General features: G+C 45.4%; 205 protein-coding genes, 12 tRNA genes, 3 rRNA genes and 4 pseudogenes (2 of these 224 cut by a window edge). 90 read left to right on the forward strand and 134 right to left on the reverse strand.

What is annotated here, in order from left to right; all coding sequences use genetic code 11:
- Together ygfZ and R3P39_RS08135 are read left to right on the forward strand one after the other, a co-directional pair.
- Positions 1-533 carry the 3' portion of a CAF17-like 4Fe-4S cluster assembly/insertion protein YgfZ gene (gene ygfZ, locus R3P39_RS08130; protein WP_336566807.1) on the forward strand. The gene continues 379 nt to the left of window position 1, outside the view, so the window shows 533 of its 912 coding nt (coding positions 380-912); its start codon lies off the left edge, out of view; the stop codon is at positions 531-533.
- Positions 534-544: 11 nt separating this feature from the next.
- Positions 545-1030, forward strand: a complete 486-nt coding sequence (locus tag R3P39_RS08135; RefSeq protein ID WP_336566808.1) for an FKBP-type peptidyl-prolyl cis-trans isomerase — start codon at positions 545-547, stop codon at positions 1028-1030.
- 34 nt (positions 1031-1064) lie between these two features.
- Here R3P39_RS08135 and R3P39_RS08140 read toward each other — a convergent pair whose 3' ends face one another.
- The 3 genes from R3P39_RS08140 to R3P39_RS08150 are packed head-to-tail and all read right to left on the reverse strand — an operon-like array spanning position 1065 to position 2693.
- Positions 1065-1508 (reverse strand): hypothetical protein, encoded by a 444-nt coding sequence (locus R3P39_RS08140; protein ID WP_336566809.1) that lies wholly within the window; start codon positions 1506-1508, stop codon positions 1065-1067.
- 9 nt (positions 1509-1517) lie between these two features.
- Complete coding sequence (locus tag R3P39_RS08145; protein WP_336566810.1) at positions 1518-2345, reverse strand: DUF481 domain-containing protein; 828 nt, start codon at positions 2343-2345, stop codon at positions 1518-1520.
- A gap of 27 nt (positions 2346-2372) precedes the next feature.
- Positions 2373-2693 carry a DUF440 family protein gene (locus R3P39_RS08150; protein WP_336566811.1) on the reverse strand — a complete coding sequence of 107 codons (321 nt, stop codon included), beginning with the start codon at positions 2691-2693 and terminating at the stop codon, positions 2373-2375.
- A 191-nt stretch (positions 2694-2884) separates the two neighbouring features.
- Between R3P39_RS08150 and R3P39_RS08155 the strand changes: the two genes are divergently transcribed.
- From R3P39_RS08155 to R3P39_RS08170, 4 genes are read left to right on the forward strand one after another with little or no spacing between them, the layout of a single operon-like run.
- The gene (locus tag R3P39_RS08155) at positions 2885-3676 is read left to right on the forward strand and encodes a crotonase/enoyl-CoA hydratase family protein (protein ID WP_336566812.1); all 792 of its coding nucleotides are present in this window, start codon (positions 2885-2887) and stop codon (positions 3674-3676) included.
- A 56-nt stretch (positions 3677-3732) separates the two neighbouring features.
- Entirely contained in the window at positions 3733-4122 is a 390-nt protein-coding gene (locus R3P39_RS08160) for a CidA/LrgA family protein (RefSeq protein ID WP_336566813.1), read from the forward strand.
- Positions 4115-4807, forward strand: coding sequence for an LrgB family protein (locus tag R3P39_RS08165; RefSeq protein WP_336566814.1), 693 nt, complete (start codon positions 4115-4117; stop codon positions 4805-4807). Before R3P39_RS08160 ends, R3P39_RS08165 begins: the two co-directional genes overlap by 8 nt.
- A 13-nt stretch (positions 4808-4820) precedes the next feature.
- Positions 4821-5642 (forward strand): mechanosensitive ion channel family protein, encoded by an 822-nt coding sequence (locus R3P39_RS08170; protein ID WP_336569274.1) that lies wholly within the window; start codon positions 4821-4823, stop codon positions 5640-5642.
- Here the strand turns inward: R3P39_RS08170 and R3P39_RS08175 are convergent.
- Positions 5635-6522 carry a mechanosensitive ion channel family protein gene (locus R3P39_RS08175; RefSeq protein WP_336566815.1) on the reverse strand — a complete coding sequence of 296 codons (888 nt, stop codon included), beginning with the start codon at positions 6520-6522 and terminating at the stop codon, positions 5635-5637. The two genes, R3P39_RS08170 and R3P39_RS08175, sit on opposite strands and share 8 nt — an antisense overlap.
- A gap of 121 nt (positions 6523-6643) precedes the next feature.
- The gene (cysS, locus tag R3P39_RS08180) at positions 6644-8023 is read right to left on the reverse strand and encodes a cysteine--tRNA ligase (RefSeq protein ID WP_336566816.1); all 1380 of its coding nucleotides are present in this window, start codon (positions 8021-8023) and stop codon (positions 6644-6646) included.
- Between the two features lie 197 nt (positions 8024-8220).
- Here cysS and R3P39_RS08185 point away from each other — a divergent pair, with 197 nt between their 5' ends.
- Both R3P39_RS08185 and R3P39_RS08190 read left to right on the forward strand, forming a co-directional pair.
- Positions 8221-8715, forward strand: a complete 495-nt coding sequence (locus R3P39_RS08185; RefSeq protein WP_336566817.1) for a peptidylprolyl isomerase — start codon at positions 8221-8223, stop codon at positions 8713-8715.
- 60 nt (positions 8716-8775) lie between these two features.
- Positions 8776-9510 carry a UDP-2,3-diacylglucosamine diphosphatase gene (locus R3P39_RS08190; protein WP_336566818.1) on the forward strand — a complete coding sequence of 245 codons (735 nt, stop codon included), beginning with the start codon at positions 8776-8778 and terminating at the stop codon, positions 9508-9510.
- 6 nt (positions 9511-9516) lie between these two features.
- Here the strand turns inward: R3P39_RS08190 and miaE are convergent, their stop codons facing one another.
- On the reverse strand, positions 9517-10302 hold the full coding sequence (gene miaE, locus R3P39_RS08195; protein WP_336566819.1) for a tRNA isopentenyl-2-thiomethyl-A-37 hydroxylase MiaE: 786 nt from the start codon (positions 10300-10302) through the stop codon (positions 9517-9519).
- Positions 10303-10511: 209 nt separating this feature from the next.
- Here miaE and R3P39_RS08200 point away from each other — a divergent pair, with 209 nt between their 5' ends.
- Entirely contained in the window at positions 10512-11111 is a 600-nt protein-coding gene (locus R3P39_RS08200) for a Yip1 family protein (protein ID WP_336566820.1), read from the forward strand.
- Between the two features lie 243 nt (positions 11112-11354).
- Here the strand turns inward: R3P39_RS08200 and R3P39_RS08205 are convergent, their stop codons facing one another.
- The 8 genes from R3P39_RS08205 to pspA form a co-directional block, all read right to left on the reverse strand.
- Positions 11355-11699: a 4a-hydroxytetrahydrobiopterin dehydratase gene (locus R3P39_RS08205; protein ID WP_336566821.1), complete on the reverse strand. Its 345-nt coding sequence runs from the start codon at positions 11697-11699 to the stop codon at positions 11355-11357.
- 11 nt (positions 11700-11710) lie between these two features.
- Positions 11711-12508 carry a phenylalanine 4-monooxygenase gene (phhA, locus tag R3P39_RS08210; RefSeq protein WP_336566822.1) on the reverse strand — a complete coding sequence of 266 codons (798 nt, stop codon included), beginning with the start codon at positions 12506-12508 and terminating at the stop codon, positions 11711-11713.
- 254 nt (positions 12509-12762) lie between these two features.
- Positions 12763-13941: a trans-sulfuration enzyme family protein gene (locus tag R3P39_RS08215; protein WP_336566824.1), complete on the reverse strand. Its 1179-nt coding sequence runs from the start codon at positions 13939-13941 to the stop codon at positions 12763-12765.
- A 221-nt stretch (positions 13942-14162) separates the two neighbouring features.
- Positions 14163-15191, reverse strand: coding sequence for a TIGR01620 family protein (locus R3P39_RS08220; RefSeq protein ID WP_336566825.1), 1029 nt, complete (start codon positions 15189-15191; stop codon positions 14163-14165).
- The gene (locus R3P39_RS08225; RefSeq protein ID WP_336566826.1) at positions 15188-16600 is read right to left on the reverse strand and encodes a YcjX family protein; all 1413 of its coding nucleotides are present in this window, start codon (positions 16598-16600) and stop codon (positions 15188-15190) included. Before R3P39_RS08225 ends, R3P39_RS08220 begins: the two co-directional genes overlap by 4 nt.
- A 46-nt stretch (positions 16601-16646) precedes the next feature.
- On the reverse strand, positions 16647-17048 hold the full coding sequence (gene pspC, locus R3P39_RS08230) for an envelope stress response membrane protein PspC (protein ID WP_336566828.1): 402 nt from the start codon (positions 17046-17048) through the stop codon (positions 16647-16649).
- Positions 17045-17278 carry an envelope stress response membrane protein PspB gene (pspB, locus tag R3P39_RS08235; RefSeq protein ID WP_336566829.1) on the reverse strand — a complete coding sequence of 78 codons (234 nt, stop codon included), beginning with the start codon at positions 17276-17278 and terminating at the stop codon, positions 17045-17047. Before pspB ends, pspC begins: the two co-directional genes overlap by 4 nt.
- A 78-nt stretch (positions 17279-17356) precedes the next feature.
- Entirely contained in the window at positions 17357-18016 is a 660-nt protein-coding gene (gene pspA, locus R3P39_RS08240; RefSeq protein WP_336566830.1) for a phage shock protein PspA, read from the reverse strand.
- A 183-nt stretch (positions 18017-18199) separates the two neighbouring features.
- Here pspA and pspF point away from each other — a divergent pair, with 183 nt between their 5' ends.
- Genes pspF through R3P39_RS08270 form a run of 6 tightly spaced genes read left to right on the forward strand, consistent with a single transcriptional unit; the run spans position 18200 to position 24559 of the window.
- A complete protein-coding gene (gene pspF / locus R3P39_RS08245) occupies positions 18200-19279 on the forward strand; it encodes a phage shock protein operon transcriptional activator (RefSeq protein WP_336566831.1) in 1080 nt (359 codons plus the stop codon).
- 2 nt (positions 19280-19281) lie between these two features.
- Positions 19282-20889, forward strand: a complete 1608-nt coding sequence (gene sapA / locus R3P39_RS08250; RefSeq protein WP_442962040.1) for an ABC transporter substrate-binding protein SapA — start codon at positions 19282-19284, stop codon at positions 20887-20889.
- Between the two features lie 2 nt (positions 20890-20891).
- Complete coding sequence (locus R3P39_RS08255) at positions 20892-21926, forward strand: ABC transporter permease (protein ID WP_336566832.1); 1035 nt, start codon at positions 20892-20894, stop codon at positions 21924-21926.
- Entirely contained in the window at positions 21913-22806 is an 894-nt protein-coding gene (locus R3P39_RS08260) for an ABC transporter permease subunit (protein WP_336566833.1), read from the forward strand. The genes R3P39_RS08255 and R3P39_RS08260 overlap by 14 nt, the downstream gene beginning before the upstream one ends.
- Positions 22806-23813, forward strand: a complete 1008-nt coding sequence (locus tag R3P39_RS08265; RefSeq protein ID WP_336566834.1) for a peptide ABC transporter ATP-binding protein — start codon at positions 22806-22808, stop codon at positions 23811-23813. Before R3P39_RS08260 ends, R3P39_RS08265 begins: the two co-directional genes overlap by 1 nt.
- Positions 23798-24559: an ATP-binding cassette domain-containing protein gene (locus R3P39_RS08270; protein WP_336566836.1), complete on the forward strand. Its 762-nt coding sequence runs from the start codon at positions 23798-23800 to the stop codon at positions 24557-24559. The genes R3P39_RS08265 and R3P39_RS08270 overlap by 16 nt, the downstream gene beginning before the upstream one ends.
- Before the next feature lie 81 nt (positions 24560-24640).
- Here R3P39_RS08270 and ppiD read toward each other — a convergent pair whose 3' ends face one another.
- From ppiD to R3P39_RS08325, 11 genes are all read right to left on the reverse strand, one after another.
- Positions 24641-26551: a peptidylprolyl isomerase gene (gene ppiD / locus R3P39_RS08275; RefSeq protein ID WP_336566838.1), complete on the reverse strand. Its 1911-nt coding sequence runs from the start codon at positions 26549-26551 to the stop codon at positions 24641-24643.
- 194 nt (positions 26552-26745) lie between these two features.
- A complete protein-coding gene (gene hupB, locus R3P39_RS08280) occupies positions 26746-27018 on the reverse strand; it encodes a nucleoid-associated protein HU-beta (RefSeq protein ID WP_010371157.1) in 273 nt (90 codons plus the stop codon).
- Positions 27019-27244: 226 nt separating this feature from the next.
- On the reverse strand, positions 27245-29593 hold the full coding sequence (gene lon, locus R3P39_RS08285) for an endopeptidase La (protein ID WP_336566849.1): 2349 nt from the start codon (positions 29591-29593) through the stop codon (positions 27245-27247).
- A 191-nt stretch (positions 29594-29784) separates the two neighbouring features.
- Positions 29785-31068, reverse strand: coding sequence for an ATP-dependent protease ATP-binding subunit ClpX (gene clpX / locus R3P39_RS08290; protein WP_336566850.1), 1284 nt, complete (start codon positions 31066-31068; stop codon positions 29785-29787).
- Positions 31069-31190: 122 nt separating this feature from the next.
- Positions 31191-31808 carry an ATP-dependent Clp endopeptidase proteolytic subunit ClpP gene (gene clpP, locus R3P39_RS08295; protein ID WP_336566851.1) on the reverse strand — a complete coding sequence of 206 codons (618 nt, stop codon included), beginning with the start codon at positions 31806-31808 and terminating at the stop codon, positions 31191-31193.
- Between the two features lie 439 nt (positions 31809-32247).
- Positions 32248-33555, reverse strand: a complete 1308-nt coding sequence (tig, locus tag R3P39_RS08300; protein ID WP_336566852.1) for a trigger factor — start codon at positions 33553-33555, stop codon at positions 32248-32250.
- 280 nt (positions 33556-33835) lie between these two features.
- Positions 33836-33912 (reverse strand) — tRNA-Pro (locus tag R3P39_RS08305).
- A 21-nt stretch (positions 33913-33933) separates the two neighbouring features.
- A tRNA-Pro gene (locus R3P39_RS08310) sits at positions 33934-34010 on the reverse strand.
- A 20-nt stretch (positions 34011-34030) separates the two neighbouring features.
- Positions 34031-34106 (reverse strand) — tRNA-His (locus R3P39_RS08315).
- A 25-nt stretch (positions 34107-34131) separates the two neighbouring features.
- Positions 34132-34208: transfer RNA gene (locus R3P39_RS08320), tRNA-Arg, on the reverse strand.
- Between the two features lie 46 nt (positions 34209-34254).
- Positions 34255-34331 (reverse strand) — tRNA-Pro (locus R3P39_RS08325).
- 420 nt (positions 34332-34751) lie between these two features.
- Here R3P39_RS08325 and folD point away from each other — a divergent pair.
- A complete protein-coding gene (gene folD / locus R3P39_RS08330) occupies positions 34752-35606 on the forward strand; it encodes a bifunctional methylenetetrahydrofolate dehydrogenase/methenyltetrahydrofolate cyclohydrolase FolD (protein WP_336566853.1) in 855 nt (284 codons plus the stop codon).
- Between the two features lie 115 nt (positions 35607-35721).
- On the opposite strand, the gene aroC is transcribed toward folD, so the two are convergent.
- Positions 35722-36819, reverse strand: coding sequence for a chorismate synthase (gene aroC, locus R3P39_RS08335; protein ID WP_336566854.1), 1098 nt, complete (start codon positions 36817-36819; stop codon positions 35722-35724).
- A 48-nt stretch (positions 36820-36867) separates the two neighbouring features.
- Positions 36868-37803, reverse strand: coding sequence for a 50S ribosomal protein L3 N(5)-glutamine methyltransferase (prmB, locus tag R3P39_RS08340; RefSeq protein ID WP_336569276.1), 936 nt, complete (start codon positions 37801-37803; stop codon positions 36868-36870).
- Positions 37804-37898: 95 nt separating this feature from the next.
- On the opposite strand from prmB, the gene smrB reads away from it, so the two are divergent.
- Together smrB and R3P39_RS08350 are read left to right on the forward strand one after the other, a co-directional pair.
- The gene (gene smrB, locus R3P39_RS08345; protein ID WP_336566855.1) at positions 37899-38450 is read left to right on the forward strand and encodes an endonuclease SmrB; all 552 of its coding nucleotides are present in this window, start codon (positions 37899-37901) and stop codon (positions 38448-38450) included.
- Positions 38451-38796: 346 nt separating this feature from the next.
- Positions 38797-39036: a hypothetical protein gene (locus tag R3P39_RS08350; protein WP_336566856.1), complete on the forward strand. Its 240-nt coding sequence runs from the start codon at positions 38797-38799 to the stop codon at positions 39034-39036.
- Positions 39037-39272: 236 nt separating this feature from the next.
- Here the strand turns inward: R3P39_RS08350 and R3P39_RS08355 are convergent, their stop codons facing one another.
- The 6 genes and pseudogenes from R3P39_RS08355 to R3P39_RS08380 form a co-directional block, all read right to left on the reverse strand.
- Positions 39273-39878, reverse strand: a complete 606-nt coding sequence (locus R3P39_RS08355) for a peroxiredoxin C (RefSeq protein ID WP_336566857.1) — start codon at positions 39876-39878, stop codon at positions 39273-39275.
- 286 nt (positions 39879-40164) lie between these two features.
- Entirely contained in the window at positions 40165-40878 is a 714-nt protein-coding gene (gene fadR / locus R3P39_RS08360; protein ID WP_336566858.1) for a fatty acid metabolism transcriptional regulator FadR, read from the reverse strand.
- A 570-nt stretch (positions 40879-41448) separates the two neighbouring features.
- Positions 41449-42300 (reverse strand): hypothetical protein, encoded by an 852-nt coding sequence (locus R3P39_RS08365; RefSeq protein WP_336566860.1) that lies wholly within the window; start codon positions 42298-42300, stop codon positions 41449-41451.
- Positions 42301-42409: 109 nt separating this feature from the next.
- Positions 42410-43213, reverse strand: a complete 804-nt coding sequence (locus R3P39_RS08370; protein ID WP_336566861.1) for a hypothetical protein — start codon at positions 43211-43213, stop codon at positions 42410-42412.
- 151 nt (positions 43214-43364) lie between these two features.
- The gene (locus R3P39_RS08375; RefSeq protein WP_336566862.1) at positions 43365-43652 is read right to left on the reverse strand and encodes a hypothetical protein; all 288 of its coding nucleotides are present in this window, start codon (positions 43650-43652) and stop codon (positions 43365-43367) included.
- 417 nt (positions 43653-44069) lie between these two features.
- Positions 44070-44372, reverse strand: a pseudogene (locus R3P39_RS08380) (cupin).
- A gap of 230 nt (positions 44373-44602) precedes the next feature.
- On the opposite strand from R3P39_RS08380, the gene dsbB reads away from it, so the two are divergent.
- Positions 44603-45118 (forward strand): disulfide bond formation protein DsbB, encoded by a 516-nt coding sequence (dsbB, locus tag R3P39_RS08385; RefSeq protein ID WP_336566864.1) that lies wholly within the window; start codon positions 44603-44605, stop codon positions 45116-45118.
- A gap of 6 nt (positions 45119-45124) precedes the next feature.
- Positions 45125-45442, forward strand: a complete 318-nt coding sequence (locus R3P39_RS08390) for a hypothetical protein (RefSeq protein ID WP_336566865.1) — start codon at positions 45125-45127, stop codon at positions 45440-45442.
- An 18-nt stretch (positions 45443-45460) separates the two neighbouring features.
- On the opposite strand, the gene R3P39_RS08395 is transcribed toward R3P39_RS08390, so the two are convergent.
- Positions 45461-45763: a ComEA family DNA-binding protein gene (locus R3P39_RS08395; protein WP_336566866.1), complete on the reverse strand. Its 303-nt coding sequence runs from the start codon at positions 45761-45763 to the stop codon at positions 45461-45463.
- 410 nt (positions 45764-46173) lie between these two features.
- On the opposite strand from R3P39_RS08395, the gene R3P39_RS08400 reads away from it, so the two are divergent.
- On the forward strand, positions 46174-46482 hold the full coding sequence (locus R3P39_RS08400) for a YebG family protein (protein WP_336566868.1): 309 nt from the start codon (positions 46174-46176) through the stop codon (positions 46480-46482).
- A gap of 323 nt (positions 46483-46805) precedes the next feature.
- On the opposite strand, the gene R3P39_RS08405 is transcribed toward R3P39_RS08400, so the two are convergent.
- The 4 genes from R3P39_RS08405 to R3P39_RS08420 form a co-directional block, all read right to left on the reverse strand.
- On the reverse strand, positions 46806-47996 hold the full coding sequence (locus tag R3P39_RS08405) for an amino acid aminotransferase (RefSeq protein ID WP_336566869.1): 1191 nt from the start codon (positions 47994-47996) through the stop codon (positions 46806-46808).
- Positions 47997-48176: 180 nt separating this feature from the next.
- Positions 48177-48845 (reverse strand): GAF domain-containing protein, encoded by a 669-nt coding sequence (locus tag R3P39_RS08410; RefSeq protein WP_336566871.1) that lies wholly within the window; start codon positions 48843-48845, stop codon positions 48177-48179.
- 76 nt (positions 48846-48921) lie between these two features.
- A complete protein-coding gene (locus R3P39_RS08415) occupies positions 48922-50583 on the reverse strand; it encodes an ATP-binding SpoIIE family protein phosphatase (protein ID WP_336566873.1) in 1662 nt (553 codons plus the stop codon).
- A 21-nt stretch (positions 50584-50604) separates the two neighbouring features.
- Positions 50605-50910 (reverse strand): STAS domain-containing protein, encoded by a 306-nt coding sequence (locus R3P39_RS08420; protein WP_336566875.1) that lies wholly within the window; start codon positions 50908-50910, stop codon positions 50605-50607.
- Positions 50911-51052: 142 nt separating this feature from the next.
- Here R3P39_RS08420 and R3P39_RS08425 point away from each other — a divergent pair, with 142 nt between their 5' ends.
- Complete coding sequence (locus tag R3P39_RS08425; RefSeq protein WP_336566876.1) at positions 51053-51382, forward strand: stress response translation initiation inhibitor YciH; 330 nt, start codon at positions 51053-51055, stop codon at positions 51380-51382.
- A gap of 41 nt (positions 51383-51423) precedes the next feature.
- Here the strand turns inward: R3P39_RS08425 and R3P39_RS08430 are convergent, their stop codons facing one another.
- On the reverse strand, positions 51424-54384 hold the full coding sequence (locus R3P39_RS08430; protein WP_336566877.1) for an EAL domain-containing protein: 2961 nt from the start codon (positions 54382-54384) through the stop codon (positions 51424-51426).
- A gap of 357 nt (positions 54385-54741) precedes the next feature.
- Between R3P39_RS08430 and R3P39_RS08435 the strand changes: the two genes are divergently transcribed.
- The gene (locus tag R3P39_RS08435) at positions 54742-55896 is read left to right on the forward strand and encodes a chorismate mutase (protein ID WP_336566878.1); all 1155 of its coding nucleotides are present in this window, start codon (positions 54742-54744) and stop codon (positions 55894-55896) included.
- An 83-nt stretch (positions 55897-55979) separates the two neighbouring features.
- Here R3P39_RS08435 and R3P39_RS08440 read toward each other — a convergent pair whose 3' ends face one another.
- Both R3P39_RS08440 and R3P39_RS08445 read right to left on the reverse strand, forming a co-directional pair.
- Positions 55980-58865, reverse strand: a complete 2886-nt coding sequence (locus R3P39_RS08440; protein WP_336566880.1) for a discoidin domain-containing protein — start codon at positions 58863-58865, stop codon at positions 55980-55982.
- 136 nt (positions 58866-59001) lie between these two features.
- Positions 59002-61986 (reverse strand): TonB-dependent receptor, encoded by a 2985-nt coding sequence (locus tag R3P39_RS08445; RefSeq protein ID WP_336566882.1) that lies wholly within the window; start codon positions 61984-61986, stop codon positions 59002-59004.
- A gap of 383 nt (positions 61987-62369) precedes the next feature.
- Between R3P39_RS08445 and R3P39_RS08450 the strand changes: the two genes are divergently transcribed.
- Together R3P39_RS08450 and R3P39_RS08455 are read left to right on the forward strand one after the other, a co-directional pair.
- On the forward strand, positions 62370-63122 hold the full coding sequence (locus R3P39_RS08450) for a copper homeostasis protein CutC (RefSeq protein ID WP_336566885.1): 753 nt from the start codon (positions 62370-62372) through the stop codon (positions 63120-63122).
- Positions 63119-63988, forward strand: a complete 870-nt coding sequence (locus R3P39_RS08455; RefSeq protein WP_336566886.1) for a BadF/BadG/BcrA/BcrD ATPase family protein — start codon at positions 63119-63121, stop codon at positions 63986-63988. The genes R3P39_RS08450 and R3P39_RS08455 overlap by 4 nt, the downstream gene beginning before the upstream one ends.
- Here R3P39_RS08455 and R3P39_RS08460 read toward each other — a convergent pair.
- Entirely contained in the window at positions 63956-64690 is a 735-nt protein-coding gene (locus R3P39_RS08460) for an AraC family transcriptional regulator (protein WP_336566888.1), read from the reverse strand. The two genes, R3P39_RS08455 and R3P39_RS08460, sit on opposite strands and share 33 nt — an antisense overlap.
- Positions 64691-64846: 156 nt before the next feature.
- On the opposite strand from R3P39_RS08460, the gene R3P39_RS08465 reads away from it, so the two are divergent.
- The 7 genes from R3P39_RS08465 (at position 64847) to R3P39_RS08495 (ending at position 72415) form a co-directional block, all read left to right on the forward strand.
- The gene (locus tag R3P39_RS08465; RefSeq protein ID WP_336566889.1) at positions 64847-66010 is read left to right on the forward strand and encodes a Gfo/Idh/MocA family protein; all 1164 of its coding nucleotides are present in this window, start codon (positions 64847-64849) and stop codon (positions 66008-66010) included.
- 2 nt (positions 66011-66012) lie between these two features.
- Positions 66013-67068: a sugar phosphate isomerase/epimerase family protein gene (locus R3P39_RS08470; RefSeq protein WP_336566890.1), complete on the forward strand. Its 1056-nt coding sequence runs from the start codon at positions 66013-66015 to the stop codon at positions 67066-67068.
- A 14-nt stretch (positions 67069-67082) separates the two neighbouring features.
- Positions 67083-68300, forward strand: coding sequence for an MFS transporter (locus R3P39_RS08475; RefSeq protein WP_336566892.1), 1218 nt, complete (start codon positions 67083-67085; stop codon positions 68298-68300).
- A 53-nt stretch (positions 68301-68353) separates the two neighbouring features.
- Positions 68354-69049, forward strand: coding sequence for a 3-keto-disaccharide hydrolase (locus tag R3P39_RS08480; protein WP_336566894.1), 696 nt, complete (start codon positions 68354-68356; stop codon positions 69047-69049).
- Between the two features lie 2 nt (positions 69050-69051).
- Entirely contained in the window at positions 69052-70731 is a 1680-nt protein-coding gene (locus R3P39_RS08485; protein WP_336566895.1) for a GMC family oxidoreductase, read from the forward strand.
- Positions 70731-71480 (forward strand): gluconate 2-dehydrogenase subunit 3 family protein, encoded by a 750-nt coding sequence (locus R3P39_RS08490; RefSeq protein ID WP_336566897.1) that lies wholly within the window; start codon positions 70731-70733, stop codon positions 71478-71480. Before R3P39_RS08485 ends, R3P39_RS08490 begins: the two co-directional genes overlap by 1 nt.
- Before the next feature lie 77 nt (positions 71481-71557).
- On the forward strand, positions 71558-72415 hold the full coding sequence (locus tag R3P39_RS08495) for a sugar phosphate isomerase/epimerase family protein (protein ID WP_336566898.1): 858 nt from the start codon (positions 71558-71560) through the stop codon (positions 72413-72415).
- A gap of 213 nt (positions 72416-72628) precedes the next feature.
- Here R3P39_RS08495 and R3P39_RS08500 read toward each other — a convergent pair whose 3' ends face one another.
- Positions 72629-74692: a winged helix-turn-helix domain-containing protein gene (locus tag R3P39_RS08500; RefSeq protein WP_336566899.1), complete on the reverse strand. Its 2064-nt coding sequence runs from the start codon at positions 74690-74692 to the stop codon at positions 72629-72631.
- Positions 74693-74843: 151 nt separating this feature from the next.
- Between R3P39_RS08500 and R3P39_RS08505 the strand changes: the two genes are divergently transcribed.
- Positions 74844-76064, forward strand: a complete 1221-nt coding sequence (locus R3P39_RS08505; protein WP_336566900.1) for a S41 family peptidase — start codon at positions 74844-74846, stop codon at positions 76062-76064.
- A 297-nt stretch (positions 76065-76361) separates the two neighbouring features.
- On the opposite strand, the gene R3P39_RS08510 is transcribed toward R3P39_RS08505, so the two are convergent.
- The 8 genes from R3P39_RS08510 to ffh form a co-directional block, all read right to left on the reverse strand.
- On the reverse strand, positions 76362-77708 hold the full coding sequence (locus tag R3P39_RS08510; protein WP_336566902.1) for a DUF2254 domain-containing protein: 1347 nt from the start codon (positions 77706-77708) through the stop codon (positions 76362-76364).
- 224 nt (positions 77709-77932) lie between these two features.
- Entirely contained in the window at positions 77933-78229 is a 297-nt protein-coding gene (locus R3P39_RS08515; protein WP_336566903.1) for a hypothetical protein, read from the reverse strand.
- 195 nt (positions 78230-78424) lie between these two features.
- Positions 78425-79564, reverse strand: a complete 1140-nt coding sequence (tyrA, locus tag R3P39_RS08520; RefSeq protein WP_336566904.1) for a bifunctional chorismate mutase/prephenate dehydrogenase — start codon at positions 79562-79564, stop codon at positions 78425-78427.
- Between the two features lie 230 nt (positions 79565-79794).
- Entirely contained in the window at positions 79795-80154 is a 360-nt protein-coding gene (gene rplS / locus R3P39_RS08525) for a 50S ribosomal protein L19 (RefSeq protein WP_336566905.1), read from the reverse strand.
- Positions 80155-80187: 33 nt separating this feature from the next.
- A complete protein-coding gene (gene trmD / locus R3P39_RS08530) occupies positions 80188-80955 on the reverse strand; it encodes a tRNA (guanosine(37)-N1)-methyltransferase TrmD (RefSeq protein WP_336566906.1) in 768 nt (255 codons plus the stop codon).
- Positions 80955-81488 carry a ribosome maturation factor RimM gene (rimM, locus tag R3P39_RS08535; RefSeq protein WP_336566908.1) on the reverse strand — a complete coding sequence of 178 codons (534 nt, stop codon included), beginning with the start codon at positions 81486-81488 and terminating at the stop codon, positions 80955-80957. Before rimM ends, trmD begins: the two co-directional genes overlap by 1 nt.
- Before the next feature lie 17 nt (positions 81489-81505).
- On the reverse strand, positions 81506-81754 hold the full coding sequence (gene rpsP / locus R3P39_RS08540; protein WP_336566909.1) for a 30S ribosomal protein S16: 249 nt from the start codon (positions 81752-81754) through the stop codon (positions 81506-81508).
- A gap of 243 nt (positions 81755-81997) precedes the next feature.
- Positions 81998-83371: a signal recognition particle protein gene (ffh, locus tag R3P39_RS08545; RefSeq protein ID WP_336566910.1), complete on the reverse strand. Its 1374-nt coding sequence runs from the start codon at positions 83369-83371 to the stop codon at positions 81998-82000.
- A gap of 200 nt (positions 83372-83571) precedes the next feature.
- Here ffh and R3P39_RS08550 point away from each other — a divergent pair, with 200 nt between their 5' ends.
- Positions 83572-84378 (forward strand): cytochrome C assembly family protein, encoded by an 807-nt coding sequence (locus R3P39_RS08550; protein WP_336566911.1) that lies wholly within the window; start codon positions 83572-83574, stop codon positions 84376-84378.
- A gap of 74 nt (positions 84379-84452) precedes the next feature.
- Positions 84453-85730, forward strand: coding sequence for an HlyC/CorC family transporter (locus R3P39_RS08555; protein ID WP_336566912.1), 1278 nt, complete (start codon positions 84453-84455; stop codon positions 85728-85730).
- Positions 85731-86009: 279 nt separating this feature from the next.
- Here the strand turns inward: R3P39_RS08555 and R3P39_RS08560 are convergent, their stop codons facing one another.
- The 4 genes from R3P39_RS08560 to R3P39_RS08575 all read right to left on the reverse strand — a co-directional run bounded on the left by R3P39_RS08560 (position 86010) and on the right by R3P39_RS08575 (position 89022).
- Entirely contained in the window at positions 86010-86363 is a 354-nt protein-coding gene (locus tag R3P39_RS08560; protein WP_336566913.1) for a hypothetical protein, read from the reverse strand.
- Positions 86364-86463: 100 nt separating this feature from the next.
- On the reverse strand, positions 86464-86922 hold the full coding sequence (locus R3P39_RS08565; protein ID WP_336566915.1) for a nuclear transport factor 2 family protein: 459 nt from the start codon (positions 86920-86922) through the stop codon (positions 86464-86466).
- Between the two features lie 230 nt (positions 86923-87152).
- Entirely contained in the window at positions 87153-88028 is an 876-nt protein-coding gene (locus tag R3P39_RS08570) for an alpha/beta hydrolase (protein ID WP_336566917.1), read from the reverse strand.
- 130 nt (positions 88029-88158) lie between these two features.
- The gene (locus R3P39_RS08575) at positions 88159-89022 is read right to left on the reverse strand and encodes an alpha/beta fold hydrolase (protein ID WP_336566918.1); all 864 of its coding nucleotides are present in this window, start codon (positions 89020-89022) and stop codon (positions 88159-88161) included.
- Positions 89023-89158: 136 nt separating this feature from the next.
- On the opposite strand from R3P39_RS08575, the pseudogene R3P39_RS08580 reads away from it, so the two are divergent.
- Positions 89159-89437 (forward strand): annotated as a pseudogene (locus tag R3P39_RS08580) (IS110 family transposase); the annotation flags it as partial.
- Positions 89438-89614: 177 nt separating this feature from the next.
- Here R3P39_RS08580 and R3P39_RS08585 read toward each other — a convergent pair.
- Entirely contained in the window at positions 89615-90064 is a 450-nt protein-coding gene (locus tag R3P39_RS08585; protein ID WP_336566920.1) for a hypothetical protein, read from the reverse strand.
- Between the two features lie 36 nt (positions 90065-90100).
- On the reverse strand, positions 90101-90334 hold the full coding sequence (locus R3P39_RS08590; RefSeq protein WP_336566922.1) for a hypothetical protein: 234 nt from the start codon (positions 90332-90334) through the stop codon (positions 90101-90103).
- A gap of 925 nt (positions 90335-91259) precedes the next feature.
- Between R3P39_RS08590 and R3P39_RS08595 the strand changes: the two are divergent.
- Positions 91260-91455 (forward strand): annotated as a pseudogene (locus tag R3P39_RS08595) (integrase core domain-containing protein); the annotation flags it as partial.
- 177 nt (positions 91456-91632) lie between these two features.
- A complete protein-coding gene (locus R3P39_RS08600; protein ID WP_336566923.1) occupies positions 91633-93375 on the forward strand; it encodes a hypothetical protein in 1743 nt (580 codons plus the stop codon).
- A 163-nt stretch (positions 93376-93538) separates the two neighbouring features.
- On the opposite strand, the gene R3P39_RS08605 is transcribed toward R3P39_RS08600, so the two are convergent.
- From R3P39_RS08605 to rluD, 6 genes are all read right to left on the reverse strand, one after another.
- The gene (locus R3P39_RS08605; protein ID WP_336566924.1) at positions 93539-94147 is read right to left on the reverse strand and encodes a transglycosylase SLT domain-containing protein; all 609 of its coding nucleotides are present in this window, start codon (positions 94145-94147) and stop codon (positions 93539-93541) included.
- 116 nt (positions 94148-94263) lie between these two features.
- A complete protein-coding gene (gshA, locus tag R3P39_RS08610) occupies positions 94264-95841 on the reverse strand; it encodes a glutamate--cysteine ligase (RefSeq protein ID WP_336566925.1) in 1578 nt (525 codons plus the stop codon).
- Positions 95842-95899: 58 nt separating this feature from the next.
- Complete coding sequence (locus R3P39_RS08615) at positions 95900-96835, reverse strand: NADP-dependent oxidoreductase (protein ID WP_336566926.1); 936 nt, start codon at positions 96833-96835, stop codon at positions 95900-95902.
- A 143-nt stretch (positions 96836-96978) separates the two neighbouring features.
- Positions 96979-99558, reverse strand: a complete 2580-nt coding sequence (gene clpB / locus R3P39_RS08620; RefSeq protein WP_336566927.1) for an ATP-dependent chaperone ClpB — start codon at positions 99556-99558, stop codon at positions 96979-96981.
- 87 nt (positions 99559-99645) lie between these two features.
- A complete protein-coding gene (pgeF, locus tag R3P39_RS08625) occupies positions 99646-100359 on the reverse strand; it encodes a peptidoglycan editing factor PgeF (protein ID WP_336566928.1) in 714 nt (237 codons plus the stop codon).
- Between the two features lies 1 nt (position 100360).
- A complete protein-coding gene (gene rluD / locus R3P39_RS08630; protein WP_336566929.1) occupies positions 100361-101338 on the reverse strand; it encodes a 23S rRNA pseudouridine(1911/1915/1917) synthase RluD in 978 nt (325 codons plus the stop codon).
- A gap of 123 nt (positions 101339-101461) precedes the next feature.
- Here rluD and R3P39_RS08635 point away from each other — a divergent pair, with 123 nt between their 5' ends.
- Positions 101462-102220: an outer membrane protein assembly factor BamD gene (locus tag R3P39_RS08635; RefSeq protein WP_336566931.1), complete on the forward strand. Its 759-nt coding sequence runs from the start codon at positions 101462-101464 to the stop codon at positions 102218-102220.
- A gap of 43 nt (positions 102221-102263) precedes the next feature.
- Here R3P39_RS08635 and glnB read toward each other — a convergent pair whose 3' ends face one another.
- Positions 102264-102602 (reverse strand): nitrogen regulatory protein P-II, encoded by a 339-nt coding sequence (glnB, locus tag R3P39_RS08640; RefSeq protein WP_336566933.1) that lies wholly within the window; start codon positions 102600-102602, stop codon positions 102264-102266.
- Between the two features lie 136 nt (positions 102603-102738).
- Here glnB and R3P39_RS08645 point away from each other — a divergent pair, with 136 nt between their 5' ends.
- Both R3P39_RS08645 and R3P39_RS08650 read left to right on the forward strand, forming a co-directional pair.
- Entirely contained in the window at positions 102739-103278 is a 540-nt protein-coding gene (locus R3P39_RS08645) for a pilus assembly FimT family protein (RefSeq protein ID WP_336566935.1), read from the forward strand.
- 75 nt (positions 103279-103353) lie between these two features.
- Positions 103354-103857 carry a GspH/FimT family pseudopilin gene (locus tag R3P39_RS08650; protein ID WP_336566936.1) on the forward strand — a complete coding sequence of 168 codons (504 nt, stop codon included), beginning with the start codon at positions 103354-103356 and terminating at the stop codon, positions 103855-103857.
- A gap of 34 nt (positions 103858-103891) precedes the next feature.
- Here the strand turns inward: R3P39_RS08650 and R3P39_RS08655 are convergent, their stop codons facing one another.
- The 13 genes from R3P39_RS08655 to murJ all read right to left on the reverse strand — a co-directional run bounded on the left by R3P39_RS08655 (position 103892) and on the right by murJ (position 118687).
- Positions 103892-104314, reverse strand: coding sequence for a type IV pilin protein (locus tag R3P39_RS08655; protein WP_336566938.1), 423 nt, complete (start codon positions 104312-104314; stop codon positions 103892-103894).
- A gap of 13 nt (positions 104315-104327) precedes the next feature.
- Positions 104328-107507 (reverse strand): pilus assembly protein, encoded by a 3180-nt coding sequence (locus R3P39_RS08660; RefSeq protein ID WP_336566939.1) that lies wholly within the window; start codon positions 107505-107507, stop codon positions 104328-104330.
- A 1-nt stretch (position 107508) separates the two neighbouring features.
- Entirely contained in the window at positions 107509-107979 is a 471-nt protein-coding gene (locus R3P39_RS08665) for a pilus assembly PilX family protein (RefSeq protein WP_336566940.1), read from the reverse strand.
- Positions 107967-108980, reverse strand: coding sequence for a PilW family protein (locus R3P39_RS08670; protein ID WP_336566941.1), 1014 nt, complete (start codon positions 108978-108980; stop codon positions 107967-107969). Before R3P39_RS08670 ends, R3P39_RS08665 begins: the two co-directional genes overlap by 13 nt.
- Positions 108977-109525, reverse strand: coding sequence for a type IV pilus modification protein PilV (pilV, locus tag R3P39_RS08675; RefSeq protein WP_336566942.1), 549 nt, complete (start codon positions 109523-109525; stop codon positions 108977-108979). Before pilV ends, R3P39_RS08670 begins: the two co-directional genes overlap by 4 nt.
- A gap of 169 nt (positions 109526-109694) precedes the next feature.
- A complete protein-coding gene (locus R3P39_RS08680; protein WP_336566943.1) occupies positions 109695-110381 on the reverse strand; it encodes a LytR/AlgR family response regulator transcription factor in 687 nt (228 codons plus the stop codon).
- Positions 110378-111388: a sensor histidine kinase gene (locus R3P39_RS08685; protein WP_336566944.1), complete on the reverse strand. Its 1011-nt coding sequence runs from the start codon at positions 111386-111388 to the stop codon at positions 110378-110380. Before R3P39_RS08685 ends, R3P39_RS08680 begins: the two co-directional genes overlap by 4 nt.
- A 12-nt stretch (positions 111389-111400) precedes the next feature.
- Complete coding sequence (ispH, locus tag R3P39_RS08690; protein WP_336566946.1) at positions 111401-112330, reverse strand: 4-hydroxy-3-methylbut-2-enyl diphosphate reductase; 930 nt, start codon at positions 112328-112330, stop codon at positions 111401-111403.
- Positions 112330-112770: an FKBP-type peptidyl-prolyl cis-trans isomerase gene (gene fkpB / locus R3P39_RS08695; protein ID WP_336566948.1), complete on the reverse strand. Its 441-nt coding sequence runs from the start codon at positions 112768-112770 to the stop codon at positions 112330-112332. The genes ispH and fkpB overlap by 1 nt, the downstream gene beginning before the upstream one ends.
- Entirely contained in the window at positions 112767-113270 is a 504-nt protein-coding gene (lspA, locus tag R3P39_RS08700; protein WP_336566949.1) for a signal peptidase II, read from the reverse strand. The genes fkpB and lspA overlap by 4 nt, the downstream gene beginning before the upstream one ends.
- A 9-nt stretch (positions 113271-113279) precedes the next feature.
- Positions 113280-116108 carry an isoleucine--tRNA ligase gene (gene ileS, locus R3P39_RS08705; protein WP_336566951.1) on the reverse strand — a complete coding sequence of 943 codons (2829 nt, stop codon included), beginning with the start codon at positions 116106-116108 and terminating at the stop codon, positions 113280-113282.
- Positions 116109-116129: 21 nt separating this feature from the next.
- Positions 116130-117056, reverse strand: coding sequence for a bifunctional riboflavin kinase/FAD synthetase (gene ribF / locus R3P39_RS08710; protein WP_336566952.1), 927 nt, complete (start codon positions 117054-117056; stop codon positions 116130-116132).
- A 68-nt stretch (positions 117057-117124) separates the two neighbouring features.
- Positions 117125-118687 carry a murein biosynthesis integral membrane protein MurJ gene (murJ, locus tag R3P39_RS08715; protein ID WP_336566953.1) on the reverse strand — a complete coding sequence of 521 codons (1563 nt, stop codon included), beginning with the start codon at positions 118685-118687 and terminating at the stop codon, positions 117125-117127.
- A 592-nt stretch (positions 118688-119279) separates the two neighbouring features.
- Here murJ and rpsT point away from each other — a divergent pair.
- The gene (gene rpsT, locus R3P39_RS08720) at positions 119280-119540 is read left to right on the forward strand and encodes a 30S ribosomal protein S20 (protein ID WP_336566954.1); all 261 of its coding nucleotides are present in this window, start codon (positions 119280-119282) and stop codon (positions 119538-119540) included.
- Between the two features lie 104 nt (positions 119541-119644).
- Here the strand turns inward: rpsT and R3P39_RS08725 are convergent, their stop codons facing one another.
- Positions 119645-120028 (reverse strand): response regulator, encoded by a 384-nt coding sequence (locus R3P39_RS08725; protein ID WP_336566955.1) that lies wholly within the window; start codon positions 120026-120028, stop codon positions 119645-119647.
- Positions 120029-120120: 92 nt separating this feature from the next.
- On the opposite strand from R3P39_RS08725, the gene R3P39_RS08730 reads away from it, so the two are divergent.
- On the forward strand, positions 120121-120591 hold the full coding sequence (locus R3P39_RS08730; protein WP_336566957.1) for a hypothetical protein: 471 nt from the start codon (positions 120121-120123) through the stop codon (positions 120589-120591).
- Positions 120592-121677: 1086 nt separating this feature from the next.
- Here R3P39_RS08730 and R3P39_RS08735 read toward each other — a convergent pair.
- The 9 genes from R3P39_RS08735 to dnaQ all read right to left on the reverse strand — a co-directional run bounded on the left by R3P39_RS08735 (position 121678) and on the right by dnaQ (position 124692).
- Positions 121678-121754 (reverse strand) — tRNA-Asp (locus R3P39_RS08735).
- A 28-nt stretch (positions 121755-121782) separates the two neighbouring features.
- Positions 121783-121859 (reverse strand) — tRNA-Asp (locus tag R3P39_RS08740).
- 41 nt (positions 121860-121900) lie between these two features.
- Positions 121901-121977: transfer RNA gene (locus tag R3P39_RS08745), tRNA-Asp, on the reverse strand.
- Between the two features lie 49 nt (positions 121978-122026).
- Positions 122027-122103, reverse strand: a tRNA-Asp gene (locus tag R3P39_RS08750).
- A gap of 33 nt (positions 122104-122136) precedes the next feature.
- Positions 122137-122213, reverse strand: a tRNA-Asp gene (locus R3P39_RS08755).
- Between the two features lie 31 nt (positions 122214-122244).
- Positions 122245-122321 (reverse strand) — tRNA-Asp (locus tag R3P39_RS08760).
- 31 nt (positions 122322-122352) lie between these two features.
- Positions 122353-122429: transfer RNA gene (locus R3P39_RS08765), tRNA-Asp, on the reverse strand.
- Between the two features lie 111 nt (positions 122430-122540).
- Entirely contained in the window at positions 122541-123923 is a 1383-nt protein-coding gene (locus R3P39_RS08770; RefSeq protein ID WP_336566958.1) for a TIGR03503 family protein, read from the reverse strand.
- Between the two features lie 58 nt (positions 123924-123981).
- Positions 123982-124692, reverse strand: coding sequence for a DNA polymerase III subunit epsilon (dnaQ, locus tag R3P39_RS08775; RefSeq protein ID WP_336566960.1), 711 nt, complete (start codon positions 124690-124692; stop codon positions 123982-123984).
- Positions 124693-124761: 69 nt separating this feature from the next.
- On the opposite strand from dnaQ, the gene rnhA reads away from it, so the two are divergent.
- The gene (gene rnhA / locus R3P39_RS08780) at positions 124762-125232 is read left to right on the forward strand and encodes a ribonuclease HI (RefSeq protein WP_336566961.1); all 471 of its coding nucleotides are present in this window, start codon (positions 124762-124764) and stop codon (positions 125230-125232) included.
- A 51-nt stretch (positions 125233-125283) separates the two neighbouring features.
- On the opposite strand, the gene R3P39_RS08785 is transcribed toward rnhA, so the two are convergent.
- Positions 125284-126033: a class I SAM-dependent methyltransferase gene (locus R3P39_RS08785; RefSeq protein ID WP_336566962.1), complete on the reverse strand. Its 750-nt coding sequence runs from the start codon at positions 126031-126033 to the stop codon at positions 125284-125286.
- 52 nt (positions 126034-126085) lie between these two features.
- Between R3P39_RS08785 and gloB the strand changes: the two genes are divergently transcribed.
- Complete coding sequence (gene gloB / locus R3P39_RS08790) at positions 126086-126853, forward strand: hydroxyacylglutathione hydrolase (RefSeq protein WP_336569277.1); 768 nt, start codon at positions 126086-126088, stop codon at positions 126851-126853.
- 220 nt (positions 126854-127073) lie between these two features.
- A complete protein-coding gene (locus tag R3P39_RS08795; RefSeq protein WP_336566963.1) occupies positions 127074-128648 on the forward strand; it encodes a LysM peptidoglycan-binding domain-containing protein in 1575 nt (524 codons plus the stop codon).
- 47 nt (positions 128649-128695) lie between these two features.
- Here the strand turns inward: R3P39_RS08795 and R3P39_RS08800 are convergent, their stop codons facing one another.
- From R3P39_RS08800 to R3P39_RS08810, 3 genes are read right to left on the reverse strand one after another with little or no spacing between them, the layout of a single operon-like run.
- Positions 128696-129139 carry a flavodoxin gene (locus R3P39_RS08800; RefSeq protein ID WP_336566964.1) on the reverse strand — a complete coding sequence of 148 codons (444 nt, stop codon included), beginning with the start codon at positions 129137-129139 and terminating at the stop codon, positions 128696-128698.
- A complete protein-coding gene (truC, locus tag R3P39_RS08805; protein ID WP_336566965.1) occupies positions 129139-129873 on the reverse strand; it encodes a tRNA pseudouridine(65) synthase TruC in 735 nt (244 codons plus the stop codon). Before truC ends, R3P39_RS08800 begins: the two co-directional genes overlap by 1 nt.
- A gap of 2 nt (positions 129874-129875) precedes the next feature.
- On the reverse strand, positions 129876-130190 hold the full coding sequence (locus R3P39_RS08810; RefSeq protein WP_336566966.1) for a YqcC family protein: 315 nt from the start codon (positions 130188-130190) through the stop codon (positions 129876-129878).
- Between the two features lie 147 nt (positions 130191-130337).
- Here R3P39_RS08810 and R3P39_RS08815 point away from each other — a divergent pair, with 147 nt between their 5' ends.
- Together R3P39_RS08815 and R3P39_RS08820 are read left to right on the forward strand one after the other, a co-directional pair.
- Complete coding sequence (locus R3P39_RS08815; RefSeq protein WP_336566967.1) at positions 130338-131366, forward strand: DUF3549 family protein; 1029 nt, start codon at positions 130338-130340, stop codon at positions 131364-131366.
- Entirely contained in the window at positions 131367-131672 is a 306-nt protein-coding gene (locus R3P39_RS08820; protein ID WP_336566968.1) for a DUF3301 domain-containing protein, read from the forward strand. It abuts the gene before it with no gap.
- 62 nt (positions 131673-131734) lie between these two features.
- Here R3P39_RS08820 and R3P39_RS08825 read toward each other — a convergent pair whose 3' ends face one another.
- Entirely contained in the window at positions 131735-131896 is a 162-nt protein-coding gene (locus R3P39_RS08825; RefSeq protein ID WP_336566969.1) for a hypothetical protein, read from the reverse strand.
- A 569-nt stretch (positions 131897-132465) separates the two neighbouring features.
- The gene (locus tag R3P39_RS08830; RefSeq protein WP_336566971.1) at positions 132466-133098 is read right to left on the reverse strand and encodes a GNAT family N-acetyltransferase; all 633 of its coding nucleotides are present in this window, start codon (positions 133096-133098) and stop codon (positions 132466-132468) included.
- A 198-nt stretch (positions 133099-133296) separates the two neighbouring features.
- Here R3P39_RS08830 and R3P39_RS08835 point away from each other — a divergent pair, with 198 nt between their 5' ends.
- From R3P39_RS08835 to R3P39_RS08845, 3 genes are all read left to right on the forward strand, one after another.
- Complete coding sequence (locus tag R3P39_RS08835; protein WP_336566973.1) at positions 133297-133524, forward strand: DUF2789 domain-containing protein; 228 nt, start codon at positions 133297-133299, stop codon at positions 133522-133524.
- Positions 133525-133596: 72 nt separating this feature from the next.
- Positions 133597-133857, forward strand: a complete 261-nt coding sequence (locus R3P39_RS08840; RefSeq protein ID WP_336566975.1) for a hypothetical protein — start codon at positions 133597-133599, stop codon at positions 133855-133857.
- On the forward strand, positions 133857-134630 hold the full coding sequence (locus R3P39_RS08845; protein WP_336566976.1) for a Zn-ribbon-containing protein: 774 nt from the start codon (positions 133857-133859) through the stop codon (positions 134628-134630). Before R3P39_RS08840 ends, R3P39_RS08845 begins: the two co-directional genes overlap by 1 nt.
- 182 nt (positions 134631-134812) lie before the next feature.
- On the opposite strand, the gene syd is transcribed toward R3P39_RS08845, so the two are convergent.
- Complete coding sequence (gene syd, locus R3P39_RS08850; RefSeq protein ID WP_336566977.1) at positions 134813-135364, reverse strand: SecY-interacting protein; 552 nt, start codon at positions 135362-135364, stop codon at positions 134813-134815.
- Between the two features lie 73 nt (positions 135365-135437).
- Here syd and queF point away from each other — a divergent pair, with 73 nt between their 5' ends.
- Positions 135438-136283 (forward strand): NADPH-dependent 7-cyano-7-deazaguanine reductase QueF, encoded by an 846-nt coding sequence (gene queF / locus R3P39_RS08855; protein WP_336566978.1) that lies wholly within the window; start codon positions 135438-135440, stop codon positions 136281-136283.
- A 37-nt stretch (positions 136284-136320) separates the two neighbouring features.
- Here the strand turns inward: queF and R3P39_RS08860 are convergent, their stop codons facing one another.
- From R3P39_RS08860 to R3P39_RS08870, 3 genes are read right to left on the reverse strand one after another with little or no spacing between them, the layout of a single operon-like run.
- A complete protein-coding gene (locus R3P39_RS08860) occupies positions 136321-137187 on the reverse strand; it encodes a peptidylprolyl isomerase (RefSeq protein WP_336566979.1) in 867 nt (288 codons plus the stop codon).
- Positions 137188-137239: 52 nt separating this feature from the next.
- Positions 137240-140905, reverse strand: a complete 3666-nt coding sequence (gene tamB, locus R3P39_RS08865) for an autotransporter assembly complex protein TamB (protein ID WP_336566980.1) — start codon at positions 140903-140905, stop codon at positions 137240-137242.
- Positions 140905-142635 carry an autotransporter assembly complex protein TamA gene (locus R3P39_RS08870; RefSeq protein ID WP_336566981.1) on the reverse strand — a complete coding sequence of 577 codons (1731 nt, stop codon included), beginning with the start codon at positions 142633-142635 and terminating at the stop codon, positions 140905-140907. Before R3P39_RS08870 ends, tamB begins: the two co-directional genes overlap by 1 nt.
- Positions 142636-142881: 246 nt before the next feature.
- On the opposite strand from R3P39_RS08870, the gene R3P39_RS08875 reads away from it, so the two are divergent.
- Complete coding sequence (locus R3P39_RS08875; protein WP_336566982.1) at positions 142882-143208, forward strand: ribonuclease E inhibitor RraB; 327 nt, start codon at positions 142882-142884, stop codon at positions 143206-143208.
- Positions 143209-143223: 15 nt separating this feature from the next.
- Here the strand turns inward: R3P39_RS08875 and R3P39_RS08880 are convergent, their stop codons facing one another.
- The 3 genes from R3P39_RS08880 to pyrC form a co-directional block, all read right to left on the reverse strand.
- Positions 143224-144966, reverse strand: a complete 1743-nt coding sequence (locus R3P39_RS08880) for a DEAD/DEAH box helicase (protein WP_336566983.1) — start codon at positions 144964-144966, stop codon at positions 143224-143226.
- A 164-nt stretch (positions 144967-145130) separates the two neighbouring features.
- Positions 145131-145436 (reverse strand): H-NS histone family protein, encoded by a 306-nt coding sequence (locus R3P39_RS08885; RefSeq protein WP_336566984.1) that lies wholly within the window; start codon positions 145434-145436, stop codon positions 145131-145133.
- 155 nt (positions 145437-145591) lie between these two features.
- Entirely contained in the window at positions 145592-146629 is a 1038-nt protein-coding gene (gene pyrC, locus R3P39_RS08890) for a dihydroorotase (RefSeq protein ID WP_336566986.1), read from the reverse strand.
- A 186-nt stretch (positions 146630-146815) separates the two neighbouring features.
- Between pyrC and R3P39_RS08895 the strand changes: the two genes are divergently transcribed.
- The 4 genes from R3P39_RS08895 (at position 146816) to R3P39_RS08910 (ending at position 151803) form a co-directional block, all read left to right on the forward strand.
- Positions 146816-149182: a bifunctional diguanylate cyclase/phosphodiesterase gene (locus R3P39_RS08895; protein WP_336566987.1), complete on the forward strand. Its 2367-nt coding sequence runs from the start codon at positions 146816-146818 to the stop codon at positions 149180-149182.
- Positions 149183-149517: 335 nt separating this feature from the next.
- Positions 149518-150405, forward strand: a complete 888-nt coding sequence (locus R3P39_RS08900) for a LysR substrate-binding domain-containing protein (protein WP_336566988.1) — start codon at positions 149518-149520, stop codon at positions 150403-150405.
- 116 nt (positions 150406-150521) lie between these two features.
- Positions 150522-151286 (forward strand): YdcF family protein, encoded by a 765-nt coding sequence (locus R3P39_RS08905; protein WP_336566989.1) that lies wholly within the window; start codon positions 150522-150524, stop codon positions 151284-151286.
- Positions 151287-151431: 145 nt separating this feature from the next.
- Positions 151432-151803, forward strand: a complete 372-nt coding sequence (locus R3P39_RS08910; protein WP_336566990.1) for a hypothetical protein — start codon at positions 151432-151434, stop codon at positions 151801-151803.
- Positions 151804-151907: 104 nt separating this feature from the next.
- Here R3P39_RS08910 and R3P39_RS08915 read toward each other — a convergent pair whose 3' ends face one another.
- Positions 151908-152792, reverse strand: a complete 885-nt coding sequence (locus tag R3P39_RS08915; protein ID WP_336566992.1) for a mechanosensitive ion channel family protein — start codon at positions 152790-152792, stop codon at positions 151908-151910.
- Between the two features lie 226 nt (positions 152793-153018).
- Between R3P39_RS08915 and R3P39_RS08920 the strand changes: the two genes are divergently transcribed.
- Positions 153019-153573 (forward strand): BON domain-containing protein, encoded by a 555-nt coding sequence (locus tag R3P39_RS08920; RefSeq protein ID WP_336566993.1) that lies wholly within the window; start codon positions 153019-153021, stop codon positions 153571-153573.
- A gap of 66 nt (positions 153574-153639) precedes the next feature.
- A complete protein-coding gene (locus R3P39_RS08925) occupies positions 153640-154215 on the forward strand; it encodes an outer membrane beta-barrel protein (RefSeq protein WP_336566994.1) in 576 nt (191 codons plus the stop codon).
- Positions 154216-154324: 109 nt separating this feature from the next.
- Here the strand turns inward: R3P39_RS08925 and R3P39_RS08930 are convergent, their stop codons facing one another.
- The 4 genes from R3P39_RS08930 to R3P39_RS08945 all read right to left on the reverse strand — a co-directional run bounded on the left by R3P39_RS08930 (position 154325) and on the right by R3P39_RS08945 (position 157022).
- The gene (locus tag R3P39_RS08930) at positions 154325-155950 is read right to left on the reverse strand and encodes a methyl-accepting chemotaxis protein (RefSeq protein WP_336566995.1); all 1626 of its coding nucleotides are present in this window, start codon (positions 155948-155950) and stop codon (positions 154325-154327) included.
- A gap of 218 nt (positions 155951-156168) precedes the next feature.
- Positions 156169-156360 carry a hypothetical protein gene (locus tag R3P39_RS08935; RefSeq protein WP_336569279.1) on the reverse strand — a complete coding sequence of 64 codons (192 nt, stop codon included), beginning with the start codon at positions 156358-156360 and terminating at the stop codon, positions 156169-156171.
- A gap of 29 nt (positions 156361-156389) precedes the next feature.
- Positions 156390-156566 (reverse strand): DUF1328 domain-containing protein, encoded by a 177-nt coding sequence (locus R3P39_RS08940; protein ID WP_336566996.1) that lies wholly within the window; start codon positions 156564-156566, stop codon positions 156390-156392.
- A gap of 9 nt (positions 156567-156575) precedes the next feature.
- Positions 156576-157022: a PA2169 family four-helix-bundle protein gene (locus R3P39_RS08945; protein ID WP_336566998.1), complete on the reverse strand. Its 447-nt coding sequence runs from the start codon at positions 157020-157022 to the stop codon at positions 156576-156578.
- A gap of 548 nt (positions 157023-157570) precedes the next feature.
- On the opposite strand from R3P39_RS08945, the gene R3P39_RS08950 reads away from it, so the two are divergent.
- The 4 genes from R3P39_RS08950 to R3P39_RS08965 all read left to right on the forward strand — a co-directional run bounded on the left by R3P39_RS08950 (position 157571) and on the right by R3P39_RS08965 (position 159518).
- Positions 157571-158152, forward strand: a complete 582-nt coding sequence (locus R3P39_RS08950) for a BON domain-containing protein (RefSeq protein WP_336566999.1) — start codon at positions 157571-157573, stop codon at positions 158150-158152.
- Between the two features lie 370 nt (positions 158153-158522).
- On the forward strand, positions 158523-158843 hold the full coding sequence (locus R3P39_RS08955) for a hypothetical protein (protein WP_336567000.1): 321 nt from the start codon (positions 158523-158525) through the stop codon (positions 158841-158843).
- A 2-nt stretch (positions 158844-158845) separates the two neighbouring features.
- Positions 158846-159280 carry a hypothetical protein gene (locus R3P39_RS08960; protein ID WP_336567001.1) on the forward strand — a complete coding sequence of 145 codons (435 nt, stop codon included), beginning with the start codon at positions 158846-158848 and terminating at the stop codon, positions 159278-159280.
- Positions 159264-159518 (forward strand): hypothetical protein, encoded by a 255-nt coding sequence (locus tag R3P39_RS08965; RefSeq protein ID WP_336567002.1) that lies wholly within the window; start codon positions 159264-159266, stop codon positions 159516-159518. The genes R3P39_RS08960 and R3P39_RS08965 overlap by 17 nt, the downstream gene beginning before the upstream one ends.
- A gap of 4 nt (positions 159519-159522) precedes the next feature.
- On the opposite strand, the gene R3P39_RS08970 is transcribed toward R3P39_RS08965, so the two are convergent.
- From R3P39_RS08970 to R3P39_RS08995, 6 genes are all read right to left on the reverse strand, one after another.
- Positions 159523-161487 (reverse strand): response regulator, encoded by a 1965-nt coding sequence (locus tag R3P39_RS08970; protein WP_336567003.1) that lies wholly within the window; start codon positions 161485-161487, stop codon positions 159523-159525.
- 21 nt (positions 161488-161508) lie between these two features.
- On the reverse strand, positions 161509-161958 hold the full coding sequence (locus R3P39_RS08975) for a response regulator (RefSeq protein ID WP_336567004.1): 450 nt from the start codon (positions 161956-161958) through the stop codon (positions 161509-161511).
- On the reverse strand, positions 161948-163432 hold the full coding sequence (locus tag R3P39_RS08980) for a sensor histidine kinase (RefSeq protein ID WP_336567005.1): 1485 nt from the start codon (positions 163430-163432) through the stop codon (positions 161948-161950). Before R3P39_RS08980 ends, R3P39_RS08975 begins: the two co-directional genes overlap by 11 nt.
- Entirely contained in the window at positions 163429-163644 is a 216-nt protein-coding gene (locus R3P39_RS08985) for a histidine kinase (protein ID WP_336567006.1), read from the reverse strand. The genes R3P39_RS08980 and R3P39_RS08985 overlap by 4 nt, the downstream gene beginning before the upstream one ends.
- 15 nt (positions 163645-163659) lie before the next feature.
- Positions 163660-165042 carry a sigma-54-dependent transcriptional regulator gene (locus R3P39_RS08990; RefSeq protein WP_336567007.1) on the reverse strand — a complete coding sequence of 461 codons (1383 nt, stop codon included), beginning with the start codon at positions 165040-165042 and terminating at the stop codon, positions 163660-163662.
- A 79-nt stretch (positions 165043-165121) separates the two neighbouring features.
- Complete coding sequence (locus R3P39_RS08995; protein ID WP_336567008.1) at positions 165122-166732, reverse strand: diacylglycerol kinase family protein; 1611 nt, start codon at positions 166730-166732, stop codon at positions 165122-165124.
- Positions 166733-167095: 363 nt separating this feature from the next.
- Here R3P39_RS08995 and R3P39_RS09000 point away from each other — a divergent pair, with 363 nt between their 5' ends.
- Both R3P39_RS09000 and smrA read left to right on the forward strand, forming a co-directional pair.
- Complete coding sequence (locus tag R3P39_RS09000; RefSeq protein WP_336567010.1) at positions 167096-167335, forward strand: hypothetical protein; 240 nt, start codon at positions 167096-167098, stop codon at positions 167333-167335.
- Positions 167336-167405: 70 nt separating this feature from the next.
- Positions 167406-167987, forward strand: a complete 582-nt coding sequence (smrA, locus tag R3P39_RS09005; protein WP_336567011.1) for a DNA endonuclease SmrA — start codon at positions 167406-167408, stop codon at positions 167985-167987.
- Between the two features lie 29 nt (positions 167988-168016).
- Here the strand turns inward: smrA and R3P39_RS09010 are convergent, their stop codons facing one another.
- Positions 168017-168151 (reverse strand): hypothetical protein, encoded by a 135-nt coding sequence (locus R3P39_RS09010; protein WP_336567012.1) that lies wholly within the window; start codon positions 168149-168151, stop codon positions 168017-168019.
- A 326-nt stretch (positions 168152-168477) separates the two neighbouring features.
- Positions 168478-169404: a 2-hydroxyacid dehydrogenase gene (locus tag R3P39_RS09015; RefSeq protein ID WP_336567013.1), complete on the reverse strand. Its 927-nt coding sequence runs from the start codon at positions 169402-169404 to the stop codon at positions 168478-168480.
- Positions 169405-169519: 115 nt separating this feature from the next.
- On the opposite strand from R3P39_RS09015, the gene R3P39_RS09020 reads away from it, so the two are divergent.
- From R3P39_RS09020 to R3P39_RS09040, 5 genes are all read left to right on the forward strand, one after another.
- Complete coding sequence (locus R3P39_RS09020; RefSeq protein WP_336567014.1) at positions 169520-171241, forward strand: lysophospholipid acyltransferase family protein; 1722 nt, start codon at positions 169520-169522, stop codon at positions 171239-171241.
- A gap of 95 nt (positions 171242-171336) precedes the next feature.
- Positions 171337-171819 carry a TlpA family protein disulfide reductase gene (locus R3P39_RS09025; RefSeq protein WP_336567015.1) on the forward strand — a complete coding sequence of 161 codons (483 nt, stop codon included), beginning with the start codon at positions 171337-171339 and terminating at the stop codon, positions 171817-171819.
- A gap of 82 nt (positions 171820-171901) precedes the next feature.
- Entirely contained in the window at positions 171902-172180 is a 279-nt protein-coding gene (locus R3P39_RS09030) for a peptidylprolyl isomerase (protein ID WP_336567017.1), read from the forward strand.
- A 104-nt stretch (positions 172181-172284) separates the two neighbouring features.
- Positions 172285-172548, forward strand: coding sequence for a GrxA family glutaredoxin (locus R3P39_RS09035; RefSeq protein ID WP_336567018.1), 264 nt, complete (start codon positions 172285-172287; stop codon positions 172546-172548).
- 130 nt (positions 172549-172678) lie between these two features.
- On the forward strand, positions 172679-174478 hold the full coding sequence (locus R3P39_RS09040; protein ID WP_336567019.1) for a DEAD/DEAH box helicase: 1800 nt from the start codon (positions 172679-172681) through the stop codon (positions 174476-174478).
- Between the two features lie 65 nt (positions 174479-174543).
- Here the strand turns inward: R3P39_RS09040 and R3P39_RS09045 are convergent, their stop codons facing one another.
- Entirely contained in the window at positions 174544-175371 is an 828-nt protein-coding gene (locus R3P39_RS09045) for a M90 family metallopeptidase (protein WP_336567020.1), read from the reverse strand.
- 109 nt (positions 175372-175480) lie between these two features.
- Between R3P39_RS09045 and R3P39_RS09050 the strand changes: the two genes are divergently transcribed.
- On the forward strand, positions 175481-177817 hold the full coding sequence (locus R3P39_RS09050) for a DEAD/DEAH box helicase (RefSeq protein ID WP_336567021.1): 2337 nt from the start codon (positions 175481-175483) through the stop codon (positions 177815-177817).
- 258 nt (positions 177818-178075) lie between these two features.
- Here R3P39_RS09050 and R3P39_RS09055 read toward each other — a convergent pair whose 3' ends face one another.
- Entirely contained in the window at positions 178076-180988 is a 2913-nt protein-coding gene (locus tag R3P39_RS09055) for a TonB-dependent receptor plug domain-containing protein (RefSeq protein ID WP_336567023.1), read from the reverse strand.
- Positions 180989-181406: 418 nt separating this feature from the next.
- Between R3P39_RS09055 and R3P39_RS09060 the strand changes: the two are divergent.
- Positions 181407-182338, forward strand: a pseudogene (locus R3P39_RS09060) (IS3 family transposase); the annotation flags it as partial.
- Between the two features lie 420 nt (positions 182339-182758).
- On the opposite strand, the gene R3P39_RS09065 reads toward R3P39_RS09060, so the two are convergent.
- Both R3P39_RS09065 and R3P39_RS09070 read right to left on the reverse strand, forming a co-directional pair.
- Positions 182759-185596, reverse strand: coding sequence for a TonB-dependent receptor domain-containing protein (locus R3P39_RS09065; protein WP_336567024.1), 2838 nt, complete (start codon positions 185594-185596; stop codon positions 182759-182761).
- A 707-nt stretch (positions 185597-186303) separates the two neighbouring features.
- A complete protein-coding gene (locus R3P39_RS09070; RefSeq protein WP_336567026.1) occupies positions 186304-188637 on the reverse strand; it encodes a DNA polymerase II in 2334 nt (777 codons plus the stop codon).
- Positions 188638-188817: 180 nt separating this feature from the next.
- Here R3P39_RS09070 and dinG point away from each other — a divergent pair, with 180 nt between their 5' ends.
- The 6 genes from dinG (at position 188818) to R3P39_RS09100 (ending at position 193676) form a co-directional block, all read left to right on the forward strand.
- Positions 188818-190887 carry an ATP-dependent DNA helicase DinG gene (dinG, locus tag R3P39_RS09075; protein ID WP_336567027.1) on the forward strand — a complete coding sequence of 690 codons (2070 nt, stop codon included), beginning with the start codon at positions 188818-188820 and terminating at the stop codon, positions 190885-190887.
- A gap of 2 nt (positions 190888-190889) precedes the next feature.
- Positions 190890-191669, forward strand: coding sequence for a sulfite exporter TauE/SafE family protein (locus tag R3P39_RS09080; protein ID WP_336567028.1), 780 nt, complete (start codon positions 190890-190892; stop codon positions 191667-191669).
- Entirely contained in the window at positions 191666-192265 is a 600-nt protein-coding gene (locus R3P39_RS09085) for a primosomal replication protein (protein ID WP_336567029.1), read from the forward strand. The genes R3P39_RS09080 and R3P39_RS09085 overlap by 4 nt, the downstream gene beginning before the upstream one ends.
- Positions 192265-193170, forward strand: coding sequence for a histone deacetylase family protein (locus tag R3P39_RS09090; RefSeq protein ID WP_336567030.1), 906 nt, complete (start codon positions 192265-192267; stop codon positions 193168-193170). Before R3P39_RS09085 ends, R3P39_RS09090 begins: the two co-directional genes overlap by 1 nt.
- 63 nt (positions 193171-193233) lie before the next feature.
- Positions 193234-193506 (forward strand): late competence development ComFB family protein, encoded by a 273-nt coding sequence (locus R3P39_RS09095; protein WP_336567031.1) that lies wholly within the window; start codon positions 193234-193236, stop codon positions 193504-193506.
- Positions 193503-193676, forward strand: coding sequence for a DUF2496 domain-containing protein (locus R3P39_RS09100; protein WP_336567033.1), 174 nt, complete (start codon positions 193503-193505; stop codon positions 193674-193676). The genes R3P39_RS09095 and R3P39_RS09100 overlap by 4 nt, the downstream gene beginning before the upstream one ends.
- Positions 193677-193796: 120 nt before the next feature.
- On the opposite strand, the gene R3P39_RS09105 is transcribed toward R3P39_RS09100, so the two are convergent.
- Positions 193797-194234, reverse strand: a complete 438-nt coding sequence (locus R3P39_RS09105) for a hypothetical protein (RefSeq protein WP_336567035.1) — start codon at positions 194232-194234, stop codon at positions 193797-193799.
- Between the two features lie 254 nt (positions 194235-194488).
- On the opposite strand from R3P39_RS09105, the gene R3P39_RS09110 reads away from it, so the two are divergent.
- The 4 genes from R3P39_RS09110 to R3P39_RS09125 all read left to right on the forward strand — a co-directional run bounded on the left by R3P39_RS09110 (position 194489) and on the right by R3P39_RS09125 (position 200397).
- Positions 194489-197599, forward strand: coding sequence for an efflux RND transporter permease subunit (locus tag R3P39_RS09110; RefSeq protein ID WP_336567037.1), 3111 nt, complete (start codon positions 194489-194491; stop codon positions 197597-197599).
- A gap of 14 nt (positions 197600-197613) precedes the next feature.
- Positions 197614-198690: an efflux RND transporter periplasmic adaptor subunit gene (locus tag R3P39_RS09115; protein WP_336567039.1), complete on the forward strand. Its 1077-nt coding sequence runs from the start codon at positions 197614-197616 to the stop codon at positions 198688-198690.
- Positions 198691-198826: 136 nt separating this feature from the next.
- Positions 198827-199582 carry a Nif3-like dinuclear metal center hexameric protein gene (locus tag R3P39_RS09120; protein ID WP_336569280.1) on the forward strand — a complete coding sequence of 252 codons (756 nt, stop codon included), beginning with the start codon at positions 198827-198829 and terminating at the stop codon, positions 199580-199582.
- A gap of 8 nt (positions 199583-199590) precedes the next feature.
- A complete protein-coding gene (locus tag R3P39_RS09125; RefSeq protein WP_336567041.1) occupies positions 199591-200397 on the forward strand; it encodes a methyltransferase domain-containing protein in 807 nt (268 codons plus the stop codon).
- Positions 200398-200468: 71 nt separating this feature from the next.
- Here R3P39_RS09125 and R3P39_RS09130 read toward each other — a convergent pair whose 3' ends face one another.
- From R3P39_RS09130 to R3P39_RS09140, 3 genes are all read right to left on the reverse strand, one after another.
- Complete coding sequence (locus tag R3P39_RS09130) at positions 200469-200855, reverse strand: rhodanese-like domain-containing protein (protein WP_336567042.1); 387 nt, start codon at positions 200853-200855, stop codon at positions 200469-200471.
- A gap of 38 nt (positions 200856-200893) precedes the next feature.
- On the reverse strand, positions 200894-201385 hold the full coding sequence (locus R3P39_RS09135; protein WP_336567043.1) for a hypothetical protein: 492 nt from the start codon (positions 201383-201385) through the stop codon (positions 200894-200896).
- Positions 201386-201459: 74 nt separating this feature from the next.
- Positions 201460-201858 (reverse strand): hypothetical protein, encoded by a 399-nt coding sequence (locus R3P39_RS09140; RefSeq protein ID WP_336567044.1) that lies wholly within the window; start codon positions 201856-201858, stop codon positions 201460-201462.
- Positions 201859-202527: 669 nt separating this feature from the next.
- Between R3P39_RS09140 and R3P39_RS09145 the strand changes: the two genes are divergently transcribed.
- From R3P39_RS09145 to R3P39_RS09180, 8 genes are all read left to right on the forward strand, one after another.
- Positions 202528-203007: a hypothetical protein gene (locus tag R3P39_RS09145; RefSeq protein WP_336567046.1), complete on the forward strand. Its 480-nt coding sequence runs from the start codon at positions 202528-202530 to the stop codon at positions 203005-203007.
- A gap of 156 nt (positions 203008-203163) precedes the next feature.
- On the forward strand, positions 203164-204828 hold the full coding sequence (gene ettA, locus R3P39_RS09150; protein WP_336567047.1) for an energy-dependent translational throttle protein EttA: 1665 nt from the start codon (positions 203164-203166) through the stop codon (positions 204826-204828).
- 201 nt (positions 204829-205029) lie between these two features.
- Positions 205030-205395, forward strand: coding sequence for a PilZ domain-containing protein (locus R3P39_RS09155; RefSeq protein WP_336567048.1), 366 nt, complete (start codon positions 205030-205032; stop codon positions 205393-205395).
- Positions 205396-205411: 16 nt separating this feature from the next.
- Positions 205412-205816: a DUF350 domain-containing protein gene (locus R3P39_RS09160; RefSeq protein ID WP_336567049.1), complete on the forward strand. Its 405-nt coding sequence runs from the start codon at positions 205412-205414 to the stop codon at positions 205814-205816.
- A 9-nt stretch (positions 205817-205825) separates the two neighbouring features.
- Positions 205826-206410 carry a DUF1190 domain-containing protein gene (locus tag R3P39_RS09165; protein ID WP_336567050.1) on the forward strand — a complete coding sequence of 195 codons (585 nt, stop codon included), beginning with the start codon at positions 205826-205828 and terminating at the stop codon, positions 206408-206410.
- Positions 206411-206514: 104 nt separating this feature from the next.
- The gene (locus R3P39_RS09170) at positions 206515-207684 is read left to right on the forward strand and encodes a glutathionylspermidine synthase family protein (RefSeq protein ID WP_336567052.1); all 1170 of its coding nucleotides are present in this window, start codon (positions 206515-206517) and stop codon (positions 207682-207684) included.
- 388 nt (positions 207685-208072) lie between these two features.
- Positions 208073-210061 (forward strand): FAD-dependent L-amino acid oxidase, encoded by a 1989-nt coding sequence (locus R3P39_RS09175; protein ID WP_336567053.1) that lies wholly within the window; start codon positions 208073-208075, stop codon positions 210059-210061.
- 70 nt (positions 210062-210131) lie between these two features.
- On the forward strand, positions 210132-211916 hold the full coding sequence (locus R3P39_RS09180; RefSeq protein WP_336567054.1) for an alpha-keto acid decarboxylase family protein: 1785 nt from the start codon (positions 210132-210134) through the stop codon (positions 211914-211916).
- Between the two features lie 715 nt (positions 211917-212631).
- Here R3P39_RS09180 and rrf read toward each other — a convergent pair.
- The 13 genes from rrf to R3P39_RS09245 form a co-directional block, all read right to left on the reverse strand.
- Positions 212632-212745 (reverse strand): 5S ribosomal RNA (gene rrf / locus R3P39_RS09185).
- Positions 212746-212960: 215 nt separating this feature from the next.
- Positions 212961-215839: ribosomal RNA gene (locus R3P39_RS09190) — 23S ribosomal RNA — on the reverse strand.
- Between the two features lie 402 nt (positions 215840-216241).
- Positions 216242-217775 (reverse strand): 16S ribosomal RNA (locus tag R3P39_RS09195).
- Together the 16S, 23S and 5S rRNA genes form the textbook arrangement of a ribosomal RNA operon.
- A 605-nt stretch (positions 217776-218380) precedes the next feature.
- Complete coding sequence (locus R3P39_RS09200; RefSeq protein WP_336567055.1) at positions 218381-219238, reverse strand: tetratricopeptide repeat protein; 858 nt, start codon at positions 219236-219238, stop codon at positions 218381-218383.
- Between the two features lie 78 nt (positions 219239-219316).
- The gene (locus R3P39_RS09205; RefSeq protein ID WP_336567056.1) at positions 219317-221242 is read right to left on the reverse strand and encodes a DNA topoisomerase III; all 1926 of its coding nucleotides are present in this window, start codon (positions 221240-221242) and stop codon (positions 219317-219319) included.
- A 104-nt stretch (positions 221243-221346) separates the two neighbouring features.
- Positions 221347-223464, reverse strand: a complete 2118-nt coding sequence (locus tag R3P39_RS09210; protein WP_336567057.1) for a methyl-accepting chemotaxis protein — start codon at positions 223462-223464, stop codon at positions 221347-221349.
- A gap of 170 nt (positions 223465-223634) precedes the next feature.
- On the reverse strand, positions 223635-223961 hold the full coding sequence (locus R3P39_RS09215; protein ID WP_336567058.1) for a Na+/H+ antiporter subunit G: 327 nt from the start codon (positions 223959-223961) through the stop codon (positions 223635-223637).
- Positions 223962-223969: 8 nt separating this feature from the next.
- A complete protein-coding gene (locus R3P39_RS09220) occupies positions 223970-224239 on the reverse strand; it encodes a K+/H+ antiporter subunit F (protein ID WP_336567059.1) in 270 nt (89 codons plus the stop codon).
- The gene (locus R3P39_RS09225; RefSeq protein ID WP_336567060.1) at positions 224233-224769 is read right to left on the reverse strand and encodes a Na+/H+ antiporter subunit E; all 537 of its coding nucleotides are present in this window, start codon (positions 224767-224769) and stop codon (positions 224233-224235) included. The genes R3P39_RS09220 and R3P39_RS09225 overlap by 7 nt, the downstream gene beginning before the upstream one ends.
- Complete coding sequence (locus R3P39_RS09230; protein ID WP_336567061.1) at positions 224770-226284, reverse strand: monovalent cation/H+ antiporter subunit D; 1515 nt, start codon at positions 226282-226284, stop codon at positions 224770-224772.
- Positions 226281-226622, reverse strand: coding sequence for a Na+/H+ antiporter subunit C (locus tag R3P39_RS09235; RefSeq protein ID WP_336567062.1), 342 nt, complete (start codon positions 226620-226622; stop codon positions 226281-226283). The genes R3P39_RS09230 and R3P39_RS09235 overlap by 4 nt, the downstream gene beginning before the upstream one ends.
- A complete protein-coding gene (locus R3P39_RS09240; RefSeq protein WP_336567063.1) occupies positions 226622-229414 on the reverse strand; it encodes a monovalent cation/H+ antiporter subunit A in 2793 nt (930 codons plus the stop codon). Before R3P39_RS09240 ends, R3P39_RS09235 begins: the two co-directional genes overlap by 1 nt.
- 202 nt (positions 229415-229616) lie before the next feature.
- Positions 229617-230686 carry the 3' portion of a hypothetical protein gene (locus R3P39_RS09245; RefSeq protein WP_336567064.1) on the reverse strand. Its footprint extends 55 nt past the window's final position, so the window shows 1070 of its 1125 coding nt (coding positions 56-1125); its start codon lies beyond the right edge, outside the window — the gene reads right to left on this strand; it ends in the stop codon at positions 229617-229619.

Below are 230686 nucleotides of genomic sequence, written 5' to 3' on the forward strand. Positions count from 1 at the left end.
ATGTAACTGCAGGTAAGCTACTGCGGGCGGCGCCGGGACGCTTTATATTAATTGCCTTTGATGACCTTGAATTAGGCGCTGATATAACACTGGAAGACGACCCAAGCCCCTTTATTGCTGCTGGTATTTTAGCCGCTGAGCCACAGTTAAATGCTGAACACATCGACGAGTTCGTGCCACAAATGGTAAACTTGCAAGCATTGAATGGCATTAGCTTCAAAAAGGGCTGTTATACTGGTCAAGAGACCGTGGCGAGAATGCGCTACCTTGGCAAGAATAAACGCGCTATGTTTGTGGTTAGCGGCACTGCCGATGCGCCATTACAAGAGTCTGATCTGGAACTGCAAGTCGGTGACAACTGGCGTCGCGGTGGAAAAGTCATTCAGCAATGCTTTGATAAAAGCAATAGCACCTATTATGCATTGGCCGTTATGCCTAACGACACGGCGGCAGATGCGGTACTTAGGGCGAAAAATACACCTGAGGTGAGTCTTACGATTCAGCCTCTACCTTATTCTTTAGAAAACGATTAACGGGATCGCACATGATTATTGCCCCAAACTCAGTAGTGACAATTCATTACTCAGTGCAAGACAAAGACAAAAATACCATCGACAGCACCTTTGACGATGCGCCAATCGTAGCCATGCTTGGCACTGGCTACTTGATCCCTGGACTTGAAGATGCGCTACAAGGTAAGCAAGCCGGTGATACATTCAGCATTACCGTTGAGCCACAAGAAGGCTATGGCGAGCGCTTTGACGAGCTAACGCAAGCGGTGCCAAAAGCGATGTTTGATGGCATGGAAATCGAAGTGGGCATGCAATTTAGAGCAACCACTGACGACGGCGAGCAAATTGTCGTGATCGTTGGTATTGAAGACGATGAAGTCATTGTTGACGGTAACCACCCACTGGCGGGGATCACCTTAAACTTTGATGTTGAAGTGGTTGATGTTCGTGAAGCGACAGCGGAAGAGCAAGCACACGGCCACGTTCACGGTGAAGGTGGCTGCGGTCACGAACACTAAGCACAGCTATTTTTGAGCCTAAAAAGCGCTGATGTTATTCAGCGCTTTTTTGTTGCTTACTGGCCATGGCCGCGACGAGATTGCTTTGATCTGCGGTGCCAACCCGGTATTTGGTGCCATCTTTCATCACCACTTCTAACGCCTTAAAACCCGCTACCGTATACACCCAACCATCAGTGCTAATGCGCATACCAATGCCATGACGCAGCGAGTTGGTAACAGGTTGTACGTAGTCAATATCAGCAAATGCCAAGGTAACCTTGGCTACCTTAGGGCCAAACCACCAGCTTAGCGTTTCACGCTCTGGGTCAACCTCCACGGTTAAGCCATAAAAAATAAACGCCACGATTGCCAGTAGCACCAAAAAGCCAACATAGGCAGGATTGTAGCCGGTGAGGTAGATGGCTAACAAAGTAATGCCAGCAATAAAGGCCACAAACAGCCAAATAACCCACGCAAACTGAACTTTTTTATACATGTTTTTTCTCTAATTAAAGCTATACACTAACGTGGCACTGAGTTCAGTATCCACCTTCTCTTTATCTTCTTCTGGCTCTGAGTTATAGCGGTAAATAAAGGCAAATTTCAACGCTATGCCGCCTAATACTTGAGTCACTAACGCCGTTTCTGATAACAACCTGGAGTTGAGTCCTGACAGCGATTGCTCATAACTAATGTCTTGATTAAACCGCGTGCGCGCTGAAACATTACGCTGCCATTGCAACGCCAAACGTAATAATTGACCTTGCTCAGTGCGACGTTGCTCCGCTGCCAGCTCGGTTTCATCATCAATGCGAGAGATGGATAAACCCGGGCCAATATCAATATCCACGGTGTTTTTACGCCCTTCAAATACCCGATTACCATACCCTAATGCAAACGTCGCGGTGTATTCTTTACCGTTAAATTGGTCGCGCTCGTAATCACCATAAATAAAGAACGACGCATTATCACTGCCCAGTTTATAGTTTCCTTGCGCAGAGCCAAAATAGCGTGACGCCGACACGTCTTCTTCACCCGTTTGCGCATCCGTTTCACGACGGTACAAGCCGTCGAACTTAAACTGGTTACGCCAATGAGTAAAGTCTTGATAAAGATTGCTCTTTAGTTTGAATGCGGTGTTCTCGGTATTGCCTTTGTTAACAATAAAGCCAAACTCTACATCGCCATACAACAACTCACCTTGATGCAAAGTGTGAATTTCATCATCGGGTAACTTGCCATAGTCGTGAAAGTCTTCAAACGGGTCGGCGGCCACCGCCCCGTTTGCAGTGATTACTAATAAGCTCGCGAATAAATAATTAAGGTACTGCACAAATTACTGCTTTGTTATTGGGTTAACTTAGGAATCTTTCCAGATAATGTGGCAAAACGGGGCATCGAGATCGCGACTGATTAAAATCTTCGCGTATACCTGATCGCTGTCATCAAACTCAATTCCCACCAACACTTGAATAAAATGCTCAGGCTCTGCCTCTTGGGCGTAACTGGTCACCTCATCCCAACTGCTATCGGGTTCACTTTCCTCGATAAAACCGCGGTCTTCACGATGCTCATTAAACATGTCGATATCATGCTGTTCGAGGTTTTCTGGCGCCAACTCAAGAAAAATATCGTAGGCCTGATGGGTTGCTTCCTCAACGGAACAAAGTCTTGCAGTCATAGCGGTTTGCCTGTGATTATCTGTATCGCTGCAATAATAACAAAATGCACAGAAACATGAATACAAGCAAACGATATTCCGGCAGAAAATGACGGTAGATGTCACTGCGCTTACTTTAATGGTTGGATCTTCCGCGCTTTTAAGTTATTACTCTACTTAAAACAAGAAACTACCACTAGGAACACTGCTTTATGATTTCCCTTTCTATCAAGGACCGGGTTGCGTTTGTCACCTTGTCACGACCAGAAAAACAAAATGCCTTGTCGCTGGAGATGTTTGTGGCGCTAGATAAAACCATAAAGCAATTGCGTCGCGACCGCACCTTAGTTGCGGTGGTGTTGCAAGGCAGTGGTGATCACTTTTGTGCTGGGTTAGATGTAAAAAGTGTCATGAAGCGCCCCAGTAGCATTGTAAAGCTATTATTTAAGTGGCTACCAGGTAATGCCAATTTAGTACAACGGGTGGTATTAGGTTGGCAAACACTGCCAGTACCAGTGATCGCCAATATCAAAGGAAATTGCCTAGGCGGTGGCTGCCATATTGCACTGGGTGCCGATATTCGCATCGCTGCAAGCTCTGCTCAGCTGGCCATTATGGAAGCAAAATGGGGATTGTGCCCGGACATGGGAGCCAGTGTATTATTACCAGGTTTAGTCAACAAAGATAATGCCTTGGCGCTCAGCATTGCCGCCGAACGGATTGCTGCCAGCAGCGCTCAGCAATTAGGCTTAGTCACTGAAGTGTGCGACGACACAGAGGCTCGCATAGCACAATTGTTAGCTCAGTATCGCAGTCGCTCGCCTGATGCCATTGCGGCCATTAAGCAAGTGTATAATCGCGCTTATAATCAGCCCAGTAGAAAACTGCTGTGGCAAGAAACTTGGTCGCAAATCAAATTACTATGCAGTAAAAATACGCGCATCGCCATGAGCAACGCCACCAGCGACGCAGCGAAAGCGTTTCGACCACGTGCAAAGTGGTAGTGGCCCTTGCCATAAAGTAGAATGGTCAACACAGTGCCATAAGGTAAAATAAAGCAATGACAGACACCAAGATAGCGCTCACTGATATGCTCAAGGCCACGGGCTATTTTCTTCGCGGCTTTATTATCATCCTCGCCTGCTTGCTGTTGGCAAAAGGAGTGAATAGTTACTTCGCTTTAGCGGCCCCTGCCGCCTTAGTCGCGATGCTGATATTACTGGCACTGCTGGCAACTAAGTTAGTGCCTGCGCAGTGGTTAGCCCCAGCCGCCGAGCCTATTTTAAAGTACATGGCATTATTTTTTATTCCCGCCGGTGTGGGACTGGTTGAACACCTAAATCTGTTCGCCACTCGCTGGCCACTGTTGTTATTGTTACTGCTGGGCTTACCCAGTTTATGTTTACTGCTATTGGCTCCGCTGGTAAAGAGAATTAAGTTTCGTGATTAATACTGTGCTCCCTGCTGTTTTTACCATAGTGTTGTTTTTTCTCGCCAGGCGACTCTATGGCCGCTATACCATTGCCCTCCTTAACCCGGTTTTGTTGTGCATAGCCATCATCTCCGCCGTGTTACTGTTAACCCAAAGCGACTACCAGGCATATCAGCAATCGACTATGGCGATCCATTATTTATTAGAGCCTGCAGTAGTGGCTTTGGCTTACCCTCTGTATCGTCAGTTTCATCAAATTAAACCGGTCTTTGTGGCGCTCTGCTTTACCAGCTGGCTAGTTGTCAGTATCTCAACCACTGCGGCCTTCTTACTGTGCCAAGCTTTTGCTGCCAGCGCCGAGATTTCTGCATCCATGGCGGCATTGTCGGTGACCACGCCAATCACCTTATTAATTAGTGACTATCTCGGTGGGATCCCGGCAGTTGCTGCCATTATGGTGATTTTAATTGGGGTATTTGGTGGGGTGTTTGGACTGCACATACTCACCTTTTGCCAAGTAAGAGGAAACGCCGCTAAAGGAGTGGCATTAGGAATAGTTTGTCATGCCATTGGCACCGCTGCCGCGATGGAACACCATCCCCAAGCCGGGGCTTTTGCTTCGGCCGCTATGACCATTACAGCCGTGATCACTGCACTTTGGGTGCCAGTGCTTTATCATTGGCTAAGTATAAGCTTTTTATAGTGAGACCATGACCTTGATTAACCAAGAAATAGAACAAATCGAACACTACTACAATCTGATCCGCGACTATCTGGTCACCTATAGCTTCCAGCTCCTGGCCGCGATTGTTATCTTTTTATTAGGCTTGTGGTTGTCGCGCAAGCTGTCAAAAGCTACCGAAGGGGTGATGCTCAAGCATCAGATAGACCCAGCACTGACCAACTTTGTTGGTAATGTCATTAAGGTGCTGATCATCGCCATGTTTGTGGTCATTGCTTTAGGTAAAGTGGGGATCAGCATCACGCCATTCGTGGCAGCCATTGGTGCCGCATCATTGGGGGCAGGCTTGGCATTACAAGGGATGCTGGCGAACTATGGCGCGGGTCTGGCCATTATCGCCACACGCCCGTTTGTGATTGGCGATACCATCAGCATTAAAGGCGTCAATGGCGAAGTAAAAATGATAGAGCTTGGCCACACTACGCTTATCAATGAAGAAAAAGTTGAGATCACCATTCCCAACAAACACATTGTCGGCGAAATCCTACACAACTCCTTTGCCAATTCGTTGGTCAAAGGTGAAATTGGCATTGCTTACGATGCTGACTATGAGCAGGCACTTGAGCTAATAACCGACATTTTGACGCAACACGATAAGGTCAGTAACGACCCCAAACCACAAATTGGTATCGAGGCCTTTGCCGACAGCGCAGTGGTATTAAGCTACCGTTACTGGGTGCCTACCACCGCACAAATTGAAACCAAGTTAGAGATCAATAAAGCCGTGTTTGCCGCCATTCAAGCTGCCGACATTGAAATTCCGTTCCCACAACGGGTGGTGAAAATACTCAATTAAGCTTGTCGTTAAAGCCACTGCGCAAATGGAGATCGCGTTGCGGAAACGGGATCTCGATTTGGTATTTTTGAAAGGCATCATCAATGGCCCACAAATAATCAGACACCAGTGCCGTCGGCCGCTTCACTTGCTCGGGTTGCACCCACACCCCTAAAGTAAAATTAAGGCTACTGTCACCAAACCCTGTCATCCATACCGTGATTTCTCTGCCTGGCGTATCTAAGGTGTACTGTACATTGCGTGCTGCCTCCAGTGCTGCCCGCTTCACTTTTTCTTTATCACTGCCATAAGCCACCGAAAACGGAATACGAAAGCGTCGGTATTTATCCGACATGGTCCAGTTGGTTACGGTATTCGATACCATCACGGAGTTGGGTATCAATAAATCGACGTTATCGTTGGTGCGGATCCAGGTTGAGCGCATATGAATGGCAATCACTTCACCCACTACGCCGTCGCTTAGCTCGACAAAGTCCCCTACTTTCACAGACTTTTCCAGTAGCATCACAATACCCGAGACAAAGTTATTCACCAGCCCCTGTAAACCTAAACCAATGCCCACACCAAGGGCACTGGCGACCAGTGCCAGCTCGGTCATTTCGATGCCCAGCGCTGTAAGGGCAATGATAAAACCAATGAACAGAACGATATAGTGAATGATCCGCCCTATGACATAAGCAGAGGTGTGCTGGATCACTCCTTGGCGCGATGCTAAACGGTTAAATGCCAAACGCAGCAGTTTAGAAATAATAAACGTTGCTATGATGACAGCAACAAATGAGAGCGCTTCACCCACTTGCAACGAAAACTTGCCCAGCGCAAAAAGCTCTTGCTCAAGCCAAGAAATATCAAGCTGGGTAACGTCGGATGGTTTAATCATGTGATTTGGTTATTGTTTTGTTTTTATTAGTTTGGTCATTTATACACGGAATGACAAGCCCTGATGTCACAGTAACAAAAAAGCCTTCACTGGGTGAAGGCTTTTTCAAGTAGTGCGATGGTTATGCTTTACGCCACGTGGTTTTACCGGCGCTGTCTTCAAGTACCACGCCCATGGCAGTAAGAGCATCCCGAGCTTCATCGGCTGCAGCCCAATCTTTGTTGGCACGGGCAACCTTGCGCTGCTCGATAAGCGCCTCAATTTGCGCCACTTCGTCATCGTCTTGCTCGCCTTTTAAGAAGGCATCGGGCTCTTGTTGCGCAATGCCTAACACGCCAGCAAGGGTAACGAGAATATAGGCATGTTCAGCCGCCGCTTGTTGATCTGTCTCTTTTAAGCGGTTCACTTCTTTGGCTAACTCAAAAATGACCGGTAATGCTTCTGGAGTATTAAAGTCATCGTTCATGGCCGCTTCAAAACGTGCCACATACTCATTGCCTTTGAGCTCCACGGCTTGTGGCTCAACACCACGCAGCGAGGTATAAATGCGCTCTAATGAGGCGCGTGCCTGCTCTAGGTTTTCTTGCGAGTAGTTTAACTGACTGCGATAGTGGCCATTAATCAAAAAGTAACGCACCGTTTCACGGTCGTAGGCTTTAAGTACTTCGCGGACGGTGAAAAAGTTACCTAATGACTTCGACATCTTTTCTTTGTTGACCTGGACCATACCAGTGTGGATCCAAGTATTGACGTAGCGGCCATTGTTAGCACAGCATGACTGCGCGATTTCATTTTCATGGTGTGGGAATTGCAAATCTGAGCCACCACCATGAATGTCAAAAAACTCACCTAAATGTTTCGAGCTCATGGCGCTACATTCAATGTGCCAACCAGGACGACCATCGCCCCATGGCGACTGCCACGATGGCTCATCCGCTTTGGCTTTTTTCCACAGCACGAAGTCCAGCGGATCTTCTTTATCTTGTGCCACCTCAACGCGAGCACCTGCTTGCAACATATCGAGGTCTTGCTGTGACAGCTGGCCGTATTGCTCGAACGTTGAAACATCAAATAAGACATCGCCATTTTTCGCCACATAAGCATGACCTTTTGCTATTAAGCGCTCGATCATGGCGATGATCTCATCCATGTGGCCGGTGACCGTGGGTTCAATATCAGCAGGCAAGATGTTAAGTGCTTCAAAGTCTTCGTGCATGGCTTTGGTCATGCGCACCGTTAAGTCATTAATGGCTTCGTTATTTTCCGCGGCTCTTTTAATGATTTTGTCGTCAACATCGGTGATGTTACGCACATAAGTGACGTCGTAACCTAGGTAACGCAAATAGCGGTTCATCACATCGAATGAGACGTAAGTTCGAGCGTGTCCCACATGGCAGAAGTCATAAATGGTGATACCACACACGTACATATCAACCTTGCCTTCTTTGAGCGGTTTAAAGGGGGCTTTTTGGCGAGTGAGTGTGTTGAATATCTGCAACATGTAGTTCAATTCCTAGTTTCGGGTATATTTACAAAATTACTGATAATCATATCACCTGCGTGGCGTGGGCTCTAGCAATTAACTGGGATTTAACGTCCCTTTTTTGCTTTTTTCTGCTGATTTTACTGCAAAGCTTTTTCACCTTGGTAAAGTTGTTATAAAATAGGGTTTTAATCACTAGCACTATGGACACTAACATGGTTGTTTTAGAAACAAATCACGGCGAGATCCGCATTAACCTTTTCGCTGACAAAGCACCTGAAACGGTTGCCAACTTCCTTAACTACGTTAACAGCGGCTTTTACAATGGCACTATTTTCCACCGTGTCATTGATGGCTTTATGGTTCAAGGCGGTGGTTTTGCCCCAGGTATGGAGCAAAAGCCAGTTGAAGCCCCAATTAAAAATGAAGCCAATAATGGTCTTGCCAACAAAGTAGGCACTTTGGCCATGGCGCGTACACCGGATCCACACTCGGCAACAGCACAGTTTTTCATTAACGTAAATGACAACGACTTCCTTAACTTTTCCAGCGAAACCTCGCAAGGTTGGGGTTATTGCGTGTTTGCAGAAGTGGTTGAAGGCATGGACGTAGTAAACAAAATTAAAGGCGTGGCCACAGGCTCTGCCGGTTTCCACCAAGACGTACCACTTGAAGACGTGATCATTGAAAAAGCCTACGTTGCAGAGTAATTAACGTACTTTTTTCATTTCGGGCCAGCGCTACGCTGGCCTAATTATTCCAGAGGGATCATGGCTAAAACCTACTTTATTGCCGATTTGCACCTAACTGAGCAACGCAGTGACATCACCCAAGCATTTTTTGCTTTTTTAGATACCCACATGACCCAGGACGTGGATGCGTTATACATTCTTGGCGATTTCTTTGAAGTATGGATTGGTGATGATGAGCGCGATCCATATGCGCTATCCATTGCCGCTAAGCTGCGTCAATTGCAACAACTCAATATTGCTGTCTTCTTTATCCATGGCAATCGCGACTTTTTAATTAAACAGGCGTTCGCCGACGAATGCCACATGACTCTACTACCAGAGCAGGCGGTAATCGATTTATACGGTACGCCAACTGTGATTTTGCACGGTGACGAGATGTGTACTCAGGATGAGGCCTATCAAAAATTCCGTAAAAAAAGCCGTGGCTGGTGGTGGCCAAGACTGATGCTGGCCATGCCACTTTGGTATCGCCGCCGTGTCGCTGCGGATGCCAGACGCAAAAGTGTAGAAAATCAAAAAGGCAAACCGCTGGAAATTTTAGACGTCACCGAAGAGGCGGTAGCACAGATGTTTGCCAAGCATCAGGTCAACAATATGATCCATGGCCATACCCACAGACCAAAAGTGCACCACTACCCTGACGGCAAGGTACGCACAGTATTGGGTGACTGGTACTCACAGAGTTCATACTTAGTGGTTGAAGACAGCGGTGAGCAACAACTCCTTTGTCACCCGTTTAGCGCTAATGGTTAACGGCCGCTAGCTTAGCGGCGCACCAGAATGAAATTTAAAATCACTGTCTTGGCTGGTGATGAGTTCATTTTCAACCTGCTGAAATAACGCAATACGCCCCGCCACATCACAGCGCTTAGGGTCGGTGGCATTGGCGACCTGCTCGGCTAGGCTAATGTAGTCTTGATAATGCCGTGCTTCAGAGCGCAGTAATGACACATAAAACTTGGCGATGTCTTTATCGAGCAAAGGCGCCAATTTGGCAAACCGTTCACATGAACGGGCTTCGATGTAAGCACCAATAATTAACTTATCCACCAAGGCTGCCGGCTCGTAGGTGCGAATGTGTTTAATCATTCCTGAAGCGTAACGCGAAGCCTGAACATACTCCACCGGAATTTGGCGGCTGCGAATAATCTCCAGCACCTGCTCAAAATGATGCAACTCTTCTTTGATTAAGCGCACCATCTTATCCAAGATGTCTTGGTTATAGCTGTACTCCGGCTTTGCAGTTAGCGTGCCGATAAGCTCATTTTTACTGCCACTAAACTCACCATCGCCAACACTACGATAAACAAAATCTTCGTAGGGCTTGAGCCAGCTCAATAAGGTTTGAGCGGAATTATCGTCAATGGCGTATTTGCGGATCAAAAAGGCGGCGCTCTGTGCCGCTTTCAGCTCACAATGCATATGATCAATAAGCAACAACGGCAAATGCTCCGCTTGTTTGGCTTTATCCAGCCAAGTTTGCGGCGTTTGCGCACCTAAGAACTGATTAATGGGTTCGAGGAGTTCTCTATACTTTTCTAACATAACAATAAAATACTCTGGCTTTGTGCTATTTTAACACAAGTTGACGCTGCAGGGACTACTAGGGCAAGGGTTGGCGTTAATTTTTAGAACTTTCTGAAAATAACAATGGCGCTATTTAAAGACATTTTCTTGACAAAAATTCAGTCGTCTCCCATAACTTAAAATGAATTGTACAAAAATAGTACAAAGCTAATTATAAGGGGCTAACTATGATCTTTAATCATTTATGGGGCCTATATGCCCACCCACACGAAGAGTGGCAAACCATTGATAACCGCCACGAAAGTATGTTTTACAGTTTGTCACATATTGCTCTGATTGCTCTTATTCCGAGCATTATGGGTTACTATTCTTCTGTTTATTTAGGCTGGAGTGTAGGAGCAGGCAACGATGTTTACCTAACTCACGACTCTGCACTGTTGATTGGCGTTGCCATGTATTGTGCGCTTATTGTTGGGGTGTTTATCCTCGCTTACCTTGCTCATTGGATGGCGGTTACGTTTGGTGCTCAGCCTACTTACACGCAAACCCTTGAGCTGTCGGCTTACACAGCAACGCCGATGTTTATGTCTGCGTTTGCGGCATTCTACCCCGAACTCTGGTTTGTGGTGTCTGTTGGCATGGTGGCACTGGCTTACTCGGTTTACCTACTCTATACCGGTGTGCCCATCTTGATGCACATTCCTGAAGAGCGTGGTTTTATTTACGCCAGCTCAGTGGTTACCTGCGGCTTGGTTTTATTAGTCATTATTCTAGCTGCCACGGCCATTTTATGGACCAATGGCATTATTAGCCCTACTTTTACCTAAATACAGCTTAAGTCTGTTGTGGCAATGCCAAAATGCGTTTTGCCATTCTCCTAAATTAACACCCATAGCGGCGCCCGAAAGCGCCGCTTTTTTTTGCCCAGGAAGATAGAGGCCAGCGGCAAATGACTGCGATTTGTTTACAGTTAAAAGGCCACTATGTACTTTTCTGACGTGCTCTTAAAAGTGAAAACAAAAACGCAGCTCTAAGAGCTGCGCTTTTTTATATTTAGCAGTTATTTAACCTTACAGTGCGTCGAACACCTCATCGGTTTTTGCAGCACAAATAAAGTCGTTTTTATGCAAGCCTTTAATTGAATGGCTCCACCACGTTACGGTGACCTTGCCCCACTCGGTTAACAGGCCTGGGTGGTGACCTTCTTCTTCAGCCATATCACCCACTTTATTGGTAAATGCCAAGGCTTGTTTGAAGTTTTTAAACTTATAAACTCGCTCTAGTTGCATAATACCGTCGCGTACCTCGGGCACCCAATCTGGGATCTGCTTGATCAGTACCGCCAGTTCTTCATCTGATACTTTAGGCGCATCCGCACGACACGCTTCACATTTTTGTGCACTTAAATCAGACATTAATCGATTCCTTAACTTGCTAGTTTTTCTTTTGGGGGAAACTTTGGCTCAAATAGCCCCAGCTCTTTTGCTTGCTCCACTAACGACATAATATCGAGTTTTGAGATTTCAAATAAGTCGTCAATGCCATTAATGGTATAGTAAACAGGTTGCATAATGTCGATTCTATACGGGGTACGCAACACGTTCAGTACATTCATTGGGTTTATTTCAGGCTTGTCGGTGTAAACGTACTCAGTCTCACCTGGGCTTGATAAAATGCCACCGCCGTAAATACGTAAGCCATCTTCGGTTTGCATTAAACCAAATTCAACCGTAAACCAGTATAGACGCGCCAGATAGACACGATCTTTTTTCTCGGCGGCATACCCTAACTGACCATATTTGTGAGTAAACTCTGCAAAAGCAGGATTCGTCAGCATGGCGCAATGACCAAATATCTCGTGGAAGATATCCGGCTCTTGCAGATAATCAAACTCTTCACGTGAGCGGATAAAAGTAGCCACTGGAAATTGTTTATTGGCAAGTAACCTGAAGAATTCATCAAAGTCGATAAGTGCTGGAACCGGCGTAACCTGCCAGCCAGTTTCTTTTTCTAAGACTTCGTTAAGCTCACTCAGCTGGGGAATTCTGTCGGTTGGCAAATTGATTTTCTTCAAGCCCTCAAGATATTCATCACAGGCTTTGCCCTCAATGCATTTCAGCTGGCGCTCAACGAGCTCTGACCACGTTTGGTTTTCTTCATCTGTCCAAGCAATGTAACCATTTTCGTCTGGTTGCCTAGAAACGTATTTACTTGCTTTAGCCATAATTTACTCTCTCTTTACCACTTCAGTGTGTTGTTGAGGTTCGACGTACGAACTGTCCTGTTGATGATCTGAAGTGCTTCAACTTGTGATATCGATACTAAGTAAAACTGACTTAAAGTGTAATAGTTGAGCGGTTTATGCCTTAGTGGTAAAACCACCAAAACGTAAACCAAACAAAACACCACTGTAAACAAATCAAAACAAAGCAATAAAAAAGGGGCTTAAAGCCCCATTTTTAGTAAACCTAACTGTACTTAAATCTTATCAAATGCCTGTTTCAGATCCTCGATAATATCATCGACGTCCTCTAACCCTACCGAAATACGAATAAGACCATCCGAAATTCCAGCCGCAAGACGCTCTTCAGGGGTGTATGGAGAGTGTGTCATTGAAGCCGGATGCTGGATCAAGGTTTCAGGGTCGCCCAAACTAACCGCAAGTGTACAAAGCTCAGTGGAATTAATAAATCGCTCACCTTGCTCTAGGTTGCCGTCGAGCTCAAAAGCAATAACGCCCCCTGCTCCTTTCATCTGCTCACCCAAAAATTTATAGCCAGGGTGTGATGGTAGGCCAGGATAATACACCTGATTCACTTTTGGGTGCGCCTGTAAAAACTCGGCAACCGCTTGAGCATTTTGACAGTGGCGCTGCACTCGTAAGGCCAAGGTTTTCAAGCCGCGGTTAATTAGCCAAGCATCGTGCGGGCTAATTGTCGCACCAATGTCTTTTAATACCGTCAACTTGATGGTTTCAATGTGCTCGCTAGAGCCACACACTAACCCCGCCACAACATCACCATGACCATTTAAATACTTAGTGGCACTGTGGACGATAAGATCCGCACCATAGTTCACTGGTTTTTGCAGTAGTGGTGTCATAAAGGTGTTGTCGACAACAAACAGTAAGCTGTGCTTTTTCGCCACCGCACCGAGCATGGCTAAATCCAGCACCGTCATATTGGGGTTGATTGGTGTTTCGGCAAACAGCATTTTGGTATTACTTTGTACCGCCTGCTGCAATGCCTGCTCGTCAGTCAAATCAACAAAGGTAACCTCGATGCCAAATTTAGGCAGCATGTGGGCAAATAAAGCAAAGCTGCAACCATATAACGCGCTAGATGCAATAAGGTGGTCACCTTGTTGCAAAAAGCTCAGCACCGCAGCCGACACCGCGCCCATACCTGTCGCTGTTGCCGCCGCATCTTCCATGCCCTCAAGCTGAGCCACTTTTTCTTCTAGCTCTCTAGTAGTAGGGTTACCAAGGCGGGTATAAATATATCCTCCTTCCTCACCGGCAAATCGGGCAGCACCTTGCGCGGCATCCTTAAAGTGGAATGTCGACGTTTGATATAACGGAGAAGTTAATGCGCCATGGGGGTCGTCGAAATGGTTGGGACCGTGAATACATTGACTGTCGTCTTTTAACTTTTTCATACTTGCCTGCTGATTTTATTTATAATTGCTTGTGTATTAACTATTTATTGCAGACGGTGATAATAAACAAGCATGCCAGATGGGCAGACGGCTAGTTACGATTAAGTAGCTGGCAATTATTGCTAGCACAAGTGTATAAAATAGTTGCCGACCATTGTACTGACAGCAATAACAGGGCCGTTTTCACGGCCCTTAACTTTTTGTTTAAACGAGCTTTATGCTCACTTCTCAGCTGACTTGGTGGTGCGCTTCAATAACACTTCAAGCAAAGACGAAATGGCGCTTTTCAATAAGCTTTGTTTGTGGGTTAAGCGTGGTAGTGGACGACAAAGTTCCATCGCCTTGTAGCCAAGACGCGCAGTAAAGATCCCCGCACTGAGCCCTTGTGCCGAGCGAGTGGACAGTTTACCCAATAACTCAGCACCAACACTGGTGGCAGCCAAGTCACTGAGTAGCTCACTGGCGCCAACAAAGACCATCTGCTTGAGCAGCATTTTATAGAGCGTGATACGGCTACGATAAGCTAGCCTAATGCCATAATGTTTACTGATCTTTTCCACCAGCACCACACCGCGCCACAATACCGCCAACATATCCACCAGCGCCATTGGGCTCAAGGCCACTAACAATGCCGAAGTGGTAGCATGTTCTTGGATCAGCTTTTTTGCTTGGGCATCTTGGTCGCTTAGCAGTGACTTTTCATACAACGCGATGACTTCTTTATCTGTGTGGTGCGGTTGCAATGCGGCTTTAAACTCGGCGACTTTTTCTTTCGGGTGAACTCGAAGAAGCGGCTTCAACCACTCTTTTGCTTCACCGATTTGGTCGCTTTGCAATAACCGCTGGGCATCAATTTTGTGCTGTTGATGACGCTTTAGGTGCCTAAGCGCTATGGCTTCTGAGACTAAAAACTTAAACAGCGCCAACAAGCCTAATGTTAAAACACTGGCATACAGGGCAAAGAGAACGATATTTTCATCAAAACTGGTTACTAAGGTTATCCCTGCTTCGACCACAATTAATAGCAGCAGCGCAACAATAAATAGCTGCTTTAAACCAAAACGCCAACGGGGCTCGTAAACGCGTTCAATCTTTGGCATTTCTGGCGCATCCGTCGTGCCGTCGTGGTTGGTTGGGCTAATGTCAGCGGGTAAAATCTGACCTTGATGCTGCTCCTTGTGCTCTGAAACTTCCGGCTCAGCCTCGAATCGCCTGCCAGAGCCGTTATAGTTGTTTGGCTGTTCACTCATCGTAATTTATCTCCGATCAAAAACTGCATCACGTGATCGAGGCGGATATGAGACAACGCCCCTTGCTTGGCCACCAGCGGTTCAAACGCGAGGAACTCAAAGCCCCCTTCGGGCCAGTGACTTGCCGCGGGAATATGATCCGGAGGAATGGGCGGAGCATAATTAATAAACGCGGTTTCACCAACGGGTTTGCCATAAATGCATTGCAAATTGTGCTTACCATCTTGCACACTTCTTGACTCCACACTGCGCACCGATGAAATCGACATGGTATCCACCGTCACACCATTAAACCTAAGCTCATTGGCACTGTCGGCTAACATCGAGTTCAATAGCCGAGTGAGGTTACTTTGCTGCTCGCTAAGAACACCATCGCACTTGTTGGCAGCAAACAATACTTTATCAATTTTGGGGCTCAGCAACCGCGATAAAAAGCCACTTTTACCATGGGCAAACATCCCTAACACTTGTTTTAGGGCATGCTCTTGCTCTTTTAAGGTGTCGTAACCATCGTTAAGACTAGCCAACAGATCCACTAACACAATTTGCCGATCAAATTGGCAAAAATAGTCTTTATAAAATGGCGTAACCACCTGCTTCTTATAGGCTTCAAAGCGTGCTTCGAGTTGCTTATATTGACTGTTTTCTGCCCCTTGTTCAGGGTGTGATGGCAGCGGGAAAAACAGTAATACCGGGGCTCCGGCAAGATCGCCCGGGATCAAAGCCCGGCCAGGCTGCAGGTTCGATAACCGCGTATTACTTTGCAAAGTATGTAAGAGTTGGTGATACTGCTCTGCCAGGGTCTTGAGCTGTGTTTCATTAACCTCAGCTTGGCTATCAAACTGTGTAACTTGCTGCAAAAACTCTGCGGCATACGGCCGGTATTTCGGCTTATTTAACAGTGCAAGCTGTTGTTCACACCATTGCCGATAATCCACTTTCAGTAACGGCAAATCCATTAACCACTCACCGGGGTAGTCATATAACTCTAGGTACAGGGTGTGGGTTTGTGCCAGATGCTGTTTTAAGCCCCGTTGACTGGTATATTTAAATGCCAAAGTGAGGGTATTAATTCGCTTAGTCGAAGGCGGCCAGCTGGGCTGCTCTTGCAAAAGGCAACTTACCGCTTCTTGATAGTCGAAGGTTGGTACCACCAAAGCTAGTTGTGGCTCGGTGCGGCACGCCACCAAGCGCCCTTCACTCACGACATCAAAAAACGGCAAGTTTTGGCGTTCGGCTTGGGTCGTCAGCTGTTTAATTAAAGCGGTAATAAACGCGGTTTTACCACTGCCACTGAAGCCGGTAACGGCAAGCTTTACGTGCTTATCAAAGGAACGGTGGAGCGTTTTTTTGGCGTGTTGTTTTAGTTTTGTTATGGATGTTGGGGGGCGAAAGCCTGTTTTGGTCATCGGTTAAGTATATCCCCTCTAAAAGGCTAAAGGCGGGCTGACCGCCTTATAGCTTGTCTATTTCTCGGCTCACCGTAAACTCTGGTGAAGTAACGTAGCGTTCCATACTTTGAATACGGTTGTCTAAGCGCCCTAGCCTGTCTTTTAAATCAAACAGCGCCTGACGTGGTGGCTCTCCTTTTTGCCATACCTTAAACTTTACTGACACGCGATCCTCGTCTTTATCATGAGTGGACTTTTGAGGTTGTGTCTCGCGTTTGTCTAAGATAAACCAACAGGCGACATACGCAACCACAAATAATGGTCCGCCCGATAACAACACCGCCGTCACGAATAAAATCCGCACCAGCCACAGCTCCATGTTAAAGTAATCACTTAAGCCGGCGCAAACCCCTGCTATTTTTCCGCGGCTAGGGTCGCGATACAGTTCTCGTTTCATTCTACTCATAACTTGCGTCTCCACTGCGGTGACTCTTGGTCAAGCAAGGCTTCCAGCGTCTCTACGCGCTCTGCCATTTTTTCCGCCTTATTAGCAAGTTCAATTAACTGGCGGTGCTCATGTTCACTCAAACCTTGACTCACTTGCTTCTTACTGCGGTAATGCAAAATAAGCCAAAGCGGAGCCACTATCACCATAAAAATAATCAATGGTGCCATCAATAGTTCTGGATCAAACATACTCTTCTCCTGCCTTCAACTGGGCTTGTTATTATTGTAGTTAGTATGCACCTACCATGACAGTAGGTGCGGTTATTTTCACTTGCCAGCCATTTTCTTTTTCAGCTGCTCCAGCTCATCGTCGATTTTTTCATTCTTTTGCAAATCGGCGATTTCATCAGACAGGCTCTTCTTACCTAAGTCGTATGACTCAACTTGAGACTCCAAGCCATCGATTTTGCTTTCAAAGCGCTCAAAGCGATTCAAGGCATCGTCTACTTTGTTGCTGTCTAAAGTCTTTTTCACTTCAAGACGCGACTCAGCTGAACGCTGACGCAGCACAATGGCTTTTTGTCGCGCTTTAGCGTCTGCCAGCTTATCTTGTAAAGTGCTGACTTCTTGTTGCAACTTTTCGATGTGGGTATCAACGTGCTCCAGCTCTTTCTCAAGTGCCGCAACATCGTCTGCTGATTTTTGCTTTTCCAGAAGTGCTGAGCGGGCAAGATCTTCACGCTCTTTACTTAACGCAAGCTCAGCTTTTTGCTGCCAATCATCAACCTGAGCTTGAAATTGCTCAAGGCGGCGTGTCAGCTCTTTTTTCTCAGCCAATGTTTTCGCTGAAGTGGATCTTACTTCGACAAGGGTGTCTTCCATCTCTTGAATAATCAAGCGAACCATTTTTTCTGGGTCTTCCGCTTTATCCAAAATCGCATTGATATTAGAATTCACTATGTCTGCAAAACGTGAGAAAATTCCCATAGTGGTTACCTCTTTGGTTAATAGCTAAATTGCTTACTAGCTATGTATCAAATAGCTTGCCAACTTTATAAAAAACATTTCCTTATATATATCAGTAATTTATTTATATTTTAAAACTCCTTTAGTTATCCTCTTTTTTGAAATACACTAGTAATTAGTAAAAAACACTAAGAGTTAGGCAATATGAGCCGATTTCGTCAACAGGATAATTTACTGGGCCAATCCGATAGCTTTTTAGCGGTGCTCGATAAGGTCTCACAACTGGCGCCTCTAGAGAAGCCCGTCTTGATCATTGGTGAGCGCGGTACAGGTAAAGAACTGATCGCCGCACGTCTGCACTACTTATCAGAGCGCTGGGATCAAGAGTACGTCAAACTCAACTGCGCCGCACTAAACGAAAACTTACTCGAAAGTGAGTTGTTTGGCCACGAAAGTGGCGCCTTTACTGGGGCTAGCAAACGCCATGAGGGCCGTTTCGAGCGCGCCAACAGCGGCACCTTGTTTTTAGATGAGCTGGCCAACACCTCTGCTATGGTACAAGAAAAACTGCTACGAGTGATTGAGTATGGCGAGTTTGAACGTGTCGGCGGTAAATCAACGGTCAAGGTGGATACCCGGTTGGTCTGCGCTACTAACGAAGACTTACCGAGCCTCGCTGATGCCGGCGAGTTTCGTCATGACTTACTTGATAGGCTGGCTTTTGATGTCATCACACTCCCGCCACTGCGGGCCAGAAAAGAAGATATCTTATTATTAGCCGAGCACTTTGCCATAAACATGGCACGTGACTTGGAGTGGGAGCTGTTCAGTGGCTTTACCCGCAAAGCCACGGAAAAACTATTAGAATACCCTTGGCCTGGCAATGTTCGTGAGCTGAAAAATGTCATCGAACGCAGCTTATACCGCCACGGCAACGACCAAATACCGGTCCATGAAATCATCTTCGACCCGTTTGCCAGTCCTTACCGTCCAAGCCAACGGATCAAAGCGCCTCAACCACAAACGGTAGTGCAAACACCCACTGAAACCGTTGCCGCGACGGATGAAGCCGTGACCGAAAGCCCAGCACTAGAATTCGACTTTCCTTGCGACTTGAAATCGCTATCCAATGACTATGAAATTTCCTTGTTGCAAAAAGCGCTGGAATTTAGCCAATTTAATCAAAAGAAGACTGCACAAAACCTCGGTTTGACGTATCATCAACTGAGAGGTTATTTGAAAAAATACAACCTGTTAGATCAAAACCAAAAACAAGAGGCATAGCGGTGCGAAAATTGTTTTTTGGGGTGCTTTGTTCGGCGTTATTTGGCTGTAACGAGGCACCACCAAACAAAGTCAATAACCAATCCCAAGGTTTGGTGTATTGTGCAGAGGCGAATCCCGTTTCGTTTAACCCTCAGGTGACAACGACCGGCTCAACCATCGATATTATTGCCAATCAATTGTACGATACCTTGATCAGTATTGACCCCAACACCGGTGAATTTCAGCCCGAACTGGCCACTAGCTGGCAAGTGAGTGACGACGGCAAGGCTTTTACCTTTACCCTACGCCAAGACGTCAGCTTTCACGATACCTTGTACTTCACCCCCAGCCGCAATATGACTGCCGATGATGTGGTGTTCTCGTTTAACCGCTTGTTTGATGTCTATAACCCCTACCACTTCGTTGGTGATGCCGAATACCCTTATTTTCAAAGTATTGGCCTGGATCAATTGATCCGCCGCGTGCGAAAAATAGATGATTACACCGTGCGGTTTGAACTGTTTAACGCTGAAAGTAGTTTCTTGTCGAACATTGCCACTGATTTTGCCGTTATTCTCTCTAAAGAATATGCCGAACAATTAGTAGCTCAAGAACGCAAAACGGATTTTGATAGCAAACCCGTGGGCACCGGCCCCTACAAATACCGTGAGTTTTTGCGCGATAACCTGATCCGCTATTATCGTCATGACGATTACTGGAAACACCCCGTGCATTTGGAGCAATTGGTGTATGATATTACCACCAATGGCACCAGCCGCATTGCCAAGATGTTAACCAAAGAATGCGATATCACCGCTCACCCCAGCGCTACTCAGCTCAGTGTGTTAGAGCAGCGACAAGACATCGAAGTGGAAAAAGCAGCCAACCTAAACATTGGCTACTGGGCGTTTAACACCGAAAAGCCACCTTTTGATAACCCTCAGGTGCGCCGCGCCCTGGCCCATAGCATCGATTTTGAGAAAATCATGCAAGCGGTATTTTATAACAATGGCATTCGCGCCAACTCCATGCTTCCACCGTCTTCTTGGGCGTTTGAAAAACAAGCGCAGATGCCCACTTATAACCCAGAAAAAGCGCAAGCCTTACTCCGGCAAGCCGGGTTTGAAGAGGGTTTTGATATGACCTTGTGGGCCATGCCGGTGTCGCGGATTTATAACCCGAATGCCAGAAAGATGGCTGAGCTTATCCAACGTGACTTACGCCAAATTGGCATTCGGGCTCGCATCGTAGAATACGAGTGGAATACTTTCTTAGAGCGTGTTGGCCGCCATGAACACGACAGCGTTTTATTAGGCTGGGCCGCCGACACCCCAGATCCAGACAACTTTTTTAGCCCTTTACTCAGTTGTACTGCCACTTTTAGCGGTAAAAACCCAGCCAATTGGTGTAACCCAGAGTTTGACTTGCTTCTCACCCAAGCTCTAGACACCAATGATATGGAGCAGCGCAAACATTATTATCATTTAGCGCAGCAAATGGTGATTGAGCAGCTGCCCTTAGTGCCCATTGCCCATGGCCTTAGATTCCAAGCCACCAGTACCGATATCAAGGGGGTAGCACTGCGACCCTTTGGTGGTATCTCGCTGGCTGAAGCTCGGAGGAAATAGTCATGGTTGTAAAGTATGCATTGCGGCGTTTAAGTTTATTGCTCTTTATGCTGTTTACTTTGACCCTGTTTACCTTTTCGTTGAACTACTTGTTCCCTGGCGAGTTGGTCACCAACTTTAGTGGCGAAATGAATTCAAGCTATGCGCAAACCCAAGAGCTGATAGCCAAGTATCGCATCGAGGACAATATTTTGGTGCAGTATCTGGCCTTTATGACGCGTATGTTTGAGGGCGATTGGGGGCTGTCGCTGTCTTCTGGGCAGCCAGTACTGGATCACGTTAAGTTGTTTTTCCCAGCCACTTTAGAGCTGTGCTTATATGCATTGAGCGTCTCGGTTATCGTAGGCGTACCTGGCGGGATTATTGCCAGTGCCTATTACAAAAAGTGGCCTGACAGAGTGATCAACTCCTTAAGTTTAATGGGTTTCTCAATTCCTGTGTTTTGGCTGGCGTTACTGCTAATTATGGCGTTCTGCCTCGGTTTAGGCTGGTTTCCAATGTCTGGCCGCATTGGCTTGCTCTATGAAATACAGCCTCTAACCAATTTACTGCTATTGGATATTTATCTTCAAGGCTTCCCGTATGGTGGCGCTGCATTTTGGGATGCCGTTCATCACTTAGCCTTACCAACCATTGTATTGGCCATGTATCCCACCACGGTATTAATCCGTTTTACTCGCGATTCCATGCTCGAGGTGCTAGAGCAAAACTACATCAAAACAGCTCGTGCTAAAGGCCTAAACCGCAGTCAACTTATTGTCCATCACGCCTTGCGCAACGCCCTGTTACCGGTGATAAAACAAATCGGCCTACAGTTTAGTACCTTGATCACTTTGGCGATGATCACCGAAGTGATCTTCTCTTGGCCCGGCATTGGCCGCTGGCTCATCGATAGCATCTACCAACGCGACTACCCTGCTATTCAAGGGGGTCTTTTGGCGGTGTCGTTTTTTGTTATTATTGCCAATATGCTAGCCGATACCATCCATTCAGCCCTCGACCCACTGGCAAGGAACCAAGCTCATGGCAAAGTTTAGTTTATACAGTGAAGAGTCGAACCGCTCACCGCTGTTTCGGTTGTGGCGTAAGTTTCGTGGCAATCACGTTGCCTTGGTTGGGTTGTGGCTATTTTTGGGTCTTACCATATTAGCGGTGACAGCGCCCTTGATTGCCCCCTATGGTGTCAATCAGCAACATGCCGATGCGCTGTTATTACCGCCGTCATGGCATGAACAAGGGGATGTCCGCTTTATTCTCGGTACCGACGACTTAGGTCGCGATTTATTATCGCGGTTGATGAATGGCGCCACCTACACTTTCGGTTTGTCTATTCTTGCCGCCTTGGTCACCACCGCGCTAGGGGTGGTGCTGGGGACGTTGGCCGGAGCCAGCCGTGGTTTAAAATCGAGCTTTTTAAATCACCTGCTAGACATCACCTTGGCCATTCCTTCATTGCTGTTAGCCATTATTATTATCGCCATCTTAGGCCCAGGCTTGATGAATACCGTTTGGGCCATTATTTTTGCCTTATTGCCGCAGTATATTCACTCCATTCGGAATCTGGTGGTTGGTGAGCTCAACAAAGATTATATTGTTGCCTTTAAGCTCGACGGTGCCAGTCGCTGGAAGATATTAGTGCGAGGGATCTTGCCCAATATTTATGAACACATTGTGGTTATTTTCACCATGGCATTATCAACTGCCATACTTGATATTTCTGCGCTGGGTTTCTTGAAATTAGGGGCGCAACCGCCGTCAACGGAATGGGGCGCTATTTTGGCTGAGAACTTATCGTTAATCTATTTAGCGCCATGGACAGTGGGCTTACCAGGCGCGTTACTATTTCTAGCGGTACTGTCAACCAATCTGGTTGGTGACGGTCTAAGAGAAGCGTTAAAGCAAAGAAAGGCCGACTAATGCAATTACTCGACATTAAAAACCTAACTATAGAGCTGAGAACGGAAGATGGCGTTATTCGCGCAGTAGACCGGGTCAATCTGAGCTTAAAAGAAGGTGAAGTGCACGCGTTAGTCGGTGAATCGGGTTCGGGAAAGAGCCTGATCGCTAAAGCCATTGTCGGTGTGCTCAATCAACGTTGGACAGTCACCGCCGACAGAATGCATTGGCGTGGTGTTGATCTAATGCGTTTATCCCCAGAGAAACGTCGTAAGTTGGTAAGCCAAGATATTGCCATGATTTACCAAGAGCCAAGTCGGAGTCTTGACCCTACGGCCACTATCTTCGATCAGGTGGCTGAGTCTATTCCCGACAGCGTGCTCAAAGGTGGTTTTTTTCAGCGTCGTAAAGCTCGTAAAGAAAAAGTCAAAGCATTGCTTCATAAAGCGGGGATCAGAGACGATAAAAGTATCTGTTCAAGCTATCCTCATGAGCTGTCAGAGGGCATGTGTCAAAAAATAATGATTGCCATGGCCATCGCCAGAAGCCCTAAGTTATTAATTGCTGATGAGCCAACCACGGCACTTGAGAGCACCGCTCGAGCACAAGTCTTTCGGCTGTTAAAAGCATTAAACCAGCTTAAGAATATGTCGATTTTGATGATCTCTCACGAGCTCGAAGAAATCTCTGATTGGTCTCACGCCATGCATGTGCTGTATTGCGGGCAAATGGTGGAAGCCGGACCAACACGGGCTATTTTTAAACAGCCCTTGCACCCATATACCCAAGCTTTGGTAAAAAGCCTGCCAGATTATAGCCATGGCATAGGCCATAAAGAGCCATTTTATGCCTTAAAAGGCACCATCCCGCCATTGCAGCATTTACCCATTGGCTGCCGGCTGGGGCCGCGCTGTCCACAAGCGCAAAAAGAGTGTGTGGTGACACCGCGGCAAAGTAAATCCCATGGTCACAGCTATGCCTGCCACTTTCCTTTGATAAAGGTAAAACAAAAATGCAGCCAGTCCTAAAAGTACAATCTCTGAACAAGTCATTTAGCACACGGCAAGGGCTCATTAAGCGTCATTCTTTGCAGGTATTAAAGGACATTTCTTTCTCTTTGGCACCGGCGCAAACATTGGCCATTATTGGTGAGACAGGCTCCGGTAAAAGTACCCTAGCTAAGGTGTTAGCTGGGGCTGACATCGCCGATTCAGGGCAAATTTTACTGAACGGCAAAACCATTGAAGACGATGGTAATCGAGAAAGTGACTGCCGCACCATCCGATTAATTTTTCAAGACCCAACTCGCTCGCTCAACCCTGGGCTTAGAATTGGCGATATGCTCGATGATTGTTTGCAATTTAACACCGAACTGACTGCCGAGCAGCGCTATAAAAAAATCCGCATTACCTTGAGCCGTGTTGGCCTGCTGGCTGAACATATTGATTACTACCCACATATGTTCAGTGGTGGTCAATTACAACGAGTGGCATTAGCCAGAGCACTAATTTTAGACCCAAAAGTGTTGGTACTCGACGAAGCCCTGTCTTCACTCGACCCTTCGGTAAGAGCGCAAACGGTGAACCTACTGCTAGAGTTACAGGCAGCTACCGGACTGGCATATGTGCTTATTACCCACCATTTAAGCTTGGTGCGCCACATGAGCGATGAAATCTTAGTATTAAACCGCGGCAAGGCAGTTGAATATGGTGAGACGGAGCAGGTATTTACGAAGCCGAAATCAAAAACCATGCAAAAGCTATTGTCGGCATAGCGATTAGCCAACTTCCCTATTTCATAACCATTAAAAAAGGTGCCATTTGGCACCTTTTTTAGATCTGAATTCTCAACCTGATTAGGGTTGTTCAGTCACTTGTAGTTGTGGCTTTTTGATTTCCGCTTTTTCTTTTAATGCGGCGATCAAAGCAGTGTAGTTTTTGTTAGCCACAGATGACACAAAGCTTTGCTTTTGCTGTGGATCAACATTGCCCTCTACCTCAGGTGTGGTCACTGACTTAAGTATTAGTAAGGCAGCATCGCCATTATTTAAGGCCACTTGCGCTGTTTCGGTCTCAGCAACACCTGGGTGTGGCAATTTAAATGCTTCAGAGGTGATGGCTGGCGGTACCTCACGGCTACGACGTTGGAGCTCATTCACGCTTTTCACTGCAACATTTTGGCTAGCAACAACCTGAGTTAGCGACTCACCCGCTTGCAGTTGCTCAAATAGGCTCTGGGCTTTTTCTGCAATCAGTGTCGCGGCTTTTTCATCAATCAACTGAGCTTTAATTTGCGCTTGCACTTCTTCCAGTGGTTTAGTCGCTGCAGGCTTATGCTCTTCAACGCGTACTACCACAATATGCTCAGGAGCCACTTCTAGCACCTCAGAGTTTACTCTGTCTTCTAGCAGTTCAGGGCTGAAGATAGTATTGCTGATAGCAGGTGCATTTAATGGCTCAGGTAATGCAGCACGGCTTACTAATTCAGTAGACTTCACTTCTACCTCGGCCATTTCCGCAGCATCTTTTAAGGTATCAGCGACTTCAAAGGCCAGTTCAGCAACTTCGGTCTGCTTTTGATAAAAAGCGTCAATTTTAGCTGTTTTTTCCAGCTCAGCGCGTAATTCGTCTTTTACTTCTTCAAACGATTGTACTTGCTGAGTTTGAATATCGGTAAGTTGAATAATGTGGAAGCCAAACTCCGATTCCACTACATCTGTGATGTCTCCCACTTCAGCAAGCTCAAATGCTGCTGCTTCAAACTCTGGATCCATCATGTCTCTTTCAATCCAGTCCAGATCACCACCCATCTCTGCACTGACAATATCGTCAGACTTTTGCTCTGCCAGTTCGGCAAAGTCAGCACCGGCTTGAAGCTCAGCTAAAAGCGCTTGAGCTTTCTCTTCAGCCGCTTGCGGGTCGTCACCAGCATCAACAAGAATGTGCGACACACGGCGTCTCTCAGGCTCTAGGTACTGATTTTTTTGCTCTTGGTAATAGGTTGCCAACGCTTCTTCAGTAACCGGCTCAAGCGGCTCAAGCTCGTCGGCTTTCAACTCAATGTAGTTAACCGCCACTTGCTCTGGTGATTGAAATTGGTTTTGATTAAGATCGTAGTAGTTTTGAATTTCATCCGCCGTTACGCTCACTTCATTCTTCACCAAATCTTTGCTCAATACCGCGTAATCGATGGCGCGTGTTTGCTGCTGCAATGCTAGTGTTTGTTGTAATTCGTTGTCTAGCACGAAGTCTGTTCCTGCAAGTGCAGAAACCAGTTGCGAACGCGTCATTTCGTCACGTAGATACTCACGGAAACGATCTGGTTGGAAGTTCATTTGGCGAATGACTTGCAAATAACGGTCGTTGCTGAATTCACCGCCCACTTGGAAATATGGCATTTCAACAATGGCATTTTTTACCTGCTCATCGCTCACACGCAGACCTAACTCTTGCGCTAGCTGCGACTGCAACTCTTGCTGTACTAGACGATCAACCACAGTGCTGCGGATCTGAGCCATGTAGTTTGGATCCGCTGCGATTTGCGCGAAGTATTCACCAAATTGTTGTTCTAAACGTGCACGCTCATTGGAGTAAGCACGAGAAAATTCTGTTTGGCTGATTTTAACGCCATTGACTTCTGCAACAGGCTGCTCTGTGGTTTGACCTAGGTAACCACCGATCCCTGCTAAAGCAAAAGACAAGATGACTAAACCTAAGATGATTTTAGCAGCCGGGCCCTGTGAGCCTTCTCTAATCTTTTCAAGCATTTATTGTTTCTCTTATCTAAGTCAAAGCACCAACAGCACTTTGGGTTAACTCGATGTGGGTTGTTGCCAACATAGTAGGCCAGAATGGTATTACTGCGGCAGCGACAACTGGTATAAAAAAAGCGTATCTTAGCAGATACGCCTTTTATCTTGAAGCAGTTCGCGGCGACTTCGCGCCGCCAACCCACAATAAATTAGTTTACTGCGTCTTTAAGCGCTTTACCCGCTTTGAAAGATGGGATGTTAGCCGCTGCGATTTGAATAGTCTCACCTGTTTGCGGGTTACGACCAGAACGTGCAGCGCGCTCGCGCACTGAGAAAGTACCAAAACCTACTAGCGCAACAGAGTCACCGTCTTTAAGTGCACCTGTTACAGACTCGATGAATGAATCTAGCGCACGACCAGCAGCCGCTTTAGAAATGTCAGCATCAGCTGCGATTTGATCGATTAATTGAGATTTATTCACAATATCATCCTCTTCCATTGTTATTGTCAAAAATCACTTCTTGGTGGTGATTTTTGCTATCTATTTAGAGACATCACAGCGACTCTCTAATTCTCGAAATCTTTCTCGAGGCTAGTGGTCACGGGGCTTCCGGAACCACTTTACTCGAATACAGTGCCTAACTTAACACACCTTTTAGATTTGAAAAGCCTTTTAAGGCACTTTTTTGCGATTTTTCTATGATTTTTTAAGATTCAGTCGTAAAACTGTCTATAGGTTGCGCTAACGCCAGCGATAACACCTCGTCGATAGAAGCAACAGCATGAATTTCGAGACCTTCTCGAACGTTGTCCGGAATTTCTTTTAAGTCACGCTCGTTCTTTTTCGGTATTACTACGCGTTTGATACCACCGCGATGTGCCGCCAGCAACTTCTCTTTTAAGCCACCAATTGGCAATACTTCGCCGCGCAGGGTAATTTCACCTGTCATGGCCACATCGGCACGCACGGGATTGCCTGTTAAGCTCGACACTAGACCTGTTACCATCGCGATACCGGCACTAGGGCCATCTTTAGGCGTTGCCCCTTCTGGCACATGAACGTGAATGTCACGCTTCTCATAGAAGTCTTCGTTGATACGGAGCTTTTCAGCGCGATTGCGAACCACCGTCATTGCCGCTTGAATCGACTCTTGCATGACATCGCCTAACGAGCCAGTGTAGGTTAATTTGCCCTTACCTGGCACGGCCGCGCATTCAATGGTGAGTAAATCACCACCCACTTCTGTCCATGCTAAGCCAGTCACTTGACCAACACGGTCGCCATCTTCAGCTTTACCATAGTCAAAACGCTGTACGCCTAAGAACTCTTCTAAGTTCTCTTGGTTGATCACCACTTGCTTCAGGCCTTTGTCTAGCAAGATGTTTTTCACTGCCTTACGACACAACTTAGACACTTCACGCTCAAGGTTACGCACCCCAGCTTCGCGGGTGTAATAACGAATAATGCCAATGATGGCACTGTCTTCAATATTGATTTCCGCGTCTTTTAAGCCATTGCGCTTAATTTGCTTTGGAATAAGGTGTTGTTTGGCAATATTCAGCTTTTCATCCTCGGTGTAACCCGATAAACGGATCACTTCCATACGGTCTAGTAACGGACCTGGGATATTAAAGCTGTTTGACGTTGCCACAAACATCACGTCTGATAAGTCGTAATCTACTTCGAGGTAATGATCCGAGAAATGGCTGTTTTGCTCTGGGTCTAACACCTCAAGCAGTGCTGAAGCCGGATCGCCGCGCATATCTGACGACATCTTATCAATTTCGTCGAGTAGGAATAATGGGTTTTTAACCCCAACTTTCGACATGCTCTGAATAAGTTTACCCGGCATTGAGCCAATGTAGGTTCTTCTGTGACCACGAATTTCCGCTTCGTCACGCACACCACCGAGCGCCATACGAACGTATTTACGTCCAGTAGAGCGCGCGATAGATTGACCTAAACTGGTTTTACCTACCCCTGGCGGTCCAACTAAGCAAAGGATTGGGCCCTTTAACTTATTAGTGCGCTGCTGTACGGCTAGGTATTCAATAATACGGTCTTTTACTTTCTCAAGGCCATAGTGATCAGCATCGAGTACTTTCTGTGCCCCCGACAAGTCTTTTTTCACCTTTGAGCGCTTTTTCCACGGTACATTGATCATGGTATCAATGTACGAACGCACTACCGTCGCTTCAGCAGACATGGGCGACATCATTTTTAGCTTATTAAGCTCAGCCGTCGCCTTCTCTTCCGCCTCTTTCGGCATTTTTGCCTCAGAGATGCGCTTTTTCAATGCTTCGAACTCATCCGGCACATCGTCCAACTCGCCGAGCTCTTTTTGAATTGCCTTCATTTGCTCGTTGAGGTAATACTCGCGTTGTGATTTTTCCATCTGCTTTTTCACTCGCGAGCGGATTTTTTTCTCCACCTGCAACAAGTCAATTTCACCTTCCATTAGCGCCATTAGGTACTCAAGACGCTCGGTAACATTATTTATCTCAAGCACTTTTTGCTTTTCTGGCACCTTGATAGGCATATGAGCTGCCATGGTGTCAGCAAGTCGTGCCGCTTCGTCAATGCCCGATACCGACGTTAACACTTCAGGTGGGATCTTTTTATTGAGCTTAACGTAGCCTTCAAACTGATTCACAGCGCTGCGAACCAAAACATCTTGCTCTTGCTCATCCACGTCTTCAGACGGAATATACTCAGCTTCGGCAAGGAAGTAGTCATCGGTGACTAAAAACTCTTCGATTTTGGCGCGTTGCGTCCCCTCAACTAGCACCTTCACTGTGCCATCAGGCAGCTTCAATAGCTGCAACACAGTGGCAATCGTGCCGGTTTGATAGATATCGTCGGTACTAGGGTCATCGACGGAGGCGTCTTTTTGCGCCACTAAAAAGATTTGCTTGTCATTATCCATCGCTGCTTCGAGGCATTTTATTGATTTTTCTCGGCCAACAAACAGCGGGATCACCATGTGCGGATACACGACTACATCGCGTAACGCTAACACAGGTATTTCTACTCGATCCGTTCTCTCAAGCGTCATTATATTCTCTTCGCACTTCAATTAATTTGGTTAATACTGTGGTATATGGGGATAACACAGATAAAGTTCAATAGTTTCTAACAATTGCCTAGATAAATTGCGCTAGCGGCAAAAGTCACCTTGCAATTGATTCATTAGCACAGATATGTAAAAAGGAGCACTAGGCTCCTTTATCATGGTTTGCAATCGACCTATTCCGATGCGGCTTTTTCTTTGCCGTTATTCTCATAAATCATGATGGGGTCTGACTCCCCTTTGATCACCGTTTCGTCAATTACGACCTTAGTAACATCCTCTAGAGAGGGTAGTTCATACATGGTATCTAGCAACACACCCTCAACAATTGAGCGCAGTCCACGAGCACCGGTTTTGCGTTCCATTGCTTTATGGGCAATGGCGCGTAGTGCGTCTTCGCGGAACTCAAGCTCAACGTCTTCCATTTTGAATAACGCTGCGTATTGCTTAGTTAATGCATTTTTCGGTGCATCTAAGATTTCAATTAAGGCGTCTTCATCCAGCTCAGTTAAGGTTGCAACCACTGGCAAACGGCCAATGAACTCTGGAATCAGACCATATTTAACTAAATCTTCAGGCTCCACGTCTTTAAAGGTTTCACTTAAAGAACGCTCAGAATCTTTTGATTTCACTTCAGCACCAAAGCCGATACCTGTGTTTTTATGGCTGCGCTGCTCAATCACTTTATCAAGACCGGCAAAAGCACCACCACAAATAAATAAGATCTTAGAAGTATCAACTTGCAAGAACTCTTGCTGTGGATGCTTACGACCACCTTGCGGCGGAACCGAAGCGACCGTGCCTTCAATTAGTTTCAATAGTGCTTGCTGCACCCCTTCACCAGAGACGTCTCGAGTGATGGATGGGTTGTCTGACTTACGTGAAATCTTATCTATTTCATCGATATACACGATGCCACGCTGCGCCTTTTCGACATCGTAGTCACATTTTTGCAGTAGCTTTTGAATGATGTTTTCTACATCTTCACCAACGTACCCTGCTTCTGTTAATGTCGTCGCATCTGCCATTGTGAATGGCACATCTAACAAGCGTGCCATGGTCTCGGCCAGTAGTGTTTTACCACTGCCGGTTGGGCCAATAAGAAGAATATTACTTTTACCTAGCTCAACGTCGCCTTTGCCACCTTGATTACGTAAACGTTTATAGTGGTTGTATACTGCAACCGATAGCACCTTTTTAGCGTGCTCTTGACCAATCACGTAATCGTTTAGATGATCTCTAATCTCTTTTGGTACCGGCAATTTATCAGACGCGTCATGCTTTGGCGCAATATCTTTGATTTCTTCCCTAATAATGTCGTTACAAAGTTCAACGCACTCATCACAAATATAGACAGAAGGACCGGCAATTAACTTACGAACTTCATGCTGACTTTTACCGCAAAAAGAGCAGTAAAGTAGCTTGTTGTTCTTTTCGCCGTCTGTTGGAGTGTCTGACATTCAGCTACCTCATTCGTTTGCTGTTATCCAAGATAACATCGTATTTCTCTTAACTATACCAAAGATTCTCTGGTTTGGTAGAGCTGTGGCCGCACAACAGGTGTTAACGGCCAAGTTGTGTACTATTTTATGTCGCGGCTAGCATGTACTGCATCAATTAGGCCATATTCTAAGGCGTCTTCCGCAGTCATAAAGTTGTCACGGTCGGTATCACGCGCAACCACATCATAAGGTTGACCGGTGTGGTCTGCCATTAAGCGATTTAACTTCTCTTTAATGGCGATAATTTCTTTGGCATGAATTTCAATGTCCGAGGCCTGGCCTTGGAAACCACCTAATGGTTGGTGGATCATAACCCGAGAGTTAGGTAAGCAGTAACGCTTGCCTTTAGCACCACCAGACAGTAAGAACGCGCCCATGCTCGCCGCTTGACCGACACACACAGTGCTAACATCAGGCTTAATAAAGTTCATGGTATCGTAAATTGACATTCCCGCCGTCACCGAACCACCTGGTGAGTTAATGTATAAGAAAATGTCTTTGTCTGGGCTTTCTGACTCTAGGAATAGCATCTGTGCCACAATTAGATTCGCCATATGATCTTCAACTTGACCGGTTAAGAAAATAATACGGTCTTTTAGTAGTCGAGAATAAATATCATATGAGCGTTCACCTTTCGCCGTTTGCTCCACGACCATAGGTACTAAAGCATTGATTGGATCGATCATACCGTCATTCATGTTTTTTATTCCTTATTAGCACAGAATCTAATGCTGAGAATTTAGCAGTTCATTAAGGATTTCAGCAAGCCTTAATCATTCTGTTATCGAGGTTTTGAGGCTAATACTATTTTTATACCAATTGTATCAACGTATTGATCAGCACGCCGCCATAAATGCACATTGAGTAAAGCTGACTTTATCGTAGAGCATGAATGAATTGGGCCGAACAGTGACACTGGATAATTCGCTCAATCGCTGTTTTCAAGCAATGGCAAAATTATCACGGTTCGGTGTTATAAATTAACTTAGCGTTATTACCAAAGATATAGGTCTTTATGCATAAATATCAAGGTGTAATAGCAATTAGTATAAAAACAAAAATGGCCCGACTTCGCTGTTCGCGACTCGAGCCATTTAAACTTTAGCGTAGCTTTAAGTCAATGATGTTATCAAAAACTTATTGTGCAGCTTGTTGTGGGTTCATGATGTCGTCAAACGCTTTTTCAACATCAGAAACTTTAGCTGCTTCTAGAACGGCTTCAACAGCCAGTTCTTCCATTGCTACGTTGCGCATTTGCTGCATTAGCTGATCGTTTTGCTTGTAGTAAGAAACCACTTCGCTTGGATCTTCGTATGCAGACGCTACTGTTTCGATTAGCTCTTCAACTTTAGCATCGTCAGCTTCAATGTTGTTTGCTTTGATCACTTCACCAAGAAGTAGACCCGTTTTAACACGCGTTACTGCTTGCTCGTGGAAAAGCTCAGCTGGAAGCTCAGGCATGTTTTGTGCGTCACCGCCAAAGCGTTGTGCAGCCTGTTGACGTAGTGCGTCAATTTCTTGATCTATAAGTGCTTTTGGCACTTCTACTTCATTAGTCTCTAGTAGACCTTTGATAGCTTGATCTTTCACGTTTGCTTTAACCGCTTGGCTAAGCTCACGTTCCATGTTTTTCTTCACTTCTTCTTTAAGTGTGTCAACGCCGCCTTCTGCAACACCGAATTTAGTGGCGAATTCGTCGTTAAGTTCAGGAAGTTCCTGTACTTCAACTTTCTTAACATTGATAGTGAACTGTGCCGCTTTACCTTTTAGGTTTTCAGCGTGGTAGTCTTCTGGGAAAGTCACATCAGCAACAACTTCGTCACCGGCTTTCTTGCCCACGATACCGTCTTCAAAACCTGGGATCATACGACCTTGACCAAGCTCAAGTGGGAAGTCTTCCGCTTTACCACCTTCGAACTCTTCACCGTCGATTGTGCCAACAAAGTCAACCGTTACACGGTCGTTTTCGCCTGCAGCAGCGTCGCTTTCAGTCCAAGAAGCGTGTTGCTTACGTAGCGTTTCTAGCATGTTAGCTAGGTCTTCGTCAGTTACTGAAACCGCTGGTTTTTCAACTTCGATTTTTTCTAGGTCTTTCAATTCAACTTCTGGGTATACTTCAAAAGTTGCTTCAAACTCAAGGTCCTTACCTGCTTCTAATGATTTAGGAGCAAAGCTAGGCGCACCCGCTGGGTTAATTTTTTCAGAAACAATTGCCTCAATGTAGTTACGCTGCATTAGATCGCCAGCGACTTCTTGACGCACAGCTGCACCGTAGCGCTTGTTGATGATTGACACTGGAACCTTACCAGGGCGGAAGCCATCGATACGCTGTGTTTTTGACAGTTGTTGTAGGCGTTTTTTAACTTCAGTCTCAACGTTCTCTGCAGGAACGGTGATGGTCAGACGGCGCTCAAGGCCTTGAGTCGTCTCAACAGAAACTTGCATGATTTACCTCAATCTTCATTTTTGGGCGACAAAGCGCCTTCCTTACTAACAAGACAACCATCATGCTATTGTGGGCCTTCGGCTTGACTGCCAAACTCTCCGTTTGCATGTGACGCTTGTTGCCTGCCCTACGGGCACTACGTTAATTAATAGACGCGGCATTATAACCTATTAAACAGCGGAGTCGAGCTATCAGGTTAAATAATTAAGCATAATGGTGCTAATTGATTAAAAGTTAGTAAATTTGCAATATAAATAGGAGAAGATGGTGCTGAAAAAGTGGTCGGCGATGCAGGATTTGAACCTGCGACCCCTTGGACCCAAACCAAGTGCGCTACCAAACTGCGCTAATCGCCGAACATATATTTTGTGTAGAAGTGGTCGGCGATGCAGGATTTGAACCTGCGACCCCTTGGACCCAAACCAAGTGCGCTACCAAACTGCGCTAATCGCCGACTGAATTTTGATATGTAGATGGGGCGACTGATGGGACTTGAACCCACGACAACCGGAATCACAATCCAGGGCTCTACCAACTGAGCTACAGCCGCCACTACATATAGGCAAAATAAGAAATGGCGCACCCTGAAGGATTCGAACCTTCGACCGACGCCTTAGAAGGGCGTTGCTCTATCCAGCTGAGCTAAGGGCGCAAACTCGAGTAAACATCTAGATGCTACTAAATCTTATTTTAAAAAGTGGTCGGCGATGCAGGATTTGAACCTGCGACCCCTTGGACCCAAACCAAGTGCGCTACCAAACTGCGCTAATCGCCGACATTGACCATGAGAACTTTAAAGCGTTGTTTCGCTCTGTCCTCGTTGGCAACGGGGTGCATAATAGTGATTTGCCCTGAGCAGGTCAAATATTTTTTTTAGTTTTTGTTTCAACTGCCTAATTTTACCCCAAATTGTTGATAAAACAGCTGACTTAGTTAAATTTCAGCCACAATTGGCCATTGTTATAAGTAAATCTTGCGCTTTTTAGCTCAGCTTGCTTGGCTGCTGGGCGGTTTTTTGCGAAAATAGCGGGCAAATGTCCTCCTTTCATGCCGAAACGAGGCAAAATTAACAAGAGCAACCCCACTTTATTTCTGTTTTACCCCGCAACATACGGCAAAAGCGTATTTTGCTTGTAATGTGGAATTTAAAGGCTCTATTATCGTTCAAGTTTTTTATCCTTAATATAGGTCAATCATGACGGCAAACATCATTGATGGCAAAGCTATCGCGAAACAAGTTCGTTCTACTGTGGCAAAGCGTGTTGAACAAAGACTGGCTAATGGCCTAAGAGCCCCAGGCTTAGCTGTAGTGTTGGTTGGACAAGATCCTGCCAGCCAGGTTTATGTAGGTTCTAAACGCAAGGCTTGTGAAGAAGTCGGCTTTGTCTCTAAGTCATTTGACTTACCTGGCGATACCAGCGAGGCACAATTACTGGATTTAGTCGACCAACTGAATGCCGACCCTGAAGTGGATGGCATCTTAGTACAGCTTCCGCTACCTGAAGGCCTTGACGCCGAGAAGGTACTGGAACGTATTGACCCGCATAAAGACGTGGATGGTTTTCATCCTTACAATGTTGGCCGCTTAGCACAAAGAATGCCTTCGCTCCGACCTTGCACACCTAAAGGTATTATCACTTTATTAGACTCTACTGGTGTTCGTTATAAAGGCATGCACGCGGTCGTGGTTGGCGCCTCTAATATCGTTGGTCGCCCAATGTCGCTAGAGCTACTGTTAGCCGGTTGTACCACCACTGTATGCCATAAGTTTACTAAAGATCTCGAAGCGCATGTTCGTCGCGCCGATCTTATTGTGGTTGCAGTAGGCAAGCCTGAGTTTATTCCCGGCAGCTGGGTGAAAGACGGCGCTATCGTTATCGACGTCGGTATTAACCGTTTAGAGTCTGGCAAGTTGGTCGGTGACGTGCAATACGATGTAGCTGAGCAAAATGCGAGCTTTATTACCCCAGTGCCTGGCGGTGTCGGCCCAATGACCGTAGCCAGCTTAATTGAAAACACCCTAGAAGCGTGTGAAAAATACCACAGCTAATACGCAGTTGGGTGTCAAAGACGACACCTGCCACTGGTTTTTTTCTTACCTTTAAAATACAACGCCGCGACTAAATCACCTATTTAGCCGCGGCGTTTTTATACCTAATAAGCCATTAAATACTGCCAGGGATAGGCTTGGTTGCAAACTCAACTCCGTGGTTTTGCCCACGGTGGCGCAACAAGTGATCCATTAAGGTGATCGCCAGCATGGCCTCTGCAATGGGAATAGCACGAATGCCAACACACGGATCGTGACGGCCTTTGGTCACCACTTCTTGCGGTTGGTTATGCACGTCAATGCTCTGCCCCGGGATTGAAATACTCGAGGTCGGTTTCAGTGCAATTGAGGCAATGATATCTTGACCGGTGGAAATGCCAGCTAATACTCCGCCAGCATGGTTAGAGGTAAACCCTTCTGGGGTTAATTCATCGCGATGCTCAGAGCCTTTTTGCTCGACCACATCAAAGCCATCACCAATTTCGACGCCTTTCACCGCGTTAATGCTCATTAAAGAATGGGCGATTTCGGCATCAAGACGATCAAATACGGGCTCCCCTAGTCCCACTGGGACATTTTTTGCAACCACTTTCACTTTGGCGCCAACCGAGTCCCCGGCTTTTTTAAGCGCGCGCATGTACTCGTCTAATGCCTCTAACTTTGACTCATCGGGAAAGAAAAATGGGTTCGTTTCAACAGCTTGCCAATCGTATGTTTCTGCGGCGATGGGGCCCAGTTGCGATAAACAAGCCTGAACGCTAATACCATGGACTTGCTTGAGGTATTTTTTTGCAATGGCACCCGCTGCCACTCGAATTGCGGTTTCTCTGGCTGAAGAGCGCCCGCCTCCGCGGTAATCACGAAAGCCGTATTTATGCCAATAGGTGTAGTCTCCATGGCCTGGACGGAACAGCTCTTTGATGTTGGAGTAATCTTTAGAGCGCTGATCGGTGTTTTCGATTAAAAGTCCGATACTGGTACCGGTTGTTTTGCCCTCAAAAACCCCTGATAGAATTTTGATTTCATCGCCTTCGCGACGTTGTGTGGTGTAGCGGCTTTGTCCGGGCTTACGTCGGTCTAAGTCAACTTGTAAGTCGGCTTCACTTAATTCCAGCCCAGGGGGCACACCATCGACAACGCCACCAAGCGCTGTACCATGGCTCTCGCCAAAGGTCGAGACCTTAAATAATTGGCCAATGCTATTGCCTGCCATTGTTTTTCCTCATTCCAAAAAAATACAATAGTAGGCAAGCGCCTACTATCAGTTTGCGAAGTATTCTTGTAGCTGTTGTTTTGATACCACAAAAACGCCTAGGCCGCCATGCTCAAACTCCAGCCAAGTCAATGGGGCACCAGGGAATTGCTGCTCCATATGTACCATAGAATTACCAACTTCGACAAATAACAAACCGTCATCCGTTAAATAATCTGCCGCTTGTTGTAGCAAGGTTCTGGTGACATCGAGACCGTCTTCTCCAGACGCCAAACCCAGCTCCGGCTCGTGATGAAATTCATCGGGTAAATCGGCCATGTCTTCAGCATCAACATAAGGAGGGTTCGCTACGATCAAATCGTATTTTTGCCCTGTTACACCACTGAAAACGTCTGATTGTATGGCAAATACTCGGTCTTGCATCATGTGTTGGTTAATATTGAAATCCGCCACTTCTAGCGCTTCAAAAGAGATGTCTACGGCATCCACCTGAGCTCGCTCAAACGCCTTAGCTAAGGCAATAGCAATACAGCCTGAGCCAGTACACATGTCCAAAATGCGAGTTACCTTGCTTGGCGACGCAACCCAAGGAGCAAAATGCTTGGCTATCAATTCGGCAAACGGCGAACGCGGCACTAATACGCGCTCATCAACATAAAAAGGCATGCCAGCAAACCAAGCTTGGTTAGTTAAGTAAGCCACAGGAATGCGCTGCTCTATACGTGCTTTAATAAACTCAATCAGGGTATTTTTTTCTGTTTGAGTAAGCCGTGCTTGCATGATCTCTTTGGGTGCATCTATTGGCATGTGCAATACCGGTAGCACTAAACTCACGGCTTCGTCCCACGGGTTATCGGTGCCATGACCAAAGAAAACGTCATTACTGACAAACTGACTCGCGGTCCACCTCACCCAGTCTTGGATGGTATGAAGATCTTGCATTGCCTCATCGGCCGTTTCTGCACTGATCAGCGGCTGTGACATCTGTGTCATAGTGATTCTCTGCTATCAAACAATATTGCGTCATTGTAGCGTTTTTTAAGCTAGGTTTTTACGCTTTTTTTATTTAAAATAGCCCGATGAGTAAAGAATCCCAACATAATCCTGAGCACAGCGACGATTTCGCCATGTTCCGCGAGTCTCTCGCGGGGGTCAAGCCGCTAAAGCAAGATCAGGTGCAACTTAAACAAGCGAAGAAAAAGCCCAGTGTTGAGCTTAAGCAGCAAGCTAAGCAACAGCAATCTGAGTTTTACTTTTCCGATGAGTACATTCCAGACATCGACACCGCTGGCACCGTTAATTATGTAAAGCCTGGCGCCGATCGCTACTTGGCAAAACAACTGCGCCGTGGCGACTATGCCCCAGAGCTGATTTTAGACTTGCACGGTCTCAACAAAGAAACGGTAAAGCAAGAGCTTGCTGCGCTAGTACATGCCTGCAAAAAGCAACATATTTATTGCGCTTGCGTGGTTCACGGCGTCAGTGGCGGCACCTTAAAGCATAAAGTACCGCAGTATTTAGTACAGCACCCCGATGTTTTAGCAATGCACCAGGCACCGCTTGAATACGGGGGTCGTGGGGCGTTACTTATACTTATCGATTTACCTGAAGACCCCAGCTTTGGCCGTTAACTCGGCCAACATCAGCGTCATTTTGAAAACCACTTATAAATATTAATACCGCATTGGTATTAACCACTTTCGAAGCCATAACCACACTCCCCCCCTTTTACGCCACAGTGATTGCTGTAGTAACTTTATCCCACAGCTCTAAGGTAATACTGAATATTCGCTTAACCAAAATAGCTACTTTTTAGCTTAATTACTAATTCAGGCTGGTTAATTTCACTAACCAGGTTTATCCCTCCTCCCTACAAAGAATATTTTTCTATTTAATTTCAATAATTTAAAAAATATCTCGTGATTGGCACAACCTTTGTAATAGTTACTGCGACTAACAAATTAAAGGAAACGAATCATGAACACTTTAGCGAAACTTACAATGACCACAGTAATCCTAACAGCCAGCATGAGTGCCAGTGCTAACGAAGTAAACACCTCTGTACTTTCGGAAGTAAAAGCCAAGGTCTCTGAGGCCATTGCAGAAACCGTTCGCAGTAACCTTAATGAACTGAAGCTTGATACTAAGGCAGCTGTGAAATCAGCATTCACCAACGAACAAAAAGTAGCAGTAAAGAAGGAAGATGATAATGGTTAATGAATTAACGTTTATGAGTCTACTCGCCACCCCAGTGGTCAGTTTAATCGCCGCTTATGTGAGCATTCAACTCATCAAATCGTTAGGACAACGCATTAACATGCACTAGTGTCACCTTCGCTAAAGTAGGCAAGGTAGCCTAGTAGTCAAAGATCACCCTGGATGTCAGCGTGAAGTTGACACAAAAAACCCGCCAATTGGCGGGTTTTGTTTATTCAGTCACTTACGTGATTAAATTATAGTGAACCTTCGTTCTCAGATAGGAACTTAGCAACGCCTTCTGGGCTTGCGTCCATACCTGCTTTACCTTCAGTCCAACCAGCAGGACATACTTCGCCGTGCTCTTCGTGGAATGCTAGTGCGTCAACCATGCGAAGCATTTCGTCGATGTTACGACCTAGTGGAAGGTCATTAACTACTTGGTGACGAACATCGCCTTCAGCGTCGATTAGGAATGAACCACGGAAAGCAACGCCAGCTTCTGGGTGCTCTACGTCGTACGCTTGACAGATTTCGTGTTTAACGTCAGCAACTAGATCGTATTTAACTGGGCCAATACCACCTTCGTTTACTGGAGTGTTACGCCAAGCGTTGTGTGAGAACTGAGAGTCGATTGATACACCGATAACCTCAACGCCACGCTTTTGGAACTCTTCATAACGCTTATCAAATGCAATTAGCTCAGAAGGACAAACGAACGTGAAGTCTAGTGGGTAAAAGAAAATAACCGCTTTTTTACCTTTAATACGCTCGTGCAGGTTGTAGCTGTCTACGATTTCACCGTTACCAAGTACTGCTGCTGCTGTAAAGTCTGGTGCCTTGCGGCCTACTAATACACCCATTTTTATCTCCAATAGTTAGGTTTATTTCCAATCTTGTTTTATGTTCATCAAAGACACAAAACATTGATGTTCAAGATATGGTGATACTGGCTATAAAATACAACCCTGAAAAAAGCATTTTCCAAAGCAAATTTCACCAGTGCAAAAACTGCGTTTAGTTTATTGGGCTAGCGCCACAATTGACAATCGAATTAAGCGATAGCACTAATCTATATTTTCGATGATACGGTTAAGTAGCTAGATTAGGATCAAAAAAGGCTTCCTGAGGAAGCCTTTTGTGGGATGTTTAATCCATGATGTCTTCGGGCATATCGCCACGTATTTGTTGCCAGATTTCACCTGACTGATGACCGTATTTACGCATTAAGGAAATGGCACCATCGTGCTCACGATTTTCTGCCAATGCCGTTAAGTCGATGTAAAACTGTCGTGCCAACTCTCGCGTTCTTGGATCGGAGAAGTAATGACAACCAATTTTCGAATACAGACCGCGAAAACCGTTTAAAATAAGCACATAAATTTTATTTTGCCCGGCTCCTGCCAGTTCATGGTGAACTTGGTAGTCGTAATCAGCAAACGCTTCGGCGGTGTCTTCAAGCTCTGCGTGTTTAGATAAAATATCAATCACGCGCTGTGGGTTTAGCTTAATCGCTGCACGGGTATAAATAGCACTGATGTTCGTGCGAGCGGATAACAGCTGATCGGTAAGCTCTGGCATTTTATCTTCATCTAATCGTGCCAATGCTTCCAAAATATTGAGCCCTGAGGTTTCCCAGAAGTTATTCACTCGGGTCGGTTTACCATGTTGAATGGTTAACCAGCCGTCACGCGCTAAACGCTGTAGCACTTCACGTAAGGTAGTTCTGGTTACACCGATGAGTTCAGAAAGCTCGCGCTCAGCAGGTAGGATAGACCCCGGAGGGAATTCGCCGTTCCAAATTGACTCAACAATATATTCTTCAGCAAATCCAGCTGGGCTCTTGGCTTTGAAAATTCTCATCTCACACCACTTTATTATTACATCAATGCCTTTATTGGCAGTTTGTGCTTGTTAATCCACTGATTGTACCAGATGAAGCTCAACTAACAAGCCACAAATCCACTCAGTGTGGTTGTGATCATACACACCAAAGGTGAGATTATTACACCCCGTAAGGTTGTACCTACTCCTATAAAGGGGGTTTGAATAGTGAAGAGCCATTTATCTTTATCGTTTAATGATAATTTAGCAATAAGTGGTTCAGCCTCATTGTTTCAATATGCTGGGAGAGGCTAGAACTGAATCTATTTAGAGCGAGGCCACAATAGCCTTGTTCTATTGCAACAAGTAGCCTTCGTTGAGCTTGATGGCCGCTTATATGCCAATTTGAGCTATTAAGTTATTACATTAAAGACTTATAAAGCCAATATAACTGAGATTGAACCTAACTCCTATTTAGACATAAATGAGTTAGAGATGAGGGAAAGCAGAGTGCCAGAAGCAGACTATGGTAGCGCCGCGCTCTGCGGCAAATTTGGAGCGCAGCTGAAAATTTTTCCGGCAAGAGCGCTTTGTCAAAGGGCCTTTGACTCATAATCTTGCAGCCCTCTTTAGGGTCTTATATAAAAGATTAGAGTCAGCACCAAGCTGCTTCAACTTAAATGGCTTTTTTGCATTCTTAGTTATTAGCCAAACTTCTGGTATTCGATTGCCTTTGTGGAACTCATCACTAATGACAACATCCTCAATATCGACTAATGGAATATTTCTTTTGGTGAAAGGATAAACCACCTTAATATTATTGCCAGTGATTTTGACGCCCGCTGCGGTTACTAGGTATTCATAGATGATAAAGACAACCAGAACGCTCATCGCACCATAGCCTAATAGGGGATTTCCATTTTCCCCTACATACAGCCCTAATGCAGAAAATCCGATTACACAGGCCAAATAAAACAAATGGTAAAGCGGCCCTTTATAGAAGCTGGACTGGTCAAGATCTTTGTCTTGCGCACCAGCCTTTTCATTTAATACTTCACGGAGCATCTCAAACCCCAGTAATTGATATTCAACTCTAAGCAATTCTTTGTTGTCGGTGCCCAGCAGATCTAGACGCTGTCTATACGGTCTCTCTTTTACTATATGGATTTTCCCCCAAGCAATTAGTCCTTTCTCTTTTCCGATGTGTATATACCAAACTCCGTCATCATCAACTGCAACGTCTGCGAATGGTAGCTTTTTTAAAGTGCGCCATGTAAGAATTGAAAAGAACCCAAAGACTACTGTACACATTGCCGTAGTCATGAGTGTGCCATTTGGATTTCCTTCGTTCTCGTCAGGAAGGAAGGGCAAAGAAAATCCTAGCGCCAAAAATGCTATAAAAACTACTAAGCATACTTTCACTAATGTGATGTAGTTTTTGTCGAGCTTGAATTCTTGCATGAGCTTCCCGCTGCCCTCTAACTCCAAGTTAAGAAGCAATAAAATAGCTGGCTAAAATTAGCGACGAAGGAGCAAAAGCCAACTGTTTTTTGTCCTTTCAAACGACTTGCTAGTTTTGACTAAAATTAAACATCCTGCCAACTTCTTTATCAAAGCTAGCCGCTTCATTCTCTTCTGCCCATTTTATTTCCCTTTCACGTTGCTCAATTATGAGGTTTTCATCTCTCAACTGATTAATTACTTCTTCTTCAGTATTAGCAACTAAAAATTCAGGGTTTAATTCACAAGAATAAGTCTTTATATTTTCACTGAGCATATATGCTCTTGCCCACTCTTGAAAAAAGTCATTAGCAACGCCTTCGTTCTCCATAATCAATGTGGACTCTCTACAATCAGTTGAATTCTGGGAAAAATTGAAAGAACCACCAATAACTGTTTTTGGTAATATTTTAGTAATAACACCTTTATCCTCATTTACATTACACAGAACGAGGAACTTGTAATGAAGTAAACTTTTTTTGTCCGGGCCAGATTGATCCCTGCCAAAAACTCTTACCGAGTCTTGATTGATGCTATCTAATGGCAACGCTGTAAGGTGAAAGTCTGATGGTAATACATTAACGTTAAAACTTAGTGGGTTGATATCACCGTATAACTTCGATTGCTTCAATTTGTATTTTGAAGCTTCGCTCTTATCTATAACGATAGAAGAACCATATTTTAATTTTTTTAAAGCCGCTAATATTTTATTGTTAAATAACCAGGGGCAGCAACCTATAACTGCATTACTGTTTAAAATCAGATCGACGATAACATCTTCATTTGAATCAAAATATGCTTTTATTCCCCCGTGACTCTCAATTGATTGAGATCTATTTTCAAACAGTAAATTTAGATTTGTTTTTTTATTCATAACTTACAGGCCAGAGTTGATTGAAAAGCTAACGCCCTGCTATGGGGTGAGCAACGTAACACCTATGCCGCCTACCACCTTAATCACTAAAATCAACGCATAGTAAAAATGCCACGCGTTGCAAATTCCATTTGAGCCGTTTGTTATACGTTCACTCGTAAAGCTTTTCCGTTGCTTTTTTTAGGTCTGCTTTCGGTAAGAACTGATCAGATATGGTTAAAATAGAATGAATATTATTGCGTAACTTATCGAGTTCAATATTTCCCGGGTTTATTGCTGTTTGCAACAAATGAATGGCCATATCAGCTAATAGAACACGCTGCTTTTCAAGCCATTCCTTATCGTCTTTAGTTGCGGGATTAGCCAAATAATTAGCTTCTACCAGACTATGCAATTCCCAGCTTGTTTTAATCAAATCTTCGCGTTCAAAATTATTCAATGTTGATTAGTCCATAATGTATAACAATTTAATATCGAGCGATTGGGGCATTTGTCTGCCACAATCTGTTTCGCTTTTGTCCTATGACCATTGATAGCAAATTTAGGAAGTGTTTACCAGCATTGAAGTTACGAAGCATTACTCTGAACGTGTACACGGCAAAAACGATCCAATTTGTTGTTTTCTGCTATAGAAGAGACATAATAATACGATGTATAGATACACCCGCTGCAGCTAGCTCAAGGAGAACTCGTTCACCATTTCTAGACCACATCGCGAGTTTATGCTGACTAAGCAATATACGCTCAGAAGCGTTGATACATTCCTTAAGTGAATGACGTCCTATATTCATTTTCATGGTAAGTGTCACTTAGCTTCTTCGAGCAATTAGGTTGCACTATTCAATTGCAGTGCGTCTTAAACACTGCCTTGTGATTCAACCACTAAAATTCTGGCTTCTCCTTTCGGGTGAGCAACATGCTCAGTGCCAACCGTTGCATAAAAAATGTCGCCTGCTTCTGATAAATGTGAATGCTCCACGCCATTTTCCTTATAGAACATTTCAACCATGCCATCTAACACCACAAAAACCTCTTCGCCATCATTGGTATGCCATTGATAAGGTTGACTAGTCCATCGTTGTGATACCATTCATATTGACAATGTCTTGCTCGCCCAAACCCGCTAAGCCGTAAATGTTTTACTTCTAATTACTCGCAAAGCTCTTTCCTATTCTGTTGATGTTTATTTCTGAGGAACTAGGGTTGCTTCGTGCGGCGATGAGCGCCTGCAGCTAGAAGCAAATTATAATCCTATAGTGATTCATTCTTTATTTGTAATGTGAAGCACTAGAACTCTTGCTTTTTCGGTTGTAAACGAGAATAACACCGCTGCGCTTGCTCTGATAGCAGCTGATAAAGCATAATAAGGCAAAAAAAGGGCTTCCAGTTATGCAAATTTCTACCTTCCATTTATCCCGACAGTCGTGGGGATTACTTGCACTCAGTGCGGCGCTATTTGAAGCAACGGCACTGTATTTTCAGTATGGCATGGGCTTAGAGCCATGCATTATGTGTATATATCAGCGTTTTGCCATGCTGGGGATTTTCGCGGCCGGTTTAGTTGGCCTGTTGGCGCCACGCTCGTTTGTGGTGCGCTCTGTGGCATTTATCAGTTGGGGCGTAGGTAGTATTTGGGGATACTTGTTAGCACGTGAACACATTGCCATGCAAACCACCACCGATCCGTTTGCGTTTACCTGTGATTTTGTGCCGAACTTTCCTGAATTTATGCCATTACATGAATGGTTTCCGAGCTTTTTTGCGGCAACTGGCGACTGTGGCAACATTGATTGGTCGTTTATGGGGCTGTCTATGCCAGGCTGGATGGAGATCATTTTTGCCGCCTACAGCGTAGTGTTTATTTTCTTTTTACTGTTCCACTTCACTAAACAAAAAGCGGTATAAAAAGTTATGGTTTTCAGACTAAGTCAACTCACACAGCTTAATGGCCTTAAGCTAAGAGCAAAACAGCAAGTGCTGCAAATTGCACTGAGCTTACTCGATAGCAAAACTAAGGTCATTTTAAGAATTGCCAAACTGTTGTTGCTCACACCTTTTTTCGCTTCTTTAGCCATATTTGAAGGGTGGGTACTGTTACCCGTGTTACTGGTAGCAGGCTTAGTCTACCCTTTGTTTACCACGCCTGTAGAAATCTTCTTTGCTAAGCCTAAGCTTGATGAAGCACTGCGGGAGTATGAAAATAACAATACGCTAAGCGAGCAAAGCTAATTGCTCGCTTACGGCGTTTTATACTTTAATTTTCCCCTCCAACTTAGCTAATGTCCCTTTACCAATACCTTTCACCTGCTGCAGCTCGGTTACCTGTTTAAAGCCTCCATGCTTTTTGCGGTACTCGATAATGGCGCCAGCTTTGTGATTACCAATACCTGGTAATGTCGCTAACATGCTAACGTCTGCAGTGTTGATATTGATAACGGCTTGCTGTGTTGCTACTGCCGCTGAGGTGGGTTTGGTGGGCTCGGCATGCACGCCTGCACTTAGTACAGACAATGTCAAAGCTAAAGCGGCTAATGTGGATTTAATGCTCATATAAACACTCCTTGTGTTGGATTATTCCTTGCCTGACGAGGTATTAAAATCAGCGCCAGACTGTCTAAATAAAGAACGAAAATTACACTTTGTCAAAGTCTGATTTTTGCATTTCTACACTTTAGTGTGTTAGCCATGCCCGAGCATTGCAATTAAGCTGACAATAGCAGGCTCGTTGAGTAATACCAATCCGCATTAATACATGCTCAATTTGAGGGAGTAAATTTGACGCTAACTGCGTTAAAAATTTCTTATTTAGAACAACTAAATAGCAAAATTTTTGCCTTGTTATCGACAAAATTTACTTGCCTCAAGATAGATCTCTTAATTAAGCGAATTGGTATAAAAATACTTGCTAAATAGTGGTAACAAGTTTACTGTATATAAAAACAGTGACAAGAGGATTAACCATGGCCGTTATCACCAAATATGTTGTTGAGAGAAATGGAGTCGAGCGTATGACTTTTACATCGAAAAAAGAAGCAGATGCCTATGACAAAATGCTAGACGTAGCAGAAGCGCTTGAAGGCATGCTAGAAAAAGTCGATGTACCATTAAGCGATCAGCAAGTTGAGTCACTGGCACTAGAAATTGCCAAACAAAAAGATGATTTTCTGTCGGTGCTTAAAGGTGGTAAAGCCACCCCAAAAGGCAGTAGCAAAAGCAAAACTGACAGCGAGCAAAGTGAAGACAAGGTCACTAAAATAAAGCAAGCCTAATACTAATGAATTTGCAATTAGTTGCATAATAATTATACCAATCCGCATTAATACTTGCTCAATTTGATGGAGTAAATTTGCCGCTAACTGCGTTAAAAATTTCTTATTTAGAACAACTAAATCGCAAAATTTTCGCCTTGTTATCGACAAAATTTTCTTGCCTCAAATAGACCACTTAATTAAGCGAATTGGTATAAGGCAAAGCAATGATGCCTATTTAATTAGTTTTTCAGCGATGCAAGAATGAAAAAAACCGCGCTCTGATGAAGCGCGGTTTTTTTGTTGCGACTCAAGCACGAGTCGCAGGTATTAAATAACGGAGGTTACTTAAGAACAGCTGCCACAGCGTCGGCAAAGTAATCGATGTTGTCTTTACTGACACCGGCGACATTAACGCGGCTAGAGCCAACAATATAAATGGCGTACTCTTCACGTAGGCGCTCAATTTGTTCTTTATTAATGCCTAAGAAAGAGAACATACCGTGTTGGCGGTCAATAAATGAGAAGTCTTGATCTACGCCTCTGGCTGCTAAGCTTTCTTTAATTAGCGTACGCAGACCATTAATGCGACCACGCATTTCATCTAGCTCATCGTGCCACATTTGCGTCAGCTCTTCGCTACCTAGAATAGTGTTCACAATATCAGCGCCATGAGCTGGCGGCATTGAGTAAATGCTGCGCACTACACTTAACAATACTGAGTTAGAGATATCAGCAGTGGCGCTGTCTTTGGCAATCACAGAGCAAGCACCAATACGTTCACGGTATAAGCCAAAGTTTTTCGAACAAGAAGAACAAATAATCATCTCATCAACGGCATCCGCAATGGTTCTCATGCCTTGAGCATCTTCTTCTAGGCTGCTACCAAAACCTTGATAAGCAATATCAATTAATGGGGTAAAGCCTTGCTCTTTAGCCAACTCTGCAACGGCTTGCCACTGCTCTTGGTTAAGGTCCATACCGCTAGGGTTGTGGCAGCAAGCATGTAATAGAACGACATCGCCTTTTGGTACTTGTTTAAGCGCCGCCATCATGTCATCGAACAACAAGCCTTTATTTTCATAATCGTAGTAAGGGTACTCTTTTACTTGTAGCCCAGCTGCCTCAAACAAGCTAATGTGGTTAGCCCAGGTTGGCGTCGTTACCCAAATGGTCGCATTGTCGTTGCAACGCTTAATAAACTCTGCGGCAACACGCAATGCCCCTGTACCGCCAGGCGCTTGAGCAGTGCGAACACGGTTAGCCAGTAGGGCTTTGTGTTCACCTAGTAATAGGCTTTCCATTTTTTGACAAAAATCAAGATTACCAGCCAAACCAATATAAGACTTTGTCGTTTCATTTTCTAAGCGAAACGCTTCTGCTTTTTTTACCGCTCTAAGAACCGGAGTATTCCCCTGCTCGTCTTTATAAACACCAACACCAAGATCAATCTTATTGGGGTTAGTGTCCTGCTTGTAAGCGGCCATCAGGCCTAAAATAGGATCTGTTGGAAGTGGTTTTAGCTCTGAGAACATGGCTTATCTCTTTTATATTATAATTAATGCAAATTCGAACGCACTGCGCCCGAGTCAAAAAGGTCTTTTGATGGTAACACACAGGCTGCTAGTGAAGTTACCAAAATCATCGAGAATTTTATTCATTTATGTAAACCTATCTGCACCACGCCAGTATCAAGTTTACGACCAAGCAATTGCTTAAGATTGCGGTAGTAAGCGTGGTATTAGCACACAAGCGGCCGCGAGGGTTGCGAGTACTTCAGCACTGAAAAAGTCAGTGGTAAATGCCTCGGCATCAATGATCCCAACACACTTACCCTCGTCATCAAACAGTGGCAAACAGGTTTCTGCTTGTATTTTCGGATCGCACGTATAGTACTCGCCACCGGATGCCACATAGTCTGGAATATTGTTGATCACGCGTGCTTTGGCATTTAATACCGTTTGAATGTTGTTAGAAGTCGCGGCAAATTGCTCTGTCACCGGAAACAAAGGACGACTTGGAGCGCCTGAGTAGGCTAACTTTAATAGTTGTTTACCCTCTTGGGTATCGCGCACCTGATAAATGCCAAACCAATCCACTTGGGTGAAGTGAACCACCGCATCCACCAGCGTTTGTAATTTGGCTAGGCGGTTTTGGGTATCTTCATCTTGCTGTAAGTAGTCGCTGAGCAAAAAGGGCTCTGGCTGCAGATGACCAAATAAACTACATGCTCCGCCTTCACCGAGCTCTGGAATTTGATAAGACCATACGGCTTGCGCCGAATTACCACTTAAATAGTTATCAAGCAATGTTAACTGCTTATCAAGTAGCTCACGGGGAATGGTTAACTCACTGAGGGAAATATAATCTTTCATTTTAGCCATCTAAACATCTAAACTTTTAGATAGCGTAACACGTCCCCCTGATTTTGCCAATCAAAAATCACTGCCATGGATGACACTATTTTTGCTGTTCAGACAATAATGAATAAACAATCTCAACTTCATTGCCGGTGCTGTTGTAGTTGATACGTTCAGCAATCTCATCCAATAACCCCACTCCCCGTCCATGGCTGTTATCATTCACTTCTGCGTGTTGCTTATTGGTGTTAAAACCACAGCCAGAGTCACAAATGGTAAAGTACAACTTAAGGTCCTCGGGCGAATAGCGCACGGAAATGATGATCAGCGCTTGGTTGAGCTCACTGAGTGCCGCTTCACGCAATTGATAAAACTCAAAAAAACCATCTTCTTTGTTTTTAATTTCTGAGTCTAAGCCCAATACACCATGATCTAACGCATTATTGTAGGCTTCAGAGAGCAATAAGAAAATATTTGAGCGATGCGCCGAAATCCCCTGCACTTCACTGAGTAAATCCACTAACTCCAAAATGGGGTCGGTACTTTTCATCTGTTTGGCGTTGAGGTGCAATGAAACGTCAAATGGTAAGCTCGAATAATGAGTGGGCTCCGTTACTTTTACCTCGGTGGCGACACAGTTAATAATGGCAATACTGAGGTCATCTTGTTGCTCTGTGTTTCCAGAAAAGGCTTTCACGGAGGTAATGATTTCATCTGTGGAGATGCTGTGCTGCGACTTTAGCAATTGCTTTAATCGCTCTTCACCAAACATATCCCCTTGTTCAGATTCAGATTCAATGATGCCATCGGTGGCCATCACAAGGCGCTGCTCAGCACTCACTTCAAGATGAATAAGGTTGCGCTCAAACTCATCAATATCTAACACCCCCAGCGCCATATGCTGACTTTCAATGGTTTTAGTAACGTCACCTTGCTGGTTAATGAGGTATAGGTCCGGCATTCCGCCAATCCAAGCAGAAAGGTTTTTTCCTGAACTGCTGAGCTCAATGATGGCTGCGGCACAAAACATATGCCCAGGTAATAACTCATTCAGTGCTGTGTTTAACTCCACGGCGATATCGCTCACCGCCATGCCCTTTTGCACCATAGTGTAAAAAATCCGGGATGCTGGTAGAGCCCCAACGGCGGCTGCAAGGCCATGCCCAGTAAAATCCCCTAACAAACAGTAAAAGCCACCAATCGGGCTCTTTGCCATGAGTAACATATCACCATTAAACATCGATGCAGGAGATAAGTGATAGTCACACACGTTGGGATAATCCGATTGCTGTGCTAAGGCGTTACTAAAGATATGCTCAACAATTTCGTGTTCACGTTCGGTTTGGTTGTAATGATATTCTAAAAGTTGACGCTGTTCGTTACTTTGTAGGCTTAAACGCCGCGTTCTGGCATGGGCTTTAATTTTGGCCGACAAAATGACTTTATCAAAGGGTTTATGAATAAAGTCATCACCACCTACCGCTAAGCATTTTTCAAAGCTCTCTTTGTCTTCTAACGCGGTAATAAAAATAATGGGTAAATAGACATCTTTGCTGTGCTTTTTGATTTCAGGTGCGGTTGCAAAGCCATCCATCACTGGCATTACTACGTCGAGCAAGACAATATCAATCGCTTGATTGTCTAATATGGTCAGAGCCTCTTGGCCATTGTGGGCGCAAAACACAGTGTAAAACTGTTGCTCCAACATGGCTTTAAGAAGACGACAGTTTAAAATCTGATCGTCAACTACCAAGATATTCATAAGTTGGGATGTTCTTGACGTTTAATCAATATCAAACTTTTTATCAAAGCGGGAAATCTGCAGAATTTTTTTTAGCTGCGGGCGGCAATTGCTGATCTGAATACTCGAAACCGATGTTCCCAAGGTTTTTTTCATGTTCAACAGCATGCCCAGGGCTGAGCTGTCCATGTAATCTGTTTCGCGCAGATCGATGACGACTTTATCGGTATTGTTACCAATATCGGCATAGGCTTGGCGAAAGGACTGCACCAAGTTAAAGTCAAATTTCCCTCTTATTTGAATCGTAAGTGTTTTGCCATCCGCCGAGGCGTTTGTACTTAAGCTCATCTTTAAGCTCCTAAATTATTTTGATTTATGTCCCCTCAACCATTTAAATATAACCCTTAAAATTCATTTAGCAAAAATAAAAAACATCGAAACGGCTTTTTGTTATCATCTTAATATTGAAACACTTGATAGGATACTGACTATGTCGGACTCAAGACTGGTTTACTCTACGGATGTAGGCCGTATAGACAGCAAAGACGAAAAACCACAAAGCCAAAGTAAGATTTTTAAAGACGGAGCACTGCGCATTGAAAGGCAAACCAAAGGCCGCAAAGGAAAAGGCGTGATGCTGGTTGTGGGGATAGACAGTGAACAACACGACCTGAAAAAGCTCGCCAAGCAGTTAAAATCGAAAATGGGACAAGGTGGTGCGGTGAAAGACGGTATTATTGAGATCCAAGGCGACGACCGTGAGAAGCTGAAACAGTTACTGGAAGGTCAAGGCTTCAAGGTGAAAATAGCCGGCGGATAAAAGCATTACGAAGAGCGCCACAGGGCGCTCTGGACGCTTCCCTACTTCTGTTCACTTGATACGCTAAAGGTCATTACATCGGCTTCTTGTAATGGCGCACTGTAGTAGTAGCCCTGTAATGTAAAGCAGTTGTTGTTGGCGAGAAAATCGATTTGCTCTATGGTCTCTACCCCTTCTGCTACTACCTGAAGATTCAGCTTTTGCGCCATCGCAATAATGGCCGCAGTGATCTCCATATCGTTGGGGTCTTCTGGAATGTCTTTAACAAATGAACGGTCTATTTTAAGCACATCCACAGGAAAGCGTTTTAGATAGCTAAGTGACGAATAGCCGGTACCAAAATCATCAATCGACAAAGACACTCCTAACGATTTGATGTCGCGTAATTGCGTGATAGCCGCTTCTACATCTCCCATCAACATGCTTTCTGTTAACTCCAAATGCAACTGCGTCGGCGTCATTTTTGTTTCTTGAATGATGGCAGACAAGGTGTCGATAAGCTTAGCATCTTTGAACTGGCGCGCTGACAAGTTGACCGAGACATTGGCTATTTTCCCAGCCTGCTTCAGGCGCTCGGAAAAGTGACAGGCTTCTTCTAGTACCCAAGCACCAAGCTCAACAATAAGTCCTGTGGCTTCGGCAATGGGTATAAATTTATCCGGCGGAATACTTCCCTCTGTGGGGTGAAACCAGCGTGTCAGAGCCTCGTAACCCACTACTTCACCTGTTTGGCTATTCACTTGTGGTTGATAATACAGGGTGAACTGTTGCTCTTTAATGGCTTGGCGTAACTCGTTTTCAATATACAGCCTTTCATTGGCCGCTTCATTCAAGTCCTGACTGTAAAAGTGGTAAGTGTTTCTGCCCTTCGCTTTGGCCTGATACATTGCCAAATCAGCGTGCTTTAATAGCTGCTCTTCTTCTTGGCTGTCAAACGGTGCCATGGTGATACCAATACTGGCACTAACGATCACCTCATTGTTGCCAAGTTTAATGGGGCTACTGAGGGTGGCTTGAATATTGTTGGCCACTTCCATGGCGTCTTCACGTTGTTGAATACCACTTAGCAACACCGCAAACTCATCACCGCCTAATCTGGCGATGGTATCTTCTGCGCGCAAACGTTTTTGCAACCGTGTTGCCACTTCCAGTAACAAGCGATCACCAGCATCATGACCGAGCGTATCGTTAATGCGTTTAAACTCGTCTAAGTCAAAATAAAACAGCGCAAAGGCATAGTGGCCACGCTCTGCCAACGCCATAGATTTACGCAGCTGCATTCTAAAGTAGGTACGATTAGCCAGCCCAGTGAGGGTATCGTAGTAAGCCAACTCTTCCATTTTACGTTGGCTTTCTTTAACAAAGGAAATATCCTGCGCCGAGGCGACATAGCTCGAGATAGCCCCACTGTCTTCGCGAATGGGAGAAATACTTAAACTCACCCAAATCGGTGCGTCCTTATCTCCTGCTAACATGGTATCACCACGCCAGTAATTGCGGCTGCGCAGGTCGAGGTCAATATCATCAACCAGTATGGCCATGTCTTTAGCGATGATGCTTAACAGTGGCGAACCAATAAAATGCGCTTCATCATAGCCGGTCATTTCCTGCATTTTTGGGTTAACGTAATCGATTTGAAAGTGCTCATTGGTGAGCACCACCCCTGTCCCCGAGAACGCCACTGCTTTAGAAAGTCGGTTTGCGGCCTTTTCGGCCACTTCTTTTTCGCTAATGCGTTGATTGAGGCCGCTCACTAAGTCCTTTATTTCAACGCTCATGTCGTTAAAAGAGGCATTGAGTTGGCCAATTTCATCGTCGGTATGTGGCAAGGTTGGTGCATCCCACTGGCCCCGACCAAAACCCTTTACTGCTTTGACCAAAGCGTTAATGCGGCGTAACACCAATTGATAAAGCACTTGATGCAATAAAATGGCGACAAAAATTGCATACAGAATAAACAGCCCGAAAAACTTAACTTTCAGCTCTTCTAGCGCGGCAATGGCCGATGCCCTTTTTTTATAAATGCCCACATACCAATCGAGACTATCAACATGGCTGATATGCATTAAATGCCAGTTGTCGTCCAATTGGAACTCACTTTGTAGGTTCGGTAACTGGGTTGCAAGCGCCGTTTCAATAATCTTACTTAAGCTTTCGGGCAGTTGTTGATAGCTTTGTAATTGCTCAGTTTGACTGGCCGCCGGTATTACCCCTGGCGCCGCCAATACACGCCCTAGCCGGTCGAAAACAATAAAGCCTTGCTGCTCACTGGAGCGGGGAAAGTTATTAAGCAGGGACTGCAACCGCAGATCGCTTCCGGTTAATCCCACATACTGGTTTTGTTTGTACAGTGGCACCAATACACTAACAATCCACTGCTTCCACAGGGGATCAAAATACACCTTCGACCATACGGCTTCACGCGTGGGGTTTTGCTCAGAATGTAATATGGGTAACTTATGAAGTTGCTCGCCACTAAAACGAGGATCTTCGGCCAAAATGGCATTCGGTGGGGCTATTCGAGTGAAGCCTTGTTGGGTCGATAAATAAAAGTTAGCAAAGTCTTGCAACAGGGGGGGCGCCAGTATGTTCCATAATAGCTCCGACTCAGAAAACAGCTTTTCATCCGCTTCCCTTTGCGGCGCACTGGCCGCCGATAAACCGTTTTGCGCGGTACTCACCCAATTGCCGGCCTTTTGTTCAACTTGTGCTTCTAAGCCATTAAGCTGGTGTTCGTGTAGGAGATGCTTAGACACCACAGAGTTTGCCTGCTCAGCTAAATTGGCTTTCAGGGCGAGGTAGTCAGTAAAACGGCCGGTAACATCGGCGCTTAAACGTTTAAGCTCGTCATACTCTTCATACACTAATTGCTTTTCTTCTGATTTCAACATCAATGCGGCAGCGAAAACGCCTGCAATGAGGCATACCGCTGAAATCAACATCGACAGTTTTACACTCAGTGAATTCGCACCATATCGAGATGGCGGACGAAGATTGCCCACGAGTTAACCTATATTCTTATTTTTACTAGTTAAGGCTATTGAATATAACAAAATAAAATTCCAGCTGCCAACAAGTTACGTCTAACACCGATAATTGAGACTACAGCAAAATGTGCCAAACCTCACGGCTTTTTACGATTGAGCTAAAAGTAGTACTTGTTTTCGGTTTTAATAGTGTGCTAAAAATGTAGTTAACCACAGAATAAAGATAATTCGTTATGAATACTATCACTCGCAACACCTATTTCTTTTTTGGCTTCTTTAGATGAAGAGGCTTGTCTGTTCGTGAGTGAAAAAGAATAGCTAAGCCTCCCAACATCGGGGGGCTTTTTTTTGGCTAAATGGGAATGAGGACCTATGACTAAAGACACATTAAATGCCTTGCGGCATGACATTAACGAAATAGATTCAGAGTTATTGATTCTATTAGCAAAGCGACGACGAATAAGCCACAGTGTACTGGAATATAAAATAGCTAACAATAAACCCATCCGCGACGAAGCACGTGAAGAGGCGCTACTTGAAAAGCTCATTCGTTATGGCAAGTCATTGGGCCTAGACGCTTTTTATATTAACAGTGTGTTCCAAACCATTTTGGAAGACTCGGTGTTAAACCAACAAGCCATGTTGCAAAAAAGCCTGAACCCAGAGAGCGTCGGCGATACACACCGAGTAGCCTACTTGGGCGGACAAGGCTCATACAGCCAACTGGCCTGCCACAAATACTTTAGTCGCCGGCCGGGTAAGCTGGTTGAAATGGGTTGCCAAAGCTTTGATCAAATCACCAATCTGGTGGAAAAAGGTCAAGCGGATTATGGCCTATTGCCAATTGAAAACACCAGCTCTGGCAGTATTAATGAAGTCTTCGATTTACTGCAGCACGCCCAAGTGTCGATTGTTGGTGAAGTCACACATACCGTAGAGCACTGTTTGTTGGCATTGCCCGATACCGAGTTACAAACAATCAATAAAGTCTACGCTCACCCGCAGCCATTTGCCCAGTGTAGCCGCTTTATTCAAGGACTTGGCGATATTCAACACGAAACCTGCGACTCCACTTCAAGTGCTCTAAAGCAAGCAGCAGAACACCCAAACAGCGCCGCCATTGGCTCAGCGCAAGCAGGCAAAAATGTTGGCTTAGAAGTGATAAAGTCAGGTCTGGCCAACCAAACCGAGAACCACAGCCGCTTTATTGTAGTGGCGCGAAAAGCACTGCAGGTGTCCACTCAAATCCCAACTAAAACCAGTTTGATCATGGCCACCAAACAACAAGTGGGTTCCCTTGCCGATGCCTTGATGGTATTTAAACAACATAATATCAATATGGTGAAATTAGAATCGCGTCCCGTGCCTGGTAACCCATGGGAAGAAGTGTTTTATGTCGACCTACTGGCCAATATTGCCGATCCACAAGTGCAAACTGCACTTGAAGCACTGAAAGATCACACCCAGTTTGTGCGCCTGCTAGGCTGCTATCAAAGTGAATCACTGCAAGCTGTGGATGTGTTATAACCCCCTTTTTCTGCCATCAAGTGATAAAAAAGCCAGAGCGGACAACAACCCGCTCTGGCTTTTTTGTTGCGCTTTACTCAGTATTACTCTTCCTTTAAACCAAGTAACTCGATTTCTGCTAGCTGAACCAAGCCATCATTATTAGCATTCTTACTAATACTTAAGCGATAGCTGGTGTAGGCAAAGGCATTGGACAACGCAAAGGTTTTTCGCGATAACCTCTTATCCCAACTTTCTCCGACCCAACTGGCCACTTCAGTCCATGTTTCACCACCATCATTTGAGCCCAGTAATTGGAAATTTTCAGGATCGCGTTCTGGGGCATCATTGGCACTGGTGATTGCCAAACCACTGACAATCTGTGGTGCTGTAAAATCAGCTTGGATCCAAGATGGCGATTCCTCTGTTGGTGGGCCTTGCCACTCATTGTGATCTAACCATTTTGTTGCGATGTCGTTATCAAATGCTTTTTGTTCACTTTCTGCATCTCCAATACGATTACGCGCCGTAAAGCTTGTTCCAGCCACATCAGACAGATCTTCAAGTGCGTACTGCGGCCCAGCCAGCTCAATTTCCGCGATTTGCACTAAGCCATCGTTATTGGCATTTTTGCTAATAGCTAAGCGATAATAGGAATAAGCAAGGCCATTAGAAAAGCTAAAGGCTCGGCGCTCAAAGCGAGACTCAAACGACTCCCCTACCCAAGTGTTTAACACTTGCCAGGTTTCACCATCATCAGAAGCCAACAATTGGAAGTTTTCCGGATCACGTTCAGGTGCATCATTAGCGCTGGTGATATACAAGGTATTCACTGCCTGCGGCTGGGGTAAGTTGACTTGGATCCAGGCTGGGTTTTCAGCCGTTGGCGGCCCTTGCCAGTCATTATGATCTAACCATTTAGTGTCGAGGTTTTTATCGAATGCTTGAGCCGCGCCCTCGGCATCGCTAATACTAAAGCGCGCTGAATAACTTGCACCTTGAACTTGAGCGTGATCTAAGCCAGAGACCTCAGGCCCAATGAGCTCTACTTCAGCCAGCTGCATTAACCCATCATTGTTTTTATTTTTTGTCACTTCAAGACGGTAGCTTTGATATGGCAGTTGGTTGGCAACCATAAAGTTTTGTCGCTCACCACGGGCTTCGAAAGACTCACCAAGCCATTGACCCAACGATTGCCAAGTTAAGCCATCGTCGTTAGAGCCATATAGGGCAAAGTTCTCTGGGTCGCGCTCAGGCGCGTCATTGGCACTGGTGATCGCCAGTTGATTAACGGCAACCGCTTCATTAAAGTTAACCTGTAGCCATGACGGTGCTTCTACCGTTGGTGGCCCCTGCCAGTCATTGTGATCAAGCCACTTGGTTGCCGCGTCGTTATCAAATGCTTTATCTTGATTTTCAGCCTCACCAATGCTGTTACTCGCCGTCACCGCAAACGGCACGGTGTCGGTGTGATCAACGCTTGGGTAGACAGGCCCCACAAACTGGATTTCACCCACTTGCACTAAGCCATCATTGTTTTTATTTTTAGTTATTTCAAGGCGATAGCTGGTGTACTTCTGAGCGTTGTTAAATACAAACCCTTGACGCTCAAAACGCGCATCAAAGGCAGCACCGACCACATCCCCCAGCTTCACCCATGTTGCTCCTGCATCATTCGATGCAAGATCATTCGATGCAAGATCATTCGATGCAAGATCATTCGATGCTAACAATGCAAAATTTTCGGGATCGCGTTCAGGCGCATCATTGGCACTGGTAATATACACACCACTTATCGCTTTTGGCGCTTCAAAGTCCACTTGGATCCAAGAGGGGGATGCCTCCGTCGGGGGGCCTTGCCAGTCATTATGGTCCAGCCATTTGGTTTGCGGATCGCCATCAAATGCTTTATCGGCACTTTCAGCATCACTAATGGCATTTCTTGCTGTCGCCGCTGCCCCAGCGGTGATCACTTGTTGCATCGGCCCACTGGAAATAGGTTCATCGAATAAAGGTAAGGATAAATCAACAATGCTGTCTGCACTGAGACCTAGCTGTGCGGTCACAGGATGTGCCTCAAGTGCACTATAAATCGGCAAACGAAGTGCCTCTAGTGCCGCTTCGTCCTCGCTAAGTGCAGCGTTAAGGTTATTCATCGCATTGGTCAAAACACTTTGTAGCGAACTTTGTTCATCAAACTGCGCAAATGCGGCATTGAGTAAAGACAATTTTTGTATACTCGGTGACACATAAGTCATTTCACAGCTTTGCTCACCGTCCTCGGATGTGCTGCATTGCTCACCCAATTCAAAGTTTTCGAGTTGCTCAGCACTGACAACGGGGAGTTCAAACACATTAGTATTGCCGGTTTGCCAACCCAGCGCGCGCAGCAACAATGCAGACATATCTGCTTTTGCTAAAGCCATAAGCTCTGCTGTTGCGACGTTGCGACCTGCTGCAATTTGCTGCTCCACCAGCATAGTGGCAAGCGTGGTCAGGGCGTTTATTTGCAAACTGGTGTCGGCATGGCCATCGGCACTGGTACCATAAGGCACCGCCACTTGGCTTAAGGTTGTTAACGTCACCCCAGATAAATAATCACCACTGACCATTTCGCCAAGCTCCACCGCGCCGCACTGCATGGCATCACAACGCATCTGCGACTGCTCACTGGTTGTTGCCGATACTTTAATGGTGGAGTTAATCCCAAACCCAGCTTCACCGGTGAGTTCAATAAACAATTCACCGGCTTGATCTGAGCTGGTATTGCCCGACATTGTCATGGTAGTACCATTCAGTGCGGTTACGGCTATATCCGCTTGGCTCAGAGCCCCTTTTATCACAGAGCCAGACACTTCTGCGGTCGTCATGGCTGGTGTCACTGGAATATTGTCGACTTTAGGGTCATCGCTCCCGCCGCCACAGGCAGCTAGCACGTTGGCAGCGACAATCAGCGGCACTGCACTTTTGATTTTATTATACATTTTCATCTCGTTACCTTTTAGATATCAAGCCACACTGATGTGCAGCCTGCTCTAACAGCCACAAGCAAGTGTTGACGCTTATCGTTTTACTGTTGTTTCCGCGTAACGCTTACTTGCCTCTTGTTATTGTGTCCACCCACCATCAGAAGCGATAGGTTATCCCTGCGTAATAACGCTGTCCGGTATAACTACTGCTGCGTAATCGCGCCTTAGAGTCCTTGCCATAAAACGTCCGGGGTTCTTCTTTGGTCAGGTTGATCACAGATGCCGTCAACACCAGGTTTTCCATCAAGTTGTAGGAAGCATTAACGTCTACCTGTTGGTAAGGCTCCTGATACACCGTAAGTCCATCGGCTAGCCCTAATGCGGTTTCACCTCGACGGTTATAGGATGCACGAACACTAAAGGTGTCATTCTCGTAATACCCTGAGAAGTTGAATTGATTATCAGCACTGCCAACCAAGGCTGATTCCCCGACCTTTTCACCATCAACGCTAATATCTGCCTGATTGGTGTCATTCAGGGTATAGTTGACGTTAACCCCAAAGCCATTATCAAAAGCGTGCTGAGCAAACAGCTCAATGCCTCGTGACTTGGCATTGGTGCCATTGGCTGTGGTGGTAAATGGCGTCACGGTAATGTCTCTAGGTGGCACTATTTCTGCGCCGGTAAATGGGTTGGTAAACCCTTCAAATGGTCTGACCGAGGTAATAATCAAAGGCACAATGAAGTTATCAACTTCTTTGTTGAATAACGCAACCCCAACCGCCGAACCTTCGCCGTAGTAGTACTCCGCAGATAAGTCCATTTGCACTGACTCGAACGGTTTGAGGGCCTTGTTACCACCAGAACCACGCCATCCTGGCTCAACTGGATTGCCTCTAAATTCGAGGCGGTCATCCGCCCACTCTTGGGAAATAAAGGTTAGCTGCTCTGGCGCTCCCATATCGTTGAATGGCGGACGAGACATGGTTTTTGCAATGGCACCACGCACCACTAGGTTATCGCTGGCATCCCAGACAATATTAAAACTCGGTAACAACTGGGTATCAGTGACGGTACGAACCGTAGTGGTTTCTACATCAATAAGACGCTCGTCGCCCAAGATGTCCTCCTCGGTAACATCATCAATATCATCGAGGAAGTAATTGATTTTATCCGAGGACATAATCTCTGTTTGCGTTTCGACATACCGCACCCCAATGTTGCCTCTAAAGTCACCAAAGGAAAAATCAGCCTGTAGGTAGGCGGCCATGATCTCTTCTGCAATATCAAAGACAAAATCGGGCTCTCTGCGAGTATGCTTAACGTATTCACTGGTCACAATGTCGCGGTAGCGGTCCCAATTAATGGTAGGCATGGTGTTGACTTCAAAGCCCCCTGGGATATTTTGCTCTGAGGTTGCGTTTAAAATATCTTCCAGCCTTGGCATGCCGCCAATCCACTGATAAGACACTTCATCGATGGCCCCTTGGCTAAACGGATCAAGCTCGCCACTGGCAATTTGGTCGGCGCCAGCCTGAGTAATAAAGAAGGTATTATTGGTTTCTCTGTGAAGTGTGGCATTGCGGTATTTAGCACCGACGCGCAGCGTATCTATAATGCTGTAACCAAGATAATAGTCTAAGTCGAGTTGGGCATAGTCTTCTTCTAAATCACTCACCACAAAACTCGAACCGGTCGAGCCCGGATCAGGATCCCCCGCAATGCCCGACTGCAAATTAGCAAGCAGCTCAGGGTCTGCGTATATTGACACTCTATCCCCTAATCGCCAGCCAGCAAACGAGGCGGCATTTTCCACCAATCCAGAATCACTGCGACTTGCAGGCTGTCCACTCTTGTACGCCGCACTCCAAGACTCAGAAGGGCCGCCACTGGCGCGAGTGTAACCAAACTTGCCGCTTAGGTCATAGACATCTCCGGCATACTCAAAGGCAAAATCATAGGTGTCTGAGGTGTCTTTTTCTTTGGTGTAGCTGCCAATTATCCATGGAAATTCAAGGTTTCTTTCCGTGCCTCCAGCGCCGGTGGTGAAGTCCATGCCGGTAACAACCATGCCCGAGTCATCTAAGGTGATGCCAGTGAGGTAGTTGGGATTATATTTCCACTCGGGGATCCACATTTGTGAGGTGGTGCGATTTTGCCCCAGTTCAAAATGGAAATGATTAAACGTCAGTGATAGATCATCAGTTGGACGCCACTGCACAGTCGCCTGTAACCCCTGGCGTTCACGCTTTTCTTTGGTTACCCCAACGCCTGCAACCTGTGGCGCCCAAACTCCATCGTAGACATTGCCATAGGCATCTTCTAACGCGGAAAAACGGCGCGAGCTATCAGCAATGACATTACCATTAACATCAGTGGCAGGCAGCTCTGAACTGGTTGCCCAGCGCCAGCCACCACCACCAGACATATCACCACCTAGTGAGCGGTTTGTTCTGTCTTGCTTGGTGTAGCCAACTAACAGACCAAAGGTTTCATCGTCGTTTTTCCACGAGTACACTCCGCTAAAATTTGGTTCATACTCTTGTGTAACATCGGCGTAAGTGTATTCAAGATTGAACGCCCCAGAATTGGCTTCCATATCCAGTGGTTTGCGGCTGTGTAAAATAACCGTACCGCCCACTCCTCCTTCATCCAATCGCGCTTCCGATGATTTAAACACCTCCACGGACTGTACCATGGTCGATGGCAGTAAAGAGTAGCTAAATGAACGAGATGGCGAGCCTGGAGAAGAAGCGATAAAATTACCGTTCAGTTGAGTAAAAGTGAGATCCGATGATAACCCCCGAATACTGACGTTTTCCCCTTCTCCGCCACTGCGCGAGATGACAACACCTGGAACCCGCTGCAGTGAATCGGCAACGTTTTTATCCGGAAACTTACCAATATCCTCTGCTGTAATGGCATCAACAATGGCATTTGATAGCCGTTTTATTGCTAAGTTTTCTGCCATAGACGCACGGATCCCGCGCACCTCAATGGTCTCAACTTCCTGCGCTTCCTCTTTATCGGTTTCTTCAGCCATTGCCCAATTGCTAGCTGATAACATCGCGAGGACCAGTGCAGACTTGCTAAATTGCCGTGACCTTCCTGTCACATAGCGTCTGTTATTATTATTGGCCATTCCTATCTCCAAGATTGTTATATTCTTATAAAGCGATAGCGTCCCTTGCTGCTCCATGACGCATCGCTTTGTGACGACCCTTTTTGCTTCCCTAAAGGGGTAAGCGTGTCTAAAACACAGCTTCAGAATAGGTCTGCGCTATTAAAAGTGATAATAGAATTTCGGTTAGCACTAAGACAAAATCGGCGTTTAGGTTAAAAAAAGATCCATTTTCATACTTCCTAGTTTATAGTTCTCTGCGTACAAAAACAGACGATAAGCATCTTTGTTTGGCAATTAAAATACACAAAGAGTAATTACAAAACATAAACTTAAATAAGAATTTCAAGCTTGCTAATTGCATCTTCTTTTTTACTTATACTATTCAATCTCGGATAAAAGGCATGAACCGAATAAAACATTCAGGTAAAAACTTGGAAGTGTGCCTTAGCAGTGATCATACTGCTTTATTACGCCACAACAGCAAAGTTGCCTATGCATCCGGTGCTAGTCGTATTGAACTTTGCAGTCAGTTATCTTGTGGTGGTCTATCACCTAGCATTGAGGCCATTTCTCACGTGGTAACGCAGCAACCGAAACACAAAGAGTGTATTGTGATGCTACGATCTGCCAACGACTTTTTTATCGATACAGCACGACTGTACCAGCTGCAACAACAGCTACAACAGTTTGCCCAAGCAGGAGCAAGCGGCGTAGCACTGGGCTTTATTGACCGCGATAGCAACATTGCCACTCAGCCTTGTCAGTCACTCATTGCCATGGCCCGTGATCTCAAGCTCTCAATTACTTTTCACCGCGCCTTTGATGCGGTTGCTAATTGGCGCCAAGCCGCCGATACATTGTTAGAACTGGGTGTAGATCGGGTATTAAGTTCTGGCAGTGAATGGACCAGCCAGCTGGATGCTGCACACAGTATCAACCGCCTTACCCGTCTTCTTCATCACTTTAGCGGTGAGATAGAGTTAGTGATTGGCGGCGGCGTTACCCCACAGCACGCTGATAAACTCTGGCAATTGCAGGCATTTGGCCCGCTCTCTCTTCACGCTCATTCAGGTGTGCATACCCATCAAGTGGAAGTATGCCCTAGGCTGATTAGGGGAGTAATGACAGCAGCCAAGGGGGTCGCGCAAAGATGAAACAAACACTTTTTCTCGGCATCGATGGCGGAGGCACCAAATGCAAGGTGCGATTAGAAAACCAAAACCGTCAGTTGCTTGGCGAAGCGGTCAGTGGGCCAGCCAATATCGCCACCTCAGTAACCGCGGCGCAAACGGCGATTTTAAAGGCCACAATGACAGCGCTAACAAAAGCCCAGCTGCCTGCTTCAGCCATTGCTGACATTCATGCATTCGCTGGACTTGCGGGGGCGAATGTTGCTCAGGCTCAGCAAGCAATGCGCACATGGCAATGTCCTTTTGCCCAGTTTGATTATACCAGCGATGCCCATATTGCCTGCCTTGGCGCCCATCAACACCAAGATGGTGGCATCATTATTCTGGGCACAGGATTCTGCGCTGGGTTAGTAAAACAGGGCCAGTTTCGCGAATTTGGCGGCCATGGACTCTGGCTAAGTGACGGTGCAAGTGGTGCCTGGATTGGATTAAGCCTGATCAAGTGCGCCTTGGAGGCACTCGATACGCTTGCTGCCCGCAGCTTACTCATCGACACACTGCTTGAACAACTACATTGCTCAAGCGTGGAGGAGTTAGTAGCATTAACATTACAAGCACCGCCCCACTACTTCGGCCAATTTGCACCGCTGGTTTTTAATCACGCACAAGACCCTCACGCTCAGCGAATATTGCGCTCGGCCGCTGCTTTTATTGAGCGCTACTTGCGGCATTTGCAGCAGTTAGGCGCTCAGGAAGTAGCCTTGGTTGGCGGGATTGCAGAGCCTATTCGCCCATGGTTAAGTGAGGATATAGCGACATTGTTAGTGCCGCCTAAGCGACCTCCCGAAGACGCTGCTTTAGCTATCGCTCGAGAGCAATTCCTTGCGTAACTGCGAAGGAATTTCGCCAAACAAGCGACGAAACTGTTTAGTAAAATAACTGGGCTCAGAGAAACCACACTGATAAGCCACTTGTGAGACCGGCAAGCGCGTTTCCACCAGCAATTTACGGGCATTTTCTAACCTCACCTCATTAATAAATTGGTTGGGCGTTTTTGCTAAATGCTTTTTAAACCGGCGCTCTAATGCGCTGACTGATAGGTGAGCCAGCTCAGCCAGCTCTTCAATGGAAATATAACGATGGTAGTGCTCGCGAATAAACTCCACCGGCGCTTCGATGGCGCGAACATGAGAAAGTGCTTTTGACGTCTTTGCTAAGTGCCGGGTAACGCCATAGGTACCAATAATGGCGTTATTGTCATCTAATAAGATTTTTTTTGAGGTGGAAAACCAAGCTAATTCACCACTGCTGGTTTGATTTAACTCCAGTCTATCGGTAACGATAAATCCTTCCATCACCCGTTTATCGTCGTTAACGTATTGAAAGGCTAAGTGCTGAGGTGAGAAGTCAAAGTCTGTTTTTAGTCGAATTTGTTCCAACGTACTGTAACCTTGATGCTCAATAAAATGCTGATTAGCATAGACAATTCTACTTTTTTTGTCTTTCACCCAAAACAGGATGTCGGGGATCAAATCAAACGCTGCTATAAGTTGATTGACGCCAGCTTTATTTAAAATGGTGTGCTCTTCCACAGCTCAAATCACTCCTAAATTAACACTGCTACGCAATTATATAAACGCCGATTTTGTTGCATTGTCAACCGAATTTTTATTAGCGCTCACGTGCCAGCCTTCCCTATTATCAATAACATCAAATTAATTTACCTAAATAACTCGATGGAGCTAAGCATGGGTAATAATACAATCCGTATGGCCATGGTAGGTGGAGGCGAAGGAGCCTTTATTGGTGCAGTGCATCGAATAGCAGCGCGTTTAGATGGTGAAATAGAGTTGGTGGCTGGCGCCTTTAGTGGCAATCCACAGAAAAGCGCTGCAATGGGAGCACAGTTAGGATTAGATCCCAAGCGCTGTTATGAAAACTATGAAACATTGCTCCACCAAGAAGCTGCGTTACCGGCATCAGAACGGGTTCACTTTATCGCTATTGTAACCCCTAATCATTTGCACTTCCCCATTGCAGTTGCTGCAATTAAACAAGGATTTCATGTCCTCAGTGATAAGCCTGCAACGCTGAGTTTGTCTGAAGCTTTACAGCTGCGTGAACACTTGCAACACAGCTCCAGTTTATATGGCTTAACTCATACCTACACTGGTTATCCTATGATCAAAGAGGCTCGCCACCGTATTGCCTCTGGGGAGCTTGGTAAGGTGCGCAAAGTAGTGGTTGAATACGCTCAAGGGTGGTTGGCCAATAGCGAAGACGAAAATAGCAAGCAGGCGAGCTGGCGCTTAGATAGCCATCAAGCTGGGATCAGCTGCTGTATGGGCGACATTGGTGTCCACGCTGCCAACTTAACGGAATATGTCACAGGTTTAGAAATTGCGTCGCTCTGCGCAGATTTAAATACCGTGGTGCCCGGACGACAACTCGATGACGATGGTACTGTGTTGCTACGTTTTGCCAATGGTGCCAAAGGTATCTTAATGGCCAGCCAAGTCGCACTGGGGGAAGAAAATAACCTAACCATAAAAATCTATGGTGACAAAGCCAGTGTCGAATGGTCGCAAATGGAGCCAAATAGTTTATGGTTAAAATTTGCCAATGCTCCAGCGCAGTTGCTGCGCACCGGTGTTGGCAACTTAAGCTCAGCGGCGCGCCAAGCAACGCGCGTCCCAGCAGGCCACCCCGAAGGATACCTCGAAGCCTTTGCCAACATTTATGTTAATTTCGCCAACCTTATCCGCGCCAAGCAACACTCTTCTGAGGTACAACCCGAAGACTTCGATGTACCCGGTATCGACGCGGCAATTCGTGGCATGGCATTTATTGAAAACGCGGTTGCAGCCAGTGCAAAAGACACTAAGTGGCAACCTTTTACAATTGGACAATAACAATGAAACAAATTAAAGGACCCGCTATTTTTTTAGCGCAATTTGTCTCTGATCAAGCCCCATTTAATAGTTTTGCAGGCATTTGTCAGTGGGCCAGCAGCTTCGGTTATAAAGCGATACAGTTACCCAGTTGGGATGCGCGCTTGTTTGACCTCAAAAAAGCCGCTGAAAGCCAAGATTATTGCGATGAGATAGCTGGCATTGCGGCCGAGTATGGCCTTACTATTTCAGAGTTGTCGACGCACCTGCAAGGTCAACTGGTAGCAGTACACCCAGCATACAATCAAATGTTTGATGGTTTTGCCCCAGCAAACCTGGCAGGCACGGCTGAAGCAAAAATGCAGTGGGCAACCGAACAGCTTATGCTTGCCGCCAGCGCCAGTGCCAAGCTTGGCTTAACCAGCCATGCTAGTTTTTCTGGCGCCTTGTTGTGGCACACCTTTTACCCTTGGCCGCAGCGCCCAAATGGCCTAGTCGAGCAAGGTTTTGAGGAACTGGCAAAGCGTTGGTTACCTATTTTAAATCGCTTTGACGAAGTGGGTGTGGATGTCTGCTATGAGCTTCATCCAGGGGAAGATCTGCACGATGGCGTGACTTTTGAGCGCTTTTTAGCGGCGACGAATCATCACCCGCGTGCCAATATCCTCTATGATCCCAGTCACTTTGTATTGCAACAACTGGATTATTTAGCGTTTATCGACATCTACCATGAGCGCATTAAAGCATTTCATGTCAAAGATGCGGAGTTTATCCCCAATGGTCGCTGCGGTGTGTACGGCGGATACCAAGGATGGCAACAACGACCAGGGCGTTTTCGCTCACTGGGGGATGGCCAAGTCGACTTTAAACAAATATTCAGTAAGTTAACTCAGTATGGTTTTGATGGCTGGGCCGTGTTGGAATGGGAGTGCTGCATTAAACACCCCGAAGATGGAGCCAAAGAAGGCGCTGAATTTATTAAGCAACACTTACTCAGACCCACAGACAAAGCCTTTGATGATTTTGCTGGCAGTAGCACAGACACCGAGCGCAATAATCAGATACTCGGTATAAAATAAACAGGACAACGACCATGAACAATAATAATCATAATCGCCTCGTGTTTCAGCTTTGTTGCCTTGCACTGGTTGTGACGTCAATGACGTTTGCGATCCGTGCCGGTATTTTGGGGCAGTTAGGCGAGCAATTTGGTCTTAGCGATACCGAACTGGGCTGGGTCAATGCCATGGCCTTTCTTGGCTTTCCCGTGGCAACCATGTTAGGTGGTGCAATTTATAACGCCATTGGCGCAAAAAAATTGGTTGCCCTCGCCTTCGTCTGCCACTTTGCAGGACTGGTATTAACCATTACTGCCGACGGCTTTTGGTTATTGCTGATTTCTACATTTTTAATCGGCTTTGCTAACGGCTCAGTAGAAGCAGGCTGTAACCCATTAATTGCGGAAATGTATCCTAACAACACCACAACAATGCTTAACCGCTTCCATGTCTGGTTTCCAGGTGGCATTGTAATTGGTGCACTGGCGTCTAACGCCATGACGGCATCAGGGTTTAATTGGCAGTGGCAAGTGGCATTAATTTTAATTCCAACACTGGTGTATGGGGCCATGATGGTGAAGTCACAGTTCCCTGAATTTGACCGCACTGAGCACTCTACTACCAGCAACCTCAAACACCTGTTCTCTCCTTTATACCTCTTTTTAGTTTGCTGTATGACGCTCACTGCAACCACCGAGCTTGGCACACAGCAATGGATTGAGCGTATTTTGGGCGCTTCAGGCGCTTCTCCTATGATGATCCTAGCGTTGATCACCGGTTTGATGGCACTGGGCCGCTTCTTTGCCGGACCGATTGTGCACCGCTTTAACCCGACGGGGGTGTTATTAGGCTCGGCGGTATTAGCAACGGCGGGCATCTTCATGATGAGTCAAGCACAAGGAACAGCAGTATATTTGGCGGCGGTGCTATTTGCCTTAGGGGTGACCTATTTTTGGCCAACTATGCTGGGGTGCGTTGCCGAATATACACCAAAAACAGGGGCTCTGGGCATGTCTATAATGGGCGGCGCAGGCATGTTTGCTGTGAGCATGTGGAACCCAGTCATAGGCAGTTGGATAGATGCGGCCAGAATAGAGGCGCAAGCAGCTGAGCTGAGCTCACTGCCAACGGATTTAGTGGCTGGACAAGCTGTACTAGAAAACATCTTACTGTTTCCGGCTATTTTAATTGTCGCCTTTATCGGCCTGTATCTTTATATCAATAAAAATAAACGCGTTGAGAAATACGCGTAATACCCACTGTATTTAGTAGCAACAAGTAAAAAGTGAACAAACGAGGTTCCATAATGCTCAACTCTATAAAAATGCTAACGCTGGCAATGGCTGTTAGTTGTACGGCCTGCGCTAGTACCACTGACAATCAACTGAGCCCGCAAGAACAACAAGCTGGATGGCAACTGTTATTTGACGGCAAAGATATGTCGCAATGGCGTAACTTTAAAAGCGATACACTAAGCGACAAGTGGCAAATAGAAAACGGAGCCATGACACTGACGCAAGGTGGCGGAGGCGATATTCTAACCAAGAAGGTGTATCAAAACTTTGAGCTTCAGCTGGAGTGGAAAATCGCCCGAAAAGGTAACAGTGGGATCTTTGTATTAGCCGATGAAAAAGGCAGTGCGATTTACTCTCACGCACCAGAAATCCAAATTCTTGATAACAAAGAGCACCCAGACAACAAAATAGACTCTCACCTCGCCGGATCAATTTATGACTTATTTGCCGCGCCGAGTACCGCTCATAAGCCAGCTGAAACGTGGAATCAGGTTCGTATTAAGATGCAAGACAATCACTTACAAGTTTGGCAGAACGGCATCAGCACAACCAGCATTGTCATCGGTAGCACCACTTGGAATACCTTAGTTAAAAACAGCAAGTTTGCAACATGGGCAGGTTTTGCCGAAAGCAAACAAGGTCATATTGGCCTGCAAGACCACGGTGACCAAGTGTGGTTTAAAAACATCAAAATCCGGGAGCTGTAATCATGGCAACATTTGATCATAAAGTTTTAGTGGTAGGCTCAGGTGCAGGTGGCGCCATGGCAGCCTATACCCTTACGCAACTTGGCCACAAGGTTCTGCTGCTTGAAGCCGGGAGAGACTACGACCCAAAAACAGAAAGTCCGATGTTTCGCCGCAATAGCGAAGCCCCACTGATGGGCGCCGGCAATAAAGATAAGAACTTTGGTTTTTATGACGCCACAGTCGATGGCGGCTGGCAAGTACCTGATGAGCCCTACACTCGCGCAAAGAACACCGATTTTTACTGGTGGCGTGCACGTATGCTCGGCGGTCGCACTAACCACTGGGGGCGCTATTCGCTACGCTTTAGTGAACATGACTTTAAGGGCAAAAGCCGCGATGGCCATGGTGCCGATTGGCCATTTGAGTACCAAGACCTGGCACCTTGGTATGATAAAACCGAGGACATTGTTGGGATCTGTGGTACCAATACCGGCCTTGATGATATGCCCCCTTCTGCCCCTGGTATACTGCAGCCACCGCCAACACCGCGAGTGCCAGAATTACTGGTGGCTGCCGCAGCGAAAAAAATGGGGATCCCGGCTGTGCCGATGCATAGAGCCGTGCTTACCCGTAACAAAGATGAGCGATTAGCGTGTTTTTACGCCACTCCTTGTGGCCATGGCTGCTCAATAGGTGCGGCATTCCAAACCACGACTTCACTGATCCCCATGGCAAAGGCCACTGGCAACCTCAAAGTGATCACCGACGCCATGGTGAAATCCGTCGCGGTGAATGACGATGGCAAAGTCACCGGTGTGACTTACGTCGACAAAAAGTCGGCGCAGGAGCAGGCACTGAATGCCGATGTGGTTATTTTAGCGGCCAGCGCCTGTGAATCGGCACGTATTTTACTCAATTCCAAACATGCCAAACACCCCAAAGGCTTAGCCAACTCAAGTGGTCAGGTAGGTCGTAATTTAATGGACTCCACTGGCGCTTGGCTGGGCGCGCAAATCCCAGCGCTAAAAGGTCGGCCACGCTACAATGAAGATGGTCATACAGGCAATCACTTGTTTATTCCATGGTGGGGACACAAAGCCCATGAAAAAGATGAACTGGATTTCCCCCGCGGCTACCACTTTGAAATTAGCAGCGGATTTAATCAGCCTGGCTCTGGTGTATCAGGTAATAAGCAAGGTTACGGTCCAGAATTAAAACAACAAATACGCGATGCTTATGGCTCCTATGTGGGCTTTGCCCTTCGCGGGGAAATGTTGCCCAACAAAGACTGCTACATGGAAATTGATGAGCAGGTGAAAGATAAATGGGGGATCCCTGTTGCCAAGTTCCACTTCAAGTGGTCTGACAGAGAGCTCAAGCAAATTGAACATGGCCTCAAAACCGCTAAGCAAATTTTAGAGAACATGGGCGCAACCGTGGGTGAATTGCCACCGGCCGAAAAAGCCATTTCAAAGGGAGGTGAGATCATTCACGAAGTAGGCACAACCAGAATGGGCAGCTCACCGAAAGACTCGGTAACCAATCAATGGGGCCAAACGTGGGATTGTGACAACCTATTCGTCATGGACGCTGGTGTCTTTGCCTCCAACCCACATAAAAACTGTACCTTAACCATCATGACCTTAGCAATGCGAAACTCGACTTGGTTGGCGCAACAAATTGATAAAGGAGTGCTGTAATGAAGACACCTGATGGCGTTGATTCTTATAAATACATTTCCGGCATGACGCGTCGCGAATCGTTAAAATGGATGGGGTTACTGGCTGCGGGCTCTGCGGTGTCTCTAACCGCGGGATGCAGTAAAGTGATTGAAGGTGAAAGCAGCAGCGCTGGTCATTGGCCAGATCTTGATATTGCTCCCGTTACGGCGAAAGGTTATGGCACTGATCCCAATATGGTGATGCCACCAGAGTCGCCTTGGCCGCTTACGCTTACCGAAGCCCAGCTAACGTTGGTTGCTGTCCTTGCAGACTTTATTGTGCCAAGAGAGGGCAATCACCCATCGGCTACAGACGTACAGGTGCCCAGTGTCATCGATGAGTGGGTCAGTGCTCCCTATCATGGTCAGCAAAAAGACCGGGTTACCATCCTCCATGCCTTGGCTTGGATTGATGATGAGTCGGCACTGCGCTTTAATCAGTCGTTTTTGCAACTCAGTGCCAAGCAACAGCGCGAGATCTTAGATGACATTGCCTATTTTAACGAGCAAACACCTGAGCAATTTAAGCGCATTGGTAAAGCGTTTCTGCGCTTTAAAGATCTCGTTTTAGGCGCCTACTTTTGTACTCCAGAAGGCTGTAAAGACATTGGCTATTTAGGTAACGTGCCCATTGCCGGTGACTATCCTGGACCTACTTCTGAAGCGAAAGCACACCTTGATGGCGTGCTGGCTGAGCTCGGCCTCAGTGAGTATGCGTACCGTGACTAACCCTTGAGTCATTTTGTAATGACAAATCCCAATCGAAGCAGAGTTAAGCTCTGCTTTTTTAGTTGTAGGAAAACACGATGTGTAGAATAACTATATTGTTTCAACAAATGATGCTGTTACTCGCTTTTATTGCCGCGCTGCCACTGTATGCACAGGCCTCGCCGCCATCATTACCGATTAGCGTGCAACTGTGGTCGGTAAAAGATGAACTGGCAAAAGATTTTGATGGCACACTTGAGACGCTAGCGAAAATGGGGTTTGATGGCGTGGAATTTGCCGGAGACTTTGGCAATTACGCGGATAACCCAAGTAAGTTAAAGCAAAAACTGGCAGAGCTGGGACTGGTTGCCAGCAGTGCCCATTTGGGTTTTGACGCACTGGCAGAAGATAAGCTTGCAGGCACCCTACTCTTTTACAAAACCTTAGGCGTGTCCACGCTCTTTATTCCTTGGGATGAAAGAGCGTGGGATAAAAACCGAGTACACGCCTTTGTAAAGCAGCTCAACCAAGTGCATCAAAATGCCAAGCGTTACAATATGAAGATCGGTTTTCATAACCATGAAAAGGAGTTTAACCCATTTGGCAACGCTACTTTTTGGGATTATATTGCCACCAATACCCCAAGCGACTTGCCACTGCAGCTCGATGTTGGCTGGGTGAATTTCGCGGGCAAATCCGCCACTGAGTACGTTAAGCGTTATGCCGGGAGAATTGAGTCGACCCATATTAAAATACGCACGCAACAAGGTGACGGCACAAGCCCCATCATTGGCGAAAACCACTACCCTTGGAAAGCGCTCATTCAAACCATGCAGCAACACGGCGGCACACAATGGCTGGTGATCGAGCAAGAAGAATACCCCAGCGGCTTAACACCATTGGCAAGCGTCGCTCGTTCAAAAGCGAATTTAGATAACATACTCAGTGCGCAATAACGCTGCAAAAAAGCTCCAAATTGAGACTGTCAGGCTTAAGCATAAGCGCTTTATTCAACCTGACAGTCGAGCCGCACACTAACAAGATGCCAACTATAGGCGCCCCAAATTCAGCAGGCCTGAATATGCGGTTAAATCTCTTATTTAGTTGTTCTAAATAAGAGATTTTTAACGCAGTTAGCGTCGAGTTTGCTCTCTCAAATTGAGCAAGTATTAATGCGGATTGGTATTATTTTGTTTAAAGACTAAGCTCAAAATATCTTTCTGCCGAGCTTCTTGACTCAAAATAGCCAACTCATGAGACTCGGAAAATGCGGCTAGTTGGTTGCCATTTTCAACGCTGATAGAAAGAGGAGTTAGGCCGCTGCTAGGCTGCCAGTGGTGCCACCCAGCTTGCTGTTTTAGGCGTACATAGATACCAAAGCGACTAATGCGACGACTTTGGATCTCGCCCAGCTCAGCCACTTTAATACGCGCTTGATTTTCTTTTAAGTGATAGATAGCACCTTGCTGTTCAAGGTAGGCCTCACCGTTTTGGCTAATAAACGGGTTACCAAACTCAATTTTAGCCAATACAGATTGCTTGCCGTTATGGGAATTAACTTTATACAGTACATTTTCCCCCTGACTTCTGCCTAAAACTAGTAAATGTAGGTTGTCGGGATACCACGCTAGAGGACGCCCGGTAATATTGGGGACTTTAAATTGCGTATTATCCTCTAGGCTGTAGTGGTAAAGCTCACCTCCCACACTGTAAGCAAAACAGGTTTGATCAGAGCACCATAATGGACGGCTTACATTCAAATATTCATCTGGGTTGTCAAATAGTTGGCTTTGAGAGTTATTTTTCCTATCGAGCATAAACAGCTGCGGTTTATTGAAGCGAGTGGAATAAAACAGGATAAGATCCTCTTGCGGCGAAACCGCTGGAAAGTAGTCCATACCATTACTATCAATAATCTTTTTATGACTTAGCTGATCTTGAGTGACAGCCAATAAGTCCATATCCAACCGCGACGACACAAGATAAACGCGATTGTTAACTGAATCAACGGCAACAAAACGAATAAACTGATTGTGTTCAAAATCAACTGGTTTCAGGGAGCCATCACTCGATAGAAAATACAGTTTACGGCCATTATTAAGCAAAAACCCGTTATAGTTTTGCCACCATTCAATATTGTACCTTTGTTGTCCATCAAGGGTGTATGTATCAATCACTTTACCGAGCTTTGTCGCTGACAAGCTCAAAACGGTTATCGCTCCTTGCTCATGTTGATTTTGCCCAGAAACCACTAGGCCATTTGGCGCAAGGGTTAAGTCGTAAGGTCGAAAGGTTTTCGGTGAACTATAAATTGGGGTTACAACACGCTCTGATGAACCCATTTTTGTATCCGCTTTAAAAATAATAAGATCTCGCGCTTTGCGAGTAATAAAGTAGATAGCATCATCCTTGCCAACTACCAGTTTGCTAATCCAACTGCTCACCGGGTTTTCAAGCACTTTGGTGGGGGTTAATGGCCGTTTTGTTGAATTAAGCTGCAGACGGTAAATGATCCAGCCTCGTTCTGTGCTCACGGTGTAATAGAGTGCCGCATCTGTTTTAGACCATGCAATGCTACGGATATTTTTATGGCTGACATTGAGAGCAATTTCATGCCCAGAGGCTACTTCTTTGAGCCAGAGCGTTTGACTGTTATCCCCCAAAGTGCGCGTAAACGCCATGTATTCGCCATGATTATCAATGGCTAAATTATCCTCAAGCTCATTGGTAGCGGTGAGAGGGAGCATCTCTTTTACATGAGGTAGCTTGTTATCGGGTTGGGTTGATAGACTTTGTGATAATACCAAATATACAAGCAACAACAATATAACACTTAATAATGCCACCCAGCTCAGCCTGTTAGGCGCAGTTTTAATAGGCTGGGGTAATGCGCTTGGTTGCAGCAACTCAATTGACGTGTTGAGGCTGTAACCAATTTTAGGATGGGTTTGGATCAACGTTTTATCTCTGTCATTCAGTGCTTTTCGCAATGTGGCAATACAACGTCTTAACGAGTTTGGGCTAAAGAGCGACTGTGGCCATACAGCATTAAATAGCGCCTCTTGCTCAACAACCTGCTCTGCGTTGCTGGCGAGATACAAAAGCACCATCATCACTTTCGGTTCTAGCGCAGTTTTATGCTCCCCGCACCTAATTTCGCCACGCTTTGCATCTACTACCACACCAGAAAAGGTAAATAAATTTCGCTTCAGTTGAGCGATATCACTCTGCACGATAAGCACCTAATACATTGTTTTTATTAATCATCATATTTTCTTAATGAAAAAAGTAGCTTTTCTCTATGGCTTTATTTAGGGCCCAAAGTAAGTTCCAAAGTGTATGTGAATGAAAAGCAATAATACAGAGGAACTTATGAGAAAAATAATGGCTAAACTGCTATCACTGATTATTACAGCCTGCATAATCACGGCGACTTTTTCAATCAAAGCTAATGATGAAACAACGACATCGCAGATGCGCAATGAAACCATCTCAGCACTACAAAAAGCACTCAAAGAACATTATATCTACCTTGATAAAGCCAAACAGGTGGAAAAGCGCTTAAGCGAGCTGGATCACAAAAACATGAGTAAAGCATACTCAGACGACAAGGAATACGCCCAAGCGGTCACAGAAATAATTCAAACCATCATCAATGATAAACACTTTAGGTTTGTCGTGCCGCGCAGCAGAAACACCAGTGACTCGCCACGCGAGGATTTAATCACCCGCCACCTTAATGCTCTTTCGCGGTTTCGCCATGGTGGTTTTAAAGACATTCGAATGCTTGAGGGTAATGTTGGATACGTAAAAATTGACGGTTTCCGTGGCGAAGAAATCCCCCAAGTTGACGGCCTGATGAGTTATTTGCGCACAGCGGATGCCATTATTATCGACCTGCAAAAAAATGGCGGCGGCGGTCAGCCAGTAAATTATCTTTCCAGCTATTTTTTACCCAAAGATACCCTAATTGGTAAAACTTACCATAGACATAAAGACAAGTGGGTAGAACATATAGTTGAGCCTATTAAAGGTGACAAACGTCTAGACGTACCCTTATACATATTAACCAGTGAACGTACCTTTTCTGCAGCAGAGGCATTTAGTTATAACCTACAAGCACTAAAGCGGGCTACCATTGTTGGTGCCAGAACCGCTGGCGGTGCGCACCCAACGCGCTTTATGCCATTACCCAATGGATTTGCGGTATTAATGCCAGATAGGCGCTCGTACAGCCCAATCACGCAATCGAATTGGGAGGCAACAGGAGTACAGCCTGATATTGAAACAAAACCGGCAGATGCGTTAAATAAAGCACATCAGCTAGCAAAAAAAGCAGCCAAGCAGTATCGAGAAAAGCACTTTAATACGCTGCGCAAACTATTAGCAAGCACCGAATATTCGACACAACTACAACAGCAAGTGACCGATACCATTAAGGTGATTTTACATCGTAAGCACATGCAACCGTTTATGGTCGCAGGGTTCGCTGAAAGATACCAAGAAGATGGCCTAAATACTGCGGCACGTCTATTAACCGTTGCCAATACGCAAATATTTTCTGAGAACAATAAGACCACAAACCTAACTACAGCAACACCTTAGGTGTTAATCATCAAAAACACAGTAGCAATACCGCTATAATCTAGTGATGCTTTGGGTCATGACATGACAATACGGCAGATAGAAATAGTAACCATGGCTTTCATCTCGCGCTCAATTTAGGCAAGAGAACACTGATCACCGTGTTGTTATTGGGAGAGTTTCATCCACGTTGTGTGAAATTCTCTCCCTTTTTTCGCCCGATTAATTGTAAGGCGCACTTGTCTTAGGTCTGAACTTTTTAATTAGCAAGAACCAGAGTGATGCAGAAAGTATTGTGTCTGATACTTATGCACCCATTTACTCTTGCTTAAATTGAGTAATAAGCGCCTCGCCCCTTTCCCCTTTAATTTTCGCAATCGCTTCGAGCATCTCAATGATCCGCTGTCGGTCAAAAGGGTTGCTGATGGAGCTGCGAACGTCATCGACAATGGCCTCTAAATAGGTAAATAAGCTCTGCGTTGCTTGCTGATTGTCACTGGAACGGAAAAGTATATTTTTAAACGCTTCCAACACATTCACCATGACGTAGCCATCTGCCTTGGCGTAATTTCGTATCGGGGTAAAGTTATCGTGCAGCAGCTCATCAAAAGAGGCTTCATGAATATACAGAAGTGGCTCCTTTTGGCTGTGCTTAAAGGAGTAATTAACGTCGCAAATCGTTAGCCGCTGGATCAGTAAAATACTCAACATATCAATTGCTTTTACCGCCGTACCCGGGTCATTAATGCCTGGGCTCATGGCCTTCACCGCAATCTCTGAGATTTGCGTTAAACCGTAGCGGTAATGGTCGCTGATATACTCTTCAACATAAAAAATAAAGCAGCTAAGTAATGCCTCACGTAATTCGTCGTCCTCACTAAGGTCTTTATTGCATTTGAGAAATGGAAAACCTTTAACCGTAAAGAACCCTTGTTTCACTGCAATGTAAATTTTTAAGTCGTGCTGCTGGCACAAATTGCATAACTTGCCACTGTGTACCCCTTTAAAATAACCCTCTTTGGTGCTGGGCAGGTTATGCCAGCTGGAAAAGTCGGGGAAGCCGTTAAAGGGCTGCTCTTGCTGTTTTTTAATGATATTTTGCATCTCATTTTTAGTGCTTTTAAACAGGTCGTTCAGCACGTTATCGACTTGGATGGCATGTGAGATTGAGTGGATAAAAAACACAAAGAAACCCAAAGATATAAGTCCAAAGAGCAGTGAAAATAGTACCCCTAACGCCGGAATAGCCATCTCGCCACTGCCCACACTGCGGATATTAATCAACATGATAATGGCATAAATAATACTGCCGAGATAAAACCCCAACACTAGCTGGTGCGACTTTCTGGTGATAAGGCCCGGCAACACCCTTGGCGACAATCCAGCGCTGGCATTGTTAAGTACTATCATCACCATCGAAAAGCTAAACACGGTTAATGAGATAACACTTGCAATTAACACACTTAAAATGGTGCGCGCATTTTCTTCGCTATCAACGAGCACTATGGCAATAAACTCTTTGAAGTGCACCACAGGCGCGGCGTACTCAAGTGCGGTGGTGATTAATGCCAAGACAAAAAAAGCGACAGCCAGTAAGGAAGGATAAAAGCCGATGCTGCTAATGAGTTCGCGATTCTTTTCTGCCAACTTTCGAGGTGTAAACATGATTTTCCTTGTCACTTTTTATACCCTAGCCTAGCAAGGCTGGAGCAATAGAGTAAGCAGAATGAGCAGAGTTTTTTGGCTTGCGGGTATGTGCCATACACTTACTGATGACTTTGTCTCCCTAACAGTCAGCTGTAAGCCCGCACCTAAACACGTGAAAAACGATACCTAAGGGATGTTAGGTTGTATGCCAGCAATGAGTAGGGAGCGCCTTTAACACCTTGTTAATCATCACTTTGCATCAATTTATACAGTGTGTCTATGCGTTTATTTATACGCTTGCTCTCACTGCGAATTTCCGAACTAATACTGACGATGAGAATGAGCAAAACGTAGACAACAGGTTGCTCCATAATTTCTGGATACATCCAAACTAAAACAATAACCACGAACACTGTACTGGCAAAACGCATTACATTTGTTTTGCTGTTTGGCCTTAAGTTGCGAAACTCTTTAAGTAACGCCTCTTTTTTCTGCATGTCTTGAAAAACGGTTTGCGCTTCTAGTTTTTCCTTGCTCATTATCTTTACCTACTGCGATGTATAAACGCTTTTCTCAAAGTGTCTAAAAAGCATCATTTTATAATATAGTTGTTCCTATAAGGATCCCATGGGGCAAGTTGAAAGTAAACAAGCATATAGATGCACCAACCGTTTTCCGTGTAAAAACCAGCCAAATCGGCCTCAAAGGCATCCTCGCAGCTTATTAGGCGGTTATTACTCGTAATCCAACACTTTGGCATCATTGGCTTTATTCAGTAGCCCACGGCTTTGCGCTAAAAACTGCTTGGCGCTGTCGGAGAAGTAATGCTTCGCCTCGGAGAACGCAGCGATCAAGCCAGCTTTATCGCCCTGCTCGAGTTTTTTCAGGGTTTGTTCAAAGGTGTCTTGGTAGCTGGCGAGCAGGCCTTCTACGTCACTGAATTGCGCCAGCATAATGTCGGAGTAAAGCTCTGGGGATTGCGCAAATAACCGCCCTACCATCATTAATTCGAGCTGATAAATGGGCGAAGAGCAGCTTCGTAACTCTTGCAAAGAGTGACACTGTTTCGCTAAAAACTGACCATACACAAAGGTAGTTAAGTGGCGCATTACCTGAATAATTTGCATCGATTGGTCGTGTTTTTTGGCATCCATAGTCACCAGTTGGCTGCCCCAAATTTTTAGCTGCTCGGTAAGCCCTTGGCAACGCTCTGGGAATCGTCCTTGGCACACCACTATAGTTTGTTTTACCCAGTGAGAAATATCTGGGCCAAACATGGGATGCAGCCCCACTACTGGGCCTGAGTGTTTATTTAATAGTACTTTCAGGGGCGCCTGCTTAACCGAGGTGATATCAGCTAAAATGCAGTCTTCTGGTAGCGACGGTAAATCATTAACCACTTGCTCTAGCGCGTTAATTGGCACACTCACCAACACTAGTTTGGCATCGGCGAGCAAGGTTGCGGCTTGCTCAAGGTTGTCTTTATCGAGGCTACGTACTTCGTAGCCTGAACGCTGAAATTGCCTGGTGAACAGCTTACCCATGGCCCCTTGGCCACCGACAATCACCACCGGTGACATATCGGGCGCGGCACAGGCTAACTCTCCTTGTTGGTTTTCATAGGCTTCGCGCATCATTCGGCGCAGAATGTCTTCGACTAAATCGGGGTTTACGTCATTGTCGATGGCTTGTTCACGGCGTGCCTGGATAAGCTCAGCTTCGCGCTTAGGCACATGCAATGGCGCACCATTTTGTTGTTTGATTTTACCAACCTGCTCGGTCAGTGCTTTACGCTTGGCCAATAATGCCACCAGCTCGCTATCACATTCATCAATAGCGTGGCGAATCGTATTTAAATCCTTACCATCTAACATGATGTAAACTTACTTATACACTAGTAAATTAAATAATACAGTAAGTCTATCAAGAAGCGTGGTGGTTTAAAAGCAAGCATTGCTGAAAAAACAGCATAGTTGTTGCCGCTAGGCGTAGCAAGGGATTGAGATAAATAGGTTGAAATAAGGAGGCGGGTTGGTAATGGCTATAAACCAAAACAGGCCGCATAAAGCGGCCTGTTTTATCTGCATTTGGTAAATGCGACGTATTAGTTAAGTTTTTCTTTAATACGTGCAGACTTACCAGAACGCTCGCGTAGGTAGTAAAGCTTAGCGCGACGAACTGCACCGCGACGCTTAACAGCAATGCTGCTGATAAGTGGGCTGTGCGTTTGGAATACACGTTCAACACCTTCACCGCTCGAGATTTTACGAACTGTGAAAGCTGAGTGTAGGCCACGGTTACGCTTAGCGATTACAACACCTTCAAAGGCCTGTAGACGCTCTTTGTTACCTTCTTTTACACGTACCTGTACAACAACTGTGTCACCAGCGCCGAACGCAGGTACGTCTTGCTTAAGCTGTTCAGCTTCAAGCTCTTTAATAATATTTTGGTTTACTTTTGCCATTTTATTTCTCACATTCCTAGGTGTAACTGTCTTCTAGCCACAAGCGTCATTGTGTTCTTGCTGAAATTCAGCAAGCAATGTTGCCTGCTCCTCAGTCAGAGCTAGGTTACGCAACAAGTCAGGACGACGAAGCCAAGTTCTACCCAGTGACTGCTTTAAGCGCCACTGTGCTATCGCTTGGTGGTTTCCGCTGAGTAATACAGCAGGCACCTGTTTATCATCCAATGTTTCCGGCCGAGTATAATGAGGACAATCCAGCAAGCCATCCGAAAATGAATCTTGCTCTGCTGATTGATTATGACCTAACACCCCTGGCACTAACCGTGCTACTGCATCGATTAATGTCATGGCAGGCAGTTCACCACCACTCAGTATAAAATCGCCAATGGACCATTCTTCATCTACGTAAGACTCGATGATCCGCTCATCAATACCTTCATAACGACCCGCTACTAAAATCAATTTTTCAGACTGCGCCAATTCAGCCGCACCCTGTTGATCTAGTTTTCGCCCTTGAGGGGACATGTAAATTACTTTAGCGCCATCACCGGCTGCCGCTTTGGCATCAACAATGGCCTTTTTCAGAGGCTCTACCATCATTAGCATCCCGGGACCTCCACCGTAAGGGCGGTCATCCACGGTTCTATGCTTATCAAGGGCATAGTCTCTGGGGTTCCAACAATTAAACTCAATCAAGCCGTTTTTCACCGCTCGACCAGTTACGCCTTGCTGAGTGATTGCATTAAACATGTCGGGAAACAGTGATACCACTCCAACCCATAGCTTTTGCTTATCGCTCATTAAAACGCGGGATCCCACTCTACCGTAATTTTTCTCTCGTCATGGTCAACGGCCACAATGACATCGTCTGTCAAAAATGGAATCAACCGTTCCGATTGGCCAAATGCATCTTTTTTGTTTGCTTTCACAACCAAAACGTCATTTGAGCCAGTCTCCATCAAGTCATCAACTATGCCTAAGTCGTAACCTTTAGTGGTTACAACCGCCATGCCGATGAGATCTCGCCAATAAAACTCCCCTTCAGGTAATTCAGGAAGCTGCTCGGCATCTACAGCGATTTCAGCGTTGGTGAAAGCCATTGCTTGATCTCTGTCGTTTACCTCTGCAAATTTAGCGATATATCCCTTGTTGTGACGACGCCAGTCGCTCACTTCAAGGTTTTGCCATTTACCTTGTTGCCCTATCAACCATGGGCTGAAATCGAAGATCCCTTGGGGATCGTCAGTAAATGAATGCACCTTAAGCCAACCCTTGATGCCATAAGGAGCACCAAGCTTACCAACAACGATTGTCGAGGTTTTACTTTGACTCATGGTTACACTTACGCCTATTAAGCCGCTTTACGAGCGTCTTTAACTAGCTTCGCTACGCGATCTGAAAGAGCAGCGCCTTGACCTACCCAGTGCTCAACACGGGCTAGATCTAAACGTACTTTCTCTTCTTGACCTTTAGCAATCGGGTTAAAGAAACCTACTTTCTCGATGAAACGACCGTCACGCGAGAAACGGCTATCCGCAACCACAATTTGATAGAATGGACGCTTTTTAGCGCCGCCACGTTGCAAACGAATAGTTACCATACCGTCCTCTATATAGATTGACTGTTTTCATTAATAAGTTTGTACTTCCCACTACGGGAAGCTCGGGCATTGTACGCATTTTTCAGCGCAATGCAAGCGCCAATTGACTTTACCCAAAATAATCAAGATAGAGAGTATAGCCAAACAGCGCCGCTTTGTTATGGAGCCATAAATTATAGCGCTATAACAATAAAGCGAGCCGAGGCTCGCTTTATTTATTCTTGCAGCAATAGGGGTTCTGCCTTAAAACTTCGGCCCGCCGCCCATACCTGGTGGCATCATGCCTTTCATGCCACGCATCATTTTTTGCATGCCGCCTTTGCCTTTCATTTTCTTCATCATCTTTTGCATCTGGGTGAACTGCTTCAGCAGTTTATTGATATCCTGTACCTGAGTACCAGAACCCGCCGCAATACGCTTTTTCCGTGAGCCCTTGATGATCTCCGGACGAGCACGTTCTTTCGGCGTCATGGAGTTGATGATGGCTTCCATTTGGGTAAAGGTTTTGTCGTTGACCTGACCTTTCACCGCATCCGGTAAGTTCGACATGCCCGGCAGCTTATCTAACATCGACATCATTCCGCCCATGTTTTTCATCTGCCGTAATTGTTCGGCGAAGTCTTCTAAGGTAAAGCCATTGCCTTTAAAGACTTTCTCAGCCACTTTCTGGGCTTTGTCTTTGTCGACTTTCATTTCGACTTCTTCGATAAGCGACAGCACATCGCCCATACCTAGAATTCGCGAGGCAACTCGGTCTGGGTGGAATGGCTCTAGGGCATCGGTTTTTTCACCAACACCAATAAACTTAATCGGTTTGCCAGTAATATGACGAATTGAAAGCGCCGCACCACCGCGGGCATCACCGTCGGTTTTGGTTAAGATGACACCGCTTAATGGCAGCGCTTCATCGAAGGCCTTGGCCGTGTTAGCAGCATCCTGACCGGTCATGGAGTCAACCACAAACAAGGTTTCAATGGGATTAATGGCACTGTGAAGGTCTTTGATCTCATCCATCATGTTGGCATCAACGTGCAAACGACCTGCGGTATCCACTAATACTACATCGATGAACTTCTTCTTAGCATGGGCGATGGCGCCATTGGCAATGTCGACCGGCTTTTGTGAGGTATCACTGGGGAAAAAGTCAACATCCACTTCGCCTGCTAGGGTTTCTAGCTGCTTAATCGCCGCGGGGCGATAGACGTCGGCACTGACCACCAATACCGATTTCTTTTTGCGTTCTTTTAGGTATTTGGCCAGTTTACCAATACTGGTGGTTTTACCCGCACCTTGCAGACCGGCTACCATCACCACCGCTGGCGGCTGGGCGTTTAGGTTCAGCTCTTCATTGGCTTCACCCATGGCCTTTTCAAGTTCTTCACGAACAATCTTAATGAAAACCTGACCGGGGCTCAGGCTCTTAGTTACTTCAGTGCCAACCGCTCTTGCTTTTACTTGCTTAACAAAATCACGCACTACCGGTAAAGCAACATCGGCTTCTAGCAATGCCATGCGCACTTCACGTAGCGTTTCTTTGATATTGTCTTCGGTCAAACGGCCACGGCCGCTGATATTTTTAAGCGTCTTTCCTAAACGCTCCTGGAGGTTTTCAAACATGTATCGGTTCCAAAATCTCGAAATTGTCGGGCATTATACTGATATGAGTGCCACTAATACAGTATTCAAGCAGAATCGGCGTGTCTTTTTCCCTTATTCGCCAGTAATAAGCCGGCTGAATGCTATAAAAGCCTATGCAATTGCCTAGGCTTTAAATACAATAGCGTTAAAAGGAAAATAAAAATTAGGCACTTTACTCTATGATGATCATCAGCTTGTCACTAATCGCCTGTCTTTTTTACACCATGGCCACCAGCCATGTGTTGTCGCGCTTATTTGACAAACAGGGCCCAAATCAAAAGAAGACACTGATTTTAAGCACCATCGCGATATTAACGCATATGCTGGTGCTGGTGAATTCGGTGTTTACTCAGCAGGGTCAAGATCTCAGCACGGTAAACGTCGCCCTGCTCACTTGCTGGGTGATTGTGGTCTCGGTGACCACAGTGTCATTGCGCTTTCCTGCCACCTTACTGCTTCCAGTGGTGTATGGCTTTGCCGCCATCTTATTACTGGCCAGCTTATTTATCCCCCATCATATTGTGATGACCAGCATTAACGTTGACTTAGGCTTGGTTATTCATATTTCGCTTTCTTTACTGGCCTACTGCGTACTGATTATTTCGACCTTATACGCCATTCAATTTATGTTTATTGATAAGCGCCTGAAACAACGGGATTTGGCCATTATGACCAGCCATTTACCGCCGCTAATGGTGGTAGAGCGTCAGCTTTATCAGTTGCTTTTTGTCGGCACTGGGCTGCTAACCATGGCGCTTGCCTCTGGCTTTTTGTTCCTCGATGGCATGTTTGCTAAAGAAGCCATACACAAAACCATTTTATCCATTGTCGCTTGGTTAATTTATGCTACCGTTGCCCTAGGCCATAAACAATTTGGCTGGCGTGGCAAGCCGGTAGTCATTGCTATTATTAGCGCTTCTGTTATCGTCACTTTGGGGTATTTTGGCAGCCGTTTCATACAAGAAGTGGTATTAGGCCGGTTTTAAAGTTTAACTTTAACTTGACTATCGCCAGTCACTAAAGCTTAATACGCTTTCGTAAGAAAAAAAGGGAATCACTGTTGGAAGACATATCGACCAGCGCCTTGTTTATTATTTTAGGCGTGCTCATCTTGATGTCGGCTTATTTCTCGAGTTCAGAAACCGGTATCATGTCAATCAACCGTATTCGTCTACGTCATCTCGAGAAAGAGAACCATCGTGGCGCGAAGCGTGTCAGTAAACTGCTCACACGACCAGACAGGCTTATAGGCCTGATCCTCATAGGTAATAACCTCGTTAATATCGCCGCAGCCCAGGTCGCAACCATCATAGGTTTGCGTTTATACGGTGATATGGGTATTGCTGTCGCGACGTTTGGTTTAACCTTAGTGGTGCTTATTTTTGCCGAAGTGACTCCTAAAACCTTGGCCGCGCTCTATCCAGAGAAAGTTGCTTTCCCCAGCTCAGTGATATTAAAAGCCCTGTTGAAAGTGCTTTATCCACTGGTGATCGCCACCAACTGGATCACCAATGGCATGCTGCGCCTTGTGGGTATTTCGCCACAAGAAATCGAAGCCCATAGTCTTAGTAAAGAAGAATTAAAAACCGTGGTGAACGAATCCAGCGCCATGCTGCCTTCGAACCACCAAAATATGCTGACCTCGATTTTGGATCTTGACCATGTCACCGTTGAAGACATTATGATCCCCCGTAACGAAATTAACGCCATTGATATTAACGACGAGTGGAAAGACATTGCCCGTCAATTAACCAATGCTCAGCACACCCGTGTGCTTTTGTATCGCGACCAAATTGATGATGCCGTAGGCTTTATCCATGCCCGTGATGCATTACGACTGTTAACCAAAGAGCAGTTTGATAAACCGTCTTTGCTTAGAGCCGTACGCGAGATCTACTTTGTTCCAGAAAACACCTCGCTGAATACCCAGCTAATCAAGTTTCAAGAAGCCAAAGAGCGCATCGGCTTAGTGGTCGATGAGTACGGCGATATTCAAGGCTTAGTGACGCTGGAAGACATTCTGGAAGAAGTAGTGGGTGATTTCACCACCACACAAACGCGCCCACCCAGTGAAGAAGTGAACATGCAACACGACGGCACAGTAATGGTCGAAGGCAGTGTCAACATTCGCGACTTAAACAAAGAAATGGATTGGGACTTACCCACCGAAGGCCCGAAAACCCTAAGTGGCCTGATTGTCGAGTACCTCGAAGACATCCCCGACGCCCCGCTAAGCTTACGTGTCGACAACTACCGTATGGAAGTGGTTGAGATCAAAGAGAACATGATTAAGCAGGTCAAGGTCTCCCCTGAAGTTGAGGCAACAAAACACAGCTAACACTATAAGGCGAGCTCGTTAGGCTCGCCTTATCTAGATAGATATCACTTAATATCTGCCAGCCTTGCTGTAGAAGTGGTCACGCAACAACCTACAAACCAAGCCTTAGTGCACTTCTCACAGATAGAAGCGTAAATCTGACATTAACAGCAACTATGTGCCGGGCGCACCGCGTAGCGGATGAGTTCAACGCCCCCGTTAATGGGCACAATATAGTTGGCTAGAATATGCCACGAGGGAGCAAAGGCCAACTGTACTTTGACCTTGTTTAACAGCTTGTTATATGCTGTTTTCTTCATTTAGAAAAAATAGAATAATTAACTCCGCTGCACTAATCGATGCTAGCTGAATAATAAGACCAAACATTATCCCTATCCCAGCTTGAGCATCCGACTCTATACCAAACAACAAAACGGGTACTGAAAGAAAGGTGAGTACAGCCGGAGTACTTCTAATAATGGTTAACTTGATATTTCGATAGTTATTATCATTAGCCAAAAAGTATAAAACTGCATATGGCGATAGCAACAAGTAAAAGCCTACCTCACTTGGCCCCCAATACTTAATGGCAATAGAAACAAAAGATAATAAAGCTAACACTTTAATTGGCAAATAAACCTTTCTATAACTCATGACTCTCCTTGGCATAACGCCCTTTTTAGGGGGCGGCTGGAGCATAGCGTAAGCCGTCCCAGCCGCGTATTTCGCGGCGATTATAACCGCTTGTTATATTTTAGCGCATCTCGGTAAATGCTACAGAATCCGGAATCCTTTCCTCGTTAACACGTGTAGAGTGCATCTGCCGCAGGCGCCAGCTTCCGTTGTCCTTGACTACCACCACACTTTCTAGCCACGCAACATTCTGCGTGGATTTTTTTGACGAAAATACGGCTTTATTCCAGTAATTTATAAGCGCGATATCTTCTCTCACATCAGAAGAGATTAGACTAAAGAAATTTTCTCTCTTGTATTCACTTAGAGCGACAACAGAGACAAGCTCATCAATACCCCAAACTTCTCCATTTTCAAGGAGTTCGAATTTATCCGTTACCGCCGCCCTCATACCTGAGTGGTCAATTTCCGACATTGCGGAAAATAGCGCCATAACTGGCTCAAAAGCCGGTTCCACCTGCGCTGAAACCGACCCAGAGAATAACGATAGAGCCAACACAAGTTTTCTTATTATTTTCATGGTTTCCTCCAAAAGACATAATGCCCAGCTAACAGGCAAAAAATCGTTGGTTAAAATTAGTGAAATACGCCAAAGGCTAACTTAACCCATTTAAAATAAAAGCGACAGCCAATCACGCACCACCCAAGGCTTTTACATCGCTGTTTTCTATATAGAAGAATCACAAAACGACGCAGAGCTTGTTCATCACTTGGATAAGGTTGCGGCTTCGCGCGACCCATCCTTATTTTTTATATTTTGTTTTTTCTAAATTCATAATATGCCAGCAAGGCTTTTGGCACTGAATAATACGGATTATCAGAATGGCCTGAATTTTCGTTGTAATGGAATGCATGATTGAAATTTATAGGTGCATTTAATTCTATTGCTGATAATAAACCTTTGAATGAACCTGTGATAATCTCGTTTTCGTTACCACCAATGCTTAAATATAAAAATAAAGGTTTTTCACTAAGTTTAGATAAACCGTTATTAAACTCCTGAACAACAACTGAGTTGTCGTACCAAGCTGCGGGGCTAAACGCAAAATAACCAGTAAACAATTCAGGTTTAGTAACTATTGTATATAGTACGAAGCTTCCACCAGCAGAGAAACCACTAAGTACTCGGTTATCATTAATTGAGTACTTATTTTCTATAAAAGGGATTAATTCTTTTTCGATAAAAGATAAAAATAAATCAGCTTTACCAAAAATTTCTGGGGAGTTTTCCGTACTGGGCCTAGCTTCTATTTGAACATCTTTTCTGGCGTAGGGGGGTACTAAATCTCTATTTCTTGTATCTGTCCAGAACAGGTTAGGGATTGAGACAATAACGGAATCTTCTATTAGCTTTTTTTCAGACTGCGTTGTAACGGTTTCATGCCAACGACTTAAGTTAAAATTACCGTCTGATTTTATGATTAACGGATAACTTTTTTGACTATCGTATCCCTTTGGCAAACGAACAAACACCCTTCTTTCTTCTGAAAGAAACTCTGAATAAATATCATGATCGATGAACTCAGAAGTGTAGTGCTCAAAATATCTCGATAAAGAAACAGAAGTCCCAACTACAAACAGTATTGCAAGTAATGAAGTAAATATTAGCTTAGGTGGAATTTTCACCAAATCTTCCTTTCAAAATATAACGCTTGCTAAGGTGCAATTGATTGTTGGCTATACTTGCGCGAAGCACCAAGCCAACAGCTAATTGTTCCTGTGAGTTTACGAACGAGCTTTAGTAATTTGTCGAGCCTCATTTATTTACGAGTTCCTTAATACTTTTTACAACCAAGTCACTGTCATGAATATGCAAGAAGTGCTTTTCTGACTCCGAATATACAACTTGGCTATTTTTTGACAAACTCTTGAAATAACTATCAGCTTGACTATCAAGATCATCCATTTTCTTTGCAATATCGTCTGGGACAAAAGGTGCGTCGTAACGTTTTCCTGTGTTTTTTGAGCGTACTGTAATTATAGGTTTTGATCCAAAGGTTGAAGCATTCTTTAATTCTTCATAACTTTTCATGTGATCTACTTTTTCCGGTACCTTTTCAAATAAAGGATCGTGTACAGTTAGCTCAAAGTTCATCTGGCGCAGTAATTTCTTATTATCTGTATTAAATTCTTTTGGCCAACGTGTTCCCATTGTATAAAAGTAGCCGAAAGTAGGCGGATCAATTAACACCACTCCAAGCACCTCTTTTGGAAACTGATTGTTATATGAGTTTATAATATATGATCCATACGAATGGCCTGCAAAATAATAAGGGGCTTTAACATTTGCAGCTTGTAATAAGTTGCGTAGCCTTCGAGACATATCATTTACTGTAAATGGAACAGGGCCTTTTTCACTCTTTCCAAGGCCAGCACGATCGTATAAGCACACACTAAAATCATTCTTTAAGCGTTTTATGTTTTCTAGCCAAATACCGTCAGAGCCCCAGAGACCAAAACCAGATTCAATAACAAGGTTCGGTTTCTCAGTTCCATAACACTCCAAGTAAAGTTTAAACCCACCAACATCGTACAAACCTGACTTAGTAGGTTTTAATTCTGATTCTTTAGCTAGTGTTGCAAAACTTATAAAAATTGAAAGTAGTAAAATTAACTTCATATTGACTCCGTTCTTGTGGTAAGGCTTAGACATAATGACTCCCACACGGGACTAGCCTCCGCTTTTTCGTGGGTTAGCTGAATTCAAAGCCAAAGCCATAATTAGTTTGTCAAATAACTAAGCAGCAGAGGCTAGCATGAACAAACATAGCATACTTTTTATCGGACTTGATACACATAAAGAATTCAATGAAGTAGCCTATATTGAAGGCTACCGAGGCGCACAACCTGTGCACTTTGGTAGAGCACCATCATCTAAAATAGCCGTTAAAAAACTCGTTCGTCATTTTGAATCTAAATACCCTGCTGCAACGCTTCACTTTGTCTATGAAGCTGGCCCCTGCGGTTACTGGATTTATCGGTTGATCACTAGCCTTGGTCATTGCTGCTATGTGGTTGCGCCTTCTCTCATTCCTGGGCAAGTAACGTATGGAAAGCAAGCTATACGTGAATAACGTAGTAGTTAACCTTAGGAAGTGTGAATCTGGCCAGAGCTAGAGCATTCTAATAACTGGCACAGACATGTAGGCATAGTTGCGCAGCCACCGCGTGTATGCGTCCCAGCAAACTCAGTGAGTGTGTCGACTGGGTTGTTAGGCATGCTCATCCACAACTTGCAGTTGCGATATATCCATTAGCCTTATGTGTGTTTGGTAGTAATATTTACCGGTAGGCTTACCACCTGATAGAAGCACAATTTTTACTCGCTGAGCTTTACCATTGACGACTATGGCTTTGTTTACAAGGTACTCCTGTGGTGCCATTCCATACTTAGCTGATAATTGTGCAATTACTTTTGGGTGTAAAGCGACGGTTATTGATCGCTGGTCGCGGTAGTCTTTTTCTGTATTCAAATAGACATATTGCCCTTGGCTGCCAGTAGCAACGATTTGAAGTGCGTATTGCCCAGAAACACCTTTGGGCGCTGACTCCGCAGCGGCCTTTATTATTTCCATAGGATCTGAGAACGAAGATGTCGTGTGCGAAGTTGTGGACGAGCAACCAGCGAGTAAAAGGATAAGCGTTAAAAAAACATATTTCATGGTTTATTTCCTTATAAATGCCTAGCATTTAAGTATTTATGCGACACGCTGTTTATATTGCATAATCAATTGTTGAATTGAGCCGCTACCAGCTGGGTGTGTCAGAGTTGGTGTTACTTGTGCTACAGGAGGCTTTTTTAGGTACCAGCCAAACCAGTTGGTTTGATCAGCTAACCTATTTTTATCTAAGCTTTCACTGCACAGCTCAGTGTTTATTTTGTCCCTATTACACCTAAATTTAGCCCGATAAGCAATGATATTTTTATACACACAGTCATGCCTACCCTGAACAATTAAGCAGGTTAACCACTTGCTTTCATTCAGTATCTCTAACTAATAATGCATTCGTTTGTGTATTGTTCGTTTATATCAGCCACTAACTTATTTGCTAAATGCGGATACTTTCAGCAACTTTTCCTCCCTCATCACACCCTCAAGTCAGCAGCTAATTAACTTATTTCGCGCAGGGAAGCGCGAAAAAGCATATCAGGGCCAAGGACAGGCCTGAAACCTATCACGAAGATAATGAAACCAATAAACGAAGTCACAGCAAAATTATCACTGTTACTACCTTCAGCCCTACCAGCAATAAAATAGCTAACAGAAATAACACAACAACCAGTAGCAACACCCTCCTCCCTCATCACACCCTCAAGTCAGCAGCCAATTAACCTATTTCGCGCAGGGAAGCGCGAAAAAGCATGTCAGGGCCAGGGACGGCCCTTACATGCTGGTAACGTTAAATTTGGCTGGTTACTTGAGGGCGATACCAGCTTGGCTTAATACATGCTCGATTCTGAGGCAAGTAAACCTGCCACTAACTGCGTTAAAAGTTTCTTATTTGGCACCACCAAATTGCAAAACTTTTGCCTTGCCTACATGGATGTAGGTACCTTGGCGGTAGCAGGACGCGGGAGCGGTGTTATTGACAAGGTTTACTTGCCTCAGAATCGACCCTTTAATTAAACAAGCTGGTATTAGTGTGATGCTGGGAGCGCCCTTTCTTTTGCTTACTTTACTTTGGGCAAGCAAAGAAAAGTCAGTCGGCGACCATGGACGGGCGTAGAACCCCGTCAGGAGGACAACTGAGCCAATACACTGACGCAAAAAGGTGCTGTCATTATTAAATAAATAGCAGGAAGCGAGTTCGTTGTAATTGACAAGATTTTCTTGCCTCAGAATCGATCCTTTAATCAAGCCAACTCAGAATGCTGACATCGAGCGTTTTAACCGAGCAGCTCGTCACTAGTGGCTGGATTTACATATGTTCGATAGCGTTGAGCAGGCCTAGCGAGTGACTTTGGACTTATAACAGCGAAAAGCCGAATACGGCCATTCGCGGCATTCCGCCCAAACATTTAACGCAAGCGGTTCATTTACCCTATGAATAACTGCTGTTTAAAATGGGGGGATTACACAACGTTAAGGCTTTCATTCAACACTGATTTAAACCTTTCTTGAGTTAGTTGCGTCTCAAAGAGCATAATTATAAAAAAGTTGTATTTTTTAATAGCAAGATCAATTTGCTATACAATGCCACGTGCTAAATTTTAACATTAGGGACAATTTTGATGCTCACTCGTTTTTGGTACTTTTGTGCCATTCTATCTATAATTACCACCTCGTTTTCGACATTAGCTTCTGATGTTTTAGATTGTGTTATTGAGAGATATAGCCAGTCAAATAGTCCGTTTACGGGGTTACCAAACCCTGCCGAACAGGGCGACCATAAGTACAAAGTAATGAATTATGGTGAACGACCATTTTTATTTGCTATATCAAAACCTGATGTCATTGCTCCAAACGTGAGCTTACCTAGCTTTCTTTCCGACTATTCTCGCAACCAAGGATATGAGGACAATGCTTACCACGAATTTAAAAGTAGTAATTTACCTTTGCAGGCTAAAGTTTGGCTTCCGCTGGGAGCCCAACCACTGCCGTTGGTATTATTAGTCCATGGAAATTCTGCGCCAGGGTTTGATTATCTGGGTGAGTTACTCGCCAGCCGAGGGCACTTTGTTGTGCAAGTAGATCAAACTTATTTGAATGGTTTATGGGGTGAAAATGGTGCCCGAGGCTGGATACTGCTTGAACATATTAAACTGCTGAAAAAATGGAATGCTAAGCAAGGTCACGCTTTTTATAACAAACTAGATTTAGAGAATATCGCTTTAATAGGCATGTCTAGAGGTGGTGAGGCTGTTGCTTTAGCTGCATCATTTAATCAATGGAAGACTTTACCAGATAGTACTGAATCAACAGAGTTTGGTTTTAACATTAAAACCATTGTCGCATTAGCTCCAATGGACGGGCAATATCAACATGCTGATGGAAGAAATATCCTGAAAAATGTTAACTATTTAGTGTTACAAGGAGGCCATGATGCAGATGTTTACCAGTTTCTTGGCAGCCGACAATGGCATCGAACTCACTTCGATGATGATAAAGACTTCATAAAGCAGTCCATTTATATTTATCGTGCTAACCACATAAACTTTAATCAAGATATGTCTGATGATTACCACTGGGGAGGCAGCAATGATTTTTATTCAAAGCTATTAACACCCAAACAACAGGAGAAGTTAACTAAAGTGTTTGTTTCTGCTTTTTTGGAAGCTACATTGGCGAACAAAAAAGCGTATCGAAAAATTTTTAGACAACCTTTAGCTGGTCAGTTTGGTCTTCCTGAAGATATTTATATCGGCCGTCATATAGGATCTGATTTCAAAGTTATAGAAGATTTTGAAAATGAAGCTAAACAGGAAAGTGCCGTTAAAGCTTTATTCGGTAAAGCGTTAACAAAAATGCCAATCAGTATAGACTCTGAGCGCCTAAGAAACGGGACTAAAACTTCTAATAATGTATTAAAAGTTCAACTTAAGAAACAAGTTGAAACACGGTTGAGCATTAAGCTTTCAGAAGCTGAGCTATTTCATCAAAATCACGAAGGAAAACCCTACCTAAGTTTCTCACTGGCTAGAGCTGATTCAGGAGAAAGCGAAGAATGTGGATCATACAATTTGTTATCTGATACCAGAGTAGAGCTACTTGATAAGTTTGGTGTCGTACTTAAAAAAAGTTTGGCCGCATCTGGCAGTGTCTCTCCTTTATTAATTTCTGACTTCTCTGAATTGGAAAAAGATGGTGTGAGATATGCGCCGACGGAGCCAGTTTTGCAAACCTTTACGCTCCCTATTGAGTTAAATAAGCCAGTCAGTGCCGAAAGCGAATTAGAACTAGTCTTGATTTTTGAACCGAAGCAAGATGTATCTATCATCTTGGATGATATTGGGATAACGAGTGCGATATAGCTCATCAGCTTTCTTTTAAACAAGCGAATCATTAACCCATTAGAAAAATTAGCTTACCTTAAGATGAGGCATAAAATCGTTCTTAAGGGCGGCTATTGCAACAAAGCAGCCCTTAGTCTCTAACACATTTTTGTCCAACTGTAAGTTAGCTGAGTGTCTGCCTTTAAGAAAACAACCGCTCAAACCAACTCTTATCAAGGTCATCTTCACAACGCTTCAGTTGCACAGCATAACGGGAAGCCCGATGTTTAACCTTGTTCGCCACCTTCATTAACCACTTTTTACTGCGATAAGTGCCACGGCGATAGCCGCCCCAACCTTCGTGATAATTGAGGTATTGGGCATAGGCATCCCATTTTGATACACCATTGACCTTGTGGGTTTTATAAACAAACCACGCCATAAAGTCGATGGCGTCTTCAAAGTCATCGCGATCGGCCCCAGAGTTGCCGGTTTCACGAATGTAGTCTGACCAAGTTGGGGTTTTGGCTTGCGAGTAGCCATAAGCGGAGCTAACCCGCCCAATGGGAATAAACCATAAAAAGTATTCCATCGGTGGCGCAGCATCGTGGCGAAATGAGCTTTCTTGGTACATCATGCTCATGAGCACATGCTTAGGTGAGCCCCATTTTTCTTGGGCATCACGGGCATCGTAGTACCAATCTTCTTTTTCTTGGAAAATCTTACAAATATCATGAGGTTGCTTAGGTGGAGCCGTCGCACAACCGGATAATACAGCCACCAGGCTTAATAAAATTATTTTTTTTTGCATTTTTTTCGAAACCTAATGAACTTTTGTTATTTGCACCGGTCAGAACTTATGAATGCAGCAGCTTAGCATTGTTTCATCCCTGAAATTTATTTGCGCAGCCACTTGGCTGCGCTTTTTTATGCCCGCGAAAAATAATCGTCTAAAAATGCGGTAAAGTCCAATGTATCTGCATCTCTAACCGCCTTCTCATCAGCAAAAGAACGCTCAGCCATGGCTGTGAGCTTATCCTCATCATAATAGTGATACGACATGGATTGCTGTAAATTTTTGTAATTATTAGCCAGTTCAATGCCAAAACTCCCCTGCTCTGGAGTGCGCGCCTTAAGTTGTGCTAATAGCTGACCAGAATAGGTAAGCTCAGGGCTGGCGATAGCACGATGGAGCTTAGCAATGGTTGCCACATACACTTGTTGCTCGGTGCTCTTATCTAGCATTTCCGCCACTTTAAGTAGCTCTGTGAAGATTTCTTCGCCCCATTGGCGTAGCTGCACCTCAGTGTCGCCTTTGGTTAGGCAGAGGTCGGCATCTCGCCCTTGGTTTACCACTTTTTGCAGGTTCTCACCGGCTAAGTGTTGAGCGGCAAAACTCAATTCTGGGCTTGGCTTTAATAAACAGTAAGTTAAAAAGACATCCAAGAAATGGATTTGCTCTAGGCTAATGCCTGTGTGCTCAAATGGATTGACATCTAAAGCACGGATCTCAATGTATTCAATACCGCCACGTTCTAATGCTTGAGTGGGTGTTTCACCAGATTCAGCATTACGCTTGGGTCGAATTGGCGAGTAAAACTCATTTTCGATTTGCAGGATATTGCCATTAAGCTGCTTGGGTGTATCGCTGTGGTAATCTGGGATCTCATGATAGAGATCAGAACGGGTACGAATGGCGTTGCGTAGCCCTGCAATGTATTCCTCAAGGTCGTTATACATTACTCGCAATGAGCTTTGCGCGCTGTTGGTGTAGCCTAAATCGCCTAAACGCAGTGCCGTGCCATGCTCTAAGTACAGTGTGCCATTACTTAAGGTATTGAATGGCAAGTCACTTTTTTTGCCTTGTAGAAAAGACGGACACAAGGAAGGCGATGCCCCAAACAGGTAACTTACCAACCACATTTCGCGCTTAAAGTTACGGATAAGCCCAAGGTACTGCTGTGAAATAAACGCTTGCTTTGACTGCGTATCATCGCTTAATTGTTGCAGACTAGACCACACGCTGTCGGGGAAAGAAATATTAAAGTGCACCCCAGCGATGGCTTGCATCATACTGCCGTAACGGTTCTTCAGCCCTTCGCGATATAAGGTTTTCATTTTACCAATGTTCGATGAGCCAAATTGCGCTAAAACAATGTCTTCTTCATCTTCAATAAAGCAGGGCATAGATAAAGGCCAAAGTAGCTCATCGCCCATGCTTTCTAGGGTAAATTTTTGCAGATCCGTGAGCTGTGCCAGCGTTTCTTGCGGATCTTCACTGACCGGAGTAATAAACTCCAGCAAAGATTCAGAAAAGTCGGTAGTAATGTGACCATTGGTTAAGGCATGACCGGTTCTTTGTGGATGACCCGTTTTGGCTATTTTACCCGAGCCTTTAATGCGTAATGCCTCACGTTCGATACCACGTTTGATGCCCTTAAATGCGCCTTGGTGGGGCTGTTGCGACAACAGTTCTAGCTTAGTGTTTAACTCTACTTGTTTCAAAAATTCTTCCTCGAACCTAAAGGCCAATCTCAAGTCAATGGGGTCTGTGATGAATTACTCAAGCCTTTAAGATTACTTTCGCGTAATGCGCACCGCTTTCTACACACTGATGCGCCCTTTGCAGTTCATCCAATGCAAAGTAATAACTTACCATAACCTTGATTTTGCCAGTTTGATACGCGTGATACAAATATTTAAGGTCGTCTTGATTGCTTTGTACCAGCATCCCTTGACAGTCTATGCCAAGCGCCGCAGCGCGCTCGCAAACGGCTGCACTGGTATTGCTGGGAATCGTGATAACCTGCGAACCCGTTTGCAGCGCCGATAAACACTGAATTGCAATTTTGTCACCAATTAAGTCGAGCAAATCACCCTGTTGTTGCTGTTGCCAAAAGCTTTCGTAGGTAATGGCTTTAACCCCTAAGCTGTTGAGTAGCTCATGCTCAGGTCGGCGCGACACGGCTATTACTTCACGCCCCTGTAATTGCGCTAACTGAATTGCCAAGTGCCCCACCCCTCCTGTGGGTGCAACAATAAAGAGCGGTTTTGACTTGTCTTCAAAGCGGTCTAAGGCTTGTTTCGCCGTCAATCCCGCAAGGCATAAACCGGCTATATCGGGCTGTTGCTGAGTGTCCACTTTCACCAACTCATGGTGATCAGCAATCACATAATCGGCGTAACACCCCGGGTGCTGTGCAAAGCCAACCATGCCAATCACCTCATCGCCCACAGCGAAAGACGAGCTTTCTTCCGCCACGGCTATCACTTCACCATAAACATCGTACCCGAGTGGTAAAAAGGCGCCTGGTGCTTTTTGCGCTGCAACATAGCCTAGTCCCTGTCGGGTTTTAATGTCGATTGGGTTAACGCTGCTGCTGATCACGCGGATCATGACCTGCTCTGGTGCCAAATCGGGCAGCGCTTGTTGCTGAGCATGAAGTTGGCTGGCGTCACCAAACTCTTTGACGCCATAGCGGTTTGCCATCTTTACCATAAGTAATTGCCTTATTGGGTTTTGTTATTAAATTAGCATACTCCAAAGCATTGTAGCTTTGAAGCAATTGCATCGGTTGTAAAACAAAAGCGCCGGCAACCAATAAGCTGCAGGCGCTTTGTGTTTATGTCATCACCATGCCACTATGAGGCGTTATTGAACACTATCTTATCGTCTAACACGTCCACCTTGATGGTATCACCACTGATAAACTTACCTTGTAATAGGTCTTGCGCTAGCGGGTTTTCAATGTACTGCTGCACCGCACGTTTTAGCGGCCGTGCGCCATACACAGGGTCAAAACCACTGGCGGCAATTTTTTCCAGCGCCGCTTCACTGAGCGTAAGTTCAAAGCCTTTGTCAGTTAGGCGTTGGCGTAAACGCTCAAGCTGAATATTGGCAATTTCTTTAATGTGCTCATTAATTAACGGGTGGAATACCACGGTTTCATCAATACGGTTAATAAACTCAGGACGAAACTGGCTCGCCAGCACTTCCATCACTCGTGATTTTAGCGTCGCATAGTCATTGCTGCCGGCCTGCTCTTGGATCACATCCGAGCCAAGGTTAGAGGTCATGATCACCACCGCGTTTTTAAAGTCCACGGTGCGGCCTTGGCCATCGGTTAAACGGCCATCGTCCAATACTTGCAATAAGATATTGAAGACATCAGGGTGCGCTTTTTCCACCTCATCCAATAAGATCACAGAGTAAGGTCGTCTTCTTACCGCTTCGGTCAGGTAGCCCCCTTCTTCATAACCCACATACCCTGGAGGTGCGCCAACTAAACGCGCCACCGAGTGTTTTTCCATAAACTCCGACATGTCAATGCGTACCATGGCGTCTTCGGTATCGAACATAAAGTTGGCCAATGCCTTGGTGAGCTCAGTTTTACCGACCCCTGTTGGCCCTAAGAATAAGAACGAGCCAATAGGACGATTAGGATCGGCAAGCCCGGCTCGCGAGCGGCGAATAGCGTTAGCCACTGCGTTAACCGCCTCATCTTGACCAATGACTTTTTGATGCAGCTCGTCTTCCATTTGCAAGAGTTTTTCACGTTCACCTTGGAGCATTTTTGCCACCGGGATCCCCGTCCAGCGCGACAAGATTTCGGCAATTTCATCTTCGCCCACTTGATTTTTCAACAAGCTCATTTCTTGCATCTCGGCTTGTGAAGCCAGGTCTAAACGACGCTCTAAATCGGGAATACGGCCATATTGCAGCTCCGACATGCGTTGTAAGTCGCTGGCACGACGAGCCACCTCTAGGTCAAGTCGAGCTTGCTCAAGCTCAGCTTTAATCACTTGCGTGCCTTGCAAGGAGGCTTTCTCGGCGTTCCACACCTCATCCAGCTCACGGTACTCCGACTCCATGTCACTGATCAGCGCCTGCATTTCAGTGCGGCGCTTTTGACTGGCCTCATCCTTTTCTTTGGCAAGCGCATTATCTTCGAGCTTAAGCTGGATAATGCGACGCTCAAGGCGGTCTAATTGCTCCGGCTTAGAGTCGATTTGTAAACGGATTGAAGAGCCCGCTTCATCAATTAAGTCGATGGCTTTATCTGGCAGTTGACGGTCGGTAATGTATCGGTGCGACAAATTCGCCGCTGCTACAATGGCCGGATCGGTGATGTCCACCGAGTGGTGCAACTCATAACGCTCTTTTAAGCCACGCAAAATAGCAATGGTGTCTTCCACTGACGGCTCATCAACAAAGACTTTTTGAAAACGTCGCTCAAGGGCGGCATCTTTTTCAATGTATTGACGATATTCATCAAGCGTAGTGGCCCCCACGCAGTGCAGCTCGCCGCGAGCCAGCGCTGGCTTAAGCATATTACCAGCATCCATGGCACCGTCGGTTTTACCGGCACCGACCATAGTGTGGATTTCATCGATAAACAGAATAACTTGGCCTTCTTCTTTGCCAAGTTCATTCAGCACCGACTTTAAGCGCTCTTCGAACTCACCGCGGTATTTAGCACCCGCTACCAAAGCGCCCATATCCAGCGATAGTACGCGCTTACTTTTTAGTCCTTCAGGCACCTCGCCATTGATGATCCGTTGCGCCAGGCCCTCAACGATGGCGGTTTTACCCACGCCCGGTTCACCAATCAGTACCGGGTTGTTTTTGGTGCGGCGTTGCAACACCTGAATGGTGCGGCGAATTTCATCGTCACGACCAATTACCGGATCTAACTTACCTTGCTCTGCCCGCTCGGTAAGATCTACGGTAAATTTCTCTAGTGCTTGTCTGGTGTCTTCGGCGTTAGGATCGTCGACTTTCTGGCCGCCACGAATGGCCTCGATAGCTTGTTCTATCTTTTGTTGGGTGATATTCAGTGCTTTAAAGATTTCCCCAAGCGGTCCTTTGTCTTCACACGCGGCGAACACAAACAACTCGCTGGAAATGTATTTATCTTTGCGCTTTTGTGCATACTTGTCGCACAAGTTAATTAACGAAATTAGGTTGTTCGACAACTGGACATCGCCGCCAACCCCTTCCACTTTAAAGAGCTTTTCAATGGCTTGAGAAAGCTTAGTATTAAGCTCATCAGCACTCACTCCAGCTTGGGCCAATAGCGCTCTTACGCTGGAACCACTTTGCTGTAGCAAGGCGTACATTAGATGAACCGGTTCGATAAACTGGTGATCGCGCCCAAGCGCTAATGACTGCGCATCAGAAAGCGCTGCCTGAAATTTGCTTGTGAATCTGTCTAAACGCATGTTCGTTTACCCATGTAAAATTAGATTAACTTATTTATGGGTATTATTTGGCTGAATATCAAGCGCGCTGAGCGCAAAACAAAGGCTTTATTTGCGCCAAATCAAAGTCGCCATTCTCCCGGTAACACGGTCTCGGCGGTAGGAAAAATACTCGCTCGGATTACTGACAGTACACTGCCGCTCACCATAAATTTTATTGACCCCAAGCTTGGTCAGTTGCAGCTCTGCAATGGCAAAAATGTCGGCCAACAGTTTACCATCGCGATGACGTTGAAAAGCACTGTCGAGGCCAGGAAAGGCCGCCAACACTTCTGGACCGACTTCAAATGCCGCAGGCCCTATGGCAGGACCAAACCAAGCATAAATGTCGTCAGGCTGTGCCTTAAATTGCGCCAAGGTGTTTTCAATCACCCCTTTTGCTAAGGGTTTCCAACCACCATGAATGGCCGCAATTTCAGTACCGCAACGAGAAGCCAATAAAATCGGCAGGCAGTCGGCGGTCATAATGGCTAACGGGGTCTGTCGACTCTGGCTGTACAAGGCATCGGCCTGATGTACTTGGGCAACCTCAAACTGCTCATCGACCACCACCACTTCGCCACCGTGAACCTGCTCCAACCAGACAATGGGGTTGGCGACGTAACCGTGCAGGATACGGCGGTTTTCTGCCACATGCTCGGCATTATCACCGACGTGAAACGCCAAGTTCAGGCTGTCGTAAGGGGGCTGCGACACGCCGCCTTGACGTGTCGTTGATAATGTCCCCACTACTTGGGTGAGCGGCCAGTCTGCTAGTTGCATATTATAAGGTTAAGTCCGGATTCTCTTTGGTGTCTTCACGAAGCGCTGCCACTAGCTGCACCATGTCCTCTGGTACTGGCGCTTCCCATGTCATCATTTCACCCGTAATTGGATGAGCGATACTTAGTTTTATAGCATGCAATGCTTGACGTTTAAACTCTCGCAGTTGTTGTGACAACATCGGCGTGGCATTTTTTGGTGGTCTTGGACGGCCACCGTATAGCTGATCGCCAATCAAAGGATGATTCAAATACGCCATGTGAACACGAATTTGGTGTGTTCTACCGGTTTCTAGACGCAGTCGCAAGCGCGTATGAGCGCGGAATTTTTCTGCTACACGGTAGTGCGTAATAGCCGGCTTACCCATTTCATGTACTGCCATATGAGTGCGTTTGGTGGCGTGACGGCCAATGGCTTTTTCAACCATACCACCAGCGGTCATGGTGCCATTACACAAGGCTTCGTATTCACGAGTGAAGTTTTCTCGAGCTTGTAGGTTTTTAACTAAATGCGTTTGTGCTTGGATGGTTTTCGCCACCACCATTAAGCCGGTAGTGTCTTTATCCAGACGGTGTACAATCCCAGCTCGTGGTACATTGATGATGTCTGGATGGTGATGCAACAGTGCATTAAGTACTGTGCCATCAGGGTTGCCTGCACCTGGGTGCACAACTAAGCCCATGGGCTTATTAATCACCAAAATATCATCGTCTTCGTAAACGATATCTAAGGCAATATCTTGCGCTTCGTATTCGCGCGCCGCTTCAATCACCGTTTCAATGGCAACAGATTCGCCACCCAACAGCTTTTCACGAGGCGTGTTGTATACTTCTCCGTCAACTGTGACTTTATCTTCTAAAATCCAAGTTTTTATTCTAGAACGAGAAAAATCGGGGAACAATTGCGCCAAGATCTGGTCTAGACGTTTACCACCGAGTTCGACTGGTACCTCCGCTTGGAGGGAAATTTGCTCTGACATATAAAACTTTACCTAATTTACCAGTGCAAGCCGTGCTCGACTGGGTTAGAATCGTATAAATGCATAGTTTACTCGGTTTTGCCGAGTTGGCCTAGCCGAAGAAAACAAAGGTAGTAAAATAAAATGATTAAAAACTTAAGGACACACGCCTTTAGGCTGGCGTTAAGCGCTTCAGTATTGGCTTTAGCCGCCTGTTCATCTGCCCCAGAACAAGAAGATATAGAACGTGTACCGAACAAGTCGGCGCAGTCACTCTACCATGACGCAAAAAGTACTTTAGACAGTGGGCTTTACGCTAGAGCCATTGAGTTGCTGAGCGCTATTAATGCCCGTTACCCATTTGGCCCATACGCACGTCAAGTGCAAATGGATTTGGTTTATGCCTACTATCAAACCGGTGACACGGATCAGGCGCTGGCAACCATCGACCGTTTTATTCGCCTCAATCCTAACCACAAAGATTTAGACTACATGTACTACATGCGCGGTTTGGTGAATATTAAAGCCGATGAAAACGCTTTTCAGGAATACTTTGGTGTTGATCGCGCCGATCGCGATGCCAACCGTACCCGTGTTGCTTTTCAGGACTTAACCACGCTAGTGAAAAACTATCCTGATAGCGCATACGCAAAAGAAGCCAAAAAACGCATTGTGTGGCTATTAAATAAAATGGCACGTTATGAGTTAAAAGTAGCGCAGTACTATTTCGAGCGTGAAGCTTATTTAGCAGCAGCCAACCGTGGTAAATACGTGGTTGAGCACTATTCGCAAAGCAGCTATCTAACCAAAGCGTTTGATATTATGGAAAAAAGCTACCGTAAATTGGGTTTACCTGATTTAGCCGATAACGTTAAAAAGGCCAAAGCGGTTAACAAACGATAAGTGTTTTACAACTCCCACCGCGGTGGGAGTTGCCAGCCATGGATTAAATGGCTTCTTCATCCTCTTCACCAGTACGGATACGTACCACCCGCTCAACTTCTGTGACAAAGATTTTACCATCGCCAATTTTTCCGGTTTGTGCCGTTTTGACAATCACCTCAATGGCTCTGTCAACGTCTTCATCAGCGGTCACTATGTCTAGCTTTACCTTAGGCAAAAAATCAACCATGTACTCTGCACCACGGTATAACTCAGTGTGGCCTTTTTGGCGACCAAACCCTTTAACCTCACACACAGTCATGCCGGTAATGCCAACGTCAGAAAGCGCTTCTCTAACATCGTCTAGCTTAAATGGTTTAATTATTGCTTCTATTTTTTTCATGGCTATCTCGATTCCTTTGGTGTTGGGTCGATTTTAGACAATCAATCCTTGCAAGGCAAACAAAGACATTGAAAGTTAGGTCATTTTTACGCAATAATGCTAAGTATAAATTATTACTTTTGGTTACGAGGCAGTGATGAAACGAGCAGCGGGTTTTAACCTTTTAGAATTGATGATTACTGTCGCCATCTTAGCCATCGTGATGACCATTGCCTTTAGCTTTGATGGCAATTTATTAGAGCGTAACCGGGCCGAATCTTTCTTAAAAGAGCTGCAACGCAACGTGGCTTTTGCTCGTATTAAAGCCACTGCAGCCGATGAGATTGTGATACTTTGCCCAGCCCCCGCCAGTGACATTGTCGCCCGAAACAGTTTTAACTGCCAAAATGACTGGTCAAGTAACCGTATTAGTGTCTTTGTCGACAGAAACAACAACGGCAGCTTTAATGACGGCGAAGACACCCTGCATCGCACCATGGAAATGGTCGATAATAATGATCAACTAAGCTTCAGTGGAACTGAACTACTCCGATTTGACTCCAGCGGTCTTCTCAGTGGCTCTAATGCAGGAGAGTTTGTCTATTGCCCAGGAGATGGCAACAATAATCAGCAGTTGAGTATTTCTCAAGCAGGCACGGCCCTGTACCGTGGAGACACCGATACCAACTGTGGTTAACGCCATTACTTCACTTGCAAGATTTCACCTTGGCAACTAAGTTGTAACTACCGTCTTTATTTCGAGGCAAAGGATATGCATCGAGTTCATGGTTTTACGCTTATTGAGGCACTCATTTGTGTCGCCATCTTAGCCATTGTCAGTTATTTGTCGCTACCGAGCTTCACACACCTGCTCAGCCAAAACAAACCCAAGCAGCAACTTCAGGTACTGCAACGCATGCTCAATTTCGCTCGCATTAAGGCCGTTGCCAGTCAAGCCCCTATCACCGTTTGTCCACTGGTTAAAAACCGCTGTAGTAGGAAAGAATGGCACCAGGCGATAACGGTCTATATTGACCACCCGCCAAAAGGCAGAGTGGATAGAGCCGATACGAAGCTGCACGTATTCAAAGCAGCGCTTGATGATGACGAGCTAAACTACCCGCGTCATGGTATTACTTTCTCACGATTTGGTCGCTTAGCAGGACTGCTCAATGGCACTTTTGTGTATTGTACAAAACAAAAAACCGGTCTGGGATTATCGGTGAGTATTACTGGCAGAAGTAAGATTAAAGCGAGCAAAAAGTGCCGCGATTAGGTGGCAACTTGCTCTGCCACCTAATCACTAAGGATTAACGCTCCCAGCAGCGATCAATTTGTGCTTGATCCGTGACACCACTGACCCCTCTTATTCCAAGCTCATCAATGGTCAGCGCTGGACAGTCGCTGTCGCCTCGTACTGGGCCGCTGGCAGCGGTGGCTACCAGGGTAAAAGTATCCGTTGTTACCCCTTGTAACGAGATAGTAAAGTAGCCATTTTCCGATGTGCCAGGCACGCCAATGTCACTGAGGTCAGTAGCGTAGCTACGGTTATCAACGAAATACTGCTCTTGCTTATTGGCAGCATCAAGCAAAATGGTCATGGCATCAGCGCGGGCACCACGCTTTACATACTCGGTGTAGTTTGGATAGGAAACCGCAGCCAGAATGCCAATAATGACCACCACTATCATCACCTCGATTAATGTGAATCCTTGGCTAATCTTGTTTTTCACTTATCAAGTCCTCTTATTTATTACTATTTTTAGCTTTTTCGGGTTTTGTTTTTTCATCACTAAATTCTCGTTTGTAAATATATAACTGTCTGGTCTTAATGCTAATACCGTATTCTCTAAAAAGCCTTACTTTTCCTGTTTCTGGGTCGACCACAGGGATCGAACCGGCAATGCCTTTTGGCAGTAATGGATTACCGGCAGGCGCACCATCACCGCTGCTATCACCATCCACTTCAATACCTGGTCCTGGAATATAAATTTTGGTTTTGCCATCGTCTCCTTTTCTGACCACAATGGTCGGCGTATCTGGGATATCTTGGGCAGTTATATATTTAGTGCCAGTGCCATAATGCATGTGTAAGGCATACAACTGTCCTTTACCGCCAGTAAGCGTACATTGCTGGGTAGTCTGATCCGCAGGGGTAAACGAGGTAAAGTAGGCCACTCCGCCGACCACCGTAGAGGCTGAAAGTGACTTTTCACCTGTGGAGAGCTGGTATTTCCAACCTTTAAACTGCGCTAATTCCACCTCAAGCTCGATAAAGTTCTCCAAACTGCTGGCGGCATTGCCAAAGGGATCCGTTTTCATTTCCATCAAATCGCCGATTAAAATGGGCTCTGGAATATCACTGACAAACGACTGGGTTTTGGTGTTAATGTCACGTAGCATAAAGAGATAGTCATTGACGCTTGAGTCAGTGGGTTTCGCACGGTTCCCACTGCCAATCACAATGGCATCAAAGGGTGTGTCTTTGCGCACTTTGACCGTTGATTGCTTATCATTCGGATCTTCGATTTCAGTCACCTTACTAAAGAAAGTGCGAGCCACGGTGGGCTGATAGAAAAAGCGTCGATCTTGATTGGCAAGATTGCTGCCTAAACGTGCCAGCTCAAAGTGTGTCCATGGCTCTTCAGTGCTATTCTCATCAGGTCCGGGGATATCTACTCGCCAAATACTGCCACCGGTGTCGGCTAAGTAAATTCTATCTGTAAAGCCATCATAGTCAGAATCAGTCAGCGTCGGCGAAGCCACAATACTGTGTTTACCCTTAAACTCTTCGCCGGTCAGAGACCAAACGATCTTGGCATTTTCAGACAGAATATCAACAGCATAAAAGCCCACTCCAACACTGCCATCTTCGCTGCGAGAGACATTGTCTTTGTTGGTGTTGTAGCCAGCACCAAAAATAACCACAGGGCGCTCTTTCGATTTTTCTAAGAAGGTTACTACTGGTTTTGACCACGTCTGACCTAAGTTTTTAAACTTATCTGAGTCTCCTGAAATTGGGCCATTCCAAAGTAGTTTTGGTGAGTCAGGGTTGGTAATATCAAAGCCATAGTACTTGTTACCACCTCGGCGCATACCAGCAAATGCCCAGACTTGCTCACCTTGGTCAATTTTGTTGTCTTTATTTTCATCATTAAAGTAAATGGTGATTGGGCCATCCATGCCATAGACCTTAGTTTCAGCCTTACGGGTTTTGACATCGTTGAGAATGTCTAGCAAGTCGCCAGGAATAAACGCCCAGCTTTCTGTAACCCGATTTCCTTCGTCTTTAAACATGTGTAGGCTGCCAGCATTGGTTCCCACTAAAATACGCACATCACCGTTACCATAATCCATGGTTACTGGCTTTGAATGCAGCGGATCGGCAAAAATGTCTTTGCGTCTATCTGAAGTGGAGCCATCACCATCTTCATCATCAACGTCGATACCCAGTGCCCAGTTGATTACTTCTTTAAGCTCGGCTTTCGACGCACCATTCATGCCCATCTTTTTGGCTAGTTTTTTTCTGTTTCCATAGGCGTTTCGAGCATTTCTGAATGAAAAGGTTTGTAAACTGCCGCTATCAAAGTCAGAAATGACGTTCCGAGTCAACTGCTCTTCTAGCGCGTAATTCACACCACCCTCTTCAATATTATTGCCATCTTTGGAGCCAGGCTCTGACCAGTAAGTGGTAATGTTTTTATCTATCGCTCCGTCATTGTTTATCGCTTTAGTTTTTTCTTGGCCAACTATTTCAGTTCCTTTGAGTTTTAGTTTTTTGAGGTTGCCAAGCCAGCGAGTGTGTGTTTCGGGTTTAAATTGAGTGTAATAAAGGTTGTCACCCGTTTGTGTCTGGTCATCTGCATTAGCAGATACGGTAGGAGATGTAAAACTTGCGCTTTCTTCTCGTATGGTCGTAACTGCAATTTCAAGCTTTTCAGCCAGATCATTGGCTGTATTAGCATGATAGTACTTACCGCCTCCTTTTTCTTCAGCGGTCAGTTTTAACAGTTCTCTGCCTGTACTAGACATACCATTACCAAAGCCTATGGTGAAAACTCGAGCAAAGTCTTCTTCGTCAGGCGTTGCATCATAAAGGTCAACTTTTTTTCGTGAATTGCCATACATTAACTCAGCAAGTGCTGGTAAGTAATTCTTTGTTACTCCAGAGCCTTGATTAAGGTCAAAATAGTCAGGCTGTGTACCAAAAACGTCTTTGTATTCGGACACAATATCACTGTTTGATCCGGTGTCATTGGTTGGGTCACCATCGGTCATCAAGATTAAATTAATCGATCTATCACAACGAGCTTTCTCACCTGGATCGCGTTTAAAGCCAGAAATGTAACTATTGCCTTGTTCTATACTTTTATCTCTGTCATTTCCACCATTTGTGCCCCACTTTACTTTTCCTCCTTTGAGATAATTGTACAGTTCCCATAATGTTTCTGATAAAGGTGTAGCACCTGAAGCAGGTAGGTTATCTATTTTGTTATTGATCTCACTGTTGTTACTGCCTATTCCATTTAATATGTAGCCACCAGAAGATGAATATAACCTAGAGAGGCCAAATGAAATATCATCATTATTATTAACCAACCCTTTTATGGCGTTTTTTGCCACAGTTAAACGACTATCAGAGCAAATTCCTTCCCGGAATATGCCATTTTCATCGTATTGATAGCACTTATTGCGCCATGTTGATTTAAAACACTGAGCTCTATAGTAGTAACGCCTGTTTCGTGCGTAGCATTGCCTACCAGTTTGCGAATCCCATTGCATACTGCCTGAGGTGTCAAACAATATCATCACTCTAGGTTTCTCATCTGTGGTTACATTATGCTTAACATACAGTTCGATATCCTCAGCGTACGTTGGCTGAGAAACCATGGCGATTAAGGCCAACAATAACCATAACTTTTTCATCTTATTTACCCGCCGTTGCACTGACTAACTCTTGTCCGACACCCATCACGATAGTGACATTATGACGGCCTTTATCACCGTAATTGACGGTGGCTGTCACCTCCGTCATATTGCAAACAACCCCACTGGTGTACGCAAACTGCCTTGGGCAATAAAGCTGCAGCTCGCCGTTGTTAAGGTTCTTTACTACCGCCGTTACTCCGTTGTCTGCAGCCACAGGCTCTCCCCCCTCAGGGATCTGCTCGCGGGGTAATAAAAACACGCTATTGGTCGCCAGCTGCTGCTGTTGTTGAATAATTCGTTGCACCTCACCATAAAGCAAATTTTCTGCCTCTTCGCGCTCCATCACCGCATGGGTCATTTTGATGTCTAAGGTACTGCTACTCATGAGCGTGACGGCGACGGCCATAATGGCTACTACCATCACCATCGACATTATCAGTACCACACCGCGCTGTTTTAAATGCTCCATGATGAATCTCCCATGTTGTACATCGAAACTGTGGTGGTAAATACCGTGCGGCGAAAGCTGTCAGTAAAGGTAAAGGTACGCTCGGTGTCTGCGGCATTGTCATTGCCTAAGATGTAAGTTCTACTTTTCACCCCAAAGCTGGGATCAGGCTCCAGCGCTCTCACCAAGACAAACATCTGCAGTGATAATATTCCCCGAGTATTGCCCCAGTCACCCAGTGACATACTGTTAGTATTTCTGTATTGATCGATACGACCGTCGTAATCGGTATCTAAGCCATACACAAAGCGTATTCTTTCCACTCCCTCAATCACTAACTCATCGCTCATGCCACCGACTCTTAAACGTTGGCGCCGTAATACGGGAATGGTTAAAGAACGGTTATTGATCATCTGAGTTTCTTCACTTAAGTAATACACATGGTGACTATAAGGCCATAACGTAGCATTAACACTGGGCATGACACCGACATTATTACCGGCAACAAACTGAGCTTGCTCTTGCTGGGCAATAAAATAAAACTGATTATTACTGACTTCACCCATGTCAGGATTAAGACCAGTGATCGGTACCGGGTCGCCCTCTAAAAATTTAACCTGTAACACCTCGGAGTCATTCACCGCATTAGTGACACAGTTCATGGCATTGCCATTTTGCGTGAATACCGCGGTTATTGGTCTAAAATCTGCCGGCTGATTATTGGGGAAGCTGCCATTGTTGATGCTTCCTGCGCAGTCATTGCCTGGGTTATTAGGTGCGATTTGATTATCTTCGGTAAAGCCTTCGTCATAGAAGGTCCCCCAAAACCCCACCTGCTCAATATCGCGACGTAAAATCGACAACGCCAAGCGGCCCTTTTCTTGTAGCTCGCCAATGCTCATGGTGTCGTTGGTGGTGGCTTTCATACCAACATAAGTGGCAATCACCCCACCAAGCAACAAGATACCAATGAACATGGCAATCATCAGCTCTAATAAAGTAAATCCAAGTGCTTTTCTCATGGCTGCCCCCGCAACAGCAAGAAAGTTTCCATTACCACCGCCCTGCGTCTATCATCATTGACACCACAGCTGCCTGCAGGGTTATCGTCTGCTGCGGTCATTTCTTGTCGGCCTCGCCAAGTGACAATGACTTCGACATTAACGCCATTGGTGCTGGTGGTGGGATTAATACACACGGTGGCATTGTCTAACGAGCCGCTTCTTTCTCGAGCTCGAATGGCGTGTTGCCAATTAATGATGTCAGTTTGAGCAACTTCTTCGGCACTACAAAAGTCACTATAGCACTTCTCCTTGGCAGGCACAGTGTCATCACTGGTGAATTCGACGTCATATAAATCGACGACATTATTGGCGTCGTTATTACGCATTCGGTGTAAAATATCACTGGCCAACTCCACCGCAGCAGCACGCTGCAATGAGTCAAAACTCGCTTGCTTGGCTTTGGCCTGTAATGCCACGGCCCCCAGCAAGCCAAAGCTTAAGATCATAAAGGCAATCAGCACTTCTAAGAGCGTGAAGCCATTGTCTTTGCAGGTATTCCGCATTGCTTACTCTTACTTACTATTGTCTAATTATAAGTCTACTGCGTGTTGCAGCAGATACAAGATTGCCGGGTATGAAAGGTCGAATAACGGAATAAGCGGTCAGTAGGACACGGTCAGTAGGATACGGTCGGTAGGACACGGTCGGTAGGACACGGTCGGTAGGACACGGTCAGTACGACAAGACTTGCTTAAGCTCTTTAAATGCTCTGCGGCTCACCTCGATTGGCTCAGCCATGTCTGCTAATTTCACATAGTGCTGCTGCCCTTTTGCATTCAACGCTTGAATGGCCTTACGCTTAACTAAGGTACTGCGATGCACTTGGACAAAGTAGTTAGGGTACTTTTTCAGTAAGTTTTTCAACGAGTGATCCACTAACACCTGTTTGCCACACGCTAAGGTAAGCTTACTGTATTTGCCATCGGCTTGCGCCACCACAACCGAATCTAGTTGTAACTGGCGCAGCTCAGTGCCCACCTGATAACGAATAAGTTCGCTAGTTGGAAAAATGGTAGTGAGTAATGTCGCGAGCTTATCTGCCGCCAAGGGTTTGACCAAGTAGCCGTTGGCGTGCAGTTCGAAAGCTTGTAAAGCAAACTCAGGATGAGCGGTGAGAAACACCAGCTTCATTCGCGGGAAATATTGTCGTAACTGCTGAGCAAAGCTCACGCCGTCTTGCCCTGGCATTGAAATATCGATGAATACAAGCGCTACTGAATGGCGCTCAAGAAACCCCTCGGCTTCCTCGGCACTGCCTGCTTCGCCAACACATAAAAATCCCTGATGCTCAGACATCATTCTCTTTACACGAGCTCTGGCTAACGGTTCATCGTCGACGACAAGGTAGTTAATGGTCATGATGACAGCGGGATCTTAAAGTGCACAATAAAACTATCTTGTTGTGGCTGCGCGGTAAAGTCAACCGCCTGACCATACTGTAAATGCAGCCTACGACGAATGTTATCCAGGCCTATGCCATGACCTTGGTGGGCGAGCGGCAGCTCGGGATTAAAGCTATTTTTAACGCTGATACACAGCATTGCCGCGTTTATTGCTATCGTTACTTCGATATCGGCACCGTTAGGGCTCGGCTCGACACCATGGATCACTGCATTTTCTAGTAGAGGTTGCAGTATTAAACTAGGAATACGTTGTTCATCAAGCCCCGATTCCACCTGCCACGTCACCCGTAACCGCTCAGCAAAACGCCACTTTTCTAATTCTATATAAGATTGACACAGTGCAATTTCATGGTTGAGTGTGACTGCAGCTTTGTTGGCCATGGCAGCTTTTGATAATTCAGCCAAATTCAGTGCGGCCTGCTCCGCCGCTTTGCTATCCACGTGGCAGAGCTCAGCCACCATATTTAATGCGTTATATAAAAAGTGCGGTCGGATCCGTGCTTGTAAAGCGATTAACTCAGCCTCAGATAGCGCTTGGACATTGCCAATGTTATCTCTATAAATCGCTAAAAAATGCACAAATAAGGTTATCACAGCAATACAAATTGCCATATTGCGGCCCACGTCTAGAGTAAAGCTGCTGTCATCAATAAAGCCGAGCAACGCAAAAACAATAGGCACCACTAGGCTGGTTATAGCGCTACAGCTTACAAACACACTGATCACTAAAATGGCTTCTTGCCAATCCGGTAAACGTTCACAGAAACGCTTTAACAGCGACAATATGGCCAGTGCACAAAACGCGGTAAAATGAATAAATAAACTGGTGAGACCGAGGGATTGCCAAAATGGCATATTGCCTGCGAGGGTGTAGATAAAGGCTAGAAGCTGCGAGGTGACCAGCAGTGCTAGCACACCTCGCTCATTTAATAATGCAGATAACAACCGAATAGACGTTGCCATCGGCTCAGCTCACTACCTGAGCTCAACTGGAACGGCAAATACGACGTTCTCTTCTTGGCCTGGGTTTTCTACCACCTCTTGACCACCAAGATCTTTAAGGCGAGAAATAACTTGTTGCACCAAGACTTCTGGCGCCGATGCTCCGGCAGTAACGCCAACTTTAGCGACTTTGTCGAACCAGCTTTGGTCAATTGAGCTGGCGTCATCAATTAGATGAGCTTGAGTTCCCATCTTCACTGCCAGTTCACGCAAGCGGTTTGAGTTAGAGCTATTTTTTGCCCCCACAACCAGCAGTAAGTCGACTTTATCGGCCAAGTCGCGTACCGCATCTTGACGGTTTTGCGTGGCGTAGCAAATATCGTCTTTACGCGGGCCACTGATGTTAGGAAACTTAGCACGTAAGGCATCGATAACATCTGCGGTGTCATCCACAGACAAGGTAGTTTGACTGCAATAAAAAAGGTTATCAGGATTCTTTACTTGCAGCTTAGCCACGTCCTCAGGTTGTTCTACCAAGTAGATCCCGCCTTCAGCGTTATCATACTGGCCCATGGTACCTTCAACTTCCGGATGACCATTATGACCAATCAGAACACACTCTATGCCTTTGCGGCTCGCGCGAGTGACTTCCATATGCACTTTTGTAACCAACGGGCAGGTAGCATCGAACACTTTTAACTCGCGACGCTTGGCTTCATTACGCACTTGTTGAGAAACCCCATGGGCGCTAAAAATAACAATGCTGTCGTCAGGCACTTCATCGAGCTCTTCAACAAACACTGCGCCACGTGATTTCAGGCCATCCACAACGTATTTGTTATGTACCACTTCGTGACGTACGTAAATAGGTGCAGTGAAAATATCCAGTGCGCGTTCGACAATACTAATCGCACGGTCGACCCCAGCACAAAAGCCTCTTGGATTGGCCAGCAAAATCTCCATTAGTTTTTCACCTCAAGGATTTCCACTTCAAATGTCACTCTTTGCCCTGCTAAAGGGTGATTAAAATCAATGGTCACAGAGTCACCAGCAACCTCTCTCACCAAACCAGGCAGCTCCGTACCATCCGGTTGAGTAAAAGCGATAATGGTGCCAACCTCAGCTGGGGTGTCGGCGCCAAATTTGCTTCTATCGACGTAATAAATATTATCTGGGTTAGGCTGCCCAAAGGCATCTTCTGGCGCCAGCTCAAATGACTTTTCGTCACCGGCCTGCAGCCCTAATAAACACTTTTCAAAGTTCTCTGTGAGGCTACCATCGCCCATAAATAACTTTGCTGGTTTATTGTGGACTTTAGTTGAGTCAGCAGCCGAGCCATCTTCCAATTTGATAGAAAAGTGGAACAATACTTCCGATTTTGCTCCAATAACTTGTTCACTCACGAATTTTTCTCCTGTGGCTGATCACCACTGGTAAATGCATCGAAAATTAGTAGTGCAGCACCGCCTACAATCGCCATGTCTGCTATGTTAAAGGCTGGATAATGCCAATCTTGGTAGTAAAAATGCAAAAAGTCGATGACGTAACCATGGATGATCCTGTCATACAAATTGCCTACCGCACCACCTAATACCATCGCGTAAGCCATGCCGAGCTTCCAGTTTGAAGCAGGCAGTTTGCGTAACCAAAATACTAAAAGGGTGCTAATAACGATGGCAATGGCACTTAGAAAGTAACGTTGCCAACCACCGGCATCACTTAAAAAACTGAACGCCGCACCATAGTTATGCATGTAGGTTAGGTTAAAAATTGGCAGGATGTCGATAGACTCATACAGCTTCATCTCAGCCATCACTAGTGCTTTTGTCAGGTAGTCTACTGCAAACAGCAGTAGACTTAACCACAACCACACTAGACCACTTTTGCGTGTCGTTTGTGTCACGTTTTACTCCTAGGCAAATTGGCGCTGCTCGCCTTCGCCTTCAACGTTACTAATACAGCGGCCACAAATGTCTTGATGCTGTTCATGCTGACCAACATCATCACAATAATGCCAACAACGCTCACACTTTTGTGCGTCAGTCGCTGCAACCTGGATGAACAGTCCTTCAACCTCCGAAGCCACAGTGCCGTCAGGCTGACTGTCTACCACTTCAACCTTTGCTTTTGAAGTCAGTAATACGAAACGCAATTCTTCACCGATCGCATTGAGCTGCTCAGCTAAGTCGCTGCCTGTGTATAGGGTTACTTCTGCTTGCAAAGTGGCACCAATCACCTCTTCTTTACGAGCATTTTCTAATACGCGGTTAACTTCGTCACGCACAGCAAGCAGGTTTTGCCAGTAGTCATTGTCTAATGAACCGGTAGTCGCCCCCTCAATGGCATCGTACCAAGTATCAGCAAACACAAAGTCGCCACGTTCACCTGGTAGTACTTGCCAAATCTCTTGGGCTGTGAAGCTCATGATCGGTGCCATCCAACGAGTCATGGCTTCTGCAATATGGTACAAGGCAGACTGACATGAACGGCGGGCATGACTGTCACTTTTCGCAGTGTATTGGCGATCTTTGATCACATCTAAGTAGAAAGAGCCCAGCTCACCAGTACAGAAGTTCATCAGCTTTTGTGTCACTTGTAACATCTGATACTTGTCGTAAGCTGCGGTGATTTCTGTTTGTAATTGCGCAGCACGGGAAACGATCCAGCGATCCAACTCAACCATGTCTTCAATAGCAACCAGATCGGTTTTCGGATCAAAACCACTTAAGTTCGCCAACAAGTAGCGGCTGGTATTACGAATACGGCGGTAGCGGTCTGCAGAGCGCTTGAAGATTTCATCCGACACCGTCATTTCAGCGCTGTAATCACTTGAAGCCACCCATAAGCGCAGGATATCAGCGCCCAGCTTATTCATCACGTCTTGCGGCGAGATCACATTACCCAGTGATTTTGACATCTTGCGGCCATTTTCATCCACAGTGAAGCCATGGGTAAGGACTTGTTTGTAAGGTGCATGGCCATTAATCGCCACCGACGTCATCATCGATGACATAAACCAACCACGGTGTTGGTCAGAGCCTTCCAAGTAAAGGTCCGCCGGCCCGCTCAGTTCTTCGCGAGCATCCACAACACAGGCGTGGGTAACACCAGAATCAAACCAAACATCAAGGGTATCTTGTACTTTAATGTATTGCTCAGCATCAGCTTCGCTTAGCAAAGTACTTGGCTCGAGGTCATACCAAGCTTGAATGCCTTTTTCTTCCACCAACTTGGCGACGGCTTCAATCAAAGACTCGGTATCTGGGTGTAAATTACCGGTGTCTTTGTCAACAAATAAAGCAATTGGCACACCCCAAGTACGTTGACGTGAAATACACCAGTCAGGACGACCTTCAACCATGTTGGCAATACGGCTTTCGCCCCACTCAGGTAGCCATTGTGTCTTTTTAATTTCGTTCAGTGAATCGGCACGCAGATTCGCTTGATCCATGCTAACGAACCACTGTGGTGTGGCACGGAAGATAATCGGTGTTTTATGGCGCCAACAATGAGGGTAACTGTGCGTTAGCGCTTTATGACGTAGCAAGGCGCCCTTCTCAGTCAGTACCTCGATAACATTATCGTTGGCTTTAAATACGTGCTGGCCTGCAAACAGCGGTGTGTCAGGTAAGTAAACGCCATTAGCCCCTACTGGGTTTGCCACTTCAAGGCCATAATCTAGACCGGCACTGAAGTCTTCCTGACCGTGTCCTGGAGCGGTATGTACGATACCGGTACCTGAATCAGTGGTGACATGCTCACCAAGAATAACGGGGACATCAAAATCATAGAATGGGTGACCCACACGGAGGTTTTCGAGTGCTTCACCTTTGACATAACCCAGCACGTGGTAATGCTTAAAGCCAAAGCGGTCAACTGCGTCGTTTACCAGCTCTGAGCCCAGCACTAAGCGCTGCTCTTGGCCTTCGTCTTCAATTTGTACCAAGGCGTACTCAAGGCCACCATGCACGGCAACCGCGCGGTTAGCAGGCAGAGTCCACGGTGTGGTGGTCCAAATTGCTGTGCTTACTTGGCCTTTGCCTTCATGCCCTGCTGCCAAATCAAAAGCAGCGATTACCGCGGCTTGATCAACAAAGGTAAACTTAACATCGATAGCAGGTGACTGTTTATCTTGGTATTCTACTTCGGCTTCTGCCAAGGCTGATCCGCAATCTGTACACCAATGCACCGGCTTAGCGCCTTTGTGCAGGTGACCATTTTTGATGATGCGGCCTAATACACGAATGGCATTGGCTTCAAAGTCAAAGTTCATGGTCAAATACGGCTTGTCCCAATCGCCTAACACACCTAAACGTTTAAAGTCTGTTTTTTGCCCTTCAACTTGCTTTTTCGCGTATTCACGGCACTTTTCACGGAACTCAGCAACCGATACTTTTTTGCCAGGCTTACCGACTTTCTTTTCTACTTGCAGTTCAATAGGCAAACCATGACAGTCCCAGCCAGGCACGTAAGGTGCATCAAAATCGGCAAGGGTTTTAGATTTAATAATAATGTCTTTGAGGATTTTATTTACTGAGTGACCAAGGTGAATATTACCATTTGCATACGGAGGACCGTCATGCAAAATAAATGGCTTTTTACCTTGTTTCGCTGTGCGGATCTGACCATAAAGATCAGCTTCATACCATTTTTTTAGCATCTTTGGTTCGCGTTGCGCCAAATTACCACGCATCGGAAACTCGGTTTCCGGAAGATTTAAAGTATGTTTGTAGTCGCTCATTTATCCTACTTTCCGTATCGGCTACGTTAAAGAAAAACACTGTTTAGCTGCGCTAACATCGCGGCTGATTTGCTCTGTAAGCTGAGACAGTGTTTCGAATTTTTGTTCATCGCGAAGCTTTTCTATGAGCTCCACTTTCATAAATTGACCATAAATGGTCTCACTAAAGTTAAACAGGTGAACTTCTAATAAAGCTTTAGTCCCATTTAACGTCGGTTTGTTACCTACATTGGCAACACCGTAATAACTCTGTTGCTTCACGGTCGCTTTCACTGCATACACCCCTTTAACCGGACTAACCTGCCGTTTAAGGGCGATATTGGCCGTGCGAAAACCCAGCTCTCTGCCTTTTTTCCAACCATGAATGACACGGCCTGATATAGCATAAGTATGACCTAGCATTTCGTGAGCTTGGTTCAAGTCGCCAACCGCTAAGGCTTGGCGTACTAATGTGCTACTGACACGGCAATCTTGCTTGCGAAAACTGGCCGTATCTTTCACTTTCATACCCAAGGGCTCGCCCACTCGCTTTAGCATGGCAAAGTCCCCGGCGCGCTCACGGCCGAAACGAAAATCGTCGCCGACGGTCAATGCCTTAGTGCCAAGCTTAGCAACTAACACCTGTTTTATAAATTGCTCTGCATCTTGCGCGGCAAATTTACGGTTAAAGTTAACGCAAATAACCCGCTCAATTCCAAGCTCTTTTAATAACACCAGTTTATCGCGCAGTCGCGTTAACCTGGCAGGTGCTCGGTCTTTGGCAAAAAACTCAAGCGGCTGTGGCTCAAACAACATCACCGTACTCGGCAATTGGTAGTGCTTTGCGTCGCTTATGAGCCCCTTCAAAACCTCTACATGTCCAAGATGAACTCCGTCAAAGTTTCCAATCGTCAACACGCAACCGAAATGATGCGGTCGAATATTATGGATCCCTCGGATTAGTTGCATAGTGCTCGTGCCTTTGTGCAGCAAATATCAAAGAGCCCGATTATACCCAAGTTAGTTGAAAATGCGAATCAAGCCTCTTTGATTGTGTGTAATCTAATACCCAAGCAGTAAAGTAAACCAAAGTAGCTCACCATTGCCACCGCCATTAGGCCGCTAAGCAGTGTAATTTGATCCACTAAGCTCCAGCTAAGCCAAGCGAACTGAATGCTGAGATAATACACTCCAGTGGCCATGCACAGAGCAGCAAAAAGACATTTAAAGGTAAACTGTAATGAAAAGGCGCTGAACTGATAAACCTGTTGCTGTGATAACCTGCGGTATAATAGCCAAGCATTGCACGAAGCCGACAGCGAGGTGGCCAGTGCTAACCCCAAATAGCCAATAAATGGCGCTAAAATCAAATTAAACACCATGTTTAAAACCATGGTGATAATTCCAATTCTTACTGGGGTTTTGGTGTCTTGACGAGCATAAAACCCCGGCGCCAACACCTTAATCAACATAAAGCTCAATAAGCCGACGGAGTATGCTGCAACTCCCATGCTCACCTTGTCTATGTTATCTGCATTTTGTGACACAAACTCACCGTGGCCGAACAGCACCGCAATAATCAGTGGGCTAATCACCATTAGACCCAGCATGGCCGGCAAACCAAGAAAAATAACGAACCTCACTCCCCAGTCTAGCGTTTTTTGAAAGTCCTGCAGCTTTTGCCCTGCGTGCAACTTAGACAGTGCCGGTAAAATCACCGTAGCAATACCGATACCAAACAAGCCTAATGGAAATTCAATTAAGCGGTCTGAGTAATACAACCAAGCAATGGAGCCGGTAACTAAAAAAGAAGCAATCACCGTATCAAGCAGCAGGTTAATTTGACTTACCGACACCCCAAACATGGCGGGGATCATCAGTTTTCTTACTTTGCTAATTTCCGGGCTATGCCATGCAAACTTGGGCCGGCTTAGAACCTTAAGCCGCAATAAGAAAGGCAACTGAAACAGTAACTGCACCACGCCACCGATAAATACGCCCAGCGCCAACGCATAGGCCCCCTCGCTAAAGGTATCGTGCAGTAAAATAGCGCAAGAGATAATGGCCACGTTCAGCAACACAGGAGTAAACGCTGCGGCTGCAAAGCGGTTGTAAACATTGAGTACAGCGCCACTGAGCGCAACCAAAGAAATAAAAAATAAATAGGGAAAGGTTAATTTCAATAGTGCGCTGGCTAAAACAAACTTTTCAGCATCCCCGCCACCTTGCCACCAATCAATAAACCAGCTGGTGCCAAACAGTGCTGCAATCACTGGTGAGCCAATGACCCCAAGCAAGGTCACTAGCAGTAAAATGGTTCCTAGCGTACCTGCCGCTTGAGCCACAAAAATACGCACCTTATCGTCACCGTGTTGCTCTTTTATTTCAGACAGCACTGGCACGAAGGCTTGGGCAAACGCCCCTTCGGCGAATAGTCGACGTAAAAAGTTAGGAATGCGGTTGGCAAACAAAAAAACGTCCGCGGCGAGCCCTGCACCGAGTAAATTGGCCACCACGGCATCGCGAACCAGTCCCAAAATACGCGATATCATGGTCATGGCACTGACAATCATGCCTGATTTAAATAACCCTTTTGCCACCTTAACTCCTTAATTCTGTGAATTGCGGCAAATTATGCCACAGACACAGCGCATTTAGCACTAGGCGCAGTCTTTCAGCTTTGCTACAATAGCGCCATTAACTGAGGTATGCCGATTTCACTTGTGGGATCTTGGGCTAATACCGATTCGCTTAATTAAGTGGTCCATTTGAGGCAAGAAAATTCTGTCGATAACAAGGCTAAAATTTTGCTATTTAGTTGTTCTAAATAAGAAATTTTTAACGCAGTTAGCGTCAAATTTACTCCCTCAAATTGAGCAAGTATTAATGCGGATTGGTATAATACTTTAGTTCAAACCTGAGATGTTCAAGGCACTTAGAGAGGAATTCTTCCTCACATAATAAGTATCTGTTGGGATATTACGGGTGTACTTAATCCAAGACTGCGATGGTTGCTTTCGCGATAAGCCAAGCCTTTCACAGTCAGGTTAAGGATAGAGAATAACCCAAGTGGTATCTTGGGTAATGAACATTAGGCCGCGCTTGTTAATTTTTGATTGACTTTTGCGATTAAAACAGGCATATTCCTCGGCCTTTAAATTAAGCTTATTTTAAGATTGTTAGGAGCAAACCTTGGCTAACATCAAGTCTGCAAAAAAACGCGCTATCACTAGCGAAAAGCGTCGCAAGCACAACGCAAGCCGTCGTTCAATGATGCGTACATACTTCAAAAAAGTAATCGCTGCTATTGAAGCTGGTGATAAAGAAGCTGCAACTCAAGCATTTGCAGTTGCAACACCTATCCTAGACCGTTACGCAACTAAGGGTCTAATCCACAAAAACAAAGCTGCTCGTCATAAGAGCCGCCTAGCTGCTAAAATCAAAGCGCTTTAATTTGTTGCTGGATTGAAAAAACCGACGTTAAGTCGGTTTTTTTATGCCTAAAATTCACCCCACCGACAAGCTCTTTGTCTGCAGGGCTATATCTATTCTGAGCATTATGCTATTTCTAAGTCTGGATAGAACTTTTTCAGCATGGCGGCAATTTTTTTCGGTGAAAATGGCTTAACCACAAACCCCTTAGCACCACGCTCAATGGCGTCTTTGACGTTGTCCACCGTGGAGTGAGCCGATACCATGACGACATTGATGTTGGGGTTGATATCATTTAAGGTCGCGATCAGCTCTTTGCCATCACCGTCGGGTAACTCTATGTCTAAAAAAACAATATCAAAATGTTCTTCTTCACAAGACTTTACACACTGTGTTGCGGTTGACGCCTCCTTAACATGATCGATGCCAAGATGCATGAGGGTTTGATGCAAAAAGCTGCGAACTGTTCCTACATCATCAACAATTAAAATCGAGATACTTTGATCCATAGTCCTTTCCCGTAGGCTGTCGTGTAAAAGTGCGCTATTATATTCAGCATAGAAGCATTATAGAGACCTGCAACTAAAAGGCTACTTTAAGCATGGCAAAACCATCAAAAAAACAATCGCTTTTAGGCCAAACTCAGCCACCTAAAAAAAAGCGCCCCAGCAACAGTAAAAACCGCCGACCTTCACCTCAGCAAGCCGCTGCAATGAGAGCACAACAAGCTGCCGCCTTGCAAGCACAACAGGCTGCAGTGGAGTCAGAGAAGCCCAAAAGTAAAACAAAATGGCTAGTTGCTGCTGTTTTAGCTGTTGTGTTTATACTGTTCCCCAAGCCTCAGTTAATTACCTATGAAAAGCTTGGTTTAGTGGCTGAAAGTGTATACTGGCCAGGGCTGCCAGGGGTTAGCCCAATGCTATTTGATTCTAACCTGCATGCCAAATCTGCCCTGGATCGCAACACCCTTTACCTGTGCTACGATTTACAAAACCCAGACAGCTGTCAAAAGTATAAAATCATCAAACAACAAGGTTTTATGGCGGCCATGATGAAGCTGGTATCAGGCTAGCAGATAACAACTGACAAGCCATAAAAACACTAAGAGGTGATATCGCATTGCCTCTCCCCCTCTATTTTCCTTACGACAACCATTAGCAGCCCCTTATTACTCTCTCTGCTATTAACAGCCACTCACCACACTTCCTATATGGCGCCTTTCTCTTTTCGAGCAAGAGGAAAAACTTACACCTGCAGTGTTACTTCCTTAACAAGGGTATCCAATTCTTATAGCAATCCGCTTAATTAAGTGGTCTATTTGAGGCAAGAAGGTGGCTTAGAGAAACTTGCAAACTAGCACAGTGGGTGGGGCTCGAATCGAACCGCCGCCCCACCCGGCGTGACAGGCCGCTATTTCCTGAGGCAAGAGTTAACCAACTGAACTACCATGCTTTCTAACGCACACTTACAAGCGCATACGCGACAAAAAAAAGATTTAATAAGGTTATTTAGTAGAGGTTTTTTGAGTAAGTTTGCTTGGAGATGTTTGCAAACTGGCGGGGTGGACGGGACTCGAATCGAAGCGTCGAACCGCCGCGACCCCCGGCGTGACAGGCCGCTATTCCCTAAGGCAAGAGTTAACCAACTGAACTACCATGCTTTCTAACGCACTCTTACAAACGCATACGCGAAAAAATAGAGTGATTTAATGAGGTGATTTAATAGAGACATTTGGAATAAGTTTGCTTGAAGGAATTTGCAAACTGGCGGAGTGGACGGGACTCGAATCGAAGCGTCGAACCGCCGCGACCACCGGCGTGACAGGCCGCTATTTCCTAAGGCAAGAGTTAAACAACTGAACTACCACGTTTTATAATGTTCGTAAAAAATAAAAAGGAAATACAATAAGAAAATTACGTGGAGATGTTTGGAATAAGATTGCTTGGAAGCAATTTGCAAACTGGCGGAGTGGACGGGACTCGAATCGAAGCGTCGAACCGCCGCGACCACCGGCGTGACAGGCCGGTATTTCCTAAGGCAAGAGTTAAACAACTGAACTACCACGTTTTATAATGTTCGTAAAAAATAAAAAGGAAATACAATAAGAAAATTACGTGGAGATGTTTGGAATAAGATTGCTTGGAAGCAATTTGCAAACTGGCGGAGTGGACGGGACTCGAACCCGCGACCCCCGGCGTGACAGGCCGGTATTCTAACCAACTGAACTACCACTCCGCAGTGATAGATTTGCAAGATATCTTAATGGCGGAGTGGACGGGACTCGAACCCGCGACCCCCGGCGTGACAGGCCGGTATTCTAACCAACTGAACTACCACTCCGCAGAGATATCTTAATGACATTATTTTACTCGTTTTAGTGTTGGCGGAGTGGACGGGACTCGAACCCGCGACCCCCGGCGTGACAGGCCGGTATTCTAACCAACTGAACTACCACTCCAGCGAGTAAACAAGCTGTCATAAAGCTTGAATATAGTAATGCGAGATATTGGCGGAGTGGACGGGACTCGAACCCGCGACCCCCGGCGTGACAGGCCGGTATTCTAACCAACTGAACTACCACTCCACTGAGTATTCGCATTGTTTTGCTTCGAAGTGTTGGCGGAGTGGACGGGACTCGAACCCGCGACCCCCGGCGTGACAGGCCGGTATTCTAACCAACTGAACTACCACTCCATAAGAAGCAAATGCACGTTTTGATAAGTATTGGCGGAGTGGACGGGACTCGAACCCGCGACCCCCGGCGTGACAGGCCGGTATTCTAACCAACTGAACTACCACTCCAGCGTAACTTATTGATACTGTAAAAAATAGATGGCGGAGTGGACGGGACTCGAACCCGCGACCCCCGGCGTGACAGGCCGGTATTCTAACCAACTGAACTACCACTCCGCTGCGTATTTTTTGCAGTGTTTGCTGTAGGTTGTGCTCCCTGACAGCGGCGTGAATAATACGAATGACCCCCTCTTGAGTCAACCGTTTTTTGAAAAAAAACCGTGTTTTTTAGTCATCCTTCATTGAAAGGTTCAAAATATCACCTGATTTATCATTTTTTGAGCCATTATCTTCGGAGTTTTTTTCAGAGTCGCCTAAGTCATCCAGATCAATGACTTCTTCTTTCTTTTTAAATGGGTTTTTAAGCTTAACGGTTGGTAATGATAATTTGATTGGTTTTTTCTGCACAAAAACACGGATAGCCAGCCAACCTAACAACATCACCACCACGTTGCCAAGCACGATGATGGTAATTAACATTGCCGTGCTTAGTGCCGGTTCGGGCTTTGGCTTAGGTTTTAGTGCCTCAAGCTCAGGACGTTCAATGGCAGCAAGCTCAGGCACCTTTTCAATGGGTCGTTCAATCTCAAATTTGTAATCGGGTAAAACCGCCATAAATTCGCGGCCATTAATGTTTTCACCAAACACTGACAGCTCAACGGTGTAGCGTCCCCAGTCATAGTTTTTGATTGCCAACTGGCGATACAGGCGCTCAGTTGCATCAAGCGTAAACATTTGCTCTTCGCCATTGGGATAAAACACTTTGCCTTGAAAAATAATGGTTTCAGGCTTAACCACTGAGTCATCTATCTTGATGGTAAGGCCATGCTCAAGCTCATTTTCACCGGCTAACATCAGTTCAAAGTCAAAGGGCGGCTCAGCAATAATAATGGCAGGCTTGACCACCCGACGCTTTAAAATCGGGGTTTCAATAAAAAATTCAGGCTGCCACTCCCCGGCTGGAAAATTCAATTTAAACTCGCCGGTAAAAATGCCGTCGAGGGGGCGCTCATCAAAGTCACGACCATCGTCTTTAAAGTCAGTGACACTTTGTGTGCCGGCACCGAAGTTGGCGTACTCATCGTTGTTGGTGCTGGTGAATTCAACATACAAGGTCACCACGTCACGAAAATAACCAACGTCAATGGCTTTGCCGTCATTGGTCACTTGCCCGGTAATTTTCAGGATCTCACCACGAAACAGTAATGGCGGTAATGCTTCAACTTCCAGTTCGATATCGCCCAGTACCATGATGCGGCTATTCTCTTGGATTTTACCGATCACCTGCCAAGGGCCTGGAGTGGGATTTTTGATGATAATAAGGTCGTAACTGACTTCATCGTACCATTGTAAGTTTTCATTTTTCAGTGCGTGAGTGGCATAGAATTTACTGCCATCTGGCTTCACTAATACAACGGCAGGTGAGCCTGGGGCGCGAAAGAATAACAGGGTAATCTCTTCGACATTATGATCAATGCGAAAACGGTTGTCCAACAGCGGAATTTCATTCACTTCACCGTCGCGTTCAAGCATAGTGATTTGCGGTGTTTCAGCATGACCTAAGATGCTAAACAATAACAAAAAGCCCCAGACAAGCTGTTTTAGATTCATGCAATTATCCTAGTCATTCGCTGCGCCTAGCGTCTTAGAGGCGCTTAGTCATTTTTATTTATTGGTGCCACAGGCTTTGACCGCTGGCTTTATCAACTAACTCCATACGCTCAAGGTGTGCTTGTTCTTCATCGGCCGTTGCCGCCAAAACTTTAAGGGGCGCTCGATTGGCGTCTAGACGAATAATGCCACCAGCAGAATTTTGCTGATCCTGATTGCTTTGATTGGCAAGATTGAGCTTCTTTTGTCCGCCAGTCATAGCCAAGTAGACATCGGCTAAGATTTCCGAATCCAGCAAAGCGCCGTGTAACGTACGTTTAGAGTTATCGATATCATAGCGGCGACATAAGGCATCCAAGTTATTTTTTTGTCCTGGGTGAAGGTCTCGCGCCATTTTTAATGTATCGAGCACATCGCAATATTGATGCGTGTCTGGGTAGCCTTTATTGAGCTTGGCAAATTCATGATCCATAAAGCCAACATCGAACGGCGCGTTGTGGATCACCAACTGTGCTCCTTTTATGTAATCAAAAAATTCTTGTGCAATTTGGTGGAAAAACGGTTTATTGCGTAAAAACTCGTTGGTAATACCGTGAACATCGATGGCTTTTTCTTCAATATCGCGCTCAGGATTAATGTAGACGTGAAAGTTATTTCCGGTTAGCCGGCGATTAACCAATTCAACACAACCAATTTCAATGATGCGATGGCCCGCTTTTGGATCAATACCCGTGGTTTCTGTATCCAGTACTATTTGCCGTGTGTGCATATCGTTGCCCGCTTAACTTTGTTATCATTTTACCTAATCTGCACATTTTACATAAAAATAGGTCAATTCGTGCAAAAAACCGTAGAGATTTATACTGATGGCTCTTGCCTGGGTAACCCAGGCCCAGGTGGCTATGGGATTTACCTTTCCTATCAAGGCCATGAAAAGCAACTTAGTGCAGGTTATCAACTCACTACCAATAACCGCATGGAGATGCTCGCCACCATCGTTGCGCTAGAAACGCTTAAACGCCCTTGCGATATTATTCTCTATACTGATAGCCAATACGTCAAACAAGGCATTGAATCTTGGCTCGCTGGTTGGAAAAAACGCAATTGGAAAACGGCGTCAAAACAACCGGTAAAAAATAAAGACCTATGGCAACGCTTGGACGCGGCAGCGGAACGACATAATATCGACTGGCGCTGGGTGAAAGGTCACGCTGGCAACAAGTACAACGAATTGGTTGATGATTTAGCCCGTGAAGCGGCGTCAGGCAGCGAACTGTTAGTGGATGAAGGCTACCAAGCCAACGCCTAAGTAGTGGGCCATTAGTCCAACACTGACTTTCAGGCCCCCCACTCTTTTATCCTACTCTTTATCTTGGCAAGTTTGTCGCAAGCCTGCGCTTTTCACTGCTGGAGCCCATTTCGGCTTGGCATGCCATTTGGGTTTAATCGGCGTCAATGGCATCACTCGTTTTCTTGCCACTAATAAATACACACTTCCCATTGGTTTTAGGTAATGACGACAAAAGCGCCGCCACGGAGCAAAACGCGAAAGCCTTGAGCCTCGAGCTAGCGAAGCATGAATAAATCGCTCATCACCGACAATTTCAAAGCCCAGCAAATCAAGCCAATCTTTCACTCGAGAGGGAGTAAAGAAGCGACCCGACCAAGGCAGCTTCTCGCGACTAAAAGGCAGCATTTGCGCTGCACCACATAAACTGAATGGGTTAAAACCAGAGATCACAATGTAACCACCTGGAATTAGTGTCCGGTGTGCTTCGCGCAGAATATGGTGAGGGTCTGAGTGGTATTCTAAGCATTGACTTAAAATACAGGCATCTACCGAGTTTTCATAAAAGGGCAATTCATCCACCTCAGCAAAGACGCCAACGTGTTTGCCTTCTGGTGCAACACATACTTGGTGCTTAATTGGGCTTGCTGAGGTATCGAGCTGACCACTCAAGCAGCCGAGTTTGAGCATATGATAACCAAACATTCTCGGCAGCCATGCATCTAAGCGCTTTTGGATCCCCACTTTCAAGTACTCACCATGGGGGAAATCCTGCCATACGTCTGGCTTAGGGCCTTGTAGAAAAGTTAACGCTGGTTTCATTTGCTGAGCTCGTTATACTGGTGTTATGGATCACTTTATAGAGCATTGCAGTATGGTGCAAGTCGACGCAATTAACGCTTTTACCGACAATTATATTTGGGCAATTAAAGATACCGACAACGCTTGTTGTTGGGTCGTTGACCCGGGTGATGAACAGCCGGTGTTGGCGTATTTACAACAACAGCAACTCAGCCTAGCTGGGATTTTGGTCACCCACCATCATTGGGATCACACAGATGGTATCGCAGCGCTACAACAAGCCTTTCCAGAGCTTACGATTTATGGTCCCAGTCAAGGCAAGTTTCAAGGAATTACCCATGGCCTCAGAGAGGGAGATAACATCACGGTTGCCGGGGTGACACTTAATGTCGTCGCCACTCCTGGCCATACACTGGATCATATTTGCTATGTTAACGAGGACATCGCTTTTACTGGAGATACCTTGTTTAATGCTGGCTGCGGTCGTTTATTTGAAGGCACAGCAACGCAAATGTGGCATTCATTTACCAAGTTACTAGCTTTACCAGAAGATTGTGTCGTGTATTGCACCCATGAATACACACTGGCGAATCTTGAGTTTGCTCAGGCCGTTGAGCCCGATAACCAGGCTCTGCAAGACTATCAGCAACAAGCTCAAGCCCTAAGAGCGCAACAACAAGCAACGGTTCCCACCACCATTGGCATGCAAAAAGCCATTAACCCATTTGCTCGTGCCGATCGCGACGACATTTTGCTACAGGTGCCAGAGCAATTTATTAACCAGCACAATTCCCCTGAAGCGCGATTTGCAGCCTTGCGCCGTTGGAAAGATAATTTTTAGTCTCACCAGCCATACTGGTTGTTACAAAAACGCTTAAACCGAGCCTGGTTAGGCCAAAGCGAGTCAGTTCAACCAGTTTAGCGTACAGCTTTACCTACGTGATTGTTGTGCTGTGGCTTACAGCACAACCTTGATAATTTTGCTAAGAAACTTTAAATAATGACACAAAGTCGGTAACATTGCCGGGTTTTTGTCCGAACCTCTAGCGAATGAACCATTTATGAAAAAGCTTGCCTTTATTGTTGCTACATCTGCAGTATTAAGCGGTTGTCAAATGACCGCTGAAACGCCTTTAGAGACAGCCACCAAACAAGTTGAAAAAGCCGATTTAAACCACGCCAGTCCCTATGATGTTGCGCAATCATTAAGCTCTTCGTGGCAAGATGAACAACCAGAAGTGGTTCCTGTATTTGATGATGTTTGGCAGCGGATCCGTTATCAGCTTTCGATTGAGGTGCCTCAGAATCGTCCGGTGGTGGCTGAACGTAATTATTATCAGCGTCATCAAGCCTACTTAGACCGCATTGCCAAGCGCGCAGAGCCCTACCTTCACTACATTGTTGAAGAAGTTGAAAAGCGCAATATGCCGGTTGAGATTGCCCTGCTGCCTATCGTGGAAAGTGCCTTTGACCCGTTTGGCTATTCTCATCGTTCAGCCTCAGGGATTTGGCAGTTTATGCCGCAAACCGGTGAGCGCTTCAACCTTAAGCAAAACTGGTGGTACGATGGTCGTCGCGATATTGTCGCCTCTACGCAAGCGGCTTTGGACTACTTAACCTATTTACACAAAACCTTGGAAGGTGATTGGTTAAACGCCATTGCTGCCTACAACTCAGGGGAAGGTCGCTTACTTCGCGCGATCCGCAAAAATCGTAAAAAGCACCTGCCAACCGATTTTTGGTCTTTGGACTTACCTCGTGAAACCACCGCCTACGTGCCTAAGTTGTTGGCGCTTTCTGATCTATTGAAGCGCTCAGAAGAGTTTAAGGTGACTTGGCAACCAATCATCAATGCTCAAGTAGTTGATCTGGTTGAGGTTGGCTCACAAATCGACTTAGCTTTGGCAGCAGAAATGGCGGATATCTCACTGACGGAATTGTACCGCCTTAATCCCGGTTTTAACCGCTGGGCCACCGATCCTGAGGGTCCACATCAATTGCTGCTCCCCATAGATAAAGTGGAAAACTTTAAACAGCAGTTGGCAAAAACCGAGGTGAAAGACAGGTTGCGCTGGCAATATTATAGCGTCAAGCGCGGCGACAGCTTATCGGTGGTAGCGTCTAAATTTAATACCAGTATCAGCGCAATTCGCTCATTAAATGACATTAACGGCAATATGATCCGCGTCGGTCAAAAGCTATTAGTCCCGCTAAGCGAGGGTGAGCTGCAAAGTGAGCACTTACCTGATGAGGTACGCGTTGCCGCCAACAAGGTCACTAAGAAAAAGCTAAGCCACACTGTTAAGTCTGGCGATACCCTTTGGGATATTAGTCGCGAGTACGATGTAACGGTAAAACAGCTAGCCCGCTGGAATAAGCTCAAAACCAACACGGTATTGCGCCTTGGACAAAAGCTCACGGTGTATAAAAATAATAACGCCAAAAAGCGCACCGTGTTGTCTAATCAAGAGCGCACCATTACCTACAAAGTACGCAAAGGCGACTCACTGGCCCGTATTGCCACCAAGTTTGGCGTAAGTGTCAATGACATTATTAAATGGAATGATCTTGCCGGGCAAAAGTACCTGCACCCAGGTCAAAAACTCAAGCTAAAAGTGCAAACTAAGCGAGTCTAATACGAACACTCGGAGCAAGGCGCAGCGCCTTGCTCCGAGCCATCAAGCTATACGCTTTTTGCGTACTCCTCGAGCCAAGGCTTGGTTGGCTCCCACGGCTCAAAATGCTCACAGGCGTCAATGTCTAAGCGCGGCTGCACTCGAGTGGCATTTAGTTCACCGATCAACTCATCAATTTGTTTGCCCGCACCGCAATAGGTATCGCCATAACTGCTGTCACCCAGAGCAATCACCGCCACCTGCTTATCGGTGAGCATGGGAAATTCGCTTTGCATCTGTAAAAAGAGCGGCAGTAAGTTATCTGGAATATCGCCAGAGCCGGTGGTTGAAGAGATAAAAAGAATGTTATCGGCTTGCTTCAACGCCTCAATAGTTGGCGGTTCAATGACATTGGCTTGATGCCCTGCTTGATTTAAAAATTCAATACAGTCTTGCGCCAAGTTTTCAGCATTGCCGTACATACTTCCGACAAAAATAGATATCGTCGCCATTACTTATAGTCCTTCTCGTTATTAGGCCAGCCCAATTCGGCAAAAACAGCCAATGCTGCTTCACCCAAATCAGCGGAAATGGAAATGGTTTGCTTGCTGTAAGGGTGAGCAAATTCCAGTCGCGTTGCAAACAACATCAGCCGCCGCAGGCCAAAATGCTCAATAAAAAAGTGATTATGTTTATTATCGCCATGATTCACATCACCAATAATGGGGTGTGAAAGGTGGTTTAAATGGCGTCTAATTTGATGTTTGCGGCCCGTTTTAGGGAAACACTCCACTAAGGAGTAGCGAATACTGGGGTACTTACCAAAAGCAATAGGGAGACTTGCCTGATGTAAACAATTGACCTGCGTTTGCGCTTGCTGCGGTGCTTTGTCTTGATCCGCGAACTTATCGGCAATTTTATCCAGCTCTTCTTTTAATGGTTTATCAACCCAGGTTGACGCTGGAGCATAGCCCCGTACCATCGCCAAATAGCGCTTTTTAATTGCCCCGCTAATAAACACTTCATTCATTGCTCTGGCTGCTTCTGAGCTCAAAGCGAAGAGCAACACACCTGAGGTTGGCCTATCTAAACGGTGCACAGGAAAAACATGCTGGCCGAGCTGGTCCCGTAGCATTTGCATCGCGAATTGAGTCTCACGTTTATCTAAAAAAGAGCGATGTACCAATAAACCAGATGGCTTATTAATGGCCACATAATCGCTATCCTGATATACAATTTCTAACATGCTTAGCCTTTAGCAAATGACTTATCTAGCTGCTTTAAACATTGGTGTACGGCATTAAAATAAAGGTGTTCACTCAACGTCATTTCAGCCATGGGGGCTATCGCCATGTTACTAGGTAAGGGCGCATCTGCCGCTAACATGTCACGCACTTTAGGGAGAAAAACAAACTGTAGCCATTGCTCAAATGCCATGGTGTCGCAACAAAACGGTTCAGTAGAGGCGTATGCCGTTGCTGGCAATGGCTCAGACTGCCAAAGCCCTGCGGCTTTCAAGCATGCTTCAAGCTCGTCTAGCTGGGTGGCTATTGCTACATTCATAAGGCTAACCCTTAAGGTTTTTCTTTATTATATCTGGCTTTAAGATACAACAGAAGTAGGCTGCCATAAAAGCAGTTAGGCTTATCAGCCCCCACAAAACTCGCTATAATTGCGCCAACGAACGAATTAATTAATGATAGAGATGCTATGACAGCGCAAATTTCCACCTTAGGTGAATTATTAACTAACGCCGGAACGCAGTGGCGTGTTTACGACATGGGCCGTCGCATAAATAAAATAGATAAACAGCAATTTGCGCAAATAGAGCAGACTCACGCCCCCTACCCGTATCCATTGGGTGGTCATGCCATTCTGGCGATTCAATTTTGGGATAATCAAGCCACCCTTGACCCGTATGTTTGGTTCTTAAAGTTTCCCCTTGATGAACAAAGTAAATTGGTGATTGCCAGCCGCGATCATTTTGCTTCCATGGTATTAGAGGCATTAGGAAACCAGCTTACCGGAGAATCTGCACAAGGTAAGCTCGACAACAACCCCTATGTGTTCAAGCCCAATGCCAATAAGCTTGCAGCGTTTAACGCCCTTATGAAGCGCGAACTAAACCGTCCCGCTTCACAATACTACGAACACGCCGAACTTTACTTTTCTGGTAAGCTGGGTTTTGAGCAGTGGCAAGATATCGCCTTGCAAGGCATCGCCGATTTTGCATTACGCTTGGACCATGGCAACAATAGCCAGTATTTGCGCTCTGCATGGCCCAAGTTACCACAGCAGGTGCAAACGCCTTTAGCGGCGATGCTTGAGCATGTCGCCGTCAGCACAGCACAAACTGAAGACTTTTTGGCACAGTTACAGTCAGCTTGTAAGCAAGCAAATAGCTCTGTGGCCATTAGTAATTTAAGAGCCATGTCGGGCAGTCATGCTCTGGGGTTAATAGCGCAAGCGGTTGATGATATTTTAGCGTCACCACTGGCAGGCGATGTTGATTGCCTGCTAACCATCGCTGGCCGCGCGTGGGAAACATTAACGGAGCCACAACGGCTGATGACTTACATGGAAAAGGTAGCTGAAAACCAACAACTGGAAGGGTTGTTCAATAGCGTTTTTGCCGACCTTGTTGCAATCCCAATGTTGCGCCCTCATCTACTAGGCATTATTCGGGCTGAAAATCGTAGTGAAGTATTATCACGCGCAATTGGAAGGTTATTCTCTTAAATGACAACGTTATGGCTTTTTATTCTGGTATTTGCGGCTATTGCCCTGTTTTGGTATAGCCGAAAAATTGCTGAGGCAGCGAATCGGCACGCTCAACATCAGGCACAGACTCTTGAAGTACAGCTATTAAGTGTTGCCTGCGTTAAGCGCAGGTTTGGCGTGCTGCGTAACGGCCAGCTAGGAATAAAAAGTCAGTTTATCTTTGAGTTTAGCTCTGATGGCGAGTCGGCCTACCAAGGTAAGTTGTATCTAGAAAACGAGCGATTAGTCAACAAAGACTTGCCAGCATATCGATTAGGGGGATAGCCGCAGCGGCTTTGTGGTTACGGTTAAATGAAAATATCTAGATAGGTAAAAAAACTAAGGCGCTAGCCTTGTTGCTGCGCCTCAATTCTGACGATTATCCCAAGAGGTATCCAATCCCTCAACAACGCGCTATCGCCCGTATGCAATCCGCCATTCTTCTTCACCTGAACGGGTATATACTCCGACTTACCCGTTAACTCATCCATGACTAAGTCCTCTAGCACATCCAGTGCCCATCCCTATTTGCCTTCAATGGCATCCACTTCGCTTCATGCGCTCCTAGCCGCCTTGGCTTCCTCTTCGCCTATCCATATGCGCTCCCTATTAAGGTTACATCCTGTAACTTATCCACTTCGCAGCGTTCCGTACCGCGCTCCCTCTTCCTGAGCCTTGCTCTTCCCTTTCAACACGTCCATGCTCCTCTTCGCGTCCTGCGCTCCTAATCACCTCCTGTGATGTCCCTGTCCTTAGTGAAGCTCCGCCTCACACTCCTCTCCTCGAGTTCCGGTTCGTCCTTGCCTTGTCGATAACGGCCTTGTTTTGCTGTCAAATTCCATATCCTTTGACGCTAGAGCTCCTGCTCTTGTGTTTCCCTACACTGTGAAGTCTACGCAAATTACCTGAATTTGGCAGGATGCGGATCTCAATTAATTTTTAGCAATAAAAAGGTAAAAAACAGAATGTTCTTAAAAAACAATAGATAAGTACCAATAGCAACTACAAACTCGGTCAAACAAAACGCCTTCACGCACATCCATGTGAGATATTTCCTACGGCATTATTTCCATAGTTGCTATTTGTCTTTAAATAGCAACATGCCTTCAACAGCGCTAAAGGCGAGCGTTTGCAGTGGTTGGTAGTGATGAGTAGCAAAAAATTGCTCTTGTCCTTTTTGAGTAATAAACACAGCCATGCCTTTGGTTTTGTCACTTTGTGCTAATAGGTCGTCTAAGGCTTGCAATAAGTAATGCCCATGACCCTGCCCTTGACACTGAGGGTCTACCGCAATAAGCGATAAAAAGTGATAGGGTTCATACTCTTGCAGCGCTGAGCGAATGGCTTTTTCTTTTTCTATGAGTTGTTGGGTTTGTAAGTACCCTGCACTTAGCATCAGCCGCAGGCGCCAATGCCATTGTCTGGATGCCTCTAGTTGTTCGCCATCGGCAATGACACAAGCTACGGCCAACAGACGTTCATCCTCGTACAACCCCACCATGGGCTGGCCAGTTTGACTAAAAGAAGAAAGCTCTTCGCGAATAAGTGCTCTTAGCTTTTTTTCAAAATCGAGCTCGTGTTTTGCCTCTAACACTTGTTTTAACAAGGGATCATCGTGGTACGCTTTGTATAACACGCTTGCGGCAACATTGATGTCTTCTGGGTGTAAATATTCCACCACTAAATTAGCCGTGGGAGTCTGCTCTGACATGGAAAGTTCCTTATTGTTATTGGGTCGATGCTAAGACCATTGCGGCCACGGATCATCGCCAGTTCAGTTCATCGTTGTTAAGCTGACGATGTATATGTGATTGTGAACGCTTTTTCACCACAATCACTTGCCAAAGTTTTTGCAACCACCTTTACTATAGTAAGTGAGTAAAATTCAAGCAAATAGAGGGGATACAAAATGGATACTAGTCGCCACACGATGAGCACGTTATTCTCACAGCTAGGTCTAGATAACTCACCTGAGGCAATCGCACGGTTTGTTAAAGAGCACCATTTACCCGAGGGCATGCTGTTAAGCCAAGCGCCTTTTTGGAATGAAGGACAGCGCCACTTTATTGAGGAGTCGTTAGCGCAAGACGCGGACTGGAGCGAAATGATTGATGAACTAGACGCCATGTTAAGATAGCGTCTATATAGCTCCTAAACACACTTGGTGGTATCATCCGCAGCCATGATTAATGCCTGTTTAGGAGCTGTTATGCATCCCGTTGTCGCCAGCGCCATTAAAAAACTTGTGCAAAGTGGTAAAACTCCAACTGTTGCGCTCACCAAAAGTAAATTGTCACAACCGGTGGCAATGCCAGAGATCATTGCGGCAATCGCAGCTTATAAGCAAGACCCCAGTTGTGTCGAGCAGTTGCACGAAGAGCCTGCTGAGCACCAAGTAGCCACACAAACCCAGCTGGATCGCATTGAAGCCAAGCTTGATAGATTACTTGCGCTGTTGGAAAAGTCGTAATGTTTGTCGTTGATCTCACCTTTGATTGTTATACCGAAACCACCCTTGATGCTGCTGAGCAAGCCATCAACCGAGTGGTCAACGCCTTGCGCTTTAACGGCCAGATTATTGGCGATGAGTTTCCCACGGTGTTAAAAGATGGTTTTTTTGTCACCCGTGTGATGTGTCCAGAAGAAGATTCCTTACATCCGCTCAACCACAGCCCATTTGTTAAATTTGCTGTTGAGCAATTACAACAGTCAGGGCTGCTGGCACCTAAAGTGAAAGTGATTGGCCAAGACATTCATGCTAACAGTGCCGATGCTTGCGACTCGCCGTCCAGTTATATTCTTTATACCACCTATGTTCATACCTGCAGCCCGCTGTACTGTGGCGACGACTTTTTACCTGTGCCTTTGTATAAGGTACCAGCCATTGCTAACGGCGATTACAAAGCGCTGATCAAGTGGCAAGAAGACTGGCAAGCCTGCGACCAAATCCAAATTAACGGCGCTACCCGCTGTGAGTTTGCCGCACTTGAGGAGATCTCCAGCCCCGAGAGTGACTTGTTCCGCCGCGGCATGGATTTAAGCAAGCGCCTGCGCTACCTAACCAAAAAGCCGGTGTACTATTATTTGTATCGCGTCGGTGGTGAGAGCCAAGCCACAGAGCAGCAGCGCAAATGTCCCAGTTGTCAGGGTGACTGGCTGCTCGATGCCCCTTGGTTTGGCCTGTTTGATTTTCGTTGTGACACGTGCGAATTGGTCTCCAATATTTCTTGGGACTTTCAATAACGTACGCTTTATACCAATTCGCTTAATTAAGTGATCTATTTTGAGGCAAGTAAATTTTGTCGATAACCAGGCAAAAATTTTGCTATTTAGTTGTTCTAAATAAGAAGTTTTTAACGCAGTTAGCGTCAAATTTACTCCCTCAAATTGAGCAAGTATTAATGCGGATTGGTATTACTCGTCAGTTAGCTTGGGTAATTGTCGATAAGAATAGTAACAAAGTCAGCCATGGAGTCTGCCAAACGGTGGTGCTGTGGCTTACCCACAAACTCTAGTCCCACTTGTCCACTGGCAACATCAACGGAAAGCAGCAGATCCTCGGCTTCTGTGAGCCCGATAAAAACCGTCTCTGGCTGCTTCAGTCGCCGTTTCATTAAAATATGGCCAGTGATGTTTTGTTGTAACCGGTCAAAATCTTCTTCATTCCACGCTTGCAGTAGCTCAATCTGTTTGCCTTCAATAAAGGCCGTAATGTTGCCGGCAAAAAATGCGCCGTAAAAGCTCTCAAGGCCATCGGGAAAGCGACATTCAAGCGCCGTTGCTAACGCCGCTAATGATCCCTCAGGTTGCCTTGCGTGGGCTTGCCATTTAATTTCATTAAGTTTCGACGGTTCGCCTACTTCACAAGGGCTCGGCCATGCTGGATCATGCTCCACGGTAGGTAGTGATTGGGTCTGTTGTTGCTGATAATGGCTATGGGCCTGATGTAACGCCATCATATCGGGCTGCAAAGTCATAAATGCGCTCTCTTATTTTGTCGACAACGAATATTCGCTATAATGGCGCCATTGTAACGAGATTTGAATTAACATGACAGACTACAGCAACGCTCCCGAGCTCCAGTCATCGGTACTGGGTAAAACCACTGACTATGCTAGCAGCTATACGCCAAGCTTATTGCATCCGATTGCGCGCAAACTCAACCGCGATCAGATTGCCGTTGACGAAACCAACTTGCCGTTTAAGGGCGAGGATACGTGGACAGGGTATGAGCTTTCTTGGCTGAACCCCAAAGGCAAGCCACAAGTGGCCGTTGCCAGTTTCGTTTTCCCCTGTCAAAGCTCACACATCATCGAGTCTAAGTCATTTAAGTTATACTTGAATAGCTTTAATCAAAGTCGCTTTGAGTCTATGGCTGCAGTACATCAGGCCCTACAGGCTGACCTGTCTGAAGCTGCCAACTGTGAGGTGTCTGTGACCTTATATGGGCCAGAGGAGTACGACTGCATCCCTTTCACTGCACTGCCGGGGACGTGCATTGATGATCTCGATATTAGCGTTGACAGCTATACGCCTAATAGCGCGTTACTGCAAACGGCCAGTGATAAGGTGGTTGAAGAAACACTGCACAGTCACTTATTAAAGTCGAATTGTTTGATCACCTCGCAGCCCGATTGGGCCAGTATTGTGATCCATTATCATGGACCACAAATTGACCGCGAGGCACTGTTAAAATATTTAATCTCTTTTCGTGACCATAACGAGTTTCATGAGCAATGCGTTGAGCGCATTTACTGTGAACTGTGGCGCGCGCTAAAACCGCATAAGCTCAGTGTGTATGCCCGTTATACCCGCCGAGGCGGCTTAGACATTAACCCTTACCGCTCGAGCGAACACAACCAAACGCCTTATAAGGTACGCATTAACCGTCAATAAGCTAGAACTCGCCAGGCCCTTGCCTGGCGAACTGGCGTTACTGCGCGGGGGTTTTCTCAACGGGAACGGTAACCGAGCAAACATCGGTGTGATTTGGTCTGCTGACAAACCACTCGCCTACACGGTGCTTACGCGCTGCGATAAGCTCAGCAAAAAGCGCCGTATCGGTTTTTAAGCGTTTAAATTGCGGTCTTTTTTCCAAATCTGCCAGCACCGAGACCTGTTTAATCAGGTTAAAAGGCTTGTCAGCTGTCGGTGCTCTGTCCAGCTTTTGAATGTGTTCCATGCCTGCGATAAGTTGCCCAAACACCGTGGTATTTTTATCCAAGTAGCGCTGTGGTGTTAAAGTAACATAAAACTCGGTACCGCCACTGTCGACATCGTTACCGCGAGCCATAGCAAATGCTCCAGTGCAGTGCGTCATCCACGTCTGCGTTCCCTGTTCATTTTGTGCCACAGCAAAGCCATTTAAAAAACCGCTGTTGGCGGCATAACCGTCGATTGCATTGATGGAAGTAATCGTCAGCGGCGACTCAGAGTGATAAACAAACTCTTGGGTAATGGCTTTTTTGCCTTGCTTAGGGGCTTTTTTCCCCTCCATGTCTCCGCCTTGGGCAACAAAATTCTCTACAAAGCGATACATGGATAAACCAGTGTAAAAGTCCTCCCGAGCTAAGGCTTTGATGTTTTTTACGTGGTTGGGAGCAAGCTGAGGGTTTAGCGCGATGTAAACCGGGCCCGTTGCTAGGCTAATCTGTAAGATATTCTCAGGGTCTAAACGCTGCCAATCTGCGTCACTGGCAGCAGCCACAATTTCACTGGGTGAACGGTTTGATTGCTCTTGTGCCAGCGCATTCCCGGCTAGGGCCGCCCCCAACATGGTCAATAACAGTGCGTTTTTCATTATTATTTTTCCTTATTTATTTAGAAGGAGCACCTCGTTTCAGCGCCGAGGCTTACTCATCATCCCAATCAAATTTGTACAGTAAATCAATACTGTCGTATAAACCGCTGGTTGCTTCAATATAAAACTTTGAAAACACCCGATAGCGCAGCGCAATTTCGTTCATTGAATCAAACACACCGACGCGATAACTCACTTGCACATTGGGCGTAATATAGCCCGACACTTCCACTTGGGTATCGTCGCCACTGCCTTTGGCACTTAAATTAACATCTCGCAACCCCAGTGACTCACCGGCCTGAGTCAAAAACCCTTCACTGCGGTCAATCCCTTGGGACAGTAAAAACTGCGTCAGTAAGGCATTGTTAGAGGTTTCAGACTCCCCTAATGGCTCGCCATTTAACAAGTAAGACAAAGCTTTAGCTTGATCCATGGCAGGCTCAGAAAACACCGTTAGTCGCGGCTTGGCCGCACTGCCGGTTAAATCGACCCCAGCAATAACATCATTGGCCGTGGTGGCCGGGTTACGAATGGCGCGAATATTAAGGTAGGGCTTATCTAAGGCACCATTGAAGCCGATTTGCCCTGTTTTAATTTGTAAGTCTTGGCCAAAAGCTCGGTACTTCCCTTCTCGTAACTGCAACTCCCCAGTGGCCAGTAACGGTGACGTCAGTTGCTTTTGTAGCTCAATACTGCCGGTGACAAAGCTATCTAGCCCCAGCGCTTTCACTCTAAAGTCATCTGCCACACTCACCTGCAAATCAATGGCGTGTTGCACAGGGACAGACATAGGCGCTTTGGCTTTGCTATCAATGATGATTTCATCACTGGTTTTAGTCGTCACACCGGCAGGTAATGACTCAATATTGACACGACCAAATGGCACATCCACGGAGCCAGTCATTCGTGCAATATTATCGCGGTATGATAATGACAACTTAGGAGATACCATCATTTCAATGCGAGAGTCTTGTTGGATATAGATATTGTCACCATCCACCTTCAGTGTCGCAGCGAGCGCCCGAGACCAGTCAAATTGGCCATCCAACTGGATTCCCCCACCGCCAGTGGTAGCGAGTTGCCCTTGTAGCTGCGCGGTGGTGGTATTGAAAGACATTTGCATCGCGCCGCTGTCTATTTCAACTGGTAAAGAGTTGGAGCGCATAGCCAATTGCTGGAGCTCCACTTGTCCTGACATTTGTGGCGCGGATAAACGTCCAGCCAATTCTACTGCACCGGTGATCTCCCCTTCGAGGTTAATATCTTGACCGCTTACCCGACTGATAAGACCGCTTAAGCGAGGTAGCTTGATGGCGGCAATAGTAATCTTACCAGCCAAAGCAGGATCGGATTGTGCCAATGGCATGGTCATGGTGCCGTTAAACTGCCCCAGAGTGTTGGAGTCCATTTGCCATGTGGTATTCAACTGCTGCTTATTGGTCTGCACATCGGCATTAAATTGTGAAATGGCAAAACGTTGGCCTTGGCTGGTTAAGCTGGCTTCATTGACCGTAACCTTGCCATCGACGGCTTGCAATTGGCCACCTTGCCATTGCAACTCAGCACGAGCCTGTGCCAAGCCTTGCAGTTGCATGTTTGTTGCAAGCCAAGGTTGGATCTGCGTCAACTCCAGCGCCGTTAGTGCTAGCTGCGCTTGACCACTTTCTCCTTGTTGCTGGGCGCTGTAGCAAAGGTTGGCATCGGCTAGCTGCCAACACTGCTTTTCCAGCGCCAACTGTCCGCTGAGGTAACTTATTTTGCTTGGCGCTTGCAATGCTATGGTTTGCCCTTTTGCGGTCATTTCAGCACTGGCTAGCTGCCCCTGCCAACCTTGTGGAGACGCACTGCCTTGTGCCTTTATGGTAGCCACCGCGTTGGGGTCACGAACGGTGATGGTGGCCTGATGCTGTTGCTGACCGCCCTTAACTTGAATACCCAAATTTTCAATTTCATATCCCGCCGCGCTGAGTTGTGCCACTGCCAGCTGCAGCTGTCCCTCGGCTGCCTGTTCGCGATTCCACTGACCACGTAAGCGGGTGTCTGTAAGAGAAATATCTTGGTAACTCAGCCTAGCCAAATCGACACTCCCCGACAGAGTTGGCAAGCTTGATTGTCCATCGATATAAACTTCACCTTGGCCTTTGATTGCAACAGGCAGCAGCGAATTGGCGCTGTGGTCGAGCTCAACCATCAGCGCTAAATCAAGCTGACGACCAAGCTCACCACTGAGGGTGATTTTGCTATTGCCGTATTGAATTACACCACGTTGCAAGTCTCCTTGTAGGTGCTTATCAAGGTTAAGGTCGGCCTCTACCTGAAGCGGCTCACCGGCCACTTTACCGTTCAAGTTGAGCTGCTTAACATCCAGCGCCCAGTTGTCTTCAGCGGTTTCAAAGGCGACATTCAGCTGACCATTTAAAACATCGTCCGGTGCCATTGCCATCTGGTATTGCACCAGCCCGAGTAGGTTATCGATAGGAAGCGATGACGCGCTGGCATTGAGCTCTGCAGCAATGCCATTTAACCACTTAAGTTGGCCATTTGCGCTCAGCTGTGATTGCCCAGCTAGAAGCTGCAATTCAGTGAGCTCAAACTGATGTAAATTACCACGGCCTTGCAAGTTAGCATTGAATTCGCCAAGCCCTTTTGCCGAAGCGTTAAGATCGGCTGTTATTTGATAGTCATCGGCGTTACCTGAGAGCGTTAGCTCTGCCTGTGAGAGTTGGCCATATTCCGTGCTAGAGGTTACTAGGTTATCTACCTCAGCCGTTAAGCTGAAAGGCCAATTTTCTTGCGCCGTATTCACTGAGCCTTGCAAATGGGCTCTGGCTGCTCCTTGAGTATTCAGAGTCAATTGCAGCTGCTGGCCTAAATGGCCTTGTAACTCTACGCTGGCTAAGCCCTGGGGGTGGCTAACTAGGGTGCGGCTACGAACAGCCCAACTCTGCAGCTCAACGGCTAGGCTGGCACTTACATACCACTGCAAATAATTCACTCTGGCCTCTTCAATGCGTAAGCTTTGTCCGGCCTCCACTTGCTGCAGCTGTAAATGGTTAAAGCGCTGCTTATTAATATAGAGCTCTGCAAGCGTGAACTTACCAATGTTAGCCTCAATAGGCAGAGTTACTTGGGGTAGTTGCAATGGCGGTAATGACTGTACTGGCGTAGCGCTGCTACGCGATGGTGGCGCGTCTTGCTGATGAGTTAGCAGCTCAAACTTAGCAATGGAAAGCCAAGGCAGCGACAGTTTATCAGCGACCATTTGCCCTTGACCTGCGACATCGCTGACGGTCATTGTCATGGCCGGATTTTCGAAGCGCAGCTTCGCGACGGCGAAGCGCTCAATCGCCACACTCACAGGTAGACGAATGGTTTTATTTTCAGTGTGTTGCGATTCAGATTCAGTGGTGCTCTTTTGCTTTACTGCAATGTTCTCGGCCCTTATATCCAAACACACAGTTGCACAGCTAAACAACGAAAGGCGTATTTCGGTATCATCTACCCGCAGTCTGGTATTGGCATTTTCAAAGCGCAGGTTAACACTACCACCGGATAGAATTCGCTGCTCAATTTGCTCAACCTGTAACCCACTGACTGTTTGGTTGGCCAGCCATACCAGAGCCTGTTGCCCGGGTAAGGTGAAAAACAGACAAACCAACAACAAAAATAGCCCTGCCAATACACTGGCAAGCTTAATGGATAGGCTTCTCAACGACATCAGATCTCAGGTCCTATAACAATACTCAGACGGGTGCTTTTACTTTCTTTGGTCAGGCCCCAAGCGTGGTCGAGGCGAATGGGACCTACTGGGGTCAAATAGCGAAAACCAAACCCAGCTCCTACTTCCCAATCATCTGAAAAGTCGTTGGTGGCGGTGCCAACATCGCTAAACAGCGCCACGCGCCAGTTAGGGTGAAATTGATAATTATACTCTACCGATGCGGTGGCTAGGTATTTACCACCAATGATTTTTCCTTCCTGGTCACGGGGGCCTACTGATTCATAGGCAAAACCCCGAATGCTTTGATCTCCCCCAGCAAGAAAGCGGTGATTAAAAGGGATTTTTTCGATGTCCTCGGTGACGATGGCACCCAAATCTACTCGACCAAAAAATAAGTGACGCTCATCAAGGTCTCGGATCCAAGCATTGTTCCAACGCACTTTCAGCATATCGGCAGAAGAAAGAAAGTCATCTGCCGCCACTTCAACAGATAGCAAACGCTCGTTACCCCAATAAGGTAAAGCACCACCTTTACTTTCTTTTTTTAAATAGCTGATCCCTGGAATGAGCATTTCGGTACGCTGTTTATCATCCCCCTGCTGTGTGGTTTCATGTTCGCGTTTAATAAATGCCGTTCTCACCCAGTCATCTGCGGTAAGCCACTGTCGCTGTAACTGAATATTCCAGATTTTACTATCAATGCCCTCGGTGACCTGATCTTGTAATTGATATCCTCCTAGCACTCGCCAGACATCATTATTTGGGTCATCAACCGGAATAGTGTAGCTGGCAGTAATATCCTGCTGCTTTTGTGACATCCGCAAATTGGATTCAAAGGAATGTCCGTCCTCGGTGATCCAGGGCTTAAACCATTTAAAGCGTAATTTAGCGCCAACATCATCACTGTAACCGCCCCCCACTTCAAAGCTATTGGCGGGCTTATCGGTGACACTGACACGAATTGGGATTTGTGCACCGTGGCGCTGCTTTAATAAGGGGTAAACCTTAATGGCACTAAAATAAGGCGTTTCGTTAAGCGCCAAATTAAAGTCCGCCAGCAGGCTTGCCTTGAACGGTTCACCTGGTTGAAATGGACTGAGAGATGCAATATAAGATTTTGCCTTGATGTCGCCGGTGATATCTAGCTCACCAAACTGGTAGCGCGGCCCAGTATCGACGATAAGCTTCGCCGCAGCAAAACGGTTCTTTTTATGAATAAGCAATTTAGCTTCTTGCCATTGAAAATCAAAAAAGCCCAACTCTAACAGTTCGCTTTCGAATTGACTTTTACTCTGCTGATATTCACTGTGGTTCACCTGTTGGCCTTCTTTAATGGCTATGTCAGCAGCAACTTGTTGCAAGCGGGCTAGCTGTTGCCCAGCACCAACAAGTTTAACGTCAATGGCTTGCCAAGTTAACGGCGGCTCTAATTGTGCGCTGACTGCCAAGGTAGTATCTTGCTGCTTTACTTCTAAGGTATAGTGGTAATACCCCAGCGCTTCTAATGCATGGCCTATTTCGACTCGGATCTCTTTTAGTATTCGCGCATTGAACGCTTTTCCTTTGAAAGGAGCTAAAAAGCCACTGATGTTGTCCTCAGCCTCACCGCTATCGACATTCACGGTTATGGATTCGATACTTTTGGCTGTGGTTTGTGACTCAGCTTCAGCCTGCCACGTGCCAACAGCGAGCAACAATGTAACACCTAGCAATAAAAACCGCTTCATGGAATCAATTTTACCTAAATTAAAAGAACTTAAATGGCGATAGCAACATTGTGCTTGGTAAATGCAAAACTGTAAAACAGCTTTTAGTAAAGTTATTAATATTAACCAATTAAACCTTAACCTTGAGTGTATTTGAGTTGCATGGAAAGCTCAGCGCTGGCAGCGCAACATTTATTTACTCACACTACTTTTTATTTCTATGCAGATGACGGACAATAGCCATAAGTGAACACCTAGAGTATAACTATGCAATTCCCAAATGATGATAATGGCGAATTACTTGCTGAAATCGCCGCGGCAGGCGTAGACCTGAGCCAAATGCAAACCATCGACTTTTTTATTTTATTTGAAAAGTCGGAAGATGCTAAACGCTTTATGACTGCTATTGCTGAGGATGAATTGGCACCTAAAACCAAACTACAGCAATGCCCTGATACCGGGGTGTGGGAAGTAGTAACCAGTGTTGCTATGGTACCTCAGCACGAGCTATTGAGACAAACAGAGCAGTACATAGAAAGCATTGCCAATAGCCATGAAGGCTATGGTGATGGTTGGGGCCTAATGGCCGAATAACACTCTGGCGGACAATTAGCTCTTGTCCGCTTTCCTATACCCACCTTGGTAGTCAAACAACTTATCTGAGACTTGCCAACCAAACTTTTTATGCAGCTTGGCAATCACAAAATCGGGGGCAATTAATTCACGGTCATTCACCTCCGCCGCACTCTGCCACTTTTTAGCAGCGACAGTGGACTTTTGCCGTTTACCAAACTGTTGATTAAACCGATAAACGCTCTTGGGGTTATTAAAATCGAATACCTCACTGCAGCTAGCGCCATCTTCATCGTAGTAAGTAAGCTTTAACTTATTGTTGCTTAAGGTTTCTCCGCTTAAGCCACTGCAGCGCAGTACCATGGCATGCTTTAAGTTAAGCGCCGCACGCAGTTTATCATCTGGATCGGCCATCAATTCGTTGCAGGCATGGCACTGTCTGGCAGCAATATCGTTCTCCGCGCCACAGCTATCGCACTGTTTAAACTTAAAGCGATAATCACACTGTTGGCTATGGCCATCCACATCTTCAAGTAAGCCTTGGCAACGGCGACCAAAATGCTCTATTAGTTGACCTTGTTCATCGGTTTTTCCCCAAAATATGTTGGCAAAGCCACAACCTGGGCAAAGCACCTGCACCGGCTCGCTATCTGAATCAGGCTTTTTACTGCCCACTTCTGGTGCAAACAGGTCAAAATCATTGCCAGCATAATCAATTACTAAGCAATCTTTTTTACCCTTGTCCAAACGCAAGCCCCGCCCGACAATTTGTTGATATAAGCTCACTGACTCTGTGGGGCGTAATATGGCAATGACATCCACGTGTGGTGCATCAAAGCCGGTGGTCAGTACCGATACGTTCACCAAGTATTTCAATTGTTTCGCTTTAAACCGGTTAATGATGGTATCTCGGTCATGGGAGTGAGTGTCTGCGGTGATCAGTGCCGCTTGGCAGTCTGGTAAATAGCTTATAATCTCTTTGGCATGCATCACCGTAGCGGCAAAAATCATTACTCCTTGGCGGTGTTCACTGAGTGATAATACATGCTCAATAATACTCTTGGTGGCACGCGTTTGCTCAGTTAATAATGTATTGACGTCCTTTTCGTTAAAGCGGCCGAAGCTGTCGCTGGTTAAGCTGGAAAAATCATAATTCTCTACGGCCGGATCGAGTTTATTTGGTGGCGTTAGATAGTTATGTTTAATCATATAACGCAGTGGTAATTCGTAAATGCACTTGGCAAAAGGAGCTGATTTATCGCCTCTAATAAAACCATGATAATGCTGGTGGTAAATCCAGCCCATCCCTAAACGATATGGGGTAGCCGTGAGCCCTAATACTTTTAACTCCGCATTATATTGCTTAAGTTGCTGCAAAATTTGTTGGTATTGACTGGTTTCATCACCACTGACACGGTGGCACTCATCAATAATAACCAGGGAGTAGAACTCATTTAATTCGTGCAGATTTCTTGATAGCGATTGCACACTGGCAAACGTTACTTGGTGCTGTAAGCTTTTTTGTTTTAAACCGGCTGAGAAAATACTAGCCTGTAATCCATAACTGCTGTATTTCTCGGCATTTTGCTCTACTAATTCTTTTACGTGAGTCAGCACTAATATTTTATGTTTTGCCAAGCGTGCCAGCTCCGCAATCACTAAGCTTTTTCCCGCTCCTGTAGGCAGCACAATAACAGCAGGAAGGCTGGATTGGCGAAAATGAGAAATGGTATTTTTTACAGCATCTTGCTGATAAGGTCTTAGGGTGTAAATAAGCACCTCAGTGTATGCGGTGAGTATAAAGTGGTCTGCAATAAAATGAGCCTGGTGAACAGGCTCATTTAGCGATATTAGAACAGCGAAAACCTTGAGGTATTCAAGAATGTAATAATATTAATACACTCTATTAATTTAAGCCTCTTCGCCCTTAATGGACAGTACGTTTAGATAAGGTAGTCTTCTAAGTTAACACCTTGAAACGCTTTTGGGGTTTTACCACGGCCAGTCCATTCAACTACTTTGCCATCTTTTTCAATACGATACTTAGGCTGTACCTTAGTACGGCGATCTGCGGCAGTTGAGCCAACTAAATCTTCAACTGTCAGTCCTTTTTCTTTTAGCATTGCAAGCACTTCTTGTTTTGCTTGTTGCTGTTCCTTTTGCTCTTCAAGTGCTTTTTCGATTAATTCTGCGGCCTTTTCTAAATCGTTGTAGCTGGCATTTTTGATAAAAGACTTTATTTCGCGCATTGACACACTCTCATTTTGCTTAGGTTTAATAATATATAGAATATTATATTAAAATGATAAAAAAACAAATTAAATAAGATTAAATGCATTTTAGAATAAAAAAGGTGCTCAGTAGCACCTTTATTATAAGCGAAAAAAACTAAATACGTTAGTCGTTACTTCACTTGCCAATCTATGGTGTCGCCCGCTTTAATTGGCACCACTTGACCTGAACCCAGTTGGTAGGATTCAGGAACTTGCCAAGGCGATTTAGTAAGAGTGACGGTATCAGTGTTTCTTGGCAGACCATAAAAATCCGCACCATGGTGGCTGGCAAACCCTTCTAGCTTATCCAACGCGCCCGCTTCTTCAAATGCTTCAGCATATAATTCCAGCGCAGCATGGGCGGTGTACGCGCCGGCGCAGCCACAGGCAGCTTCTTTTTTATCTTTGCTGTGAGGCGCAGAGTCGGTTCCTAAAAAGAACTTTTTACTGCCGCTGGTTGCCGCTTCAATTAATGCTTGTTGGTGGCTATTACGCTTAAGAATTGGCAAGCAATAGTAATGCGGGCGAATACCTCCTGCGAGCATATGATTACGGTTGTACAATAAATGGTGTGCGGTAATGGTTGCAGCAACATTATCGGGTGCGTTATTAACAAACTCTACAGCGTCTTTGGTGGTGATATGCTCCAGCACTATTTTTAGCGTTGGGAAGTTTTCAACCACTTTGGATAGCTTGGTTTCAAGGAATACTTTTTCGCGGTCAAAAATATCGATGGCGGTGTCCGTTACTTCACCATGCACTAGCAATAACATCCCCACCTCTTGCATTGCTGCTAAAGCTGGAAATACTTTCTCAATGTCCGTCACACCCGAGTCTGAGTTAGTGGTAGCACCTGCTGGGTAAAGTTTTGCCGCCACAATATGGCCAGACTCTTTGGCTTTTTTGATTTCTTCAGGGGTGGTGTTATCAGTTAGGTAAAGCACCATCAAAGGAGTAAAATTACCCTGTGGCTGCGCCGCCATAATGCGCTCGCGATACGCTAAAGCCAACTCAGTTGTCGTTGCTGGCGGTACCAGATTTGGCATAATAATAGCGCGCCCCATATAGCGGCTAATATCTCTGACCGTATCTGTTAACACTTCACCATCGCGTAAATGTACATGCCAATCATCCGGTCTCGTAATCGTTAGAGTTTGTGTGCTTGTCATTGCTCTCTTCCACTGCTGAATTTGCTCGATCATAGGCTGACGTTTACCCTTAGTAAAGTACTAAGGTGCATTAATACTTTGTGCTTCGGCATAATCTTGAAAAAGGGAATAAATAATAGCGTTACAATATTGGTAAAAAATCGCAAATTAAGTTAAATTATTAGCATAAATTATTGAGAAATATGTATGCTATCTGAAAATCAAAAACTAGAATCAAAAACTGAGCAGCTTAGCATCATAAACCAGTTTACCTCGTCACTGCTGCATCTCACGAGGATGGATGAGTTGCTAGAATACGTCACCACGCAAGTAGTGAATAAGTTAGGCTTCGTTGATTGTGTTATTTACTTAGCCGATCCGTTTCACGAATACCTTGAGGTTGCTGCCAGCATGGGGGTAAGCCATGCCGATATTGAATACCACGTAGCACAAACAAAAATTAAAATTGGCTCAGGTATCACCGGACAAGTTGCTCAAACTCGCAAGCCTTTCATTTCTGGTGATGTGGCTTCTCACCCTATGTACATAGCCGATCTTAGACCGGCTATGTCTGAGTTGTGCGTGCCGTTAATATATGAAGATAGCCTAATTGGTGTGATTGACTGCGAGCACCCTGAGGCCGATTATTTTAACGCCGGGCACATGCAGATCCTTTCTACTGTGGCTCACCTACTCAGTGCCAAAATACATCAGATACGTACCTTAGAAAATCTACAACAAACGGTCTCACAGCTACATCATGCCCAAGATTTAGAAAAGTCATTGTTAAAAATTGCCAATATCACTTACCGCTTTGAAAATTTAGACGCGTTTTATGATGACTTATACAAAATAATCACCACTCAACTGAGCGCAGAAAACTTTTTTATTGGTTTATATGACACCAAAGAAGACGTCTTAGAAATCGATTACTTAGTTGAAGGAGGTGAGAAGTGTGACGCCCACCACAAGGTATCGAAAGATCAAATTAAGCACACCGCTTCCTATTACATTTTAAAGCATCAACAACCCTTGTTGTGTGATAACGAGCAGTTTAAAGCCCATGTTCAACGTGGCGACTTTAAGATGGTTGGCCGTTCACCCCGCTCATGGCTTGGCGTGCCATTTATAGTAAACAACCAATATCATGGGGTGTTAGTATTACAAAGCTATAATCATGACCAAGCCTTTGTCAGCCATGACTTGTCAATATTAACCTATATCAGCCGTCAAGTGAGTATGGCTATTGATCGCCAGCTCTCACGACAGGCACTTGAACACCGAGCTCTTCATGATGATCTCACTGGCTTGGCCAACCGATATTTATTACTCGAGCGTGTGAACCATGCCATTTTGCGCCTGTCACGCGGTGAGCAAGGCGCCATGCATTGCTTAATCTATTTAGATTTAGACCGCTTTAAAAGCATTAATGACTCTCTGGGTCATGATGTTGGCGATCACTTTTTAATTGCTATCGTGAACATTATTGATGGCTGTATTCGTAAAACCGACACCTTTGCTCGCTTAGGTGGGGATGAGTTTGCCATTTTTATGGAGCACGTCAGCGATAAGCAGCAAGTATCGACCCTATTGGCTCGAATAACGCGTGCCATTGCCAAACCCATTCATGTCGATGGTCATGTTTTGCAAGCCTCAGGCAGCATTGGTGTGGCATTTACCGACGATGCCACGGACAGCGCCATTAATTTATTGCAGCAAGCAGACGCTGCAATGTATGAGGCGAAGTCTTCTGGCCGCGGGCAAATTTGCTTTTTTAATAACGCCATGCGCAAGCGTTTAAAGCAGCGTGCCGACATTGAAAATGACTTACAACATGGTATCAAAAACAATGAGTTTTCGCTCTATTTTCAGCCTATTTTTTCTTTACAAACTGGCGCCATTGTAAGCTTTGAAGCCTTGGTTCGTTGGCTACACCCTAAAAATGGCATGGTATCGCCAGACAGCTTTATTGCCATCGCCGAACAAACCGGCCAGATCATAGATTTAGATCTGCATTTATTAAAGCTTGCTGCCCAACAATTACAGCAATGGCGCAAGCAAAATTATCCAGCCACGCGGATCACCGTCAATGTCTCTTCGCGACACTTTGCCAGCTTGGACTTTGTCGATACCATTGAACAGCTTTATCACGACTATCAGCTTTCACCCGGGGCGCTGTGCTTAGAGATCACAGAGTCTGGACTTATTGCTAATCTGGCGTTGGCTACCAGCATTATTCAAAAAATTGAATCTCTTGGGGTGAAGTTGTATCTCGATGATTTTGGTACCGGCTATTCTGCTTTAGGCTATCTACACCAACTACCCATTCATGTACTTAAAATCGATAAAAGCTTTGTGGATCAGCTCACCGAAAAAGAAAACCCCCTGGTTGATGCCATTTTAAAACTGGCCCAATCACTCAACCTCACAGTAGTTGCCGAGGGCATTGAACTGCAACAACAGTGGCAGTTATTAAAACAAAAGGGTTGTCAGTTTGGTCAAGGTTTTGTGGTTTCAAAGCCCCTTCCAGCCGATCAGGCCATGGCGTTTCTACTCAGTCGAAATACGCCCTAAAACACACTCTATACTGCAACACTCTGCTGCAATGGTAAGCGCTTTTTGCGCTTTCACTGCAGCAAACTCCACTACATTGGGCATTTGACAGCTCTCATTAAAGGCGCTTGTTTATCGCCTCAAGTCTACATGAATAAAATTAAATTAAGATTTTTTCATAAAGTTTTAAAAAACACGTGACAACGCTGTCATTTTTAATATTATAGAACAAGTAGTGATTTTTTGTACAACTCAACATAGATATTTAGACGTCTAGACATTGATAATAAGAACATTGCATCGTACTATTAAGCAAAAGTGAGGTTTGCTCACATAAAAGATGAGAATTGCTGACAATGATTGATATAAAGCACCTTAAAACGATTTCCACCTTGAAAGAAACTGGTTCACTGGTAAATACAGCCAGAGAGCTTTTTCTAACCCAATCCGCTTTATCCCATCAAATCAAAGATCTCGAGAGCAAGTTAGATTGCCAGCTGTTCGAACGCAAAACGCAACCGGTACGTTTTACCCCTCAAGGAATGCTATTACTTGAATTAGCGAACGACGTTTTGCCAAAAGTTGAAGCGACTAAATGCCGCTTAAAAGAAAGTCTTAATCAGCCCATATCGCAACTGCGGTTAAGTGTGGAGTGCCATGCATGCTTTCACTGGTTATTACCCACCATTAAAGAGTTCAATACCTTTTGGCCCGATATTAAAGTCGATTACGAACGTGGCTTTAGTTATGACGCGATCCCGGATCTTATTGCTGATGAACTAGACTTAGTCCTAACATCTGATATCCGCGAACCGGAACAACTAGAATATGCCCACCTGTTCGACTTTAAACTGAAGCTGATTGTTGCACCCGATCATGAATTGGCCAAGAAGGCGTATGTCACGGCTCTGGATCTAAAAGATGAAACCATTATTTCCTACCCCATTCCCCGTGAACGGCAAGATATCTTTAAGCACTTTATCCAAAATGCGCGTTTTGATGGCACATTAAAAAATGTCGATCAAGGTTTGTTGATATTCCAACTAGTTAGTGCCGGTATGGGCGTCGCCGCTCTACCAGATTGGTTGGTCACTCCTTACGAAAGCCAAGGTCTAATTAAGTCCATTCCATTAGGTGCACTGGGCTTGAGTCGCCCCATGTACCTAGCGATGAAAAAGAATATGAAAGATAACCCGGTGTATCGCCACTTTTTAAACACCTGTCGCAAAACCACTGCAAGATAACTGCAACTCGCTTTTATACTGCCTGTTGGTGTCGATGACGGCAGGGTTATACCCCACCAGGCTAGCTCGTGTTAGGATTGCAATATTCTCCGACGTCATTGCAACAAGGAACACAGATGTTTGAAGTGAAAAAGGTTTTTGGGCAGCTGTTAATGCCGCTGCCACTTTCTCTGCTGGTGTTAATGCTATTGTTATTATGGCTATCAAAGCAGCGTAAACTGCATTACTTCCTATGCTGGTTGTCAGTACTGGGACTTTGGTTTCTCGCCACTCCGTTTATGGCACAAAAGCTCACTGACTCTCATTACCAAGGGATCACCGCTTTTGCACCAGAAAAACATAAGAACCTTGATATGATAGTGGTATTAGGCTGCAACCTCCACCCTGACAGTCGCCTGCCTAGCAATGCGCAATTAGGTGGCTGTGGTCTTGCTAGGCTGGTAGAAGGAGTACGTTTAGCCAAACTCTACCCGCAAGCCCAATTATTTGTCTCTGGCGCGGGCTATGGCAACACCACCAGCAGCAGTCTTATGGCAGCAACGGCGCAAAGTTTAGGAGTTGCCAAAGCTAGGATCCACCATAACCCCAAAGCGAAAGATACGGCAGAAGAGGCACGACTACTGGCACCCAGACTGGTGGATTACGATGTCGCATTAGTAACCTCAGCAAGCCATATGCATCGTGCGAAAAATTTATTCAATGCCCAAGGTGTTGAGGTCATCTCTGCAGCCACCGCTTTTTATAATTTTTCTCAACTACCATTAAGCAGACAGTTTATTGCTAACCATGAAGCACTGCTAATCGTGACACGTATATGGCATGAAAAAGTGGGAATGATGTGGTTATCCCTCAGGCGCTGGATAGATCCTGAAGCCCTTTAAATGCCGAAAAAGGCAACGAAATGAGGCGCAATTATGATATTTTGGCGCTTAAAAGCGTAAAAAATTGAAAATTTACGCAAATATGGGTATAAATAGAGTTTAATCTTAACCCGCGTATCCGCGTACAACACGACTAGGATCTACGATGAGTAAACTAGATAAAACTGAAGTACTAAGCGCTTTTAAAGCTGCGTACGAAGCTGCACATGGTAAAAAGCCTGAGATCACTGTTAAACCAGGTTGGTACAGCATCGATGGTGGAAAAAACATGCGCCTAGCTGACGTAGCTGCATTAACCGAAGAGCTCACTTCAGGGTCAGCTGTCGCAAGTGAAAAACCGCAGGCGCCTGCTAAAAAAGCAAACAAGACTAAAAAGGCACCGCAACCAGCAGCTGAAAAATCAGTCGGCTTTACTGTCGTTACTGAAAACGACAAAGGCTACACTGCAGAAGAACAATGGATTGCAGAGTTAGCAGCCAAAGATCACGACTGTCGCTTACCGCGTGGTGTTGTATAAACCAACACTGTAAACAGCCGTATTCATAGAAAAACCTCGCATCGCGAGGTTTTTTTATGGCTAATTGATATAACACCTAGCGTAAAAATTACACTCTGTGTAAATTATTCCTGAGACAATTGCTGCTCTAATGTCTCTCCCCCCTTGGCATTAAAGTCTAATGTCGTTATTGGGAACGGGATCAAGATATCATTTTCATTTAAAGTACTGTGGATTGTCGATATCGCCTCGTGGCGCGCCACCATAAAGCCAGTCTCTCCGGGGTAGTCTATCCAAAACCACACTAATAGCTTAATTGCACTACTATCAAAAGCACAGGCATAAACATCCGTTTGTTCAGGGTTGATGACAAAGTCAAGTTTATTAATCGCCTCAACCAAAACTTCTCTCACGTTTTGAGGATCTTCGTCATAACTAACCCCTACAGGAACCTCTATTCTTCTGATACCTGATTTAGAAAAGTTCTGTAGTTCATGTTTGAACAAAATTTTATTAGGAACAAACGAGAGCTGACCGTAAAAGTTCTCTATTACCGTATTGCGTAAGTTGATTTTTTTGACGGTCCCAAAACAGTCTTTACTTTTTATGATATCACCCACAATAAAGGGCTTTCGTATGCCCATAACAAAACCAGCAATTAAGTTCTCCGTCATATCTTGAAATGCAAAACCAAGTGCCAGCCCCACAATCCCAGCGCCTGCTAGTAATGACATCACAGCGCCTTTGAGCTGAACGATATCAAGTGCAAAGAAAACTCCAATGGTAATAATTACCACTCTGAAGATAGAACTAACTAAGGTAGCAATTTGCTCGACTTTAATAACCTTATCTATCGCTTTAGAGAAACATCGTGTTGCAATATTTGCCACCAAGGTAAATACCACAAGCACGATTAATGCTAGGGCAATGTTAGGGAGCAACTGAACACCAGACTCGAGCCAACCGATGAGCTTTTCATTGATCAATGACCAAAATTTCTCAAGATTCATATTGTTTCCTCTTTAAAGTTTACTAATTTTTCATGCATCTCTTGTTCCTGATTTCATTCATTTTTTGTTCACTAAAAAGGTAATTATTACAACCCAATTGCCACAGTTACGCAGTAATAATTACTTAACACATCAATAAGAAACCATAAGCTACTGATATATATAACTTTTAATTCTGGCATAAGCTATGCTATCTAAGGTCACTCGACATTAAAGGAGAATGATGATGAAAAAGACATTAATTACTACCGCTTTACTAACAACACTTACAGCAGTACCTGCAATGGCCTCTGACAATAACTGGGAAGCTGAAGCGAGTGATGCTTGGATTGATGGCAAAGCCGAAGCCACCTTGCTATTTAACGGTGAGCTAAACACCTTTGATATTAATACCGATGTTCACAATGGCGTGGTCGTACTAACAGGTGAAGTTGAACGCACAGTTGACAAGAAACTAGCTGAAGAGCTGGTATTAGGTATCGATGGCGTAAAAGAAGTTAAAAACGAGCTTAACATTGTACAGATGGACTCAAAAAGCCAAGATGCTGAAAACGACACGGACTTTACTGATGCGAAGATAGTGACAGTGATTAAGTCACGCTACCTATTCGATACCGATGTTGATGGTACCGATATTGATGTTGATGTAGAGAATCGCGTAGTAACACTTAACGGACACGTCAGCAGTGAAACTGAGCGCGACTTAGCTATACAAATCGCAAAAAACACCAATGATGTTAAAGAAGTAGAAAGTAACATCCGTATTTCTCGTGACTCGTAATTTAACCGCCAGCAAACGAAAGGGAGCAGATGCTCCCTTTTCATTACAAAAAATAAAGGAGTAAAAATGAAAAAACTAGCAGTTGCAAGTGCGTTAATCGCCGCGTTTGGTATGACTTCAGTGAAAGCCAACACTCAAAGCGACTATGAAAGTGACGATTACCAAATTTACACTGGTATTGGTTACGGCCAGTACTCATTCCAGTGGGATGACAGAGAAAATGACACTTCTTTTGATGAAGACGCAGCCATGCTGAAAGCCTACGTTGGTACCAAAATCACCCCCTATTGGAGTATCGAGTTAGGCTACGAGAACTTTGATGAAGCCAGCGATATAGATAGCTCAGCAGAATTGGATGGTGTATCACTTGCGACTAGATTGAGTTTGCCTTTGAACGAGCATTTTTCCGTCTATGCTAAAGGCGGTTGGCTCGAGTGGAATGCCGACATCCATACAGATATCCCTGTTGTTGGCCGTGTTTCCTCAGAATTTGATGGTGGTGACTGGCTCTATGGTGCAGGTCTAGGTCTTAAACTATCTGACCATGTGAACATGAGAGTTGAATACACTCGCTACAAGCTTGAAGAAAAAATTGACCCCGATATGGATGTAGCTAGCCTATCGGTAGAGTACTTGTTTTAGTACAGACACACCTCAGCAAAACATGCTTTGGTTGTAATAAACCAGGTTTATCCCTTTGACCCCTTTTTAGCGCCTATTTTAGGCGCTTTTTTTATTTTAAGACTGTTTATTATACCTTAAACACCGTTACCTTAGCGTTTAATCGCTCCGCTAGTTCTGATAAAACAAGACTGGCATCGGCATTACTTTTTGCACTTTGCGTCACTTCTGCAATACTGCTAGAAAAATCATTAATGTTTTGGCTAATTTCAGCTACCACCGTCGTTTGTTCTTCAGTCGCAGTAGAAACTTGTATATTCATGGCAACTATCTCTTCTACGGCTTCATCTATTTGTGTCATTAGTTTTGCAGACTCACCTGCGCGCTCAACACCACTTGAAGCACTTTGCTGGGCACCTTCCATGGAGGTCACTGCATTTTGCGCCATATGCTGTAGCTTAGATATCATATCGCGTATAGATTCGGTGGCTTTTTGGGTATCGTGTGCCAGCTGTCTAACCTCATCGGCTACCACGGCAAAACCACGTCCAGATTCACCAGCTCTGGCCGCCTCAATGGCGGCATTTAAGGCCAATAAGTTAGTCTGCTCTGCTACTCCTTGGATCATAAGTACCACTTGATTAATTTCATTAGATTGTCCATTAAGTGCCTTGATAAGTTCAGCATTTTCTTTCACTTCCTTGGCCAGCTTTTCTATGGCTGCAATGTTTTGCGAAATAATCGTCTTTCCTTGCCGAGCAAGCCCTGCTGACGTTTCAGCTTTATTAGCGGTATTCAGTGCACTGTTTGCGACCTCTTGAATAGCACTACTCATTTGTGTTGCTGCAGTTGCTATCATCTGTGTTTGCTGCTCTTGCGACTGCGAACTTCCCGCAATGGCTTGACTAATATCGTTAAGTTCTCGTGCTGTCCCCGACAAACTGGCGACCATATCCACCAAGTTTTCTACTAGGTTATGTAAGTTTGCCACCATTGAGTTAAAGTCTTTGGCAATGATACTAAGCTCATCTTGCCCTTCCACTTCAACTCTTTGAGTTAAGTCCGCGTCTTTAGCTATGATGCCAATTCGATTGCGTAATCGGCTTAAAGGAGTATTGATGGATCGGAAAATAAGCAGGCCAACAATGCTCATCAGCACAATAATCACAACCGATGAGGCGATCATGACGGTTTGCGTCGTGCTTGCTTGAGACTCCGATATATTGCGTAAGTTATTAGCTTCTTCCAGTTGTAGTTCAATTAGCGCATGATAGCTCTCACTTAGCGGATCGAAAGCAGCATATAGATCAGTAACAAATTGAGCATAAGGTATATCCATAAATGTGTTGTTATTAACCTTTTGAGTGTACGATTCTAATAGCCGAGTAACAGCAAGTTCAGCTTCCTCCGCATCCTGAACTAGCCGCTGCTCTATTGGTGTTAACTCCGTACTCAAATATCGTTGCCACTCTTTCGATGCTAGGTTTTTTGCAGACTCGATTGTAGCTAATGCTTGTTTGTCTGATAGCTGTTCGCCTCTAAGTTTATGAAATGTATCCACGATTACCACTGCATAATTATCAGAAACAACTTTTATTTGCTTCAAAGGCAGCACTCTGTCATCGTAAAGATGATTAATATTACTGCTTAAATTTGATAGGGTTATGACGGTGAATATGGTGGCAATGATAAATAATACTGCAGGAAGTCCTGACAAGGTCAAAAGTCGACTCTTAACAGATAGAGAGTTCAGCATAAAATGCACATTTATTGAAGTATTAGATAATTAAAGTATTATCTATAGTTAAAAATTTACAATATTAATTACAAATAAAAAAATACTTTCGTTACTTGTCATAGCTAGGAAATGTGCTAGAGATGTATGATCACCACATTGGTCGTGTGCACCGTCCTGTGTCATCTCATAAAAAAGGGAAGCCAGATAGCTTCCCTTGTAGACAAACTCTATATCAATTAACAGTCTTCGTCTTTAGTGTCCATATTTTCTTTAACATCTTCACATGCATCTTCAACGCTGTTGCCTACTTCTTCTACGGTCTCGTCGATGCGCTCACCTGCTTCTTCCGCAGGGCCTTCGCTACAGCCAAAGAGCGTTAAAATTGCTATAAAACCAAATACTTTTGCCAGTGTAATTGCCATTCTCATCATTATCTCCTTACTTTGAAAATTATTTATTACCTAGATGTTTTCGCCTTTTTTGCTTTGCCAAAAATAAACGAGATCACCATAAATGCGATAAAAACAAAAAATAAGATTTTAGCCATTCCTGCTGCGGCGCCTGCAATACCAGAAAAGCCTAAAACTGCAGCGACCAACGCCAAAAATAGAAACATCAAAGCCCAACTTAACATTTTGACCTCCTATGCTGTCATTTCTTGCAGCTGTTTCATTTGATCATGACACCCTTGCATTCGCGACTGGATATCAAGCAATACGCTCTTACACTTAGGTGGTAGTTCACGCTGCAAAGACTTGTTCACTTTTTCAAGCACCTTATCTTCAACTTCTTCAAGCTGCGAAATATAGGTATGCTCTTTATCTGTGCTGATTTTACCGACTAATTTGGTGTATGCTTCACGAATTTCCACGCTGGTTGCCGAATCAGTTTCTACCTCGCCATCATCGATTAGTACGAATGGCTGAAGATCTGAGATAGCTTGAGCTTTCGCCACTATCATTTGGTCAAAAACGTTATTTAATTTAAGGTTGTCTAATTTTTTCTTTGCTTCGGTATAAAAGTCAACGCCACCGTTAAGTACTTTAATAAGTTCTTTCAATGGCTCCATGTCATAATTTGAATTTGCCATAACTCACTCCTTAAAAAATAATAGAAAAATATTTTTACCTAGTCTCCTTTAACTATGCACTTCTGATGCCAAGTTGTAATACACTGTTTATAAATGTTTTTTTCATCCCCCTCACACTTTTGGTGAAAATATTACAGTGCGACTGTAAATAATTCCTGTGTGATTTGCCCACTCTATATTGCTGAACTCCAATACAGATATATAGATAAGTACATCAATATACACTGGCTATACTTTTCACTTATCTATAACCGCCAGAGCTAACTTATATACTTTTCAGTCGCAATATAAATCCCCCAATGCTCGATATTCATACTCTATACGTTATTACAGCATGATTATTTTGAACGCCTCACTTGATAGTATTCATTAACGATTCAACTGAAATTCATAATGGCAGTAATTTTTACAATCCTTGTGACATTGTTATTCAGTAAATCTTGCCGTTAGGTCACTGAAAAAAATTAAAGGTTATAAATATCAAAAGCTTAAAATATGGCATAGACGATGCAAAAGTCATTGTGACAAAGCATAAAAGGAGATACGTTATGAAGAAGACACTAATTGCATCACTATTCTTAACATCGCTGTCAGCTACCTCTGTAATGGCAGCAGGCAATAACTGGGAAGCTGAAGCGGCAGATGCTTGGATTGATGGTAAAGCTGAGGCCACCCTGCTTTTTAATGGCGAGCTAAACAATTTTGATATTAATACCGACGTTCGTAATGGCAAGGTCATTTTAACAGGCGAAGTGGAACGCTCTGTAGATAAAGAGTTGGCTGAAGAGTTGGTACTTGGTATTGATGGTGTAACGGAAGTGGATAATGAGCTCACTATCGTAGACATGTCGGACAACCAAGACAAAGCAGCCATGGAACAGTCCAGTGGTGAGTTCACCGATATGAAAATAGCCACCGTGATCAACTCACGCTACCTATTTGATACGGACATAGACAGTACAGGCATTGATGTCGAGGTGGAACAAGGCAATGTCACTCTCACAGGGCATGTTGAAAGCGATGCAGAGCGTAAGCTAGCTGTGCAAATTGCGCAAAATGCCAATGATGTCGCTAAAGTTGAGAGCAATCTTGAGATCACCAATAACATGGATAGATACAGCGACTCGTAAAGCTTAGGCCTGGGGGGCTCCCCCCCTGAAAATATTTCCCGCTAATGTGATCGATCTTGGTTATGTTGGCTATATATTAAACAGCATTTTAATTTGTGCCTCCAGTTCCATTCCCTTTGACTGGTTTTTTTAGCGTCACTGCCAAGTGGCGTTTTTTTTCGTCCAAGATTACTGCCTATCTCCTAACTTTTCTATTTTTCTTCTTATGCCTTTAGCGATTTTGTAGATTTGCTCTGTAACTTTTACATTGGCCAGTAAAAAACTACAAGCCGCCTTCAAAGCAAAACAGTAAACACTTGTTTTAAATAAACTTTTTATTGGCAAGTCCCTTGCATTTAATAAGTTGAACGTAACGAATAAGGAGCTGTTTATGAGTAATCAAAGTCAACAAACTGCAACTACAAAGCGCAAAACAAACGGTCATGACTCAAGTCACCCTGTGGCGGATCAAATGGCGGATTCCCTTCACTCTTCGGTTGATTCATTTCATCAATCAGCCTCAAAAACCGAAGAAGCTTTGCGCGAGAAGGGCCAAAACTCTAGCGCTGCACTAGCCGATAAACGTCGTGAACTGGAGCGTTCGTGGGAAACCTCTGGAGTGAAAAAGTTCGCCGTCGAGAATCCTGTTAAAACGGCGGGTATTGCCTTTTCTCTTGGAATGTTAGCAACCATGATTTTGAGGAAGAAATAATTATGGCACAACATGCTCAATCGCAAAATGAGCAGCATCACACCGAGCGCACGCCTGCGCTCGGTGAACTTAAAGAAGCTGTCGAGCTACTAGTTAGCAGCTACCAGCAGCTCTTTGTAACCCACGCTCACCTATTGGCAGCTAAGTTTCGAGCCAATTGTAAATGTCTGCTCATTGCCATTGCACTGCTAACATTTACTATGCTTCTTACCGCAATGGTATGGGCCAGTTTACATGTGTTGTTTGCTTATGCGCTTACCTTTGCCGGTATTAGTTGGTTTTTCTCGGTTGGCATCGTACTGACACTGAATATAGCAATCATTTACTACTTAATAATGACCGGATTAAAGCTATTCAACAACAGTATTGAAGGACTAACAACCGGCCTATCACAGTCCTTACAGCAGCCAGAGGTGGATGATGACCAAACTCGCTGATCACATAACGGCTAAATTGCATCACGAAGTGACACAGGCAACGCGAGACAACATAGATGCCCAGCAGCTTAATCGGCTGTGTCAGCTCCGTGCCAAAAAAGACTTTATTGGTGCGATCAGCTCACCTCAAGGCATCGCATTCAGCTTTGTATTTGGTACTTTAGTGGCCCGATTTGGCAAGATTGGCGCACTGCGTCGACTTGCATTGGCAAAAAGACTTATATTGGGTTTTCCTTAATTCGCTATTCCAAGCTGTGCACCACCTTTTGTAAATCAGCCAAGGTTACGGGTTTAAGTAATACTTTGTCTATTTGCACTTGCGCCAGCAAGTCTGGATCCGGATCAAATCCGCTAGCGATCACAATGTGCTGCTCTGGATACTGAGCTTTAATCTCTGCGGCCAACGTCATTCCCGACTTATCTGGTAAGCCTATATCCAATAAAATAGAACTATAAGCTTGTCCCGAGTCGACACGTTGCCAGCATTGCGCCGCGTTCGCCACAGCCGTCACGTCCACTGCCAATGAGTCTAACAATATCTGCAGTAATTGCCGAGTGTCTTCATCATCTTCCACGACCAGTATGCTCGGCTTTGAATTAGCATTGTTGCTTTTTTCTACAGCCCCCGAAGCCACTGTATGCTTAGTACCCATATAGCGCTGCATACACCTACCAAGCTCCTCCACCACCACAGGTTTGCTTAACATATCATCAAAACCAAGCGCAATAAGCTCAGCCGCAGTGCCCTTTTGAGCGGCAGCCGTGAGAGCAATAATGGGAGTTTTTATCCCCAACTGACGCAATTGCACAATGGCTTCTCGGCCATCCATCTTCGGCATGTGTAAGTCCATCAGCACCATATCAAACTGATTCTCAGATGCACTAAGCATATCAACGGCCTCCTGACCGTCTCCCGCAACTTCGGCCGTGGCTCCCGTTTCACCAACTAAAGTGCGTAATAGCATTTGAATTTCAGCAATATCCTCAACTATCAACACTCTGCCATTTAATTGCTTGGGGAGCTCAGCGTCATTACTACTATGTGCTTCGTTTAAGTCGAGCTCAACCATCTGACTGTCAGGGGGGGTTGAAGCCACAACCGAAAAAGTAAACTCACTGCCCTCACCTAGCTCTGATTCAACACTGAGCTCTCCGCCCATTAAATTAATCAAAGCGGCGCTAATCGCCAAGCCCAACCCTGCTCCCTCATCGGTGCGAGTGGTCACATGCTGCACTTGCTCGAACGGCTTGAAGATACGCTGACGCTTTTCTTCTGGGATACCAATGCCAGAGTCAATGACGGTAAACACCAAACGTTGTTGAGAGTCCAATGCTAGAGTTACTTTTACAAAACCAGAAGCGGTAAATTTGATGGCGTTGTAGGTTATGTTAATAAGTACTTGTTTAAGTCGTGTCTTATCTAGGATGACATTATTGGGCAGCGGAGTTAGGGCAACGATACTGAACTGCAAGCCTTTTTTAGCTGCCGCCATTTTAAACAGGCTGTACAAGTCGCTCATTAGCTGACTGAGTGATACTTGCTGTTCATTTAGCTGCAAACGGTTTTCACTGATTTTAGATAAATCCAAGACATCATTTAGCAAGTTCAGTAAGTGCTCGCCGTTACTGTTAATTATGGATAGCTCAGGCTTGATGGTTTCGAGTTCTTCGCGAGACAGCAATAAGTTGGTGTAACCGAGAATGGATGTTAGAGGCGTGCGTAACTCATGACTTAAGTGGGCTAAAAAGCGATCTTTGGCGCGACTATCAGCCTCTACTCGTAAACGCTCAATACGCTCTCGCTCTAACGCTTTGCGTTCCAACGCATAGCGGATTGAACGAATAAACCGAGCACTGCTGATTTCTGACTTCAGTACAAAATCCTCAGCACCAGCTTTTAGAGCCTGATTATCAAGCACTTCATCTGACTGCCCGGTCAACATGATTATAGGTGTATTAACTTGTCGTGCTCGCGCTTCTTTTAACACATTTAGGCCTGTTTCAGGCCCTAACTGATAGTCCAACAAACACAAGTCGAAGGTATTGCTCTCAAGTGCTTCGAGTGCTTGAGCGTATTGCGACTGCCAGGTTAAGTTAAATTTAAAACCGTCGATGGACTGCAGGTAATCTAGTGTCAGTATGTAATCGTCTTCGTCATCCTCAATAAGCAAGACGTTTACTTCACTCGCCATCTCTTCTGTCATCATTTACTCCAAACGCACTGGCGTTTATTGTGGTAACTCAACTATTTCTATCCAGTACTTGCCTAAATTTTTCATCAGCTCCACTAAACCATCAAAATCTACCGGTTTTGTTATATAAGACGCGGCACCGAGATCGTACCCTTTGAGCTTGTCTTCTTCCTCTTTGGACGTAGTCAAAATAACCACGGGAATGGCACGCAGGCTGGCGTCTTTTTTTAGCTCCTGAAGTGCTTCTCTACCATCCATTCTTGGCATATTTAAGTCCAATAAGATCAGGTTAGGCCGAGGGTATTGCTGCTTATCGGCAAACTGACCTTCATTACGAAGATACTCTAATAACTCCACTCCATCCTTTACAAAGCGAAAAGTATTTAATACTCGGCTTTCTTCCATGGCATCTTGCGCCAGTAAACGGTCGTCTTCATCGTCATCCGCCATTAAAATTTGTATCGGCTGTGCTTGTTTATAATTCATTTTTTATATCCTTAATTATCTCAGTGGGTTGTTCAGGTAAGACAAAAGTAAAGGTGGCTCCTTTGCCCTTTTCGCTGTGCGCCGATATAGTGCCGCTGTGACGCTCAACAATTCGCCTACACACGCTTAACCCAATACCAGTGCCGGCGTATTGGTTACGATTATGAAGCCGTTGAAATGGCGAGAAAATCTTTTCTGCGTATTCGTCATCAAACCCAACCCCATTGTCTTTAATCGTAAATTCATAGGCCTGTTGACCCACTAGTTTTGTTTCCACAACCCTAACATCTATAATTGGCTGGCGCTCTGGCACACGAAATTTAATGGCATTGGACAATAAGTTGAGAAACAGCTGATGAATTTGGCTGGCATCACAATGAATGGTCGGTAAGCTGCTATGGTTCACTTGAGCATTGCTATCAAGCAAGGCCATTTCCAAATCATCCAAAACATACTGCAGCAATTTGTTTAAGTCTTGTGGTTCGAAAGGTTTTGCTCGGGTGGTTATCCGCGACAGCTCTAGCAAGTCGGTGATAAGCGTAGACATGCGCGTAGCGGCAGCCGTCATGCGCGCCAAGTAATCTCGGCCTTTATCATCCAACTGAACCGCATAATTTTTTTCTATGCGGTCACCAAACGCGCGTATTTTTCTCAGTGGCTCTTGTAAGTCGTGGGAAGCGACAAAGGCAAAATCTTCCAACTCTCTGTTACTGCGGTTAAGCTCATCAGCATAGTGTTCCAGTGCTTCAGTGCGCGCCTTAACTTTCTCTTCCAATTGGCTGTTGGCCGACTCCAATGCCTGCTTGGCTTTGTTGGTGTTTCTTAAGTTCACCACCAACAGCATTAAAATGGCTGATATCATCGCGGCACCCAGCAGGGTAAATACCACTATATTTTGTTTAGCTTCGGCTTTTACGCGTTTTAACTGATTAAGCTGTACCGTACGGATGTCCAGCTCCACCGCCATAATCTCATTAAACCATTGCCGCAATTCACCGCCAGAATCTTTGGTCAGTGCCAGTTGTTGCGTCTGCTGCCACTGCTCGGTATTGCGAACTTTTTTAACTGACAGCTGCAATGCTTGAAAGCGTGATTTGACCCCTTTGACATAGCGGTCAATTTTACTTTGCTGCTGTTCGCTTTCAGAACGACGCTGTTGGACTTCAACAGTGCGTAAAGATAGCGTATCCAAAGCATGCTGAAATGGGGTCAGATCGCTTTCTTGCTGGGAAATAATATAGGCACGTTGGCTTGACTCGGCATTCAGCATAGCAATGTGTAACCTATCTAGCGCCATCATCACTTCGCTGGTATTGCGAATGCTCGCTTGCACCTGGTTAAGCTCTTTGACGTTATTAAACCCAATCATGGCATTGCCCGCGACCATAGCGACACACACCACCACCGCGAACCAAATAAAACTGAGTTTACCACCTACTTTCATAAACGAACTCATGATGTTGTCACTGTTCACTCATTTTTTCCTTGCTCCAGGATAGCTTGTAGTAAACCACTACAATTTTTGCTCGCAGCAATAATTTTGTCTGCTGCTTCTTGAACTTTGGCGCTGGAAGCAGGTTCCGTTGCCATCAACTTTACCAGCTCAGCCTGCATCGAAATTTGATTTAACGGCTTTCTGGCATCATGTATTAAGTGCTCTAGCTCACTGCGTTGCTCGTTACTCATTCGGTCTCCTCAAGGCTAGGTTTGGGCTTCTCCTTCGTAGGCATTAAGACGGTTATATAAGGTTTTAGTACTGATCCCAAGCATGCGGGCAGCCAGTGTTTTATTTCCTTCAACCGAGTCCAGCGTTTGGTAAATTAACGCTTTTTCTACTTCTTCAATGGTTTTACCCGGAGTGACATCCGGCATAGCAACCTGCCGGTTACCGTGACTATGTTCTGCACCACTTTGCTGTGGTTCACTGTGTTGTGACTGTTTAGCCTTGGCAAAAGGCGATGCAAACTCTTGATCAAAAACCAAGGTGTTACACTCTAAGTCTGCCATAATGTAAGCTTTATGAATGGTGTGTTTCAACTCGCGAACGTTGCCAGGCCAGTCATAGCTCTCTAAGCGTCTTAAATCGTCCGCTTTAATCGTGTACTGCGTATTGCCTTTGCGATTTAACTGCTCCACAAAATGTTCTGCCAGCAGCGCTATGTCTTCTTTTCGCTGCCGTAATGGTGGAATGTGAATAGGGAAAACGGCTAAGCGAAAGTATATATCTTCTCGCAAAATAGCATTCTGAGCGATGTCTTCAACGCTGCGATTGCTAGCAGAAATAACACGGCAATTAACCGCTGTGGCTTGACTGCCACCAACTTTAGTCACTTGCTGCGTCTCTAATACTCTTAATAGGTTTGGCTGCTGCTCCAAAGGCATCTCAGTCACCTCATCAAGAAATAAGGTTCCGCCATTTGCTCGCTCAAACACCCCTAGCTTTTGTGCCTGTGCCCCCGTAAAGGCGCCCTTTTCATGACCAAATAGCTCACTGGCAATCAAATCTTTTGGGATCGCGCCACAGTTAACACTTACTAACTCACCATTGAGGTTGCTGGCACGATGAATGGCCTCAGCAAACATTTCTTTGCCCACGCCACTTTCGCCCAGCAGCATCACGTTGGCATCGGTTTTGGCTACTCTTTCTATCATCTCATAAAGCTGGTGCATCTTTGCAGATTCACCCAACAACGTACCAAAGTGCGCTGTTGCTGGTGCTTTGCGTGTGGCTTTTTGCTGCGGTGACAAAGCCGCTTTTATATCTTGGGCATCAATCGGTTTGGTTAGGTGAGTGAGACCATCATGGCAAAGCTCAGCGATGGCCGACTTGACCGCGGGGTGCCCCGTTACCATCGTAATTGGCGTGTTATTCCCTGCTGTGCGAATTTCATCAACTAAATGTAAGCCGCTGCCATCGGGAAGCATAAAGTCCAAAAAAATATGCACAAACTGTTGCTCTGTTAACCACTGCCGTGCGGCGGCTAAATCATTAGCAATGCAAGCATCATAACCAAGAAATTCTATAATGCGACTCGCCAGCTCGGCAAATTCATGGTCGTCATCAACTAATAGAATGCTGTTCAACTGTGTCCCTCTCTTTATTGTATTTGCAACCAGGCAACTAAACGTCCCCTTACTTCACCTGTATCCAGTCACTGACTGGCTAAGCCGGTACCAGCACTTTCAATGCATGCATTTGATTACAGATTTCAATGCTTTTAGCGCTCATGACCTCACCATCAAGGGCAAAGTGTTGCTGCTGCTTAAACGTTAGCTTTAATTGCTGACATTGATGAGTGACTACTTTATCAGATTTTATCATCCCTTTGGGTAAGATAAGCTCAGTAACGGATAGGCTTTGATTGTTTTCAGCATCATAGGGCAAAATAGTAATGTCTAATTTACCGTCATCATAAATAGGTTCGCCTTCTCCTTGTGCTAATAAAGTGGTTTTAGGAGCTGCATTGGCAACCACCAGGCTGACGCATTCAACAGTGTCAATGGCTTCGCCATCAAGTTCGACATCCACTTGCAGTGGTTTGTTTTCACTTACGGCCTGCCATAAGCCACGTAAATAGGCTAACTGCCCAGAGCTGTTCTTTTCTTCGCGATCTGCGTGCTCAATCATTTCATGACCAAAACCAACGGCCATCACCAGTAAGGCGGTTTGGCCATTGCAGTCCATAATATCAATGGACTTACTTTTACCTGCTAAAATGGCTTCACATGCACGCTCTACAGGCTCTACCTTTGACATCGGTCCAAGCAATACCGTGGCTAACGAGTTGGCGGTACCTAATGGTAAAATACCAAACAAGACGGCTTGCTCATTGATGCCATGGGCGACATCGGCCAAGGTGCCATCGCCACCACCAGCAATCACGACTTTTGCTTGATGCTGCGCTAACTTTTCTTTTGCGAGTGCCGCAACATCGGTATCGGCTTCAGTAAAATAAATATGCAACTTATACCGCTCGCTGAGAATACCAATAATTTCATTTTCGTGTTGTGCCCATTTACCGCCACCCGCCACAGGATTGATGACTAACACCGCGTCATCAGCATGGGTAAAGTTTTCGCTTTGATGTAATTTCGTTAACCCTTTTAACTGCTGCTTATTTAATCTGGCTGTTTCGCGACGGTTTTGAATTTTCTCCAGCGCTTGGCGAACGTTATACTCAGGGTGAGTAGCCAATAAGTAGGCCGTGCAAAAGAACACCGAGCGACCACGCCCTAAAGCACAGTGCACCACAACTTTACGCCCTAGTTCATGCTGCGCCGCAATCCACGCCATGCCATGGGCTAGCTGCTCTGGGGTTGGTGTTTGGTGATCCAAGACTGGGATATTGAGATAATGCAGCTGCTGTTGCTCTGCTGACCAGTTCAGACCATCAAATTCGGCGGTGACATCCAAAATAGCCTCAATGCCTTCCGCCTTTAACATATCAACATCACTTGGGAACAAGCGGCAAGCAACAAATAAGTCTTCCGTAAGCGGTTGAAATGCATCCACTACATCACGGCCTCGTTCAATGGCATTATACAAATGCGACCCGCCTAAGTAGGGCCAAAACAACCAGGTGCTATACCAAGGGATTTTCCCCGTGCCATGTTTTCTAAAAATGCCCGGATTGTTTGTTGCGTAAGCAAAAGTGACCAGCCCCAATGACAGGGTAAACCAAGCGAGAGGCAGCATTAACCACGAGCCAATACTGTAAAAGGTTAACACCGCCAATAAAACCGTGGCGAGTAGATAGTACTTGAGCATTTTCATTTGCTGATCCTTAAATTTTTTTTGCAGTCTATTGCTGTAACGCGCGCTATAAAAATAGCGCGGTATGACTAAGCTTGCAGATCGATCAGTATAGACATGGGTTGCTTAATCTCTGCTGACAAGAGTAATAGTTCTTTTATTTTCAGTAATCTAGTATAAACAAACTTGCTCTGCTTACAACTATAGCCGAAACCAATAAAGGTGTCGCTACACAGTTATGCAGAAGCATATACATATTTATTCAGCCACCATTAATCCATAAATTTTTCTAATGTCAAAATCATAATTTTTATTGCTTGAATATGGCCTAATTAAACACCATAATGCCGATTCTTTCAGCACATTTGGAGAACCAAACAGACAATGACAAACGAGCTCGACTGGCTACTTAACTTAGTACTATTAGCTTTGGGTTTTGGCGCCTTTTTTATTAATCATAAAATGCTTCTAAGAGGGGCAGCTGTGTGCGCATGTAGCGTACTTTTTATCTCGTTTAGTCTCGATCTGATGAATACTAGTGTTATTTCAAATTTAAGCTTAATTTTAATTAATACATTTTATCTATTTAAAGTGTATACCTTTGGCCATTTGGAAGTTCACTAGGCAATAGTTTCTTTATCCAAATCCTTACGCTAAAATCATGGTCATCATTGCTTGTGAGTGGAGAAGCAGTATGGCCATGACCGACGAAGAGTTATTTTTAGCCTCAATGGGCGACGTTACCCCCCTAGCCCAAGACAGCAAAGCAGAACTGCAAAGAAAAAAAACCGAGCCTACGCTCGCACAGTTGGCCAAGCGCCAAGCCGCTGAGCAAGAGCTGGAATTCGATGCCAATTACCTATCAACCGAATACGTTGAGCTACTCGACCCATATGACTTGCTGTCTTTTAAGAAAAGTGGCGTGCAAGAGGGAGTATTCAAAAACCTACGGCTTGGTAAATATCAAATTGACGCCACCTTAGACCTACATGGCAAACCCTTTTTAGAGGCACGCAAGGCGTTGTTCGACTTTATTGTAGACTGCCACAGTCGCAGTATTCGGGTATTGCTGCTGCGCCATGGTATTGGACTAAAGAGCAAGCCCTTTCCTGCGGTACTAAAAAGCTATAGCAACAAGTGGCTGCAGGAAATGCCCCAAGTACTGGCTTTTCATTCAGCACTGAGTTGTCACGGTGGTAGTGGCTCTACCTATGTATTATTAAGAAAAAGCGAAGAAAAGAAACATGAAAACCGCGAGCGCCATGCCAAGCGCTGAAAACAATAAAGCCAAACTTATTGTTTGGCTTATTGCGTATTTACAATTTCTGTCGACCCCTGAGTTGTTGCTGCATTAGCTTGGTTAAACCACGCAGACACTCCCAAAACAATAACCGAAACGACAACGAGAGATAGTTTAGCGCCACCTTGATTATGCTTCATTTGACCGACCTTTTATTATTGTTTTTTTGTTAAATTAATGCATCGTTCAGTAACTCTCAAGATGTTTTTTTATACAGTGTTTTAACCAGTACCTCATAAAAATCCGCGATTAATACCAATTCGCTTAATTAAGCGGTCCATTTGAAGCAAGAAAATTCTGTCGATAACCCCGCTCCCGCGTCCTGCTATCGCCCTGGTACCTACATCCATATAGGCAAAGCAAAAATTTTGCTATTTAGTTGCTCTAAATGAGAAATTTTTAACGCCGTTAGCGGCGAATTTGCTCCCTCAAATTGAGCAAGTATTAATACGGATTGGTATAAAGCTTAATATCCGGCGCTTTTATCAATGACGTGGCGCAAGGCTTGTTGCCGCTTCATTCGCTCGTAATTTATGACAATTTGCTCTGTGGCAGTACTCAAACTGGTCAGTGCGGCAACGTGGGGGGTTATGGTTACTTTGGGGTGACGCCACAAGGGGCTCTGTTCAGGTAACGGCTCCTTTGCAAAGACATCCAATACCGCGCCACCAAGACAGCCCTGATCCAACGCACGCAACAGTGCCGCTTCATCGAGGTGAGCTCCTCTGGCAACATTAATGATCACGCTATGTTCTGGCAGTGCGGCAAACACTTCAGCATTTAACATGCCACGAGTATCTGCTGTTAACGGCAATAGACAGACCAAGTAATCAAGATCAGACAAAAAAGCAAGCAAAGCATCGCGGCCATGGTAATGATCTACCCCAGCAATACTTTTCTCACTGCGTGACCAGCCCTTAAGGGTAAATTTATTGCTTAGTAATTGTGCCGCAACGGCTTGGCCGAGCTGGCCCATGCCCATAATCCCGACACAATGCCCAGGCCTTGCTCGCTTTGGTCGCCACACTTGCTCTGATTGCTGCTGACGATACTGCTGCACTCGCAGTTTATGATTTAAAATATGACCCAAAACGTACTGCGCCATATCGTCAGCTAAACACGGGTCAACTATCCGAGCCACTTCGACATGCTCTGGCAATAGATTAACTGGAATGCCATCCACCCCAGCCCCAAATGAATGCACCACTTTTAAGTTGGGACACTTTGGCCACAGTGACGAGGGCGCATTCCACGCCAAAATAAACTCAACTTGAGTGAGCATTTCCTCATCCTGCAACGGCCATTCCAAAATGGTTTCTTGCGGTAAAGCGGCGCGCAAAGCTGCCATTAATTTGTCATTATTGCGATTGCAAACACATACCAGTAACGCCATAAAAATTCCTCAACTTACCCATGCCCGCAAAATTGCAAAGTAAATGACATAACAGTGCAACGTGTTTGTCATTAAGAGTTTCTAACCTTGCAAAAAACGCCAACAGGTGAACAAAATGATTAGTGTAGATAAAGTCATTGAAGCAAATCTTCCACAACTTGAAAACTCTCCCAAGGTAAAAGGCTTAGTTAAAAAGGGCTTGGGTTATCTTTTGCACGAACAAGAGTTTGTCGCTTTTGCCGATACCTACCCCCATTTACAAGGGCTCGAATTCGTTGAACAAGTGTTAGACGAACTGGACTTTGATGCCCGCTTTAAGCCCAAACAAATCGAGCACATTCCCAGCGAAGGGCCGGTGGTGATTGTGGCGAACCACCCGATTGGCTCGCTGGATGCATTAGCGCTCATAAAAGTCCTGGCGCAAGTGCGCCCAGATTTAAAAGTGGTCGCTAATCGCATGCTGATGTCGGTCACCCCAATGCATCCTTTATTATTGCCGGTTGATAACCTCTCAAGCGCCAGTAAAAAACAAGAATTAGCCAATATCCATAAGCATTTAAAATCCGAAGGCGCGCTATTGATATTTCCGGCTGGTGAGGTGTCGCGACTCGGGCCCACAGGGATTAAAGATTGTAAATGGAACTCTGGTTTTTTAAGAATGGCCAAAAAAGCCAACTGCCCTATTTTGCCCATTTACATTAAAGCCAAAAATAGCCCGCTGTTTTATGGCACCAGTATGATTTATAAACCTTTGGCTAGCTTGCTGCTGGTAAAAGAGATGTTTAAACAACGGCAAAAGTCGCTGGAATTTGAAATCGGCGCCAGCATTCCGCCAGAGTCGTATTTAATTGACAATCTTAAAGACAAAGAGATTGTGGCGCTGATCAGAAAACAGCTATACCGCCTGGCCAGTAAAAAAACACTGCCGCTAAAAACGCAGACGCCCATCGCCGTGCCCGAATGCCGCAAAGCCTTAAAAAGTGCCATCGAGCAGTGTGAGTGCATTGGTGAAACGCCAGATGGTATGCATATATATGTTTATCAATACACTGGCAGTTCGGTGATTTTTCGTGAGCTGGGCCGAATGAGAGAAATTGCTTTTCGGGCTGTCGGTGAAGGCAGCGGCCATCGCCGTGACATAGATAAGTACGATATGCATTACCATCACCTATTGCTATGGGATGCTAAACAGCTTGAGCTAGTTGGAGCTTATCGCCTGGCCAGTGCCAAACAGGTTATTGCTGAGCACGGTCAAGCCGGACTGTATACCGACAGTTTATTTAGCTACAGCGATGCCATGACGCCCTATTTTGAGCGTGGTATAGAGTTAGGCCGCAGCTTTGTGCAACCCAAGTATTGGGGACGCAAAAGCCTCGACTACTTGTGGTATGGCATTGGCGCCTTTGTAAAACGCTACCCAGAGCACCGTTACCTGTTTGGCGCTGTAAGCCTCTCTAATGCCTTACCTGATGAAGCAAAAGCCATGTTGGTGTACCACTACCAGCACTATTTTTCTAACTTACAGGGCCTGGCCACACCAAACAATGAAATGAAGCTCAGTAAGGATCAACTGACACGGTTTAAACAACGCTTTCAGGGCGACGACGTAAAAGAAGACTTTGCCGAGCTGAAGCACATTCTCGCTCACATGGGCGCTCAAGTGCCGACCCTATTTAAGCAATACACTGAATTGTGTGAGGAGCAAGGCGTTAACTTTTTAAGCTTTAGTATCGACCCAGACTTTAATAACTGTATTGATGGCTTGGTGTTAGTTGACCTAGCTAAACTCAAACCGCAAAAAGCGAAGCGCTATTTAGGTGAAAACCGCTTTAATTAGTCGCTAAACCCCAGCTTGGTTGCTTGAGTGCAATAAAGACCGCTACACTGCGGTCTTATTCATTTGTACATTGCTAATCTGAGGCTCTCTTACTCATGCTCAAGCTTATTGGTCAAATTGCTATTATTGCCATGGTGTTTTTCGCGGTGTCCAGCTATCAGCAACGGAACATGCTGCCGGACTCAGGAGAACAAACCGCCCCCTTTTTTCATCTCCCTGTGCATAACAGTAAGCAAACTTTTTCCTCTACTCAGTTAAAAGGTCAACAAACGGTCATCTACTTCTTTGCCCCATGGTGCAGCGTTTGTCGTCTCAGCATGCCTAACATCGATAAGCTTTATCAACAGGGCAAAGTGAATGCGGTTGCCATCGCCTTAGATTACAGCTCAACACAAGCCGTAACCGATTTTGTTGCCGATTTAGAGCTCGCCATGCCAGTCTTAATGGGTAACCGCACCACAGCACAACACTACAAAGTAAGCGGATTTCCTACCTATTACGTTATAGATGAAGAGATGAAGATCACTCAGCGCGCCATAGGCTATTCAACAGAGCTTGGGATCCGGGCACGATTGTAGCGCTACCGTGTGCTAATTTTGCTTGATTTGCACCAGCGGCCTCGGCATGATCGCATCTTTAAGTTTCTATAAAGGAAAAGTCATGCCCAAGGCTTGCGCGTACCATATTTTGGTAAAAACCGAAAAAGAATGTTTAGCCATTAAAGCGAAACTTGCCAAAGGCGGTGATTTTGGCAAGCTGGCGAAGCAGCACTCTACATGCCCCTCGAAAAAACGCGGTGGCGATCTTGGTGAATTTAACAAAGGCGACATGGTCAAAGCTTTCGACGATGTGGTGTTTAAAAAGCCACTGTTCGAGGTGCATGGTCCGGTGAAAACTAAGTTTGGCTATCACCTAATAAAAACGGTCTATCGTAGCTAACATCGCATTTCTCGATTGCGACCATCTTTTTAATTAGATTTACCTGATATTAAATGTCACTATACTGGCATACATTAGCTTAAAGTGATGAAAAGAGGATTGTTATGTTTACTGTAATTTTTGGCCGAGATGGCTGCCCATTTTGCGTTCGTGCTAAAGAAGTTGCTGAACGTCTAAAGACAGAACGTGATGACTTTAATTACCGCTATGTTGATATCATTAAAGAAGGGGTGTCGAAAGCGGACCTAGAGCAATCGGCTGGCAAACCTTGCCCAACTGTGCCACAAATTTTTATCGACCAAGATCACATTGGCGGTTTTACCGAATTTGAAGCCTACGCAAAAGCCAATCTAGGCCTTTACCAGTAAATTCACTAAAATTGTGCAGGTTAAATTTTAACCAATATCAGGCACATATAAAATAGTCTGAATTTATGCAAGCTTTTGTTTTATCTTTCCTGTACAATTCGCGCCTCTTTAAAATAGTTGAGGCGCATTAATGTCAGAACCAGTCACGTTTGAATCTTTAGACCTTTCACCTGCAATTTTAAAAGCAGTCGAAGAGCAAGGATATAAAACACCTTCTGAGATCCAAGCTCAATGTATACCGTTATTGCTAGAAAGAAAAGACGTACTGGGACTAGCGCAGACGGGTACAGGTAAAACGGCAGCATTTGCACTGCCATTGTTAAACCAAATAGACGCATCCGTTAAACAACCACAGATCCTTGTGCTTACGCCAACGCGTGAGCTAGCTATTCAAGTTGCTGAAGCATTTCAGCAATATGCTAAATATACAAAAGGCGTTGAAGTGTTAGCGCTTTATGGTGGTCAAAGCTACGGCATTCAGCTGAGTGCTCTACGCCGTGGTGCCCAAATTATTGTGGCAACACCGGGGCGTTTAATTGACCATATCAACCGCAAGACCATTGACCTTTCAGGGTTAAATGCACTTGTACTTGATGAAGCAGATGAAATGCTACGCATGGGCTTTATCGATGATGTTGAAAGCATCATGGAAAAAACCCCTGAAGAGAAGCAAACTTGTTTGTTCTCGGCAACCATGCCTAAGCAGATCCAGTCAATCTGTAATAAATATTTAGATAACGCTGAGCAAGTTAAAATCACGCCGCGTAACTCTACTGTATCGACGATCGAGCAAGTTTACTGGCGTGCAACTGCACACAAAAACAAAGCGATCGTACGCTTCTTAGAAGCGGAAGATTACGATGGCGCCATCGTGTTTGTACGTACACGTAACGATACCGTTCAGCTTGCTGAGCTGTTAGAGCGCGAAGGCTTCTCAGCCGCACCGCTTAATGGTGACATGAACCAACAAGCACGTGAACGCACCGTTGACCGCTTGAAAAATGGTCTGCTTGATATTGTTATTGCAACCGACGTTGCAGCCCGTGGCCTTGACGTTGAACGTTTGAGCCTAGTGGTTAACTATGATATCCCACAAGACAGTGAAGCCTATGTCCACCGTATTGGCCGTACAGGTCGTGCTGGTCGTCAAGGTAAAGCGATTTTGTTTGTTAAGAACAATGAGCGCTACCTACTGAAAAATATCATGCGTCACACTCGCTCTGATATTGCTCAGGTTGAACTGCCGAGTGCGAAAATTGTAGAAGAAAAACGCATTGGCGCACTAGAAACCAAACTTGCTGCAGCATTAGAGCACAAAGACATTGAGTTCTTTAGCAAAGTAGCCGCTGGTTTAGGTGAAAAGCTCGAGCTATCTCAGGAAGATTTGGCCGCTGCACTACTTTGCCTAGCACAGCAGCAAACACCATTAAAAGTGGAAGAAATTAAGCTGCAGCAGCGCGATCGTAAAGAGCGCGGTGAACGTCGTGAACGCGATGGCAACCGTGGCGAGCGCAAACCTCGTAGCCGTGACCGTGCTGCAGGCCCAATGGATACTTACCGTATCGAAGTGGGTCGTGACCACGGTGTGCAAGTGAAAAACATTGTTGGTGCCATTGCCAATGAGGCTGATATCTCTAGCAAGTTTATTGGTGAAATCCGCTTGTTCAATGAACACAGTACGGTACAACTACCACAAAACATGCCGGCAGATACGTTGTCACACTTTAAGAGTGTCCACATTTGTCAGCGCCCAATGAATATGTCGAAGAGCACCCACCCTGCCGATCAGGCACGTGGCGGAGACTCTCGAGGCGGCGATTCTCGTGAGCGTAAACGCAGCTTCAAAGACCCTCGCAGTGGCGGTGACAAACGTCGCCCTGAAGGTCAAAGAAGAGAAAGACGTGAACGAAAAGAAATTAGCTTTTCGTAATTAAAGCCATTCGCTTGAAAAGGCCGCTTCATTGAAGCGGCCTTTTTTATGGCTATTCACTCAGCCTAGCGCTGCCAGTCTAACGGATTAAATCCGTAATAAGCATGCAGCAGGTTAAATAGCTCAGGGTTCTCTTGCTTAAGTGCCGCGGGCTTTTCTATAAAGGTTTCGGTCACCACCGCAAAAAACTCCGCTTCGTTGGTGGCGCCATAGGAGTGGATCACGTGTGGCATATTATAAGAAAGTTGCATTTTTAGTTGCTGATAGGCCTTCGCTAACACCCGCCACCACTCTTTATAGCTCATGCCTTTAGGCAACAAAGGAGTGCCATTGGTGTTCCCGGTTTGTTGGTCAAGCTGATGGGCAAACTCATGGAATACTAAGTTATGACCGTCTTCTGGGAGACGGTTTCCTTCTAAAACATCATGCCAGCTCAGCACCAAAGTACCACCAGGCCATGACTCACCTTGTCGCACAGCTTGGTGAAAGCTGACCAAACCGGCTGCATCACGAGAAGTTTGTGGGGCATAATAACTGCTGGGGTAAAGCAGTACCTCTTTAACATTGGGATAGAGCGGCCAAGCTTGCTTGAGTACCAATAAGCAAGCATCGGCGGCAATGATCACCTGCATTGCTCGGGTCACTCTTAAGCCATCTCGCCCCAGCACCTGCTTTTCCCCTAGAAACCACACTATGTGCTTTTCTAGCTGCGCTCTATCGGCATCGGTCATATTGCGGTAAATAGGCATGTATTTTAGCAACACCTGCTTATCCATTGTGCTCAGAGTGTGTTGCAGATATTTTCTTTGCCACCACTTGTGTTGTAGCAAGGAAAAGTTCCAGTACAAGGCAATAAATAGGATTAGGCCTAAAATAAGCACTACTTCTATCACGGCTTTAGGCCCTTATTCATTAATACATGTTGTATAAATTGGAGCATCGACAAATATTTTCAAGCTCAAATTTGCTATCATCGCCGAAAAAGACCCTGGTGTTGTTCCTATGCAGTTACCCATTGATGCCATAAAAGATGAATTTAGTCAGACCTTAACACAGCAAAGTGCCGTGGTGGTTTGCGCCGCCACCGGATCGGGTAAATCGACCCAGTTACCACTGTGGGCGAGCAAACAGGGTCGTGTATTGGTGATTGAACCAAGAAGAATAGCCTGTACTTCGCTGTCTGAGTTTGTAGCTCAGCAATGTCAGTCCAAGGTGGGTGAAAAAATAGGATACGCCATTCGCTTTACCACACAATGCTCAGCGACCACCGACATCATCTACGCCACCCCAGGTGTGGCATTGCGCTGGTTTTTTGAGGATCAACTTCAGCAGTTTGACGTCATCATGCTCGACGAATTTCATGAGCGCCGTTGGGACATGGACTTGCTATTAGCACTGCTGAAACAACAGCATCAGCACAAACTGATTGTGACTTCGGCGACATTAAACGCGCAACGATTAGCAGCGTATTTATCCGCGCCGATATTAGAGTCTCAAGGTCAACTCTATGCTGTGACAGAGCTGCATCTGGCACCCGACCCACGGGCAATGCCAAGCAAAGAGCAGTTACCAGAACGAGTTTTGTTCGCATGCCAGCAAGCGTTGCAAACCTCGACTGGGGACATTTTAGTGTTTTTGCCAGGTAAAGCGGAAATTCAAGCATGCTTAGCGGCACTTAACAAGCTCGATGCCATGGCCATTGGTCTTTATAGCGGCTGCAGCGCCCAAGCCCAAACGCTTGCGTTAACAAAGCAGCCACAACGGCGCATTATATTAGCCACCAACGTCGCTGAAACTTCGCTGACCATTCCCAATATCACCTGTGTTATCGACTCAGGTCTTGAGCGCCGTACTCATTTGCGCCTCGGCAAAACCGTACTTGGTCTTGATGCTATCGCTCGAGATTCGGCAAAACAACGCCTTGGCCGCGCAGGTAGAACGCAATCGGGCATTTGTATTCGCTTATATGGCCAGCATGCGCCCCTTGATGCCACCACGCCACCGGAGATCCAACGAGAATCTCTGATGGAGCTGGTGTTAGCATCTGGCTGTGCAGCCAAAGGAGTCCATTCTCTGGAGTTTATAGATCCCCTGCCCACCGCATCATTAGAAAAAGCCGTCTCACAGCTGCAGCACTTACAAGCAATCGATGACCAAGGCCTCGCCACAGCACTTGGCAAGCAACTTTATCCGCTGCCAATAGACTATGAATATGGCTACCTCATCAGTAAACTGCCTAGCAACACCTTACGCCAAGCGGCGATAGACCTCATCGCCGTGTTATCGGTGCAGGCGAAAGTCTATCAACTTCCTAGGGACGTCGAGCGTATTAGCCAACTTGCCAAACGCTTACCCCATGGCAGCGATATTGAGGTGGCGATTGCTGCCATCAGAGGGCAAATGGGCGACCTGCTCAGTATCGACTCTGACGCCATCAGCGAAGCGAAACAGTTTAGCCAGCAATTACGTGACGCCTTTTCTTTACCGCCATTGCAACAGGCTGCCAGCTATGATTATCATGCCTTGATAGTGGCCATCGCGAAATACATGCCGCACTGGGTGTATATTAACAAACACAATCGCCGTAATGGTTTTAATAACACCCATGTGGAAGTGATATTGGCAAAAGAGACAAGAGCATCAGAGCAAGCCGACGCTTTATTGGTGTTGGATACCTTTGCCCTTGCTGGAAAAGGTACCAAACAAGCCAAAACCTTAGCGCTGTGCAACGCGCCTTTAAGTAAAAAACAACTACTTAAAATAGGCTTTGGTAATAAGACGTTAGATTCAGCATATTTAGACGACGGTGAGCTTTGGGGGGAGATTATAACCCACTTTAGCGGCGAAATATTAGGCAAAGAATGTCGACCATTATTAACTATTGAGCAAACCATTGCAGGCCTAGTATTACTAATCAAAAACGAAACTATTTTCCCAAGGTTAGCAGAACGAATTCAAACGGCAATAAGCTACACGTCTCTATACTATCAATACCACAGCATTGATCTACCCGTGCCCAACTTAGACTGCTTTCTTCATGACAGACTTAGCAGCCTTGGCATTGAGTCCTATGAAGATATCGAACTTATAGATCAAGAGGACTTACTATTCAGTGAATTAGAAGATTGGAAAATGCAGCCTTTTATTGAGAAGTTTCCATTAACTTGGGCTACCTCAGAGCTGACGATGGAGGTTAACTATCACTTTAAAGGCCGCAGAGTTGAGCTCACCTTTTTAAGCGGCAATAAAAATGGAATTCCAAAAAGGTGGGAATTACCAGCCTGGCCTGGCTATGCTATTCGGTATCGTAAGGCGAGTAAAGTGGTCGATGTGAGCTGAATAAGTTCGAATATACAAGCATTAAAAATAAAATAATACCAATTCGCTTAATTATGTGGTCTATTTGAGGCAAGAAAATTTGCTCAATAACACCGCTCCCACCAAGGTCTATTTAGTCAAGGCAAGAGTTTGCTGTTTAGTTATACTAAATAATAAGCTTCTGACGCTGTTAGCGTCATACCTACACCCTAAAATTGAGCAGGTACTAAATGTATAAAAAAGGGCTAGCATAAGCTAGCCCTGTATATCTTAAGTATTTTAGAATCTAATATTAAGACCTAAATTAAGACTACGGCCGTATACATCAAAGAACTCACCCTCATCATATGTGAAAGGGTTTCTTGGTGGCTCAACATCAAACAGATTAGCAACACCGGCACGAACTTCAATCATTTCATTTACTGTGTAGCGGGCATTTAATGTCCACTCAGTATAAGAAGAAACTTCATTGTAGTTGTTTTTCTCAGGTGTCCACTTTCTATCCTGAACTGTTGCATGACGATATTTACCAATCAGACCTACATACAAGTCATCATATGTATAACCAAGCGTCAAGTTACCTTGCCAACGTGGGTATTCAATTTCACCTACAGTTGGATCAAACTCGTACTCTTCATTTGCTACGTCAGTATTGAACTCACGGTGCTCTAAGTATGTAGCAAGTAGGCGAAGATTGAATGAACCAAACTCTGTTTCATAGTTGTAAGTTGATTCAATATCAACACCTTTAAGTGCATATGAAGCTAGGTTGTATGGTGCATTGCGTACAATCAAAATGTCTTTAGTTGCAGGGTCACGGTCAACTAGAGCACATGATGGATTATCAATGCTTGAAGCCTGATAACAATCATCTACTACACGCTGCGGACCTAACGATGCAATTGCATCTTCTACATCAAAGCTCCAATAGTCAACAATCAACGACAAGTCATCTGTTGGTGTGTAGATTAAACCAAATAAAGTATCGTCAGATGTCTCTTCTTTAAGCTGAGGGTTGCCCGAGTTAACACTTGGAGGAGTAACATTACGCCAGTCCTCAGATGGTCTCCAGTTTGACTCTAATGGACCTGGGTTAGGAATACCTTCAGCCTTACAGTTTGCAATGATATTTGCTTTTTTATCATCGTCTGCCGTTGCAATTCGAACTTGGTCACATGGATCGCCGTAACTACCAAATGACTGAGTACCTGCAGCATGTATTTGAGATAGTGATGGAGCACGAACCGACTGCGACTTAGTACCGCGGAAACGTAATTGGTCATTCACAGCATAGTTAAAGCCAACTTTCCATGCGACGTTGTCACCAACAGATGAATAGTCCATGTATCTTGCTGCAAGCTCTAAAGTTAATGAATCAACAAATGGAGCGTCGGCAACAAGAGGGATTGAAGTTTCTAAACCTATTTCATCTACGGTAAAAGAACCTTCCCAACCGTATACAAAGTTACCAAACACAAGGTTATTTTGCATCGCTGCTCCTGGCTCATTTGAACCAGTTTCTTTACGGTGTTCAGCACTCAGTGCAAATGACACACCACCTGCTGGCAACTCAAATGCATAGCCAGAAACAACACCACCAATTACTTGTTGTTGTTTTACTTTCGAAATTGACGCCGACGTTGTGACGTAATCGATTGCTTCTTGTGAAGCGCCATTTAAGCCAAATAGGCTAAGTGGTTGACAGCCCTCTAGAGCACCTAATAGGTTGCCTTCTTCATCACGGTTAGCACAACGTGCAACACCATCAATCATTACTGCGTCGATAGCGTTGTAGTAATTTTCTTCTAAGAATTCGCCGTTCCAAACTGTATCGTTCTTGTTACGACCGTAGCTGAAATAGACCTCATAATCGTAATCTTCTAACAGAACCCCTTGGAATGAAAGAGTAGTGTTGAGTGACGTTCTATCATCTTCGTATTTACGGTTTCCAAAGCCTTGAGCCAGCTTATAAATTGTGATTGTATCACTATCAGCATAGCCTGCATCCGCAAACTGCGCTTTTGCATCTGGGTGCCAAAATGCATTGTCAGCACGAATAGAATCGGCTAAGAAGATTGGGCTACTTTCTGAAAATGCACTTGCTTTTGAGAATGAAATCTCGAAGTTTAAAGAGTGATCATCATGGTAGTTATTAACCACGTTTGTAAATACGTTAAAACGTCTTAGAGGTGTCGCTAGATAGTCGTGTTCAATAAACTTATAACCGTTAGCAAATTCATCACCAAAGTAACGAGACTGACTGTTTGGCGCAGGTTGTGGGCCACCGCCTGTCGCAAACGGCATTAATTCACCATTGTCACCGAATACATAGTGACCACCAGGTAAGAACGCGTCACCTGCACGGTCATAAATACCTAAAGTTTGCAGACCACCATACTCGGCCCACTTTCCTTCAGCTAATACACGCTCAGGTAAACCATCTTCATCTGATTCATTATCAGGGTTACGTAAAGTAGTTACTGGATTACGCAGGAAGTCACGTTGTTCTGCAGCTAGCTGTTCTTTTTCAGAATAAGATAAGCTGGTAATAAAGCTTGTTTTATCACCTTCATCACCGAAAGTGAATGAGAAAAATTCAGATTCACCGCCGCTTTGTTCTGGGATAGACTTTTTGTAGTTAAAGTCGATGGTGTCTTGAGATTTCTTTAAAATGATATTCACAACACCAGCTACAGCATCAGAACCATAAACAGCTGATGCACCGCCGTGAACTACGTCCATGCGCTCGATCATTTCTGTTGGGATACCGTTCAGATCAACTGCTGGATTATCAACAGATGCACCAACATAACGGCGTCCATTAACTAGTACAAGTGTACGACCTGCGCCTAGTTGACGTAGATCAGTAGTGTTAATACCAGCTCCGAATATAGAGTTTACAGTTGTAGTTGGGGCTGAACCAACACCTGATGATGGAAGCTTTTGAAGCAGATCAGCAACGTTAGTTATGCCTGCATTTTCCAATTCAATACCAGTGATAGTAGTTACTGGAGTAGGCGCAACTTCAGAGAAACGCTTAATACGCGAACCTGTAACTTGAATGCGCTCAACGCCCTCACCCTCTGCTTGTTGTTCTTCAGCTGACGCTGCTGTGCTAGATAGCACCGCAGTTGATGCAGCTCCAAAAGCAATCGCTAATCGGACCGCTTTGCTTATTTTATTGTTTAACATGATTTCTCCCTGATTTTATTTTTATGTAAAAAATGCAGAAAACATTGTTTATCATAAGGTTAGCTTCAAATACAGAGTACCTTTTATAACAACAATGTTCCACATGGGAGACAATACTACTTTCAGTACCAACATAGAGTCAATACGTGCCTCTAGAATTCAAGCGAATAAAACGGTAAAAACTTCTTGCCAGAACTTTTTTACCCATACAATACAGTTGGTTACACAAACTATATAAAGTTCACAAATAATTTCATTCTTTTATCTATTGCTTAATTTTATCGAAGCCAACCAAAGATACAGAAGAACGTTTAGCATCACATGACTAATTGTCACCTTCCCATAAAATGAGACATGCATAATTGGAGTTTTCTGCAATCATTAAAGCAGGAGACTAACTATGAAAAAATCACGTTTAAAGATGTATGCTGAAGTCAGCCTAGAAAATAATGCGATTACGGAGCTCTTTGCAAAAAAGGGCTGGTGACAGTAGACCGGCGTAGTTGCGTAAGCACCTTGGTTGAAGCTGGCCTGAGCGTTGTAAAGTCATGCTCATTTGTAGGGCAGCCGTTCAACCTATTACCGCCCAGAGCGGGACTGGCGTTATGCAGACGCTGCTGTCATTAATGCGATTAAAGAGGTACTTGAAAAGTCACCACAAGCTGGCTTCTGGAAGTGTGTGGGCAGAATAAAATTTAAAGGGTATCCGTTTAACCATAAGCGTATTTACCGTGTGTATTGTTTAATGGGTTTGAATTTAAGACGTAGAACTAAGCGTAAATTGCCACAGCGGGAGCCGCAACCACTTGAGGTTAAGAATGAGGTGAACTACCAATGGGCACTGGATTTTACCCACGACACACTCTATTGCGGAAAACGGTTTAGAACCTTAAATGTGCTTGATGAAGCAACACGAGAGTGCTTGGCTATAGAAGTGGGTACATCGCTCCCAGCTGCGCGAATTATCCGTGTCTTAGAGCAGTTAGAGTTAGAGCGTGGACGTTTACCGGCACAAATTCGCGTGGATAACGGACTACCTATCGAAGTCAACCATTTTCAAATAAACTAACAGATTGGTGTCATGAGCGAGATATAGAACTCGCCTATATAGAAGCAGGAAAGCCGCAGCAGAATGCTTTTATAGAGCGTTTTGATGGCTCATTTAGAAGGGAGTTTTTAAATGCGTACTTGTTTGAAAGCATCAATCAAGTGAGAGATATGGCTTGGTTCTGGCGTTTAGATTACAACGAAGAAAGAACACACGAAAGTCTTGGTAACTTGCCTCCGGCGATTTACCGCACTAAGTTGGCAAGCTCTAGTTTAGACGAGTGTTATTCAAGGTGGACATAATGAGCTTCTAAAAAGCTCACTGTTACACAATATTTTCACTTATGCTCTAATATGCAAGTATCTTGCGCTGACCAAACAAACTGTAACTGCTTCTTTACTTGTTACTATCTACACAACTTCAAGAACCACTGACAGTGAAATCCTTTAATACTAAGAACTTTTTGTTTCTTACTTTTAATGCGGCCCTTATTAATCGCATGTATTTCAGGCACTTAGTTGCTTTACGAAAGATCATTAGGCGCTATTTTTTTAAACAAGATTTCAACGCTATCTAGCCGGTGCCTATATAGTCATAATTAAAATCGAATAGTAAGTGAGCTGTCAGAAATACATAGAAGGGAAAATAACTAGAAAGTCTACTTTTTACCAAAATAAAAAAGCCAGCCTTAATAAGGGCTGGCTTTTGATGATTAAATATTTTTAAAACTTAGTAGTTAAGCTTAACTGGAAGTAACGACCCGTTACATCGTAAGCTTCAGATACGGTATTGATACCTGTACCGCCAGCTGAAGTACCTTGTGGTGCAATGGCTGGCTCCTTGTCAAACAAGTTACGAATGTTAAATGTAACTTCCGTGTTGTCTGACACGTGATACGTTGCCGCTAAATCGTGATAAACGGCTGAAGGGTATACATTGTACTCTTCTAACCCATTGAAGTTAGTGAAGTTAAAGTTACCGCCGTCAGCGCTATCCAATGAACTTTCCCAATATCTCATGCGCCATGAAACATTTAAGTCATCTTTAGCCCAACCTACATTAAGGTTAGCACGGTTATCTGGTGTAAAGATTTCACCTGCTCTCTCAACAACTTCACCACTCTCGATACCTTCTTCATCAAACTTTGAAATATGGTTCCAAAGAAGCTGAGCATTGAAGTCACCGTACTTGGTCTCGTAGTTGTAATTAAGCTCGATGTCTAGACCAGAAGTGTAAAGGTTGTTCTCGTTACTAGTGCCTGAGTTAACCTCGAATAATGCACCATTCTCGTCACGTTTTGCATTACCGCCACATGTTGGGTCAAAAGCAGAAGCAGCAACATCGAAACAACGGTTCAGTACAGTTGTACGAGACGTAGTCGAAATTGCATCTTCAACTGTGATATCGTAGTAGTCAACTGTCATCGAAAAGTTATCAGTAACTTGCCAAATAGCACCTAAACTATATGAATCTGAAGTTTCTTCCTGAACACCTTCAAAACCACCGATGAAACCACCAGTACTTTGTGACTCAGTTTGTGTTAAGACAAATTCACCGTCACGAGCAACACGCGCTGCAACCTCAGGGATTGATAAACAGTTTGTTGCAACATTGCCAGTATCTGATGCTTTAACACCACTACAAGGATCCGTTACACCAGCAAATGTTTGACCTCGACCACCGAACAAGTCAGCGATGTTAGGCGTTCTGATAGCTGTTGCAGCTGATGCACGCAACTTTAACGAGTCGATAGGGCTGTACTGAACGCCTACATTCCAAGTAGTCTGGCCACCAACAATTTCATGGTCAGAATAACGTGCTGCAAGGTCAACTTCTAAGTTATCCATTACAGGGAGAATAGCTTCTGCATAATAATCGTTAGTATAGAAGCTGCCATCAGTTGGTAGTGAACGGTTCGTGCTTGATGCACCTGTTTGAGCAAGGTCACCTGGTTGGAATATCCCTTTCTCTAAACGATGTTCAGCACCGAAAGCAACGCCAATATTACCACCTTGAAGCTCTACAGGAAGCGTGCCCACTAACGTTGAAGCTACAACAAACTGCTCTGTTTGACCAAATACTTTTGCAGGCACACGCACGTAGTCTACAGCTTCATCTGTGATAGTACCGGCACCAAATAGGTCTAATGGCACACAGCCTTGAAGACGTGCTTGCTCGTCTACACACTGCAGCGCGCCCGTTTCTGCATTTACTTCAACATTAAATGCCTGAGCTGCACGCTCAATATTCACCTGACCGCCGTTTTCTTGGCGTTGGTCTGTTTTACCCCAAGAAACGTAAGTTTCGAGTGACCAGTCATCGTTAATAAACCAATTTACACCCGTTGCGATACGAATTGTGTCACGCTCCAAGTCAGTAGAACGCGCGCCAAACTCAACCATACGACGAACCAGTCCTGGAATGTTATCATCAAGTGTTAACGTATCAGCATCTGGATTATCAATTGAATCTTGAATTAATTTATCACGTAGCAATTGCGGAACTAGAGGGTTACCAAGCTTAATACCACCTGTACCACCACGATCATTTAAGAAAACATCGCCAATGCTAAATGGAGTTGGCTCAATCGTTGAGTCATAGGTTTTAGAAGAGTTCCAATTTGCCTCAGCAAACATAGATAAGTCATCACTGATTTCTTGTCTAAAGTTGACAGCTGCATACTTACGCTCTAGTGGAGTCACTAACTGGCGGTATGAGGCACGGTTGAAGCGGTCTTCACCAGTAAAATCAGTACCGTCAGCATTGTAGCCACCTACGCGACCTTGAGGTGGGTAAGATGATAGTACATCGCCAATGTACTCATTGCCACTCTCATCTAGTAGTACAGCTCTATCCACTGCAGAGAACTCACGATCTGTTGATTTCAGACCTTTATCATCATCATAACCAATAGCGACGGTAACACTACCAGTGTTCCAAGCATTACCACCTGTCAAGTTTAGTGTATACTTTTCACGATCTGACTCTTCAGAGATACCTGTCTGTGCGTTTAGCTCAACGCCTTCAAATTCGTCACGTAGAATAATATTCACTACACCAGCTACAGCATCAGAGCCATAAACAGCTGAAGACGCACTTTTTAGAATATCAATACGCTCGATCATTGACGTTGGGATCGAGTTCAAGTCTACGGCATACCCAGAAGATGGAGATACACCAGAAACAAAACGACGACCATTAACCAGTACCAGAGTACGACTCTCACCAAGGTTTCGTAATGAAGTTGTATTCAAACCAACGCCAGATGTTGTGAAGGCTGAGTTCGACTGATCCGAGCCCGCAATGGTGACTGGGCTTTGGTTTAAAACATCGGCTACGTTTAATGCCCCCATTTGAACAATGTCAGTTCGACCAATTGAGGTAATTGGAACGGTAGTTTCTATATCTGTTCGCTTGATACGCGAGCCAGTAACCTGTATACGCTCTACGCTTTCTGCTCCTTCCTCTTCAGCAATGGCATTATTTGCGAAAATTGCAGCACTGGCTCCACCAAATGCTAACGCTAAGCGCACAGCACTGGTTAACTTATTATTCATCATATTAATCACCCTGAATTATTTATTGTAAGTGGTTTGTATAAATTATTATTAAGCTGCCTAAAACCACCTCATCCGGCAACATTTGCGCAATATGATAAGCACCAAGACACGCAACAATCAAGCTTTATTATCCCACTAATTGCAATTACCCCTTCCAGAAACTGGAGCTAGCACATAAAGCATTGTTTAAACTAAATAAAGCCAAAAAAATAATAAACTCAGCACTGTACCTCAGACAAAACCAAGAAAAAATACAAACAAAACAAACACCTAAAACAAACAAAAATTTAACACAAATCACCCTAACACCCAATCAACGCTAAAGCTTGTACCGACAAGCACAACAACAACTGGTAATACCATAGAGTCCATAAGTTTAATTTTTTGCAATTACCAAATGAGGGGACGAACGAAAAAAATGGGCAGACCAGCCTAGTATCAGCCAGTCAGAAATTGACTAGTATTTTCTTGTATATGGTTATTCTCTTACTTACTTTTGTTTCTTAACTAATAAGCTTTACCGCTATTAGCTCTAATAAAGCCGTGAAATTGTTTCGAACTTGGGGAGCTGGAGTGCAAGATTACTATATTATCGTTTCCACCTTCATGACGTGCATCGACATAACTTTCCGATAATAAATAGCTTAACACTACAGCTCAACAGACCTGCCATGTGGCTAGAGGCAAAATAAGGAAAACAAAAAATGTTAAAATCTTAGAGCTTTCTGTCCATCTGAGCGAATATCAAGTGGACCCACGTTTGGAAGCATTTTGTAAATTGGCAATATCTGTTTTTCTATATATTGCGCGTAGTCAATGTTTTGTAACTGACTTTTGCTCGCGTAAACAGGCCCATCTAAACTCAAATAGTAGGGAATTTGACTGCCTTTATTGGCACTTTCTAACTCCCCAGCAGCCAATGCTTGCTTTGCAGCTTTTACTTGGGGCGGGATATTTTTTGTATATAACTCAATGCTTTTACCAAGCCTTTTGCGAAAAACAAGCTTTTCGTCTACTTTTCCATCAAAAACCTGGTTAATATAAAACTTTGTCACTTCCTCAAGGTCTTCTCCATCAAACAAGGCTCGGATCACCGCTTGCTGATATTCTTTGGCAATGTCTGTCCAGTCACTTCTTACTGACTCCATGCCCTTAAACACCAGCTCAGGGCCATTACTGGTTTGTATTTGACCGACGTAGCGCTTTTTCGAGCCCACCTCTTGGCCGCGGATAGTAGGCATAAAAAACGGACTGTAATGGGTTTCAAACTCAATTTCTAAGTGGCTTTCTAGCTGATATTCTTGTGCTAAGTGTTGCTGCCAAAGGCGGTTAATATCTTGGCTAAGTTGCCGCCCTATCTGCTGACATTCATCTTGCGATAAGTGATCGGGCAAACTGACAAAGGTGGAATCGGTATCGCCATAAATCACCTCATAGCCTTTAGCTTCAATCCATTGCTTGGTCAGTTGCATAATTTGATGTCCGCGCATGGTAATCGAACTCGACAGTCGCGGGTCATAAAAGCGACAGCCTTTAGACCCTAATACCCCGTACAAGCTGTTCATAATGATTTTAATCGCCTGTGACAACATCCTATCGCCATTGTGTTTTGCCTGCTCTCGAGCCATAGACAGGGTTCGCACCAGCTCAGGAAGGTGATGATGTTCACGACTAAACATACCTTGGTTAAACCCAGCAATGGCCGTTTGCGGTGATTTCAACCCCTCAATCAAGCCCATGGGGTCGATGCAAAAAGTACGAATAATCGATGGATACAGGCTTTTAAAATCTAATACTAAAATGTTTTTGTACAGGCCAGGTTTGGAATCCATCACATAGCCGCCGGGACTGTCAAAGTGAAGACCATGCTCTGAGAGGTTGGGAGCAATGTATCCGCTGCGGTGTAATAATGGCAGGTAGAGGTTAGTAAACGCCGCCACTGAGCCGCCCATTTTTTCAAGCTCAAGCCCGGTTAATTGTGTCCTGGCTAGGGCAAACTCAAGTAAATTGAGGGTTGAAAAAATATCCAGCACCAGCTCACAGTCCCGTAAGTTATACGCCGCTAATGCCGGCTTATCGTGATGAAATAAGTTGATAATGGCTTCTAAGCGATCGTCTTGGCTAATTAACTTTGTGGTTCCTAGCACTTTTTCGGCAACAAAGCTCAACTTAAAGGTTTCGTAGTGATAAGTGGCATTTTTCATCATATCAATACCATCTAATACCACCCTGCCGGGAATAAGTACCCGAGTATAGTTGCCTCGATACACCGACACCGCACCACCATCACGCCCTAGCCGTAAGCTAAGCCCCAAAGCGTCAGCACGGTCTGCCAGCACCGCAAAATCAAACTCAATGACGTTCCAACCAATAATGACATCGGGATTAAGGTCACTGATCTCTCTTTCTAATTGTTGCAGCAGCGCAATTTCATCTGCCACCCAAATAACTTCGGTTTTACACGGTTGCGGCTCGCCAATCATTAACACCCGCTTATGACCCTCACTGGCAAGGCCAATAGAAAACAGCACCCCTTCACCGTTACACTCGATATCTAAAGACAGCGCCGTCAACGGCGGCCAATAATGGTCACAGGCCTTAAACTGGGCATCTTCAATTTCAATAAAGCCATTTTTTTGCTTTGCTCGCCCTTTTACCCACGCCGCACCACGAATAAAGCGTTCCATTAAATACCGATCACAATGACGAATGTCTTCTTCGTATAGAGGCATATGAGCACTTAACAGCTGCTTTGCCTCATAGTAATGCTTTATCGAAGTAAACTTGAGGATCACCATGGCACTTTGATCAAAGTGCTTTAGTTCGGTGTCTGCAACGCTGGCATTAAGCTGATGGTTAGCCAATAATTGCTGAGCCGTTTGACTTTGCTCTGCTTTAATAAAGAATAATGCCTGCTCACCTTCCACCCAGGCCTTCAACAACCCTTGAGAGGATTTAAGCCAATAACACAAGCGCAGCTGACCATTTACCTGCAGCTGCTGGCGAGACAAAACAAAGCCTTGATATATCGCTTGTGTCAACCTAGATACCGCCCTAAAATAGATGAGTTACTGTGATTATATCCACCTATTGATTGAATACCAATGGCAACCTAAAAGCAGCGCTAAGCTGACATACTTAAATAGTCATTCAGGCTCAGGGCCGTATCGCACTGTGACGCTCAAACTTTGCACATAGAACCAACAGAGACACAACATTTTATGCTCTCAGATAAGCTGAAAAAAAATATTCGCCAAGCACATCAGAGTGTTGCTGCAGCCCTGGATGGCTTTCGTCCGCGCCCAAGTCAAAACTATTTAGTCGCTGAAATAGCCAAAACCTTATCGGGAGATTACCACCGCACTCAGCGAGTCTGTGTCATTGAGGCTGGAACGGGTACTGGGAAATCGTTGGCCTATTTATTGGGCGCCTTGCCAGTTGCTTTGGCCAACAAAAAAAAGTTGGTGATTTCAACCGCAACCGTGGCTTTGCAGGAACAATTGATCAACAAAGAATTACCTTTTCTGCAGCAGCACTCGGGAATTGACTTCAAGTTTGATTTAGTCAAAGGCCGGCAACGATATATTTGTGTGCAAAAGCTTATGGCGGCAATCAGCGACGATGATATGCAAATGTCGATGATGCCCACCACCAGTAGCCCACTGACGCAAATGGAACAAAAGTGCTTACGGGAGCTGGCCCAGGCATACCAAGATAAACGCTGGCAAGGTGACCGAGATAGCTGGGAAGACACCATTCCCGATAAAGTGTGGAACATCATTGCCTGCGATAAACATGCCTGTCAGCGGCAACTGAAATCTCATCACCTGTGCCCTTTTCATCTAGCCAGGCAAAAAATTGCGCAAATGGACGTGTTGGTGATCAATCATGCGCTGTTATTGGCGGACCTTGAGCTTGGTGGTGGCACCATTTTACCCGAGCCTGACGACACCTTTTACGTCATTGATGAAGCCCACCATTTACCCCATATTACCCGAGACTTTTCTTCTGCTGCGGCAACCATCAAAGGCACCATAGAGTGGCTCGAAAAGCTACTTAAGTTCAGTGGTAAAATGGCTAATACCGTAGTATCACAAAAAGCCATTGGGCAAAATTTTAAGCTTAACGATGCCGCTAATGATGCCGCTAAGCACTTAAGAGCGGTGCGCGATATATTAGACCAAGCTGACTTCAATTACAGCGACGATGACACCTACCGCTTTAGTCACGGCGAAGTCCCAGAATCACTCACCGTTAAGGCCAAAGACATTGCCGATGCCACTCAAGACGCCTTACGCTGTCTAAGCAAAATGCATGATGCCCTGTCTGGTGATGTTTCCGATGGCGATGTCCAAGCCTTCTTAGCCGATCCGCTGTTAGTTGAAAGTGGTCAGTACATCAACCGCCTTGAACAGCTGAACAAGCTCTGGTTTAGCTACTCAAAAACCAATGAGAGCGTGCCCCATGCCCGCTGGATCAAGCGCATGGAATATAAACATCATCACGACCATTTATTGTGTGACTGCCCCATTGAAGTCGGTTATTTTTTGAAAGACAAACTGTGGCGGGAATGTGCCGGTGCCGTGCTGTGTTCGGCGACGTTAAGTGCGCTGGGTAACTTTGATCACTTTGCCCACGAAAGTGGCTTAGCAAAAGAGCCAGGGGTAAAATACATCAAAGCCGACTCACCGTTTGATTATCCTAATCAAGCCGTTTTGCACCTACCTAAAACGGCCACCGAACCCACAAATAAAGCCTTTAGTGATTACTTAGCGCAAGCGCTGCCCGACTACCTAGATAAGCAAAAAGCCAATTTAGTACTCTTTGCCTCCTACTGGCAAATGAACCACGTAGTTGAAAAGCTGAGAAGTAAAAAACTCAATATTTTGGTGCAAGGGGAGCTTTCTCGTGAAGCCTTACTTACTCGTCATAAGGCCAATATTGATCTTGGCCGCGGCAGTATTTTATTTGGTACGCAAAGCCTCTCAGAAGGACTCGATTTACCAGGGCAATACTTAGAGAATCTGATCATCACTAAAATCCCTTTTGCCGTGCCCACTTCCCCCATTGAAGAAGCGCAAGCGGAGTTTGTACAAAGTAAAGGAGGCAATCCTTTTTTATCCATTACTGTACCGGATGCCGCCAAGAAATTAGTCCAAAGCTGTGGTAGACTGCTGCGCAAAGAAACCGATTCTGGCCGTATCACCATTTTAGATAGGCGATTGATAACAAAGCGTTATGGTAAAGCCATGCTTGATACTCTGCCACCTTATAGAAGGCAAATTGACTAACCATGTTTGAACTTGCACTCGAGCCCACAACTTGGGCGCTGCTTTGCGCCGTGGCGTTAGCTGCCGGCTTTATCGACGCTATTGCAGGTGGCGGCGGTTTGCTCACTGTGCCGGCACTGTTAACCGCTGGCCTGCCGCCACACTTAAGTTTAGGAACCAATAAGCTGGCCGCCAGCTTTGGCTCACTGACAGCAAGCTTTACCTACTACAAAAAGCAACTTTTTAAACCCAGCTTCTGGCTCGCTTCGATACTGGCAACGGCCATTGGCGCTATGCTTGGGACGTTACTGGTAGATAGGCTCAGTATTGAGTTTCTCAATAAGTTAATTCCTATCATTATAATCGCCGTGGCCATTTATAGCCTAGTTGGCAAGCTCAGCCCCACCGAGTCTCACCACTTGCCAAACAAGACCACTGGGCTCAAAGTGAAACAATGGCTACAAGGCTTAGCGCTGGGCTTTTTTGATGGCATGGCGGGCCCAGGCACAGGGACTTTTTGGACTGCATCCAATAGCATGCTCTATAAAATGAGCTTGTTGATAAATTGCGGCCTCGCTCGCTCAATGAATTTTGTCTCTAATTTTATCTCGCTGATCACCTTCGTAGCCTTGGGCCACGTGAACTTTTTACTGGGGGTGACCATGGGACTGTTTTTAATGCTTGGTGCTTGGTTAGGCGCTCATTCCGCCATTAAATTTGGCAATAAATTGATTAAGCCTCTATTTAATGTGGTGGTCATCGCCCTTGCCGGTAAACTTATTGTAGAGGCCTACTTTTCATGAGTGTGGGACTTTTTAAACTGCAACAGCAACTGGATCGCTTAAAGCAACAAGCGGCCGAGTTCGATAACGCCAAATGGTTTGACAAAAACCGCTACATTCAAGCGCAACCGAGCTTATTCGACACCCGCGTATTTCGCACCAAAAGTCTGAAGTTAAGCGATTATGTCGATGAAATTGCCGAGGCCATGTCACATTTGCCACCATCCGAACAGCGCCACGCCTTCGCGTTTGCCATTGAGCGCATTGGCAGTCAAATACAAGCCATTTTAAAGGTGTTAAAATCCACCCCAGTGTGGGCAAAAGAAAACAAAAATAAGGCCCCTAAAAAAGCCAAAGTGTATAAAAAAGCAGTGCAAAAAATCATGCAGTCATCCCATGAGCTGTACCAAGAGTTATCACAAAACCATGAATTTGAACGCCGTTTACAAGAGATGATCGATATTCGTCAACAACAAATGGATAAAGCATCGCCACAGCAAGCCAGCAAGCTCAATGGTGAAATTTTAGCCCTTCATGGCCGTTTAGGTCGATGCCGTAAGGCTATCTCAGCCACTGAACAAAAAATTCAAGAAGTCGAGAAAAATCAAAACCGCTAATGATTTATTATCACCACAGCTACAGCCAACTTGATTTACCCGCGCACCATCGTTTTCCTATTTCCAAGTACCAGCAGCTGTATGCCCGGCTGCAACAAGGGCCATTAGCACAGTACCTCAGCACTCCGTCGCAAGCCGCAACCAGAGAAATGCTCTTGGGTTGCCACCATCCAGAGTATGTCGATGCCTTCTTACAAGGTACTTTAAGCGATAAGGCGATTAAGAAAATGGGCTTCCCATGGAGCCAGACGCTGGTTGCACGCACCATGACCTCAGTGGGAGCCAGTATTGAGGCTGCTAAATTTGCCTTACAACACGGCGTGGCAGCCAACTTAAGCGGAGGCTATCATCATGCTCATCCAGATTTTGGCAGTGGCTTTTGTATTTTCAACGATTGGGCCGTGGCCGCAGCTCACCTTATTAACCAAGAGCTAGCTGAAAAGGTGGTGATATTTGACTGTGATGTTCACCAAGGCGATGGCACCGCCACCTGTACAGCACTGCGTGATAACATAGTCAGCTGCTCGGTTCATTGTGAAAGCAACTTTCCTAGGGTAAAGCCCGCCTCCGATTATGATTTTGCATTACCACAAGGATGCCAAGATGAGCGCTATTTGGAAACCATAAGCGATGCTCTGCAATTGGTTATTCGCCTCCACCAGCCCGATATTATTCTCTACAATGCCGGTGCAGATATCTATCAAGGCGATGAGCTCGGTCAGCTCAATGTCTCTAAACCAGGTGTGAAAGCCAGGGATTCTTTGGTCATGCAATTGGCCGCACAGCATAATACTCCATTAGCCATTGCACTTGGTGGTGGTTATCAACGTGATGTTAAGCACCTTGTTGATATTCATGAACAAACCTTTTTGGCTTTGTTCGATAACCTCGCTATTATGATATAAACTGATCACACACTTTGGTGTATCCTTTTAAGGCGACGCAGAGCACTTGTTGCAGGAGGCAGTATGAAGTTACATGACGATATCCATAATTATTATGAAAAATTAGTGGTAGACCACATTGTTAGTCGTAAGCTTGATACGGTATACGATGATGATGTGATGGCGGATTTTTGTTGTACTGTGCTCAATCAATTACCAGCTCGATACATTCGCTACGATGTTGATATGGAGTTTTACCTGCCACAATCGGAGCGTGTGGAAATGGAAGCCGCAGTAGAAAAAGCCATTGATGTTGCCGTTGCAGAAGTCGCAAAGAAGAAAAAGTTACAACCATGAATAACGCCCTAGACCAAGCCCCTACCCATGTAAAACTCGCGGTTGATCTCATCATGCTACTGGAGCAGCATGACGTCTCAGCGCAAGATGCCTTAGCCGCGCTGGAGATCGTAAAAGCCGATTTTGAAAACAAGTTAAGTGACAGCGAAGCAGAAAAAAGTCAGCAATAAGTAGGTTAATGCGCCACCCTGCTGCTCTGCCATTGCACATACACCGTTTCATTCACGGCTAACGAAATACCAACTCGTTTACTGCCTGAGTTGGTATCATGAAGCCAACAGCTAGGGTTGCTACTCTATTAAGCCGAGTTTGTATTGGGCGAAAAAGATACTATCGCTTTCACTGTGTTTGGGATCAATAAAATAGCCAATGTCACTGCGGTGTGGTTTCGTTACTTGGTGCTTACCATCTTCCCAGTAAAGCACCGCGTGGCGAATAAGCTCTCCTAAATACGTATGATCCCAACCATAATGGCAATAACCGTGATGGTCGCTTAGATAAGGCGAGTAGTTGCTGTCTAACTCCCCTTTCTCCCTGTGGTTTTTATACCGAGCAAAACGCTTAGCGTCAGACTCCGCGCTCTCAGGGTCGGTAAAGTAAGCAATATCACGCCGTGGCGGTAATGCCTGAGGCAAACCAAATTTTTCTCCGACCTCTTTGCACTCAACCACTATCCACTGCACGAAATGTACACCAATAATATGATCCCAAGGTAATGCTACAAACATCAAAGTCTCCTTTTCTTTCGGGTTCGCATGTCAATTTTATCTGGATTATTTCACTTCACTCATAAAGAGAGGGTGGCCGAGATCAAAAAAGTCTTTCAAAATACAAAAAAGCGTTACAAGGTATTACGAAATCGGTAACTTATAGCGAAATACCGGTAAAATAACGCTAAAAGCTGTGAACGTGATTTTCACAAGAGTGGCACTTTTTTTTCATCTCACTACAATGCACTCAAACTCACAGTGGAAGTAACCTCATGAATCTGACACGAAGTTCGCTCAAGAACCCAGCGAGTGTAATTGTCATTTTAGTGCTCATCATGTTGTTTGGCATGCTGAGTATTTTTAAGCTGCCGATCCAGCTAACACCTGACATAGAGCAACCCCAAATCACCATTTTTTCTGGTTGGCGCCAAGCCGCCCCTGAGGAAATCGAATCGGTGATCATTGAGCCGCTGGAAAACGCGGTAAAAAATACCCCGGGAGCGCTGGAAGTAAACACCAATATTAACCGTGGTAATGGTGCCATTACCCTTACCTTTGCCGTTGGCGCGAATATGCAGCAGGCTATGTTGGATGTCATAACGCGTTTAAATCAAGCCTCTCCTTTACCGCTGGATGCCTTTGATCCTGTGGTGTTTGCTGGCGGCAACAATGGCGAAGCCACCGCAACGTTACAAATCACGCCATCCAACTATGACAGTGACAGTCTAGATTTAGATATGGCGCAATATCAGCAGCAAATCGATGAGCTAGTTGAACCACGTTTTGCCAGCATTCCCGGCATTGCCAGAGTGGATTTGGCCAGTCAGCGCCCGAAAGAGTTGCGGATCACCTTTGATCCCCATAAAGCAGCTGCACTCGGCATCACCCTAGACCAAATAAGTAATGTATTAGCCAGTTCAAGAGACACTTCAGGAGGCTTGGCCGATGTCGGTAGAAGACAGTATACCGTCAGATTTACCGGCCAATACGACTTGTCTGATATGGCGCAAATGCGCGTAGGTTACTCTGGTGAGAGACCGATTTATTTAGGTGATATCGCCACGGTTGAAAGAACCTTCTCAGACAAATTAGGAATGAGTGGCCGCAATGGTAAGCCGGCCTATTACATTCGTCTCATTCGTGCCAATGAAGCCAATACTGTGGCACTGCTAGATGAAATAAACCAGGCCATAGACGAGCTTAACCAAGGTCCTCTGGCAGCAGCTGGCCTTACCATTGAGCTTAGTTTTGATGCTTCGGTGCATATCCGTAACGCCCTTTCTCTGGTGAAAGGCAACCTCGGCCTTGGGGTGCTTCTATCTTGCTTAATACTCTGGTTGTTTTTCCGCGGCTTTAAAGCAACGTTTGTTATTGCAGCGACCATACCTGTGTCGTTAATGGTGGCGTTTTTGGCCTTAAATATATTTGATCGCAGCCTCAACGTCATTTCACTGGCAGGCCTTGCCTTTGCCGTAGGTTTGGTGCTTGATGCCGCCATTATAGTGCAAGAGAATATCGCTAGGTTACGCAGTGAAGGGTTTGATACTAAGAAGGCTGCTCTGAAAGGCGCCGCTCAAGTGACCGGGGCTTTGTTCGCCTCTACCACCACCAGCGTCGCCATCTTCTTACCCATTTTGTTTATGGCTGGCATTGAAGGGCAACTTTTCTCTGACTTGGCATTAACCTTATCTATTGCGGTTATCGCTTCGATGATCTGCGCCATTACGATTATTCCACTGGCGAATTACTTGTGGCCAGACACTGGCTCAACGGCAGACCCGTACCGTCAATATTGGCAACGCCTGACCACACTGATAATGAAACTAACTAATAGCCGAGTAAAACAATTGAGCTGGATCACCGTATTACTGGGCGGCTCAGTTGTTGCGACCATGACCATGTTACCTAAAACAGACTTTATGCCGCGAGCACCAACGGATGGCTTTTTCTTTAGTTTAATTACGCCCCCAGGCGGTAATGTGAAATTTATGGAAGAAGAGCTACTACAGCGTGCGAAAAAGCGCTTAATGCCCTATTACCTCGGTGACAAAGAGCCTGGTATTAAAGACTTTAACTTTTATGCCTTTGGCGCCAATGCCGGTGGCTTTATTTACTCAGCCGACCCGCAGCGGGTTGAGGAGTTAATGCAGGTAGCAAAAGAAGAAATCTTTGTCGACCTCCCCGACACCCAAGTGTTTTTCTTCCGCGGCTCGATGATCCAAGTGGCCAATGGCGGTGATGGTCGCAATATCAATATCGACCTGACTGGCGCCGATCTAGACACTCTTGTCAGTGCCGCCAAGCTCACCTTGCAAGAAGTGCAAAGCGCTTTTCCTGAGGCCACCGCTCAGCCACAACCGCGCTTAGACATGGCAGAGCCAGAATTACAACTTACGCCTAATGACCGTCGTATTACTCAAGCAGGGCTTACTCGCCGTGATATTTCTCGAGCAGTACAAGCCTATACCGGTGGTTTATTCGTTAATGAATATTTCGACGGCAATGAGCGCATGAATGTTATTTTGCGGGGGGAACGCTGGCAAACTCCTGAAGAATTAAAAGCCCTACCTATAGTGACGCCGTTATCTGGGGTGCAAACTTTAGGTGAACTGGCCAACGTTGAGCGCACCGTGGGCCCCACCCAATTGCGCCGTGTGAATGGTCGACGTACAGTAAGTGTGGTGGTGACTCCCCCTGCCAATATGAGTTTACAACAAGCGCAAACGATTTTATCTGAACAGGTAATGCCCAAGGTTCGAGCCAGCTTGCCAGAAGGCGCTGGAGCAATATTAGGGGGCAATGCACAAAAAATGAATTCTGCCATGACAGAGATGGCGATTAACTTTGCGCTGGCGTTATTTATTCTGTTCTTGTTGATGACGGCGCTATTCAAGTCGGCCAAAGACAGTGCTTTAGTGCTATTAGTTATGCCGTTAGCCATTGCCGGTGGCGTACTGGCCTTATTTGTTCTCAACCTATTCACTTTCCAGTCGCTTGATTTATTAACCATGATTGGTTTTATCATTTTGCTTGGTTTGGTGGTGAATAATGCCATTTTGCTGGTTGACCAAACTCGCGTTGCTATGGCGAGCGGTATGCCGCGCCAAGATGCCGTTAGACAAGCTGTATTCCTGCGAGCCAGACCCGTGTACTTAAGTACCCTAACTAGCTTATTCGGCATGTTGCCATTAATGCTAATGCCGGGTGTGGGTTCAGAGATTTATCGTGGCTTAGCCACAGTGATCGTCGGTGGCATGGCAATCAGCGCCATCTTCACCCTTATTCTTATGCCCAGCTTGCTGCAACTTGGCCGCCAAACGCCGCCATCAAACACTACAGCAGAAACGACAAAAACGCCGCTCAGTTTAGTGGCCAACCAGTGATCAGTGAGAGAACAATGAAAAGCGTTGTTAAATTTAGCTACCTACTTTTGAATTTTATCGCCTGTTTAATAGCCCTACCCGCTCTGGCAGTGGTTCCTGTTAGCGTTGCCGAAGTAACCAAGGCACCGCTCACCAGTGAAATTGCCGTTAACGGCACCATCTACGGCAAGGGCGACGTTACCCTAACTGCTGGCGTTAATGGCCGCTTACTCTACGTGGCGGAGCCAGGTACCCATGTGGTTAAAGGCGAGCCACTGGTGCGCATGGATACCTTGCCTCTGGAACTGGATAAAGCACGGCAACAAGAAATGCTAAAACGGGCTGAAATTAACGTGCGATTATACAGCCAAGAGCTTAAACGCCTGCAACAACTGGCCGAAAGCAGCAGTGCTGCAAAGAGCCAGGTTGATGCCATGCAAAACAAACATGATTTGGCATTATCGGATATTGCGCTTGCGAAAGTAGAGCTGCAAGTGATTGAAGATAAGCTACGTCGTGCCACCATTAGCGCCCCTTTTAACGGCGTTGTGAGTGAGCGCTTGAAGCGACCCGGTCGCGATGTAACTCGCGCAGAGCCGCTGTTGTCGGTACTTGATCTTGAAAACTTAGAGGTGCGCCTGTATGTGCCAGTTAAGTATTTGCGCTACCTCCAGCCAGGTCTGGAATTGCCCATTAGCACCGGTGACCTATCACAACCCCAGCGCAGCAAAGCCGTGGTGTCTGCGGTGATCCCATCCACCGATCCCCGCTCTCAAACGGTGGAGATCCGAGCGGCTCTTACACCGCAACAGCAAAGTAGCTGGGCGGTGGGTCAATTGGTTGATGTGACAGTACCATTGGCCAGTGCCAAAGCGGCATTACTAGTCAATCGAGACGCCTTAATCTTACGTAAGCAAGGTACGCATGTGGTTAAAATTGACACCGAGAATAAAGCGCAGCAAGTACCGGTTCGTGTTGGTAGCGGTAAAGGCCAATGGCTGGAAGTGATCCCAAGTACAGCCGATGCCTTAAATCCGGGCGATAAAGTGGCAATTCGTGGCGCCGAACGACTGCAGAGCGGGCAACAAGTTGAGGTGCAAACTCGCCCTTAAGTGGTCAATGACAAAATTACTAGCCCAATGAGCCATTTCATGGATGAACTGGCTCATTTTTCTATTTTTCTCCCCGCCCTTTTTTCTTTTCCCTTAAAACAGTTAAACTAGCGGCCATTAACTATTGGGGGATATGATGAAACGCACAAAATTAGTCAACCAACTTACCGAGTTACTTAAACCATTTCAGATCAGTGATTACTGTCCAAATGGCTTACAAGTTGAAGGCAAAGAAGAAATTAAAAAAATTGTCACCGGCGTGACCGCAAGCCAAGCTCTCATTGATGCCGCCATTGAGCGTGGCGCCGATGCCATCTTGGTCCACCATGGCTACTTTTGGAAAGGCGAAGATCAGTGCATCACCGGTATGAAAAAACGCCGCATCCAAGCCTTACTCGCTCACGATATTAATTTACTGGCGTACCACTTGCCCTTAGATGTTCACCTCGAGCTTGGTAATAACGCCCAGTTAGGGGATTTATTAGGCATTGAATATGAGCGCCCTCTTGAGCCTTGGAATAAAAACAGCGTGGCAGTAAAAGGCAAGCTAAAACAACCTATGACGGCTGAGGCATTCGCCGCGGTAATAGAGCAAAAATTACAGCGTAAGCCGCTGCTAAACGTTGCTGGCGAACATCAAATAAAAACCATCGCTTGGTGCACCGGTGGCGGACAAAGCTTTATTGACTTAGCAGCCAGCCAGGGAGTTGATGCTTACCTCACTGGTGAAGCGTCAGAGCAAACCATTCACTCTTCAAACGAGCAGCAAATTCACTTTTTTGCTGCTGGACATCATGCCACTGAGCGTTATGGTGCAAAAGCGTTAGGCGAATACTTAGCGGCGCAATATGATCTTGAAGTTGAATTTATTGATATCGATAACCCAGTATAAGCTTGCCCATGGCTAGGAAGAAACACGCTAACAAAGCCCCTCTGAGCGACAGAAACTTTACTGAACTCAGCCATAAATTTAAGCAAAACATTTATGGCACCAATAAGGGGAAAATCCGCGAAGCGGTGCTTAAACGCGATATTCAGGAGCAAGTGGGCTGGCTTGGTCAGGACCCCAGCAAACGCATCTTAGACTTGGGCGGTGGCCAAGGTCAGTTAGCCTTGTTTTTGGCCGCTCAGGGCCATCATGTGACCCTAGTCGATATCTCCCAAGAAATGCTCGATATTGCTGCACAAAAAGCCCAGCAGGCGGGTCTCAGCGATAAGGTGACAATTATCCACTCACCACTGCAAGATATCGAGCAACTGGCGTTGGGGCAATTTGATTTAGTCTTGTGCCATGCGGTATTGGAATGGCTGGTTGAGCAGCAACAAGCCATCGATTTACTCAAGCGCCAGCTAAGCGCCGATGGCTACTTGTCGCTGATGTATTTCAATTACGAAGCGCAAGTGATGGCAAATATGGTGTATGGCAACTTTGATTACGTCAACAAAGGGCTGAAAGTAAAACAAAAGGTAGGCCTGAGCCCGAATAAACCGCTGCAAGCCGCGGATGTTACCCTGTGGCTGCAACAGGCCAACCTCATTACTTTGCAAAAAACCGGGGTGCGATGCTTCCACGATTACCTGCGAGAGCTAAACAAGGCCGATGAAGACTTTGCCAGTTTGCTGGCGTTAGAACTGAAATACAATCGCAGCGAGCCGTATGCTTCAATAGGTCGTTATACCCACCTGATGTTGCAGCACCAGCGCTAAAACAACCATAAAGGAGTTAACTTACGCTCTTTGCAGCCATTAACTCCGTCTCGCTCACCGCAATAAATGCTCTATTTTTTGTCTTCGCGGATAACGGGTAACGACTCGGCTTGCCAGCCGTTCATATCCCCTTCAAGGTGTTTTAATGAATAGCCCTTAGGCTGCAAAGCGTCAATAAAAATCCCTGCTCTTCTGCCTGAGCGACAATACACCACCAGGGTTTTATCTTTGAGAGCTTGCAATTGTTGCTGATACTTACCAAGTTGATTGAATGGGATATTGATGGCGCCTTTGATGTGACCAGCGGCGTATTCTTGAGGGCTTCTAACATCCACAATCACATCTGGCTCAGCGCTCATTTGATTGACCAACAACTGCTGCTGTGACACAGATTCAAACTCGGCCGCAAACGCTGTGCTGCTGATTATTATTAGGGTGAACAGTATCCACTTTTTCATTTAAAACCTCATTGTAATTTATGTTTATAGGGCCTGTGTTACTGGCTTTGATGCTGGCGTTGATAGTGACCATCAAAGGTGATTTGCCAGTCACCATCGGCCACTTTAGTTTGCCACAGCTGACGGACTGAGCCATCACGATTTACCCGCCAAGTGATCTTGTCTTGTATCTTTACGCCTTGCAGGTTTTGGCGATCACCCTGCAGCACCATTGCGCCGTCTTCCCAGCCGCCTTGTAATTGTAATAACAGTCTACTGCTGTCGACCCAGGTTTGATGCCAACGCCCAGTGGTGACGTCAAAGATGTTAACACTTTCACCATGAAAACCCGATACCGCCTGATAGCGCTCTTTAATCACGCAGCCATTATAACCTTTGGTGATCTGGTTACTGCCGGCCAGTTGGCCATCGTCGCGCACTACTTGCCATTGCCCCAACCAAAAATCAAATTGACGGTGCTCATCTTTTTGGCAGCTCCCATGACTAAAGAAGCTAAATAACAGCATACCCACTGCCGCTTTGCTCTTCATCTTATGTCCTTTTAATAACTAACACAGGTGTTAAAGCATAGTTCAACACCTGTGTGCCACCCTAATTTCTTCCTTTAGCGGCTTTTGCGCGCCAACTCTTCCAGCCGCTTACGTTCTGCTAAAATCATTTTTAACATATTCACTTTGAGCTCTGCTTGCAGCTGCTTGAGCTCTGACAATTGGTGCTCTAAGTGTTTAATTTCATCAATTTTGGTCGCATCTCGATATTTCTTGCTGCCCACATGCTCGAGCTGCAATCGCTCATTAGACTCGACACCTTGTTGTGAGCTATCGATGTTAGGGTAACGCTGTGCTGGTGCTTGTTTCAGGGTGGTAATTTGCTGTTGCAATTGGGTCATTTGTGCTTGTACCAACTCCATGGCTTGTTCGAGTGCTTCATAGTCTTCTTTGAACACCGCATTATCTTCTTTATAGCTAGCCGCTTCGTCATCTAACTCCTTAGAGAGCAGCACAGCCGCAGGCAATGCTTTTGAGGTTTTTTCATTGGGACTTGTGTTGCTATCTGAAAGTGCCGGCGCTGGCGTTTGCGCAGCGGGTATCTCCGCCTTTTTGGTGAGGCTGGGCCAGCTTGCTAGTGGTTGAACTTAAATGGTCATCAGCTTTCCTCTTTCCTTAGTAAAGCTAGATTTTTATCGGTACAAACAACTACAACTTGAGGTATAAAATAGTCTCATCGCCTATCGCTCTGCCGCTCTGTGCTGCTGTATTCAAATAGACATCATTTTGCGACGTAAATGTCACATTAACAGGAGAGAATAAACGCCAAGCTAACTCGGCTAGGAAGTATGTTTGTATAGCCTTTTTAAAAAATGGCTCCATCCGAAACGGTCATATTTCACTTTGGCAAGGGACCTATAAGGAAGCAAAAAACCTTACCAGACCAGTCACTTTAGTGCTAGTGAGTATCTAAAGCACACCATTTAAGCCTCTTCTCAACCTCAGAAAAGCCTAAGTGCCGTATCGGTATTTGTCTGGCGAAGTCCTCTTTTTGTTTTTACATTCGTTAACGTTTGTATCTATACAGCATACATGGCGTTTCGTTATTATAAGCCTAGGGGTAAAATAAGTTATTACTGGCTTGTTTTACGGCATGAATAATCAGGTCCTTTGGAGCAGCTAAAGTGAAAAAGCACTTAAGCATAGCAGTGATGATGACGATGTTGATTGCCTGCAATCAATATCAAGAGGGTCAACCGTTATGGCAAATCGATAGCCAAGGGATCATTTTTAACGGCCAACTGCAAACCAGCCGCACTGCTGCCACAATCGCCTGCAGTCAATGCCAAGTCAGTCAGCACAATGAAATCCGACCATCGGGCCCCGCCAGTTATACCTTAGTAAAAGAAAACGATGACCTCAAAGCGATTTGGGGCAAAAGCCATCATGCTGCATTGTACATCCCCAACAGTGGCGGCAGGCCGCTAATCAATTTAGCCGCAGATACCGAAGCTGGCGTCTGGTTAATGGATATAGACAGTACTCCTAAACCATTGAAGGTTGGCATAGTCAATTATGTGGTGCTGGGCAAAAAGACCTATCAGGTGGTGATCGCCGCCAACTCACAGCATAACGATTTTGAGTATTCGGTGTTAGTTAAGTAACTCGCTTCTTCCCTAAATGCTGTCTATCTATGCATTGCAGCTTATTTCAATACTCACCGCCTGTTGTTAGCACAATAACAAAGTTTCCTGTCAACATTGCAGCCCCGTAAGGCTTTCTCTAAAATACAACTAAATCAAATTAGAGATTGGAAACTCATGGCTCAATATATTTATACCATGTCGCGGGTGAGCAAGGTTGTGCCACCTAAGCGCACTATTCTTAAAGATATTTCACTGTGCTTTTACCCTGGCGCTAAAATTGGTGTTTTAGGCTTAAATGGTGCGGGTAAATCGACGCTACTGCGCATTATGGCTGGCGTTGATAACGAGTTTGAAGGCGAAGCACGCCCTCAGCCTGGCACTAAAATTGGTTATTTGCCGCAGGAACCGGTACTTGATGAAAGTAAAACCGTGCGCGAGACCATTGAAGAGGCAGTGAGTGAAGTAAAACAAGCTCTGGCAAGGTTAGATGAAGTTTACGCCGAATACGCGATGGAAGATGCGGATTTTGATGCGCTAGCTAAAGAGCAAGGTGAACTGGAAGCGATTATCCAAGCTCACGATGGTCATAATCTCGATAATGCCCTTGAGCGTGCCGCTGACGCGCTGCGTTTACCTGAATGGGACGCTAAAATTGAGCACCTGTCAGGGGGGGAACGCCGCCGTGTGGCTATTTGTCGCTTACTATTAGAAAAGCCAGATATGCTTCTGCTGGATGAGCCTACCAACCACTTAGATGCCGAGTCGGTTGCTTGGCTAGAACGCTTCCTACACGACTATGAAGGCACCGTGGTTGCCATTACCCACGACCGCTACTTCCTTGATAATGTTGCAGGTTGGATTTTAGAGCTTGACCGCGGCCATGGTATTCCATGGGAAGGTAACTATTCTTCATGGCTTGAGCAAAAAGATGCACGCTTGAAGCAAGAAGAAAAGTCAGAAAAAGCGCGACAAAAGTCTATTGAGAAAGAGCTTGAGTGGGTGCGCTCAAATCCTAAAGGCCGTCAGGCAAAATCTAAGGCTCGGATGGCACAGTTTACAGAACTGCAGCAAAACGATTATCAAAAGCGTAACGAGACCAACGAGCTATTTATTCCACCGGGTCCACGTCTAGGCGATCAGGTCATTGAAGTGAATAATTTACGCAAAGGCTTTGGCGACCGCTTATTAATTGATGATTTAAGCTTTACCGTGCCTAAAGGTGCAATTGTTGGGATCATCGGTGCCAACGGTGCAGGTAAATCAACTCTGTTTAGAATGTTAAGCGGTGAGCAACAACCTGACGGCGGTGATATCACCATTGGTGAGACTGTGGAAATTGCTACAGTTGAGCAGTTCCGCGATGATATGGACGGCAACAACACCGTATTCCAAGAGATCTCTAACGGCCAAGATATTCTAAAAATTGGCAACTTTGAAGTACCAAGCCGGGCATACGTCGGCCGCTTTAACTTTAAAGGCAATGACCAGCAGAAGTTTGTCAAAGAGCTTTCTGGGGGTGAGCGCAACCGTCTCCACTTAGCGAAACTACTGAAGGCTGGCGGTAACGTACTGTTACTGGATGAGCCAACCAACGACCTCGATGTCGAAACCCTTCGTGCCCTAGAAAACGCCATCTTGGAATTCCCAGGCTGCGTAATGTGTATTTCCCACGACCGCTGGTTCTTAGACCGTATTGCCACCCATATTCTCGACTACCGTGATGAAGGACAAGTGAACTTCTTCGATGGTAACTACACCGAATACGAAGAGTGGTTGAAGAAAACCTATGGTGCAGAAGCGGCAGAGCCTAAGCGCATCAAATACAAAAAAATTGGTTAATCACCAACACCATAAAAGAGCCCCATTGATTGGGGCTTTTTTATTACCATAAATCCCCCGCTCGGCTTTGTTTTTATCAACACAAATACTACCCTTGTAATTCATCGCTAAAGTTTTGCTTAGCCAGCTTAAAAGCACTTGAATTTTCTCATTTGCGTTAAATAAGCTATTATTAAATTATGACTTTTTTTAGGATCGAGTATGAAAGAACGCAGACGTTTTTCCAGAGTAACCTTTACCAATGAGGCGCGTTTTATGGCGTCGAGTGGTGACTTTACCTGCGAAATTTTAGACCTTTCACTCAATGGCGCGTTAGTCACCTTGCCTGATGGCTATGTGCCACTGAAAAATGATCCCGCTAGCCTTACTTTTTACTTGCCTGACAGTGACATTAAAATCACCATGGAGGTAGAAGTACGCCATGTTGAACTGGGTCATTTGGGGCTGCATTGTCGCCAAATTGATTTGGAAAGTGTGTCACACTTAAAACGTTTGATTGAATTGAACCTAGGGGATGATGATATACTGCATCGCGAGCTGGAGCAGCTTACCCATGAAGATAATTAAATAATAAGAGAAAACTATGATATTGGAGTCATTACAAGGATTTATCCCCTTTATTACCTACTTTGGCCTAGCCTACCTTCTGACGCTGTTATTTTTGTTTGTATACACCAAGATTACTCCTCACTGTGAGTGGAAGTTAGTCAAAGAAAATAATCCTGCGGCTGCCACTGCGTTTTGTGGCACCATCATTGGTTTTGTTTTGCCTATTGCTAGCGCCGCCGTCAACGCCGTCTCTCTAATCGACTTTGCTGTTTGGGGTGTTATTGCTGGGGTTATGCAGTTAATTACTTTCTTTATCGTTAGACTGTACATGCCCAAACTGTCGGAAAAAATCGAAAGTAACCATATCAGTGCAGGGCTATTTTTAGGCGGTGCCTCGTTGGCGACTGGAATTCTAAATGCCGCGTGTATGACCTATTAAGGAGTCGAGATGAAAAGGAGTAAATCAATCAAATTGACTTTATTAATGGGCGCAACCGGTGGCCTTACAGCCTGTGGTGACCGCGACGAGTCAGCACTTATTTTTCAAGATGTTGATGAGTGTACATCTTTTGGTGTCGAGCAAGAAGCTTGTCAGTACCAATACCAGCAAGCCTTACAAAACCATCAGCAGGAAGCCCCCAAGTACGCTGCTGAGCGCTTGTGTGAAAGTGATTTTGGCTACGACCGCTGTGAAGAATCTGGTGGAATTTGGCGCCCCATCATGGCTGGCTTTATGGTCGCGGCACTTGCTGAAGCCGTCGACGAAGGCTTAGACATGATGAAAAAGCGCAAACGCAAAAAAGCGGCCTTTCTAAGCGGTGGCTACTACTCAGGTGCCAAGCCATTATACCGAGCAAGAGACGACTTTTTTAGCTATCGCAACTCGCAAAACGACTTTGTTGCTTCTTCTCGAACTGCTGGCACAACCACCGTAAAAAGTTCCAAGCTCAATTATAAACCCAGAGCAAAATCAGTCACCAGGAGCCGTGGCGGCTTTGGCCGCAGTGCCTCTAGAAGCAGCTGGGGAAGCTAGGGAATTCCCTAGCTCCATACCTGCCGCCACACTTCTTAATTAGACCAACCAAGTGGTGTAGCAAAACAGCAATGGCTCACAAGAATAATTAAGCGATACTCGCCATGTTTAGAATAACAGCCAAAGAGCGGCCCGATTGGCAGGCACAAGCCCAAGCACATGGGTTTGAATTTCACACCATGTACGGTGAAAAGTATTGGGACGAAAGCGCCTACTACCAGTTTTCTCTGAAACAAATAGAGCAAGACCTCGAAGCTCCTAGCGAAGAGTTACATCAAATGCTGCTCCATGTAGTGGAGTTGGTTTGCAATGACGAAGCCCTGTTACAACAATTCGCGATACCACCGTCGCAATGGGAACTGGTTACCCGCTCATGGCGACGCCGTGACTTAGCCCTTTATGGTCGCTTTGACTTTAGCTACGATGGCAAATCACCGGCTAAACTGCTTGAGGCCAACTATGATACTCCCACGTCGTTATTTGAAACTGGCTACTGGCAGTGGCTGTGGCTGCAACAGCAAGTCGACGCCGGTCAGCTACCAAGAAACGCAGATCAATTTAACAGCCTGCAAGAAGCATTGATTGAGCGTTTTTATCAGTTACATAAATTCCACCGCGGCCAGCCGCTGCACTTTGCCTGCTGCAAAAACAGCAGCGAAGACTTAGGCACAATTCAATATATGCGCAGTTGTGCTATGGCGGCAGGATTGAAAACACGAGAGGGTTTTATAGAGGATATTGGCCTCATTGACGACCAGTTTGTTGACCTCCAGTCACAACCAATCCATTGGATGTTTAAGCTATACCCATGGGAGTTTATGTTTACTGATGAATATAGCCACTCGCTGACGGCGAGTAATACCCAGTGGCTTGAGCCGGCATGGAAAGCCATTTTATCAAATAAAGCGATACTGCCCTTGCTGTGGCAGACCTTTCCGAACCATCCGAACTTACTGCCAGCCTATTTTGAAGCAGACAAAAGTAAGCTCCAGCATCACCCCAGTGGTTATGTCAAAAAGCCCTTACTTTCTCGTGAAGGCGCTAATATCGACATTTATCGTAATGGTCAGTTGCTAGCGCAATCTTCTGGTGACTATGGCGCTGAGGGCTATATCTACCAAGCCTACCATGCCTTACCAGAGTTTTCTGGTATGCGTACCTTGATAGGATCATGGATGGTTGGCGACAATGCCGTGGGTATCGGCGTCAGAGAAGACAGTAGTCTCATCACCCAAGATTTAAGCCGATTTTTACCTCACATCATCCTTGGTTAAATAAAAATTAACACAAGCTTAACTCTTATACTACAGTATATAGTACCAAAGCGTTGAGCGGATCCATGGCCCTACTGCAACAACAACCTCCCCTGTTGTGATGGTAATGCTATGCAGTTGCACAGTAAGCCCCAAGTTCGATTAGCTCATTCGCGATGTTCACTGGGGTATTGCACTTCGAGTAGCAGTCTTATTCTCAACCTTAATAACCATTGCCGTGGTAAATAGTCCATTGGCAATGAATAAAGGCTGTTAAGTAAAGCAACAATACACCAGCACGGCGCATTAATAAAAAGCTATTTTTACAACCATCATAACCACTTGACGAGCTAGGAAGTAAAAGCAGTCTGCCTCAAAAGTGTGAGACATCATCGTATAAGGAACTGTTATGACTCACTATAAACTTGGTAAAGAAATCAAACCACAAACCATTCCGTCTAAAGTCAAAGTAGCCATTGTTGGCGCAGGTATGTCGGGGCTATATAGCGCTTGGCGACTGCAAAATGAAGCCAATATCGATGATATTGCCATCTTTGAGCGCAGCAATAGAACTGGCGGGCGACTGGACTCGGACTTGATCCATTTTAAGGACAAACGAGCTGGTGCAGCCCCTGATAGCACCATTACAGTTAAAGAAGAACAAGGCGGGATGCGCTTTTTATTCGAGGGCATGGACGATTTAATGGCGCTGTTTTTAACTCTGGGCTTAGAAGATCAAATTGTCCCTTTTCCAATGAACAGTGACGGCAATAACCGCCTCTTCTTTCGCGGTACGAGTTTTTCTGCCAAAGAGGCACAAGAGTCAGATTACCAAATCTGGTCGGCACTCTATAATCTTGATGCCAATGAGCAAGGCGTAAACCCAAAAAGCATCATCAATGTGGTGTTTAACCGTATTTTACAGGTTAACCCTCAGTTTGATGGCCGCCCTACTGTACGCGGACCTGAGTTTTGGCAGGCATTTCGGCTTGAGTGCCAATGGCAAGGCAAACCGTTATATGAGTGGTCTCTATGGGATCTGCTCAGTGACATGGGCTATAGCCAAGAATGCATCACTATGCTTTATCGAGTATTGGGCTTCAACGGCACATTTTTATCCAAAATGAACGCCGGTGTTGCCTACCAATTGCTGGAGGACTTTCCCGCTAGCGCTGAGTTTAAAACTTTTAAAGATGGCTTTAGTACCCTCCCCAATGCCCTAGTGGATAAAATTGGTAAAGATAACATCCACCTAAAAACACAGATCGATAGCATCAGTTTTGATGCTAACCGTAAAGAGTATATCTTACACTACAGTCAAGCGGATCAACCCGACCAACCTAAAGCCACGGTTGCAGCAGATAAGGTAATTTTAGCCTTACCCCGCCTTGCGCTGGAAAAACTCTTTCTTCGTTCAGACGCATTCCAACGGCTAGAAGCCAATACTCGCGATCACCTATGGGATACACTACAAAGTACAACCAATCAGCCTTTGCTCAAAATCAACCTCTATTATGAATCGGCTTGGTGGGGGACGGGCATGACTGGTCGCCCTGCGGTGTCTTTTGGCCCTAACTTTGCCGACTTACCTACCGGCTCTGTGTATCCTTTTTATGCTCTGGATGACCCATTAGCTGCGGCATTGATGTATGACGAGCGCGATACCAACCCAGATAAAGAGACCCAAGCGAAGCTCGATTTAATCGAAGCGCAAAAATACAGTCGACCCGCGGCACTCACTATCTATTGTGATTATCTCAATATCAACTTTTGGAGTGCCTTGCAAAATAAGGGCGCTTTATATCACCACCCCAGAGAAGCAGAGTTCATTGAGCAGCCAGTTCCTAGCGATATTTACCCAGCCACCGAAGCGGTTGTAAACCAAGCCACAAAGTTCTTTAAAGACATCTTTAGTACCCATTATGTGCCTGAGCCAATTCTTACCAGTGCGCGTATTTGGGAAGGGAATGTTAATTTCAACATCCCAGAGCAGTTTCAATTTGGCTTTGGGGTTCACCAATGGGCAATTGGTACCGATGATAAAGAGGCCATGTCCACTTTGGTTGAGCCTTTACCTCAGCTATACACCTGCGGTGAAGCTTTCTCTGACTATCAAGGTTGGGTTGAGGGCGCGCTACGCTCAGCAGATTTAGCCTTAAATAAGGGCTTTGGCTTAGCACCTTTTGATAAAGTATTCCAGCAACAAAACCCCACAGGTAAAACCTCCTCCGAAGCTATCCAAGAAGCTTACCTAGCGAATTCCGATAGCATGATAATGGAGTACATTGATCCTAACTTTAAGCCTAACTGCGCAAAGAAGAGCAAAGCCAGTCGTAAGCAACCCGATAGCGTACTTGGCGTCGATCTTACCTATTTCGATACATCAGAAGCAAAATAAGCAGTTGATCACAGCAAACTAAATAGACAAGAGGAGCAACCCTCCTCTTTATCAGTTAAAAGGATTGATCATGAGTAATCATAATTTTACCGTTGCAGAGTATTTAAAACTGCGTTTAGAGCAAGTGGGTGTGGCACAAATGTTTGGTGTTGCCGGTAACTACACCGCTGCACTGCTGGATACTATTTTGGCAGATGAAGCTTCGCCAATTACGATTTCAGGTAACGCCAATGAGATCTGTGCTGGTTTTGCGGCTGATGCCCACGCTCGCTTAAAAGGACCAACAGCAATTTATGTTACCTACAGTGTTGGGGCATTTAGCCTACTTAACACCATCGCCGGCTCTTATGTTGAGCAAGTGCCCGTAATTCTTATTAATGGTGCACCGACCAATAAAGAAGATCAAACGTCAAAAAGAGCAGGCTTGCTGTACTCCCATACAACTGGTTATGAGTTTGTCGATATCCATATGTTCAAACCCATTACGGTGGCCGCTGAGCGCATTACTAATGCCGCTCAGGCACCATATCAAATTGACTCCGCATTAACCGCAATGTTAACCCATAAAAGGCCGGTTTACCTTGAGGTGACCGAGGACGTATGGCGCAGCACCTGTAATGCCCCAAGCGCTAATATTCACTCTGGCAGTGGCACCACGTTGACATTCAGTGAAGCCAAAGCTGCTGCTGCGGCAACGGTAGAGTTAATGTTGAGCCGTCCCAAGAGTATATTTTGGGCCGGTGTTGAATTGCAGCGCTATGGTTTACAAGCAGAGTTTTTACAGCTGTTAGATGAAATCAATAGTCATCATAGCGTGGAGCATGGTGATATCCGCTTTGTCACCTCGGCGATGAGTAAGTCTGTGATCTCTGAGTTACACCCACAGTTTGAAGGTTGCGTTACCCTGTCTCCCGATGAAGTAGATAAGCTGGTTTCACAAGACGGTGTTTTAGTCGGTATTGGCGCATGGACCACAGGGAAAGATACTGGCAATAAAGATATCCGCAGTGAGCATACTGTGCTTGCTGCGCATCAGGGAGTCTATGTTGGTGCTAAGTTCTTTCCATCTGTGCAATTAAACGATTACTTACAAAGCCTTACTGAAGCATTTAAGGCGATAAGACACGACAGTGCAAAACTCAAAGGACTTCGTTTACAGCAACCACACCGAGTTACAAATAACGCAAGCACAGTAGAGCTCGGTTACGACAGTTTTTTTAATGCATTAGGACAATTCCTAACTAAAGATGACATATTGACCGTGGATGCTGGCTTTCCCTTGATCGCAGCACAGTCAGTAACAATCCCAGCCCAAGATGGCTTTATCGCACAAGCTTCTTGGTTATCTATTGGCTATTCAGTCCCCGCAGGGACCGGTGTAAAATGCGCTTTTCCCGGGAAGCGCGCTATGGTTGTAGTAGGCGATGGCGCCTTCCATGAAACCTGCCAAGGCGTTGCTGACCAGCATGCCTACGGACAAAATACCGTGGTGTTTGTGTTAGCAAATGGTATTTATGGTATTGAACAATATATCGTCAACCCCAACCCATTCCGTTCACCCCCTGTAGATTACAAAGACCCCTTACTCGACTCTGTTTATAGCTATAATGATTTGCCACAATGGCAAATAGCCAACATAACTCAAGCTTTTGGCGGCCAGGGAAGAAAAGTGTCTACCCTGGAGGAGTTACTCACAGTAATGGAAGAGATACGGACAAAGCCGGATTGTAATTTTGTCGTCGAAGTAACCATTCCCAAAACAGATACCCCAGCAGCCATTCGCCAAGAAGCGAATAGCAGTGTCGGGGAAGATGAAATTGCTAATCCTGATTGGCCACCAAGAACCAAGTTCTAGACCGAAGCAGCGCTTCGCAGTTCGAGGAAGTGAGCGCAAGGATGCGCGAAGGGGAGATACTACATGGGTGAATTGCGACCAAAGCAACGCTTTGCAGCGCAATGAACGCGAGGGTGACGAGAAACCGAAGCACTGCTTCGCAGTTCGAGGAAGTGAGCGCAAGGATGCGCGAAGGGGAGATACTACATGGGTGAACTGCGACCGAAGCACTGCTTCGCAGCGCAGTGAACGCGAGGTATGGACACCGAGCCGGAAGCCCTCCACAGGGATGTGTGCCCAAAGGTTGTCTTTTCCACTCTGTCTACATTGCTCTCAAGGCTGTTTAGATTTTGTAGGCGCGGGTTTACCCCGCGCTTTTTATTGTGCGCTGAACGCAAAAAAACCCGACTCTTTCGAATCGGGGTTTGACGTACAAGGAAGTACTAATGTCGATGAGATTTATGGATGAATGCCTTTCATCGACCTCTTAATAAGGCCCTGGCTCGCTACGAAGTAGAATGTTCTCATTCTTTTCATAGAGAGACACATGGGTGAACTGCGACCGAAGCACCGCTTCGCAGCGCAGTGAACGCGAGGGTGACGAGAAACCGAAGCAACGCTTCGCAGTTCGAGGAAGTGAGCGCAAGGATGCGCGAAGGGGAGATACTACATGGAAGTACTTTACTCCAAACGCAAAAAACCCGCTGCATAGCTGCAGCGGGTTTCTCTTATAAGGCCCTGGCGATGTTCTACTTTCACATGGGAAGCCCACACTATCATCGACGCTGTTTTGTTTCACTTCTGAGTTCGGCATGGAGTCAGGTGGTTCCAAAACGCTATAGTCACCAGGAAAACTGGGTGCAAATGTCTAATGACATCGTGCCACGCACGACCATTCCATTTGCGCAAGGTGAACTGATTTCGCGATACCGCTGAGGTTAGTCACCTTGTTTAATCATTAAAATCTGGAAAAAACTGCTTAAATTCTTTGTCTTCGTCGCGGTCTAAAACCGCTGCTACTTTAGTATCTTATCAACTTCTGTCGCTAAACCACTTTGGCGTTGTATGGTTAAGCCTCACGGGTAATTAGTACAGGTTAGCTTAATGGCTCGCACCACTTCCACATCCTGCCTATCAACGTTGTCGTCTTCAACGGCCCTTTAGTGGAGTTAAACTCCAAGTGAGAACTCATCTCGAGGCCTGCTTCGCGCTTAGATGCTTTCAGCGCTTATCAGTTCCGAACGTAGCTACCGGGCAATGCTATTGGCATAACAACCCGAACACCAGCGGTTCGTCCACTCCGGTCCTCTCGTACTAGGAGCAGCCCCTCTCAATTCTCAAACGCCCACGGCAGATAGGGACCGAACTGTCTCACGACGTTCTAAACCCAGCTCGCGTACCACTTTAAATGGCGAACAGCCATACCCTTGGGACCGACTTCAGCCCCAGGATGTGATGAGCCGACATCGAGGTGCCAAACACCGCCGTCGATATGAACTCTTGGGCGGTATCAGCCTGTTATCCCCGGAGTACCTTTTATCCGTTGAGCGATGGCCCTTCCATTCAGAACCACCGGATCACTATGACCTACTTTCGTACCTGCTCGACGTGTCTGTCTCGCAGTTAAGCTGGCTTCTACCATTACACTAACCGTACGATGTCCGACCGTACTTAGCCAACCTTCGTGCTCCTCCGTTACTCTTTGGGAGGAGACCGCCCCAGTCAAACTACCCACCAGGCACTGTCCTCAATCCCGATCCAGGGACCTAAGTTAGAACATCAACACTACAAGGGTGGTATTTCAAGGTCGGCTCCACACCATCTAGCGACGATGCTTCAAAGCCTCCCACCTATCCTACACATGTAGGGTCAATGTTCAGTGCCAAGCTGTAGTAAAGGTTCACGGGGTCTTTCCGTCTAGCCGCGGGTACACAGCATCTTCACTGCGATTTCAATTTCACTGAGTCTCGGGTGGAGACAGCGTGGCCATGGTTACACCATTCGTGCAGGTCGGAACTTACCCGACAAGGAATTTCGCTACCTTAGGACCGTTATAGTTACGGCCGCCGTTTACCGGGGCTTCGATCAAGAGCTTCGCATACGCTAACCCCATCAATTAACCTTCCGGCACCGGGCAGGTGTCATACCCTATACGTCATCTTACGATTTTGCAGAGTACTGTGTTTTTAATAAACAGTCCCAGCCACCTGGTCACTGCGGCTGACTTCAGCTCCGGGCGCGGGCCCTTCACCTAATGTCAGCGTACCTTCTCCCGAAGTTACGGTACGATTTTGCCTAGTTCCTTCACCCGAGTTCTCTCAAGCGCCTTAGTATTCTCTACCTGACCACCTGTGTCGGTTTAGGGTACGATTCAGTATAAACTGAAGCTTAGAGGCTTTTCCTGGAAGTAGGGCATCAACAACTTCACCACCGTAGTGGCTCGTCTCGGCTCTCAGCCTTAGCGACCCGGATTTTCCTAAGTCACCAGCCTACTGCCTTTCACATGGACAACCAACGCCATGCTTGCCTAGCCTGCTCCGTCCCCCCATCGCATTCATACTGAGTACGGGAATATTAACCCGTTTCCCATCGACTACGCTCTTCAGCCTCGCCTTAGGGGTCGACTCACCCTACCCTGATTAACATGGGATAGGAACCCTTGGTCTTCCGGCGTGGGAGTTTTTCACTCCCATTATCGTTACTCATGTCAGCATTCGCACTTCTGATATGTCCAGCATGCCTCCCGGCACACCTTCAGCCACTTACAGAACGCTCCCCTACCCCGCAAACAAAGTTTGCAGCCGTAGCTTCGGTGGTATGTTTAGCCCCGTTACATCTTCCGCGCAGGCCGACTCGACTAGTGAGCTATTACGCTTTCTTTAAAGGATGGCTGCTTCTAAGCCAACCTCCTAGCTGTTTTAGCCTTCCCACATCGTTTCCCACTTAACATACACTTTGGGACCTTAGCTGACGGTCTGGGTTGTTTCCCTCTCCACGATGGACGTTAGCACCCACCGTGTGTCTCCCGGATAGTACTTTACGGTATTCGGAGTTTGCAAAGGGTTGGTAAGTCGGGATGACCCCCTAGCCTTAACAGTGCTCTACCCCCGTAAGTATTCGTCCGAGGCTCTACCTAAATAGATTTCGGGGAGAACCAGCTATCTCCCGGTTTGATTAGCCTTTCACTCCTAGCCACAGGTCATCCCCTAACTTTTCAACGTTAGTGGGTTCGGTCCTCCAGTTGATGTTACTCAACCTTCAACCTGCCCATGGCTAGATCACCGGGTTTCGGGTCTATACCCTGCAACTTAAGCGCCCAGTTAAGACTCGCTTTCGCTACGGCTCCCCTAAATGGTTAACCTCGCTACAGAATATAAGTCGCTGACCCATTATACAAAAGGTACGCAGTCACCCGAAGGCTCCTACTGCTTGTACGTACACGGTTTCAGGTTCTATTTCACTCCCCTCACAGGGGTTCTTTTCGCCTTTCCCTCACGGTACTGGTTCACTATCGGTCAGTTGGGAGTATTTAGCCTTGGAGGATGGTCCCCCCATATTCAGTCAAAGTTTCACGTGCTCCGACCTACTCGATTTCACTGTAAATAAGTTGTCGTGTACGGGACTGTCACCCTGTTTCGTCATACTTTCCAGAATGTTCCACTAACTACATTACAGCTTAAGGGCTAATCCGATTTCGCTCGCCGCTACTTTCGGAATCTCGGTTGATTTCTTTTCCTACGGGTACTTAGATGTTTCAGTTCTCCGCGTTCGCCTCAACAACCTATGTATTCAGTTGTTGATGACCCAAAGGGCCGGGTTTCCCCATTCGGAAATCCTAGTCTCAAGTGCCTCTTACTGGCTCAACTAGGCTTATCGCAAGTTAGTACGTCCTTCATCGCCTCCAACTGCCAAGGCATCCACCGTGTACGCTTAGTCACTTAACCATACAACCCAAAGTGGTTTTGCTTGGTCTTTGTCATTTAAACGGCCTTGTCAGCACAATTTACTTGGTCACATAACACGTTATGCTCCCAGCGATAAATTGCTTGACGGCGTTGTCTAAATAACAAATCCACGTCGCAAAATAGTGCATTACATCACTAGTTGTACGTCAAAGACTGATTTAACTTCGCCAGAAGTTAATATTGAATACTAAAGTAGACGCTAATTAATTATCGAAATAATTAATCGGCATTTTCTTTCGAAAACTCGATAAATAACATGCGTTATTCATCAGAATTTAATTATCAGCTTTTCCAAATTTTTAAAGAGCAATATCACTCAGCCATCAGGCCAAGCAACAATCATCTGTGTGGACACTTCGAACAAATCAGTTCTAAATCGTATAAGGAGGTGATCCAGCCCCAGGTTCCCCTAGGGCTACCTTGTTACGACTTCACCCCAGTCATGAATCACTCCGTGGTGAACGTCCTCCCTAAGGTTAGACTATCCACTTCTGGAGCAACCCACTCCCATGGTGTGACGGGCGGTGTGTACAAGGCCCGGGAACGTATTCACCGCAGCATTCTGATCTGCGATTACTAGCGATTCCGACTTCATGGAGTCGAGTTGCAGACTCCAATCCGGACTACGACAGGCTTTAAGGGATTCGCTCACTATCGCTAGCTCGCTGCTCTCTGTACCTGCCATTGTAGCACGTGTGTAGCCCTACACGTAAGGGCCATGATGACTTGACGTCGTCCCCACCTTCCTCCGGTTTATCACCGGCAGTCTCCTTAGAGTTCCCGACCGAATCGCTGGCAACTAAGGATAGGGGTTGCGCTCGTTGCGGGACTTAACCCAACATCTCACAACACGAGCTGACGACAGCCATGCAGCACCTGTCTCAGAGTTCCCGAAGGCACCAAACTATCTCTAGTAAGTTCTCTGGATGTCAAGTGTAGGTAAGGTTCTTCGCGTTGCATCGAATTAAACCACATGCTCCACCGCTTGTGCGGGCCCCCGTCAATTCATTTGAGTTTTAACCTTGCGGCCGTACTCCCCAGGCGGTCTACTTAATGCGTTAGCTTTGGAAAACAGTCCCGAAAGACCGAGCTCCTAGTAGACATCGTTTACGGCGTGGACTACCAGGGTATCTAATCCTGTTTGCTCCCCACGCTTTCGTACATGAGCGTCAGTGTTGACCCAGGTGGCTGCCTTCGCCATCGGTATTCCTTCAGATCTCTACGCATTTCACCGCTACACCTGAAATTCTACCACCCTCTATCACACTCTAGCTTGCCAGTTCGAAATGCTGTTCCCAGGTTGAGCCCGGGGCTTTCACATCTCGCTTAACAAACCGCCTGCGTACGCTTTACGCCCAGTAATTCCGATTAACGCTCGCACCCTCCGTATTACCGCGGCTGCTGGCACGGAGTTAGCCGGTGCTTCTTCTGTCAGTAACGTCACAGCTAGCAGGTATTAACTACTAACCTTTCCTCCTGACTGAAAGTGCTTTACAACCCGAAGGCCTTCTTCACACACGCGGCATGGCTGCATCAGGCTTGCGCCCATTGTGCAATATTCCCCACTGCTGCCTCCCGTAGGAGTCTGGACCGTGTCTCAGTTCCAGTGTGGCTGATCATCCTCTCAAACCAGCTAGGGATCGTCGCCTTGGTAAGCCATTACCTTACCAACTAGCTAATCCCACTTGGGCCAATCTAAAGGCGAGAGCTAAAAGCCCCCTTTGCTCCGTAGAGATTATGCGGTATTAGCCGTCGTTTCCAACGGTTGTCCCCCACCTCAAGGCATGTTCCCAAGCATTACTCACCCGTCCGCCGCTCGTCATCTTCTAGCAAGCTAGAAATGTTACCGCTCGACTTGCATGTGTTAGGCCTGCCGCCAGCGTTCAATCTGAGCCATGATCAAACTCTTCAATTAAAAGTTTTTTTGAAACCTAAGTTTCAGCTCAATGAATCCTGATTGTTTGTTTCTACTTTTAAAAAAGTAAAATCAAAACGAATTGACTATATAGTCACTCAGTTACAATTGAGACTCTAAATTTGTTTGCGTCATTCAGTAAAACTGAAATCAGCTGTTAGAACTCAATCTGTACGAGTGCCCACACAGATGATTGCTTTAAATTGTTAAAGAACGTTGCGATGTTTTCATCGCGTCAGGGCTGCGCATTCTACGCTTTCCTGACTTGTTGTCAACGCTTAATTTGCCTTTCTTTTTAGAGCAACAAATTCAGTCTTATTTGACTCCACCGTTACGTTGCTACGTTGCTTCTCAGCGCTGTGCTCCGTGTCGGTGGATGCGCATTATAGGGAGAATCGATTTCAGTGCAAGCGTTTTTTTGAAAAAACTAGATAAAACCAGCCGTTCGAACAGAAAACATACAAAACACCTCAAAAAACACCTCAATGCAATATTTTCTTCATTAAACTGTCACCAGATTCGGTGAAAGGATCCTAAGTATCGATCAATTTCGGCAAGATGCAAGATACAAGTGAAGAAATTTTCACCTGTATCTTTTTTAGCGATTAATATAGCAAGCTGTATAGCTTACGACGATATGAAGAAGCTACACTATCGCCTTCTGGTAATGAGGCTATTACCGCCAAATAATCTTTCTTCGCATCAGCAAAAGCCATGTCTTTTTTTAACACCGTTAATAAAGTGGCTAGTGCATCTTCTTTTTTACCAACATCTAATTGTGCTTGGGCTAATTCACAGCGCAATGTTAATGAGCTTGGCTCTGCTGCCACGGCTTGCTCTAACCGCTGTATTTCTGGAGAGTTTTGAGCTTCTTGTACTTGTGTCAGTTTAGCAGCAAGGTTGTGGTAATACGGATCGCGTTGATCTTCAGCAACAGACTCTAATAGTGCGCTGGCCTCATCAAACTTTTGGATTTGCATACAAATATCTGCAAACACGAGTTTTACACGAGTGTTTTCACGGTCGATGTCATAGGCTTTTTTGGCGCTTGCAAACGCGTTATTGAGGTCCCCTTCACTGAGGTATTGCTTTGCTTGATCAAGTAAAACAAGCTCCGGTGATGGCAAATGGCTGGATAACGCTTCCTTTATCTCTTCCTCAGTTTTCGCACCAGGTAGCATATCTACCGGCGCTCCCCCTTTTAAAATCACTAAAGTAGGTAGAGCCTGTAAACCAATTTGTTGAGCCAGTTGAGATGCCAATGCTTGCTGTACGTCACAATCTACTACGCCAACTAATAGATGCTCTGGGTAATCTGATGCAAGCTTATCGAGTATTTGATCTTGTTGCAGGCACTCTGGGTTTTGATTACTAAAAAAAGATAACAGAATTACCTTATCGGAATTAGGTTCGCCTAATACTTGTTGGATATTTTCCGGCGTTAAAAGAACTTTGTTACTCATCTTGCTCATCTACACTTGGTGAATTATACGGTTGATATAGTGTCTTGATTGTATTTTACAACCAACCACAAAAAAGATTTATACCATTTTGCTTGGTTTTTTGTTTTTACTTCGCCAACTTTTTCCTTTTCTACGGCCGTTGTATTTCGGCACAGGGATCCCTTTTAATGCAGCTGTATTAATTGATTGTGACTCTGCGATAAAGCCCTGTAGCTCATCGATGAGAGGCTGCATAAATTGCAGATAAGAGGTTTCCTGCTGTGCGATTTTACTGAGTAATGATTCCCAAAGCGCGGTTCTATCTGGCAGTGACAGCGAACTAGGCAAAGTGTTGATAAATGCGCAGCCTAGTTCCGTTGCCAAAACCGTTTTGCCCGAACGTTTTAAAAACCCTCTTTTAAATAGTAACTCTAAAATCCCTGCTCGAGTTGCTTCCGTACCTAGACCGTCGGTTTCTTTCAGTACCTTTTTGACCTTGGGATCAGTAACAAAGCGAGCTATCCCCGTCATTGCACCAAGTAATGTCGCTTCAGTGTAGTGCTTAGGCGGCTGAGTGTGCTTTTCCCTCACTTCTCCTTGTTCGCAAACGAGCTGCTCGGCAACCGTTAACTCTGGCAACAAAGTTTCTTTATCCAAGTCGGGACGCTGAAAGAGAACCTTAAAGCCCTGTTCAGTTACCTGTTTCGCTTGCGCTCGAAAAGTACCACCACCGATTTCCAGAGTAGCTTTGGTCTCATTATAACGATAAGGATGATAAAACTGCGCTAAATACTGAATTGCTATTAATTGATAGATTTGCGCTTCGCGATGGCCTAATTGTGCAGATTTTAATTTTTTGGTCGTGGGAATAATCGCGTGGTGCGCTTCTACCTTATTATCATTCCAACAATTTCCTTTTATTTGCATGTCCGCCATGTCGGCTTGTTGCTGCGAGATCCCTTGATTATGCTGTGCTGCAGCAACGACATCATGTCTTTGCTGATAATGCTCTTTGGGTAAATAACGATTATCTGAACGTGGATAAGTAATTAGCTTATGCTTCTCATACAGGCTTTGGCAAACATCAAGGACTTGCTGGGCTGATATACCAAAGCGTTTGTTGGCGTCTATTTGTAACGCCGATAAGTTATAGGGTAATGGCGGATTTTGCTTTTTTGGTTTGGTCTCTACAGCTTGTACTATGGCTTGTTGCGCAGTTATACGTTGTGCGACGTTTTCAGCTAACCCTTTAACTAGCACTCTGCCTTCTTCATCCATGTATGGCTGGCATGCTTCGCTTGGTTGCCATTTCGCTTCAAAAGTTCCCCAGTTGGGTTTCACAACGTGGGCAATCACTTCGTAAAATGGTTTGGACACAAAGTTCGCAATTTCTTGATCTCTTCTGACCACTAACCCTAATACTGGGGTTTGTACTCGTCCTACAGATAATACCGTTTTTACACCCGCTTTTTGTCCGGCCAGCGTAAACGCACGAGTTAGATTAAGTCCAAACAGCCAATCCGCTCTAGCACGCGCCAATGCTGATACACTCAAAGGCACAAACTCTTTATTAGAACGTGTTGAAGCCAGTGCTTTTTTAACGGCTTGGGGGTTAAGGTCACTAATTAATAAACGACGAATGGCCGCTTTTTTGTGCTTTGCCAACTTAACGTACTCAAAAACTTCGTCAACCAGTAGCTGACCCTCTCTGTCTGGATCGCCAGCATGAAATACTTCTTCAGCTTGGCTAAGCAGTTTTTTTAATACGTTGAGCTGTTTTTTGGTTTTACTCTTTGCTTTAAACTGCCATTGCTCGGGTATGATGGGAAGGTCTTGTAATTGCCACTTTTTAAAGCGCGCATCGTAATCTTCAGGCTCAGCTTGCTCCAGTAAATGACCAATACACCAAGAAACCACATCGCCATTGGCCACCTCAATATAACCATCATGCTTTTTATGTGGTTTTGGTAATACATCTGCAATGGCTCTGCCTAAGGAAGGTTTTTCGGCAATGTAGAGTTTCATTGGACATCCAACTGTTTATTTATACAGTTATAATAGACAAATTTACCGCAGAACTCTAGGGGTAAAGATGAGTAGGGAGAGGCAAGCGCCTCTCCCTAGGAAGGTTACTGAGTTTTCAATAGGTTCAGTTTCTTATGTTTTTGCTCCACAATTTCAGTCATTGAGCTTGCGGCCTGCTCAACTTCATCGGCAAATTGCGATAGCTCAGCTGCGGCATCCGAAATCCCCGTGGTGTTGGTGTTGATCTCCTCGGTTACCATGCTTTGCTCTTCTGCTGCGGTGGCAATTTGGGTGACTTCATTGGAAATACTAGTCAGCTCACCCACTAAGGTACTCATTAACTTGGCAGAGTCTTGGCAATAGCTCACTGCGTTTTCGCCCAAGTCAACGGAACTTTCAATAATCCGGCTGGAGTTAGCCACCTCACTTTGTAAATTATCGATCAATTTGCTGATGTCGTCGGTAGAGGCTTGCGTTTTAGACGCTAAAGCTCTTACTTCATCTGCAACGACAGCAAAACCCCGGCCTTGCTCTCCCGCTCTTGCAGCCTCAATAGCGGCATTCAGCGCAAGCAAGTTAGTCTGCTCGGCAATGGCTCGGATCACCTCGAGGATTTTAGAAATGTCATCACTGCGCTCAGATACCTTCATCACCGCTTGTTTAGCATCGATAACTTGATCTGCCATGGACTGCACCGTTTCCGTGGTCTTGATGATACTTTGTTCACTTTGCTGAACCTGATCTGCAGCCTGATTAGTACTTGCAGCCGCTTTTTCCGATGCCCTTGCCACCTCTGAAGCGGTAGCACTAAGCTCATTAATTGCTGTTACGACACTGTCAATTTCTAAGTGTTGATTTGCCACTTTATTTTTGATGTTAATCGCAGCCTCTGTGGTCTTATGCGATTGCTCATAAGAGGACTCAGCTAACCCCTTTAAGTCATCAATCATGGTTCTTAATTTATCAGTAAAACGATTAAAACCTTGTGATAGTGCAATCAACTCAGCATGATGACTGACTTCAAGCTCATGGGTCAGATCCCCCTCACTGGAAGCTAGATTTTCTACCCGCTGCTGGATGTGAGTCAGTGGGCTAATAATGGTGTTAACCAAAATAACTGCAATCACCACCCCAATGATAGCAATCACCACACCTATGGTCAGCATCCAACGACCTACAGAGTCTGTTGAAGCTTCCAACTGTTGTTTTAATTGTGTAGCACTGCTTAGGGCGACCGATTTTGGTAGTTCAATAATCAGCGACCAGGTGGTATTGGCAAGGGTAATATCAATAGGCACAGCGACGACGAGATCGTCGCCAAGCTCTTTGATGCCTTTATCGGCATGGAGTGTTTTTAATGTCTCAGCACGAGATGCTGACATGGATTCTGACACCGGACGTGCAAGTTTATCGTAATGACTCGAGCCTACTACAAGTCCCATATCACTTAATAGTGTCACCTTAGCCGCGCCAGAATACAGTGACTCAGAAAGCTCTTCCACCATCGACTGAAATACCGGTAAGTTGACATCAACGCCAACTAGACCCTTAAACTGACGGTTAACCACAACCGGAACGGTTAGAGAAGTCATCAGCATTTCATTACCTGGGGTAATTTCATACAGGTAGGGCTCCATAATACAAGGAGCGACTTTATCCCTAGCACAAAGGTACCACTCGGCTTCTCTGAGGCCAAACTCATTAATGGCATCAGCGTACTTTTCTTCGGCCGTTTCAACCTTTTGCTGCACCACGCCACTGGCTTCTTGAGTAAAATACAGCTCTAAAGAACCTGCGCCTGGAACTGAATGAGAGCTGCCGGCAATAAACTCATTGTCTTTGCCATCGTAGCCATTGGCTTCAAATTGCGCGTACATTGAAGAAACAAATTGGTTTTGCTGCAATGCACCTCTAACCAGCTCTTCTACTTGCTCCCGCGCTAAGGGCTGTTGCTTTGCAGTATGAGAAAGCATACCGGCTAAAGTATAGGGAACCCGATAGGCCTCATTGATGAACGCGGCCACACGCTGACCATACTGGTTACCTTTGGCGACTAGACCAGCAGAAATTTCTTCATAAATGGCGGCTTGAACCCCGTTGCTTTGTCGCTCATTTTCTTTCGCTAGGTGCATCCACATGGTAACGACTAGGATCAATACCAAGCTACTCACCAAGGCAATAACAAAAAACAACAGTTTATTTTTGATAGACGCTCTTTTCATAACATTCCTAGTTAACATATTTAACTGCGCAATATGCAGCCTTGTTGTATAAACAAGGCGATTCTAATTAAATGTAGCAAACAATCCCAGTAACGCACTGAAATTATTGCTACACCCAATCATTTCACTAGAAAAAACTATTACTTTAGACCAAAAGTAGTAACTCTGAGCTACTTTTTGATTTTCTCTTTTCCTGAAGTTTTGTCATTGCTAGGCAGGCGATGGTGAATAGCAGACTTAATCAGCATATAACCAGAAATTGGCGCCGTTAATAATAAAAAGATTGAAATCAGAATCTCTTTAACACTGACACCCTCGGTTGTGGTGCTGAAGTACACCATGGCGGAAGTCAGTAAACAAGCCATCCCTAATGTTGTTGCTTTAGTTGGGCCATGTAAGCGCATAAAAAAGTCTGGCATTTTAACCAAGCCAATAGAGCCTATCAGCACAAAGCAACCACCTAGTAACAATAGAATTGATATAATCCACTCTGACATCCTGCCCCCTACTCGATGATATCGCCACGTAGCAAGTATTTACACACTGCTACCGTGCTTACAAAACCTAGCATGGCAATAAGCAATGCGGCTTCAAAATACAGCGCTGTGCCCATGTTCATACCGTACAAAATAATCAGCGCTATGGTGTTAATGTACATCGTGTCCAATGCCAAAATGCGGTCTGGTATTGATGGGCCCACCACTAGACGCCAGAGGTTTAGCAACAAAGAAACCCCGATCATGGCAAACACGATTAATATAACGGTCTCTAACATTCAAAAATCTCCTTCAGCGGCGTCTCGTAGCGAGATTTAATCGTATCAATGAGTGCTTGCTCATCTTGCATATCTAATACATGGATTAACAGGTATTTTCGCCCTACTTCTTCATCATCGGCTACTGACTCTGGCCATGGATATACTTCAGCACTCACAGTCCCAGGCGTCAAAGATACCGTGCTGGCTAAAATCGTAATTGGCATGGCCTGGTCAATATCCAGCGGCACCAAAACAAATCCTGGTTGCAGCTTTTTCGACGGCCCTAATATTTTAATAGCCACTTCAATGTTCGCGGTAATGATATCGTACAGCACCAGAAAAAGGTGCCTGATTGCTCGCCAAGGGTGAATGATTAACGGCTGCTTGGTACGAAAGCGGTACGTGATCAAAGGAATGATAATGGCCAACAGCGTGGCCAAAATAAGGTGCCCCACAGACACGCTGTTATTGAGTAGCAACCAAACCGTGAACAAGAGTAAACTGCGAAATGGCGTTGGTAGCCAAGAAAACTTTGCTTCTAAACGCATTTATTTTGCTCCTTTTAGCACGGCATGAGTAATACCAGTAAAGTCATGCAACGAACCCGCAGCATTTTGCGCATACTCAGTCAGTGCTCCAGCAAAAATAACCATCAGTGGCGCACAAGCGACCAAGGTCAATACGGCAATCAACTGAGTAGGATGAACTTTTTCACTGGCGTTGGTTTCGGCTTTACCGGTATGGTGCCAGAAAACGGTGCTCCCCGCTTTGGAAACACTCACCAAGATGGCTAAGCTGGCAATTAAATATACGCCCCAAAACCAATAGGTATAGTTCGCTGCAACCGTAGATTGTAAAATCCATACTTTGCCTACAAACCCTGATAACGGCGGCATGCCTATCACAGCAATGGCGGCAATGGCAAATGGAATACCAAGCAGCATTGGTTGCGCCACCGGGCGACCTGCGGTGATCCTATCCGCTACTTTACCACGCTGAGTGCCGATTAAATCGGCTAACAAAAATAACGCGGCAGAAACCAAGGTGGAATGCACAAGGTAATATATGGCAGCGGCACTACTGTCCACCGTTTGTACCGCAACCAGCGCAACCAAAGTACCTACCGATACCACCACTAAGTTTGCTGCTAACTTACGTAAGTCTTGGCTCGCTAGTACCCCAATGGCCCCCATCACTATGGTTGCAATGGCCAACCACCACAGCCATTGCTGTGCCATATGGCTAAGCTCTCCGGCTTCCTCACCAAACACTAAGGTGTAAACTCGCATCATGGAATAGACACCCACTTTAGTCATAATTGCAAACAAGGCGGCAACTACAGGCAAGGCAGTGGCATAGGTATTCGGTAACCACAGGTGCAATGGCAATAAAGCGCCCTTCAAGGCGAATACCACTAATAATAACAAACCACCGATTTTAGCCAGATAAACATCATCGCCTTGCAACAAGGTAATTTTTTGTGCCATGTCAGCAATATTCAGCGTCCCAAGCACCCCATACATAATCCCTAAAGCAATTAAGAACACTGACGAACCAACTAGATTGAGGATCACGTATTGTAACGAGGCTCTAGTATTGTGCTTGTCGCCGCCATGCATTAACAAGGCATAAGAGGCGATAAGTAACACCTCAAAAAACACGAATAAGTTAAAGGCATCACCCGTTAAAAAGGCGCCGTTCACACCCATCATTAAAAAATGCACCAATGGATGGAAAAAGCTGCCCTTTTCATCATCTCCGGCACAACTGTACAGAACACAGACAAACCCGAGTAATGCCGTCAAGCTCACCAACAGTGTTGACAATTGATCCGCCACTAAAACAATCCCAAATGGCGCTTGCCAATTACCGATGGCATACACCTGGATGCCACTTTGCTGCACATTAAGCAGTAAACCAATACAGGCCGCAAAGGTGATAAGCGACATCAATACAGATACCTTGCGGCGTATTGCTAACTTTTTACCACAAGGAGGCATTAGCAGGATAACTCCCGCCAACATCGAAAGTAATACAGGTAATGAAGTCAGATGCTGGATCATGCCTTATCCTTCTTTTCAGGGACAATACCGTTGACATGGTCATTACCCAAGTCAGAGCGACCACGAATGGCAAGGATCACCACGAATGCGGTCATCGCAAAACCGATAACAATCGCAGTTAACACTAACGCCTGTGGTAAAGGATCAGCGTAGTCGTTACTAAAACCCAATACCGCGGCTTTATTTAAGGTTAATCTGCCGGACGCGAATAGGAATAAATTCACCGCGTAAGACAACATAGTGAGGCCTAACACAACCGGAAAAGTTCGCGCACGTAATATTAAAAAAACCCCGCAGGCCACTAATATGCCTACGCAAGATGCATACAATAATTCCATTAAATATTTACCTCTTCTTTTGGCGCATTGGCGGTCACTTTGCCCAAACTTGCCAAGATCATTAGCGTTGCTCCAACCACGGTAATATACACCCCAAGGTCAAAGGCAATGGCACTCGCTAACTCAGTTTTTCCTACCAACGGAATATCAAAATAATCAAACCAAGAAGTTAAGAACGGTCTATCGAAGAACCAACTTCCTACGCCTGTCGCCAAGGCTATCGCAATACCGGTGGCAATGATCTTACGGTAATTGACATTAAAGCGCTCTGCTATCCAGTTTGAGCCGTGAGCAATGTACTGCAATATAAAGGCGATGGCCGTCACTAAGCCTGCGATAAAGCCACCACCTGGGAGGTTATGACCACGCAAGAAGATGTAGACCGAAACCAGCAGCGCCAGTGGCAGTAAGCTTTGCGAAATACTCGCCAATAACAGCGGATAGCGCTCTTTTGCCCAAGGTCTGCCTTCACTGTCACTACCAGGCATAAACAGTGGTAAATTAATCAATAGTTTATAAATTCCCAATGCCGCAATACCCAGCACTGTGATTTCGCCTAGGGTATCGAAACCCCGAAAATCGACCAGGATTACATTCACCACATTGGTACCACCGCCGCCGATTTTAGCGTTGGCAACAAAGAACTCAGAAATACTGTCTAGTGGGCGCGTGATTAGAGCATAACTAATGCTGCCAACAATCACCCCAATTGCGGAGGCGATACCCATGTCCCGCAGCACGCGAATAGAGCTAGACTCTTTTGGCGTTCGCTGTGGTAAAAAGAACAAGGCCAGCATCAATAAGATGATGGTCACCACCTCAACCGTCAATTGAGTTAACGCTAAGTCAGGCGCAGAGAAGCGGGTAAAGGCCACGGATACCATCAGGCCCACAACCGAGATCATTAATAGCGCCACCATGCGGCTGCGATGCCAAATCACCGTGCCTAGAGCACCTATCATTAATAGTCCAGCGCCAATGGCGTTGTGGACATCAATAGGAGTGGGTTCCATGTTGCCAACCAGTTGCGACATTTCAAATAATGGCCAACCGGCGCTGATCAGCACCACAATAAACATCAACATCAAGTAGCGTTGCAATGAACCGTTTTCAATCGCCCCAATCCGGGCGCGGCTCCACGACACAATGTTGTACATTGTGCGTTCAAAGGTTTTCTTAGCATTAAGCGGCGGCAGCGATGCCTGAAATTGAAACAGGAATCTACGCTGAGTATAAATAAACAAACCACCGCACACGGCCAAACCACTCATCAACAGAGGAAGGTTAAAGCCATGCCAAATGGCGATTTTGTACTCTGGTGCTTCCCCGCCAAGCACGGCTGCCGATGCGGCAAACAAAATACCGTCGACCACAAAGTTTGGAAACATCCCTACAACCAAACACAGCGCCACTAAAATTTCGATCGGTACGCGCATATATCTAGGCGCTTCATGAGGAGTTTTAGGCAAATCGATGGGATCGCCATTGAAAAACACATCGTGAATAAAGCGCGCAGAGTAAGCGACAGAAAATGCCCCTGCTATGGTCGCAAGTATTGGGATTAGCCAAGACATTGAGCCCAGTAACTGTTGGTGCAGGGTTTCGGCAAAGAACATTTCTTTGGATAAGAAACCATTGAGTAACGGTACCCCTGCCATTGCTGAAGCCGCCACCATGGCTAACGTGGCGGTGTAAGGCATAAAACGCCACATGCCATTAAGTTTACGCATGTCACGTGTGCCCGTTTCATGATCGATGATACCGGTGGCCATAAACAGCGAGGCTTTAAAGGTAGCGTGGTTAATAATGTGGAAAATCGCCGCAACCGTTGCCAATTCTGTGTCTAGACCCAGCAGTAAGGTGATCAGGCCCAAATGGCTAATAGTGGAAAAGGCCAGTAACCCTTTCAAGTCGTGTTTGAACAGTGCGATGTAAGCACCGACTAACAAGGTAGCAAGGCCCGTTAAGCCCACTAAAATAAACCACAGCTCGGTTCCCGCCAATGCCGGATAAAAACGTGCTAATAGGAAAATCCCCGCTTTTACCATAGTGGCAGAGTGTAAGTAGGCACTTACAGGCGTTGGTGCTGCCATGGCGTGTGGTAGCCAGAAATGGAATGGGAATTGCGCGGACTTGGTAAATGCCCCTAACAGGATAAGCACTAGGGTTACTTCGTACCATGCGTGGGCTTGGATAATATCACGACTGGCTAAGATGACATCGAGGTTGTAGCTGCCAACAATGTCACCTAATAACATTAGACCTGCAAGCAGAGCCAAACCACCACCACCGGTGATAGCCAAGGCCATTTTGGCGCCTTTACGGGCTTCTGACTTATGCCACCAATAGCTAATAAGCAAAAAGGAACTAATGCTGGTAAGCTCCCAGAATAACCACAACTGCAAAACATTATTCGACATCACAATACCGAGCATGGCGGTCATAAACAGCATTAGGTATGAGTAGAGTTTTGGCATCGAGTCGTTGGGGCTTAAGTAGTATCTGGCATAAAATATCACCAGCATACCAATTCCCAAGATCATAAAGACAAACAATAGCGCTAAGCCATCGAGTCGGAAAGCAACATCGATATCCAGAAGCGGGATCCACTCGAGCGTTGCTCGAATTGTCTCACCCGCAAACACCGCTGGCGCAAGGTCAACGGCTAATAGAATTGCCACTGCTGGCGCTACTAAGGTTAAAGCAGTCGACTGATTACGAGAGAGTTTTCCCGTGAATGCACTGAGTAGACTGCCAATTAAGGATAGCAAGGGTATCCAAAATAAAGTCATAGAGTAAACCTTTTATTTGCGTCGTTATGGCTCGTTTTGGTTAAGGTGATGATGCCCTTCCCATCTGGAGCATTAAGTACACTTTTACCACACGTACATGTTTCTTGTTATACTTGATTAGTGTTTGAGTTGTCTAGAGTTTCACATCCTAGCTGATTACATTTTAGACAACCTTAACAAACTATTCAGATTAAGTTCAAAACTATTCAGCTGAATTAACGCGACTTAGAGGTGAAGAGGAAGCTAAGTTCAGTGCAGCCAGCCACAGTTCTCGGTATTTTTCACTTAGCTTAATCGATTGATATTCCAACAAAGAGTACCCTTTTTGTGGCTTAAATGACGCCAGTTTACCGTACTTGCAAGTACGGCTAGGCACCCAGTTGTATGGGGCGTGTTCACCAACGTAAAGATTTGGTGCCTTATAGCCTGATTTTGCACAAAGCCATTTTGCTTTTGCCGGCGCAACGGGGTACTCATCCTCAAAACCACTGAAATGCATAAGCTCGTGGATAAACACATTGTAGTTACTGGTGTGAGCCAGCGTCATCTGCTGCCCAACCACGTTGGCATGCCCCTTTGCGGCCATCAGCACAGTATAATCAAAACTCTCAGCAATGGACGATGCAGCTAAGTGACACTTTGCAAACCTGTCTTTCTCAGCACAGTTTAACCGCTTTGCCGCATAAATTGGTTTAGATAAGCAATACACACCCGCTTGCGGTTCAGGCTGTTGCTCAAACGCCACTTTTAGCTGTTGTAATTGCCGCAGCCCCTTTAAATCAGAAGCAATTAACGCGATATGATAACGACATTGATGAGTCGGTTTGCTCACTTCATCAAGCAGCTGGTAGTGGTCTAGCTCCTTATGACGTGGCAATTTTACCACCTTATTAGCTTGTGCCAGCTGCATAAAAACCTGATGGCTTGCAGGCACACCGCCGAGCTTTTTTACCTCTGCCAACAACCGCCACTGCAAAGTTTGCAAAAGCAGCTCTGCCAGCTGATGGCGCTGCTGTTGATTGAGTTTGTGCCATCGCGTTAGTAACAGGGACTTTCTGCGCTGCTGGGGGTCACTGCCCAATGCCCGCCTTAGCTGCTCAAATTGCCAATTAATTAAGGGCAGCTGGGCTAATGCCCGTACTAAAGAGTGATTTGCCTGTGCAGGCGTAACAGTAAGATGAGACGCCATTTGAAAATAAAGGTGTGGCGACTTTACCAGCCAGCGCTGCAAAGTCGCACTTGAAAGGTGGCTATAGTTCGAGCTGCTGCTCG

The organism is Pseudoalteromonas sp. UG3-2, assembly GCF_037120705.1.
Classification (GTDB): domain Bacteria; phylum Pseudomonadota; class Gammaproteobacteria; order Enterobacterales; family Alteromonadaceae; genus Pseudoalteromonas.

Bases quoted from the DNA above. Each gene is read 5' to 3' on its own strand.
- R3P39_RS08260 (WP_336566833.1), top strand. From the start codon at position 21,913: ATGGCAAAGTTTAGTTTATACAGTGAAGAGTCGAACCGCTCACCGCTG.
- R3P39_RS09125 (WP_336567041.1), top strand. From the start codon at position 199,591: ATGGCTAGGAAGAAACACGCTAACAAAGCCCCTCTGAGCGACAGAAAC.
- R3P39_RS09210 (WP_336567057.1), bottom strand. From the start codon at position 223,464: ATGAAAAGAGCGTCTATCAAAAATAAACTGTTGTTTTTTGTTATTGCC.
- R3P39_RS08935 (WP_336569279.1), bottom strand. From the start codon at position 156,360: ATGAGAATGGCAATTACACTGGCAAAAGTATTTGGTTTTATAGCAATT.
- R3P39_RS08485 (WP_336566895.1), top strand. From the start codon at position 69,052: ATGGCAACATTTGATCATAAAGTTTTAGTGGTAGGCTCAGGTGCAGGT.
- R3P39_RS08835 (WP_336566973.1), top strand. From the start codon at position 133,297: ATGGATACTAGTCGCCACACGATGAGCACGTTATTCTCACAGCTAGGT.
- R3P39_RS09115 (WP_336567039.1), top strand. From the start codon at position 197,614: ATGAAAAGCGTTGTTAAATTTAGCTACCTACTTTTGAATTTTATCGCC.
- R3P39_RS08950 (WP_336566999.1), top strand. From the start codon at position 157,571: ATGAAGAAGACACTAATTGCATCACTATTCTTAACATCGCTGTCAGCT.
- lon (WP_336566849.1), bottom strand. From the start codon at position 29,593: ATGACGCTTGAGAGAACGGATCGAGTAGAAATACCTGTGTTAGCGTTA.
- R3P39_RS08565 (WP_336566915.1), bottom strand. From the start codon at position 86,922: ATGAAAATAATAAGAAAACTTGTGTTGGCTCTATCGTTATTCTCTGGG.
- R3P39_RS08885 (WP_336566984.1), bottom strand. From the start codon at position 145,436: ATGCGCGAAATAAAGTCTTTTATCAAAAATGCCAGCTACAACGATTTA.
- R3P39_RS08585 (WP_336566920.1), bottom strand. From the start codon at position 90,064: ATGAAATATGTTTTTTTAACGCTTATCCTTTTACTCGCTGGTTGCTCG.
- smrB (WP_336566855.1), top strand. From the start codon at position 37,899: ATGAGTAAAGAATCCCAACATAATCCTGAGCACAGCGACGATTTCGCC.
- R3P39_RS09080 (WP_336567028.1), top strand. From the start codon at position 190,890: ATGTTTGAACTTGCACTCGAGCCCACAACTTGGGCGCTGCTTTGCGCC.
- smrA (WP_336567011.1), top strand. From the start codon at position 167,406: ATGGCCATGACCGACGAAGAGTTATTTTTAGCCTCAATGGGCGACGTT.
- R3P39_RS08560 (WP_336566913.1), bottom strand. From the start codon at position 86,363: ATGAGTTATAGAAAGGTTTATTTGCCAATTAAAGTGTTAGCTTTATTA.
- R3P39_RS08480 (WP_336566894.1), top strand. From the start codon at position 68,354: ATGCTCAACTCTATAAAAATGCTAACGCTGGCAATGGCTGTTAGTTGT.
- R3P39_RS08370 (WP_336566861.1), bottom strand. From the start codon at position 43,213: ATGAATAAAAAAACAAATCTAAATTTACTGTTTGAAAATAGATCTCAA.
- R3P39_RS09105 (WP_336567035.1), bottom strand. From the start codon at position 194,234: ATGTTTGTAGCATTACCTTGGGATCATATTATTGGTGTACATTTCGTG.
- R3P39_RS08920 (WP_336566993.1), top strand. From the start codon at position 153,019: ATGAAAAAGACATTAATTACTACCGCTTTACTAACAACACTTACAGCA.
- rpsP (WP_336566909.1), bottom strand. From the start codon at position 81,754: ATGGTAACTATTCGTTTGCAACGTGGCGGCGCTAAAAAGCGTCCATTC.
- R3P39_RS08770 (WP_336566958.1), bottom strand. From the start codon at position 123,923: ATGAATCTAAAACAGCTTGTCTGGGGCTTTTTGTTATTGTTTAGCATC.
- R3P39_RS08830 (WP_336566971.1), bottom strand. From the start codon at position 133,098: ATGTCAGAGCAGACTCCCACGGCTAATTTAGTGGTGGAATATTTACAC.
- aroC (WP_336566854.1), bottom strand. From the start codon at position 36,819: ATGGCAGGCAATAGCATTGGCCAATTATTTAAGGTCTCGACCTTTGGC.
- R3P39_RS08365 (WP_336566860.1), bottom strand. From the start codon at position 42,300: ATGCAAGAATTCAAGCTCGACAAAAACTACATCACATTAGTGAAAGTA.
- clpX (WP_336566850.1), bottom strand. From the start codon at position 31,068: ATGTCAGACACTCCAACAGACGGCGAAAAGAACAACAAGCTACTTTAC.
- R3P39_RS08840 (WP_336566975.1), top strand. From the start codon at position 133,597: ATGCATCCCGTTGTCGCCAGCGCCATTAAAAAACTTGTGCAAAGTGGT.
- R3P39_RS09240 (WP_336567063.1), bottom strand. From the start codon at position 229,414: ATGACTTTATTTTGGATACCCTTGCTATCCTTAATTGGCAGTCTACTC.
- cysS (WP_336566816.1), bottom strand. From the start codon at position 8,023: ATGTTGCAGATATTCAACACACTCACTCGCCAAAAAGCCCCCTTTAAA.
- R3P39_RS08895 (WP_336566987.1), top strand. From the start codon at position 146,816: ATGCTATCTGAAAATCAAAAACTAGAATCAAAAACTGAGCAGCTTAGC.
- R3P39_RS08820 (WP_336566968.1), top strand. From the start codon at position 131,367: ATGACAACGTTATGGCTTTTTATTCTGGTATTTGCGGCTATTGCCCTG.
- phhA (WP_336566822.1), bottom strand. From the start codon at position 12,508: ATGGCTAAAGCAAGTAAATACGTTTCTAGGCAACCAGACGAAAATGGT.
- R3P39_RS08350 (WP_336566856.1), top strand. From the start codon at position 38,797: ATGAACACTTTAGCGAAACTTACAATGACCACAGTAATCCTAACAGCC.
- R3P39_RS08155 (WP_336566812.1), top strand. From the start codon at position 2,885: ATGATTTCCCTTTCTATCAAGGACCGGGTTGCGTTTGTCACCTTGTCA.
- R3P39_RS09040 (WP_336567019.1), top strand. From the start codon at position 172,679: ATGTCAGAACCAGTCACGTTTGAATCTTTAGACCTTTCACCTGCAATT.
- R3P39_RS08905 (WP_336566989.1), top strand. From the start codon at position 150,522: ATGTTTGAAGTGAAAAAGGTTTTTGGGCAGCTGTTAATGCCGCTGCCA.
- clpP (WP_336566851.1), bottom strand. From the start codon at position 31,808: ATGAATGACGGTATGATCGATCCAATCAATGCTTTAGTACCTATGGTC.
- R3P39_RS08420 (WP_336566875.1), bottom strand. From the start codon at position 50,910: ATGAGCTTAAGTACAAACGCCTCGGCGGATGGCAAAACACTTACGATT.
- truC (WP_336566965.1), bottom strand. From the start codon at position 129,873: ATGTTAGAAATTGTATATCAGGATAGCGATTATGTGGCCATTAATAAG.
- R3P39_RS09130 (WP_336567042.1), bottom strand. From the start codon at position 200,855: ATGAAAAAGTGGATACTGTTCACCCTAATAATAATCAGCAGCACAGCG.
- pspA (WP_336566830.1), bottom strand. From the start codon at position 18,016: ATGGGAATTTTCTCACGTTTTGCAGACATAGTGAATTCTAATATCAAT.
- R3P39_RS08225 (WP_336566826.1), bottom strand. From the start codon at position 16,600: ATGACCAAAACAGGCTTTCGCCCCCCAACATCCATAACAAAACTAAAA.
- miaE (WP_336566819.1), bottom strand. From the start codon at position 10,302: ATGTTAGAAAAGTATAGAGAACTCCTCGAACCCATTAATCAGTTCTTA.
- prmB (WP_336569276.1), bottom strand. From the start codon at position 37,803: ATGTCACAGCCGCTGATCAGTGCAGAAACGGCCGATGAGGCAATGCAA.
- R3P39_RS08475 (WP_336566892.1), top strand. From the start codon at position 67,083: ATGAACAATAATAATCATAATCGCCTCGTGTTTCAGCTTTGTTGCCTT.
- R3P39_RS08945 (WP_336566998.1), bottom strand. From the start codon at position 157,022: ATGGCAAATTCAAATTATGACATGGAGCCATTGAAAGAACTTATTAAA.
- R3P39_RS08725 (WP_336566955.1), bottom strand. From the start codon at position 120,028: ATGGATCAAAGTATCTCGATTTTAATTGTTGATGATGTAGGAACAGTT.
- R3P39_RS09155 (WP_336567048.1), top strand. From the start codon at position 205,030: ATGAAAGAACGCAGACGTTTTTCCAGAGTAACCTTTACCAATGAGGCG.
- R3P39_RS09165 (WP_336567050.1), top strand. From the start codon at position 205,826: ATGAAAAGGAGTAAATCAATCAAATTGACTTTATTAATGGGCGCAACC.
- R3P39_RS09235 (WP_336567062.1), bottom strand. From the start codon at position 226,622: ATGGAATTATTGTATGCATCTTGCGTAGGCATATTAGTGGCCTGCGGG.
- folD (WP_336566853.1), top strand. From the start codon at position 34,752: ATGACGGCAAACATCATTGATGGCAAAGCTATCGCGAAACAAGTTCGT.
- fadR (WP_336566858.1), bottom strand. From the start codon at position 40,878: ATGAGAATTTTCAAAGCCAAGAGCCCAGCTGGATTTGCTGAAGAATAT.
- R3P39_RS09010 (WP_336567012.1), bottom strand. From the start codon at position 168,151: ATGAAGCATAATCAAGGTGGCGCTAAACTATCTCTCGTTGTCGTTTCG.
- R3P39_RS08190 (WP_336566818.1), top strand. From the start codon at position 8,776: ATGGCTAAAACCTACTTTATTGCCGATTTGCACCTAACTGAGCAACGC.
- R3P39_RS08670 (WP_336566941.1), bottom strand. From the start codon at position 108,980: ATGAGAAAAGCACTTGGATTTACTTTATTAGAGCTGATGATTGCCATG.
- R3P39_RS08185 (WP_336566817.1), top strand. From the start codon at position 8,221: ATGGTTGTTTTAGAAACAAATCACGGCGAGATCCGCATTAACCTTTTC.
- R3P39_RS08465 (WP_336566889.1), top strand. From the start codon at position 64,847: ATGGGTAATAATACAATCCGTATGGCCATGGTAGGTGGAGGCGAAGGA.
- R3P39_RS09160 (WP_336567049.1), top strand. From the start codon at position 205,412: ATGATATTGGAGTCATTACAAGGATTTATCCCCTTTATTACCTACTTT.
- rimM (WP_336566908.1), bottom strand. From the start codon at position 81,488: ATGAGTCAAAGTAAAACCTCGACAATCGTTGTTGGTAAGCTTGGTGCT.
- dinG (WP_336567027.1), top strand. From the start codon at position 188,818: ATGCTCTCAGATAAGCTGAAAAAAAATATTCGCCAAGCACATCAGAGT.
- R3P39_RS08135 (WP_336566808.1), top strand. From the start codon at position 545: ATGATTATTGCCCCAAACTCAGTAGTGACAATTCATTACTCAGTGCAA.
- R3P39_RS09175 (WP_336567053.1), top strand. From the start codon at position 208,073: ATGACTCACTATAAACTTGGTAAAGAAATCAAACCACAAACCATTCCG.
- R3P39_RS08665 (WP_336566940.1), bottom strand. From the start codon at position 107,979: ATGGAGCATTTAAAACAGCGCGGTGTGGTACTGATAATGTCGATGGTG.
- R3P39_RS09220 (WP_336567059.1), bottom strand. From the start codon at position 224,239: ATGTTAGAGACCGTTATATTAATCGTGTTTGCCATGATCGGGGTTTCT.
- R3P39_RS08400 (WP_336566868.1), top strand. From the start codon at position 46,174: ATGGCCGTTATCACCAAATATGTTGTTGAGAGAAATGGAGTCGAGCGT.
- ffh (WP_336566910.1), bottom strand. From the start codon at position 83,371: ATGTTTGAAAACCTCCAGGAGCGTTTAGGAAAGACGCTTAAAAATATC.
- R3P39_RS09225 (WP_336567060.1), bottom strand. From the start codon at position 224,769: ATGCGTTTAGAAGCAAAGTTTTCTTGGCTACCAACGCCATTTCGCAGT.
- R3P39_RS08845 (WP_336566976.1), top strand. From the start codon at position 133,857: ATGTTTGTCGTTGATCTCACCTTTGATTGTTATACCGAAACCACCCTT.
- R3P39_RS08635 (WP_336566931.1), top strand. From the start codon at position 101,462: ATGATTAAAAACTTAAGGACACACGCCTTTAGGCTGGCGTTAAGCGCT.
- R3P39_RS08215 (WP_336566824.1), bottom strand. From the start codon at position 13,941: ATGAAAAAGTTAAAAGACGACAGTCAATGTATTCACGGTCCCAACCAT.
- R3P39_RS08470 (WP_336566890.1), top strand. From the start codon at position 66,013: ATGAAACAAATTAAAGGACCCGCTATTTTTTTAGCGCAATTTGTCTCT.
- R3P39_RS08410 (WP_336566871.1), bottom strand. From the start codon at position 48,845: ATGGCTAAAATGAAAGATTATATTTCCCTCAGTGAGTTAACCATTCCC.
- ettA (WP_336567047.1), top strand. From the start codon at position 203,164: ATGGCTCAATATATTTATACCATGTCGCGGGTGAGCAAGGTTGTGCCA.
- R3P39_RS09230 (WP_336567061.1), bottom strand. From the start codon at position 226,284: ATGATCCAGCATCTGACTTCATTACCTGTATTACTTTCGATGTTGGCG.
- R3P39_RS08660 (WP_336566939.1), bottom strand. From the start codon at position 107,507: ATGAAAAAGTTATGGTTATTGTTGGCCTTAATCGCCATGGTTTCTCAG.
- R3P39_RS08915 (WP_336566992.1), bottom strand. From the start codon at position 152,792: ATGAATCTTGAGAAATTTTGGTCATTGATCAATGAAAAGCTCATCGGT.
- R3P39_RS08960 (WP_336567001.1), top strand. From the start codon at position 158,846: ATGGCACAACATGCTCAATCGCAAAATGAGCAGCATCACACCGAGCGC.
- R3P39_RS08150 (WP_336566811.1), bottom strand. From the start codon at position 2,693: ATGACTGCAAGACTTTGTTCCGTTGAGGAAGCAACCCATCAGGCCTAC.
- R3P39_RS08955 (WP_336567000.1), top strand. From the start codon at position 158,523: ATGAGTAATCAAAGTCAACAAACTGCAACTACAAAGCGCAAAACAAAC.
- R3P39_RS09015 (WP_336567013.1), bottom strand. From the start codon at position 169,404: ATGGCGTTACTGGTATGTGTTTGCAATCGCAATAATGACAAATTAATG.
- R3P39_RS09095 (WP_336567031.1), top strand. From the start codon at position 193,234: ATGAAGTTACATGACGATATCCATAATTATTATGAAAAATTAGTGGTA.
- R3P39_RS08645 (WP_336566935.1), top strand. From the start codon at position 102,739: ATGAAACGAGCAGCGGGTTTTAACCTTTTAGAATTGATGATTACTGTC.
- gloB (WP_336569277.1), top strand. From the start codon at position 126,086: ATGGTGCAAGTCGACGCAATTAACGCTTTTACCGACAATTATATTTGG.
- R3P39_RS09055 (WP_336567023.1), bottom strand. From the start codon at position 180,988: ATGTTAAACAATAAAATAAGCAAAGCGGTCCGATTAGCGATTGCTTTT.
- R3P39_RS09180 (WP_336567054.1), top strand. From the start codon at position 210,132: ATGAGTAATCATAATTTTACCGTTGCAGAGTATTTAAAACTGCGTTTA.
- R3P39_RS08200 (WP_336566820.1), top strand. From the start codon at position 10,512: ATGATCTTTAATCATTTATGGGGCCTATATGCCCACCCACACGAAGAG.
- R3P39_RS08160 (WP_336566813.1), top strand. From the start codon at position 3,733: ATGACAGACACCAAGATAGCGCTCACTGATATGCTCAAGGCCACGGGC.
- R3P39_RS08445 (WP_336566882.1), bottom strand. From the start codon at position 61,986: ATGGCCAATAATAATAACAGACGCTATGTGACAGGAAGGTCACGGCAA.
- R3P39_RS08870 (WP_336566981.1), bottom strand. From the start codon at position 142,635: ATGAAGCGGTTTTTATTGCTAGGTGTTACATTGTTGCTCGCTGTTGGC.
- R3P39_RS08395 (WP_336566866.1), bottom strand. From the start codon at position 45,763: ATGAGCATTAAATCCACATTAGCCGCTTTAGCTTTGACATTGTCTGTA.
- R3P39_RS09035 (WP_336567018.1), top strand. From the start codon at position 172,285: ATGTTTACTGTAATTTTTGGCCGAGATGGCTGCCCATTTTGCGTTCGT.
- R3P39_RS09200 (WP_336567055.1), bottom strand. From the start codon at position 219,238: ATGAGTAACAAAGTTCTTTTAACGCCGGAAAATATCCAACAAGTATTA.
- R3P39_RS08505 (WP_336566900.1), top strand. From the start codon at position 74,844: ATGGCTAAACTGCTATCACTGATTATTACAGCCTGCATAATCACGGCG.
- R3P39_RS09020 (WP_336567014.1), top strand. From the start codon at position 169,520: ATGATTAGTGTAGATAAAGTCATTGAAGCAAATCTTCCACAACTTGAA.
- R3P39_RS09090 (WP_336567030.1), top strand. From the start codon at position 192,265: ATGATTTATTATCACCACAGCTACAGCCAACTTGATTTACCCGCGCAC.
- R3P39_RS08575 (WP_336566918.1), bottom strand. From the start codon at position 89,022: ATGAAGTTAATTTTACTACTTTCAATTTTTATAAGTTTTGCAACACTA.
- R3P39_RS08605 (WP_336566924.1), bottom strand. From the start codon at position 94,147: ATGCAAAAAAAAATAATTTTATTAAGCCTGGTGGCTGTATTATCCGGT.
- R3P39_RS09170 (WP_336567052.1), top strand. From the start codon at position 206,515: ATGTTTAGAATAACAGCCAAAGAGCGGCCCGATTGGCAGGCACAAGCC.
- R3P39_RS08495 (WP_336566898.1), top strand. From the start codon at position 71,558: ATGTGTAGAATAACTATATTGTTTCAACAAATGATGCTGTTACTCGCT.
- R3P39_RS09205 (WP_336567056.1), bottom strand. From the start codon at position 221,242: ATGAAACTCTACATTGCCGAAAAACCTTCCTTAGGCAGAGCCATTGCA.
- R3P39_RS08680 (WP_336566943.1), bottom strand. From the start codon at position 110,381: ATGACCATTAACTACCTTGTCGTCGACGATGAACCGTTAGCCAGAGCT.
- pgeF (WP_336566928.1), bottom strand. From the start codon at position 100,359: ATGCAACTAGCAGACTGGCCGCTCACCCAAGTAGTGGGGACATTATCA.
- pyrC (WP_336566986.1), bottom strand. From the start codon at position 146,629: ATGACAAGCACACAAACTCTAACGATTACGAGACCGGATGATTGGCAT.
- R3P39_RS08940 (WP_336566996.1), bottom strand. From the start codon at position 156,566: ATGTTAAGTTGGGCTTTGATGTTTCTATTTTTGGCGTTGGTCGCTGCA.
- R3P39_RS08810 (WP_336566966.1), bottom strand. From the start codon at position 130,190: ATGAATGTAGCAATAGCCACCCAGCTAGACGAGCTTGAAGCATGCTTG.
- R3P39_RS08440 (WP_336566880.1), bottom strand. From the start codon at position 58,865: ATGAAAATGTATAATAAAATCAAAAGTGCAGTGCCGCTGATTGTCGCT.
- R3P39_RS08975 (WP_336567004.1), bottom strand. From the start codon at position 161,958: ATGAATTATAAACAAGCACAGCCGATACAAATTTTAATGGCGGATGAC.
- R3P39_RS08510 (WP_336566902.1), bottom strand. From the start codon at position 77,708: ATGTTTACACCTCGAAAGTTGGCAGAAAAGAATCGCGAACTCATTAGC.
- R3P39_RS08785 (WP_336566962.1), bottom strand. From the start codon at position 126,033: ATGAAACCAGCGTTAACTTTTCTACAAGGCCCTAAGCCAGACGTATGG.
- R3P39_RS08355 (WP_336566857.1), bottom strand. From the start codon at position 39,878: ATGGGTGTATTAGTAGGCCGCAAGGCACCAGACTTTACAGCAGCAGCA.
- R3P39_RS08615 (WP_336566926.1), bottom strand. From the start codon at position 96,835: ATGGTAAAGATGGCAAACCGCTATGGCGTCAAAGAGTTTGGTGACGCC.
- R3P39_RS08685 (WP_336566944.1), bottom strand. From the start codon at position 111,388: ATGGCAACGTCTATTCGGTTGTTATCTGCATTATTAAATGAGCGAGGT.
- ppiD (WP_336566838.1), bottom strand. From the start codon at position 26,551: ATGCTTGAAAAGATTAGAGAAGGCTCACAGGGCCCGGCTGCTAAAATC.
- R3P39_RS08270 (WP_336566836.1), top strand. From the start codon at position 23,798: ATGCAGCCAGTCCTAAAAGTACAATCTCTGAACAAGTCATTTAGCACA.
- R3P39_RS08490 (WP_336566897.1), top strand. From the start codon at position 70,731: ATGAAGACACCTGATGGCGTTGATTCTTATAAATACATTTCCGGCATG.
- dnaQ (WP_336566960.1), bottom strand. From the start codon at position 124,692: ATGCACACACGGCAAATAGTACTGGATACAGAAACCACGGGTATTGAT.
- R3P39_RS08910 (WP_336566990.1), top strand. From the start codon at position 151,432: ATGAGTAAACTAGATAAAACTGAAGTACTAAGCGCTTTTAAAGCTGCG.
- R3P39_RS08450 (WP_336566885.1), top strand. From the start codon at position 62,370: ATGAACCGAATAAAACATTCAGGTAAAAACTTGGAAGTGTGCCTTAGC.
- tig (WP_336566852.1), bottom strand. From the start codon at position 33,555: ATGCAAGTTTCTGTTGAGACGACTCAAGGCCTTGAGCGCCGTCTGACC.
- pspF (WP_336566831.1), top strand. From the start codon at position 18,200: ATGAGCCGATTTCGTCAACAGGATAATTTACTGGGCCAATCCGATAGC.
- R3P39_RS08815 (WP_336566967.1), top strand. From the start codon at position 130,338: ATGACAGCGCAAATTTCCACCTTAGGTGAATTATTAACTAACGCCGGA.
- ribF (WP_336566952.1), bottom strand. From the start codon at position 117,056: ATGCAACTAATCCGAGGGATCCATAATATTCGACCGCATCATTTCGGT.
- tyrA (WP_336566904.1), bottom strand. From the start codon at position 79,564: ATGTTAGATGGTAAGGATTTAAATACGATTCGCCACGCTATTGATGAA.
- R3P39_RS08425 (WP_336566876.1), top strand. From the start codon at position 51,053: ATGTCGGACTCAAGACTGGTTTACTCTACGGATGTAGGCCGTATAGAC.
- R3P39_RS09065 (WP_336567024.1), bottom strand. From the start codon at position 185,596: ATGATGAATAATAAGTTAACCAGTGCTGTGCGCTTAGCGTTAGCATTT.
- pspB (WP_336566829.1), bottom strand. From the start codon at position 17,278: ATGTTTGATCCAGAACTATTGATGGCACCATTGATTATTTTTATGGTG.
- R3P39_RS09110 (WP_336567037.1), top strand. From the start codon at position 194,489: ATGAATCTGACACGAAGTTCGCTCAAGAACCCAGCGAGTGTAATTGTC.
- R3P39_RS08515 (WP_336566903.1), bottom strand. From the start codon at position 78,229: ATGAGCAAGGAAAAACTAGAAGCGCAAACCGTTTTTCAAGACATGCAG.
- clpB (WP_336566927.1), bottom strand. From the start codon at position 99,558: ATGCGTTTAGACAGATTCACAAGCAAATTTCAGGCAGCGCTTTCTGAT.
- R3P39_RS08265 (WP_336566834.1), top strand. From the start codon at position 22,806: ATGCAATTACTCGACATTAAAAACCTAACTATAGAGCTGAGAACGGAA.
- R3P39_RS09100 (WP_336567033.1), top strand. From the start codon at position 193,503: ATGAATAACGCCCTAGACCAAGCCCCTACCCATGTAAAACTCGCGGTT.
- rplS (WP_336566905.1), bottom strand. From the start codon at position 80,154: ATGGCAAAAGTAAACCAAAATATTATTAAAGAGCTTGAAGCTGAACAG.
- R3P39_RS09120 (WP_336569280.1), top strand. From the start codon at position 198,827: ATGAAACGCACAAAATTAGTCAACCAACTTACCGAGTTACTTAAACCA.
- R3P39_RS08800 (WP_336566964.1), bottom strand. From the start codon at position 129,139: ATGGCGACGATATCTATTTTTGTCGGAAGTATGTACGGCAATGCTGAA.
- syd (WP_336566977.1), bottom strand. From the start codon at position 135,364: ATGACTTTGCAGCCCGATATGATGGCGTTACATCAGGCCCATAGCCAT.
- R3P39_RS09030 (WP_336567017.1), top strand. From the start codon at position 171,902: ATGCCCAAGGCTTGCGCGTACCATATTTTGGTAAAAACCGAAAAAGAA.
- R3P39_RS08550 (WP_336566911.1), top strand. From the start codon at position 83,572: ATGATGATCATCAGCTTGTCACTAATCGCCTGTCTTTTTTACACCATG.
- dsbB (WP_336566864.1), top strand. From the start codon at position 44,603: ATGCAAATTTCTACCTTCCATTTATCCCGACAGTCGTGGGGATTACTT.
- trmD (WP_336566906.1), bottom strand. From the start codon at position 80,955: ATGAGCGATAAGCAAAAGCTATGGGTTGGAGTGGTATCACTGTTTCCC.
- R3P39_RS08435 (WP_336566878.1), top strand. From the start codon at position 54,742: ATGACTAAAGACACATTAAATGCCTTGCGGCATGACATTAACGAAATA.
- queF (WP_336566978.1), top strand. From the start codon at position 135,438: ATGACAGACTACAGCAACGCTCCCGAGCTCCAGTCATCGGTACTGGGT.
- pspC (WP_336566828.1), bottom strand. From the start codon at position 17,048: ATGAGTAGAATGAAACGAGAACTGTATCGCGACCCTAGCCGCGGAAAA.
- R3P39_RS08875 (WP_336566982.1), top strand. From the start codon at position 142,882: ATGCAATTCCCAAATGATGATAATGGCGAATTACTTGCTGAAATCGCC.
- R3P39_RS08965 (WP_336567002.1), top strand. From the start codon at position 159,264: ATGACCAAACTCGCTGATCACATAACGGCTAAATTGCATCACGAAGTG.
- R3P39_RS08390 (WP_336566865.1), top strand. From the start codon at position 45,125: ATGGTTTTCAGACTAAGTCAACTCACACAGCTTAATGGCCTTAAGCTA.
- ispH (WP_336566946.1), bottom strand. From the start codon at position 112,330: ATGGAGATTTTGCTGGCCAATCCAAGAGGCTTTTGTGCTGGGGTCGAC.
- R3P39_RS08730 (WP_336566957.1), top strand. From the start codon at position 120,121: ATGGCAAAACCATCAAAAAAACAATCGCTTTTAGGCCAAACTCAGCCA.
- R3P39_RS08415 (WP_336566873.1), bottom strand. From the start codon at position 50,583: ATGAATATCTTGGTAGTTGACGATCAGATTTTAAACTGTCGTCTTCTT.
- R3P39_RS08860 (WP_336566979.1), bottom strand. From the start codon at position 137,187: ATGAAAAACGCACTGTTATTGACCATGTTGGGGGCGGCCCTAGCCGGG.
- R3P39_RS08175 (WP_336566815.1), bottom strand. From the start codon at position 6,522: ATGATTAAACCATCCGACGTTACCCAGCTTGATATTTCTTGGCTTGAG.
- R3P39_RS09025 (WP_336567015.1), top strand. From the start codon at position 171,337: ATGCTCAAGCTTATTGGTCAAATTGCTATTATTGCCATGGTGTTTTTC.
- R3P39_RS09000 (WP_336567010.1), top strand. From the start codon at position 167,096: ATGACAAACGAGCTCGACTGGCTACTTAACTTAGTACTATTAGCTTTG.
- R3P39_RS09215 (WP_336567058.1), bottom strand. From the start codon at position 223,961: ATGTCAGAGTGGATTATATCAATTCTATTGTTACTAGGTGGTTGCTTT.
- R3P39_RS08405 (WP_336566869.1), bottom strand. From the start codon at position 47,996: ATGTTCTCAGAGCTAAAACCACTTCCAACAGATCCTATTTTAGGCCTG.
- R3P39_RS08255 (WP_336566832.1), top strand. From the start codon at position 20,892: ATGGTTGTAAAGTATGCATTGCGGCGTTTAAGTTTATTGCTCTTTATG.
- glnB (WP_336566933.1), bottom strand. From the start codon at position 102,602: ATGAAAAAAATAGAAGCAATAATTAAACCATTTAAGCTAGACGATGTT.
- R3P39_RS08455 (WP_336566886.1), top strand. From the start codon at position 63,119: ATGAAACAAACACTTTTTCTCGGCATCGATGGCGGAGGCACCAAATGC.
- R3P39_RS08900 (WP_336566988.1), top strand. From the start codon at position 149,518: ATGATTGATATAAAGCACCTTAAAACGATTTCCACCTTGAAAGAAACT.
- ileS (WP_336566951.1), bottom strand. From the start codon at position 116,108: ATGAGCGACTACAAACATACTTTAAATCTTCCGGAAACCGAGTTTCCG.
- R3P39_RS08205 (WP_336566821.1), bottom strand. From the start codon at position 11,699: ATGTCTGATTTAAGTGCACAAAAATGTGAAGCGTGTCGTGCGGATGCG.
- R3P39_RS08995 (WP_336567008.1), bottom strand. From the start codon at position 166,732: ATGAAAATGCTCAAGTACTATCTACTCGCCACGGTTTTATTGGCGGTG.
- R3P39_RS08930 (WP_336566995.1), bottom strand. From the start codon at position 155,950: ATGCTGAACTCTCTATCTGTTAAGAGTCGACTTTTGACCTTGTCAGGA.
- tamB (WP_336566980.1), bottom strand. From the start codon at position 140,905: ATGTCGTTGAGAAGCCTATCCATTAAGCTTGCCAGTGTATTGGCAGGG.
- R3P39_RS09135 (WP_336567043.1), bottom strand. From the start codon at position 201,385: ATGAAGAGCAAAGCGGCAGTGGGTATGCTGTTATTTAGCTTCTTTAGT.
- R3P39_RS08140 (WP_336566809.1), bottom strand. From the start codon at position 1,508: ATGTATAAAAAAGTTCAGTTTGCGTGGGTTATTTGGCTGTTTGTGGCC.
- R3P39_RS09050 (WP_336567021.1), top strand. From the start codon at position 175,481: ATGCAGTTACCCATTGATGCCATAAAAGATGAATTTAGTCAGACCTTA.
- R3P39_RS08970 (WP_336567003.1), bottom strand. From the start codon at position 161,487: ATGATGACAGAAGAGATGGCGAGTGAAGTAAACGTCTTGCTTATTGAG.
- R3P39_RS08985 (WP_336567006.1), bottom strand. From the start codon at position 163,644: ATGAGTAACGAGCAACGCAGTGAGCTAGAGCACTTAATACATGATGCC.
- R3P39_RS09085 (WP_336567029.1), top strand. From the start codon at position 191,666: ATGAGTGTGGGACTTTTTAAACTGCAACAGCAACTGGATCGCTTAAAG.
- R3P39_RS08650 (WP_336566936.1), top strand. From the start codon at position 103,354: ATGCATCGAGTTCATGGTTTTACGCTTATTGAGGCACTCATTTGTGTC.
- R3P39_RS08795 (WP_336566963.1), top strand. From the start codon at position 127,074: ATGAAAAAGCTTGCCTTTATTGTTGCTACATCTGCAGTATTAAGCGGT.
- R3P39_RS08220 (WP_336566825.1), bottom strand. From the start codon at position 15,191: ATGAGTGAACAGCCAAACAACTATAACGGCTCTGGCAGGCGATTCGAG.
- rluD (WP_336566929.1), bottom strand. From the start codon at position 101,338: ATGTCAGAGCAAATTTCCCTCCAAGCGGAGGTACCAGTCGAACTCGGT.
- R3P39_RS08925 (WP_336566994.1), top strand. From the start codon at position 153,640: ATGAAAAAACTAGCAGTTGCAAGTGCGTTAATCGCCGCGTTTGGTATG.
- pilV (WP_336566942.1), bottom strand. From the start codon at position 109,525: ATGCGGAATACCTGCAAAGACAATGGCTTCACGCTCTTAGAAGTGCTG.